The sequence below is a fragment of the Pseudomonas sp. NPDC087615 genome (genome assembly GCF_044743445.1).
In the GTDB taxonomy this organism is placed as follows: domain Bacteria; phylum Pseudomonadota; class Gammaproteobacteria; order Pseudomonadales; family Pseudomonadaceae; genus Aquipseudomonas; species Aquipseudomonas baetica_A.
The window spans coordinates 115,344-313,782 of record NZ_JBIUWM010000001.1 but is presented as its reverse complement, the minus strand read 5'-3'; the positions used below and the strand labels follow the sequence as shown (position 1 = coordinate 313,782).

General features: G+C 58.1%; 193 protein-coding genes, 3 tRNA genes and 6 pseudogenes (1 of these 202 running past the window's edge). 92 read left to right on the top strand and 110 right to left on the bottom strand.

Features of this window, described 5'->3' with window-relative positions:
- Positions 1–1,330 (bottom strand): annotated as a pseudogene (locus ACIOU6_RS01450) (aconitate hydratase B); the annotation flags it as partial.
- 410 nt (positions 1,331–1,740) lie between these two features.
- On the opposite strand from ACIOU6_RS01450, the gene ACIOU6_RS01445 reads away from it, so the two are divergent.
- The gene (locus ACIOU6_RS01445; RefSeq protein ID WP_221732659.1) at positions 1,741–2,211 is read left to right on the top strand and encodes a DUF1289 domain-containing protein; all 471 of its coding nucleotides are present in this window, start codon (positions 1,741–1,743) and stop codon (positions 2,209–2,211) included.
- 144 nt (positions 2,212–2,355) lie between these two features.
- Here the strand turns inward: ACIOU6_RS01445 and ACIOU6_RS01440 are convergent, their stop codons facing one another.
- Positions 2,356–3,219: a universal stress protein gene (locus ACIOU6_RS01440; RefSeq protein ID WP_401133167.1), complete on the bottom strand. Its 864-nt coding sequence runs from the start codon at positions 3,217–3,219 to the stop codon at positions 2,356–2,358.
- A 158-nt stretch (positions 3,220–3,377) separates the two neighbouring features.
- Here ACIOU6_RS01440 and ACIOU6_RS01435 point away from each other — a divergent pair, with 158 nt between their 5' ends.
- The 5 genes and pseudogenes from ACIOU6_RS01435 to ACIOU6_RS01415 all read left to right on the top strand — a co-directional run bounded on the left by ACIOU6_RS01435 (position 3,378) and on the right by ACIOU6_RS01415 (position 7,799).
- Entirely contained in the window at positions 3,378–3,986 is a 609-nt protein-coding gene (locus ACIOU6_RS01435) for a tRNA-(ms[2]io[6]A)-hydroxylase (RefSeq protein WP_221732657.1), read from the top strand.
- Positions 3,987–4,146: 160 nt separating this feature from the next.
- On the top strand, positions 4,147–5,055 hold the full coding sequence (gene glsB, locus ACIOU6_RS01430; protein WP_221732656.1) for a glutaminase B: 909 nt from the start codon (positions 4,147–4,149) through the stop codon (positions 5,053–5,055).
- A gap of 102 nt (positions 5,056–5,157) precedes the next feature.
- A pseudogene (locus ACIOU6_RS01425) lies at positions 5,158–5,808 on the top strand (methyl-accepting chemotaxis protein); the annotation flags it as partial.
- A gap of 6 nt (positions 5,809–5,814) precedes the next feature.
- On the top strand, positions 5,815–6,231 hold the full coding sequence (locus ACIOU6_RS01420) for a CZB domain-containing protein (RefSeq protein WP_401133180.1): 417 nt from the start codon (positions 5,815–5,817) through the stop codon (positions 6,229–6,231).
- Positions 6,232–6,296: 65 nt separating this feature from the next.
- Positions 6,297–7,799, top strand: coding sequence for an aldehyde dehydrogenase family protein (locus ACIOU6_RS01415; protein ID WP_401133164.1), 1,503 nt, complete (start codon positions 6,297–6,299; stop codon positions 7,797–7,799).
- 52 nt (positions 7,800–7,851) lie between these two features.
- On the opposite strand, the gene ACIOU6_RS01410 is transcribed toward ACIOU6_RS01415, so the two are convergent.
- Positions 7,852–8,511, bottom strand: coding sequence for a carbonic anhydrase (locus ACIOU6_RS01410; RefSeq protein WP_401133161.1), 660 nt, complete (start codon positions 8,509–8,511; stop codon positions 7,852–7,854).
- Between the two features lie 60 nt (positions 8,512–8,571).
- Complete coding sequence (gene cynS, locus ACIOU6_RS01405) at positions 8,572–9,039, bottom strand: cyanase (protein ID WP_221732652.1); 468 nt, start codon at positions 9,037–9,039, stop codon at positions 8,572–8,574.
- Positions 9,040–9,161: 122 nt separating this feature from the next.
- On the opposite strand from cynS, the gene cynR reads away from it, so the two are divergent.
- The gene (gene cynR, locus ACIOU6_RS01400) at positions 9,162–10,040 is read left to right on the top strand and encodes a transcriptional regulator CynR (protein WP_401133158.1); all 879 of its coding nucleotides are present in this window, start codon (positions 9,162–9,164) and stop codon (positions 10,038–10,040) included.
- A 70-nt stretch (positions 10,041–10,110) separates the two neighbouring features.
- Here cynR and ACIOU6_RS01395 read toward each other — a convergent pair whose 3' ends face one another.
- From ACIOU6_RS01395 to ACIOU6_RS01380, 4 genes are all read right to left on the bottom strand, one after another.
- Entirely contained in the window at positions 10,111–10,440 is a 330-nt protein-coding gene (locus tag ACIOU6_RS01395; protein ID WP_401133155.1) for a hypothetical protein, read from the bottom strand.
- Between the two features lie 175 nt (positions 10,441–10,615).
- The gene (locus ACIOU6_RS01390; RefSeq protein ID WP_401133152.1) at positions 10,616–10,906 is read right to left on the bottom strand and encodes a hypothetical protein; all 291 of its coding nucleotides are present in this window, start codon (positions 10,904–10,906) and stop codon (positions 10,616–10,618) included.
- Positions 10,907–10,951: 45 nt separating this feature from the next.
- Positions 10,952–11,455, bottom strand: a complete 504-nt coding sequence (locus ACIOU6_RS01385; protein WP_401133150.1) for a GNAT family N-acetyltransferase — start codon at positions 11,453–11,455, stop codon at positions 10,952–10,954.
- Between the two features lie 48 nt (positions 11,456–11,503).
- The gene (locus tag ACIOU6_RS01380) at positions 11,504–13,450 is read right to left on the bottom strand and encodes a DNA topoisomerase III (RefSeq protein WP_401133148.1); all 1,947 of its coding nucleotides are present in this window, start codon (positions 13,448–13,450) and stop codon (positions 11,504–11,506) included.
- A 280-nt stretch (positions 13,451–13,730) separates the two neighbouring features.
- On the opposite strand from ACIOU6_RS01380, the gene ACIOU6_RS01375 reads away from it, so the two are divergent.
- Together ACIOU6_RS01375 and ACIOU6_RS01370 are read left to right on the top strand one after the other, a co-directional pair.
- On the top strand, positions 13,731–15,137 hold the full coding sequence (locus ACIOU6_RS01375; RefSeq protein ID WP_221732646.1) for a serralysin family metalloprotease: 1,407 nt from the start codon (positions 13,731–13,733) through the stop codon (positions 15,135–15,137).
- 190 nt (positions 15,138–15,327) lie between these two features.
- On the top strand, positions 15,328–15,699 hold the full coding sequence (locus tag ACIOU6_RS01370; protein WP_221732645.1) for a DUF427 domain-containing protein: 372 nt from the start codon (positions 15,328–15,330) through the stop codon (positions 15,697–15,699).
- A gap of 48 nt (positions 15,700–15,747) precedes the next feature.
- Here ACIOU6_RS01370 and ACIOU6_RS01365 read toward each other — a convergent pair whose 3' ends face one another.
- Both ACIOU6_RS01365 and ACIOU6_RS01360 read right to left on the bottom strand, forming a co-directional pair.
- Positions 15,748–17,370, bottom strand: coding sequence for an MFS transporter (locus ACIOU6_RS01365; protein WP_221732644.1), 1,623 nt, complete (start codon positions 17,368–17,370; stop codon positions 15,748–15,750).
- A gap of 149 nt (positions 17,371–17,519) precedes the next feature.
- Complete coding sequence (locus ACIOU6_RS01360) at positions 17,520–19,169, bottom strand: GMC family oxidoreductase (RefSeq protein ID WP_401133144.1); 1,650 nt, start codon at positions 19,167–19,169, stop codon at positions 17,520–17,522.
- Positions 19,170–19,302: 133 nt separating this feature from the next.
- Between ACIOU6_RS01360 and ACIOU6_RS01355 the strand changes: the two genes are divergently transcribed.
- The 4 genes from ACIOU6_RS01355 to arsH all read left to right on the top strand — a co-directional run bounded on the left by ACIOU6_RS01355 (position 19,303) and on the right by arsH (position 21,854).
- A complete protein-coding gene (locus ACIOU6_RS01355; RefSeq protein WP_221732642.1) occupies positions 19,303–20,187 on the top strand; it encodes a LysR family transcriptional regulator in 885 nt (294 codons plus the stop codon).
- A gap of 108 nt (positions 20,188–20,295) precedes the next feature.
- Entirely contained in the window at positions 20,296–20,643 is a 348-nt protein-coding gene (locus tag ACIOU6_RS01350) for a metalloregulator ArsR/SmtB family transcription factor (protein ID WP_401133140.1), read from the top strand.
- Between the two features lie 26 nt (positions 20,644–20,669).
- Complete coding sequence (locus tag ACIOU6_RS01345; protein ID WP_221732640.1) at positions 20,670–21,140, top strand: arsenate reductase ArsC; 471 nt, start codon at positions 20,670–20,672, stop codon at positions 21,138–21,140.
- 12 nt (positions 21,141–21,152) lie between these two features.
- Entirely contained in the window at positions 21,153–21,854 is a 702-nt protein-coding gene (arsH, locus tag ACIOU6_RS01340; RefSeq protein ID WP_221732639.1) for an arsenical resistance protein ArsH, read from the top strand.
- Positions 21,855–21,883: 29 nt separating this feature from the next.
- Here the strand turns inward: arsH and ACIOU6_RS01335 are convergent, their stop codons facing one another.
- Positions 21,884–22,447, bottom strand: coding sequence for a GNAT family N-acetyltransferase (locus ACIOU6_RS01335; RefSeq protein ID WP_221732638.1), 564 nt, complete (start codon positions 22,445–22,447; stop codon positions 21,884–21,886).
- 351 nt (positions 22,448–22,798) lie between these two features.
- Between ACIOU6_RS01335 and ACIOU6_RS01330 the strand changes: the two genes are divergently transcribed.
- The 4 genes from ACIOU6_RS01330 to ACIOU6_RS01315 all read left to right on the top strand — a co-directional run bounded on the left by ACIOU6_RS01330 (position 22,799) and on the right by ACIOU6_RS01315 (position 31,276).
- Entirely contained in the window at positions 22,799–23,923 is a 1,125-nt protein-coding gene (locus tag ACIOU6_RS01330; RefSeq protein WP_221732637.1) for an HDOD domain-containing protein, read from the top strand.
- 86 nt (positions 23,924–24,009) lie between these two features.
- A complete protein-coding gene (locus ACIOU6_RS01325) occupies positions 24,010–25,719 on the top strand; it encodes an EAL domain-containing protein (protein ID WP_221732636.1) in 1,710 nt (569 codons plus the stop codon).
- Between the two features lie 74 nt (positions 25,720–25,793).
- Positions 25,794–30,338 carry a CHASE domain-containing protein gene (locus ACIOU6_RS01320; RefSeq protein ID WP_401133135.1) on the top strand — a complete coding sequence of 1,515 codons (4,545 nt, stop codon included), beginning with the start codon at positions 25,794–25,796 and terminating at the stop codon, positions 30,336–30,338.
- A complete protein-coding gene (locus ACIOU6_RS01315; RefSeq protein ID WP_401133133.1) occupies positions 30,338–31,276 on the top strand; it encodes a diguanylate cyclase in 939 nt (312 codons plus the stop codon). Before ACIOU6_RS01320 ends, ACIOU6_RS01315 begins: the two co-directional genes overlap by 1 nt.
- A gap of 72 nt (positions 31,277–31,348) precedes the next feature.
- Here ACIOU6_RS01315 and ACIOU6_RS01310 read toward each other — a convergent pair whose 3' ends face one another.
- The 7 genes from ACIOU6_RS01310 to ACIOU6_RS01280 are packed head-to-tail and all read right to left on the bottom strand — an operon-like array spanning position 31,349 to position 37,646.
- On the bottom strand, positions 31,349–32,719 hold the full coding sequence (locus tag ACIOU6_RS01310) for an ATP-binding protein (protein WP_401133131.1): 1,371 nt from the start codon (positions 32,717–32,719) through the stop codon (positions 31,349–31,351).
- Entirely contained in the window at positions 32,716–33,378 is a 663-nt protein-coding gene (locus ACIOU6_RS01305; protein ID WP_221732632.1) for a response regulator, read from the bottom strand. Before ACIOU6_RS01305 ends, ACIOU6_RS01310 begins: the two co-directional genes overlap by 4 nt.
- An 11-nt stretch (positions 33,379–33,389) precedes the next feature.
- A complete protein-coding gene (locus ACIOU6_RS01300) occupies positions 33,390–34,034 on the bottom strand; it encodes a tetratricopeptide repeat protein (protein WP_221732631.1) in 645 nt (214 codons plus the stop codon).
- Positions 34,031–34,840 carry an SDR family oxidoreductase gene (locus ACIOU6_RS01295; RefSeq protein WP_221732630.1) on the bottom strand — a complete coding sequence of 270 codons (810 nt, stop codon included), beginning with the start codon at positions 34,838–34,840 and terminating at the stop codon, positions 34,031–34,033. The genes ACIOU6_RS01300 and ACIOU6_RS01295 overlap by 4 nt, the downstream gene beginning before the upstream one ends.
- On the bottom strand, positions 34,827–35,501 hold the full coding sequence (locus ACIOU6_RS01290; RefSeq protein WP_401133128.1) for a TenA family transcriptional regulator: 675 nt from the start codon (positions 35,499–35,501) through the stop codon (positions 34,827–34,829). The genes ACIOU6_RS01295 and ACIOU6_RS01290 overlap by 14 nt, the downstream gene beginning before the upstream one ends.
- Positions 35,498–36,979 carry an AMP-binding protein gene (locus tag ACIOU6_RS01285; RefSeq protein ID WP_221732628.1) on the bottom strand — a complete coding sequence of 494 codons (1,482 nt, stop codon included), beginning with the start codon at positions 36,977–36,979 and terminating at the stop codon, positions 35,498–35,500. The genes ACIOU6_RS01290 and ACIOU6_RS01285 overlap by 4 nt, the downstream gene beginning before the upstream one ends.
- Positions 36,969–37,646, bottom strand: a complete 678-nt coding sequence (locus ACIOU6_RS01280; RefSeq protein WP_221732627.1) for a thermostable hemolysin — start codon at positions 37,644–37,646, stop codon at positions 36,969–36,971. The genes ACIOU6_RS01285 and ACIOU6_RS01280 overlap by 11 nt, the downstream gene beginning before the upstream one ends.
- A gap of 208 nt (positions 37,647–37,854) precedes the next feature.
- Between ACIOU6_RS01280 and ACIOU6_RS01275 the strand changes: the two genes are divergently transcribed.
- The 6 genes and pseudogenes from ACIOU6_RS01275 to ACIOU6_RS01250 form a co-directional block, all read left to right on the top strand.
- Positions 37,855–38,409 (top strand): cytochrome b, encoded by a 555-nt coding sequence (locus tag ACIOU6_RS01275; RefSeq protein ID WP_221732626.1) that lies wholly within the window; start codon positions 37,855–37,857, stop codon positions 38,407–38,409.
- A 230-nt stretch (positions 38,410–38,639) separates the two neighbouring features.
- Complete coding sequence (locus ACIOU6_RS01270; RefSeq protein WP_221734318.1) at positions 38,640–38,855, top strand: DUF4287 domain-containing protein; 216 nt, start codon at positions 38,640–38,642, stop codon at positions 38,853–38,855.
- A complete protein-coding gene (locus ACIOU6_RS01265; RefSeq protein WP_401133122.1) occupies positions 38,852–39,373 on the top strand; it encodes a GNAT family N-acetyltransferase in 522 nt (173 codons plus the stop codon). The genes ACIOU6_RS01270 and ACIOU6_RS01265 overlap by 4 nt, the downstream gene beginning before the upstream one ends.
- A 446-nt stretch (positions 39,374–39,819) precedes the next feature.
- Complete coding sequence (locus ACIOU6_RS01260; protein WP_221734320.1) at positions 39,820–40,182, top strand: DUF6124 family protein; 363 nt, start codon at positions 39,820–39,822, stop codon at positions 40,180–40,182.
- 139 nt (positions 40,183–40,321) lie between these two features.
- Positions 40,322–41,401: pseudogene (locus ACIOU6_RS01255) on the top strand (phospholipase effector Tle1 domain-containing protein); the annotation flags it as partial.
- A 1-nt stretch (position 41,402) separates the two neighbouring features.
- A pseudogene (locus ACIOU6_RS01250) lies at positions 41,403–41,771 on the top strand (DUF2931 family protein); the annotation flags it as partial.
- Positions 41,772–41,888: 117 nt separating this feature from the next.
- Here the strand turns inward: ACIOU6_RS01250 and ACIOU6_RS01245 are convergent.
- From ACIOU6_RS01245 to ACIOU6_RS01225, 5 genes are all read right to left on the bottom strand, one after another.
- Positions 41,889–42,755 carry an ADP-polyphosphate phosphotransferase gene (locus ACIOU6_RS01245; protein WP_221734322.1) on the bottom strand — a complete coding sequence of 289 codons (867 nt, stop codon included), beginning with the start codon at positions 42,753–42,755 and terminating at the stop codon, positions 41,889–41,891.
- 79 nt (positions 42,756–42,834) lie between these two features.
- Positions 42,835–42,969 (bottom strand): hypothetical protein, encoded by a 135-nt coding sequence (locus ACIOU6_RS01240; RefSeq protein WP_260456235.1) that lies wholly within the window; start codon positions 42,967–42,969, stop codon positions 42,835–42,837.
- 277 nt (positions 42,970–43,246) lie between these two features.
- A complete protein-coding gene (locus tag ACIOU6_RS01235; RefSeq protein WP_401133118.1) occupies positions 43,247–44,584 on the bottom strand; it encodes a DUF2254 domain-containing protein in 1,338 nt (445 codons plus the stop codon).
- Between the two features lie 133 nt (positions 44,585–44,717).
- The gene (locus ACIOU6_RS01230; RefSeq protein ID WP_401133116.1) at positions 44,718–44,867 is read right to left on the bottom strand and encodes a hypothetical protein; all 150 of its coding nucleotides are present in this window, start codon (positions 44,865–44,867) and stop codon (positions 44,718–44,720) included.
- Between the two features lie 48 nt (positions 44,868–44,915).
- Positions 44,916–45,434 (bottom strand): hypothetical protein, encoded by a 519-nt coding sequence (locus ACIOU6_RS01225; protein ID WP_365069044.1) that lies wholly within the window; start codon positions 45,432–45,434, stop codon positions 44,916–44,918.
- 382 nt (positions 45,435–45,816) lie between these two features.
- Here ACIOU6_RS01225 and ACIOU6_RS01220 point away from each other — a divergent pair, with 382 nt between their 5' ends.
- From ACIOU6_RS01220 to ACIOU6_RS01205, 4 genes are all read left to right on the top strand, one after another.
- Complete coding sequence (locus ACIOU6_RS01220) at positions 45,817–46,269, top strand: DUF302 domain-containing protein (protein WP_221734326.1); 453 nt, start codon at positions 45,817–45,819, stop codon at positions 46,267–46,269.
- The gene (locus ACIOU6_RS01215; RefSeq protein WP_401133112.1) at positions 46,250–46,711 is read left to right on the top strand and encodes a hypothetical protein; all 462 of its coding nucleotides are present in this window, start codon (positions 46,250–46,252) and stop codon (positions 46,709–46,711) included. The genes ACIOU6_RS01220 and ACIOU6_RS01215 overlap by 20 nt, the downstream gene beginning before the upstream one ends.
- Before the next feature lie 13 nt (positions 46,712–46,724).
- On the top strand, positions 46,725–48,704 hold the full coding sequence (locus ACIOU6_RS01210) for a VTT domain-containing protein (protein ID WP_401133110.1): 1,980 nt from the start codon (positions 46,725–46,727) through the stop codon (positions 48,702–48,704).
- Positions 48,705–50,128: 1,424 nt separating this feature from the next.
- The gene (locus ACIOU6_RS01205) at positions 50,129–50,422 is read left to right on the top strand and encodes a hypothetical protein (RefSeq protein ID WP_401133107.1); all 294 of its coding nucleotides are present in this window, start codon (positions 50,129–50,131) and stop codon (positions 50,420–50,422) included.
- A 203-nt stretch (positions 50,423–50,625) separates the two neighbouring features.
- Here the strand turns inward: ACIOU6_RS01205 and ACIOU6_RS01200 are convergent, their stop codons facing one another.
- The 4 genes from ACIOU6_RS01200 to ACIOU6_RS01185 form a co-directional block, all read right to left on the bottom strand.
- The gene (locus ACIOU6_RS01200) at positions 50,626–51,495 is read right to left on the bottom strand and encodes a GyrI-like domain-containing protein (protein ID WP_401133104.1); all 870 of its coding nucleotides are present in this window, start codon (positions 51,493–51,495) and stop codon (positions 50,626–50,628) included.
- Positions 51,496–51,737: 242 nt separating this feature from the next.
- Positions 51,738–52,217 (bottom strand): YbaK/prolyl-tRNA synthetase associated domain-containing protein, encoded by a 480-nt coding sequence (locus ACIOU6_RS01195; protein WP_221729593.1) that lies wholly within the window; start codon positions 52,215–52,217, stop codon positions 51,738–51,740.
- Between the two features lie 16 nt (positions 52,218–52,233).
- Positions 52,234–52,992: a sulfite exporter TauE/SafE family protein gene (locus ACIOU6_RS01190; protein WP_401133101.1), complete on the bottom strand. Its 759-nt coding sequence runs from the start codon at positions 52,990–52,992 to the stop codon at positions 52,234–52,236.
- Positions 52,993–52,995: 3 nt separating this feature from the next.
- Positions 52,996–54,000, bottom strand: a complete 1,005-nt coding sequence (locus tag ACIOU6_RS01185; RefSeq protein ID WP_401133098.1) for a TauD/TfdA family dioxygenase — start codon at positions 53,998–54,000, stop codon at positions 52,996–52,998.
- Positions 54,001–54,190: 190 nt separating this feature from the next.
- On the opposite strand from ACIOU6_RS01185, the gene ACIOU6_RS01180 reads away from it, so the two are divergent.
- Positions 54,191–55,123 (top strand): LysR substrate-binding domain-containing protein, encoded by a 933-nt coding sequence (locus ACIOU6_RS01180; RefSeq protein ID WP_401133095.1) that lies wholly within the window; start codon positions 54,191–54,193, stop codon positions 55,121–55,123.
- Between the two features lie 425 nt (positions 55,124–55,548).
- Here the strand turns inward: ACIOU6_RS01180 and ACIOU6_RS01175 are convergent, their stop codons facing one another.
- Both ACIOU6_RS01175 and ACIOU6_RS01170 read right to left on the bottom strand, forming a co-directional pair.
- On the bottom strand, positions 55,549–56,655 hold the full coding sequence (locus ACIOU6_RS01175) for a DNA alkylation repair protein (protein WP_401133093.1): 1,107 nt from the start codon (positions 56,653–56,655) through the stop codon (positions 55,549–55,551).
- Positions 56,656–56,657: 2 nt separating this feature from the next.
- Entirely contained in the window at positions 56,658–57,263 is a 606-nt protein-coding gene (locus tag ACIOU6_RS01170; RefSeq protein ID WP_401133091.1) for a glutathione S-transferase, read from the bottom strand.
- 505 nt (positions 57,264–57,768) lie between these two features.
- Here ACIOU6_RS01170 and ACIOU6_RS01165 point away from each other — a divergent pair.
- The 3 genes from ACIOU6_RS01165 (at position 57,769) to ACIOU6_RS01155 (ending at position 60,312) form a co-directional block, all read left to right on the top strand.
- Positions 57,769–58,173 (top strand): TraR/DksA C4-type zinc finger protein, encoded by a 405-nt coding sequence (locus ACIOU6_RS01165; protein WP_221729599.1) that lies wholly within the window; start codon positions 57,769–57,771, stop codon positions 58,171–58,173.
- Positions 58,174–58,390: 217 nt separating this feature from the next.
- The gene (locus tag ACIOU6_RS01160) at positions 58,391–59,995 is read left to right on the top strand and encodes a methyl-accepting chemotaxis protein (RefSeq protein ID WP_401133089.1); all 1,605 of its coding nucleotides are present in this window, start codon (positions 58,391–58,393) and stop codon (positions 59,993–59,995) included.
- 113 nt (positions 59,996–60,108) lie between these two features.
- Positions 60,109–60,312, top strand: a complete 204-nt coding sequence (locus ACIOU6_RS01155) for a hypothetical protein (protein WP_221729601.1) — start codon at positions 60,109–60,111, stop codon at positions 60,310–60,312.
- 6 nt (positions 60,313–60,318) lie between these two features.
- On the opposite strand, the gene ACIOU6_RS01150 is transcribed toward ACIOU6_RS01155, so the two are convergent.
- Together ACIOU6_RS01150 and ACIOU6_RS01145 are read right to left on the bottom strand one after the other, a co-directional pair.
- On the bottom strand, positions 60,319–60,555 hold the full coding sequence (locus ACIOU6_RS01150) for a DUF2789 domain-containing protein (RefSeq protein WP_221729602.1): 237 nt from the start codon (positions 60,553–60,555) through the stop codon (positions 60,319–60,321).
- 49 nt (positions 60,556–60,604) lie between these two features.
- Positions 60,605–60,820 (bottom strand): hypothetical protein, encoded by a 216-nt coding sequence (locus ACIOU6_RS01145; protein ID WP_260455516.1) that lies wholly within the window; start codon positions 60,818–60,820, stop codon positions 60,605–60,607.
- Between the two features lie 484 nt (positions 60,821–61,304).
- Between ACIOU6_RS01145 and ACIOU6_RS01140 the strand changes: the two genes are divergently transcribed.
- The 3 genes from ACIOU6_RS01140 to ACIOU6_RS01130 all read left to right on the top strand — a co-directional run bounded on the left by ACIOU6_RS01140 (position 61,305) and on the right by ACIOU6_RS01130 (position 63,105).
- Positions 61,305–61,754: a hypothetical protein gene (locus ACIOU6_RS01140; RefSeq protein WP_163005233.1), complete on the top strand. Its 450-nt coding sequence runs from the start codon at positions 61,305–61,307 to the stop codon at positions 61,752–61,754.
- 8 nt (positions 61,755–61,762) lie between these two features.
- Positions 61,763–61,954: a hypothetical protein gene (locus ACIOU6_RS01135; RefSeq protein ID WP_221729604.1), complete on the top strand. Its 192-nt coding sequence runs from the start codon at positions 61,763–61,765 to the stop codon at positions 61,952–61,954.
- A gap of 134 nt (positions 61,955–62,088) precedes the next feature.
- Complete coding sequence (locus ACIOU6_RS01130; protein ID WP_401133087.1) at positions 62,089–63,105, top strand: ABC transporter substrate-binding protein; 1,017 nt, start codon at positions 62,089–62,091, stop codon at positions 63,103–63,105.
- Positions 63,106–63,193: 88 nt separating this feature from the next.
- Here the strand turns inward: ACIOU6_RS01130 and ACIOU6_RS01125 are convergent, their stop codons facing one another.
- On the bottom strand, positions 63,194–65,326 hold the full coding sequence (locus ACIOU6_RS01125; RefSeq protein ID WP_401133085.1) for a TonB-dependent receptor: 2,133 nt from the start codon (positions 65,324–65,326) through the stop codon (positions 63,194–63,196).
- Positions 65,327–65,418: 92 nt separating this feature from the next.
- Positions 65,419–65,805: a DUF2946 domain-containing protein gene (locus tag ACIOU6_RS01120; RefSeq protein WP_401133084.1), complete on the bottom strand. Its 387-nt coding sequence runs from the start codon at positions 65,803–65,805 to the stop codon at positions 65,419–65,421.
- A gap of 93 nt (positions 65,806–65,898) precedes the next feature.
- On the opposite strand from ACIOU6_RS01120, the gene ACIOU6_RS01115 reads away from it, so the two are divergent.
- Positions 65,899–66,339: a DUF3995 domain-containing protein gene (locus tag ACIOU6_RS01115; protein ID WP_221729608.1), complete on the top strand. Its 441-nt coding sequence runs from the start codon at positions 65,899–65,901 to the stop codon at positions 66,337–66,339.
- A 157-nt stretch (positions 66,340–66,496) separates the two neighbouring features.
- On the opposite strand, the gene ACIOU6_RS01110 is transcribed toward ACIOU6_RS01115, so the two are convergent.
- The 7 genes from ACIOU6_RS01110 to ACIOU6_RS01080 form a co-directional block, all read right to left on the bottom strand.
- Positions 66,497–66,859 (bottom strand): Na+/H+ antiporter subunit G, encoded by a 363-nt coding sequence (locus tag ACIOU6_RS01110; protein ID WP_221729609.1) that lies wholly within the window; start codon positions 66,857–66,859, stop codon positions 66,497–66,499.
- Positions 66,856–67,134, bottom strand: coding sequence for a K+/H+ antiporter subunit F (locus ACIOU6_RS01105; protein ID WP_221729610.1), 279 nt, complete (start codon positions 67,132–67,134; stop codon positions 66,856–66,858). The genes ACIOU6_RS01110 and ACIOU6_RS01105 overlap by 4 nt, the downstream gene beginning before the upstream one ends.
- Positions 67,131–67,619, bottom strand: coding sequence for a Na+/H+ antiporter subunit E (locus tag ACIOU6_RS01100; protein ID WP_401133079.1), 489 nt, complete (start codon positions 67,617–67,619; stop codon positions 67,131–67,133). The genes ACIOU6_RS01105 and ACIOU6_RS01100 overlap by 4 nt, the downstream gene beginning before the upstream one ends.
- The gene (locus tag ACIOU6_RS01095; protein WP_221729612.1) at positions 67,616–69,295 is read right to left on the bottom strand and encodes a monovalent cation/H+ antiporter subunit D; all 1,680 of its coding nucleotides are present in this window, start codon (positions 69,293–69,295) and stop codon (positions 67,616–67,618) included. Before ACIOU6_RS01095 ends, ACIOU6_RS01100 begins: the two co-directional genes overlap by 4 nt.
- Positions 69,292–69,636: a Na+/H+ antiporter subunit C gene (locus ACIOU6_RS01090; protein WP_016775082.1), complete on the bottom strand. Its 345-nt coding sequence runs from the start codon at positions 69,634–69,636 to the stop codon at positions 69,292–69,294. The genes ACIOU6_RS01095 and ACIOU6_RS01090 overlap by 4 nt, the downstream gene beginning before the upstream one ends.
- Positions 69,636–72,554 carry a monovalent cation/H+ antiporter subunit A gene (locus tag ACIOU6_RS01085; RefSeq protein ID WP_401133075.1) on the bottom strand — a complete coding sequence of 973 codons (2,919 nt, stop codon included), beginning with the start codon at positions 72,552–72,554 and terminating at the stop codon, positions 69,636–69,638. The genes ACIOU6_RS01090 and ACIOU6_RS01085 overlap by 1 nt, the downstream gene beginning before the upstream one ends.
- A 243-nt stretch (positions 72,555–72,797) precedes the next feature.
- Positions 72,798–73,733 (bottom strand): DMT family transporter, encoded by a 936-nt coding sequence (locus tag ACIOU6_RS01080; RefSeq protein ID WP_401133073.1) that lies wholly within the window; start codon positions 73,731–73,733, stop codon positions 72,798–72,800.
- An 85-nt stretch (positions 73,734–73,818) separates the two neighbouring features.
- Here ACIOU6_RS01080 and ACIOU6_RS01075 point away from each other — a divergent pair, with 85 nt between their 5' ends.
- Together ACIOU6_RS01075 and ACIOU6_RS01070 are read left to right on the top strand one after the other, a co-directional pair.
- Complete coding sequence (locus tag ACIOU6_RS01075) at positions 73,819–74,382, top strand: helix-turn-helix domain-containing protein (protein WP_221729615.1); 564 nt, start codon at positions 73,819–73,821, stop codon at positions 74,380–74,382.
- Positions 74,383–75,786 (top strand): FAD/NAD(P)-binding protein, encoded by a 1,404-nt coding sequence (locus tag ACIOU6_RS01070; protein ID WP_401133070.1) that lies wholly within the window; start codon positions 74,383–74,385, stop codon positions 75,784–75,786. It begins immediately after the preceding gene.
- A gap of 204 nt (positions 75,787–75,990) precedes the next feature.
- Here ACIOU6_RS01070 and ppnN read toward each other — a convergent pair whose 3' ends face one another.
- On the bottom strand, positions 75,991–77,364 hold the full coding sequence (gene ppnN / locus ACIOU6_RS01065) for a nucleotide 5'-monophosphate nucleosidase PpnN (protein WP_221729617.1): 1,374 nt from the start codon (positions 77,362–77,364) through the stop codon (positions 75,991–75,993).
- A gap of 225 nt (positions 77,365–77,589) precedes the next feature.
- Here ppnN and ACIOU6_RS01060 point away from each other — a divergent pair, with 225 nt between their 5' ends.
- Positions 77,590–78,117 carry a DUF3087 domain-containing protein gene (locus ACIOU6_RS01060; RefSeq protein ID WP_221729853.1) on the top strand — a complete coding sequence of 176 codons (528 nt, stop codon included), beginning with the start codon at positions 77,590–77,592 and terminating at the stop codon, positions 78,115–78,117.
- On the opposite strand, the gene ACIOU6_RS01055 is transcribed toward ACIOU6_RS01060, so the two are convergent.
- Positions 78,114–78,500, bottom strand: coding sequence for a DUF2784 domain-containing protein (locus ACIOU6_RS01055; protein ID WP_401133068.1), 387 nt, complete (start codon positions 78,498–78,500; stop codon positions 78,114–78,116). The genes ACIOU6_RS01060 and ACIOU6_RS01055 overlap by 4 nt on opposite strands.
- A 251-nt stretch (positions 78,501–78,751) precedes the next feature.
- On the opposite strand from ACIOU6_RS01055, the gene ACIOU6_RS01050 reads away from it, so the two are divergent.
- Complete coding sequence (locus ACIOU6_RS01050) at positions 78,752–78,898, top strand: hypothetical protein (protein ID WP_221729619.1); 147 nt, start codon at positions 78,752–78,754, stop codon at positions 78,896–78,898.
- A gap of 54 nt (positions 78,899–78,952) precedes the next feature.
- Here the strand turns inward: ACIOU6_RS01050 and ACIOU6_RS01045 are convergent, their stop codons facing one another.
- The gene (locus ACIOU6_RS01045) at positions 78,953–79,225 is read right to left on the bottom strand and encodes a hypothetical protein (protein WP_221729620.1); all 273 of its coding nucleotides are present in this window, start codon (positions 79,223–79,225) and stop codon (positions 78,953–78,955) included.
- A 267-nt stretch (positions 79,226–79,492) separates the two neighbouring features.
- Positions 79,493–80,173: an SOS response-associated peptidase gene (locus tag ACIOU6_RS01040; protein WP_401133064.1), complete on the bottom strand. Its 681-nt coding sequence runs from the start codon at positions 80,171–80,173 to the stop codon at positions 79,493–79,495.
- Between the two features lie 226 nt (positions 80,174–80,399).
- Here ACIOU6_RS01040 and ACIOU6_RS01035 point away from each other — a divergent pair, with 226 nt between their 5' ends.
- Both ACIOU6_RS01035 and ACIOU6_RS01030 read left to right on the top strand, forming a co-directional pair.
- Complete coding sequence (locus tag ACIOU6_RS01035; RefSeq protein ID WP_401133062.1) at positions 80,400–81,299, top strand: polysaccharide deacetylase family protein; 900 nt, start codon at positions 80,400–80,402, stop codon at positions 81,297–81,299.
- Positions 81,300–81,414: 115 nt separating this feature from the next.
- Complete coding sequence (locus ACIOU6_RS01030; protein ID WP_221729623.1) at positions 81,415–81,657, top strand: DUF1652 domain-containing protein; 243 nt, start codon at positions 81,415–81,417, stop codon at positions 81,655–81,657.
- Positions 81,658–81,660: 3 nt separating this feature from the next.
- On the opposite strand, the gene ACIOU6_RS01025 is transcribed toward ACIOU6_RS01030, so the two are convergent.
- A complete protein-coding gene (locus tag ACIOU6_RS01025) occupies positions 81,661–82,023 on the bottom strand; it encodes an NUDIX hydrolase (protein ID WP_221729624.1) in 363 nt (120 codons plus the stop codon).
- Between the two features lie 221 nt (positions 82,024–82,244).
- Between ACIOU6_RS01025 and ACIOU6_RS01020 the strand changes: the two genes are divergently transcribed.
- Positions 82,245–82,442 carry a DUF2188 domain-containing protein gene (locus ACIOU6_RS01020; RefSeq protein WP_221729625.1) on the top strand — a complete coding sequence of 66 codons (198 nt, stop codon included), beginning with the start codon at positions 82,245–82,247 and terminating at the stop codon, positions 82,440–82,442.
- A gap of 66 nt (positions 82,443–82,508) precedes the next feature.
- On the opposite strand, the gene ACIOU6_RS01015 is transcribed toward ACIOU6_RS01020, so the two are convergent.
- Positions 82,509–82,748: a hypothetical protein gene (locus ACIOU6_RS01015; RefSeq protein WP_221729626.1), complete on the bottom strand. Its 240-nt coding sequence runs from the start codon at positions 82,746–82,748 to the stop codon at positions 82,509–82,511.
- Positions 82,749–82,930: 182 nt separating this feature from the next.
- Here ACIOU6_RS01015 and ACIOU6_RS01010 point away from each other — a divergent pair, with 182 nt between their 5' ends.
- Positions 82,931–83,266, top strand: a complete 336-nt coding sequence (locus ACIOU6_RS01010) for a hypothetical protein (protein WP_221729627.1) — start codon at positions 82,931–82,933, stop codon at positions 83,264–83,266.
- A gap of 21 nt (positions 83,267–83,287) precedes the next feature.
- Here ACIOU6_RS01010 and ACIOU6_RS01005 read toward each other — a convergent pair whose 3' ends face one another.
- Positions 83,288–84,172 carry a LysR substrate-binding domain-containing protein gene (locus ACIOU6_RS01005; RefSeq protein WP_221729628.1) on the bottom strand — a complete coding sequence of 295 codons (885 nt, stop codon included), beginning with the start codon at positions 84,170–84,172 and terminating at the stop codon, positions 83,288–83,290.
- 159 nt (positions 84,173–84,331) lie between these two features.
- Between ACIOU6_RS01005 and ACIOU6_RS01000 the strand changes: the two genes are divergently transcribed.
- Entirely contained in the window at positions 84,332–87,358 is a 3,027-nt protein-coding gene (locus ACIOU6_RS01000) for an FAD-binding and (Fe-S)-binding domain-containing protein (protein WP_401133056.1), read from the top strand.
- Here the strand turns inward: ACIOU6_RS01000 and ACIOU6_RS00995 are convergent.
- From ACIOU6_RS00995 to ACIOU6_RS00985, 3 genes are all read right to left on the bottom strand, one after another.
- Entirely contained in the window at positions 87,291–87,980 is a 690-nt protein-coding gene (locus ACIOU6_RS00995) for a paraquat-inducible protein A (protein WP_401133053.1), read from the bottom strand. The genes ACIOU6_RS01000 and ACIOU6_RS00995 overlap by 68 nt on opposite strands.
- On the bottom strand, positions 87,977–88,573 hold the full coding sequence (locus ACIOU6_RS00990) for a paraquat-inducible protein A (protein ID WP_401133051.1): 597 nt from the start codon (positions 88,571–88,573) through the stop codon (positions 87,977–87,979). Before ACIOU6_RS00990 ends, ACIOU6_RS00995 begins: the two co-directional genes overlap by 4 nt.
- A gap of 130 nt (positions 88,574–88,703) precedes the next feature.
- A complete protein-coding gene (locus tag ACIOU6_RS00985) occupies positions 88,704–89,138 on the bottom strand; it encodes a co-chaperone YbbN (RefSeq protein WP_221729632.1) in 435 nt (144 codons plus the stop codon).
- A 350-nt stretch (positions 89,139–89,488) separates the two neighbouring features.
- Here ACIOU6_RS00985 and ACIOU6_RS00980 point away from each other — a divergent pair, with 350 nt between their 5' ends.
- The 8 genes from ACIOU6_RS00980 to ACIOU6_RS00945 all read left to right on the top strand — a co-directional run bounded on the left by ACIOU6_RS00980 (position 89,489) and on the right by ACIOU6_RS00945 (position 96,168).
- Entirely contained in the window at positions 89,489–90,337 is an 849-nt protein-coding gene (locus tag ACIOU6_RS00980) for a transporter substrate-binding domain-containing protein (protein WP_401133048.1), read from the top strand.
- Positions 90,338–90,389: 52 nt separating this feature from the next.
- Positions 90,390–91,052: an amino acid ABC transporter permease gene (locus tag ACIOU6_RS00975; protein WP_003225455.1), complete on the top strand. Its 663-nt coding sequence runs from the start codon at positions 90,390–90,392 to the stop codon at positions 91,050–91,052.
- 9 nt (positions 91,053–91,061) lie between these two features.
- Complete coding sequence (locus tag ACIOU6_RS00970; protein WP_221729634.1) at positions 91,062–91,724, top strand: amino acid ABC transporter permease; 663 nt, start codon at positions 91,062–91,064, stop codon at positions 91,722–91,724.
- Positions 91,721–92,518 carry an amino acid ABC transporter ATP-binding protein gene (locus ACIOU6_RS00965; protein ID WP_221729635.1) on the top strand — a complete coding sequence of 266 codons (798 nt, stop codon included), beginning with the start codon at positions 91,721–91,723 and terminating at the stop codon, positions 92,516–92,518. Before ACIOU6_RS00970 ends, ACIOU6_RS00965 begins: the two co-directional genes overlap by 4 nt.
- A 30-nt stretch (positions 92,519–92,548) precedes the next feature.
- Complete coding sequence (locus ACIOU6_RS00960; protein ID WP_221729636.1) at positions 92,549–92,938, top strand: RidA family protein; 390 nt, start codon at positions 92,549–92,551, stop codon at positions 92,936–92,938.
- 148 nt (positions 92,939–93,086) lie between these two features.
- On the top strand, positions 93,087–93,851 hold the full coding sequence (locus ACIOU6_RS00955) for an IclR family transcriptional regulator (RefSeq protein WP_221729637.1): 765 nt from the start codon (positions 93,087–93,089) through the stop codon (positions 93,849–93,851).
- 39 nt (positions 93,852–93,890) lie between these two features.
- On the top strand, positions 93,891–95,105 hold the full coding sequence (locus ACIOU6_RS00950; protein ID WP_221729638.1) for an amino acid deaminase: 1,215 nt from the start codon (positions 93,891–93,893) through the stop codon (positions 95,103–95,105).
- Positions 95,106–95,235: 130 nt separating this feature from the next.
- On the top strand, positions 95,236–96,168 hold the full coding sequence (locus tag ACIOU6_RS00945; protein ID WP_401133042.1) for a sugar kinase: 933 nt from the start codon (positions 95,236–95,238) through the stop codon (positions 96,166–96,168).
- Between the two features lie 69 nt (positions 96,169–96,237).
- Here the strand turns inward: ACIOU6_RS00945 and ACIOU6_RS00940 are convergent, their stop codons facing one another.
- Together ACIOU6_RS00940 and ACIOU6_RS00935 are read right to left on the bottom strand one after the other, a co-directional pair.
- Positions 96,238–96,513: a peptidylprolyl isomerase gene (locus ACIOU6_RS00940; RefSeq protein WP_221729640.1), complete on the bottom strand. Its 276-nt coding sequence runs from the start codon at positions 96,511–96,513 to the stop codon at positions 96,238–96,240.
- A 51-nt stretch (positions 96,514–96,564) separates the two neighbouring features.
- Positions 96,565–99,102 carry a PAS domain-containing protein gene (locus ACIOU6_RS00935; protein ID WP_221729641.1) on the bottom strand — a complete coding sequence of 846 codons (2,538 nt, stop codon included), beginning with the start codon at positions 99,100–99,102 and terminating at the stop codon, positions 96,565–96,567.
- Positions 99,103–99,229: 127 nt separating this feature from the next.
- Between ACIOU6_RS00935 and ACIOU6_RS00930 the strand changes: the two genes are divergently transcribed.
- Positions 99,230–100,336 (top strand): PilT/PilU family type 4a pilus ATPase, encoded by a 1,107-nt coding sequence (locus ACIOU6_RS00930; RefSeq protein WP_401133039.1) that lies wholly within the window; start codon positions 99,230–99,232, stop codon positions 100,334–100,336.
- A 146-nt stretch (positions 100,337–100,482) separates the two neighbouring features.
- The gene (locus ACIOU6_RS00925) at positions 100,483–104,172 is read left to right on the top strand and encodes a hypothetical protein (RefSeq protein WP_401133036.1); all 3,690 of its coding nucleotides are present in this window, start codon (positions 100,483–100,485) and stop codon (positions 104,170–104,172) included.
- A 60-nt stretch (positions 104,173–104,232) separates the two neighbouring features.
- Here ACIOU6_RS00925 and ACIOU6_RS00920 read toward each other — a convergent pair whose 3' ends face one another.
- The 10 genes from ACIOU6_RS00920 to ACIOU6_RS00875 all read right to left on the bottom strand — a co-directional run bounded on the left by ACIOU6_RS00920 (position 104,233) and on the right by ACIOU6_RS00875 (position 117,169).
- Positions 104,233–106,188, bottom strand: a complete 1,956-nt coding sequence (locus tag ACIOU6_RS00920) for an acetoacetate--CoA ligase (protein ID WP_401133033.1) — start codon at positions 106,186–106,188, stop codon at positions 104,233–104,235.
- A 33-nt stretch (positions 106,189–106,221) separates the two neighbouring features.
- On the bottom strand, positions 106,222–106,995 hold the full coding sequence (hbdH, locus tag ACIOU6_RS00915; RefSeq protein WP_401133031.1) for a 3-hydroxybutyrate dehydrogenase: 774 nt from the start codon (positions 106,993–106,995) through the stop codon (positions 106,222–106,224).
- A 7-nt stretch (positions 106,996–107,002) separates the two neighbouring features.
- Positions 107,003–108,394: a GntP family permease gene (locus ACIOU6_RS00910; RefSeq protein WP_221729646.1), complete on the bottom strand. Its 1,392-nt coding sequence runs from the start codon at positions 108,392–108,394 to the stop codon at positions 107,003–107,005.
- Between the two features lie 285 nt (positions 108,395–108,679).
- Positions 108,680–110,086 (bottom strand): sigma-54-dependent Fis family transcriptional regulator, encoded by a 1,407-nt coding sequence (locus ACIOU6_RS00905; RefSeq protein ID WP_221729647.1) that lies wholly within the window; start codon positions 110,084–110,086, stop codon positions 108,680–108,682.
- Between the two features lie 169 nt (positions 110,087–110,255).
- Positions 110,256–111,830: an ABC transporter ATP-binding protein gene (locus tag ACIOU6_RS00900; protein ID WP_221729648.1), complete on the bottom strand. Its 1,575-nt coding sequence runs from the start codon at positions 111,828–111,830 to the stop codon at positions 110,256–110,258.
- Between the two features lie 9 nt (positions 111,831–111,839).
- Positions 111,840–112,862 (bottom strand): ABC transporter permease, encoded by a 1,023-nt coding sequence (locus ACIOU6_RS00895; RefSeq protein WP_221729649.1) that lies wholly within the window; start codon positions 112,860–112,862, stop codon positions 111,840–111,842.
- The gene (locus ACIOU6_RS00890; protein WP_401133027.1) at positions 112,862–113,920 is read right to left on the bottom strand and encodes a microcin C ABC transporter permease YejB; all 1,059 of its coding nucleotides are present in this window, start codon (positions 113,918–113,920) and stop codon (positions 112,862–112,864) included. Before ACIOU6_RS00890 ends, ACIOU6_RS00895 begins: the two co-directional genes overlap by 1 nt.
- On the bottom strand, positions 113,920–115,788 hold the full coding sequence (locus tag ACIOU6_RS00885; protein WP_221729651.1) for an extracellular solute-binding protein: 1,869 nt from the start codon (positions 115,786–115,788) through the stop codon (positions 113,920–113,922). The genes ACIOU6_RS00890 and ACIOU6_RS00885 overlap by 1 nt, the downstream gene beginning before the upstream one ends.
- Positions 115,789–115,921: 133 nt before the next feature.
- Positions 115,922–116,203, bottom strand: a complete 282-nt coding sequence (locus tag ACIOU6_RS00880) for a peptidylprolyl isomerase (protein WP_401133025.1) — start codon at positions 116,201–116,203, stop codon at positions 115,922–115,924.
- Between the two features lie 96 nt (positions 116,204–116,299).
- Positions 116,300–117,169 carry a lipase family alpha/beta hydrolase gene (locus tag ACIOU6_RS00875; protein WP_401133023.1) on the bottom strand — a complete coding sequence of 290 codons (870 nt, stop codon included), beginning with the start codon at positions 117,167–117,169 and terminating at the stop codon, positions 116,300–116,302.
- Positions 117,170–117,503: 334 nt separating this feature from the next.
- On the opposite strand from ACIOU6_RS00875, the gene ACIOU6_RS00870 reads away from it, so the two are divergent.
- Positions 117,504–118,583, top strand: coding sequence for a hypothetical protein (locus ACIOU6_RS00870; protein WP_401133020.1), 1,080 nt, complete (start codon positions 117,504–117,506; stop codon positions 118,581–118,583).
- A gap of 53 nt (positions 118,584–118,636) precedes the next feature.
- Here ACIOU6_RS00870 and ACIOU6_RS00865 read toward each other — a convergent pair whose 3' ends face one another.
- Together ACIOU6_RS00865 and ACIOU6_RS00860 are read right to left on the bottom strand one after the other, a co-directional pair.
- Complete coding sequence (locus tag ACIOU6_RS00865; RefSeq protein ID WP_401133017.1) at positions 118,637–119,710, bottom strand: 3-deoxy-7-phosphoheptulonate synthase; 1,074 nt, start codon at positions 119,708–119,710, stop codon at positions 118,637–118,639.
- Positions 119,711–120,044: 334 nt separating this feature from the next.
- A complete protein-coding gene (locus ACIOU6_RS00860) occupies positions 120,045–120,173 on the bottom strand; it encodes a hypothetical protein (protein ID WP_260455502.1) in 129 nt (42 codons plus the stop codon).
- Positions 120,174–120,333: 160 nt separating this feature from the next.
- Between ACIOU6_RS00860 and ACIOU6_RS00855 the strand changes: the two genes are divergently transcribed.
- The 13 genes from ACIOU6_RS00855 (at position 120,334) to ACIOU6_RS00795 (ending at position 131,331) form a co-directional block, all read left to right on the top strand.
- Complete coding sequence (locus ACIOU6_RS00855; protein WP_401133014.1) at positions 120,334–121,095, top strand: carbon-nitrogen hydrolase family protein; 762 nt, start codon at positions 120,334–120,336, stop codon at positions 121,093–121,095.
- Positions 121,092–121,535, top strand: coding sequence for a GNAT family N-acetyltransferase (locus ACIOU6_RS00850; RefSeq protein WP_401133011.1), 444 nt, complete (start codon positions 121,092–121,094; stop codon positions 121,533–121,535). The genes ACIOU6_RS00855 and ACIOU6_RS00850 overlap by 4 nt, the downstream gene beginning before the upstream one ends.
- A 127-nt stretch (positions 121,536–121,662) precedes the next feature.
- A complete protein-coding gene (uvrY, locus tag ACIOU6_RS00845; protein WP_016984198.1) occupies positions 121,663–122,304 on the top strand; it encodes a UvrY/SirA/GacA family response regulator transcription factor in 642 nt (213 codons plus the stop codon).
- Between the two features lie 2 nt (positions 122,305–122,306).
- Positions 122,307–124,130 (top strand): excinuclease ABC subunit UvrC, encoded by a 1,824-nt coding sequence (gene uvrC, locus ACIOU6_RS00840; RefSeq protein WP_339495979.1) that lies wholly within the window; start codon positions 122,307–122,309, stop codon positions 124,128–124,130.
- A 32-nt stretch (positions 124,131–124,162) separates the two neighbouring features.
- Entirely contained in the window at positions 124,163–124,723 is a 561-nt protein-coding gene (gene pgsA / locus ACIOU6_RS00835) for a CDP-diacylglycerol--glycerol-3-phosphate 3-phosphatidyltransferase (protein WP_221729659.1), read from the top strand.
- A gap of 60 nt (positions 124,724–124,783) precedes the next feature.
- A tRNA-Gly gene (locus ACIOU6_RS00830) sits at positions 124,784–124,859 on the top strand.
- A 45-nt stretch (positions 124,860–124,904) separates the two neighbouring features.
- Positions 124,905–124,978 (top strand) — tRNA-Cys (locus ACIOU6_RS00825).
- Positions 124,979–125,142: 164 nt separating this feature from the next.
- Positions 125,143–125,229 (top strand) — tRNA-Leu (locus ACIOU6_RS00820).
- Between the two features lie 396 nt (positions 125,230–125,625).
- Positions 125,626–126,174 carry a fimbrial protein gene (locus tag ACIOU6_RS00815; protein WP_401133007.1) on the top strand — a complete coding sequence of 183 codons (549 nt, stop codon included), beginning with the start codon at positions 125,626–125,628 and terminating at the stop codon, positions 126,172–126,174.
- Between the two features lie 92 nt (positions 126,175–126,266).
- Positions 126,267–127,007 (top strand): molecular chaperone, encoded by a 741-nt coding sequence (locus tag ACIOU6_RS00810; RefSeq protein WP_401133004.1) that lies wholly within the window; start codon positions 126,267–126,269, stop codon positions 127,005–127,007.
- Between the two features lie 75 nt (positions 127,008–127,082).
- On the top strand, positions 127,083–129,587 hold the full coding sequence (locus ACIOU6_RS00805; protein WP_401133002.1) for a fimbria/pilus outer membrane usher protein: 2,505 nt from the start codon (positions 127,083–127,085) through the stop codon (positions 129,585–129,587).
- Between the two features lie 83 nt (positions 129,588–129,670).
- On the top strand, positions 129,671–130,105 hold the full coding sequence (locus ACIOU6_RS00800; RefSeq protein ID WP_221729734.1) for a hypothetical protein: 435 nt from the start codon (positions 129,671–129,673) through the stop codon (positions 130,103–130,105).
- A gap of 161 nt (positions 130,106–130,266) precedes the next feature.
- Positions 130,267–131,331, top strand: coding sequence for a fimbrial protein (locus tag ACIOU6_RS00795; protein WP_401132999.1), 1,065 nt, complete (start codon positions 130,267–130,269; stop codon positions 131,329–131,331).
- Between the two features lie 106 nt (positions 131,332–131,437).
- Here the strand turns inward: ACIOU6_RS00795 and ACIOU6_RS00790 are convergent, their stop codons facing one another.
- The 9 genes from ACIOU6_RS00790 to ACIOU6_RS00750 form a co-directional block, all read right to left on the bottom strand.
- On the bottom strand, positions 131,438–131,722 hold the full coding sequence (locus tag ACIOU6_RS00790; RefSeq protein ID WP_221729736.1) for a hypothetical protein: 285 nt from the start codon (positions 131,720–131,722) through the stop codon (positions 131,438–131,440).
- Between the two features lie 264 nt (positions 131,723–131,986).
- The gene (locus tag ACIOU6_RS00785) at positions 131,987–132,217 is read right to left on the bottom strand and encodes a hypothetical protein (protein ID WP_221729737.1); all 231 of its coding nucleotides are present in this window, start codon (positions 132,215–132,217) and stop codon (positions 131,987–131,989) included.
- 121 nt (positions 132,218–132,338) lie between these two features.
- Positions 132,339–132,569, bottom strand: a complete 231-nt coding sequence (locus tag ACIOU6_RS00780; protein WP_221729738.1) for a hypothetical protein — start codon at positions 132,567–132,569, stop codon at positions 132,339–132,341.
- Between the two features lie 71 nt (positions 132,570–132,640).
- Positions 132,641–134,278 carry an ABC-F family ATP-binding cassette domain-containing protein gene (locus ACIOU6_RS00775; RefSeq protein WP_401132994.1) on the bottom strand — a complete coding sequence of 546 codons (1,638 nt, stop codon included), beginning with the start codon at positions 134,276–134,278 and terminating at the stop codon, positions 132,641–132,643.
- Positions 134,279–134,423: 145 nt separating this feature from the next.
- The gene (locus ACIOU6_RS00770; RefSeq protein ID WP_401132991.1) at positions 134,424–135,461 is read right to left on the bottom strand and encodes a DNA topoisomerase IB; all 1,038 of its coding nucleotides are present in this window, start codon (positions 135,459–135,461) and stop codon (positions 134,424–134,426) included.
- A 70-nt stretch (positions 135,462–135,531) separates the two neighbouring features.
- Positions 135,532–136,611: a molybdenum ABC transporter ATP-binding protein gene (modC, locus tag ACIOU6_RS00765; RefSeq protein WP_401132988.1), complete on the bottom strand. Its 1,080-nt coding sequence runs from the start codon at positions 136,609–136,611 to the stop codon at positions 135,532–135,534.
- Positions 136,612–136,614: 3 nt separating this feature from the next.
- Positions 136,615–137,295, bottom strand: a complete 681-nt coding sequence (gene modB, locus ACIOU6_RS00760; RefSeq protein WP_221729741.1) for a molybdate ABC transporter permease subunit — start codon at positions 137,293–137,295, stop codon at positions 136,615–136,617.
- Entirely contained in the window at positions 137,296–138,063 is a 768-nt protein-coding gene (gene modA, locus ACIOU6_RS00755; protein WP_401132985.1) for a molybdate ABC transporter substrate-binding protein, read from the bottom strand.
- A gap of 155 nt (positions 138,064–138,218) precedes the next feature.
- Positions 138,219–139,283 carry an NAD(P)H-dependent flavin oxidoreductase gene (locus tag ACIOU6_RS00750; RefSeq protein ID WP_401132982.1) on the bottom strand — a complete coding sequence of 355 codons (1,065 nt, stop codon included), beginning with the start codon at positions 139,281–139,283 and terminating at the stop codon, positions 138,219–138,221.
- Positions 139,284–139,499: 216 nt separating this feature from the next.
- On the opposite strand from ACIOU6_RS00750, the gene ACIOU6_RS00745 reads away from it, so the two are divergent.
- Together ACIOU6_RS00745 and ACIOU6_RS00740 are read left to right on the top strand one after the other, a co-directional pair.
- Positions 139,500–140,483 (top strand): MDR family oxidoreductase, encoded by a 984-nt coding sequence (locus ACIOU6_RS00745; RefSeq protein ID WP_221729744.1) that lies wholly within the window; start codon positions 139,500–139,502, stop codon positions 140,481–140,483.
- 62 nt (positions 140,484–140,545) lie between these two features.
- Positions 140,546–141,004: a GyrI-like domain-containing protein gene (locus tag ACIOU6_RS00740; RefSeq protein WP_339539381.1), complete on the top strand. Its 459-nt coding sequence runs from the start codon at positions 140,546–140,548 to the stop codon at positions 141,002–141,004.
- Here the strand turns inward: ACIOU6_RS00740 and ada are convergent.
- The 4 genes from ada to ACIOU6_RS00720 all read right to left on the bottom strand — a co-directional run bounded on the left by ada (position 141,001) and on the right by ACIOU6_RS00720 (position 143,374).
- On the bottom strand, positions 141,001–142,068 hold the full coding sequence (gene ada / locus ACIOU6_RS00735) for a bifunctional DNA-binding transcriptional regulator/O6-methylguanine-DNA methyltransferase Ada (protein WP_339465902.1): 1,068 nt from the start codon (positions 142,066–142,068) through the stop codon (positions 141,001–141,003). The two genes, ACIOU6_RS00740 and ada, sit on opposite strands and share 4 nt — an antisense overlap.
- A gap of 86 nt (positions 142,069–142,154) precedes the next feature.
- Positions 142,155–142,820, bottom strand: a complete 666-nt coding sequence (gene alkB / locus ACIOU6_RS00730) for a DNA oxidative demethylase AlkB (RefSeq protein ID WP_401132978.1) — start codon at positions 142,818–142,820, stop codon at positions 142,155–142,157.
- Between the two features lie 49 nt (positions 142,821–142,869).
- Positions 142,870–143,043, bottom strand: a complete 174-nt coding sequence (locus ACIOU6_RS00725) for a hypothetical protein (RefSeq protein WP_221729748.1) — start codon at positions 143,041–143,043, stop codon at positions 142,870–142,872.
- A gap of 28 nt (positions 143,044–143,071) precedes the next feature.
- A complete protein-coding gene (locus tag ACIOU6_RS00720) occupies positions 143,072–143,374 on the bottom strand; it encodes a DUF1883 domain-containing protein (RefSeq protein ID WP_007946189.1) in 303 nt (100 codons plus the stop codon).
- A gap of 210 nt (positions 143,375–143,584) precedes the next feature.
- On the opposite strand from ACIOU6_RS00720, the gene ACIOU6_RS00715 reads away from it, so the two are divergent.
- The gene (locus ACIOU6_RS00715; RefSeq protein WP_401132975.1) at positions 143,585–143,941 is read left to right on the top strand and encodes a hypothetical protein; all 357 of its coding nucleotides are present in this window, start codon (positions 143,585–143,587) and stop codon (positions 143,939–143,941) included.
- 71 nt (positions 143,942–144,012) lie between these two features.
- Positions 144,013–144,243 carry a hypothetical protein gene (locus tag ACIOU6_RS00710; protein ID WP_150602362.1) on the top strand — a complete coding sequence of 77 codons (231 nt, stop codon included), beginning with the start codon at positions 144,013–144,015 and terminating at the stop codon, positions 144,241–144,243.
- A 3-nt stretch (positions 144,244–144,246) separates the two neighbouring features.
- On the opposite strand, the gene ACIOU6_RS00705 is transcribed toward ACIOU6_RS00710, so the two are convergent.
- Both ACIOU6_RS00705 and ACIOU6_RS00700 read right to left on the bottom strand, forming a co-directional pair.
- Positions 144,247–144,534 carry a hypothetical protein gene (locus tag ACIOU6_RS00705; RefSeq protein WP_221729750.1) on the bottom strand — a complete coding sequence of 96 codons (288 nt, stop codon included), beginning with the start codon at positions 144,532–144,534 and terminating at the stop codon, positions 144,247–144,249.
- A gap of 132 nt (positions 144,535–144,666) precedes the next feature.
- Complete coding sequence (locus ACIOU6_RS00700) at positions 144,667–144,852, bottom strand: hypothetical protein (protein ID WP_221729751.1); 186 nt, start codon at positions 144,850–144,852, stop codon at positions 144,667–144,669.
- Positions 144,853–145,109: 257 nt separating this feature from the next.
- On the opposite strand from ACIOU6_RS00700, the gene galU reads away from it, so the two are divergent.
- Together galU and gorA are read left to right on the top strand one after the other, a co-directional pair.
- Positions 145,110–145,949 carry a UTP--glucose-1-phosphate uridylyltransferase GalU gene (gene galU / locus ACIOU6_RS00695; RefSeq protein ID WP_105345983.1) on the top strand — a complete coding sequence of 280 codons (840 nt, stop codon included), beginning with the start codon at positions 145,110–145,112 and terminating at the stop codon, positions 145,947–145,949.
- A 129-nt stretch (positions 145,950–146,078) separates the two neighbouring features.
- Positions 146,079–147,437 carry a glutathione-disulfide reductase gene (gene gorA / locus ACIOU6_RS00690; protein ID WP_401132971.1) on the top strand — a complete coding sequence of 453 codons (1,359 nt, stop codon included), beginning with the start codon at positions 146,079–146,081 and terminating at the stop codon, positions 147,435–147,437.
- Here gorA and ACIOU6_RS00685 read toward each other — a convergent pair.
- Positions 147,434–148,450 (bottom strand): DNA-binding protein, encoded by a 1,017-nt coding sequence (locus ACIOU6_RS00685; RefSeq protein ID WP_401132968.1) that lies wholly within the window; start codon positions 148,448–148,450, stop codon positions 147,434–147,436. The two genes, gorA and ACIOU6_RS00685, sit on opposite strands and share 4 nt — an antisense overlap.
- A 177-nt stretch (positions 148,451–148,627) precedes the next feature.
- On the opposite strand from ACIOU6_RS00685, the gene ACIOU6_RS00680 reads away from it, so the two are divergent.
- The 3 genes from ACIOU6_RS00680 (at position 148,628) to ahpF (ending at position 151,955) form a co-directional block, all read left to right on the top strand.
- Positions 148,628–149,566, top strand: coding sequence for a site-specific integrase (locus tag ACIOU6_RS00680; protein WP_221729754.1), 939 nt, complete (start codon positions 148,628–148,630; stop codon positions 149,564–149,566).
- A gap of 138 nt (positions 149,567–149,704) precedes the next feature.
- The gene (ahpC, locus tag ACIOU6_RS00675; protein WP_007958941.1) at positions 149,705–150,268 is read left to right on the top strand and encodes an alkyl hydroperoxide reductase subunit C; all 564 of its coding nucleotides are present in this window, start codon (positions 149,705–149,707) and stop codon (positions 150,266–150,268) included.
- 124 nt (positions 150,269–150,392) lie between these two features.
- Positions 150,393–151,955 (top strand): alkyl hydroperoxide reductase subunit F, encoded by a 1,563-nt coding sequence (gene ahpF / locus ACIOU6_RS00670; protein WP_221729755.1) that lies wholly within the window; start codon positions 150,393–150,395, stop codon positions 151,953–151,955.
- Between the two features lie 135 nt (positions 151,956–152,090).
- Here ahpF and gloA read toward each other — a convergent pair whose 3' ends face one another.
- The gene (gloA, locus tag ACIOU6_RS00665; RefSeq protein WP_221729756.1) at positions 152,091–152,612 is read right to left on the bottom strand and encodes a lactoylglutathione lyase; all 522 of its coding nucleotides are present in this window, start codon (positions 152,610–152,612) and stop codon (positions 152,091–152,093) included.
- A gap of 140 nt (positions 152,613–152,752) precedes the next feature.
- On the opposite strand from gloA, the gene ACIOU6_RS00660 reads away from it, so the two are divergent.
- A complete protein-coding gene (locus tag ACIOU6_RS00660) occupies positions 152,753–153,271 on the top strand; it encodes a DUF4946 domain-containing protein (protein WP_401132963.1) in 519 nt (172 codons plus the stop codon).
- Between the two features lie 219 nt (positions 153,272–153,490).
- Here the strand turns inward: ACIOU6_RS00660 and ACIOU6_RS00655 are convergent, their stop codons facing one another.
- Together ACIOU6_RS00655 and ACIOU6_RS00650 are read right to left on the bottom strand one after the other, a co-directional pair.
- The gene (locus ACIOU6_RS00655) at positions 153,491–153,856 is read right to left on the bottom strand and encodes a histone-like nucleoid-structuring protein, MvaT/MvaU family (RefSeq protein WP_221729758.1); all 366 of its coding nucleotides are present in this window, start codon (positions 153,854–153,856) and stop codon (positions 153,491–153,493) included.
- Positions 153,857–154,091: 235 nt separating this feature from the next.
- On the bottom strand, positions 154,092–155,627 hold the full coding sequence (locus tag ACIOU6_RS00650; protein WP_221729759.1) for a cyclic diguanylate phosphodiesterase: 1,536 nt from the start codon (positions 155,625–155,627) through the stop codon (positions 154,092–154,094).
- Between the two features lie 437 nt (positions 155,628–156,064).
- Between ACIOU6_RS00650 and hppD the strand changes: the two genes are divergently transcribed.
- Positions 156,065–157,141 (top strand): 4-hydroxyphenylpyruvate dioxygenase, encoded by a 1,077-nt coding sequence (hppD, locus tag ACIOU6_RS00645; protein ID WP_123531147.1) that lies wholly within the window; start codon positions 156,065–156,067, stop codon positions 157,139–157,141.
- Between the two features lie 65 nt (positions 157,142–157,206).
- Here the strand turns inward: hppD and rarD are convergent, their stop codons facing one another.
- The 3 genes from rarD to ACIOU6_RS00630 form a co-directional block, all read right to left on the bottom strand.
- Positions 157,207–158,088 (bottom strand): EamA family transporter RarD, encoded by an 882-nt coding sequence (gene rarD, locus ACIOU6_RS00640; RefSeq protein ID WP_401132959.1) that lies wholly within the window; start codon positions 158,086–158,088, stop codon positions 157,207–157,209.
- Between the two features lie 230 nt (positions 158,089–158,318).
- Positions 158,319–159,332 (bottom strand): aldo/keto reductase, encoded by a 1,014-nt coding sequence (locus tag ACIOU6_RS00635; protein WP_401132957.1) that lies wholly within the window; start codon positions 159,330–159,332, stop codon positions 158,319–158,321.
- 66 nt (positions 159,333–159,398) lie between these two features.
- A complete protein-coding gene (locus ACIOU6_RS00630) occupies positions 159,399–160,298 on the bottom strand; it encodes a LysR family transcriptional regulator (protein ID WP_221729763.1) in 900 nt (299 codons plus the stop codon).
- Positions 160,299–160,396: 98 nt separating this feature from the next.
- Here ACIOU6_RS00630 and ACIOU6_RS00625 point away from each other — a divergent pair, with 98 nt between their 5' ends.
- Positions 160,397–160,753, top strand: coding sequence for a hypothetical protein (locus ACIOU6_RS00625; RefSeq protein ID WP_221729764.1), 357 nt, complete (start codon positions 160,397–160,399; stop codon positions 160,751–160,753).
- Positions 160,754–160,801: 48 nt separating this feature from the next.
- Here ACIOU6_RS00625 and ACIOU6_RS00620 read toward each other — a convergent pair whose 3' ends face one another.
- A complete protein-coding gene (locus ACIOU6_RS00620; protein WP_401132952.1) occupies positions 160,802–162,112 on the bottom strand; it encodes an MFS transporter in 1,311 nt (436 codons plus the stop codon).
- 172 nt (positions 162,113–162,284) lie between these two features.
- Between ACIOU6_RS00620 and ACIOU6_RS00615 the strand changes: the two genes are divergently transcribed.
- The 4 genes from ACIOU6_RS00615 (at position 162,285) to ACIOU6_RS00600 (ending at position 167,779) form a co-directional block, all read left to right on the top strand.
- Positions 162,285–163,403: a sugar diacid recognition domain-containing protein gene (locus ACIOU6_RS00615; protein WP_221729766.1), complete on the top strand. Its 1,119-nt coding sequence runs from the start codon at positions 162,285–162,287 to the stop codon at positions 163,401–163,403.
- Between the two features lie 147 nt (positions 163,404–163,550).
- Positions 163,551–164,690, top strand: a complete 1,140-nt coding sequence (locus ACIOU6_RS00610) for a glycerate kinase (protein WP_401132949.1) — start codon at positions 163,551–163,553, stop codon at positions 164,688–164,690.
- Between the two features lie 234 nt (positions 164,691–164,924).
- Positions 164,925–166,550, top strand: coding sequence for a methyl-accepting chemotaxis protein (locus ACIOU6_RS00605; protein ID WP_221729768.1), 1,626 nt, complete (start codon positions 164,925–164,927; stop codon positions 166,548–166,550).
- Between the two features lie 41 nt (positions 166,551–166,591).
- Positions 166,592–167,779, top strand: a complete 1,188-nt coding sequence (locus ACIOU6_RS00600; RefSeq protein WP_221729769.1) for a pyridoxal phosphate-dependent aminotransferase — start codon at positions 166,592–166,594, stop codon at positions 167,777–167,779.
- Positions 167,780–167,891: 112 nt separating this feature from the next.
- Here ACIOU6_RS00600 and ACIOU6_RS00595 read toward each other — a convergent pair whose 3' ends face one another.
- From ACIOU6_RS00595 to ACIOU6_RS00575, 5 genes are all read right to left on the bottom strand, one after another.
- A complete protein-coding gene (locus ACIOU6_RS00595) occupies positions 167,892–168,869 on the bottom strand; it encodes a 2-hydroxyacid dehydrogenase (RefSeq protein ID WP_401132946.1) in 978 nt (325 codons plus the stop codon).
- A gap of 13 nt (positions 168,870–168,882) precedes the next feature.
- Entirely contained in the window at positions 168,883–170,181 is a 1,299-nt protein-coding gene (locus tag ACIOU6_RS00590; RefSeq protein ID WP_401132944.1) for an MFS transporter, read from the bottom strand.
- Between the two features lie 56 nt (positions 170,182–170,237).
- Positions 170,238–171,257, bottom strand: coding sequence for a sugar kinase (locus tag ACIOU6_RS00585; RefSeq protein ID WP_401132941.1), 1,020 nt, complete (start codon positions 171,255–171,257; stop codon positions 170,238–170,240).
- A complete protein-coding gene (locus tag ACIOU6_RS00580; RefSeq protein WP_401132939.1) occupies positions 171,250–172,032 on the bottom strand; it encodes an AP endonuclease in 783 nt (260 codons plus the stop codon). Before ACIOU6_RS00580 ends, ACIOU6_RS00585 begins: the two co-directional genes overlap by 8 nt.
- Positions 172,033–172,187: 155 nt before the next feature.
- Positions 172,188–173,213, bottom strand: a complete 1,026-nt coding sequence (locus tag ACIOU6_RS00575; RefSeq protein ID WP_401133177.1) for a LacI family DNA-binding transcriptional regulator — start codon at positions 173,211–173,213, stop codon at positions 172,188–172,190.
- Positions 173,214–173,436: 223 nt separating this feature from the next.
- Here ACIOU6_RS00575 and ACIOU6_RS00570 point away from each other — a divergent pair, with 223 nt between their 5' ends.
- The 3 genes from ACIOU6_RS00570 (at position 173,437) to ACIOU6_RS00560 (ending at position 178,796) form a co-directional block, all read left to right on the top strand.
- Complete coding sequence (locus ACIOU6_RS00570) at positions 173,437–174,237, top strand: hypothetical protein (RefSeq protein WP_401132936.1); 801 nt, start codon at positions 173,437–173,439, stop codon at positions 174,235–174,237.
- 80 nt (positions 174,238–174,317) lie between these two features.
- Entirely contained in the window at positions 174,318–176,342 is a 2,025-nt protein-coding gene (locus ACIOU6_RS00565) for a hypothetical protein (protein ID WP_401132934.1), read from the top strand.
- Between the two features lie 309 nt (positions 176,343–176,651).
- Complete coding sequence (locus tag ACIOU6_RS00560; RefSeq protein ID WP_401132932.1) at positions 176,652–178,796, top strand: autotransporter outer membrane beta-barrel domain-containing protein; 2,145 nt, start codon at positions 176,652–176,654, stop codon at positions 178,794–178,796.
- Between the two features lie 46 nt (positions 178,797–178,842).
- On the opposite strand, the gene ACIOU6_RS00555 is transcribed toward ACIOU6_RS00560, so the two are convergent.
- From ACIOU6_RS00555 to ACIOU6_RS00540, 4 genes are all read right to left on the bottom strand, one after another.
- Positions 178,843–179,337 carry a hypothetical protein gene (locus ACIOU6_RS00555; RefSeq protein WP_401132930.1) on the bottom strand — a complete coding sequence of 165 codons (495 nt, stop codon included), beginning with the start codon at positions 179,335–179,337 and terminating at the stop codon, positions 178,843–178,845.
- Between the two features lie 227 nt (positions 179,338–179,564).
- Positions 179,565–180,206, bottom strand: coding sequence for a DUF1345 domain-containing protein (locus ACIOU6_RS00550; RefSeq protein WP_401132928.1), 642 nt, complete (start codon positions 180,204–180,206; stop codon positions 179,565–179,567).
- 176 nt (positions 180,207–180,382) lie between these two features.
- The gene (locus tag ACIOU6_RS00545) at positions 180,383–183,481 is read right to left on the bottom strand and encodes a multidrug efflux RND transporter permease subunit (protein ID WP_401132926.1); all 3,099 of its coding nucleotides are present in this window, start codon (positions 183,479–183,481) and stop codon (positions 180,383–180,385) included.
- Positions 183,482–183,496: 15 nt separating this feature from the next.
- Complete coding sequence (locus ACIOU6_RS00540) at positions 183,497–184,654, bottom strand: efflux RND transporter periplasmic adaptor subunit (RefSeq protein WP_401132923.1); 1,158 nt, start codon at positions 184,652–184,654, stop codon at positions 183,497–183,499.
- A gap of 293 nt (positions 184,655–184,947) precedes the next feature.
- Between ACIOU6_RS00540 and ACIOU6_RS00535 the strand changes: the two genes are divergently transcribed.
- Both ACIOU6_RS00535 and ACIOU6_RS00530 read left to right on the top strand, forming a co-directional pair.
- On the top strand, positions 184,948–185,649 hold the full coding sequence (locus ACIOU6_RS00535) for a response regulator transcription factor (protein WP_122607702.1): 702 nt from the start codon (positions 184,948–184,950) through the stop codon (positions 185,647–185,649).
- A gap of 4 nt (positions 185,650–185,653) precedes the next feature.
- On the top strand, positions 185,654–186,955 hold the full coding sequence (locus ACIOU6_RS00530; protein ID WP_401132921.1) for an ATP-binding protein: 1,302 nt from the start codon (positions 185,654–185,656) through the stop codon (positions 186,953–186,955).
- A gap of 43 nt (positions 186,956–186,998) precedes the next feature.
- Here ACIOU6_RS00530 and pncA read toward each other — a convergent pair whose 3' ends face one another.
- The 5 genes from pncA to ACIOU6_RS00505 all read right to left on the bottom strand — a co-directional run bounded on the left by pncA (position 186,999) and on the right by ACIOU6_RS00505 (position 190,155).
- On the bottom strand, positions 186,999–187,625 hold the full coding sequence (gene pncA / locus ACIOU6_RS00525; protein ID WP_401132918.1) for a bifunctional nicotinamidase/pyrazinamidase: 627 nt from the start codon (positions 187,623–187,625) through the stop codon (positions 186,999–187,001).
- Positions 187,626–187,675: 50 nt separating this feature from the next.
- Positions 187,676–188,434 carry an anti-sigma factor family protein gene (locus ACIOU6_RS00520; protein WP_401132915.1) on the bottom strand — a complete coding sequence of 253 codons (759 nt, stop codon included), beginning with the start codon at positions 188,432–188,434 and terminating at the stop codon, positions 187,676–187,678.
- A complete protein-coding gene (locus ACIOU6_RS00515; protein ID WP_401133173.1) occupies positions 188,431–188,961 on the bottom strand; it encodes an RNA polymerase sigma factor in 531 nt (176 codons plus the stop codon). Before ACIOU6_RS00515 ends, ACIOU6_RS00520 begins: the two co-directional genes overlap by 4 nt.
- A gap of 19 nt (positions 188,962–188,980) precedes the next feature.
- A complete protein-coding gene (locus tag ACIOU6_RS00510) occupies positions 188,981–189,514 on the bottom strand; it encodes a tetratricopeptide repeat protein (protein WP_401132913.1) in 534 nt (177 codons plus the stop codon).
- 305 nt (positions 189,515–189,819) lie between these two features.
- On the bottom strand, positions 189,820–190,155 hold the full coding sequence (locus ACIOU6_RS00505; protein ID WP_221729781.1) for a DUF2834 domain-containing protein: 336 nt from the start codon (positions 190,153–190,155) through the stop codon (positions 189,820–189,822).
- 251 nt (positions 190,156–190,406) lie between these two features.
- Here ACIOU6_RS00505 and ilvA point away from each other — a divergent pair.
- Positions 190,407–191,396: pseudogene (ilvA, locus tag ACIOU6_RS00500) on the top strand (threonine ammonia-lyase, biosynthetic); the annotation flags it as partial.
- A 28-nt stretch (positions 191,397–191,424) separates the two neighbouring features.
- On the opposite strand, the gene ACIOU6_RS00495 reads toward ilvA, so the two are convergent.
- Together ACIOU6_RS00495 and eco are read right to left on the bottom strand one after the other, a co-directional pair.
- Complete coding sequence (locus ACIOU6_RS00495) at positions 191,425–191,730, bottom strand: NIPSNAP family protein (RefSeq protein ID WP_401132909.1); 306 nt, start codon at positions 191,728–191,730, stop codon at positions 191,425–191,427.
- Positions 191,731–191,751: 21 nt separating this feature from the next.
- A complete protein-coding gene (gene eco, locus ACIOU6_RS00490) occupies positions 191,752–192,237 on the bottom strand; it encodes a serine protease inhibitor ecotin (RefSeq protein ID WP_401132906.1) in 486 nt (161 codons plus the stop codon).
- A 371-nt stretch (positions 192,238–192,608) separates the two neighbouring features.
- On the opposite strand from eco, the gene ACIOU6_RS00485 reads away from it, so the two are divergent.
- Positions 192,609–192,878 (top strand): DUF1652 domain-containing protein, encoded by a 270-nt coding sequence (locus tag ACIOU6_RS00485; RefSeq protein WP_221729859.1) that lies wholly within the window; start codon positions 192,609–192,611, stop codon positions 192,876–192,878.
- Here ACIOU6_RS00485 and ACIOU6_RS00480 read toward each other — a convergent pair.
- The 5 genes from ACIOU6_RS00480 to ACIOU6_RS00460 form a co-directional block, all read right to left on the bottom strand.
- On the bottom strand, positions 192,875–193,273 hold the full coding sequence (locus ACIOU6_RS00480) for a hypothetical protein (RefSeq protein WP_221729785.1): 399 nt from the start codon (positions 193,271–193,273) through the stop codon (positions 192,875–192,877). The two genes, ACIOU6_RS00485 and ACIOU6_RS00480, sit on opposite strands and share 4 nt — an antisense overlap.
- A gap of 90 nt (positions 193,274–193,363) precedes the next feature.
- A complete protein-coding gene (locus ACIOU6_RS00475) occupies positions 193,364–193,633 on the bottom strand; it encodes a DUF2790 domain-containing protein (protein WP_401132904.1) in 270 nt (89 codons plus the stop codon).
- A 152-nt stretch (positions 193,634–193,785) separates the two neighbouring features.
- Positions 193,786–194,277, bottom strand: coding sequence for a hypothetical protein (locus ACIOU6_RS00470; protein ID WP_401132901.1), 492 nt, complete (start codon positions 194,275–194,277; stop codon positions 193,786–193,788).
- Positions 194,278–194,378: 101 nt separating this feature from the next.
- Entirely contained in the window at positions 194,379–194,651 is a 273-nt protein-coding gene (locus tag ACIOU6_RS00465; RefSeq protein ID WP_221729787.1) for a hypothetical protein, read from the bottom strand.
- A 36-nt stretch (positions 194,652–194,687) separates the two neighbouring features.
- On the bottom strand, positions 194,688–196,670 hold the full coding sequence (locus ACIOU6_RS00460) for a type VI secretion system tip protein VgrG (protein ID WP_401132898.1): 1,983 nt from the start codon (positions 196,668–196,670) through the stop codon (positions 194,688–194,690).
- Positions 196,671–196,930: 260 nt separating this feature from the next.
- On the opposite strand from ACIOU6_RS00460, the pseudogene ACIOU6_RS00455 reads away from it, so the two are divergent.
- Positions 196,931–197,273 (top strand): annotated as a pseudogene (locus ACIOU6_RS00455) (hypothetical protein); the annotation flags it as partial.
- A 117-nt stretch (positions 197,274–197,390) separates the two neighbouring features.
- Here ACIOU6_RS00455 and ACIOU6_RS00450 read toward each other — a convergent pair.
- Together ACIOU6_RS00450 and ACIOU6_RS00445 are read right to left on the bottom strand one after the other, a co-directional pair.
- Positions 197,391–198,011, bottom strand: a complete 621-nt coding sequence (locus ACIOU6_RS00450; RefSeq protein WP_401132895.1) for a hypothetical protein — start codon at positions 198,009–198,011, stop codon at positions 197,391–197,393.
- 47 nt (positions 198,012–198,058) lie between these two features.
- Positions 198,059–198,439, bottom strand: the end of a protein-coding gene (locus ACIOU6_RS00445) for a carbohydrate kinase (RefSeq protein WP_221729790.1). Its footprint extends 558 nt past the window's final position; only the last 381 of its 939 coding nucleotides appear in the window; the start codon falls outside the window, past its right edge; its stop codon occupies positions 198,059–198,061.

Sequence of the window (198,439 nt, the reverse complement as noted above, 5' to 3'; positions counted from 1 at the left end):
ACTGCATCACCAGATCGGCCGAGAAGCCCAGGCAGGCCAGGTCCTTGAGCTCGTCGCGGGTCATCGGACCGGTGGTGTCCTGAGACCCTACGGTGGTCATCTTCGGTTCGCAGTAGGTGCCAGGACGAACGCCTTTGCCTTCTGCCAGACCGCAAGCCTTGCCGACCATTTTCTGCGCCAGGGTGAAACCCTTGGTGCTTTCAATGGGCGCGTCTGGCTTCTTGAACAGGTCGAACGGCGGCAGACCCAGTTCGGCGCGAGCCTTCTCGGTCAGGCCACGGCCGATGATCAGCGGGATACGGCCACCAGCGCGGACTTCGTCCAACAGCACCGGAGTCTTCATTTCGAAGGTGGTCAGGACTTCGTCGGTGCCGTGTTTGCAGACTTTGCCAGCATGCGGGTACAGGTCGATCACGTCGCCCATGTTCATGTTGGAAACGTCGAACTCGATTGGCAGTGCGCCGGCATCTTCCATGGTGTTGTAGAAGATCGGAGCGATTTTGCTGCCGAAGCAGAAACCGCCAGCGCGCTTGTTCGGCACGTAAGGAACGTCGTCACCGAAGAACCACAGCACCGAGTTGGTGGCCGATTTACGCGAAGAACCAGTACCGACCACGTCACCGACGTAGGCGATCGGGAAGCCTTGACCGCGCATTTCTTCGATCTGCTTCATCGGGCCGATGGCGCCCTGCTGATCAGGAACGATGCCGTCGCGAGCCATTTTCAGCATGGCCAGGGCGTGCAGCGGGATGTCTGGACGCGACCAGGCATCAGGCGCAGGGGACAGGTCGTCGGTGTTGGTTTCGCCGGTGACCTTGAACACGCGCAGGCTGATCTTGTCGGCCAGGGTCGGGCGGTTCTTGAACCACTCGCCGTCAGCCCAGGATTGCAGCACGGCTTGGGCGTGAGCGTTGCCGTTCTTGGCTTTTTCGGCCACGTCGTGGAACGCATCGAACATCAGCAGGGTGTGCTTGAGTTGCGCGGCAGCGACTGGCGCCAGTTCGGCGTCGTCCAGCAGGTCAACCAGGGTCACGATGTTGTAGCCGCCCTGCATGGTGCCGAGCAGTTCTACAGCGCGTTTTTTGTCCAGCAGAGGGGAGGAAACTTCGCCCTTGGCCAGTGCAGACAGGAAGCCGGCTTTAACGTAAGCCGCTTCGTCCACGCCGGGTGGAATGCGATTGGTGATCAGGTCAACGAGAAATTCTTCTTCGCCAGCCGGAGGGTTCTTCAGCAGCTCGACCAGGCCTGCTGTTTGTTCGGCGTTAAGCGGCTGGGGAACGATACCCAGGGCTGCACGCTCTTCGATATGTTTGCGGTAGGCTTCAAGCACAGTTATTACCCTCATCAGTGGTCCCAAATGGGTGTCCGGGACGCTCATCCCGAAATGGCCGTACTCATGCACCTCGCGACGTTGTGGGTCGCTTGGCCAGAATTACCGGCTATTCCTTACAGAAGCTGCTTTCAAAGTTTTACGCCTGCAGAACGGGGAGCTGATGAGGGTTGGCGTTGAGCTTTTCCCCGCTGGAAAAACCCTTCGCCAACACCGCTCTGAAGGAACGACTGTGCTCGTGACGCTTTGAAAACAGCTTCTAACGGACATTGGCGCCTTAAAAGGCTGGCTGATTCTACGGCAAAAAAAAATTAAAGGTAAGTTAGGCCCTCAAGTTTGAGGGGTGATCAATGTTAGACAAAGGGCTAACATGCCGACCTGTTCCGCGTTTCAGTGCCTTTGCCAACCTTATGCCCAATCAGACCATCAAGACCCCCTGCGTCGGCCTCTGCTCCACTGTTTACGGTGATCTGGTGTGCCGTGGCTGCAAGCGTTTCCATCACGAAGTGATCAACTGGAATGGTTACAACGAGGAGGAGAAACGTGCGGTATGGCTGCGACTGGAGCAATTGCTGTCACAAGTGATGGCGGCCAAGGTCGAGATCTTTGATTCGGCGCGTCTGCGTCAGCAACTGGAGCAGCGCAAGATCCGCTTTGTGCCCCATCAGTCCGAGTATTGCTGGGCGTATCAGCTGATTGCCCGAGGGGCGCGGGTGATCATTAATCTGGAAGCCTACGGGATGGTGCTGTTGCCGGAGTTTCGCGACTGGAACCTGCCGGAATTGCGCGATGCCATTGATCGGGAATTCTTCCTGCTATCGGAAGCGCACTATCAGCGCTACATCGCACCGGGCTTTCTCAAAGACGCCTTTGGCGCCTGAAGGTCAAAAGCTTCGCGAGCAAGCCCGCTCCCACAGGGGAATGCATTTCAATACTTGGAAACAAGACCACTCCCAAAGAGGAATGCATTTCAAACTGTGGGCGCGGGCTTGCTCGCGAAGAGGCCCTGTCTGACGCCGCAAAACTTAATGCTTCACCGCCAATTCCAGCAAATGATCCTCAACCTCCTGCGGCTTGAGCACCAACACATCGCTTTCCAGCGTATCGAGCACCACTTCCGCCGTATTGCCGATCAACGCACCTGACAACCCAGTGCGCGCCACGGTGCCGATTACGGTCACTGCTGCTTGCAGTTTGTGCGCTATGAACGGAATCAACACATCCGCCGGGCCTTCCTCGATGTGCAGATGCTCGTCATCGACATCGAACTCCGCTTGGAACGCCCGGCATTGCTCGCGATACTTCGCCTCGATCGTTGATTTGAGCTGGAAGGTCGGGTCGGCCGCCGACAGCATCGGCGACGGATGGGCGCTGATCACATGCAGATGCCCTTTGGCCAGGCTGGCAATGTCAAAGCCATGATCGATGATCGTGGTATGCAGATGGCGGTGTTCACCGTCGGCATTGCCCACATCGACCGCCGCCAGAATAACTCTGTCTTTCCAGGGCGTAGAGGTTTTTACCAGCAGCACCGGAGTAGGGCAGTGGCGCAACAACTTCCAGTCCGCCGGGGTCAGCAGGGCTTTTTTCAACGAGCTGTCAGGGAAGTGCTGTTTGATCACCAGTCCGCAACCCTCGGCCTGCTGCACGTCGGTGATGGTTTCGTGCAGGCTCTCGCTCCAGGCCTGTTCGGTGGTGACACTGTAGCCGTCCGCCAGCAGCGCGGCTTTGAGCACGCCGAGCATACCGGCGTGGTCGTGCTTCTTGTCGCACACCAGCAGGTGCAGATGGGCCTGGGTCACACCCGCGATCAACTTGGCGCGCTTGAGCGCCAGGCTCTCCGAATGTTCGGGTTCGATGACCACCAGAATGCTGCGAATGGCTTGCATGAGCGGAGTCTCCAGCGAATAAAGGGCACGGCGTTGCACAACTATAGTTGTTGCGCCAACACCTGCGACTTGATGCATATCAACGCCAGCCGCTGGTGGTCTTCGGACAGGCCGGTATAATCGGCGCCCTTCGCTCGAACACCTTGACCGTGAGCCCCATGATCCTTCCCGAAATCCACGAATTCCTTGGCTGCCGCACACCCGATGCCTGGGTTCAGGCCGCACTGGCCGATCAGGAAACCCTGCTGATCGACCACAAGAACTGCGAGTTCAAGGCTGCCAGCACCGCGCTGAGCCTGATTGCCAAGTATCACTCCCACGTCGACCTGATCAACATGATGTCGCGTCTGGCCCGGGAAGAACTGGTGCACCACGAACAAGTCATGCGTCTGATGAAACGCCGCAAGATCGAATTGCGCCAACTGCATGCCGGCCGTTACGCCTCGGGTCTGCGCAAAGTGGTGCGCAGCCATGAACCGGTGAAACTGGTGGATACGCTGGTGGTTGGCGCGTTCATCGAAGCGCGCAGTTGTGAGCGGTTCGAAGCACTGGTGCCGCATTTGGACGAAGAACTCGGCAAGTTTTACTTCGGTCTGTTGAAAAGCGAGGCTCGGCATTTTCAGGGGTATCTGAAACTGGCTTATCAGTATGGTGACGCCAGGGATGTGGCTCAGGTGATCGATAAGGTGCGTGCGGCCGAACAGGAACTGATCGAATCGCCGGACGTGGAATTTCGTTTCCACAGCGGTGTGCCGGCAGTAGCCTGAAGCTCAAACTGTCGCAGCCTTCGGGGGCTCTCCGATTGCTAGGGGGGCGATTGAACCAAGAATATTCTGCATGATGCCTGCCGGTGTGATTCGACGCATGCCGCCAGCGTCTAGCCTCAGTGTCCCCGCAATCCCACGGGGCGAGACTTCGGAACCCGGCATGCAAGCGCTGTTGAACGAGATCCTTGATGCTGTCCGGCCCCTGATCGGGCAGGGCAAAGTGGCTGACTACATTCCTGCCCTCGGCACCGTGGCGCCCAACCAGTTGGGCATCGCTGTATACGGTAACGACGGCGAGATGTATTGCGCCGGCGACGCCGAGACGCTGTTCTCGGTGCAGAGTATTTCCAAGGTGTTCAGTCTGGTGCAGGCCATTGAACATTCCGGTGAGGCGATCTGGGAGCGTCTGGGCCATGAGCCGTCCGGTCAGCCGTTCAACTCGTTGGTGCAGCTGGAATTCGAGCGCGGTCGCCCGCGCAATCCGTTCATCAATGCCGGCGCACTGGTGATCTGCGACATCAACCAGTCGCGCTTTGCCGCACCGACCTTGTCGATGCGTGACTTCGTCCGGCGTCTGTCGGGCAATCCGCAGATCATGATCGACGGCAAAGTCGCCGACTCTGAATACCAGCACCGCGCACGCAACGCGGCAATGGCGTACCTGATGCAATCGTTCGGCAACTTCCACAACGATGTTGAAGCCGTGTTGCGCAGCTACTTCAGCCATTGCGCGCTGCGCATGAACTGCATCGATCTGGCCCGGGCCTTTTGCTTTCTGGCCAATGACGGCTACTGCAAGCACAGCGGCGAACAGATTCTGACGCGACGCCAGACCCAGCAGGTTAACTCGATCATGGCCACCAGCGGTTTGTATGACGAGGCGGGCAACTTCGCCTACCGCGTCGGCCTGCCGGGCAAGAGCGGCGTCGGCGGCGGGATTGTCGCGGTGGTGCCGGGGCAGTTCACGGTTTGCGTGTGGTCGCCGGAATTGAATGCTGCCGGTAATTCGCTGGCGGGCATGGCGGCGCTGGAGATGCTCAGTTCGCGGATTGGTTGGTCGGTGTTCTGACCGCGTGGTCTCCCGATATTTCGCACAATTGGAGGTTTGATCCGGCCAGGTTCATTCGTATCGTCCCGCGTTTTTGGCGCGCTGGCGTCGGGGGATTTGGCGATGAATTTCACATGGCGCAAAAAAACGCTCGCGGACAGCGGGGCTTCCACGGTCGTAGTGGAACCGGCCCCCGTGCCGATTGATGAAGCGCTGCTGGCGGCCCACACGGCCGAACGGCGCGATCGCGATTTTTTCCAGGGCCTGGCGCAGCACTTGTTGACGTGCGGCAACTCGTTGGCGCCGGTCAGCGAATCGTTCTCGATGCTCAACCAGCGCCTCAAACTGAACCATCAACGCGCCGAAGCCGTCGCCAGTTCGGCCATCGACAACCGCGCGCAAGTCGCTCATTTGCAGGAGCAATCGCGGGTCATGGCCGCGGGCCTGGAAGCACTCGAAGGCGTGATTACTCACTTGGTCAGCCGCGCTAGTGAAATCGACCGCATCGTCGATCTGATCAGTGACATCGCGCGCAAGACCAATCTCCTGGCGCTCAACGCCGCCATTGAGGCGGCCCGCGCAGGGGAGACGGGGCGCGGTTTTGCGGTCGTGGCGAGTGAGGTGCGTTTGCTGGCAGAAAAAACCGCTGAGGCCACTCGGGAAATCGTTAAGGAAACCTCGGCCATCCAGCACGAAATCGATCAGGCGAAGCAGTCTATTTCGCAGCAGAGCCAGGTCTCCGGTGCGTTCGCAGCGATCATCGACAAGACCGAAGAAGCCATGGCCGGTATGTACGGCCAGGCGCAGCAAATGCAGCGCGAAATCGACCAATCGCACCTCTTATCCGATATCGAACTGGCCAACCTGCAAGAGCTGACCCTGAAAGTCACGGTCTACGACCGATTGCTCAACCCCAAGCCTCACGCGCCATTGTCCCTGCCGGATGAAACCGAATGCTTGTTCGGCCAGTGGTATTACGGCGAACAGAATCAGGGTCAGCAACGTGACGCCGACTTCCGGCGTATGGAATTGCCTCATCGACTGGTGCACAGCAGCGGCCAGGCTGCGTTAGAGGCGCACGCTCGTGGCGAACTGGAAGAAGCACTCAAGCAGGTCGGCCAGATGGAGGAGGCCAACGCCGCCGTGATGCGTAATGTCAAAGGACTGGTGCACGCGCGCCTGCAATCTCTGGCTTGAGGCGTGACGCTCAAAGACTTTTGCTATACATTTTTCGCCCGCTCTCTGCATGGTGAATCCGCTTCATGTCTCTTGCGCTCGAACGTCTAGTCGCTGGCACGCCGATCCCTTTCGCTGGTAACCGCGTCACCGTGGTCAGCCCCGAACTGGCCGCGCGCTTTCAGCCCGGTGACCACCTGCTGGTGGAGCAGGTGAGTGGCGAGTTGTTGCTGATTCCGGTGGCCGATCAACACGCGGCCGCCGTGGCGATTGAGCGTGCGGCAGCGGCATTTACCGCGTTATCGGCGGTGTCAGATGAGGCGATCAGTCAGTTTTTCGATCTGTTCGCGCAGCGCCTGGAAACCCCCGATTGCTGGGTGCAGATCGAGGCCGCCAACCTCGCCGATATTGAACGGGCCAAGGTGCGTGGGCGTTCCACCACGCGGTTACTCGCTGATGAGCGCATGCGCCGCGACATGATTGCCGGCCTGCGCGCCTGGCGTGATGCCGCACCGACGCGCGGCAAAGTCATCAGCAGCGTCGAGCACGATGGCTGGAAGGTCGAGCAAGTGATCTCGCCGCTGGGCATCGTTGCATTTGTCTTCGAGGGTCGTCCGAATGTATTTGCCGATGCGGCGGGTGTCTTGCGCACCGGTAACACGGCGGTACTGCGCATTGGCAGCGATGCGTTAGGCACGGCGCAGGCCATTGTCGCTCACGCGTTGAACCCGGCGCTGGCTGCGGCCGGTCTGCCCGTGGGCGCGGTGTCGCTGGTGGAGAGTGTCAATCACGCCGCCGGTTGGGCGATGTTTGCTGATCGGCGTCTGTCGTTGGCGGTGGCTCGCGGGTCAGGACGTGCAGTCAGTCAATTGGGCAGCATTGCCCAGCAGGCGGGAACGGCGGTCAGTCTGCATGGCACCGGTGGTGCGTGGTTGATCGCCGATCGTGAGGCTGACGCCAAACGCTTTGCGGCGGTGGTGCGCAACTCGCTGGATCGCAAGGTCTGCAACACCCTGAATGTCTGCCTGATTCAGCGCGAACGCGCCGATGAACTGGTGCCGCTGTTCCTCGACGCGCTGCAACAGGCCGGTACCGCACGCGGCCAGGGCTGCAAATTGCACATCGTCGAGGGCAGCGAACGTTGTCTGCCTGCTGAATGGCAAGGCACGACGGTCGAGGTCTATCGCGCCGAGGGCTATCAGAGCGAAGCACTGGCCGAACCGTTGGCAGAGTTGGAGTTGGGTCGTGAGTGGGAGTGGGAAGAAACCCCGGAAGTCAGTCTGATGATCGTTGACGATCTGGATCAGGCGATTGCGCTGTTCAATCGTTACAGCCCGCAATTTACCGTGTCGCTGATCAGCGAGGATGCGCAGGTTCAGGAGCGGTTTTATAACGCGGTCAACGCACCGTTCGTGGGTAATGGCATTACCCGCTGGGTTGATGGGCAGTACGCGCTGAACAAGCCGGAGCTGGGACTTTCGAACTGGGAGAGCGGGCGGTTGTTCGCGCGCAGTGCGATTCTTTCGGGCGATGGTGTGTTTACCGTTCGCAGCCGTATGACCCAGATTGATCTCGGTGTGAAGCGCTGAAAGAAGCTGTGGCGGGGGAGCAGGCTCCCTCGCCATAGGGGCGCAATGTGATTCAGGCTGCTGCGCTGGTGTTTGCCTGAACGGCGCAAGTTGCCGGTTGCTCGGCCAGCGGCACAAAGGTACGGCGGTCCGAGGACAGCGCATCGATCGAGCCGGTCTCGATGTCATACACCCAACCATGCAGATTCAGCAGGCCTTTCTCCTGTGCCAGGCGCACGCTCGGATGTGTCTGGATATTCGCCAGTTGCGCGATCACGTTTTCGCGCACCATCGAACTCAATTTTGCCGCGTCATTGGCATGCGGCCGCGCTTCATTCACCACTTTTGCCGACTCGGCATGTTGCAGCCAGCCGCTGACGGCAGGCAGGTGATCCATGCATTTGCATTTCGCAATCGCCGTCATCGCGCCGCAATCGGAATGGCCGCAGATGACAATGTCGGTCACGCCAAGCACCGCGACCGCATATTCCACTGTCGCCGAAACCCCGCCCGGATGCGGACTGTAGGACGGCACGATATTGCCGGCGTTGCGGATCACGAACAGTTCGCCGGGTTCTTGCTGGGTCAGCAGTTCCGGCACCACGCGGCTGTCGGAACAGGTGATAAACAATGTGCCGGGCTGCTGGGTGGTTGCCAGGTGTTTGAACAGTTCGGTGCGTTGCGGAAAGGCTTCGTTCTGGAATTTCAGGAAACCGTCGATCAGGGCTTTCATGTGCATGTCCTCGTTGAAGGGAGATCGGATGGCCCGCACGCAAAGTGCGGGCCGGGCACATCAGAACGGACGCAGGGGCAGGAACTTGCCGTCGAGGGTGACCACGGCGCGAGAGCCGCCTTCCGGGTCTTCGACTTTCTTGATGTCGAGTTTGAAGTTGATTGCGCTGATGATGCCGTCGCCGAACTGCTCGTGAACCAGTGCTTTGAGGGTGGTGCCGTAGATCTGGATCATTTCATGGAAGCGATAGATGGTTGGGTCGGTCGGCACGCCGCTAAGGCTGCCACGCAGCGGGATGATTTGCAGGGCCGCGACAGCGTCGGCGTCCAGTTCAAGCTTGTCGCCCACCACTTGGGCGGCGTTTGCCGACAGCGGATGTTGGCCGAGCAAGGCGGCGGTGACGTACGCCAGGCTGAGGCCGGTGCCGTCGGCGAGATCCTGCCACGACAGATTCTTGCGTGCCTTGATGTCCAGAATGCGGGTGGTCAGGGCCAGGCTGGCGTCGTTGTAGGCGTGGGACTGTTGCATGGTGTCACTCCTTTCAGGGGTTGGCTTGCTGTGTGGGATTGATCTTCTGCCGATTCATCCATAGCGTCCAAGACCGATATACAATGATTCGCATAAGCCTTGCCTATAGATGGTGCTCCCACATGCTGCTGCGACATTTGCGTTACCTGCTGGCCGTTGCCGATCACGGCGGCTTCACTCGCGCGGCCGAGGCGCTGCATGTGTCGCAGCCAACCTTGTCGCAACAGATTCGCCAACTGGAAGAAACACTGGGGGTGAGCCTGTTTGATCGAACTTCACGTACGGTCAAAGCCACCGATGCCGGCGAGGCATACATTGAATGTGCACGTCGGGTGCTGGTGGAGTTGGAGGCGGGCAAGCGCGCACTGCATGACGTGAAGGACCTGAGCCGCGGTACGTTGCGCCTGGCGATGACGCCAACGTTTATGGCGTATCTGGTCGGGCCGCTGGTACGCGACTACGCGGCGCGATATCCGGGGATTCATCTGGAAATCTTCGAGTTGTCGATGGACGGCATCGAGGCGGGTCTGGCGGATGACTCGCTGGACATTGCGATTGCGTTCACCCCCGTACGCAGCCCGGACATCGAGTGCATTCCGGCGTTTACCGAGACCCTGGGTGTCATGGTCGGGCGCGAGCATCCGTTGTATGAAAGTGATTCAGTGCTGACGCCTGAGGATATCGCGCAGCTGGATTTCGCCTTGCTGGCGTCGGACTTCATCACGCGCTTGTCGGTCGATGAGTATTTTCGTCAGCACGGAATCACGCCGCAGGTGCGCATTGAGGTGAATTCGGTAAGTACGTTGCTGGAGGTAGTGCGGCATTCGCCGATGGCGACGATGTTGCCGGAGGCGATTGCGACTGAGGATCGGGCATTGCGCCGTCTGCGGGTCGAGTGCGAAGCGCCGCAGCGTGGCGCCGCGTTGTTGCGGCGGCGCAATAACTATCACAGTGCGGCGGCGGTGGCATTTATGAATCTAGTCCTGGATCTCTCGCTCTGATTGTAAGCACTCAATAAAAAAGGGCCTGCTTCTTAAAGAAGCAGGCCCTTTATAGTGTTGAAGCAGTCAATCAGCAGAACCGATCAATCACCCGAACTTCGTTCTTGTTCTGCATCGAGTCCCACGCCTGTTTCAGCGTTTGCAGAACATTACCGATGAAGTCCTTATCGGCTGCCGCTTTTTTGCCGACATAGCCGTGGCCGCGACGGTACATCTTCAGGCGGGCCAACAGGTTCTGGTTGTTCTGCTCGAACTCTTCTTCGCCAGCGTGGGGCGACAGGCAGTCGATATGCACCTGCCCCGACTTGCTGATCCACAGAATATGGCTGTCGTGGCTGTCTTTCTGCGCAGCGAACATACGAGCCAGTTCTTCGATATTAGGTTGATTGTTCAGATTCATGATGTTGCCCCTTGACCAGTTTGGTGATCTTTCAAAGTTGATTCGCTAATACAGGTAGCCCATCGGTTAGTTGATCCCTGGCACCGAAACCAGGACGTCAGCGCTCGCCCGTTTGATGTACGGGGTCGTGCATCTGTTGCATGTAGTCGTGTTGAATAACTGCTACGCAATAGCGTCACAACGAAGAGAAGCAGCGAAAACCGGGAGGCTCCTTGCCGACGTTTTCAGGGTCGACCACAAGCGTCTTGAGAATTTTCGCCAGCGCTTCTCGTCCTTGTACTGGACGTTCAGGCCAGGTCAGCTTCTTCAATCTGCCTTGTGGGCAGCGTGTATCCGGAAAAAACAACTCGGCGGTCAGACGAGTTTGCTCAAGCGTGTTACCAAATGTTCCCGATCGGGGAACGTCTTCATCATGCAAAAGCAAAACGATGCCGTCAACGGTTTTGTAGTGATTATTTTTGGTCACTACATATTGTCGGACAAAGCGGTTTTGGAATGAGAAAGAATCCGTTCAGGCAACGGAAAAAGCTGAGTGCAGGGCGTAGAACGTGCACGGGTAACCGTCCATTTCACGCTGGTACAAGGTGAAAGCGCCGCCGGTCAATTCCGGGATCAGCTTGGCCCAGAAGCGCTGTGCCGGCAGGTTGGCGTCGATATGGAAAATTTGCCATTGACCGGGGATCCGGCTCAAGAGGGCAGAGACGACAAACTGCGCGACGCCTTGGCCACGAAAGCGCCGGGCGAGGAAAAAGTAGCCGATGTTGTGCTCCGCACCGTCGATATGCGTTTCGCTATCAACGGTCACGAAGCCGGCGAGTTCGTCGTCGACTCGTATCAGGAACGGTTGGGTTGCCGGGTGGCGCCAGTATTCGGCTTTCGATTGGATAGGGAAGAAGCCATGTGCAGCAAGTTTCAACGGCAGCCATTGGCTGAAGTCGTACATGTAGAACTGCATCAGGTTTTCGAGGGTTTCGAGTTCATCGCGCTGGGCGGGGTGCAGTTCTAGGGTGGGCATGCTTGGGGTTCCTGAAAGTGATGGACCTCTCGGAAACAGTAGCGCGTTTCACTTTTTAACTGCCGGTTTTGCCTTTCGTTTGGTCGCCACGGCGGTGTTGCTTCGGGTCGATTTGCGTTTTTTCTTCCAGGGTGTGGCAGCTTTGCCAGCAGGCGGTGGACCGCTGATGGTCAGGTTCAAATGGGAGCAGCGTGTCACTTGCTTGCTCATCCATGCCGCCTGCTTGGTGACGAACTCTTCCAGGCTCATCTCTCCGCTCTGCACCATGTCCAGCGCCTGCTCCCAAATCGCCGTGGTGCCAGGGTCGGCAATGGCGCGGGGCACGGCGTCGATCAGGCTGAATGCGGCGGGTGTGGCGGCCAGCGCCTTGCCGTTTTTCACCAGATAACCGCGATCCAGCAGTCCCTGAATGATCGACGCACGGGTGGCTTCAGTGCCAATGCCGGTGGTGTCCTTGAGTTTCTGCTTGAGCAGTGGATCTTCCACCAGTTTGGCGACGTTCTTCATCGCCTTGATCAGGTCACCTTCGGTGTAGGGCTTGGGTGGTTGTGTCCACAAGTCTTTGAACTTCACCTCCACCACAGCGCACTCGACGCCTTGGGTCAGTGCCGGCAAGGTTTGCGGTGCGGGTGCTTCGCGCCCTTTGGCCGGTGCGAGTGCTTCGGGTAAAGCGCGTTTCCAGCCCGGTTCGATGATCTGTTTGCCGACGGCGCGCAACGCTTCACCGCCGCAATCGAAATCGGCCTGGGTTCGATCGTATTCATGATTGGGCAGGAACTGCGCCAGATAACGTGCGCGGATTAGCGTGTAGACCGCCCGGTGTTTGCCGCTCAGGCGCTCAAGATTTTTCGCCGCTGCAGTGGGAATGATGCCGTGGTGCGCGCTGACCTTGGCGTCGTTCCACGCTCGGGATTTTCGCTGAGGCTCAAGAAAGCCCCGCAGCGCTTCAAGGCTTGGGTCAGCCTGACGCAACGCTGCGAGAATCCCCGGCGCCTCACTGTGCTGGCTCAGCGGCAGAAACCCGCAATCGCTGCGCGGGTAGGTGATGACCTTGTAGGTTTCGTACAGCGCCTGGGCGATGTCGAGGGTTTCCTGCGCGCCGAGGCCGAGCTTCTTCGAGCAGACTTCCTGCAAGGTGCCGAGGTCGAAGGGCAGGGGCGCCACTTCGCGTATACGCTCGGTTCGCAACTTCACCACCCGTGCACTGGCGGCGCTGCTGATCGCGGCGGCAGCTTGCTGCGCCAGTGCCAGGTTCAGGCAGCGATCCTGATCGTCACAAACATCCGACGGGGCGCGCCATTGCGCGGTAAACGGTGTGCCGTTGTGCAGCAGTTGCACATCGATCGCCCAAAACGGTACCGGCACGAAATCGGCGATGCTGCGATCACGATCCACCACCAGCCGCAATGTCGGCGTCTGGACTCGACCGACCGGCAACACACCTTGATAGCCCGACTGACGGCCTAGCAGGGTGAACAGGCGACTCATGTTCATGCCTATCAGCCAGTCTGCCCGCGAGCGACCCAGCGCCGAGTGATACAGGCTGAACGTTTCGGCCCCCGGTTTCAGCGCGGCCAAAGCCTTGCGGATCGATGCCTCATCCAGCGCTGACAGCCACAATCGCCGGATCGGCCCGCGATAGCGGCAATGCTCGACCAGTTCCCGGGCGATCATCTCGCCCTCACGGTCGGCGTCGGTGGCGATGATTAGCTCGCTGGCCTCGCCGAGCAGGCGTTTCACGGCTTTGTACTGGCTGGCGGTGCGTGGCTTGACGGTCATTTTCCACTTGTCCGGGATGATCGGCAGATCGGCCAGCACCCAGCGCTTGTAGCGGGCGTCGTAGGCATCCGGCGGTGCCGTTTCCAGCAAGTGGCCGATGCACCAGGTTACCGTGACGTCTGTTCCCAGCCAGCAGCCGTCGCCCCGGCGCTTTGCGCCGAGTACGGCCGCAATGTCTTTGGCCTGGGAAGGTTTTTCACAGAGGTACAGCCGCATATCCACCATCGTCGATCAATGTCCGAACAGGCGCACAGAATGGCCGGAGTTAGCGTCAGGGGCAACTTTTATCTGTATGGATATACAGATAAAAAGGATTGCCGAACGTGACGGTGATTGACCGGACACTCCGGCGCTATCGAGAAATTGATTAGCGTCGCTTGGGTGTCTGTGTCAGGTTTTTCGCGCCTTTAAGAAAAACGCGAGCGACAGGACGGTCTCGCCAGGAGATCGTCGTGGTCTGTCGGACACTGACTCTTTTGCAACAAGGACGTAAACCATGTCTCAAGCATCTTCCCAGACCAGCAGCGCCTACTCCGCCGTGGACACGTTCAGCCACCTGTATGACCGTGGTGTCGGGCTGGTCAACGGCAAACCCTCGTTCACTGCCGATCAGGCCGCCGACGAAATCCTGCGCAAGGGCCTGTCGTGGGGCGATAAAAACGCCGACGGCAAGATTTCCCTCAGCTACAGCTTTCTGACCGACAAACCGGCCAACTACAACCCTAAACTCGGCAACTTCAGCGAATTCAGCGCCCAGCAAAAAGCTCAAGCGGTGCTGGCCATGCAATCCTGGGCCGACGTCGCCAACGTCACTTTCACCGAGGGCAAGGGCGGCGACGGTCACATGACGTTCGGCAATTACGACGTCAGCACCGGCGGCGCAGCGTTCGCGTATTTGCCGAGCGGCGGCAGCTATGATGGCCAATCTTGGTACTTGATCAACGATCAATACCAGGTCAACAAGACCCCGGACACCAACAACTACGGGCGCCAGACCCTGACGCATGAGATCGGTCACACCCTCGGCCTTTCGCACCCCGGCGCCTACAACGCCGGCAACGGCAGCCCCACTTACGCCGACGCCAAGTACGCCGAAGACACTCGTGGTTACAGTCTGATGAGCTACTGGAGTGAGGCCAATACCGACCAGAACTTCAGCAAGGACGGCAGCGGGGCTTACGCCTCGGCACCGTTATTGGACGATATTGTTGCCGTGCAGAAACTCTACGGTGCCAACTACGAGACCCGCGCCGAGGACACGTGGTACGGCTTCAATTCCAACACTGACCGCGATTATTACAGCGCGACTTCGGCGTCGTCCAAAGTGGTGTTTTCGGTGTGGGACGGTGGTGGTAATGACTGGCTGAACTTCTCCGGTTTCACCCAGAACCAGAAGATCAACCTCAACGAAGGTTCGTTCTCCGACGTCGGCGGTCTGGTCGGCAACGTCTCCATCGCCTATGGCGTGACCATGGAAAACGCCCTGGGCGGATCGGGCAATGACTTGCTGATCGGCAACGGGGCGGTCAATAACCTGTTTGGCGGGGCCGGCAACGACATCCTCTACGGCGGTGGCGGCGCAGATGTGCTGTGGGGCGGTGAGGGTGCGGATACCTTCGTGTTTGGCGCAGCCAGCGACTCGACCAATAACCAGCCGGACTGGATCATGGATTTCCAAAGCGGCCTGGACAAGATAGATCTGTCGGGCATTACCGCGTTTGCCACGGGTGCGGCGTCGCTGAATTTCGTCAGCAGTTTCACTGGTCATGCGGGCGATGCGATTCTGACTTACTACGCGCAGCACGGTCAGACCGGGCTGCTGGTCGACCTGACTGGGCAGGGGCAGGTTGACTTTGCGGTGGGTGTGGTAGGGCAGGCGGTGGCGAGTGACATTGTTGCTTGATCTGAGATAAACAGGGCCAACCTGAATCTTGTGGCGAGGCAGTTCGCTCCCGCTCGGCGGCGAAGCCGTCGCAAACTCGGAAATCGCGTTATACCTGATACACCGCGATTTCCGGATTTGGGGCTGCAGCGCATCCCAGCGGGAGCAAGCTCCCTCGCCACAGTCATTTTCATGACCAGGAGAAAACCCGATGAAAACCACCGGCCTCAACCCCGTCATCACCCTCGAAGAACTCCCCGGTTGCCTGGTGGTGAAATTCCACGGGATCCAGGTCGCCGCCTCTTCCCATGTGCTGGTCCTCAACGAAGCCAACTACGCGCCGGTCTATTACGTCCCTCGTGAAGACATCGACGAGAAATACTTCGCTCGCACCGATCACACCAGTTATTGCCCGTACAAGGGCGACGCCAGTTATTTCAGCCTGCAAGTACCGGGGCATGAGGAGGCGAATGCGGTGTGGAGTTATGAGAATCCGAAAGTGTCGGTGGCATCGATCCGCGACTATGTGGCGTTTTATCCGAATCTGGTGAAGTTTGAGGTGATCAAGGCGGCGGATGCCTGAATCAAGTAACGGTGGCGAGGGGATTAAATCCCTCGCCACCGTTTTATTTCAGTTCTTGTCGAGATCGATATTCTTCGTCTCACGCAAACAGATCATCCCCACCACCAGGCTGACCCCGGTAATCAACACCGGATACCACAGCCCATAAAAAATGTCTCCGGTGTACACCACCAGCGCAAACGACACGGTCGGTAGGAAACCGCCAAACCAGCCATTGCCAATGTGGTACGGCAGGGACATCGAGGTGTAGCGGATGCGGGTCGGGAACAGTTCGACCATCAGCGCGGCCAGCGGCCCGTAGCACATGGCCGAGATGATGATCAGAGCGACGATCAGGGCGACGATCATCGGTTTGTTGATTTGCTGCAGGTCGGCCTGTTGCGGATACCCGGCCAATGTCACGGCACCACGCAGGGCTGCTTCGTCGTAGCCGTCGATTTTCACGTCGCCGATGCTCACCTGCACGCCGCTGCCGGTCGGTGCGGCGGCGCTGGAGTAGGGCAGGCCTTGTTTGACCAGGAAGGTTTTGACCTTGTCGCACGGGCTGTCGAATTTGGCCTTGCCCACCGGATCGAACTGGAAGGTGCAGGTCGCAGGGTCGGCCAGTACGGTGATCGGTGCCTGACGACTGGCCTGATCAATCGCCGGGTTGGCGTAGTGGGCCAGGGATTTGAAGATCGGGAAGTACAGCACTGTGGCCAGTAACAGGCCGAGCATCAGCACTGGTTTGCGCCCGACCTTGTCCGACAGCCAGCCGAAAATAATGAAGAACGGCGCACCGATCACCACGCTGATGATCAGCAGCGTGTTGGCCACTGCCGGGTCCATCTTCAGGAACTGCGTGAGGAAGAACAGCACGTAAAATTGCGCCGCGTAGAACGTCACGGCTTGTCCGGCATTGATGCTGAACAGGGCAATCAGTACGACTTTGAGGTTTTCCCATTTGCCGAAGGATTCGCGGATAGGCGCCTTCGAGGTTTTGCCTTCCTCTTTCATTTTCAGATAGGCCGGCGATTCGTGCAGGCTCAGGCGAATCCAGGTGGAGATGCCCAGCAGCACAACCGACAGCAGGAACGGAATCCGCCAGCCCCAGACTTCGAACTGATCGCCCGTGAAGTAGCGGCAACCGAGTACCACCAGCAGTGATAGCAGCAAACCGAGGGTCGCGGTGGACTGAATCCAGCTGGTGTGGAAACCGCGTTTGCCGATGGGCGCGTGTTCTGCGACATACGTTGCAGCGCCGCCGTATTCACCGCCGAGCGCCAGGCCTTGAAGCATGCGCAACAACACCAGAATGATCGGTGCGGCGATACCGATGCTGGCGTAGGTAGGCAGCAAGCCAACGCAGAAGGTGGCGATACCCATCAGGATGATGGTCGCCAGAAACGTGTACTTGCGCCCGATCATGTCACCCAACCGACCGAACACCAGCGCCCCGAACGGCCGTACGACAAACCCCGCCGCAAATGCCATTAGCGCAAAGATGAACGCCGTAGTGTCATTGACTCCGGCAAAAAACTGCTTGCTGATCACCGCCGCGAGGGCGCCGTAGAGGAAGAAGTCATACCATTCGAACACCGTCCCCAGGGACGAAGCGAAGATGACTTTCTGCGTGGCATTGCTGGTGCTGGTGCCGCTCGCGGCGTCCAGCGGCTGAACGTGTTCTGACATATCGGTATCCCTCACAGTGATTGTTTTTGTTGTTCCACTGGTGTTGCGTGTCCGGGTGATGCGCGATGCCCATGAATCAAACGCCAATCTCCTTGTGGGAGCGGGCTTGCTCGCGATAGCGGTGCTTCAGCCAACTTCAATGTTGAATGTCATACCGTCATCGCGGGCAAGCCCGCTCCCACAGGGTGGGTGTTTAGTGTTGGTTTGAGGATCAGTTGTGCAGCCTTCTCGGCAATCATCAGCGTCGGCGAACAGGTGTTGCCCGAGGTGATGCGCGGCATGATCGAGGCGTCGGCAATGCGCAAACCCGGCACACCATGCACGCGCAACTGCGCATCGACCACCGCATCGCCGTCATTGCCCATTCGACAGGTGCCGACCGGATGGAAAATCGTCGTGCCGATTTTTGCCGCTGCTTCGTGCAACTGTTCTTCGCTCTGCAGGCTGTTGCCCGGCAGATACTCGACCGGTTTATACGCTTGCAGGGCAGGGGCGCTGACGATACGTCGGGTCAAGCGAATCGCATTCGCCGCCACGCGCAGGTCTTCAGGATGACTCAGGTAATTGGGCTGAATCAGCGGGGCGTCTTGTGGGTTGGCGGAGCGAATGTCGATGCGGCCACGGCTCTGCGGGCGCAGGTCGCACACCGAAGCGGTGAACGCCGGGAAACTGTGCAACGGTTCGCCAAAGCGCTCCAGCGACAACGGCTGTACGTGATATTGAAGGTTGGCTGACGTCTGTTCCGGCCCTGACCGCGCAAAGGCGCCCAACTGACTCGGCGCCATCGACAATGGCCCGCTGCGGTCATACAGATAACGCAGGCCCATGCCCATCTTGCCCCACACGCTGCCAGCGATCTGGTTCAGGGTACGGGCGTTTTCCAGTTTGTAGATCAGGCGCAATTGCAGGTGATCCTGCAGATTGCCGCCCACCCCGGGCAGTTCATGTAGCACGCCGATCCCCAGTCGCTCCAACAACCCACGCGGACCGATGCCTGAACGCTGGAGAATATTCGGCGACCCAACGGCGCCTGCACACAGCACGATTTCCTTGCGCGCCTTGAAGCATTTGACCTGACCCTCGTGACGCGCACTGACTGCCGTCGCGCGACCGTCCTTGAGCAATACCCGATCGACCTCAACCCCGGTCAGCACCGTCAGATTCACGCGATTGCGCAGCGGTTTGAGAAAGGCTTTGGCCGCGTTCCAGCGCACGCCGGCCTTCTGGTTGACCTGAAAGTAACCGCAACCCTCGTTGTCGCCCTGATTGAAGTCATCGATGCTGGCAATACCGCTTTGTTTGGCAGCGCTGCGAAATGCATCCAGAATCGGCCATGACAGCCGCTGTTGCTCAACTCGCCATTCGCCCTTGTTGCCGTGAAACTCAGCCGCGCCGGCAAAGTGGTTTTCGCTTTGTTTGAACAGCGGCAGCACATCGTTCCAGGTCCAACCTGGATTGCCTTCGGCCGCCCAGCCATCGTAGTCGTTGGCCTGGCCGCGCATGTAGATCATGCCGTTGATGGAAGAACAGCCGCCCAGTACCTTGCCGCGCGGATAGCTCAGTGCGCGACCGTTGAGGCCCGGTTGTTCTTCGGTTTTGAAGCACCAGTCGGTGCGCGGGTTGCCGATGCAGAAGAGGTAACCCACAGGAATGTGAATCCACGCATAGTTGTCGCGCCCGCCGGCTTCGAGCAACAGCACGCGCTGCTGTGGATCAGCCGACAGTCGATTGGCCAGCAAACACCCGGCAGGGCCGGCGCCGACCACGATGTAGTCGTATTCATAGAGGGAAGTCTGCATTCCCTGACCTCGCTTTTTGTTTTTATTGTCGGACACTCTAGTTGTTAGCTTTCGTTAAAAGAATGTTAATTTTTGCGCAGCCGCTGTGCGTTTTTAAACAGCCTTGAATGACGATCGCTGACAAGGACACCCCATGTTCGACTGGAACGACCTGCGGTTTTTTCTTGAGTTGCAACGCAGCGGCCGGCTGCTCACCGCCGCCCGCCGGCTGAACACGACCCATGCCACCGTTGCCCGCCACATCGAAGCCATCGAAAAAAGCCTCGGCACCGCGCTGTTCGTCCAGCACGCCCAAGGTTACGAAATGACCCCGGCGGGGGAGGCGCTGCTCAAACACGCCGAAGCCATGGAAAACGTCGCGCTGCTGGCCCAGGAAGAAATCACCCAGTCCACGGCGCCGCTGGGCAAGATCCGCGTCGGCGTCACCGAAGGCCTGGGCATCAAATTCCTCGCCAGCCGCATGATCGGCCTGTTCGAACGCTACCCGGGGCTGGAAGTGGAACTGGTGGCTGTGCCGCGCTTCGTTAGCATCCTCAATCGTGAAGCGGAAATCAGCATTCACCTGGAGCGCCCGTCGGCCGACATGCTGGTCACGCGCAAACTCACCGATTACCGCCTTGCGCTCTATGCCAGCCAGCGCTATCTCGACAATGCGCCGCCGTTGCGCAGTCGCGAAGATCTTGGGCGGCACGCGTGGATTGGTTATGTCGATGATTTGTTGTTCAGTCAGGAACTGATGTTTCTCAACAGTTTCTGTCGCAGCCCTCGGGTGGTGTTTCACAGCACCAGCGTCATCGCGCAGCAGGAGGCGGCGCGCTCGGGATTGGGGATTGCCGTGTTGCCGTGCTACATGGCCGCCGCCGATCCGGATCTGATCGCGTTGTTGCCCGATGAAAGCATCGAGCGCAGTTACTGGATCAGCACGCGGCGTGAGTTGCACAAATCGGTGAGGCTGCGGGTGGTTTGGGACTATGTGGTGGGGCTGTGTGAAGCCGAGCAGGGGCTATTACGCGGTTAACCCAGCTAACACCCATCTCCCACAGGGGTCTTCGATGTGTTTGGATTCGAGGTTGATTAATATATGGATATCCGTATATTCGGTTTTCCGTATGTATGGTGCGTCCAGATGATCACCCCCCCTGAACTCTTCAAAAGCCTAGCCGACGAGACCCGCGTGCGCGCCACGTTGTTGATCGCCGACCAAGGCGAACTGTGCGTCTGCGAGCTGATGTGCGCTCTCGACGACAGCCAGCCGAAAATCAGCCGCCACCTCGCGCAACTGCGCAGTAACGGGCTGTTGCTCGATCGCCGTCAGGGCCAATGGGTCTATTACCGGCTCAACCCGGATCTGCCCGAGTGGGTCCACGACATCCTGCAAGTGACTGCAAAGGCCAACGCCGATTGGCTCAAGGGCAACGCCGCCCGCCTGCGCAACATGGAAGGACGTCCCGTGCGCGATAGCGCGTGTTGCTGAATCCCCACACTTTTTAGGAGCACTCCATGCGAGTCCTGTTCATGTGCACGGCCAACAGTTGCCGCAGCATTTTGTCTGAAGCGATGTTCAACCACTTGGCCCCGGCGGCACACGAGGCGGTGAGTTCCGGCAGCTTCCCCAAAGGCCAGGTGCTGCCCCGCAGTTTGTCGACCTTGCAGCAGGCCGGCATCAGCATCGATGGCTTGTACAGCAAGGGCAACGACGCGTTCGAAGACAACCTTCCAGACATCGTCATTACCGTTTGCGATAAGGCCGCCGGCGAAAGCTGCCCGGTGTATTTCGGCCCGGCGCTGAAAGCTCATTGGGGTCTTGAAGATCCCTCCGACGTGGCCGGCGATGACGCGACGGTCGAGGCGGCGTTTCGCTCGACGTTGGGGCGCATCGAACGGCGTTGCCAAGCCTTTCTCGACCTTCCCTTTGACCGACTCAACCGCGATGAACTCAAGCGCGAGCTGGATCGGATCGGCACCCTTTAAGCAGGATCCCCCATGTCTGAACAACTGCCCAATCTTGACCTGAGCCTGTTCGAAAGCGAGCAGCATCCGAAGCCGCCAAGCACGCACAAGCCAAGGATTTTGTTGCTTTACGGATCGACCCGCGAGCGCTCCTTCAGCCGTCTGTTGGTCGAAGAGGCCGCGCGCCTGCTCGAGCACTTTGGCGCCGAGACGCGCATTTTCAATCCCTCAGAGCTGCCCCTGCCCGACGATGTCCCCGTCGAGCACCCCAAAGTGCAGGAACTGCGCGATCTGGTGCTGTGGTCGGAAGGTCAGGTCTGGTGCTCGCCGGAGCGCCACGGCGCGATGTCGGCAGTGTTCAAGGCGCAAATCGACTGGATCCCCCTGGCGCTCGGCGCCGTTCGTCCCACTCAGGGCAAAACGTTGGCGGTGATGCAGGTCTGCGGCGGTTCGCAGTCGTTCAATGTGGTCAATCAGTTGCGCGTGTTGGGTCGCTGGATGCGCATGTTCACCATCCCCAATCAATCCTCGATTCCCAAGGCGTTCATGGAATTCGACGAGGCGGGGAGGATGAAACCCTCGCCGTTCTATGATCGCGTCGTCGATGTGATGGAAGAATTGGTGAAGTTCACCGTGCTGCTGCGCGACAGTCAGGCCTATTTGGTCGATCGCTATTCAGAGCGCAAGGAGTCGGCCGAGCAACTGATGGCTCGGGTCAACCAGCGTTCGATCTGACGCCCTGGTTGCAAGTGCGCGACGTGGCGCTACAAATGCAGGCGATGGATGACTTGGCGGCTATCGTCAGGATCAGTATGGGTTTCAAAACCCAAGGCTCTGGCCAGGTCGCGCATGGCCGTGTTGCTGGCCGAGTCCACCGAGTACAGGTGCGTGAAACCGTTTTTGCCGGCGGCTTTGATCAGATGCTCCATCAGTAAGGTGCCCAGGCCCAGATGCGCCCACTCATCGGCGACAGTCACGGCGCATTCACCTTCCTGCTCGCCCGTGGCGGCGTAGCGGCTGACACCGATTTCGATCAATTCGCCGTTTTCGTGAACCAGCGCAATGAAAGCGGCGCGTTGCTTTTGATCGATGTCCATCAACTGATCGAGCAGCGCCGTGCCCGGCTCGCTGATCTGCGCCAGAAAACGCATGTGGCGGGACTCGGGGGACAAGCGCTGGATAAACGTGTACTCGCGCTCGCGGTCGTTGTCTGCCAGAGGGCGGATCAATACATGTCGGCCGTCCTTGAGCGATTCGATCCAGTATTCACCGGTGTGCGCGGCGTAAGCGGCCGTCGCCCGGTCATTGTGGTCTTTGACAGTGAGCATGATATGAACCTCCAGCGAGGGAAAGAGCAACGCGCGGTTGTACTGCGCTCATTCCTTTCTACACTGTTAAAGACCTTGGCGTCTGATCTGAATCAAACCGACGCTAAACGTACCCCGTCGCTCGACTTCCAACCCTGTCAGGCCAACCGGAGGATGCAGCCGGACTTTGTTGTTTGTGAAAAACTCGCGCAGGTCAATTGAGTTGCAGATTAGCGCCACAGTGAGCCACCACGTCTTGCGTTGAAAACGACCGGATCCCACGATCTACGCTCAACGACTACTATTGCTGCGGATGGTTGAGAGTCTGTTACACGTCGTAAAACAGGCCGTCGATCCGGTGAGGATTACCGAATGCGAGTGATGATTCTGGATGATGACCCTTGGATTTCAGATCTTTTAAAACAACTGGTGTTGAGTCTTCGCCCGGCGGCACAGGTCGATTGCTATATCGACGTCGCTAGCGCGTTGGCTGCCTGGCAGCCAGGTGCCTATCAACTGGTCATCGCGGACTGGAATCTGCCGGATGCGCCTGGCGTTGACCTGCTGCACAGCATTCGCCAAAAAGATCACGACATGCCGCTGATCATCATCACCGGGCGCGCCGATCGGGACAGCGTGCTGGCGGTGAAATCGCTGAGGATCAGCGCATTTTTTACCAAGCCCTTTCAGGTTTCACGCCTTGTCCAACGCTTGGAGGCACTGCTTCCGCCTGATGACCCGCTGCGCCCCCCCACTATCAATACTGAAGACTTACCCATCTATCTCGCTAGTTTGACTGCGGACGAACTGGACTTGCCTTTACTCGCCTCGGTAAAGGAAAAGCTTCAGCTTGGCTATGGCGGCGCGGTACTGGATCTGCGCGAACTCGCCAATGATTGGCAGTATGACCCGGCCTTGTGCGCCCATCTGATCGCTGCCGCCAACAGCGCCGCGTATCTCGGCCAGGGCCAGCCGTGCACGAACCTGAAAGCGGCACTCACCCGGTTAGGCGGGTTGACCAGCGTTAATCTGGCGATCAGCCAGGCGTTGCGACAGATCGCAACGCAACCCGGCGCGATGCTCATGCCCGGGGTTCAGGCTCTCCTGGATGATTCCGAGCGTTTGGCTGAACGGGTTGTGCTTCTGGCCCAGCAGTGCGCGCTTGATCCTGCGCCGATGCAAACGGCCGCCCTGTTGCATCGCATGGGCGAACTCTGTGTGTATTACCAGACCCAGAAATGGGAGAACCTGGGCAATAGCGTTAGCGAAGAGGCGCTCTCGCACGCTGTCCGCGATTTTGCAGCGCCTTTTGCCGTTCGATTGAAAGCAAGCTGGGGGCTGCCGATGGTTCTGCGTGAGCTGATTGGTGCTATTTATGTCTTGCCGACCCTGCAAGTGCGTCGTGCGCAGATCGTGATGCGTTTGGCCGCCGCCATGAGCAATGGCGAACCAGAAGCAGACGTTGAAAGGCTTCAGCGGTTGGCCGGTCTGGCCTGAGCGTGTCGGGTAGTGCGAGGGTGGAGCAGGGCGTTGACTCAGGGTTGTCGGGTATTCAATGCAAGGAATTTGCGAGGAGCAACGGAATGCGCAATAAGCCGTTTAGTCTCAAACCGGTCCTCCTGATCGTTGATGACCAGATCACCGCCTTGAGAACACTGAGCAGTGCCGTGTCTGACCTGGCTGAGGTCCATACGGCCCAAAGTGGTCGGGAAGCCCTCGAGATGGCTCGTCAGTTCAGGCCCGATGTGGTCTTGCTCGACATCGAAATGCCCGGCATGAACGGTTTCGAGGTGTGTCGGATACTCAAGTCTGACCCGGAACTGTTTAGCGTCGCGGTCATTTTTGTCAGCGCTCATACGCAAACAAACGCTGAATTACTGGCTATGGAGTGCGGCGGTGTGGACTTCATTCAAAAACCGTTGAATATTCCGGTTGCCAGAGCCCATATCAAAGCTCACATCGCCTTGCGCGTTGAGGCCAAGAGGCTCGCCAATCACGATGCTCTGACGGGCCTGCCCAACCGGATTCTGTTGCAGGATCGCACCGAGCAGGCCTTGCAAAAGGCTCGTCGCAGGCAGGGTCGTGTGGCGATGCTCGTGATTGATCTGGACAACTTCAAGGTCATCAACGATTCGATGGGCCACTCGGTCGGTGATCTGGTGCTGCGGGAGGTTGCAGCGCGAATATCGGGTTCCCTGCGCATGGAGGACACTGTCAGCCGGCAAGGGGGAGACGAGTTCATCCTGCTCCTGCCTGAGGTGGTCGGGTTCGATGCCATGGGGGACTTCGCGCAAAGGTTGCTCGCGACCCTCTCCAGTCCTTTTTCAATTCAAGGTAACCGTTACGACCTTTCAGCGAGCATCGGTATCAGCGTCTTCCCTGAAGACAGCGACGACATGGAATCGCTGCACCGGCATGCTGATGCGGCCATGTACCAGGCGAAGCTCTCAGGCCGTAATCGCTACTGTTTTTTTTCCTCGCATATCGAGAGCAGCATGCGCGCCAGGCACCTGCTTGAACGCCACATGCGCAACGCTTTGGAAGAAGGCGTTTTTGAGGTTTTTTACCAGGCGAAGGTTGATGCCCGGCATAACCGCATCATTGGCATGGAGGCGCTGATCCGCTGGCGCAATCCTGAAGGGGGGCTGGTTTCTCCTGCTGATTTCATTCCACTGGCAGAAGAAACCGGGCTGATCATCCCTATTGGCAAGTACGTTTTGCTCCAGGCTTGCAAGGACACCAGGACACTTCGTGAGCTGGGTCACGACATCTCCATCAGCGTGAATATCTCCGTCGTGCAATTTCGCGAGGCGTCCTTTCTGACCATGGTCGAAGGCATCCTGCTTGAGTCTGGATTGGAGGGGCGATATCTGGAACTGGAGATCACCGAGGGTGTACTGGCGAAGGACATTGATAGCGCGCGAGAAACCCTCTTTCATCTCAAAACGCTCGGCGTGCGTATTTCGATCGACGATTTTGGCACCGGTTATTCAAGCCTGGCTTACCTGAAACGGTTTCCAATCGATGTTCTGAAAATAGATCAGAGTTTTGTGCGAGACATGCTCACCGATAAAAGCGATTCGGCCATCATCGAAGCAATCATCAAGTTAGGTCAGGCGCTAGGTCTGGAACTGGTGGCCGAAGGTGTTGAAACCCAGGAACAGGCCGATGCGCTTCTAAAACAAGGTTGTCAGATCATGCAAGGTTATCTGTATTGCCGTCCGATCAACTTTGCTCAAATAAAGTCGTTTTTATCCGCTGGGCTTGAGGTTACTGTTCCCACGCTGAGCTAAGTTGCAAATGCCTCCCTGACAGGGTCGAACTTTAAATTTGAAGGCTGAAGGTCTTCTGCAACAGGGCAAACCGGGTGAAGAAATTCAGATTTTTTGCATTTAACTGGGGCGTAGCGATTACTTTGGCTGTGGGCTTGGGGGCAAGCGTTCTGGGTAGCTGGGTGCTTAATCGTATCAACGAGCGCCACGCTCAAGAAGCGATCGTTGCAGCTACAGCGGATGCCGCAGAATTGGTTTTAAGTCGCCTCAATCTTTACCAGTACGGTTTGCGAGGTGCTCGGGGGGCTGTGGTGACAGCGGGGGAGCAGGGGATAAGTCGTGAACTGTTCAGTCGTTATCAAAAAACGCGTGACCTGGCGGTGGAGTTTCCCGGCGCAAGAGCTATTGGGTTTGTCAGGCGCGTAGCGCAGCGCGATGAAAGCGCGTTTATCAAGTCCGCTCGTGCCGATGGCGCCGCTGACTTCTCCATTCGTCAACTCTCGGCTCATCCTGGCGAGCGCTACGTTATCCAGTATGTCGAACCTGTTGAAGGTAATCAGCCCGCCATTGGCCTGGACATAGCGTCGGAACCTGCTCGGCGCGAAGCTGCTCACTCTGCAATACAGAGCGGCATGACGCGGATAACAGCGCCCATCACACTGGTACAGGCCATAGGCAAACCGCAGCAGTCGTTCTTGTTGTTAATGCCCATTTTTCGCAACGGCGTGACACCCGCGACGGCAGCCGAACGTGACGCCGCCGCGTTTGGCTGGAGCTATGCAGTCTTGCAGACCGAGCAGGTACTCACGGGGCTTCGCATAGAAGACAAGGCCGTGCACCTGAGATTGAGGGACATCACTGTCCCGGGGCAAGAGACGTTGTTTTATGAGAGCGCCGACAACTCGGCCAGCTCTGCAACGCTGATCACTCATCAGGTGGAGCGCGAGGTTTACGGCCGGCGGTGGCAAATCGAACTTGGCGCCAATTCGCTGTTCATCCAGCGTTTGCGTCAGGTCTCACCGAAGGTGGTGCTGTTGCTGGGCGGTGTTCTCACCCTTCTTTTGGCGACACTGGTGGGTGTCGGCAGTGTCAGTCGTCAACGTCGACGTCAGGTAATTGCCGAACAGGCAAGGCTGGCCGCCATTGTTGAAAGCTCGGCAGAGGCGATTATCGGTAAAACCCTTGATGGCGTTGTCACCAACTGGAACAAAGGGGCTGAGCATCTTTTTGGGTTTACCTCGCAAGAAGCCGTGGGCCACACACTGGCCAATCTGATTGTTCCCTCGGAGCTGGCCAGTGAGGAGGTGCACATCCTTGAGCGTGTCAGGGCGGGCGATCGTATCGATAGTTTTGATACTCAGCGCCGTCACAAAGACGGACAACTGATCGACGTCTCCGCGAGCATCTCTCCGATTTATGGCGAGGGTGGCCGCGTCGTCGGTGCCTCCAAGACAATCAGGGACATTTCGGCCAAAAAGGCCGCAGAGGCCCGGATTCTCGAACTTAATTCAAGCCTGGAAGATCAGGTCGCACAGCGAACGTCAGAACTGCAGCGCCTCAACGTGTTGTTGGACAGCGTGCTGCGCTCGGCCACTGAGGTGTCGATCATTGCGACAGATCTTGAAGGCGTCATTCGTGTCTTCAATAACGGCGCCGAGCATTTGTTGGGTTATGACGCCGAAGAGGTGCTGGGCAAGCACACGCCGGCACTTTTCCATGTGGCCGATGAAGTCACTGCGCGGGGGCAGGAACTGAGCCAGGAGTATGGCCAGACCATTAATGGCATTGGTGTGTTTACCCATAAACCCGAGCATGAAAGCGCAGAAACTCGAGAGTGGACTTACGTACGCAAGGATGGCTCACGGTTTCCTGTCACGCTGGTCGTCACCTCCATGCGCGATGACGATGGGAAATTGACTGGCTACCTTGGCATCGCCGTCGATATCACCGAACGTAAAGCGGCAGAAAAGGAGCTGGCGGCAAGCCTGGAAACGACACAGCGACAGCGCAGCGAACTGATGGCGGTGCATCATCAATTGCTGATGGCCGCTGAAGTGGCGGAACTGGGTATCTGGTCCTGGACGTTGTCGGACAATGCCTTGCAATGGAATGACCGCATGTTCGAGTTTTACGGGCAGCCTTTGACGTTGCGTGGCAACGGCCTGAACTATATGCATTGGTACACCCGTGTTCACCCTGATGATGTCGAGGCTGCGGCTGCAAGGCTCAGTGCCGCCGTCGATGGGGTGGATGAGTACGACACGGTATTCCGGGTCACAGGCCCGGACAGCCAGATTCGCTTTATCCATGCCGCCGCGCAGATCGAGCGCACTCCATCCGGGGCAGCGCTGCGTGTGACCGGTATCAACCGGGACATCACCTCCCAGCGCGAGCTGGAATCGCGCCTGCTTTACGCCAAAGAGCAGGCCGATCTGGCGAGTGCGGCGAAGTCGGCCTTTCTCGCCAACATGAGCCATGAGATTCGCACGCCGATGAACGCTGTGCTGGGCATGTTGCAGTTGGTGCAAAACACTCCGCTTGATGGGCGCCAGCTCGATTATGTGAGCAAAGCGCAGGGCGCCGCGAAATCGCTGCTGGGCTTGCTCAATGACATTCTCGATTATTCCAAGATCGAGGCGGACAAGTTGCAACTCGATGTGCACCCGTTCGAACTCGAGTCGTTGATGCGCGATCTTGCCGTCGTGCTGGCAGGCAACCAGGGTGAGAAAGAGGTTGAGGTCATGTTCGACCTGGACGCCAACCTGCCCAACGGCCTGATCGGCGATAGCCTGCGACTGCAACAAGTGCTGATCAACCTGGCGGGTAATGCGCTCAAGTTCACCCCGCAAGGCCAGATAGTCGTCAGCGTTGAACAACGGATGCGCACGGAAAATGCCGTTGAATTACGCATCGCTGTCTCTGATACCGGCATCGGCATCAGCCCGGAGCAACTTCAGCGCATTTTCGAAGGTTTTACCCAAGCGGAAGCTTCAACCTCCAGGCGCTTTGGTGGCACCGGTCTGGGGCTGGTGATCTGCAAGCGGTTGGTCGGTTTGATGGGCGGAGAGTTGCAAGTGGAGAGCCAGTACGGCGTCGGAAGTCGCTTCTGGTTCGATATCACCCTGGATGTCGCTCAGAACGCGCTGCTGCGATCCGACTGCCCAGGCGTTGATGTGCCGATGCGCCTACTGGTCGTCGACGACAACGCAATGGCGGGCGAACTGTTGTTACGAACCGTTCATGCGCTGGGATGGACCGCAGACTATGTGAGTGAAGGCGCGCAAGCAGTGGAACGGGTCAACAGCGCCCAATCGCGCGGCGAGGCTTACGATGTCGTGTTGATGGATTGGCGGATGTCGGGGATGGATGGCTTGAACGCTGCGCAATTGATCAAGCAGCAGAGCCGTGACGCGCCACCACCACTGATCATCATGATCACCGCCTACGGCCGTGAAGTGCTGACAGATGCCTATCTTGAGGGCGATGCTCCCTTTGCCGGGTTTCTCACCAAACCTGTGACTCCCAAGCAGTTGGCCGACTCGGTTCAGCGAGCTTTCGAGGGTAAAGACCCTTTGCAATCTGCGCGGGTGCAACCAGCGGGTGCCAGGTCACAGCGCTTGGCGGGGCTGCGCTTGCTGGTGGTGGAAGACAATATGCTCAATCGGCAGATTGCCAATGAACTGCTGTCCAGTGAAGGTGCTCAGGTGACGCTGGCTGAGTGTGGGTTGGAGGGCGTCAGCAAGGTGATGAATGAGCGTGTGCCCTTCGACGCCGTATTGATGGATATCCAGATGCCGGATATTGATGGCCTGGAGGCAACCCGTCGCATTCGTGCCGACTCGCGTTTTGCGGCGTTACCGATTGTGGCAATGACGGCCAATGCCTCCAGTGCAGACCGAGAAGCCTGCCTTGCAGCGGGGATGAATGAGCACGTCGGTAAACCGGTAGACCTGGAACAACTGGTCGTGACGCTGCTCTGTCAAACCGGCCGCGAGGGCAGTCGAACATCGACAGGCCTTGTGCAAACCGACAGGGATGAGGCCCTCATTGAGGACCGGCAGTCGATCATCAATCGCTTTGGCGGTAACCTCGAGTTGATCCGCAATGTATTGATGAACTTTGGCCCCGAGCTGGAAAAACAACTGGTGCAGTTGCATGATCAGATCCAGCGACAAGAGGCGTCGGGGGCTGTTTTCGTTCTCCACGCCATTAAAGGCAGCAGCGGCACCATGGGGGCCAGGGCATTGTCACGGTTGGCCAGCGATCTGGAGCACAAGCTTAAACACGAGGATGCTGAATCCGCAGCAAGGCTCTTGGCTGACCCCTCCTGGTTTGACGAGCTTGGCAGGCTGCTGCAACAAAGCCTTTTACAGATGAATGTCGAATTTTCTCAGAGCCCATCAACAGAAATCCTTACCGATAGGGAAGTCATGGAATCTGCGCGATGGAAAGAGTCCCTTGAAGAGATTTTGCTCTTGCTGGAGACCGGTAATCTTCAAGCTATCGAATTGACAACTGGACTGCTGTCAAAAACGCCCCCAGCACTGCGCCCGCAATTCAACGAACTCGTTGTTATGGTGCAGTCGTTGGACTTTAGTGCTGCGATGCCCATAGGGCGTGAACTGTTGAGATCTGCCTGATGGAGCAATTGAAAAAGACTTGGCTACTTCAGCCGCACAAACGCCCAAAACTGCTTATTGTCGACGATCAACCGACCAATATCCGGGTCCTGCATGAGCTGTTTCGTGAGGACTGCGACGTGTTCATGGCCACCAGCGGCGAACAGGCAATCACTGTATGCCTGGCGCAAATTCCCGATCTGGTGCTACTGGATGTGGTCATGGATGGCGTGGACGGTCATGAAGTCTGTCGTCGCCTCAAGGCGGACCCGGCGACTCAAGACATTCCTGTCATCTTCGTTACGGCGAAACAGCAAGACTCTGATGAGGTGCTGGGCCTGGAACTGGGCGCGGTAGATTTCATCAGCAAACCCATCAACCCGATCGTGGTCAGGGCGCGGGTGCGAACACACCTGACTCTGAAACTGCAGAACGATCTGCTGCGCTCCATGGCGTTGCTGGATGGTCTGACGGGAGTGGCCAATCGGCGCAAATTCGATGAGGAGATATCAGCTGATTGGCGCCAGTGTTTTCGAGAGCAAAAACCCCTGTCGCTGATCCTGGCCGATGTCGACTTTTTCAAACGCTACAACGACCAGTATGGCCATCAGGCTGGAGACAGTTGCCTGAGGTCTGTTGCTCAGGCGTTATCTGAAACGGTCAGACGCCCCTACGACCTGGTCGCTCGATACGGCGGCGAAGAGTTTGCCTGCCTTTTGCCCACGACCAGTCATGCGGGAGCCGTCGAGATTGCAGAAAAAATGCAAGCGAATGTTCGAGCGTTGGCCATCGAACATTCGACCTCCGATGCCGATCATGTGGTGACCATCTCTCTGGGGGTGGCGACTGTGACCCCTACGGGCGTTCTTGCTTTCGAGGCCTTGATAGACGCGGCGGACATGCAGCTCTACGAAGCGAAGAACGCCGGTCGGGCTCGGGTAGCCTCCGTGGAGATGTAGGGCCGCCGCCTGCTGCTGGCAAGTGACAGCGATTGTCAGTGAGATTCAACCTGATCCATCGACCGTCGCAGATCACAGCCTTGCGGGCATCGACAACGTCGCCCGCAATCCACCCTCAGCCCGGTTGACCAACGTAATCCGCCCACCCAGTCGCGTGGCGATGGTGTTGACGATGGTCAGCCCCAATCCCGCACCCTGCGCGTTACCACGGCTGTAGAACCGTTCGAACAAGCGCTCTCGATCTTCCTCATTAATGCCCGGCCCCTGATCTTCGACGCTCAAATGGCAGAAGCCGTCGGTTTGAGTCAGCGTCACGGTGATCACGCCGTGTTCCGGGGAGAAGTTGGCGGCATTGGTGATCAGGTTGTTCAGGGCAATGTCGATGGCGGCGTTGCTGGCCAGGACATGGAGCGTTTGGGCGCCGTCTTCAAAGGCCAGTTCCAGCTGTTTACTCAGCAACCACGGGGTCAGTTGCACCAGGCTGTTGCGCACGGTTTCGCTGAGGTCGATGCGTTGCAGGGGCGGCGGGTTGGGTTTGGGCTCCAGGCGGGCCATGGTCAGCAACTGATTGACCAGACGGCTGGTGCGATCGACACCCGAGATCAGAAATTGCAGCGAGTCGCGGCGCTCCTGTTCGGTGCCGGCCTCCAGCAGGTTTTGCGCATGCACCCGCAGCACCGCCAGCGGTGTGCGCATTTCGTGGGCGGCGTCGGCGATGAAGCGGCGTTCACGGCCGAGCACTTCCTGGATCTGCGCGAGCATGCGGTTGAGCGCTGCTTGCATCGGTTCCAGCTCGCTGGGCAAGGGTGTCAGTTGCAAGGGTTCCAGCGAGCCGCTGTGGCGGGCGCGCAGGGTCGCAGCCATGTCCGCCAGTGGCTTGAGGCCCCAGCCGATGGCGAGCCAGACCATGGCCGCGAGGATCAGGCTACCGAGCACGTTCGGCCACAGTGTGTGACGGACGATGCGGTCGACCAGATCGGCGCGTACGTCATCGCGCTCACCGACCCAGATGCGCAGGCCGTTCTGCTTGTCTTCCAGCATGAATGCGCGCCATTGGCGGTCTTTCAAATCCACCACATCGCTAAAACCAGGCTGGGTTGGCGGTGAAGTGAAGGAGGGGGCGCTGGCGGTGTGTACCAGCACTTCATTCTTGGGGTCCCACACTTGAAAGGCGATTTTGCCTTCGTAAGGATGCCCGTCGACGCGGGGCACTGCTTCTCCCAGCGCGGTGTTGAACGCCTGATACAGATCGCTGTGCGACTGACCATTGATCGGCATACGCATCACGCCTTGCAGTAACCGGGCGTTTTGCGCCAGTTGCGCGTCGTAGACTTCGGCGATTTCGTGGTTGCTGTCGTGCAGGTTGAACACGCTCAGTACCGATAGACCGGCGAGCATCAGGCCGATGATCAGCGTCAGCGTACGGCGACGAATCGAACTCATCGGCGCTCCTCCACCAGATAACCCACGCCACGAATGGTGCGGATCAGGTCGGTGGAGAACTTTTTGCGCAGGTGGTGGATATGCACTTCCAGGGTGTTGCTCTCCGCTTCTTCGTTCCAGCCGTAAAGCAACTGAATCAGTTGGTCGCGGGTCATGACGCGGCCCGGTGGCGAGAGCAATTCATGCAATAACTGATATTCCTTGGGGGTCAGCGCCACGGGTTGGCCGTGATAGGTGACCTGCTGTGTGCCGGGATTGAGGCTGATGCCGGCGTGCTCGATCAGCGCTTGGGCGCGCCCGGCACTGCGTCGTAACAAGGCACGCAAACGCGCCTTGAGTTCGGCCAGATCGAACGGTTTGATCAGGTAATCGTCGGCGCCGGCATCGAGCCCGGCGATACGATCCTCGGTGGCATCGCGAGCGGTCAGGATCAGCACCGGCAGGTTCGAGCCGCTGTCGCGCAGACGACGCAGCACTTCGAGGCCGTCCATGCGCGGCAGACCCAGATCAAGCACCGCCAGGTCAAAGGTTTCACTGAGCAAGGCGTGAAGGGCGCTGCTGCCGTCCTTGAGCCAGTCGACGGTGTAGCCTTCGCGCCCCAACGCTTGATGAATGCCCTCGCCGAGGGCCTCATCGTCCTCGATCAGTAATAAACGCACACGGACTCCTGTCATTCGAGTTTCTTGTTCACGTCCACCAGCAACGCGGCGATTTCTTTACGGCGCCCGGCATCGGCGGTTTCCCGGCCTGGGCGTGGCGCCGCTTGCAGTGCTTTTTGCAACGCGGCTTTGGCTTCAGCGTAGCGCTTCTGACGGTAGAGGTGATCGCCCCAGAAGTACAGGCTGTCGATGCCCTCGGGGTTGAGTTGCAGCGCTTGCTTGAGCAGTTGCTCAGCCTTGTCGCTGTCGCCAAAACCGATTGGCCAGCCCGGCACGCGATCATACAGGGCGGCGAGGCTGGTGTAGGCCGAACCTTGCAGGGCTTTGGGGTCCAGGCTCAGGGATTTTTCCAGGTCAGCCTTGGCGTCTTTGGCTTTGCCCAACGCACCGAGCCCACCCTGGGCACCGGCCCAACTGCTGGTGACGATGCCTTTCCAGATCCACGCTTCGGCCACGGCCGGGCGCTGGCTGGTGAAACTTGTCGTTTGCGCTGACAGTTGCTCGAAAGCGGCGGCGCGCTGTTTCTCCGGTGTTTCGTATTGAATGTGCGCCCAGCTCTGCTGAATGCCGGCCAAGCGTTGCTGATCGGCGGTGTCCAGCGCCCAAACACTTTGGCTCAGCGCGCCGAGCAGTAGACATGCGTAGATTTTTTTCATGGTTTTGGCGGCTCGTTGTCGGGTTTTTCACTCAGGCGACGGATCAGTGGCAACTGCTTGCGCAGGCCTCGATCCACCAGATGCGGCAGCAGGCTGTTGAGGCGCACGAAGAAGCGCTCCGGCCAGCCCAGATACAAATCGCGACGGTCGCCGGCAATCGCGTGGATCACCGCCGAGGCCACGGCTTGCGGGTCATCGACGTTGGATTTCAGCGCATCATTCAAGGCTTGCGCCGCCGCGCTGTTCATCGACGTGCGCGTAGCGCGGGGTGCGACGTAGAGCACGCTGACCCGGGTGTCGGCCAGTTCCCGGCGCAAGGCTTCGGAAAAACCGCGCAGGGCAAATTTGGTCGCGCAATAACTGGCATAACCGGGGTAGCCGATCGAACCGTACGTGGAGCCAACGTTGACCACCATCGCACTGTCGGCGTCCTTAAGCAGCGGCAGCAGCAGTTTGGTCAGGCAGATCGGGGCACTGATGTTCACCGCCAGCATCGCGTTGATGTCGCTGTCATCGAGTTGCTCAAGCATGGCGAAGTGATTGACCCCGGCCGCGTTGATCAGCAGGTTGATGCCACCGATGGCTTCGGCGGCAGCCAGCACTTTGCGCCGGTCGGCAAGGAAGGTCAGGTCAGCGGCCACCCAGCACAGGTTTTGCGGGTAGCGCTCGATCAGCGGCTGCAAGGCTTCCTGGTGGCGGGCCACAGCCAGCACCCGGGCGCCGGCGGCGCACAAGGCATTGGCGATGGCCATGCCGATGCCACCACTGGCGCCGGTCAATACCACACGCGCTTCACGCAGCTGCATGTTGAGCCTCCGCGTCACGCGGCAAGCCACGGAACATGTCGGCGTACAAGCGATAGACGACTTTCGAGGCGTGGATCACCGCGGCCTGGTCTTCTGGATCTTCCAACTGATTCATCAGTCGGCGATAGGTCTGCATATGCTCAACGTCCAGCGAACCGTGGGAGCTCAGGTAGCTGAAGGCAGTCTCCGGCAGCGCCAGACGCTCGCGAATGCTGCCCGCTGCATGTGTCGCCAGGGCAATGCTGGTGCCTTCGAGCACGTTGACCATGCCGAACAGCCCCACCGGGTTGCCGCGAGCGATCAGGTCATAAAGGAAACTGACCATCAACTCGATCGACAGCGACGGCTGACCATCACGCACCGCATCGCGGTCACCGCCACACGCGGCGATATCGTTGAGCACCCATTGTTCATGGCCGTACTCGTCCTCGATGTACTCGCACACCGCTTTGCGCAGCCATTCCAGACGCGTCGGCAAACGAGCACCGCAAGCCATCATCAATGGCACGGTGTGGCGTACGTGGTAATAGGCCTGGGCGAGAAATGCGCGATAGCTTTCAAGGCTGACCTTGCCTTGCAGCGCATCAAGAATGATCGGCAGATTGAACAGCTCGTGACGTTCCTGTTGGGTGGCTTCTTGCAGGGTGTCGAAAAAATTCATGATGCGGATTCCTCGGAGACGGCGGATTCGGTCAGTTGTGTGTGGTACTGCGCGACGATGGCCTCGCGGCGCGGGCGGCCATTGGCGGTGAGCAAGCCATTGGCGGCGGTGAACGGTTGTGGCAGGCGCGTCCAGTTGTGTACCTGGGCGTAATCGGGCAGCGCCTCGTTGGCTTCGGCAATGGCAGCGGCCAGTTCCGCGTCGGTGCAATCCGGGCGATGTGGCCAGAGCAAGGCGTGGTTGTGCGGCATCGCCTCGCCATAGACGAACGCCTGGGCGATGTGACGGCGCTGGGTCAGCTCGGACTCGACCCATTCCGGGTTGACGTTGCGCCCGAAACTGGTGACGAACTGATGCTTCTTGCGGCCCTTGAGGTAGAGAAACCCTTGCGAATCGAACTCGCCCAGATCGCCGCTTGGCCACCATTCTTCGGCGTACGGCGCATCCCCCAGATAACCCAACAGCGGCGAACCCTTGATCAGCACTTCGCCGTCCTCGGCCACGCGCACTTCAACGTGAGGCAGCGGCCTGCCGACGCTGCCCGGACGCCAGGCACCGGGGCGATTGAGGCAGACCACCGAGGCACACTCGGACAAGCCATAACCTTCATAAACCGGCAGGCCGACACGTTGGGCGCGGTGCAGCAGATCCTCGGACACTCTCGCGCCACCCACCGCCGCAAAACGCAAAGTCTGGGGATCGAAGGCTTTCTGTTCGGCGGCGCCGACCAGCAATAGCAACAATTGCGGCACCAGAATCAGACTCTCCGGCGCACGGCTGGCCAGATAACCCAGCAGGCGCGGCACATCCACGCCACTGGCGCCCTGAATGCCGAGGGTTTTCTGGCCAGGCAGACTCAGCGTCGCACCGGCATACAGCGCCGCATAACAGCCAAGGTTTTCCAGCAGAATCGCCAACGGCAAAAGCGCCAGGTGATGCTGAGGAGCGGTCGGTTCGCTGGCCTGATGCAGCTCGCGTGCAACCCGCAACAAACTGTCGGCGCTCAGGCAAACGCCTTTGGGCGTGCCGGTGGTGCCGGACGTGAAGGTCAGTTTGGCCGTGCCGGCGGGCATGCGGCTCGGGCCACTGAAGGTACGGCACCAGAACTCGCCGCTTTTCACATAACCGCCCGCGAGCAACTCGGCCTCCAGTTCCGGCTCGGCGATCACTCGTTCGGCCTGACTCTGTTCCAGACAATGAGCACGTTGCGCCGAGCTGAAAAACGGCGGCAGCGTCACGCAGGTCAGGCCTTCGAACAGCACGGCCAAGTCCCAGAGCATCGCGTCGACGCCGTTGTCCAGCGCCAGTGCGATCACCTGCACGTTTTCATCGCGCAAGCGCTCCTGGCGATACAGCACCTCGGCGTACAACGTGGCGTAATCGAGCCTTAGGGTGTCGCCCCAAAGGGCAATCGTGTTGTCATTGCGCCCGGCATGGCTGCGCAGGGTTTCCTTGAAACGTTGCAGTTCAAGCGACATGACAAGCTCCTTCAATCGAGGTTGGCAGGCCCAGGCGCGTGAACAGGCCGATATTGCGCAGATGGATAAAACCGGCGCGGATGTTGCCCACATGAACCCACGGTTTGCTTTCGTAATAACTGCCCCAGCTGTGACGGTCGTCCCCCAGGCGTGCCGGGTCGGCGGCGCACAACGTCACCGGTTTCAGGCCCAGACGATGGAAGCTGTTGACCAGCCCGATGTTGCCGGTGAACGTCACCCACTCCAGACCGCCCATGGCCAGCAAGTAAGTGATAGCGATAATGCTCAAGCGCGCACTGCCGGTGTCGCTGGCAGCAAGGTTGCCCACCTCGACGATCCCGTCGCGATCCACCGGGCGATCCGCTGCCGCACTGATCAGCGGCTCGATCGGCTCATCCAGATAGCGCTCAAGAAACAACGGCTCCAGATGCGCGCGGCGCAGCCCGGCCACCGCACACAATTCACCGTCGCCGTTGTGCATACCGAACAGCTCGGGCATGAAGTGGCGGATGTCAGCGCCATGGGCCTTGCGAAAACGTTGCTGGATAAAGGCCTCGAACACCGGTCGCTGAACATCGTCCGGCAAGGCACTGGATAAGGTCATCTGCGGTGTTTCGGCTTGGCCGAAGTGCAGGGGCAGGGGGATGTTCCAGTGGAAATCGGGCATGGGCAGAACGCCTCCCTCAATGGTTTGAGCGAAGTATCCGAACCATTTCTTAACGAAGTCTGAAGGTAAAAAAAGGGTAATCTACGGGCCGATCTTCAGACTGTCTTAAGACTGGGCGGGCAGGGTGATGCCGTCGGTTCGCCCGGCAACCGAATCGAGACCGTCGAATGAATCGACCGTCGCTCACGACAATCACGAGGCGCTTCTTATGACCCGCGACAACGCCGTAAACCGTTATGGAAAACTCTCAATCATGCTGCACTGGCTGATGCTGGCGCTGTTCGTCGGTGTTTATGCCTGCGTCGAGCTCAAAGGTTTCATGCCCAAGGGCAGCGAAGCGCGCGGCCTGCTGATGGGCTTTCACGGCCTGTTCGGCGCCAGCATCTTCGCCCTGGTGTGGATCCGCCTGCTGGGCCGCCTGACCCCACGCCCACCGATCACCCCCAAACCACCGGCCTGGCAGACCGGCATCTCGCACCTGATGCACCTGGCCCTCTACGGCCTGATGATCGCCACCCCGATCCTCGCCTGGTTGATGCTTGCCGCCGGCGACAAACCGTTTCCATACTTCGGCTTCCACGTACCGGCCCCGGTCGCCATCGACCCGGACTTCGCCAAACGCCTCAAGTACTGGCACGAACTGATCGGCAGCACCGGTTACTGGCTGATCGGCCTGCACGCCGCGGCAGGCTTGTTCCACCACTATTGGGTGCGCGACAACACCCTCGTGCGCATGCTGCCGGGCCGTTCTGATACGCAATAAGCCCATTCACCTCAAACCCTGTGGGAGTGGGCTTGCTCGCGAAAGCGTCTAACCAGTCGACATCTATGCTGACTGACCGGACGCCTTCGCGAGCAAGCCCGCTCCCACAGGATTTTGCGGCGTCCGGTAGCGCGGGGCAGTTGCCGGAACCGCACTTCGCGTCCACTCTTAGGCCTTGCCGACAAGGAGCGTGCGCCGACCCTCCGTCGCGACCCAACGGAGTGTGCAGCATGAGCGAAGAGAACAAAGTAAAAGGCCCTGCGTCGTATTTCCCCTCCATCGAGAAAAAGTACGGCCAGCCCATCGACCACTGGCTGCACCTGCTCGCTAGCGTCGGCGATAAAAAACACATGGAGCTGGTGGCGTGGCTCAAAGATGAACATGGCATGGGCCACGGGCATGCCAATGCGCTGGTTGCGCATCATCTGGCAGCCGGCAAAAAATGAGTGCCCCGACATCACGCTTGATCTACAGACGACCGCAGCTCGCTGACCTGCCCGCCGTTTTCGCGATCTTCGGCGATCCGCAAACCAACCTGTTCAATCCCGCCGGCCCCATGACCCACCTCGCGCAGGCAAAGACACTGCTTGATCGCTGGATCGAACACTGGGCCTCCCATGGCTATGGCTGGTGGACGATCAGCGACGCACAAGCCCCCGACCATATCCTGGGATTCGCCGGCATAGCGGCGCATGACTATCTGGGGAAACCGGGAATAAACCTCGGTTATCGCTTCGCCATCGAAGCGTGGGGCCACGGTTATGCAACGGAGGCGGGGCAAGCGGCGTTGATCCAGGCATTCGAACACCTCGACTTACCTGAAGTGTTCGGATTGGTCAGGCCTGATCACGTTGCGTCGATCAAGGTTCTGGAGAAAATCGGCATGCGTCGCTTCGGCCAACTGAACGATGTACCGGGCAAAGCACCCAGCCTGGTGTTCCGGATTCAACGCTACACAGCATGAACAAGGCCGGTGATGCAGAACGCATTCCCCTGTAGGAGTGAGCCTGCTCGCGATGACGCCAGTTCAAACACCACCGAACTCACCGAATAAATAAACAGAAAATAACGCTACTGTTTAAGCGAAACCTCCTGTCGCCATCCAAACCCTACAACGTCTTGCGCCATCGCCTACGACTACGCCAGAATCCGCCGGCTTGTGCGTCTAGCGCGCGGGTTCTATCGTCTGACGGTCACTGAAAAACAGTGATCGGGTTTGGTAGCCCGCCATAACTAGTCGCATCGCGCACCGTTCGCAGACCCTGTCAGGTCTCTGCTCAATGGTGGCCATGCGCAGGACACCTTCGGGTGTGCCGGGTCCTAGTTACCGGTCTACCAACCCGCGTATGGCCGCCACCCTCGTTTGGTAGCGAAGGTGATGGCTCCTTTTTAATAACTAGGAGTTTCACCATGTTCAAAGTAACCCCAAACCCGCCAGCCACCGACGCCGCATCCCCCTACGAATCCCCCAACTCCAAGAAATTCCACGAAGCCGCCGAACGCGCCCTCGACCACTATCTAAAACCCGCTGACCAAATCATGGCCAGCACCAACGAACCCGAGCGCATGTACTTCGCCAACCCGAAGTACGACACCGAATCCCTCCTTGCCAACGCCAGCGAAACCCTCGGCTCAGCCAGCGAAATGCTTATGAACTTCGCCGCGATGCTACACACCTCTCACCGCAAAACCGCACTAGGCATCGCGCAAGTCGTGATGCTTGCGGAATTGGCCGTCAACCAAGCGCTGGACAACGTCGAAATCCCCAAATAACCCAACCACCACGACGAGGGGAAACCCTCGTCAAACCACGCTGTCTCAACCGGGCTGGCACACGGCCACGCCTTGCGCCCCCAAGCCTCGGCTGTCACCCTTCGGGCCGTTCTCAAGGATCAGAGCAAGGAATCAAGGATTGAGCGGCTATGTCCCCAACCCCCCGAAAAACTATCGCTACGAAGAAGCCAAACCCGTCGATATCCACGCCCAGCGTTGGGCTGAATACGAAAAACACGGGAAAGAACCCGCACCCGCGCCCGAGAAAATCGGCATCGCGTTGAGGATTGGGGTGTTCTTTGATGGCACCGGGAATAATGCGAATAACACGGCCGCTGGGTTGCTGTGTGGCGCGCAGCATCCGATTGCGCCGCAGGATATTCCTGCGAGTTGCACACCCTATATGGGGGATCCGGATAGCAGCTATGGCGCCGATGCAACCAATATAAAAAAACTGGCTGACCTCTATTACGAATCACCGATAGGCGAGGGAGAAGGGGCGATAAAAAAGGTTTCTCGCCCTTTGTATATCGAAGGCATTGGCACGCGAGCCAATGAAAAGGACAGTTTGGTCGGACAGGGTATGGGACGCGGAGAGACGGGAGTCGCCGGTCGTGTTCAAACATCTTTTACCTTCATCAAACAAGTTATCGAAGACGCCCTTCAAGAGAATCCAAACAGTGAAATAGCCTCAATCACCTTTGACACCTTCGGGTTTAGTCGAGGGGCAGCAGCGGCTCGCCACTTCTCTAATGAAATTGTCAGAGGCAAGCAGGGGCCGTTAAGGGATTCGTTAACTACTGCCAAAAATTTCAGCCGTACCTTTAGCGACGAGTACGGTGGTGGCATCAATATGGGCTTTATCGGGTTGTTCGATACAGTGCCCTCCATTGCCGGCTTCACCAATTTTGGTCGAGTGAAAAGTCCCATCGCTCCAGGCGTGAGGCTTTACCTTGATCGTCGGTTCTTCCATAACGTCGTCCACTTGGTCGCCCGGGATGAATGTCGGGCTAATTTTGCCCTCAGCCGAGTCAAGCCCGATTACCCGGAATACACGTGCCCCGGCGTCCATTCGGATATTGGTGGTAGCTACCTTGATGAGGTTGAAGAGTGCGTATTGGTCAGTCCTATGCAAACGCTTCAGGTGTCGATCAACACAGACGTCAAAATAACCTCGATTTATCAAGACGCCGCCAAAGTGAAGAGTCAGTGGGTTGCCAGATTTACCAGTGCGCATCTGGGTTCGTTGGCAATCAATCGTCGAACAAAAAACGTGGCAAGCATGGGTGGATATTCCAGAGGAGGCCAGGCAATTGATGGTGTCTTCCGTTAATCAACGTTGCCCGAAGACACCTGATCAGGAAGCAAGGTTTATGGCTTCGGTGTATCTGGGGCTGGCCCCCGGTGGTGTGGTGCAGGTTTGGGTAAGAGATTCGTGCCATCACCCTGTCAAAGTCGCACGAGCGCAGGCCGAGATTGAACCTTTGGGGCCGAGCCAGGGCAAGAACGAAGGGCGTTACGCGTATCCCGTGAACGAAAAGTCCAAGCGCTATATCGAGAAATTTGGCATCCCATACGGAAGTTGGTAGCCCATCACCGATGAAACGCCTCCTAACCTTGCTTTGTGCTCTGTCGGTGGTTGGTTGTCAGTCAAGCGATCCGCTACCAGCCAAAAATGCCCCCCAATCCCCATCCTGTGCACTTGCTCACTTCTCAAGCTGTTTTCGAATCGTTTTCAGCTCCTGCCGCCTCGCCGCACTGACCGCCGGGTAACTTAACTTCAGACCTTCCAATGCATTGAGCACGATCTTCGACACGATCAGTCGCGCGTTGTGCTTGTTGTCGGCCGGCACGATGAACCAAGGCGAGTCCGCCGTGCTGGTCGCGCCCAGGGCATGTCCATAGGCTTGCATGTAGTCGTCCCAGTACTCGCGCTCGGCGATGTCGGCCTTGCTGAACTTCCAATTCTTGTCGGGCTCATCAATGCGCGCCAGCAGGCGCTTGCGTTGCTCCTCCTTCGACAGGTGCAGGAATATTTTGACGATGCGCGTGCCGTTGGCGTGCAAATGCCTTTCCAGATCGACGATCGATCGATAACGACCGTGCCACACTGATTCGTCGGGCGCAGGATCGGGAATGCGCTCGCTGTGCAGCAGGCTTTTGTGCACACGGACGATCAGCACCTCTTCGTAATACGAGCGATTGAAGATGCCGATGCGGCCTCGCTCAGGCAGGTCGCGGGAGGTGCGCCAGAGGAAGTCGTGTTTTAGTTCCCGTGCACTCGGGTGCTGAAAGCTGAATACCTGGCAGCCTTGCGGGTTGACACCCGACATCACGTGGCGGATCGCGCCGTCCTTGCCTGCAGTGTCCATCGCCTGAAACACCAACAACAAAGCATGGCGGTTAGACGCGTAGAGCATGCGTTGCTGATCGCTCAATTGATCGACATGGTCTTGCAGCACTTTGTGGTACTTCTTCTTCGACTTGCACAGCGGTTTGACGTTGGTAGGCCAAAGGCCGAGGTCGACGGCGTCGCCTTCATGGAGTTTGTATGCATTGGCGTCGATTTTCATGTGGTTTCCTTTTTAGTCGACGGCGCCACTTCGATCAACCGCCTCGAAGTGGGCGAGAGCAGCACTTGCGTTCCGACAATCAACTCCCCGTGTCGACGATGAGGTCGCGGGTAGCCCAGGCGTTTTCGTCGAAGTCGATATTTTTAACCTGGCCAATGTTGCCGCCGGCAGTGCTGACAACGCATTTGTCGATGGCTTTCTGGTTGTGCAGCATGGCGCGTCTTCCTTTCGGGATGGCGACCACTGCGCATCGACGGGATGCGTTGGTGAGTCGTGGATGGCAGGGGTGTCAGCGGGGGAGAGGTGACACCCGCCGGCGTTGAGGGGCGCGATGAGTTGGCGATGAAACCAATGTGCTGGCCGCAGGGGCTGACGTCTGTTCGCTGGCGCACACACCGTGCTTGCCTCGAGTCTGACTACAGACCCGCTCACGCACATGGGGCGTCGATGTTGATGCGGGTGTAAGGCCCACCGCGACACGCATCATTGCGTCAGCCGCGAAAAACGCGCAGAGCACGTGTCGCCGTGGTGAAGCGCGCTTCGACGGCGAGCACATCCTCCGCTTCCGGCACAGCTTCTCGCGCCCCTTTGACGATCATGTCTGCGTGGCGCTGGAGACATGTCGCCTGCTGCGCAGAGCTCAAATGGCCTGCGATCTGGGCGATGGCATCGAGCATGCGGATTGCCACGGCCGGGTTTGATCGAGCGCTTTGCCTGATCTGGTTGAAGGCGGTATCAACGATGCCGGCAAAAGTGGCTCCCGATGCTATCAGCCGCAGTTGCCCGTGCTCGTCGAATCGATAGGGGGATGGAATCTCGCGTCGGGCCAGATTGCACAGGGCCGATTCCAGCCGATCCACGCAGGCAACCGCGGTGAACGGGTCGTTGATACCCGGTGACAATGCCCGCACGGCGATCTCGACCAACTGCTGGAGAGAAAACTCGACATCCTGGGCGGCGCTGCGCTGGTTTCCCAACACGAAGGCGGCGTTCAATTTGCCTGCAAGGGTTTCGGTGACACGATCCTTGGGCCAGGCCATCAGCATCACTCTGCCCTTGGCAAGGTAGTGCCCAGGCCGGCGTTCCAGCCGAAGCAGCAGATCTTCTTTGCTGGCCAACGCCATCAGAGCATCAGCATCGATCATCTGGAGATAGCCGTCTTCAAGGGCACCCACAGGACATGCCTCGCGTGCAAACTCGGCTGGCAGGTTGACTTCGCTTGGTGCTCTTGAGGCTGCGGATCCAGGGTCGCCAAGGTCACTGGGAAACAACCTGTCGATACCGTCATCGAGTTCCCGGCCGACCCGAGCCACGACCTGATCCGCCTGTATCGAGACCGAGATGTGATGGATGAAGTAGATCAGCACCCCAACACTGACAATGGCCAGCAACACGCCGATGCTGATGGAGAGATGAGGCACGAATGCAACTTCGTCGGCGCGCCGGATGGTGCGTAGCACGATCAGGCAGTACAAAAACGTGGCCACGAACGTGCCCAGTACCACCTGATTGGCGGTATCGCGCATGAAGTTGCGCAGCAGGCGCGGGCCCAACTGGGACGAGGCGAGCGATAGCGCCACCAGTGTCATCGAAAAAACAGTCCCGGCGATGGCGATCATCGACCCCGCCACGGTGCCCAGTAGCAGGCTAGCCCCCTCCGCACCGCCCGAATAACTCAAGCCCAAAAGCTGCAGCCAGTCGTTGGTCACGGTCCTGTCGAGAGCCACTGCGCACAGGGCTAATGTCACGGCCAGGCAGGTCATGGTCGCTGGCACGAACCATAAACTGGATCTAAGTCGATACCAGTACTTCTGCAGCAATGTTTGCACGACGCCTCACTTCAACTCGTCAGCCTCGGACCAGGCATCCAGACGCGCACTGAACGAGACCTCACTACCGTTTAAGTTTTCGAACCGCGTCTTGCTACATCGGTCCGAGTCTTGCTTTCGGGGGGCTGGTATTTCAAGTGCGGACCGCCCGCAGCATCGCATCGAATGCAAGCAGATCAATCGCAAGCATAAAACCGACGCCGCATACACTGTGTGGTGTATAGAGTTTTCGCTCGATCCAGTCGAAGAACGTGTCTTGCAGTGTGGTCAGAAGGTCGGTCATGTCCATCGGGAATCCTCAATACAATCGAGACGATGTGCCGCTGCCGCGTTACTGGGTCGAGCGAACTGCTTTTTCCACCTCGATGATTTTGGCGTCGTCCGGATCGCCCTCGACGCGCGCGATGACGCTGCCCTTCGCGTCGAGCACAAACACGAATGCCTTGGCACTGTCGCGCGGGATGTTCAAAGCGCTTTCGAGGCTCGACTCACTCAAGATCCAGGTCTGGTCCTGGTAGCGCGCCGGAATTTTTTCCTTGGCTCTGCCGATCGCGTCTTCCTCGCTCATGAAGAACGGCAGGTCGATCGCGAGCACGTCTCTGATACGCACCTGGGTCTGGTCGATGTTCTTGCGCAGGGCTTCTGCCCACAAGCGGGTGCTTTTTGCCGCGTCCGTGCTCGGCGTGACGATCAGGATTGTCGGCTGGCCGATCAATTGAGCTGCGCTGACTGTCTGCCCGGTGAGCGCAGTCGCCGTGAAATCGGGGATCGGGCTGTTCGAAAGCTGTGCCCAGGCGTAGACAGGCGACAGCAGTGCAAGTGCAAGTGCAAGCGTGATGGATGTTCTCATAGAGATTTCCCTGTTACGCCGGCCGCAGAGTCAATCTGCCCGATCAGACCGCAGCGTAAGCGGGATGTGTGTGGGTTGTCGGTGCGGCAACGCACACAGCGGCTACGGAACGATTGATTTTTGAGGTTTGCCTCGGGAAGGCGAGCAAGCGAGTGCGACCGTTAGCGATACCACGATCGTTTCAGATCCTACCAATGTTCGCCACCGCACTGACTTCGCGGTGTGGAGCAACCATCATGAACTTTGGTGGCGGTGCGCATTGAGTGCATTAATGCAGGGCTCGGACCTTCCACCCTGCGCGTGCCGTTTCCGACGAAAAGCAGCACTGACTCGGGCCGTATGGTCTGGTTTTGAGCCTCACTTCAACTTGTCGGAGTACGTCATGAATTATTCCTCCTCGCCCGCCTACGAATTTCACTGCGAGCTTACCGGTATGGGATTCGACCAAGCCGTCACTCGCGTCACCGACGCACTCAAGGCCGAAGGCTTTGGTGTTCTTACCGACATCGACGTTCAGGCGACGATGAAGGAGAAACTCGATCTCGATGTACGGCCGTATCGGATCTTGGGTGCATGCAATCCATCGCTGGCCCACCAGGCCCTGAATGCCGAACCCAACATCGGATTGCTACTGCCCTGCAACGTGGTTGTGCGCGAGGAGGCAGAGGGGCGTCTGGTGGTCGCATTCATGGACCCTGTGGCTGTACTGCAACTGACCAGCAACCCGGAAGTCGCCGGCGTCGCGCAAGAAGTGCGCGCACGGCTGCAACGTGTGAAATCGGAACTCGAACCTGCCACAACAAGCCTTGACCCCCATGAACATCGACGTCTCTGATTTCAGATTCCGCGAGGACGACGAGGTTGACCTTGGGCTTTGGGCCACGAAAGCAAAACCCTTGTGCAAGACAAAGAAGGCGTACCGCAAAGTGTTGCAGAACCACGTCGATCAACTGAGCGACCAGCAACGGCTGCTCTACGCGTCGAACCGGTACGCTTTGCTGTTGGTGTTTCAGGCGATGCACACGGCAGGGAAGGACGGTGCGATTGGCCATGTGATGTCAGGCGTCAAAGACGCCGACGAGTCGGGGTGGAACGGCCGTTTCCGGTCAATCGTCGACCTGGAAAGACACCTGCACGTTAACGGCACACGCATCGTCAAGGTGTTCCTGCACCTGTCGAAGGACGAGCAGCGCAGCGCCTGCTGGCGCGAGTCGACGAGCCCCACAAGAACTGGACGTTCAGCGCGGCAATTGATTCGAAAGCAACGGGAGAGGTGAACGGGTGCAGGCCTTGATCGACTTCCTCTCTCTGCACCCTGCTCTGGCGCTTGGCGTGGTGTTCGCCGCAGCATTGCTGGAGTCGGTGGCCGTGATCGGTACTGTGATCCCTGGCAGCTCGGTGGTCGTCGCTGCCGGTATTCTCATCGGTCTTCAGGCCCTTGACCCCTATTGGGTGGCAGTGGTGGCCGTGATCGGTGCCATCCTCGGCGATGGCTTCAGTTATTGGCTCGGTCGCCACTATCAGGAAAGGCTTGGCACTTGGTGGCCTTTGAGTTCACATCCAGAATTACTCGCGCGAGGGCACGCCTACTTTGCAGAGCATGGCGGCGCGAGCGTGTTCCTGGGCCGGTTTCTGGGGCCATTGCGTGCAATCGTTCCCGTTGTCGCGGGCATGTCCGGCATGCCGGTGTTTCGGTTCACCGTAGTCAATGTGCTATCCGCCATCGCGTGGTCGGCAGCACACTTGCTACCCGGAGCACTTTTTGGTGCATCGCTGCAGTTGGCCGGTGCTGTCAGCTCCCGCCTGTTCATCCTTCTGGCTGGACTGGTCGCCGTCATCTGGTTGTGCATCGTTTTATTTCGCCTGGCTCATCGCAGCGCCCGGGCGTTCGTCAGCCGACAGCGCGACAGGGTGGTCGGGTGGGCGCGTGCCAGACACGGAGTCTTGCCGCGAATTGCCTTGTCGCTGCTGGATCCCGAGCGGCCGGAGTCGCTTGGCCTGCTCATAGCTGCTGTGATGTTGCTTGGCGGGGCCTGGATGTTCCTTGGCATCACAGAGGACGTGCTATCGAGCGATCCACTGGTGCAGTTCGATCACCTCGTGTTCGTGACCCTACAAAAACTGCGCAATGACTTCGTTGACAACGTGATGATCGCCGTCACCGAACTCGGCAGCGCGATCGTTGCGATCACCGTCATCGCCGCCGTCGCCTTAGTGCTCGCGTGGGAACGCTGTTGGCGCACACTGGCGTACTGGTTGACGGCCGTCGGTTTCTCTCAGGCATTGGTCTGGATCTTGAAGATGATGTTGGAACGTGCACGTCCAATTGTCATGTACGACGGTGCCGACCGATTCTCATTCCCGAGCGGACATGTTGCGTCGAGCATCGTGCTCTACGGTTTCCTGGCTTTCCTGCTGGCGCGCGCGAAGAGCCCAAAAATCAGGTTCACCGTCACGCTGCTGGTAGTCGGGCTGGTAGGGCTCATCGCATTCTCACGGTTGTACCTCGGAGCGCACTGGCTGTCAGACGTGCTTGCCAGCCTTAGTTTAGGCACGGCTTGGGTGGCACTGCTTAGCATCGTCTACATGTGCCATGTACGCACAGAGCAACTGCCTGCACGCGCCTTGTCAGTCACCGCACTGTGCACACTGATGTTGGTGGGGGCAGCGGTGGTTGCAACACATCATGCGGCAGATGCCGTTCGGTATGCGCCCCGCCAATTCACTTCCTCGCCCACCATGTCCGATTGGTGGGTAGATGGATGGCAGCGTTTGCCTGCCCGCCGAACCGAGGTCGATGGTGATCATGAGGAGCCGCTGTCGGTGCAGTGGGCCGGCACAGCGAATCAGATGGTACAAGAGCTCGAAGCAGGCGGGTGGCAGAGGCCGCCACCATGGACGCTGCGTACAACGCTTTTGTGGCTGTTGCCGTCCACCACCGTCGGACAACTCCCGGTGCTGGTGAAGCTGCACCAAGGCGAGTCGCCAACAATGAGTTTTGTACGGGAAGTGGATCCGTCGCATCGCCTCGTAATACGCCTTTGGCCGACGTCCTACCAAGTCGTTGCGCCAGACGATTTACACGGCGCCCTGTGGATCGGGATGGTCACCCTTGAGCGCTTGGTGCATCCAGCCAACATGGCGACGCTGGCGATGACCGATCAGGACTTCGATAGGCCGGCAGCGCAGCTTGGGAAATATCTGCAGACCCAAGGCGTGCACCTGAAAATCAAGCGCAGGGACACAACGGCTGTGTTGTTGGTGCATTGAGACGCGGCTGGTTGCGTCAGAGATCCCCGTGTCTTGGGAAACTAGCCCTTACGGGCAGCCAAAGGTGTCTCAATGGTGCATGGAGATGTTCATGGGCGTTGAGAAGGCATCACTGAAGCGGCTGGAAAATGACAGAAGCTCGGTGTGATCGAACACAGCTGAGGGCACATAAGCGCGCTGGGCTGACCGAACTCCGGGCGCTCGAATTCTCGGTGCCACCATTCTCGCCCGCCATGTTGGCGACAGGATCAATAAGATCCCCCGGGCTTTGGTCGACGGGATTGGTCTGCGCACATTGGCCCTGGTAATCCACGCCTGCCGTCGCAGGTTAGGGGGCTGGCAGCAAAACTCCGCCGCTTAAGCTCCATGGGCCTCCACTGAGAAAATCGCGCAAATGCTATCTCGGCTGGTTGTTGAGCTTCTGCTTCTGGCCGATTACTGCCTTCCTTGACCGACCGACCGACCGACCGACCGACCGACCGACCCGAACAAGACGGTCGCTCTGGGTCGGTTGGAGCCGATTGTCACCGGCTGCTATAGATCGTAAGCGAACAAAGTCGAATGTCCGCATTTGACTGTGTATTCAACCGGTCGCAACAGGCAGAAATCGGCCAGAAGCGGACAGTCTCACTGGGACTGGGCTGGCGCGCTGAAAGCGCGTCCGGCGAGCGTGCTTGAATGCCTTGCTATGTATTCCTTCGCCGAGTAAGCGGGAAGACAAATGGCTTTTCTTGAGTTAAATTTATTTCGTTTAGCTTGTATTTGAGTCTAATATCACTACAACTAAATCGTCGAATTAGGTTTTCCACTTTAATATCACTTAGCTTGTGATTCCAAGGGTGAATTATAGAGCCACCCCTAACTTTATCGAAGCCATACTTTTGTCCCAGAACTACAGTGATAGTATTTTCAATCTCTGTCACCCAGAAACAATCGCCAACTGATCTAAAGGCCGCATGTAAGTGAGTTGCTTTTCTCTTTCCCGTGAGGCCGTTCTCTATATATTTGATGGCACCATTTTTATTTAATGTAGAGTAAGGGCTTTTTTTACCATGGCTTCGCAGCCTTGATCTCAACCCTTTAGCTGTACCCACATACCATGAGTTCAGCTCAAGCTTCAAAATATAGATATACCAATTTCTAATTTCTTCACTCCTTTTCCGGAATCAAATTGTCCATAACGATTAAGCTAAGTCTTCTGAAACACTACTCGATTCGCACTGAGCGTGTCCATTGCAAGTGAGTTACGCCGCACTGCAGGATTAGGTCTGCTGAGGTCGAAGCGTCTCATGCAGGTATCTAGCGGAGCGAGGGGTAACCCAAAACGTCCGCTCTCGGCCAGAAGCGGACCTTCATTTCAGACGCATGCATTCGCCTATAGTGGCCTGTAGTAGGATGCGGATTTGAACAAAAGAGGCTTCATCATGGATGTTCACGCACTTGAAGAAAGCAGTGTCTTATCGATCACAGTGGACCAAGCCCATCGCTATTTCGAGATGATTGTAAGACTGGATGACGGGACCAGAAATAAGCTGATGGCATGGAACGCGGACGGCACTGACCTAACTATCAGGCTTGGCGCTCTTAACGTTCGAAACTCCAGCGAACTCGGAGAGCTTGAAGGGATAAACATCGTTGATAATGTTCTATCCCTTGAAGGTGATTTTGGAGATATAACGATCACAGCTACCTCGATTTTGATTGAAAAGCTGATGTAACTACCGTGCGGGAGGCTACTTCGAGCTGGATGCTACCCGTCACGGATGTCTGCTTCTGGCCGGATGCGGGCGCTTGGGAACGTCAGCTTCTGGCCATCAGCAGTCGCGTGCCAATGTCCGCTTCTGGCCGATTGCCGCCCGTCACAAAAAGCTATGCTCCTGAGTGGACACCGTCAGCCAAGATCAAAAAGCAGCTCGCCCCTTTACTGCAACGGAACATATACGTCCGTTTGCCATTGATCTTGCGGTGTTTGCGGATACACGCTCAGGTAATGGAAGAACAGTGGTTGATCACGCAGTTCTTCGCCACTGGCAGGCAGCCAATCGCGGTAGATCGGATAGATCGATTCGCCGATGTGGTCTGGCGACCCCACGTGCCGCACTACAACGCAGCGACCGCCTGCGATGACCCGTTCGCGCACGCCGAACGTATTCGGTTCCACCGCCTCGTGAATCTCGCCGCAAATGGCGAAGCGGAATGCTTCAGCTGGCGTGGTGTCGGGGTTGCCGTAGGGAATGCCAAAGCTGCGACTCGATGCCACCGGCGACTGCCCGCTCTGCATGCGCCACTCGATGAACCTGCTCACGCTCTCATTGACGAGCCCGGGGGAGCCGCAATGTTCAAGCGCTGCGACCCGGACGTTGGGGAATTCCACGATTCTTACTTGCATGATGATAGCCCTGGAAAAGTGAGGGATGGCGAACACCGCATGCCAGACCTGCCAGTTCGGCGCCTTCCTGAACGCACTCGGCGTCATACCGACCGCTCGCTTGAACGCCCTGCAAAATGCCTCGGGACTGTCGACACCGGCACCGAGCGCCGCCTCCAGTACCGAGTGAACCGCTATGGCGGCCACGCGATGGGCGGCGCGTCGTAGCCGCATCAGTTGCACATAACGTGAAACCGGCACGCCGACGAACGCGGTGAATTGGCGATGGAAGTGAAACGTCGAAAAATTCGCCACATGGCTCAACGTCTTCACCGACAGATCACCTTCGAGATTCTCATTAATGTAGGCGAGTACGGCGTTGAAGCGCTTTGTGTAAGCGACGTTGATCGGCGTGTCGGGCACTGGGACAAGCTCCTGGAAGTACGGTCGGCAATAGAGTCGACTATAGCGACTGGAGCGTGCCTAGCCGGGTTTGCTCAACGCGGGTTTTGGGTTGGAACATCCATAGATGAGTGAGCGCCCCTTTCACCCCCGCAACGCCTCCCACTGAGCGCGCGTAAGTGATTTATTTTTAAGATCTATTTTTTAAGAAATATGAAAATAAATCCGTCCCCCTTTTTTGCAGCGTATGTGAAAACGTCTGCTCAGGCCTGGCTGATATCCAGCAATCGAGGCATGGCAATCGCCAGATAATCCTGCGTATCGAGCACCATCGACGCATCCAGCCGCCCCGCGTTGAAGGCTATTTCAGCGTAGCCTTTAGTCAAGGCTGGATCGACGATCAATTGAATTCGCTCATCGAAAACAAAAGGAGGGATGGCGCCGATCCGGCATCCAGTCAGTTCCATGGCGGTTTCGGCCTTCACCAACTCGGCTTTTTTTCCGCCCAGGGCCGCTCCGACTTTCTTCATGTCCAGCTTCTGGTCGCCCGGCAGTATCACCAGTGCATAGGGTCCGGCCTGACCCTTGAGGGAGCAAAGCATGGCCTTCGCGCCTTGGCCGGGCTCGGTGCCACGGATTTCGGCGACGCGCGCCGACTGGCCTTCGGCATCGTGCATCAACACCCGGTAAGAGGCTGAGCGGGCATCGAGCAGTGCCACGAGGCGATCGAACATGGGGTGCATGTAGTTTTCCTCTGGTTTACAGGAACAGGTCGTAGGACAGTTTGCTGATCAGAATCACCAGCAACACCAGGAAGAGAGCCCGGACAAAGGGCACGCCCTTATGAACCGCCAGCCAGGTGCCGGTGAGCGCGCCCAGGATGTTGAATGCCGCCATGGGGATTGCGATCAGGTAGAGCACGTTACCCGTCGGAATGAAGAACATCAGTGCCGCTACGTTGGTCGCGATGTTCACCAGCTTGGCTGATGCCGAGGCATGGAGAAAGTCGAAGGCGAAGCAGCGGATAAACAGGAAGATCAGGAAGCTGCCAGTGCCGGGACCGAACAGACCATCGTAGAAACCGATGGCACCGCCGATGACGATCGCCAGCAGTTTTTCCTTGGTACCGATGCGCATGGGTTTGTGCAGGGCGCCGAAATCTTTTTTCCAGAAGGTGTAGATCGCCATCAGTACGATCAACACCAGCACCGCCGGCCGGATCATCGACTGGGGTACGAACGACACCGTGGCGGCTCCGAAGAAGGCCATGACAAAAGCCGCGCAGGCGGCGGGGATCACAAGACTCCAGTTGATCACCACCTTGCGCACGAAGGACCGGGCCGCGAATGCGGTGCCGCAGGCGGCCGCGACCTTATTGGTACCCAGCAGCGCCGCCGGTTGAGCGGTGGGTAGCACGTTGAATAGCGCGGGAATCTGGATCAGTCCGCCGCCGCCCACCGCCGCATCGATCAGGCCGGCGGCGAAGGCGAACACGCAAAGGATGACAATATCGACCATGAATCAGGCTCTGACTATATAGGGTTGATGAGGGGCCAGCGGCACCACGCGTGCCGGATCATTGACCCCGAAGACGCGCAACATCCAGCGATCACGGCCGTCGTAGCGGGGTGTAAAACCATCCCGGGCATGCAGGGTTTGCTGGTTCTTGAAGATCAGCATGTCGCCTGGTTGCAGCAGTATGTGGTGCACGACATCGGGATGATTGGCGGCGGCGGCGAACAGTTGGAGGGCAAACTGCGCATTGGCGCAGGTCGTTTCGACACTCGCTTTGTTGTAGCGGCAATACAGGCCATCGGTTGCGCTTCTGTACAGCAAGGGGACGTTTTCCAGCACATTCCCCTGTTTGCCGAAGGAGGCCGGCCGGCGAACGGTAAATTTCGGCCGTGACAATTCTTCTTCGACCCAGGCCGGCAGAATGGCCAGCACCTCGTCAATGGCGACGATGCGCGTCGGCACGTCGAGCTCGCAGCGCAGGCCGGTCAGGGACAGGTACTCCGGACAGGCCGACAACTGCGAGACGGGTTCGCAGGTCAAAGGCAGGTGAGGGTTGTCGACATGCATGTCCAGATCCGCACGCGAGCCATAGGAGCTCTTTTCAGTCTCTCGCTTGTGCTTGGGCGATACGTGACGGAACACGGTGTCGCTGCTTTCACCCTCGTACGCCAGCGGACGGGTTTGCAGAGTTTGCAGCACGGACAAAATAGCCCCGGCCAGAATCGACACGTTCTCGATACCCGGCTCCAGGTCGTACGGCGTGGCTGGCAGTTGCGGGTCCAGCGGCAGCCCTCTGACGATCATCGCCACTTCAGGGGCCTGTGGAAAATTGCGTAGCTGCTGGATTTTCTTGGTGCACAGGACACTTTCCAGCAACTGCCCCAGAACCGGCATGTGGCGGATACCCGAGGCGCTATCGGTCACGTCCAGCGATGCCAGACCGGCCTGAAGTGTGCGTTGTTCTTCGAGCGACAGATGAATTTGCGGTATCTCCCGTCGGGTCGAAGTCACTGATTTGTTTTCCCGCCATTCATGAATGACTTCACCAACACAAGCTGTGGCGTTCCCGATTACTTCATCCAGCTTCGACACGTCCTTGCGCTCCTGTTTGCCCCATCCTTTTGGGTTGAACGGGAAGGTTAACGGAAGGGACTTTTTTGTGTTGCAATGCCGCGTTGTGAAAAATGCAATGAGGTGGACAGTGGCATTGAATATGTTGGGGGAACTTGAAGCCTTCGCGACCGTAGCTCGCAAGCGCAGCTTCGTCGCCGCGGCACGGACTCTGGGGCGCTCCCCCAGCGCACTGACCCGCGCCGTTCAAGCCCTGGAGGAAAGTGTGGGGCTCAAGTTGTTCAATCGCTCGTCCAATGCCGTGAGCTTGACCGAAGCGGGTGAATGCTTATTGCCCCACGCGTACAAAATGCTCGATCTGCAACGTGAGGTGGATGAAGACCTGGCCGGTCTCAGCGGCCTGGCCTCCGGCTGGATCCGTTTTTCCGCCCCCGAGTTTCTCGCAAATGGGGTATTGCCCCGGTTGATCGCGCAATACTGCGAGCGTTATCCAGACGTAAACATCGATGTGATTTTCACCGATGAGATCATCGACCCGGCCAAGAGCAAGCTGGACTTCTCGATTCGCGGCGCGTTTCCACAATCCAGCGAATTGATCGGCTTTGCGCTCTGGAGTTACTCACGTTATCTGTATGCCAGCCCCGACTACCTGGAGCGCAACGGCATGCCCGACTCCATCGAGGCACTGGAGTCGCATTCGCTGATCCTGCACACGGCGCCACGGATTCTCAAGGAGTGGAATTTTCGCAGTGAGGAGCAGGCCATCAGCTTTCGGGTTCATCCCAAATTTCGTTTCAGCTCCGGTCTGGCGGTATTCCAGGCAGCCCTGGCGGGCGTCGGGATCGCCCGCCTGGCAGATTGGATGGCGGAGCCCGAAGTGGAAGCGGGGCGCCTGCTGCGGGTTTGTCCTGAGTACAAACTCACCTCCAGCAGCGGTGAGAGCCCACAGATGCACGCGGTGTACCCGGCCGGAAATTTGCCGCTGCGGGTGAAGGCATTGATGGAGATGATCCGTGGCTTGGGTGAAAGCCTCGAATGTAAGCGTGGCTCAGCACTGATATGAGGTTACGGGTCGTTCAGCCCTGTCCGCTCACTCTGCCGTTGATCAGACGCTGACACGCTCAAACCCACCCTCGGCTACCGCAGACGAGCATCGACAAGATGCTACGCCGAGGGTTTTGTATGAGAACTTCATTGGCGCGAGGGTGACTATCGATGCCGGCAACGGGTGAAACGCAGGCAAACGCCGCGCCCATGTCGGTGCAGTCCCTGACGGAGCGCCATTGCCCAAACACCCATGCCCCCTGTGGGAGCGAGCCTGCTCGCGATGGCGTAGTGTCAGCCAACATCAATGGAAGCGCTGGCCTCATCGCGAGCACACTGGATTTTTGATGTTTACCGGAACACATCATGAGCGCTTGGCCGATATCTGCCCGTCATTTCAAACCTGTTCAACCTTTGTTAGATCCACTGAATCCTTTTGAGGTGTCATCCCGCGATGATGTTGAACGCGGTAGTTGCCAACACCTCCCCATTAACCATCACCCGAACCGCATGCACCCCAGCGAAATGCTTGCGCGTCGTAAAATCCTTCATCACCTGTCTGCGCCCCACAACCACACTCTCAAGCCCCGCCAATACCAACGTCTTCAACTTAAAAACCTTAGCCGAAACCCCGCCATTCGCCTTCACATAGTCAATCGCATAATCAATCACCAACCGCTGCTCTTCCAGCACCGTGGACTTCACCGTAAACGACAACGTAATCGCTTCCCCCAGCCGCACTACTGCCGGCTCGATCTTCACATCCAGCAACTCAACCTCAGGCTTCGCACCCGCACCAATCACTGTCAGCGCCCGCAAATTCCCCTGCTTGATCAAGCTACGCAACGCATGCTTGGCAATCCACGCCGTGTGTTTGTTTGCCAGTGACCACCCTTCAATCACATCCAGCACCCACTCTGGATGTTCCTTGGTCACGTCATTCAAGTGATTCGCCACGGATTTGCGCACGTACAAGCTCTCATCCGCCTTCAACCGATCCAGTATCCCGGCGGCCAATTGCGGATCAGCCTGCACCGCTTCCAGCCTGAACGACCAGGGCAGGCGAGGGCGGCTGCCTTCGCTGGCCAACCGGCGGACGTGGTGGTTTTCGCTCTGGGTCCAGTCGTGCATGAGTTCCAGCGTGCGCTTCAGGTCGCTGCGCAGAAAGTGGCGGATGGCGAATTCGGAGGAGCCGAAGGTGGTGAAGTATTTCAGGGCTTGCATGGAGGTATCGAATGCGTGAGCGCCGTAGGTGGCGACGTAGTGCGGCAGGCACATGCTGACGAATCCGCTGTTCAGCCGTGGGGCGAGTTCGCGCAGGACTTCGAGGGAATCTTCGTAGTCCAGTGGCAGCACGGCGTGCAGGCTTTCGCTGACGCGGGCCATGCGTTGCATGACTGAGAGGTCGGCGAGGCCGTCGTTGGCATGTTTAAGGAATGTTTTGGTTTTGAATGCCGGGTACACAGCGCTCATTTCGGTGGCGATGTGTTTCAGGCGTTCGGCGTTGAAGATTTCCTTGAGGGCTGGTGCAGCGGTTTCGGTCGCGCTCATGGTCAGGTCATCGGCGCGCTGACGAACGCTTCAAGCGTTTCAGCGTAGGCGGTGTATCGGGCAATGTGCGGATAGCGCGCCACATCTATTTGGTCGGGGACGACGAGGTCGGTGAAGCTCCAGGCGACGGCGAGGCTGATGCCGGCCTGGGTCAGAGTGCCGTCGGTGGGCAGGCCGTGTTTTTCGAGTTCGTGTTCCAGGGCGGTGAAAGCGGCGGCGAGTTGGCTTTCGACGCGTTCGACCCACGGTTGGTATTGAATGTCGGCCGGGCGCAGGTTGCGTTCGTAATAGAGTTGCACGGCTTTTTCGCAGGCGGCGAGGCTGAGACCGATCAGGCGCAGGGCGTGGGCGCGTTGCTTGAGGTCGGAGGGCAGCAGGCTTTTGTCGGCGGCGGTTTCGAGGTAATCGAGGATGAGGGTCGAGTCCATGAGGACGACACCGTCATCGAGGATCAGAGAGGGTGCCTTGACCACCGGGTTGATCTGCTGGAATTGCTCGAAGTGGCGGAACACCGAGACTGACTCGTGTTCGAGGTCAATCCCTAAGCGTTTGGCGGAGATCGCCACGCGGCGCACGTAAGGGGAGTCGAGCATACCGATCAATTTCATGACGCGTTCCTTCAAGTCGAGCCGGTGGGGTAGGCATAACCTAGCCGAGCCTGAGGGAAATGTCAGGCGTCGAAAATGGCTTGTTCGTGAATTCATTCGACATTCAATTCCGGCGGAATGGTGGCGATCTGCAAACCCGGGCGAATGCGGGCTGTGCGCGGTCTCAAGGTCGCTCTGAATAAAAGCTCTGGCCTGCCGATAGCCTTTGGTCGCAGGTCGTCGATAGCCGTTTGTCTTCTATATACAGCCGCTCGACTGAATTTCTTGCTATAAACGCACTCCGATGACCGTTGTGAAGCCTGTGTGAGTGCAGATTCCGGGCGTTGTCGGACAAATTCCCTGTATTTACAGTTGCTGAGGCCTCAATCGGGCCTTAGACTGCCGCCCCTCGTAAATTGAGTGCCGGGTGGCGTTTGCAATAAACGATGCCTTTTCGTCGACCGGACACGGTTCGCCGGAACGCTCCCTAATTCGCCTTAATGCACGTTTTTTTATAGAGATATCAATGACAAAGGACAAGTTGCTGGCCATGCCGGCAGATGACTACATGAATGAAGAGCAACACGCTTTCTTCAGTGAGCTGTTGCAGAACATGAAAGTCGAAACCCATGAGCGCATTGAGCAAAACCGTATCGCTATCGAAAGCCTGGACACCCCGGCCGACCCGGCGGACGCGGCTTCGGTTGAAGAAGAGCGCACTTGGCTGGTAAACGCGATTGATCGCGACCAGCGCATGCTGCCTCAACTGGAACAAGCCCTTGAGCGTATCAAGGAAGACAGCTTTGGCTGGTGCGACGACAGCGGCGAGGCCATCGGTCTGAAACGCCTGCTGATCAGTCCGACTACCAAATACTGCATCGAAGCTCAAGAACGTCACGAGCAGATCGACAAGCACCAGCGTCAGGCCTGATTTCTTAGGCGCTGCCATCGCGGGCAAGCCCGCCCCCACAAGGTTATGCATTGAACCTGTGGGAGCGGGCTTGCCCGCGAAGCTTTTTATCGTCCGCCCTATTTCCCTGCCGTTCCATTGACCTGCTGCAGACCCCACGACTAACGGACCATAGATAATGGCGTTGTAGTGGCGTTTAATGCAGTCACAATAATGAGAACAAGCGTGGGGTGTTGATATGACGAGAGATGGATCTCTGGTTGGGGCTTTGCCTGCACCAGTGCTTTTGCCGAAGAACCGCTGGATCGCACCGACCTTGCAAAGCATCGCCCTGATGTTGTTGCTCGCCGGTATGACCTTGGGTGGAGGGTCGCTTTACGTCGGCATGCCGCTTGCGGTACTGATTGTCTGGCTGCCGCGCCTGCGCGTCCGAGCCGTCCCCGCTGCACTGCCTGCCGACACCGGCAGCGCCATTTCCGAACTGACCCGCGATCTTTCCTACACCACCAGCCATAACGCCTTGTCGGCAGCCGGCGTGGCGTTTTCGGTCAAGGAGTTGGCGAGCAAACTGGAATCGCAACTCGATGCGGCGGCGCGGATTGTCAGCAATGCTGAGGTGATGATCGCCACAGAACACGCCACTTCGCAGCTCAGCCGCGAAGCGCTGGCGGCGGCCAGCGAGGCGCATCACAGCAGTGCGGCGGGGCGAACCGAATTGGTCGACTCGATTTCGCGCATGCATCAGCTCAGTCAGCGCGCCAACGCCAGTCGTGAATTGATCGAGGCCTTGAGCCTGCGCAGCGATGATATTCAGCGGGTGACGTTGGTGATTCAGTCGATTGCCAGCCAGACCAATCTGTTGGCGTTGAACGCGGCGATTGAGGCGGCGCGGGCGGGCGAGCATGGTCGCGGTTTCGCGGTCGTGGCGGATGAGGTGCGTGGGCTGGCGGCGCGCACGGCGTCGGCGACGGGCGAAGTCGGTGAGATGGTCGCGGACATTCAGCAACGTACCGCTCAGGTGGTGGAGCAGATCCGCGAACTGTCGAGTGATCTGCACACCGGCGTCGAGCAGGTCGAGCATACCGGCCAGCATCTGGAAAATATCGCACGCTTGGCGGCGGGAGTGGAAAGTCAGGTCGGTGAGATTGCACGCGGCGCAGAGACCAATCGAGAGCAGCTCGACAGCCTGTTCAAGGCCATCGAGCAGATGCGCAGCGATCTGGCGATCAGCGATCAACAGACCCGTCGCCTCGCCGAAGCGGCAGTGCAGATGGAAGGGCAGGCGGAAACCATCAGCGAGCGTCTGGCCGAAGTCGGCCTGGATGATTATCACCAGCGTATTTATGACCTGGCGCGTGAAGGGGCGAGCCAGATTGCGGTGCGGTTCGAGGCGGACGTCGAGCAGGGCCGGATCAGTCTTGAGGATCTTTTCGACCGTCAGTATCAGGCGATTGCGAATACTCAACCGGCCAAGTATCAGACCCGATTCGACCGTTATACCGATCAGGTGCTGCCAGCGATTCAGGAGCCATTACTGCCGCGTCATGAAGGGCTGGTGTTTGCCATCGCCTGCACGCAGCAGGGTTATGTGCCGACACACAATCAGGCGTTCAGTCAGCCGTTGACCGGGGATGCACAGGTTGATGCGGTGAATAATCGCACCAAACGCAAGTTTGCCGACCGCACCGGGATACGCTGCGGCAGCCATCAGCAACCGGTGTTGCTGCAAACCTATACGCGGGACACTGGTGAACTGATGCACGACTTGTCGGTGCCGATCATGATCAAGGGGCGGCATTGGGGCGGTTTGCGTTTGGGCTATAAACCGGAAAGTCCGCGCTGACCGATTGTTGCGATTGATGCAATGAATCTGTGCACAGGCGTTGCTGTTTCCTGCGCAGTGAAATCATTAACATGCCGACTTAGTTAGGTTGCTAATGAAGTCGGGAGGCCTGCATGCAATGCAGAATTGATGTCGCCGTGATGATCGGCAGTGGCGTGCCCGCCGCGTTGCGTGCGATGGGCCAAAGCGTTTGCTGGGTGGTGTTGCTTGACGGTGAGCGACGCGGCACCGCGTTTGCCAGCCGCGATGAGGCCGAGGAGTGCAGGGCTGCGTGGCTCGCGCAGTTGGAGGCCGAGCCTGGCGACAGCCTGCATTGATCAGGGTTATTTGCCGTCGTGCAAACGTACGTTGAGCTCGTCGACCACAACGGCCTCTTCGCCGTCGTTGCGTAACCATTCCTTGAGCAGTTGTGCTTGTGATGGCGTCCAGAAATCGGCGTCGATCAGCTTGGTTTCGGCGTCCAATGGATGGGCTTCGATGAAATCGTCGATTGCTGTGCCTTCTGAGGGCAGTCCCAGTTGATCGAACAGGGTTTTCAGATCATAGGTCGGCAAGTCCATCATGTACTCCTTCTGATTGGCGCCGGGATGGCGCAGTCGATCACTCCCTTTATCTGAGGCAGTCGTTGGCCAGGAGTTCGATTTGCATTTCGAGTGAGCGGGCGAGGGCGCAGGCTTCATTGTGATCTTCGCGGAAACCTCTTACGCGTCCGGTGGATTTTTCCTTGATGTGGAAAAAGGCGTTGCCCGCTGGCACCACTTGAAAGCGCGGAGCATGATCGTTTTGTGCGTGTTCCGGCAGATCGTTCATCGCGGCGACATGCATGATCAGGGTTGATTTGAGTCGGGCGTCAGCGGGCATGGCGAAGTGAGTCAGAGTGCACATGTGAAGTCCTTTTCATCAGTTGGCCGATATTTACAGGCCGTTTCGGGTAGTCGTAATGAGCATCGCTGCTCTAGAATCGCCAGTACCTGTTGACGACGGGGCTTATCTAAAGCAATTTTTCGCGAGCGATATGTCGGAAAACTGCTTTTTTTCGTGAGAATTTTCCCTAAAGTTCGTAGTCAGTGTTCTCTGGCCGACGGTAAGGATTATTCCTTCAAGCTTTGGCGACATCGGGGTGAGTTTCGCGAGTGACAATCCAGTAGTCTTACGAAACCTCGCGTTGGATGAGCGGTCTGCTCTGTTCGAGCTTTTATTAGAGTCATTTGGCGGTTCCATCGGCCTGGCCGTTTTTTTGCCGTGCGCGTTTTCCGTGTGCGGTTTTTTCAGATCTGGGGATGTTTCTTTGGCAGTCAGTAATCTCGATATGCATGCTTTGTTCGTGCTGGGTGATTTGCGTGCGAAGCTGGTCAAGCTGTTTCAGTCGCGTTTTGTTTACATCACCGAGCAAAATGCCGAAGGCATTTACGTTGCCGAAATCGACACCGAAAGTGCGTTGGTGGTCGATGACAAACCGGGGCTCAAGCTCAAGGTCGGCGATCATTTCAGCGCATCAGTCCTGCCTAGCCGCGAAGGCGGCAAGATGGATATCCGCTTTCGCGAAATCAAACTGACGGTCTATGGGCTTGGCGATTACGCCTTCGTCGACACTGCCGATGGCCACGCGATCCTGTTCAAGGAAGGTCATAGCGTGGTGACCGTGTTCGCCGCCAATGAGCAATTGCAGGAAGGCCTGACCAAGACTCTGAAAGCCGTTACTGCCAAAGCCGCGAAGTGGCGCAAGGGCGAATTGGTGACCTTTAAGGCCAGCGAGTGATCGGTGGGTTGAGCCGCGCCGATTTTCACTCGCAGAACCTCGAAAGCGCACGCGAAGAGGCCCAGCGTTTGTTTGCTGCAAAGGCCCAGTTGCAGGGGGCTTGGCTGGGTTGGGTGGCGTCGCAGATTTACACGTTGCGCCCGGCGGAATACGCGAGCATGGTCAGACGCGAGCTGCAAAGTTTGCAGGGAAATGTCTGAAACCTGACATCGTTCGGGGCTTGGCCCTGAAAAAGCAGGAACCTCGGCTACAGTCAGTTGACTGAGTATTCAGAGGCTTGCGGTCTTCTGTCAGGCCATTCTGCTATTGCTGTGAACAGCACGAGGTGCAATGCATGAACGGATTTCGACGGTTATTGGCTGCCAGTGTGGCCACATTCGGTTTGCTGACTTCAGCGCAGTCGGTGATGGCGGCACCCGCGCCGATCCATTTTGCCGACCTGAACTGGGAAAGCGGCAGCCTGATCACGGATGTTCTGCGCATCATCGTCGAGAAGGGGTACGGACTGCCGACTGACACATTGCCGGGTACCACCATCACCCTGGAAACCGCGCTGGCCAACAATGACATTCAAGTGATTGGCGAAGAGTGGGCGGGGCGCAGTCCAGTGTGGGTCAAGGCTGAGGCCGAAGGCAAAGTCGTGAGCCTGGGCGATACGGTCAAGGGTGCGACCGAAGGCTGGTGGGTGCCGGAGTATGTGATCAAGGGTGATCCGGCCAAGGGCATCAAGCCGCTGGCGCCGGACTTGCGCAGTGTCAATGATCTGGCCAAATACAAAGACGTGTTCAAGGACCCGGAAAGCCCGAGCAAGGGGCGTTTCCTTAACAGCCCGATCGGCTGGACGTCTGAGGTGGTCAACAAACAGAAGCTGACGGCTTACGGCTTGCAGGATGACTACACCAATTTCCGCAGTGGCTCGGGGGCGGCGCTGGATGCTGAGATCAGCTCCTCGATTCGTCGCGGTAAACCGGTGTTGTTTTATTACTGGTCGCCGACGCCGTTGCTGGGCAAATTCAAACTGGTGCAACTGCAAGAGCCGCCGTTCGATGCCGAGGCGTGGAAGACGTTGACCGATGCCGATAATCCCAACCCGAAACCGACCCGCTCGCTGGCGTCGAAGCTGTCGATTGGCGTGTCTACGCCGTTTCAGAAACAGTATCCGCAGATCGCCGAGTTCTTCAGCAAAGTGGATTTTCCGATTGGGCCGTTGAACAAGGCATTAGCGCAAATGAGCGAGAACCACACCGCGCCGCGTCAGGCAGCGGAAGCGTTTATGAAGGCGCATCCGGATGTGTGGCAGCCCTGGTTGCCGAAGGATGTGGCGGATAAGGTTTCGGCTGATCTGAAATAAGGGTTGAGTCTGGTGGCCTCATCGCGAGCAAGCACGCTCTCACAGTGGAATGCATTCAACGGTGGGAGCGTGCTTGCTCGCGAAGCTTTTAGAATCGAGTCTGCACCGCCAATTCAAAGGTACGCGGCGTACCCAAGTAATACGCCGGCGAAACATGCGCAAACTCGGCATACACCTCATTCGTCAAATTGCGCACCCGCCCGGTCACCGTTGTGTGCGTATCAACCTTGTAACTGAGGAAACTGCCGAACAGCGTGTATGACGGCACGGTCATGGTGTTGGCGGTATCGGCAAACACCGAGGCTACATATCGCGCATCGACCCCACCTTGCCATTGCGGTGAAAAATCGTAGGTCAGCCACAGATTACCGACCCGGTCAGGGACATTGGTGGGGGTATTGCCTTTGCGCGATACCACCACGCCAGCGGCGTTTTTCTCGGTGAAGTCATCGTACTGCGCGTTGACCCAGGCAAAGTTGCCTTCAGCCAACAGCTTGTCGGTGATTTGCAGCGAAGTGGCAATCTCAATCCCTTTCGACGTTTGCTGGCCCACTGCAATGCTGCTGGTCGGGTCCAGGGGATCGGTGACGGCGAAGTCCTTGCGTTCGATTGTGTAGGCCGCGACCGTTGCCGAGCCGCGGCCGTTCAGGTAGTCGAACTTGCTGCCTATCTCCCATTGCTTGCCCGTCGAGACGTCGAAATCCTGGGTGCCGTTCGGTTGCTCGGCGGCGGTGCTGTATTGCACATAAACGTTGGCCGAAGGGATGAATTGATACGTCAGGCCTGCGCGACCGGTGACCGGCTCCCAACGGCGTTTGAGATGCTTTGGATTGGCGGCGGTCACGGTTCGGTGGTTGGTCACGTCGAGATTGATGTCGTCATAACGCAGGCCCGTGAGCAACGACAACTTGTCGGTCAGCGCCAGACGGTTTTCCACGAACAGCGCTTTGGTGGTCACCTGGTTGGTCTTGTCGCTGATCAATTGAGGGTGGGTGCCGGGAATGTCGTAGAAGTGCCCCGGTCGATAGTGGTTCGGGGCCACTGTGCTCGCGCCTTTGATGTTGAGCGGCGAGTTGGTGGTCTGGTTGACCTTGTATTCAAAGCCGCTCGACCACGTCGTATCAAGACCAAACAGTGTGCTGTCGTGGCGCAGTTCGAACTGGTTGCCGTTCTGCTCACCCTGGTGGCGTACCTGATACGCCGTGGAGCGATTCACTGCCGTGTTATCGGCGTTGTACTGGTAGGTTTCAAGATTGCGGTAATCGCGCTGGCTGTCGAGGTGATACAGCGTGTTGCGCAAGGTAGTGCTGTCGTTGATCCGGTAGTCGATGATCGATCGCAGCCACATTGTGCGCTGCTCGTAATGACCGTCCGCGACGTTGTAATTGTTGAAACGGTTGTGTTTGTCGATCTTCAACTCGCCGGCCTTGGGGTTGAGCACGGGCGTGCCCCAGTACGGACTGTCTTCGTGTTCGTCCTGATATTCCAGGGCCAGGGTATGGGACAGATTCGGCGTGAGGTCGCTAAGCAACGAGAACGCTAGGCTCCACGCGTCGCGCTCCTGACGATCGATGTAGCCGTTGCTGGTGTTGTGGCTGACGTCCAGCCGCGCATAGTGCTGCACGTCGGCGCTCGGGTCGGTCAGCGCGTGGTTGAGGCCGAAAGCGGTTTCGGTGGTGTCATAGCTGCCGTAACTGACTCTGCCTTCAACCGCTTGTTCATCGCGGGTCGCCAGTTTGGTCACGTAGTTCAGCGAGCCGCCCACCGAACCTGCGCCATTGACCAATGAAGACGGGCCGCCGAGTAACTCCACTCGATCATAAATCCACGCATCCACCGGCCGGGCGAGGCCGCCGGACACGTTGATGCCGTTGAACATCTGGGTGATCTGGCTGCTGGTGAAGCCGCGATAGGAGATGAAACCGCCGAAACCCGGCGGTGCGCTGGCGTTGACACCGGGCAGGGTGTTGGCGGCGTCCTGGAAGTTCTGAGCGCCATGGCGTTCGATGTCGTTGCGATTGGCGATGGCCACCGAGGCGGGCGTGTCGCGCACGCTCAAGCCAAGGCGCGAAGCCATGCCGCTGGACTGGTCGAGGCTCAGGCCCGGTTCGGTGCCGGCCTCGCCGTCGATGGTGATTGGCGCCAGATCCACGGTGGATTGCGCCCAGGCGTTAACGGACAGGCAGCCGCACAGGCTCGCCAGCAGAGTGAGTTGTTTCATCAAAGAATCCTGAATACTTGTCTAGGAATCAGCGCACAGGCAAACGCCGCGCGTTGGCGCAGTGGGCTGAACAATCAAAAAGGCAAGGGCGCTCAGGCGAACGGTGGGGCGCGTGGGTTGGCCGAGGGCCAGGTGAAGCGGGCAGGGAGGTCGGCGCTGACAATCGGGGCCAGCGGCGGGCTGTGTTGTTCAGGGAGGACTGCCAGAGTCAGGCTGGAGTTGAACGCCGGGCCCATGCCGCCGGTGGAGCACAACGGGCAACCGAAAGCTTTGGACAGGGTCGGTAGTTTTTCTTCGGTGGGATTGGATGCCAGCGGCGCTTGCGTCCTCGGGTCCACCGTACAGAACTGGCCGCCAATGCCGTTGAGCTGCATTCCGACCATTTGTCCGTGACCGATGCTGCACGCGAACACGTTGAACAGGACGCAGCAATAAAGCATCCAGGCCAGCAGTGAGCGATCGGTAGTGGAGAATTTCATGGGGCGGCACTTTACCGTACCGCCGATCGGTCGTGCACTTGAAAAAAATGCGACTAGGATCATTTGTTCAAATCCCTTTCAAGGATTTCAATCATGACTTTTATGTTGGCTCAATGGATGGCGGCCACTTTTGCGGTGATCGCCTTGGTGCATGTGTATTGGGCGTTGGGTGGGCAATGGGCGGCGGTGGCGGCGGTACCGCAAATACCGGTGGAAGGTTTTGTCGCGACGGTGCGACCGGCGTTCAAACCGTCGGGCTGGATCACATTGGTGGTGGCGGCTGGGTTATTGCTGATCGCTGCACTGGTGTGTCTGCGGGTTGGCTGGGGTTTCCCGGCGGTTAATCACAAGGCATTGCAATGGGTGATCAGCGCGATTGCGCTGTTGATGTTCGCCCGGGCGATTGGCGATTCGAATCTGGTGGGGTTTTTCAAGGAAGTGAAGGGCTCGCGATTTGCGCGGCTGGATACCTGGATGTATTCGCCGTTGTGTTTGGTATTGGGGGCGGGGTTGTTAGCGGTGGCGTGGGTTTGAGGCTGAGCGGGTTTGCGTGTTGACAGGGCGGGCCTCTTCGCGGGCAAGCCCACTCCCACAGTGATTGATGCTGTCCACCAATGCCGGTTTCACTCAAAACCCTGTGGGAGCGGGCTTGCCCGCGAAGAGGTCCGGCCCTGACACTGATGATTGCAAACTAGCTACCGTTCTCAGTCCGCCTGCTACTGACTTCAGCCGGCACGTCATCCCCAGCCATGCGCTTGCGGAATAACGCCGCCCGCGCCAGCAGCAACGTGGTCACCGGCATGGTGATCGCCAGCAGAATCGGGATCAACCAGGCATGCAGTACCAGCCCGGATTTCAGCGCTGAAAAGCAGATGATTGACGCCAGTGCCACGCACCATGCACCCAGCGTCGAAGCCAGTGCTGGCGGGTGCATGCGCTGGAAGTAGTCTTTCATCCGCAGCAACCCGGTCGCGCCGATCAGCGTAAACACACCGCCGAGCACCAGCAGGATCGCCACCGGAATCTCGACCCACAGAGACAATTCAGCGTTCATTCGATCACCTCGCCACGCAGCAGGAATTTCGCGAGGGCAAACGAGCCGACGAAGCCGAACAGCGCAATCAGCAGCGCCGCTTCGAAGTAAGTGTCACTGGCGTAACGAATGCCCAGGGTCAGCATCATCAGCATCGCAACGATGTACAGATAATCCAGCGCTAACACTCGATCCTGCGCCGACGGCCCTTTGAACAGGCGGATCAGGGTCAGCACCATCGCCAGCGAGAACAAAAACAGCGTCAGCAGGATCGCGTTCGACAGGAATGGGCTCATTCGTAAATCTCCATCAACGGCCGCTCGTAAGCAGTCTTGAAGTGCTCAATGAACTGCGCTTCATCATCCAGATCCCAAATGTGCAGCAGCAAAATGCTGCGATCCAGCGACAGTTCCGACCACACCGTGCCGGGCACTACCGTGCAGATCATCGACAGCGCGGCCAGTCCGTGGGCGTCGCGCAGCTCCAGCGGCACTTTGACAAAACGCGAGCGTGGCGGGCGGCGACCGGCGTTGAGCACGCCCCACGCCACGATCAGGTTGGACATCACCACGTCACGGCCGACAAGCAGGAGCAGACGCAGGATCGCCCCGGGACGGCGAATGCGCACGGGTTTGGGACGCAATTTACGCATCATCAGCGGCGCAGCAAAACCCAGCATTATGCCGAGCAGCAGATTACCGGGGCTGACCGAAAGATTCAGCGTCAGCCACAAAGCGCATAGCGCCAGGGATAACAACGGTGCAGGAAACACGCGCTTCATGGCTGCACCTCCAGCATGGCGGCTTTGGCTTCCGGGCTCGGTACGGCGCGAGTGCCGAGCACGGCCATCACGTACTGCTGCGGGTTGTGCAAGGCGTCAGCGGTCGCTTGGGTGTAGCGCAGCAGCGGCTCAGCCTTGAACGTGAGAAGGATGCTCAACCCCAGCAACAGGAAAATCGGCGCGCATTCGAGTTTGCGCAAAAGCGGCGAAGGGCGCTCTTGCGGCGTCCAGAAACGCTGGACGCCGAGGCGAGAGAAGGCCATCAACGACGCTAGCCCGGAGAGGATCAGCAGCGCGAGCAACGCCCATGCTGCATTGGAAATCGGCGCGTCGGTGCCCAGCCCCAGCGGGTTGAGCAGCGCACCGATCAGGCTGAGTTTGCCGATGAATCCGGACAGCGGTGGCATGCCGATGATCAGCAGGGCGCAGGCAATGAAACTCAGACCGAGAAACGCCATGGTCCATGGGATGACTTGACCGACCACGGCTTTCTGCTCGTCGTCGAGGTTGATGCCTTTGGGCGGTTGCAGGGATTCCTGCGGGCGCGGCAGCAGTTCGCTTTCGTCTTCCAGCGCAATCTCGTTGGCCGAGCGTGAGCGCTCGATCAACTCAGCCAGCAGGAACAGTGCGCTCAACGCCAAGGTCGAGCTGACCAGATAGAACAGTGCCGCGCCGATCAGGTTCGGCTGGGCGAAACCCACGGCCGACAGCAGTATCCCCGCCGACACCAGAATGCTCAGGCTGGCCATGCGCTCAAGCCGTTGCGCAGCAATAATCGCCAGCGCTGCGCACGCTATCGTCGCCATGCCGCCGTAGATCAGCCAGTCGCCACCGAAGAAGGACGAAGCCCCAGCCTGGCCGGAGAACAGCAGGGTCCACAGGCGCAGCAGGGTGTAAACGCCGACCTTGGTCATGATCGCGAACATCGCCGCCACCGGCGCGCTGGCCGAAGAGTACGCCGGCACCAGCCAGAAGTTCAGCGGCCACATGCCGGCCTTGGCCAGGAACGCTACCGCGAGAATCCCCGCACCGGCGTGCAGCAAACCACGGTCGGCTTCCGGCACCAGTGGAATTTTCAGGGCCAGATCGGCCATGTTCAGCGTGCCGGTGACGCCATAGATCAGCGCCGCACCGATCAGAAACAGCGACGAGGCGAGCAGATTGATCGAGATGTAATGCAAACCCGACGACACCCGCGCCCGGCCCGAGCCGTGCAGCAACAGACCGTAGGACGCGGCCAGCAGCACTTCGAAGAACACGAACAGGTTGAACAGATCAGCAGTGAGGAACGCGCCATACAGGCCCATCAACTGAATCTGGAACAATGCGTGGAAGCTCGAGCCCGCGCCATCCCAACGTGCCATCGCAAAGAGGAGGGCGCTGACGCCGATGATCCCGGTCAGCACCAGCATCAACGCCGATAGGCGATCAACCACCAGCACGATGCCGAACGGCGCCTGCCAATTGCCCGGCAGGTAAACGCCGATTGAGCCGGGCACGCCAGTGGTCTGCGTCCATTGCAGCAACATCACGGAAATGAACAGGCCGAGCAGGCTGGAGAACAGGTTGATTTTCGCCTTCAGCGGTCGGTGTTTCTCGCCGAGCATCAACATGATGGCGGCGGTCAGCAGCGGCAGCAGAATCGGTGCGGCGATCAGGTGAGTCATCGCCATCATTCTTTAGGCTCCCGGCCGTCAACGTGGTCGGTGCCGGTCAGGCCGCGCGAGGCGAGCAGAACGACGAGGAACAACGCTGTCATGGCGAAGCTGATGACGATTGCCGTCAATACCAGCGCCTGTGGTAGCGGGTCGGTGTAGTGCAGCAAATCTTGCGTCACGCCGTCTTTGATCACCGGCTCCTTGCCGATAAACAGGCTGCCCATGCTGAAGATGAACAGGTTGACCGCGTATGACAGCAGGCACAGGCCCATGACCACCTGAAAGGTCCGTGGTCGCAGGATCAGCCAGACGCCGGACGCGGCGAGGATGCCGATGGCGATTGCGATGACTTCTTCCATCAGACGGCTCCTTTGCTGGCGACGGACTTGGGTAACGATGCGGTCTTGTGCCCGCGCACCGATTGGTGGGCGAGGGCCGTGAGGATCAACAGCGTCGAACCGACCACTACGCCGTACACGCCGATATCAAAGAACAGCGCACTGGCGATATGGATCTCGCCCAGCAGCGGCAGTGCAAAATGCCAGGTGTGCGTGGTCAGGAACGGGTAGCCGACCGCCATCGCTCCGAGCCCGGTCGCCGTGGCGAACAGCAACCCGGTCCCCATCCAGCGCAAGGGCCGCAGGCTCATCTGCGCCTCGACCCACTGCGTACCGGCCACCATGTATTGCAGGATGAACGCCACCGACATCACCAAACCGGCGACAAAACCGCCGCCCGGCTGATTGTGGCCGCGCATGAACAGGTAGAACGACACCACCAGTGCAATCGGCAGCAGCAGTCGTACCAGCACCGCTGGCACCATCATGAAACCGAGCGCGGTGTCGCTGGCCGTACGCGGGTTGACCAGATCGGTGACCACGTCCGGCGCTAGCAGGCGTTGCTGTGCGGGCAGTTGCAGGCTTTCTTTCGGTGGGCGGAAGCGGCGTAGCAGGGCAAACACGGTCAGCGCCACCGCGACCAGCACGGTGATTTCGCCGAGGGTATCGAAACCGCGGAAGTCCACCAGCATCACGTTGACCACGTTGCTGCCACCACCTTCGGGCAAGGCGCGACTGAGGTAGAACGAAGAAATGTCGTTCGGTGTCTGGCGCGTGAGCATGGCGTACGACAGCAGTGCCATGCCGCCGCCGACGGCAATCGACAGCAGCAAGTCGCGCAGACGACGAATGCGCGCCTTGCGCAGGGTGCTCGGCAGTGGCGAGACTTCCTCGATCCGTCGTGGCAGCCAGCGCAGGCCTAGCAGGATCAGTACCGTGGTGACCACTTCGACCGCCAATTGCGTGAGGGCCAGATCCGGTGCCGAGAACCAGACGAAGGTGACGCAGGTCATCAGGCCGCAAACGCTGACCATGGTCAAAGCCGCGAGACGGTGATACTTGGCCTGCCAAGCGGCACCAAGGGCGCAGGCAATTGCCAGTAGCCACAGAGTCACGAAGACGATGGAGCCGGGGATTTTCGGCCGGTCGCCCCAACTCAGGCTGCTGTGCAACATCGGAATCAGGCCAGCGAGCACCGCCGCCAATACCACCAGAAACAATTGCATTTGGAGGCGGCGGGTGCCGAGTCGGCGCTCGACCCGACGGGCCACACGCATCATGACGACCAGACTGCGCTCGAACAGGTGCTTGCCGTTGAAGCGGCCAATCAGTGGCGGATATTTGAAGCGCCCACGCTTGAGCTGCTTGCGTAGCAACAAATAGAGGACGATGCCGCCGGACATGGCAATCAGGCTCATGATCATCGGTGCGTTCAGACCGTGCCAGATCGCCAGGCTGTACTCCGGCAAGGAGCCCCCCACCACAGGCAGCGCGGCGGCCGCGAGTAGCGGGCCGACCACTTGTGCGGGGAAAATCCCCACGACCAGGCAGGTGAACACCAGCAGTTCGACCGGCGCACGCATCCAGCGGGGCGGTTCGTGCGGGGTGTGCGGCAGGTCGGTGGCTGGCGGGCCAAAGAACACATCGACGGTGAAACGTAGCGAGTAAGCGACGCTGAACGTACCAGCGATGGTCGCGACAATTGGTAACGCCGCTTCGACCCACGCTGTGGCGTTGATGAACACGGTTTCGGCGAAGAACATCTCCTTCGACAGGAAGCCGTTGAGCAACGGCACGCCGGCCATCGAGGCGCTGGCAACCATGGCCAGCGTCGCCGTGAACGGAATCAGTTTGATCAGCCCGCTGAGTTTGCGGATATCGCGAGTACCGCTTTCGTGGTCGATGATGCCTGCCGCCATGAACAGCGAGGCCTTGAACGTGGCGTGGTTAAGGATGTGGAACACCGCCGCGACGGCGGCCAGCGGACTGTTCAGCCCCAGCAGCAGGGTGATCAGGCCCAAGTGGCTGATGGTCGAGTAGGCCAGCAAACCTTTGAGATCGTTCTGGAACATCGCGCAATAGGCGCCGAGCAACAGCGTACAGGCGCCGGCACCGCTGACGATGTAGAACCATTCTTCACTGCCGGACAGCGATGGCCACAGACGCGCCAGCAAGAAAACCCCGGCCTTGACCATGGTTGCCGAGTGCAGGTACGCGGAGACTGGCGTTGGCGCCGCCATCGCGTGGGGCAGCCAGAAGTGGAAGGGGAACTGGGCACTTTTGCTGAGTGCGCCAATAAGAATGAGGGGAAGCAAGATAGGGTAGAGGGCATGTGCGCGAATCTGATCGCCGGCGGCCAGGACCTTGTCCAGGTCATAGCTGCCGACGACATGGCCGAGGATCATGACCCCCGCCAGCAGACATAGTCCACCGGCCCCTGTAACCATCAATGCCATATAGGCACCGCGGCGGGCGTCCGCGCGGTGGTGCCAATAGCCGATCAACAGGAACGAGAAGAGGCTGGTCAGCTCCCAGAAAAACACGATCTGGATCAGGTTGCCGGAGATCACCAGCCCGAGCATGGCGCCCATGAACGCCAGAAAAAATGCGAAGAAACGCGGCACCGGGTCGTCCGGTGACATGTAATAACGGGCATATAAAGAGACGAGTGTGCCGATGCCGAGCACCAGCATCGAGAATAGCCAAGCGAAGCCGTCCATGCGCAGGACGAAGTTCAACCCCAGGCTGGGGAGCCACATGAACTCTTCGCGGATGACGCCGCCATCAGCGATTTGCGGATACAACATCGCGACCTGGACGGTGCCGATCAGAGCGACAAGACCTGCCAACAGGGATTCGGTATTACGCGCATTGTGTGGCAGCACCGCTGCCAGACAGCTGCCTATGAAAGGCAGAAGCAGTAGAACTATCAGGGACATAGGCTTCTAATCTGCGGAAGTTTGTGAAGCATCATACGTGCCAGCCCCCCGATCACCAAACGCGAGGATGTCTCAGAATCCTACAAAGTAGTCTGAAAATTTCTGTTTGGCATTGTTTCGCGGGGAAGGATGTTGCCAGTGATGACCCCATCGCGAGCGGGCTTACGCTCGCGGGGTACAAACAATACCTGCGGGAGCGGGCTCGCTCGCGAAGGCAATGCTTCGGACATCACCCAGCCTGGTTTAACCCTGAGTTTCCCGCTCCAACTCAGTCTCTGCTTCGGCAGCCTTACCCTTGGTCTTCAACTCACTGACAATTACCGCCGCCACAATCAACCCAGCGCCCAGCAGTGCAATCGCTGGCAAGCGCTCACCGGCAATCCGTCCGACAATCCCGGCCCACACCGGCTCGCCGGCATAGATCAACGTGGCCCGCGTCGGCGATACACTCTTCTGTGCCCAGTTCATGGCCACCTGAATCGCCGCACTCGCGGCGCCCAGTCCCAGTGCGGTCACCAGCAGCGTCCAGGAAAAGTCCGGAATCGCTTCACTCGTCGGCACCACCAGCAGAAACGACAAGACAGCCGTCACCGCCAACTGCACGACGGTCACCCGGCGCACATCGACTTGCCCGGCATAGGTGCTGATCAGAATGATTTCGGCGGCAATGGCAATGGCGCTTATCAGCGTGGCGATTTCCCCGGGGCTGAAGTTCAGCGAGGCCCCCGACGGCCCCGATAGCAGCATCAAACCGGTGAACGCCAGCATGATGCCGATGCTCGGCATCAACCCCGGCCGCCGTCCGAGCACCAGCCATTGCAGCAACGGGACGAACGGCACGTACAACGCGGTGATGAATGCTGACTGACTGCTCGGGATCGTTTGCAAACCGACCGTCTGCAAACCGTAGCCGAGCATGATCGCCACACCAATGAAGGCGCCGGCCTTGAGTTCGAACAGGGTCAGTTGGCGCAGATGGCGCCAAGAGAACAGCGCCACGATGCACGCTGCGGCGGCAAAGCGCAGGCCGACGAAAAACATCGGGCCGCTGACCGTCATCGCGTGCTGAACCAGCAGAAAAGTGCCGCCCCAGACCATAGTGATCAGCACCAGCACGCACTCGGCTTTGCTGAAACGGGAGAAACGGAGGGAAGTGTCGGGGCGATTCACTGACGTCATAACCTTGCGCACTATAAAAGGCAGGACGCACAATACGCCCAACGTTGCGCAGTATACTGCCCAACTCCACCGAGTGAGCAATATAGTGCCCAAAGATTCCAGCCAACGAGCGTCCGTCCTGCAACACGTCAGCCAGAACGTCCGGCGCCTGCGGCATGCCGCTGACCTGAGCCAGACCGCGCTCGCGGAAAAATCCGGGGTCAGTCGGCGCATGCTGGTGGCGATCGAGGCGGGCGAGAAAAACGTCAGCCTGACCACCCTCGACCGCGTTGCCGAAGCGCTCGACGTCGCCTTCAGTGATCTGATCCAGGCATCCGACGCGCGCGATCCGAGCCGCATCAACGAAGTGGCGTGGGCGGGCACGATCCCTGGCAGTAAAGCGGTGCTGCTGTCCAAAGCCACGGCGACTCGCGAAGTCGAACAGTGGGAGTGGTGCCTGCAACCCGGCGAGGTGTATCCCTCGCAACCGGATGCCGACGGTTGGAGTGAGCAGATTTATGTGTTTGCGGGTTGCCTGACGCTGATGCTCGGCGATCAACCGCAGCAAATCAGGGCGGGTGAGTTTTTCATGTTCGCCAGCAACCAGCCGCACGCCTATCGCAATGATGGGGATGTGGCGGCGCGTTTTGTCCGTAATGTGGTGATTTGAATGAGTCAGAGCGCAGATATCCTGATTATTGGCGGCGGCCTCAGCGGCACGATGCTGGCGGTGCAATTGCTGCGTCTGCCCGGTCAACGCAAGATTCTGATCATTGAACCGCGCGCCGAAGTGGGGCGCGGCGAGGCTTACAGCGCAGTCGAACCTGGCCATACGCTTAATGGCAACGCGGCGCGAATGAGCGTCGACCCGGATAACCCGAATGACCTTACGCAGTGGCTGACCGAGCATATTGCCGCTGGTGGCTGGCCGGAGTCGGCTGAGCAAAATGTGCCTGTCAGTGAGTTGTTCCCGCCTCGTGGGTTGTTCGGCGTTTATGTGCAACAACGGTTAGCCGAAGCCCGCCGTGTCGGTGCGCAACAAGGTTCGACAGTCGAGCATGTACGCGCGGAGGTCGTCGATCTGCAAGCCGATGCGGATTCAGTGCAGTTGACCTTGAGTGACGGTCAACTTTTACACGGCGCATTCGCTGTGCTCGCCACGGGTATGTTTCCCGCCGCACGCACGCCGCAGAAGGAATCCAGTGGCCTCAACGCCACCGCACTTGACCCGTGGGACGTCGCGGCCATGCGCCAACTCGATCCGCAATCGACCGTGCTGATCATTGGTTCTGGCCTGACCATGGTCGACGCCGTGGTGTCGCTGGAACAAGCCGGGCATCGCGGGCCGATTGAAGTGTTCTCCCGTCACGGCTTGCTGCCTCACGTACGGCGCCAACCACCGGTTTGGGTGGACTTCCTCGCTGAAAATCCTGGCATCCGCTCGCCACGGCAGTTGCTGCGCGAATTGCGTCGGCATTGCCGTGAGGCCATCGCCCAAGGCATTGATTGGCAGGCGCCGCTGGACACGGTGCGCGCTCATATTGGACGCTTGTGGAGCCAGGCGACTGACGTGCAGCGTCGACAATTCGTACGCCATGTGCGGCCGTGGTGGGAAAGCCACCACCATCGTTCGCCGCCGCTGAGTGCGCAGTTGGTCGAACGGCTGCAGGGCGAGGGGCGGTTGCGGATTCAGGCGGCTTCTTTCAAAGGGCTTGAAACGTGCGTGGCGGACGGTGTGAGTATTCGAATTCGTCGCCGTGGTGAGGCTGAAACCTGTGTAGTTCATGGCGCTTCGCTGATCAATTCCAGTGGCATCGAGTATGACTGGCGTCGGGTGGCTCGACCGTTGCCGCAGCAGTTGCTGGCTCGGGGATTGGTGCGACCGGGGCCGTTGGCGTTGGGGATCGCGGCTGCGATTGATGGTGCAGTGCTGAACGAACACGGGCAGGCAGCGAATCGGTTGTTCGCCATGGGCCCGCCATTGCGCGGAATGTGGTGGGAGAGTACTGCAGTGACCGATGTGGCGTTACAGGCGAAGGCGTTGGCGGTGCGATTGGGTGCTGAGCAAGGCTGAGGATTGAGGTTGCTGATCAGGGCCTCTTCGCGGGCAAGCCCGCTCCCACAGGTTTCAGTGTTGTTCACACATCACATGTACGACTCGGACACTGTGGGAGCGGGCTTGCCTGCGAAGAGGCCAGCAGGTTCAACATCTCTGTCTACTGGTCTGGCCTATTCGCTAGCAAGCTAGTTCCCACAGGGGTGTGTAGCGGCTGAAAGCTTACGCCACCACTTGATAACACGGCACATACGCCGCGCCGCCCGGCAATTTCATCCGGTGCTGGGCGACGAAGGCTTTGAGCAGCGCGTCCAGCGGTTGCATGATCGCGGCGTCACCGCGGATCTGGTACGGCCCGTGATCTTCGATCAGGCGGATGCCCTTGTCCTTGACATTGCCGGCAACGATCCCGGAGAACGCCCGGCGCAGGTTGGCCGCCAGTTCGTGCGGTGGCTGGTCGCGGTGCAGTTTGAGGTTGGCCATGTTTTCGTGGGTCGGATCGAACGGACGCTGGAACCCCTCGTCGATTTTCAACAGCCAGTTGAAGTGGAAGGCGTCGTTGCGTTCGCGGCGGAACTGCTTCACGGCTCTCAGGCCCTGAGTCATCTGGCGCGCCACTTCCGCCGGGTCGTCAATGATGATTTCGTAGTGCTGTTTTGCGGCTTCGCCTAGGGTGGCGGTGACAAACGCGTCGAGTTGCTCCAGATACGGTGCGGCATGTTTCGGCCCGGTCAGCACTACCGGGAACGGCAGGCCCTCGTTGTCCGGGTGCATCAGGATACCCAGCAGGTACAGAAACTCTTCGGCAGTACCGGCGCCGCCCGGGAAGATGATGATGCCGTGGCCAACGCGCACGAACGCTTCGAGGCGTTTTTCGATGTCCGGCAGGATCACCAGTTCGTTGACGATCGGGTTAGGCGCTTCGGCGGCGATGATGCCCGGCTCGGTCAAGCCGAGGTAGCGACCGCCATGAATGCGTTGTTTGGCGTGGGCAATGGTCGCGCCTTTCATCGGGCCTTTCATCACACCGGGGCCGCAACCGGTGCAGATGTCGAGGCTGCGCAGGCCCAGTTCGTGGCCGACTTTCTTGGTGTATTTGTACTCTTCGGTGTTGATCGAGTGGCCGCCCCAGCACACCACGATTTTCGGCTCGACACCCGGGCGCAGGGTGCGAGCGTTGCGCAGCAGGTGGAAGACGTAGTCGCTGATGCCTTGCGAAGTGCTCAGGTCGATGCGTTGGCTGTCGAGTTCATTCTCGGTGTAGACGATGTCGCGCAGGGCGCTGAACAGCATTTCGCGGGTGCTGGCGATCATTTCGCCGTCGACGAAGGCGTCGGCGGGAGCGTTCAGCAGCTCCAGGCGCACACCGCGATCTTGCTGGTGAATGCGGATTTCGAAATCTTTGTAGGCTTCAAGAATGGTCTTGGCGTTATCGACATGCGCGCCGGTATTGAGGATGGCCAGGGCGCACTGGCGGAAGAGGGTGTAGGTGCTGCCGGATCCGGCTTCGCTCAGTTGCTGAACTTCACGTTGAGAAAGGGTTTCCAGGCTGCCCTTCGGGCTGACCGAGGCGTTGATTACGTGTCGTTGGGTCATGCAATGATCCTTAAAACGATGTCATCCCAAAACCAGGCGAATGGCATCCGAATAGTGTGTATCCATGAATGAAGATGGCACGATCTGCGCTGTACCGCCATGTCCCCGTTGATTGATAAAAAGATGAAAAGGAGTCCCAGCATAGCTAAATCCACCGCAGAGGCGATAATGCCCCGGCCGGTTTTTTCCGTTGCCCTTTTTTGCCGCTCAAGGAAGTCATTCGTGATGTTTGAAATTCAGCCGATGGATGCCGCTACTTTTCGCCAGCAGACCCGCCGCAGCACGATCATCATCGCCGTGCTGTTTCTGGTGCTGGCGATGTTGTTTTCGACGGTGGCAGTGGCGCTGTTCGGTGAGCCTGGCGGCGATAATCTGCGGTTCAATGTCGGTGGTGTGTTTGTGGCGTTCCTGTTGACAGCGGGGCTGTTGCGCGGGCGATTCTGGAATCAGAGCTGGATGGCCCCGGCTGTTTATAGCTGGCGGCTCAAGCGTAGCCTGATGCGTGTTACCAATGTGATGCATCAGGTGACGGCGGCGGTAGAAAAAAACGATCCGACGGCGATGAAGGTGTTGCGCTTCTATCATTTGGGGCTGACCCAGATGCATGAACTGGACGGTAATTCCAGCGATCATGGGCAGCTGTGGCGGGAAGTCGAGCAACATAAGGAGCGCATGCAGGCGTTGGGGCTTGATATCGATCAGCCGCGCCTTGATCCGGCGTGGCTGGAAGCCTTGAAATCCGCGTCGCGTTAAAACGGAATGCGCCTGGCTCGGCGCAGTTTCCACGAGCGGATCAGCCGCCCATAGACCAACAGGTTGATCGCCAGCACCACGCTGCCGAGTGCCAGTTGAATCTGCGGTGTCAGCCCGGCCGGGTAGATGATTGGCCAGATGTAATGCTCGATGAATCCGCCGGCGTATTCCGTCTGTCCGGCGGCGTGGCGCATCAGGTTTTCCCAGTAGGTCAACGGACAGGTCAGGTGCAACACCTCGACCGCGAAGCCCCACGCGGCGGCGGGCAAGTGCAACCACATCAGCCGTGGCCACTTGAGCACCAGCAACCCGCCGAACAGCACGAACACAATGAACAGCAAATGAAACAGCACCAGCCCGTCGGCTGTGATTCGGTACAGCATGTCGTCTCCCTGACGCAATTGTGAATGGTGCTATGTTACGCGCAGGCCCTGGGCAATGGGGCAAGATTGTTCAAGCCAGAGATGGGTTGTTACTGGCACCGTTATCAACGGCTTTTCTGGTTGAAGAGTGTTATTTCCGATTCACGGTTGCTGCGCAGTAGATTTCTTCAAGACGCTGGTGGTTGTAAGTTGCCCGCGTGAAACTGCTCTACGCTGTAAGGAGGGCCATTTACTTGTGACAGGAGGTGCGCATGACGACTGAGCAAGAGCATCCTGAACTGGATGACGATGAGACGGATGAGCCGACGCAAGAAGAAATAGAGCGGGAGAAGCACAAGGAGCAAACCTGGAAACACGATGACGGCAGAGAGCTATCGGAACCTGACCGCAAGTTGTAATTGATTCTTGCGAAAAAGCCCCGCATCAGAGCCTGAGCGGGGCTTTTCGTTATTTCAGAGATCGTCCATCTGCGTTAAATCGGGGTGTGAGGCCCGATATCCCAAAGTTTTGTCGATCCAGGCATTAAGTTCGTTGACCATCACCGGTGCTTGACCAGGATACCCTTCGAGGGTGGTGCGCAGGATTCGTTCGATGTCGGGAACGGCACGCAGGTTTCGGGTTTTTATGTAGTGGCCGATAAAACAGTCGAGTTGAAAGCGTTCTGTCATGGACAGATGAATACACTCCAGGTCGTTGGCCTGATTGATTGCAAAATCGTCGCGCAACTTGGTTCTCTGCAGGTTTGATAACGTTGTTGGGGATTCCTGGTTTTTTTGACTCTTCGGTCAATTGGTATGCCAAATGGAAATGCGGCGCGCATGCTATCTCTAGCGCGTCTAAATGTATGCATGACGGTTGAAATGTCTGACAGGCGGTTAGTTCGTTCAAACGACTGTTTTGCAGATGACTGTTTCATTGTTGAAACGCTTGTTGTAATGAAACGGAATCACTATTGATTCGAATCTTTTTAAATAAATTGATGCAAAGAACATTCATGTCAGTTGATCTATTAGTTTGGCGCCCTGATGGCGTGAATTTCCAACGGTTTTAGCGACTTTGTACCATTCGAACGTCTCCGAAGGTTCGCCTTCGAACAGGAGCATATGTTCGGCCCGTTCGACGGGTGTTGCTGGATCGAGCCATTCGCGCACCAAATCTGCGCAGAACACCACAGGTCGACGATCATGGATATCAAGCATGCCGCCGACGCTGTCCGCAGTGATGATCACAAATCCATCGTCGTCCCGCGCCTGCGTGCCGGATGTAGGAAGTTGTCCGATGGCGGCGCAGAAAACTGGTCCGTGATCGGCCCGACGGATCAGCCACGGTTGTCGGGTTTTATCCTCGGCATCCACCCACTCAAACCAGTTGTCGACCGGGACGATCAAGCGATGCCGCCAGATGGCCCGGAAGAATGGGCCATGGGCGACTTTCTCCACTCGCGCGTTGATTGGCGCTGGGCGATCCTTGGCCCAGTGTGGGCGCCAGCCCCAGCGCAGGTTGTCAGCGCATAGTCGTTGATCGTGCTGATGGAGCACGGCCAGCGAAGTGGTCGGGGCCGCGTTGTAGCGATTCAGCGGCGCGTCGCCCACATGATTGAGCAACGCATCCGGGATGCTCAGCACAGCAACGAAATCGTGAATGCCACGGTACTGCGAGAGTCTTCCGCACATGGGCTGAATCTCCGGTTGGACGGTTTCAGCTTAGTCGCTGATGCGCTCTCAATCCTTGTCTTGAGCAGACACTGGCTTACTGAACGAGCGCCGGAACCAAACCCTGTGTACCTTATCCAACCTCGGCTCGCAGAGCCGGGCGCAGAGCCGGGCGCAGGGACGGATAAGGGCGAGGGAGTTTTGCCAATCGACAACGTGACCGCAGCGATCAGACGCAAGGCAAAACATGACAACCGGATTCAGACTTCTTTGTGCAACGGCCATTGTTTTAGGGTTGGCCGGTTGCATTGCCGCGCCCATCGAATTGACCGCGCAAACCGAAACACGCCTGAAAGCTCAAGCGCCGGTGCGCTTTTTGCTGACATACGATGATGGCCCCAGCGCCTCGAGTTTCTGGAATCCGTCGGCCACGGTCCTCGACAGCCTCAAAGACAACCCCCTGCAACCGGGCATCAAAGCGGTGTTCTTCGTCCAGACCCGTGCGCCCAGGGCAGGCGACAGCGAGATCGGCCGCGCCATCATGCGTCGCGAGCATGAGGAGGGGCATATCCTCGGTTTTCACACCGCGACCCACTGGCACACCAATCATCGCTTGCTCGACCCGCAGGAACTGGAAACGTCGCTGAGCAACGGTACGGCTGACATCGCCGCCATTACCGGGGCGCCACCCAGGTTATTGCGTCCGCCATTCTGGAACTACGACACGCGCACTTTTGCCGCCTATCAACAACATGGATTACACGTCTTGTTGACGGATTTGAGCGCTAATGACGGCAAGATTTGGGGGTTTAACGCCAGCCCGCGTCGCCGGGCTAACCTGTTGCGGCAGTTGTCGCAAGTCCGGGAGCGCATCGCTCTTGGCGAGTTTCCAACCGTGGATGGGGTCATTCCGGTAGTGGTGACCTTCCATGACCTTAATCGCTACACCGCGCGGCATACTCGCGAATATCTGCAAATCCTCCTGGACAGCGCAGCAGCCACTGGCGTGAGGCTGGCGGACAAGCCGTTCTACGATGACCACGCTGCGCTGGAGAAGGCCGCGCTGGCGCGCACGGTTCAGCAAAGTTCGGATCAAGTGGAGTTACCGGGCATCTGGAACTGGGTCTGGGATCATGACGCCCACTGAGTCGTCGGGTCAACGTTGTGATCCGGTTGGCATGGTTGCATCGAGCAGGACACCAATGGCTCATCTATGCTTTGTGGGTCGACCGACTCTCTCATCGCCTGCGAGGCGTCCACCCATGCTTGCCATTGCCGATATTTGCCGCATTGTCGAATCCGGCTTCCCCGCGTTTAAATGCGACTGCATCCCTACGCCGCAGGGGCTGTTGCAAATCAAAGTCTACGAACCCGACAGCGGTCACGTCGAGTTACTGCTCAATGGTGTTTCCCCGGAACATCTCGTCACGATCCGCGACATTTCCAACTTCATCGGTGAGTTACGCACGGAGATCAGTGCCGGGCGAAGGGCCTTCGCTGGTTAAACCTCATAAACGCCGCTGAAACGCCTGAACGATGCGCAATGTCGCGTCGCTGGTTTCCAGGTTCTGTACCGCGTCCAGTGGATGCCAGATGCAATCGGTGATCTCGTTCTGCGGGCGTACCTGGTCAATGTTCAATACCGATGCCTCGTAGACGTGATGCCGCGTGCTCCCGGTTTGCAGTTCCATCAGGTAAAGCACATCGTCGGCATCCAGTCCGGTTTCTTCCTGCAATTCACGCATGGCCGCATCCGCTCGGGTTTCCCCAGGCTCAACCTTGCCGCCGGGCAATGTCCAGCGGCAGCGGGGTTTGCGCACCAGGAGTACGTGTCGATCCTGTTCGCAAATAACGGTTGCGCGTACTTTCATTTGTTACCTTTTTGGCGGGCTGTCACAAGCATGAAATAAAACTGCAATATTCGAGCCGGGTCCTTGCTCAAAGGTTCCTTGGGTTTTGGCGCTTTTGGTTGTACGAAAACGGCCAAACCCCTGACAGACAGCATAGCGACACTCGGTCGGCATTTCGGCGCAATCAGGGTGTAAGGTAAAAGCGTGTAGCTGAACCAACCGTTAGCGGACAGGAGGTGTCCATGAGCATTCCCATGTTGAACAAGATGCACATGAACGGCTATGACGTGCTCAGCGTGAACAACGGCCCGTGGCGGGTCTGCACCCAAGGTGACCGGCTTGCGTCGTTTCGCAGCAGGGAAGAAGCGCTGGCGTATGCGGCGGCGCTCCCCGGTTACAAAAAGCGCTCGACGGGTGCTCAACGTGAGCGCGTGAGCTGACTATCTGTAACCTGTAACGAAAGAGCCCCGGTTTATGCCGGGGCTTGTGTTTGGGGAGTGTCGGCGTCAGTGAACCTTGGTACGGCTGATGGCGCGAGCCTTCACTTCCTTGGCATACAGTTGCAGCCGCTCTTCATCGCTCTGTAGTACCTCACAGGATCTCAGTACGGTCTGAGCATCCGCCTCATTGCCGGACTGGCGCAACTGTTCGGCGATACGTTTGAGGTCGACGGCCGACCATCGCAGATCCGAGGCGACACTTTGCAAGTCACGCTGAAGTTCGTGTTCGTATTCATTGAGCCGCATGATCATCTCCAGAACATTCTCGGTAGAAAAGACTAGTCGCATTTTTCACGGTGTGTGCGCAGTTCGTCTGTCATCGGCTCAAAGGATATGAAAATTGCCCAATCACCATTGAGGGCGCGGGGCCATGATGGATGTGTACTCCGTTACGCGATACATTCGCTTTTTTTAAGCAGGAAAACATGATGCGGATATGGATCGGGAGTTTGGCGTTGGTCATGTTGGCCGGTTGCTCGTTGCCGGCTTCATTGGTGCCGGGTGAGCCTAATCTCAGCAAGACCAGTGACAAAGCGCCCAAAGACTATGCTGCGTGTGTATTGCCGTTGTGGCAGCAGGATGTTGCAAAGGCTTCGCAGACGTCGATTTCCAACGGCTACCGCATTACGGCGCCCAGCATCATCACCGCTGACGAGATTCTCGATATCGTGAAATACAAGGACGGCAGCCGCGTATCGCTGTATCAGGGGCCGCCGTGGGCCAAGTCCGGTTCGTTGCGCAAATCGGTGCGTGACTGCCTGTAACGATATGCTTAAGAAGCACCGTCAGAGCGTATCCACCAACCAGTCCCGAAATGCCTTCAGCGAAGGCAGTGTTTCGTTGCGCGGTGGATAGACCAGGTAATAGCTGCGCCGACTGGTGATGGGCTCTCCCAGTTGCAGCAACTCGCCATTCAACAACTCTTCCTCGACCAGAATTCGCGGCACCAGGCCTACGCCGATATTCGCGCGTACGGCCTGAATCAAGTGCGACGTCATTTCAAAGCTCGGCCCGATGCGCATGCTGCGATGCGGCAAGGCGTGATGGCTGAACCATTCCGCCCATGCCTGGGCATTACTGCTGACGTTGAGCAGCAATTGCCCGGCGATGTGTTGCTCTGCGCCATTGCGCTCGGCAGCAGACCACTGCGCACTGGCAATCACCACCAGTTCTTCTGTGTGCAGGGGCAGGGCCGTCAGTCCCGGCCATTCACCGCCGCCGACGCAGATGGCGGCATCGATTTCACTGGTATCAAAGTCAATGGCCTCGATGCGTGAGTGCAGGTGTACGGTCATGCCCGGGTGCGCGGTGTAGAAGTCCTTGAGGCGCGGCAACAACCATTTCGAGCCAAACGTTGGCAGCGTTGCCAATCGCAAACTGTGGATCCCGGAACCAAACGCCATGGCTTGCAAGGTCGCGCTGCGGATCTGCCCGAGGGCTTCGGCGAGTTCGCGTTGATACATGCGCCCGACATCGGTCAGGACGACTTTGCGACCTTCACGATTGAACAAGCGCATGCCGAGCATCTTCTCCAGAATTTGCACCTGACGGCTGACCGCGCTTTGCGTCAACGACAGCTCATGGGCGGCTCGGGTGTAGCTTTCATGGCGTGCGGCGGCCTCGAAGGCCAGTAATAACGACATGGAAGGCGTGAGTGTTCGCGGATTCATTCGTAAAAGTCATTGATAGCGGGTCGAATTTACGGTTGTCCCAGCGTCCTTCAACAATGAACATGGGCACCATTAGATGGCGGAGCGTGACGCAATCATTCGTTGCGTACAACTGTTCACCGCCACACGAGCCGATTTTGACCTGAGATGCCCTGACCGATGATTGCCCAGCTGTCGCCCGCTACCGCTCTGACCGCCGATTACCAGCAGTTCCTCAAAGCCCTGAAAATCAGTGGTTTTCGCGGTGAAATCAGCGCCGACTACGCCAGCCGCGTGGTGTTGGCCACCGATAACTCGATCTATCAGCGCCTGCCGCAAGCGGCGGTGTTTCCCATGGACGCCGAGGATGTGGCGCGGGTTGCACGGTTGATCGCCGAGCCTGCTTATAAACAAGTGGTGATCACACCACGCGGCGGTGGCACGGGCACCAATGGGCAGTCGCTGACCGATGGCATTGTCGTCGACTTGTCGCGGCACATGAACCGCATTCTGGAGATCAACATTGAGCAGCGCTGGGTGCGGGTGCAGGCCGGGGTGGTCAAGGATCAGCTCAACGCCGCGCTGAAATCCGCCGGGCTGTTTTTCGCTCCGGAGTTGTCGACCTCCAACCGCGCCACCGTCGGCGGCATGATCAACACCGACGCCAGCGGCCAGGGCAGTTGCACCTATGGCAAGACCCGCGACCACGTGCTCGAACTCGACATGATCCTGCGCGGCGGCGAGCGCCTGCACGGTCTGCCGCTTGAGGAAAGCGAGTTGACAGCGCTGTGTGCTCGGCAAGACCGGGTCGGCGAAGTCTATCGCTGCGCCCGGCAGATCATTGATGAGCAGGGCGCACTGATCAAAGAGCGCTTCCCCGATCTCAACCGCTGCCTGACCGGTTACGACCTTGCGCATCTGCGTGAAGCCGATCACCGTTTCAACCTCAACAGCGTGCTGTGCGGCGCTGAAGGTTCGTTGGGGTTTGTGGTCGAGGCGAAGTTGAATGTGCTGCCGATCCCCAAGCACACGATGTTGGTGAACATTCGTTACGCAGGCTTCATGGACGCGCTTCGCGATGCCCAGGCCTTGATGGCGTTCAAGCCGCTGTCGATCGAAACCGTGGACTCCAAAGTCCTGCTGCTGGCGATGCAGGACATCGTCTGGCACGGCGTCGCCGAGTATTTTCCGGAAAGTGCCGAGCGGCCGACCTTGGGGATCAACCTTGTGGAGTTCTGTGGTGATGATCCCGAGGACTTGCAGCGCAGGGTCGAGACCTTCATCGAACACTTGATCAGCGATCAAACCGTGGAGCGGCTGGGCCACACGCTGGCCGTCGGGCAGGCCGCAGTGAGCAAGGTTTACGGCATGCGCAAACGGGCGGTCGGTCTGCTCGGCAACGTCGCCGGTGAAGCGCGGCCGCAGCCGTTTGTCGAAGACACCGCTGTGCCGCCGCAGCACTTGGCCGAGTACATCGCCGAGCTGCGCGACTTGCTCGACAGCCATGGCTTGCAGTACGGCATGTTTGGCCACGTCGATGCGGGTGTGCTGCACGTGCGGCCGATTCTCGACATGAAAGATCCGCAGCAAGCGGCGCTGGTGCGTCCGGTGTCCGACGGCGTTGCCGCGTTGACTCAACGCTACGGCGGTCTGCTGTGGGGCGAGCACGGCAAAGGCCTGCGTTCGGAATACGCACCGGCGTTTTTCGGTGAGCTGTATCCGGCGCTGCAAGCGCTGAAGGCGGCGTTTGACCCGTTCAACCAATTCAACCCGGGCAAGATCGCCACCGCCGCCCATACCGATGCGACGTTGCTGAAAATCGATGAAGTGACCTTGCGCGGCGAACTGGATCGGCAGATCGACGAAAAAGTCTGGCAGAGCTACGGCGCGGCCATGCACTGCAACGGCAACGGTGCCTGCTATAACTTCGACCCGGACGATGCGATGTGCCCGTCGTGGAAAGCCACCCGCGAACGTTCGCAGTCGCCCAAGGGCCGGGCTTCGCTGATTCGCGAATGGCTGCGGTTGCAGGGCGAGGCGGGGGTGGATGTGTTGTCGGATGCCATTCGCCGCCCGGCGTTTTTCTCATCGCTGTGGCAGCGCTGGCGCAACAGCCGTGCGCAGTCCGAAGACTTCTCTCACGAAGTCTACGACGCGATGGCCGGTTGCCTGGCGTGCAAGTCCTGCGCGGGACAATGCCCGGTCAAGGTCAACGTGCCGGAGTTCCGTTCGCGGTTTCTTGAGCTCTATCACAGCCGTTATCTGCGTCCGGCACGGGATTATCTGATTGCCTCGCTGGAATACAGCATCCCGTACATGGCGCGGATCCCGGCGCTGTACAACGGTTTGATGGGCGCCTCGTTTATTCGCAGCCTGCTCGAACGCTTGGGGGGCATGGTCGATGTGCCGTTGCTCAGCCGTTTTGATTTTCACGCAGCCATGCGCCGCTGGCAGGTACAACCGGCGACGGTGGCGACCTTGTCTGCACTGACTGCGGCGCAACGTGAGCGCAGCGTGGTGCTGGTGCAGGACGCCTTCACCCGTTACTTCGAAGCACCGCTGCTGGCAGACCTGATCGAACTGATTTCGCGTCTGGGTTATCAGGTTTATCTGGCGCCGTTCAGCGCCAACGGCAAACCCCTGCATGTTCAGGGTTTCCTGTCGGCGTTTAACCGAGCGGCGCTGCGCAATGCCCGGCAACTGCGTGAACTGGCGGATGTCGGTGTACCGCTGCTGGGGCTGGACCCGGCGATGACCCTGGTGTATCGCCAGGAATACTTGAAAGTGCCCGGCATGGAGCAATGCCCGGAAGTGGCGCTGGTGCAGGAGTGGTTGCTCAAGGTGATGCCGGAACAGGTTCGTCAGGGCAATGCCGAGACGTTCCGTTTGCTGGCCCATTGCACGGAAAAAACCAACGCCCCGGCCGCCACTCGGCAGTGGGAACAAGTGTTCGAGCGCGTGGGATTGAAACTGGCGACTCAGGCCACCGGTTGCTGCGGGATGTCCGGCACCTATGGCCACGAGGCGCGTAACCGTGAAACGTCGGCGGTGATCTACGAGCAATCGTGGGCGCGGCAGGTTGATGCGCCGGTGGAGCAGGGCGAGGCGCTGGCCACCGGTTATTCGTGCCGCAGCCAGGTCAAGCGCCAGTCGGATCAGGCGCTGCGCCATCCGTTGCAGGTGCTGCTGGCGGTTCTGCGTCGCTGAGCAGTTCGTCGTCCGGGGCGTTGTCCCAGATCATTCGAGGGTCGAAACTCATCGCCGAGAGCATGGTGAACACCACCACCATGCCGAAAAACAGGATGCCCGGTCGCGGCTCGATATCGCCCAGCGCCTGGAATTTCACCAGCGCCGCGACCAACGCCACCACCAGCACGTCGAGCATCGACCAGTAGCCGATCAGCTCGACGAAGCGGAACAGTTTCGAGCGTTCACGACGCGCCCAACCACTGTCGCGCTGCACGGTGATCAGCAGCAGCGACAGGGCGCCGAACTTGATGCCCGGCACCGCGATGCTGGCGATGAAAATGATCAGGGCAATATCCCACGCACCACCTTCCCAGAACTCCAGTACGCCACTCATGATCGTGCTGTCGGTGCCGTTGCCGAGCATGACGGTGTTCATCACTGGCAGCAGATTGGCCGGCACATAAAACGCCAGCGCTGCAAGCAGATAGGCCCAGGTGCGGGCCAGAGAATGGGTCTTGCGCCGGTGCAACGGTGCGTCACAGCGCGGGCACTCATGGGGCTCGTCGCTCATGTCACAGGCCAGCCCACAGCTGTGACACAGACAGAGATTGAGTTCGCTGGCCGTCGCTGGTCGTTTCATGGAATGTCCCACAGATCACGAATGTCGCGGCCGGCGATGCGGATCATCATCAGGCTCAATACGGCAAGGGCAAACAGACCGATGCCGGGCAACACATCAAGCAGCCCCGCGAGTTTGAACACCGCCACCATCGCCCCCAGCAGGCAGACTTCGAGCATGCTCCAGGGGCGCAACGTTTCCAGCCAGCGCATACAGACCTTGAAGCCCGGCGCACGGCGTGAAGAGAGGGCGAAGCTGAGCACCCAGATCAACAGCACCAATTGAAAGGCCGGAGCGATGATGATCGAAATCGCCGCGACCATCGCCATGAACGTGATGGGCCCCTGACTGAGCGCCAGCACCGAATCCCACAGCGTCGCACTATTTTTCAGGCCCTTCATGCTGATGCTCATCACCGGGTAGAAATTGGCGAACAACCACAGCATGGTTGCGGTAAAACTCAGGGCCAGCCGTTGTTCGACGGTCAGGCCGTTGTAACGCTGCAACACGCCACCGCAGCGCGTGCACAGGGTTTTCTGATGCTGGGTGAGCACGACTTTTTCGTACACACAGTCGCAGTGCTCACAGATGATCAGGTGTTCGGTGTGGGCCATGGGCAGCACTCGACGGCAGGGCACAAGACCTGATCACTATAGACCCCGCCAGCGCCATGGGCAGGGAGGGGCGAATGATTTGTGATCCAGCCACAAATCCAGTGTGGGGCTTGCTCGCGAAGGCGATGTATCAGGCGCCGCGCATCTGCCGGCGCGCACCGGTGATGGTGCAGAGATGACGCAACGTACGACGAAGCCAGATCAGGTCGTGCCGTGATTTTTGCTGCACCGCTGGTGCCTTGGTGTTGCCAATGTGCTGGGCAAAGTCCGCCGCGAGTGTTTCTTCTGTGCCAATCCCTTTGAGTTGCTTCACAAGCCTGCCGTTCTTGTAGAACAGCACCGTCGGCGTTCCCGTGACCAGCGGATGGCGCGGCGACTCACGGGTGTTGAGCATGTAGATATTGGCGCGATGGCGATACGGCTCGGCAGTCTGACGAAAAATTGGTCCGGCCCATTCGCAGGCGGAGCAGTGTTCGTTGGCGAAGTACAGGATGACCGGCCGCCAGGTTTTCAGGGCTTTGCGGTAAATGGCAGGTAAATCCGGACGATGAGTTGCCGCGTGCATGGAAACCTCCTTGTTCAACGAGTGAGCGCGACTGCAACGGTAACCCCCTCTGTGCCCTCTCATCTACTGTCAGAGTTGACAGGTAGGCATCACTAAAGCAGTGCGCTCGCTTGATCACAGTGCACCCGAATGTTGCCCGAGTACCCGCCCATGTGTGGCCCTCGGTAGCGTTGGGCAGTGGCACCTCACGTAGCGCCTAATGCCGCACATCATGCATCCCTTTGATTCTTCGAGCATTTCAATCCATTGCAGATTCCTCGCGATTCCTGTGGCACACTTTCTGCTGTCTATTCCGTAGTAACAAACCAAGTTCCGTTGTAGCGGAATAAACAGACTCAGGAGTGCTTGCCATGCATCGCCGACCTTCCTTGTTCAAAGCGTGTGTTTTTGTTCTTGCCGCTTCTTCAACTGTCATGGGCCTGGCTCAGGCAGCCGACAATAAACTCGACAGTGTGCTGGCCCGCGGGAAACTGATTGTGGGCACCGGCAGCACCAATGCGCCGTGGCACTTTCAGGGGGCGGACGGCAAGTTGCAGGGCTTTGACATCGACATCGCCAGGATCGTGGCCAAAGGGCTGTTCAACGATCCGAGCAAAGTCGAGTTCGTGGTGCAGTCGTCCGATGCGCGGATCCCCAATCTACTTACCGACAAAGTCGATATGAGTTGCCAGTTCATCACCGTGACAGCCAGCCGCGCCCAGCAAGTCGCTTTCACCCTGCCGTATTACCGCGAAGGTGTTGGCTTGCTGCTGCCGAACAACAGCAAGTACAAGGAAATCGAAGACCTGCAAGCTGCCGGCGACAGCGTGACGGTCGCGGTGCTGCAAAACGTATACGCCGAAGAACTGGTGCATCAGGCATTGCCCAAAGCCAAGGTCGATCAGTACGACAGCGTCGATCTGATGTATCAGGCCGTGAACTCCGGCCGCGCCGATGCCGCCGCCACCGACCAGTCCTCGGTCAAATACCTGATGGTGCAGAACCCTGGCCGCTATCGCAGCCCGAGCTATGCCTGGAGCCCGCAGACCTACGCGTGCGCCGTCAAACGTGGCGATCAGGATTGGTTGAACTTCGTCAACACGGCGTTGCATGAAGCCATGACCGGCGTTGAATTCCCGACTTACGCGGCGTCGTTCAAGCAATGGTTCGGTGTTGATCTGCCATCACCCGCCATCGGTTTCCCTGTCGAATTCAAATGATCCCGTGAGAGTGGGGCGCCCATAACGCGCCCCGCTCAAGGTACTGCTGACCATGAACTATCAGTTGAACTTTGCCGCCGTGTGGCGCGATTTCGACACCTTGCTGGCGGGGCTCGGTCTGGGCCTTGAACTGGCGCTGGTGTCGATCGCCATTGGTTGCGTGATCGGCCTGCTGATGGCGTTTGCCTTGCTGTCAAAGCATCGCGCCTTGCGGGTGCTGGCCTCGGTGTACGTCACGGTGGTGCGTAATACGCCGATTCTGGTGTTGATTCTGTTGATCTACTTTGCGTTGCCGAGCCTGGGGATCCGGCTGGACAAGATCCCGTCGTTCATCATCACCCTGTCGTTGTATGCCGGGGCGTACCTGACCGAAGTGTTCCGGGGTGGCTTGCTGAGCATTCCCAAAGGTCAGCGCGAAGCCGGGCTGGCCATCGGCCTCGGTGAATGGCAGGTCAAGGCCTACGTCACCGTGCCGGTAATGCTGCGCAACGTCTTGCCAGCGCTGTCGAACAACTTCATTTCGCTGTTCAAGGACACCTCGCTGGCCGCCGCGATTGCGGTGCCGGAGCTGACCTATTACGCGCGCAAAATCAACGTCGAGAGCTACCGGGTGATCGAAACCTGGCTGGTGACCACGGCGCTGTATGTCGCGGCCTGTTACCTCATCGCCATGCTGCTGCGTTATCTGGAGCAGCGTCTGGCGATCCGCCGATAGGAGGCTGGGATGTACGAATCCCCCAGTTGGTTGCATGAGTTATGGGTGGCGCGCGAGCCGCTCTGGCAGGGTTTTCTGACCAGTGTGCAGGTGTCGGCACTGGCGATTTTGTTCGGCACGATGCTCGGCGTGGTCGCGGGTCTGGTGCTGACCTACGGCAAGTTCTGGATGCGCGCACCGTTTCGTTTTTACGTCGACATCATTCGCGGTACGCCGGTGTTTGTATTGGTGCTGGCCTGCTTCTATATGGCACCGGCGCTGGGCTGGCAGATCAGTGCCTTTCAGGCCGGCGCGTTGGGCCTGACGCTGTTCTGTGGCTCCCACGTTGCCGAGATCGTGCGCGGTGCGTTGCAAGCCTTGCCTCGCGGCCAGATGGAGGCGGGCAAAGCCATTGGCCTGACGTTTTATCAATCCCTCGGCTACGTGCTGTTACCCCAAGCGCTGCGGCAGATTCTGCCGACCTGGGTCAACTCGTCCACCGAAATCGTCAAGGCGTCGACCTTGCTGTCGGTGATCGGCGTGGCCGAATTGCTGCTCAGCACTCAACAGATCATCGCTCGGAACTTCATGACGCTGGAGTTCTACCTGTTCGCCGGTTTTCTGTTCTTCGTCATCAACTTCGGCATCGAATTACTCGGCCGGCACATTGAAAAACGGGTGGCCTTGCCATGACAGACGCTCCAGTTTCCAACGTTGAAAACGGTCAGCCACTGCTGGACATCCGTGGCCTGCACAAGCAGTACGGCGCGGTCGAAGTGCTCAAAGGTGTCGACCTCAGTATGCAGCGCGGCAATGTGGTGACACTGATCGGCTCCAGCGGCTCGGGCAAGACCACGCTGCTGCGTTGCGTGAACATGCTCGAAGAGTTCCAGGGCGGGCAGATACTGCTCGACGGCGAATCCATCGGCTATGACGACGTCAACGGCAAACGCGTGCGCCACGCAGAAAAAGTCATCGCCCGTCATCGCGCGATGACCGGCATGGCGTTCCAGCAATTCAACTTGTTCCCGCATCTGACGGCCTTGCAGAACGTCACCCTTGGGCTGCTCAAGGTGAAGAAAATGCACAAGGACGAAGCTGTCGTCCTGGCCGAGAAATGGCTGGAGCGGGTTGGCTTGCTGGAACGGCGCGATCACTTCCCGGGTCAGTTGTCCGGCGGTCAGCAACAGCGCGTGGCGATTGCCCGGGCCATTGCCATGAACCCGAGCCTGATGCTGTTCGACGAAGTCACCTCGGCGCTCGACCCGGAGTTGGTCGGCGAAGTGCTCAACGTGATCAAGGGCCTGGCCGACGAAGGCATGACCATGCTGTTGGTGACCCACGAAATGCGTTTCGCTTTCGAGGTCTCGGACAAGATCGTTTTCATGAATCAGGGGCGGATCGAAGAGCAAGGGCCTCCCAAGGAACTGTTCGAACGCCCGCAATCACCGCGGCTGGCCGAGTTTCTGAAAAGCACGCGGTTTTAATCTGTTGTTTTGTAATCAGGAGAATCACCCATGAGCATTACGCGTTACGGCACCGGCAGCACCGCCGCTGGCGGCCAGCCTCGTCCATTCGCTCGCGCGGTTGAAGCGGATGGCTGGCTGCATGTTTCCGGCCAGGTGCCCGCGGTGGATGGCGAGATCATTGTTGGCGGCATCGTCGAGCAGACCCACCAGACCATGAAGAACCTGATCGCTATTCTCCAGGACGCCGGTTATGGCCTGGAAGATGTGGTACGTGTTGGCGTGTGGCTGGACGATCCGCGGGATTTCAGCAGTTTCAACAAGGTGTTTGGCGAGTACTTCAAACCTGAGCACGCCCCGGCACGGGCCTGTGTGCAGGCGAGCATGATGGTGGATTGCAAGGTCGAGATCGACTGCATCGCCTACAAGAAAAAGGCCTGAAATCTGTGCTGGCTTCTTCGCGAGCAGGCTCGCTCCCACATTTGAAATGCAATCCCCTGTGGGAGCGAGCCTGCTCGCGAAAGCGGCCTAACAACCGACGCCATACTCTCGGTAAACTCCCGGCGACTTTGAATGGGAACCCACTGAAATGACCGAAGACACCATCAAACGCCGGGCTCGTGGTCTGGACCGAGCGTTCGATATCCTCGATTTCCTTAAAGAGATCGGCCAGCCGCTGCGCCCGAACGACATCGCCAACGGCATCGGCAGCCCGAAATCCACGGTCTATGAGTTGGTCGCGTCCTTGTTGGAACGGCGGATTCTGGAGCCGGTGGGCAAGGACGGTCACGTCTATCTCGGCCGACAGTTGTACTTTCTCGGTCAGGCGCACTTGCGTCATTTCGACCTCAGTCGCGAGGCCGATCACGCTTTGCAGGAGATCGTCAGCCAGACCCGTGAAACCGCGCAGATGTGCCTGCTCAATGGGCGCAAGTACACGGTGGCGTTGATGAAGGAAGGTGAGCGGCATTTCCGTATTTCTTCCGACATCGGCGAGAACGCGCCGATCCCTTGGACGGCGTCCGGTCGTTTGCTACTGGCGCACCTGAGTGACCAGCAAATCGTCGACCTGATCGATGAAGACGACTACATCCTGCCCGACGGTGAACGCTTGTCGCTGGAGCTGTTTCTGGCGCAGATCCGTCAGGCCGGCATCGACGGATTTTTTTCCTTCGACAGCGTCGCCGACACCTTCACCCATTGCTTCGCCGCCCCGGTCAAAGACCCATACGGCGTGGCCATTTGCACCCTATGCATCGTCGCCCCACGGGTCGATGCGAAGAACAATTACGACGACTATCGCCGGGTTCTGATCGAGAGCGCTAACAGCCTCGCCCGGCGAATCAACGAATAAACGCGGCGGCCTGCGGCCGCGACTGCGAGGAGCTTGACCATGACGACTGCCATCAATACTGCTGTGCAAAAGGGCGATGCCGCCATCGGCGCGCACCTGGCGCGTGACGTCAGCCTGCCGGCGCTGGTGCTGCACCGCGAAGCGTTGGAACACAACATTGGCTGGATGCAGAAGTTTGTCAGCGACAGCGGCGCCGAGTTGGCGCCCCACGGCAAAACCAGCATGACCCCGGCGCTGTTCAAGCGCCAGCTCGACGCCGGAGCCTGGGGCATCACCCTCGCCAGTGCGACCCAAACCCGTGCGGCCTATGCCCATGGCGTACGCCGGGTGCTGATGGCCAACCAATTGGTCGGCACGCCAAACATGGCGTTGATTGCCGATCTGCTGGCGGATCCGTCGTTCGAGTTCTATTGCATGGTGGATCACCCGGACAACGTGGCCGATCTCGGTGCTTACTTCGCATCACGCGGTGTGAAGCTCAACGTGATGATCGAATATGGCGTGGTCGGTGGTCGTTGCGGGTGCCGTAGCGAGCAGGAAGTCATCGAACTGGCCCAAGCAATCAACGCGCAACCTTCATTGGCGTTGACCGGTATCGAAGGTTACGAAGGCGTGATTCACGGCGATCACGCGGTCAGCGGCATTCGTGAGTTCGCCGCGTCGCTGGTGCGTCTGGCGGTGCAGTTGCAGGACAGCGGCGCGTTTGCCATTCCCAAGCCGATCATCACCGCTTCGGGGTCGGCTTGGTATGACCTGATCGCCGAATGCTTCGAAGCGCAGAACGCGGGCGGACGTTTCCTCAGTGTGTTGCGCCCCGGCAGTTATGTCGCACATGACCATGGCATCTACAAAGAGGCGCAGTGCTGCGTGCTCGATCGTCGCAGTGATTTGCACGAGGGTTTGCGTCCGGCGCTGGAGGTTTGGGCACATGTGCAGTCGATGCCGGAACCGGGGTTCGCGGTGATTGCGCTGGGCAAACGGGATGTCGCGTTCGATGCCGGGTTGCCAGTGCCGTTGTTGCGTTACCAGGCCGGTGTGGTGCCTGCAGTGGGCGATGATGTCGGTGCGTGCAAGGTGACGGCGGTGATGGACCAGCACGCGTTCATGACCGTAGCGCCGGGCGTTGAGCTGCGCGTGGGTGACATCATTTCCTTCGGCACTTCACACCCGTGCCTGACCTTTGATAAATGGCGCGTGGGGTTGTTGGTGGATGAACAGTTGTCGGTGATCGAGTGCATGGAGACCTGTTTCTAAGGCCAGACACCGACGCGCTGCCTTCGCGAGCAAGCTCGCTACCACACTTGGAATGCATTTCCCTGTGGCAGCGAGCTTGCTCGCAAAGGCGTCCGCCCAGCCCCCCCCGATCAAACAGAGACCCCGCAAAATGACCACCCTCAGCCCCTTGGGCCCACACCTCCCACGCATTGCCCTGATTGGCGAGTGCATGATCGAACTTCAGCAACGCGCCGACGGCAGCCTGCTGCAAAACTTCGGCGGCGATACCCTCAACACCGCCGTCTACCTGTCCCGCGCCCTGGGCGACAAGGCTCAAGTCGACTATGTCACGGCCTTGGGCGATGACAGCTTCAGCGACGCCATGTGCCAGATCTGGACTCAAGAAGGCATTGGCCTCGATCTCGTGCAACGCCTGCCCGGTCGTTTGCCCGGCCTGTATTGCATCCAGACCGACGCCAACGGCGAACGGCATTTTCTCTACTGGCGCAACGAAGCGGCCGTTCGCGATTGCTTCACCACCCCGGCCGCCGAACCGATTCTGGCGGCGTTACCGGACTACGACGTGCTGTATTTCAGCGGCATCACCCTGGCCGTGCTCGGTGCGCAGGGTCGGGAAAGACTGATTGAGGTGTTGTCCGAGGCCCGCCGGCGTGATGCGCGGATTGTCTTCGATAACAACTACCGCCCCCGTCTGTGGGCGTCGTCGGAGGACGCGAGGGCGGCCTATCGCAGCGTGTTGCCCTATGTTGATCTGGCGTTGCTGACGGTCGATGACGAGCAGGCGCTGTTTGGTTTTGTTGACTGCGATGCCGTGTTCGAGGCTTACGCACAGTTCGGCACGCCGGAAGTGGTGCTCAAACGCGGCGCCCAGGCGTGTCTGATACGGTGCGACGGTGAGGTGTTTGAGGTGCCTGCGCAAAAGGTCGAGAAAGTGGTGGACACCACGGCGGCGGGGGATTCGTTCAGTGCGGCGTATCTGGCCAGTCGTTTGCTGGGGGGCAGCACGTATGAGGCAGCCGAGGCGGGGCATCGGTTGGCGAGTCGGGTGATTCAAGTGCCTGGAGCGCTGATTCCGAGGTAAGCGTTGGATGTCGCCTGCTGCGCAATCGGTTCGCGAGCAAGCCCGCGAAGAGGTCCGAAAGTCGACCCTTCAGTCCCGGTAAAACACCTGCACCAAGTGATACCCGAACTTGCTCTTGATCGGCCCATGCACCGTGCGCAGCGGCTTCTTGAAAATCACCGCATCGATCACACCGACCATCTGCCCCGGTCGCACTTCACCCAGATCACCGCCGCGCTTGCCGGACGGGCAGGTGGAAAACTTTTTGGCCAGCACATCAAACGCTTCACCCTTGGCAATGCGTTGTTTGAGCTGTTCGGCTTCTTCGGCGGTTTTCACCAGAATGTGGCGGGCTTGGGCTTTCATCTTGTGATACCTGATAACGGGGTGACGGCGGGCCGCGGATTATGCCTCAACTCAAGGCGTTTGGTTGATCATCGTGCGGATCTTGCTGGCCAGAAGCTCAATGGAAAACGGTTTGGCCACCATGTCCATGCCGTCCTCCAGAAAACCCTGACGCTCGGCGGCTTTCTGCGCATAACCGGTCATGAACAGGACCTTGAGCCGTGGATGCTGCTGCCGGGCGATTTCCGCCAATTGTCGGCCGTTCATGCCCGGCAGGCCAACGTCGGTGACCAGCAAATCCACGCGCACGCCGGATTCCAGCAAGGGCAGGGCGGTCTTCGCGTCTTCTGCTTCGAGGGCGTTGTAGCCCAACTCGTTGAGCAGATCGAGCACTAGCATGCGCACCGCCGGATCGTCTTCGACCACCACCACGGTTTCCCCGGTGACGGTGCTCGGGGTCTGCTCAACCGGCTCTATAGCCGGGTGCTCAGGCTCAATGCCATGCAGGCGCGGCAAGTACAACCGTACGCAAGTGCCCTGGCCCGGCAAGCTGTCGAGGCTGACATGACCGCCCGATTGCTGGGCAAAACCATAGATCATCGACAAGCCCAGACCGGTGCCTTGGCCGATGGGTTTGGTGGTGAAAAACGGATCGAACGCTTTCGATCGCACCGAAGGCGTCATGCCGGTACCGTTATCGCTGACGGCCAGCATCAGGTAATCGCCAGCCTTGACTGGCTCAAGCGTCGTGATGTCGCTGCCGTCGAGATAGACGTTGGCCGTCTCGATCAGTAACTCACCCCCATGAGGCATTGCGTCCCGGGCGTTGATCACCAGATTGAGCAGGGCGTTTTCCAGTTGGCTGACGTCGGTGCTGACCGACCACACCTGATCGGCCAGGCGCAATGTGAGTTCGATCGGATCGCCCTTGGTACGGCGGATCAGATCTTCCAGTGAATGGATCAGCGTGTTGACGTTCAGCGTCTTGCGATCCAGCGATTGTCGCCGCGAAAACGCCAGCAAACGGTGGGTCAGCGCCGCCGCACGGTTGGCGGATGACACCGCGGCTTCGGTGAAGCGCCCGATCTCCTCGACCCGGCCGTTGGCGATGTAGCGCTGCATCAGGTCGAGGCTGCCAATGATCCCGGTGAGCATATTGTTGAAGTCATGGGCGATGCCGCCGGTGAGCTGCCCGACCGCTTCCATCTTCTGTGCATGGCGCAGCGCGTCTTCGGCGCGCTCGCGTTCGAACATCTCGTTCTGCAGTCGCTGATTGGCCTGAGCCAGTTGCTCGGTGCGGGCGCTGACGCGCTCCTCCAGGGTTTCGTTGAGGTTGCGCAGGGCCTCCTCGGTTTTTCTGCGCTCGGACTCGTCGATCACAAAGATGTAGAAACCATTGACCGCACCCTCTGCGCTCAGACGCGGCAAGTAGTTCATCAGGGCATGGCGGTTGCTGCCGTCGCGGTGCGGCGTGTAGAGGCTGAATGAGCAAGGCCGGCCCGCCAGCGCTTCGGCGATATACGGTAAGCGCAGGAAATACGCCTCTTCGCCTATCACTTCACGAATCGTGCGGCCATAGAGCTCTTGCGGCGTCTGGCCGTACCAGTCGAGATACGCCGCGTTGTTCAGGCGAAAACGTTCTTCGTGGTCGACATAGCTGATCAGGATCGGCATGGCGTTAATGATTAACTGCAACTCGGTCTGGCTCTGACGCAACGCTTGTTCGGTGTGTTTACGCTCGGTCAGATCGAGCGCGGCGCCCAGGAAACGTACTGGCCGACCATGGTGATCCTTGTAGCAGCGCCCGCGAGCAAACACCCAGCGCAGCTGTCCGCCAGGTTGCAGCAGGCGATATTCCTCGGCGTATTCGGTGCCGTGAGTGATGCAGTGCTTGATGCTGCGCGCGACCATTGGCCGGTCCTCGGGATGCACGCCTTGCAGGTACTCGGTGATTGGCAACTGCCCCGCCAGCGCCGGATCGACGCCGTGCAATTGGGCGAAATGCGCGTCGGCAATAAAGCGGTCTTCGCCGATGTCCCAGTCCCAGGTGCCCACCGCATCGGTTGCGGCGAGCGCCAGTTGCAGGCGCTCTTCAGTTTCACGTTGGGCTTTGAGGCTTTCGTCGGAGCGCCGTTGCAGTTCCAGTGCAATACGCCGCCGCTCGTTGGTTTCAATCGCTGTGACCAGAATTCCCGCCACGTATGCGTTTTCATCGCGGATCGGACTGTAAGTCAGGTCGAGCCAGAAATCGGAATCCTTGCCATCGTGTTGCAGAGTGAAGCGTCGTTCGCTGTAGGTGCGCACCTGGCCTTGTAGGACGGCGCTGTAAATCGGGTCAGTGAAGTCTCGAAGTTCCGGCCATATCTGGTGGGCAGGCTGTCCGAAAGCGTTCGGATGCTTGCTCCCGGCAAGCAAGGCAAAGCCGTTGTTATAGATCTGCGTCAGCTCCGGCCCCCACAACAGCAACATCGGCATCGGCGAGTGAATCACGATGTCCACCGCGGTACGCAGGCTTTGCGGCCATGTCCCGGCAGCGCCCAGAGGGGTGCGACTCCAGTCGGTGCGGGTGATCAGTGTCTGGGCGTCGTCGGTGGTCGGTGCAGCGTTCATCAAGGAGTCCTGAGCGTCATTCAGTGCGGCGGCGTCTACTATCCTAGTTCGGTAGACGCTGTTTGGCCCGTTGCGTCACGGCGCGGGCGCTCTCTGTTCATTGCTGGCTTCGCGGGTGTTCTTTGCCATGGAAATCGATGCACTGCTCAAACTACTGGCGAGTCGTCACGGCTCCGACCTGTTTCTATCCACGGGCGCGCCACCCAGTGCACGATTCGAGGGGGGGCTGACACCGTTGAGCGACCAGCCGTTCAAACCCGGTGAGGTATCGACAATCGCCAACTCCCTGATGGACGCCGAGCAGCGCCGGGAGTTCGACCGGGATCTGGAAATGAACCTGGCGATTTCCAGAGCGGGCATCGGCCGCTTCCGGGTCAACATTTTTAAACAGCGCAACGATGTCTCAATCGTCATCCGTAACGTCAAGCTCGACATACCACGCTTCGAAGATCTCAAACTGCCGCCTGTATTGCTCGAAACCGTGATGCTCAAGCAGGGCCTGATCCTGTTTGTCGGCGCCACGGCTTCGGGAAAATCAACCTCACTGGCAGCGCTTATCGATCACCGCAATCGCCATAGCAGCGGGCACATTGTCACTATCGAAGACCCGATCGAATACATCCACCGCCATCAATGCTCGATCATCAATCAGCGTGAAGTAGGCGTCGACACCCGCAGCTTTCATGCCGCACTGAAAAACACTCTGCGTCAGGCGCCGGACGTCGTGCTGATCGGCGAAATTCGCGACCGTGAAACCATGGAGCATGCATTGGCGTTCACTGAAACCGGCCACTTGGTGATTTCAACGTTGCATGCCAACAACGCCAATCAAGCGCTGGACCGAATTATCAATATGTTCCCGGAAGAACGTCGTCCGCAGTTGCTGAACGCGTTGGGAAACAACTTGAAAGCCTTTGTCTCACAGCGGTTGGTGCGCACGATTGATGGACAAAGGAGGGCGGCGGTCGAGGTGCTGTTAGGGACGCCAACAGTGGCTGACCTGATCCGGCGGAATGAGCTGGGTGAACTGAAAGATATTATGGAGAAATCAGCGGAGGCGGGTATGCAAACATTTGACGTCGCCCTTTATAACCTGATTGAAGAGGGTGTTGTCAGTGTTGAGGAAGCACTCGGATTTGCTGATTCCATCAATAATCTAAGGCTGCGGATAAAGTTGGGTTCAAGTGTAAAAGTACAAGGAAAGTCTTCTGGGGAGTGGGGGTTGATGGAGTGAGTGTGTTGTGTTTTTTAAGTGTAAGTGTCGCGTGTATTCCAGGGTTTGAAACTTGAGTTAATAAATCGTAAGTTGAGGAATCTTTTGTTCTGTTTGATGGTGTTAGTGCTGAATTAAACATTGAACTTATTAAGTTGGAACAAAAGATGAAGGTTAGAAATATTTTAAGTAAAAGTGCTGTTCTGACTGCGCAGGATAATCAACTGTGCATCGCTGGTGATGAGGTGGAGCGCAAGGTAATAACGAATGTTCTTTATCAGTTGTACAAGGTGCGTAACAGTGCCGTTGTGATTGATATGGAGGCCATTACTTTGACACTGCACGAGGGTTCATCTTTTTATTATGTGCACAAGCCACTCAGCGAGAAGCTAAGTAAGCTGGTAAAGATCTTTCATCAAGACGCCAATGCGAAAATTACAAGTGCTGATTTTGAGGTCTGGATGGATGCCGGGAGTGACGGTGACGCTGACAATGTAGTGAGACAAATCGAGTATTTTATGCATGCACGAGCCAACCGTGAGCAGCTCAGGGAGGCCAGTGAACAAACGGGGGGTGCCATCCGCACGGAGGCTGATGAAGCCAGTTATGCTCAATGGCTGCGCTTTCATGGGTTGAACGTTCCGACGAACGTCGAACAGTTTATTCAACTTCTCACTTTTTTACAGTGGGAGTTCCGTCCCTCCCATCGAATCGACAAATATTGGGAGCAAATCAATGGGCACACCGGAAACTCCGTTGCACTGACCGCCTCTCAATGCCAGGAAATTCGTGCATTGACTGCTTCGTTCGTTCCCGGGGGCAAGAATCTTCTTGAAACGTTGTATGAAAATGTCAAACCCGTCTTATACGATGCTGTTGATTGGGAGAATGCTGACGGCGTTATTACGGAACTGGTGCACCATGATTTTTCCTACGCACTTGCCAAAAAGTACGTGAACGCTTTGGGTTGGTGGGGCGCGCGAACTGGAGAAGTGTTCGATGCCGATGATCTGGCGCAAGTCTTGTTTACGGCGATCATTCTTCAGCTAGATCCGCAGGTTGGCGCCGTCGAACAACGAAACGTTATTGCTGGCTATAACATTTATGCTTCGAACGTTGCTGTTGATAAGCCTCTGGAGAATATCCGTCAAGGATTTGAACAACATCTGGTCAATAGCAAAAAGGTCTCTCGCAATCTGGCTCCTTTGGCGTCGCATTTGTTGTTGTCGTCCACAGCGCCCGGCTTGCTGGTGAAAAGCGTTCCCTCTTGGCTGATGGTGGGCTCGATCGCCTGGGTCACTTTTTTCCAGGCTGTCAGCGTGATTGAATTGATCGCGGCTGGGGCTTCACGGTTCCTTCATTACGAAGACGTCATGCAGTTCGCCGAACTCGCTACGGTGAGTACCGCGCTGGATCAACTTCAAGGCATGGCGGCGATAGAAGGTGTGATTGACTGGGGCCTAATCAATGAAGTTATTTCCTATGACAATCTCAAATCATCCACCGCTGATGCTGTTAGAACCAGTCTGGCTGCTTATCAAGCGCATATAGCAACGATGGTTAATGGTGCCAAGGCATTTTCTACACCGGTACCGAGTCGGAAAAAACTTGCGCTGGCCGCTCTGGAAAGTGCAGTGCCGGGTTGTGACTTTCTTGAGACGCCGCTACTGCGACCTGCCCCTTACTCTGCGATGAGGGTGTCAATGCTCGATTTGCATATTGAAGGTCTATTAAGTTCCGGAGAGTGGGACTGGAACAAGACTCCGCACATCCTTGGTGAATATCCTCAACTTACCGGGTTGGTGCGCAATCAGGATGTTTTTGAAGCTGAAGTCCGTGCCTATCATGGCAATATTCATCGAGCGATGGCATCCAACATAAAGCTGGCATTGGCAGGCATGCCCCGCCAGGATCGAGATGTTTTCGGGAAGAGCAAAATTACTTTCTTTACCGTCCGTGAACCGGTGGTTGAAACCATTTATCCGGAGAAAGGTAATTTCAACCTGATAGGTGTCGCTAACAAGGGAGCGCAACAAGTAGAGTTGCAGGGTAAAAAAGATCAGGCGCGAGGCCGGTTTGCAGTGATCATGATTGCCTCTTACGGTAACAATCAGACGCTCTGTTATGAATTATTCAGCCTGCTGGGCGAGTGCCGAAGAAACGATGCACTCGGTAAACTAGTCCTGGAAACCAAGAAAATGGGGATGCCGGCATGGCTGGAGATGAAAAGAAGCCCCAATGATGCACAGTCTCCATTGCCTGAAACTCATAATGTTCCAACTGACCTTGAAAGTTACACTCAGGGCAAACGTCCGCGCCCCAATGCTTGCGATAAGATGGTCATAGAAAAACTGGGTACCCTTGCAGCACCTGCATCCGCTACTGAAGACAAGCACAGTCTTTATCAGTTTTTCATGAGTCCTCATATAGAGAATATTGCAAAATTCGTTGTCACCCATCGCCCCGTCGGAAGCGTCAGTGAACTGGTTGAAGCGTTTACTGAACTCACAGATAAAGAGCGAATTGCGAAAACGACTGATGAGGTGCTGCAATATGTTGCCGACTTGATTGTGCCTTTCAAAAAATGCATTGAAGACCTGGCTTCAGGTGATCGAAATAAAGTGGTCGATGGGGTTTATGCGTGTTCGATGGACGCGATCGGAATTTTCTTTGCGGTCTTAAGCGCTCCGGCAAAACTATTGAGCATTGCAGCAAAGAGTGCCTCGCTGGCAGCCAAGCTCGCGAGTGGCATAAAATTTGGCCTCCAGTTGACTATTTCGACATTAAATCCAATCGATGGCATACCCACCGCAGGATTCAAGGCTACAAAAGCACTCCTGAAAAGTGGACGTACTGGATGCTTGAAATTGGTGGACTCGGCGACATCCCAGTTGTACCGGTTAACCGGTCGACGTCAATCCGTGGATTTCCTGCAACTGGCCAGTCTGCCTCAGGTTGGGCAAGGCAAGTGGCGTCCGCGTGGCAGCACGGTGGATGCAACGAATGTTTGCGCTTTGAAAAAAAATGAACAGTGGTATGGCATCAGCAGCCGCGGTAATCCTTGGGGTAAACAGCTGGACGGCTTCGAACTCAAAGGTGCATTTGCAGTACCCAGTGTCCGGCCCGAGGCTTACACCAGTCATATTATTCAGCACGGCCTGTCCAAGGCGCATGAAAAGGTTCAAGCCGCCATTTCTGTGTTGGGAACGCCGGCGCATAAGCCCCGGACTGACCTGACGATCGGGCTGTTTTTTGGCACAACGGATAGAGGTCGCGATAGCTTTTCAGTGGCTTTGGCTGCGATCCGAGTGGATCTCGGCGGCACGTCGATCAGTAATTTCGTCCTGGATAGCGCCAAGGTCGACAATCAGATCATGCAAGTCGAACAGAGCCAGTACAACGAGTGGAAAAAAGCCGGCCTGAATGATCGGGAAAATGTTCAGTACTTGACCATCAGCAATCAGAATCTGAATGATCGGTTTAATGCTGCGGGTTTCAGCTACGGAGAAGTGGCCGATGATCTGATCCATGAAATGCTCCGTGCAGGAGCAGGAAAGGGTGAGCGCGTGATCGCCAAGGCCACATTGCGCAACAAGTTACCCGTTCTGGACGTAGCGCCGTTACTGAATCTGGCAGCAGGTCGTTTGCCGAAGCCGGATGGGACTGGCGGCTATTACAATCGTGACGAGGCTCTAGTTAATGCGGACTCTTTTGCGATTGTGACTGCACTGCTTAGCCAGATGGAAACGAACCCCGACAAATACGCCAATAACATGAATATCGTGGAGGCGGCCGTTAAAGGCAGTGCCGGCCGAACCATTGATGGTGAGGTCTTGATCAACCTGAATTTCGATTGATCTGCAGCTATGCCGCAGGCTTGCCTGAGGCATTTGCTTTCGCCCATTAGCTACGGCTTTTTATACACTGAGCTCAGGCCGATCCCGAAACTGCTCCAGCGCTTCGGGATTGGCCAGGGCATCGGTGTTTTTCACCGGCCGCCCATGTACCACCTCGCGCACGGCCAGCTCCACAATCTTGCCGCTGATGGTGCGTGGAATGTCCGTGACCGCAACGATCTTCGCCGGTACATGCCTTGGTGTGGTGTTGGCGCGGATCATCTGACGAATGCGCTGCTGCAGCGCCTCATCCAGTGCCATCCCTTCACGTAAGCTGACAAACAACACGACCCGCACGTCATCCCGCCACTGCTGACCGATGGCGACGCTGTCGAGCACCTCGGCGACTTTCTCGACCTGTCGATAAATCTCCGCAGTACCGATGCGCACGCCGCCGGGATTGAGTACGGCATCTGAGCGACCGTGAATCATCATCGCGCCATGAGGCAATTGTTCGGCGTAATCGCCCTGCGCCCAGACACCGGGGAAGAGGCTGAAATACGATTGGTGCAGTTTTTTTCCGTCCCCGTCATTCCAAAGGCCGATCGGCATCGCCGGGAAGTGCCGGGTGCAAACCAATTCGCCTTTCTCGCCGATCAGCGCTTTGCCGGCGTCATTCCAGACTTCAACCGCCATGCCCAGGCTCTTGCCCATGATTTCGCCACGACGCACTGGCGACAGTGGGTTGCCATTGACGAAACAGGAAACGATGTCGGTGCCGCCGGACATCGAGGCCAGGCATACGTCGGTTTTGAAGTCGCGGTAGACGAAGTCATAACTCTGTGGCGACAGCGCCGAACCGGTGCAAAGCAGGGTTTTCAGGTTGCTCAGGTCGTGGCTTTCGCGAGGTTTGACGCCGCTGCTCTCCAACGTTGCGAGGAACTTGGGGCTTGTACCGAAGACGCTGACACGTTCGTCTTCGAGCAGGTCCGGCAAACGTTCCGGGCCCGGATGAAACGGCGAGCCGTCGTACAGCACCACGGCGCTGCCGACCGCCAGTGCCGACACCAGCCAGTTCCACATCATCCAGCCGCAGGTGGTGTAGTAGAACAATCGATCTCCAGGGCCGAGATCGACATGCAGTCCGTGTTCCTTGACGTGTTGCAGCAACACGCCGCCGGTGCTGTGCACGATGCACTTTGGCACGCCGGTGGTGCCGCTCGAATACAGCACGTACAGCGGATGAGCGAACGGCACCGGGACGAAACGCGGCTCGTCGCCGAGCAGGTAAAAGTCGTCCCAGAGCGTGACTTCGGCGTGCGTCTGATAGTCCTCAGCGCGAGCCCGTGGACGCGCGTACGGCACGATGACCAGATGTTGCAGCGACGGCAGTTGCGCAAGGATTTCGTTGATTTTCGTTGTTTGATCGATCTCTTTACCGGCGTAGCGATAGCCTGCGCAGGTGAGCAGCACTTTCGGTTCAATCTGGCCGAAGCGGTCGATCACCCCGTGGGTGCCGAAGTCTGGCGAAGAGCACGACCAGATCGCCCCGAGGCTGGTGGTGGCCAGCATCGCTATCAGTGTCTGCCAAGTGTTGGGCATACACGCGGCGACGCGGTCGCCGAGGCCGACGCCCGCCGCTTGCAGGCTGGCTTGAAATCCGGCGACGTGTTGGGCCAGTTCGGCCCAGGTCAACTGTTCACGTTGGCCGTTTTCCGCCACGGCGACGATTGCTACGGCATCATCGCGGCGACGCAAAAGGTGTTCGGCGAAGTTCAGGGTGGCGCCCGGAAACCACTCGGCGCTGGGCATTTGCGCGCCTTCGCGCAGCACGGCATCGGGCTGGGTATGGAACCGGATATCGAAAAAATCGACGATGGCCTTCCAGAACGCTTCGCGCTGATCGATGCTCCATTGGTGCAGGGCGGGGTAGTCGTCCAGTTTCAGTGAATGGCGCTGATTGGCGAAACGGCGGAACGCGTCCATGCGCGAATCGGCGATACGTTTGGCGTCGGGTTGCCAGAGGATGTCGGACATTGTTTGCCTCTTGTTTTCTGAAGGTAGCGCGGCTTATTGCGCCAACCACCCACCATCAATATTCCACGCCGCGCCGCGCACCTGGCTGCCAGCCTCGCTGCACAGGAACAACACCAATTCACCCAAATGCTGGGGCGTGACGAACTCCAGCGATGGCTGCTTCTCGGCCAGCAAATCATGCTGCGCCTGCTGTGGGTCAACGCCTTTGGCCGCGCGGTCATCGATTTGCTTTTGCACTAGCGGCGTCAACACCCAGCCCGGGCAGATAGCGTTGCAGGTGACATGACTGGTCGCGGTTTCCAGGCCGACCACTTTGGTCAGGCCGATCACCCCGTGCTTGGCCGCCACATAGGCAGCCTTGCCGGTCGACCCGACCTGGCCATGTACGGACGCGATGTTGATGATGCGCCCCCAATCTTTGGCACGCATGCCCGGCAAGCTCAGGCGAGTGCTGTGAAACACCGAAGACAGGTTGATCGCAATGATCGAGTCCCAGCGCTCGACCGGGAATTCTTCCACGGCAGCGACATGCTGGATGCCGGCGTTGTTGACCAGAATGTCGACGCCACCGAATTCGCGTTCGGCGTAGGCGATCATGTCGGCAATCTGTGCCGGGTCGCTGACATCGGCCGGATGATGGCCGACCTTACCGCCGAATTGGCCGACTTCGGCGATGACTGTGGAGGCATCACCGAAACCGTTGAGGATCAGGTTGGCGCCAGCCTTGGCCAGGCTCAGCGCGATGCCCAGACCGATGCCGCTGGTTGATCCGGTCACCAGTGCGGTCTTGCCCGAAAGAGTCGTCATGAATACCTCACACAATGCCAGTGGCGTAGAAAGTGCCGATCACTACGAAAACCGCCAGGGTCTTGATCAGCGTAATACAGAAAATGTCTTTATAGGCTTCACGGTGCGTCAGGCCGGTCACGGCCAACAGCGTGATCACCGCACCGTTGTGCGGCAGGGTGTCCATGCCGCCGCTGGCCATGGCGGCCACGCGGTGCAGCACTTCCAGTGGAATATTCGCTGCGTGCGCGGCGTTGATGAACTGCTCGGACATCGCCGCCAGCGCAATGCTCATGCCACCCGACGCGGAGCCGGTGATACCCGCCAGCAGGGTGACGGTGATGGCTTCGTTGACCAGCGGATTGGGGATCTGCTTGAGCCAGTCGGCCAGCACCAGAAAGCCCGGCAGCGAAGCGATCACTGCACCAAAACCATATTCGGAAGCGGTGTTCATCGCAGCGAGTAACGCGCCGCTGACCGCGCTTTTGCTGCCTTCGGCCAACTTGCTGCGAATCGCCTTAAACCCGAACACCAGCACCATCAAGATACCGATCAGCAGCGCGGCTTGTACCGCCCAGATCGCCGTCAGTTTGGCAATTTCGGTGGTCACTGGTGTAGCCATGCCTGGCAGCGCGAGGCTGTGGGTCTTGCCGTACCACTGCGGAATCCACTGAGTGAACAGCAAGTTCATGATGCCCACCGCCAGCAATGGTGACAGCGCAATCCACGGGTTGGGCAGCTTGAGGTCTTCAGCCGTTTCCGGCTCATTGCGCAACGCGGTGCCGTAACCTTCACCGGCACGCTGGGCCTTGTTGCGTTGGCGCTGCAGAAACAGCATGCCAGCGCAGAACACGAAAATCGTGCCGACCAAACCCAGCCACGGCGCCGCCCATGCGGTGGTGTTGAAAAAGGTGCTGGGGATGATGTTCTGGATTTGCGGCGTGCCGGGCAGGGCGTCCATGGTGAACGAGAACGCACCGAGGGCGATGGTCGCCGGGATCAGGCGCTTGGGAATATTGCTCTGACGGAACATCTCCGCCGCAAACGGATAAACCGCAAACACCACCACGAACAACGAAACGCCGCCGTAGGTAAGCAGTGCGCAGACCAGCACGATCACCAGCATGGCCTGCTGGGTGCCTAACAGGCGAATGGCCGCCGCGACGATCGATCGCGAGAACCCCGACAACTCGATCAACTTGCCGAACACGGCACCGAGCAAAAAAACGGGGAAGTACAACTTGATGAAACCGACCATTTTTTCCATGAACACCCCGGTAAACGCAGGGGCTACGGCGGAAGGGTCGGTGAGAAGGACTGCGCCGAGGGCGGCAATCGGGGCAAAGAGAATAACGCTGTAGCCACGGTAGGCCGCCAGCATCAGCAACGCGAGGGCTGCCAAGGCAATGATCACACTCATGGTGTGTCTCTCCAGAATTGTTATTTTTGTGGATGAAGCGGGTGTGGGAGAGGCTATAGCGAGTTTTGTGCCAGGTTCGTAACGTATTGAAATATATGGATTTAATGAGTTTTCATGACGATGAAAACAGTATTTTGTCTCTGTTTAGAGATTTTTATGGGGTGTGCCGGTGTCTTCGCTGGCAAACCAGCTCGCACAGAAACTGTGATAACCCCGCGGGAGCTGGCTCGTCAGCGATGCTTTTGATTTTGTCTTTAGTTAGAGAGTTAAGTCTCTCTATTGAGACTAAGTGATGCCCAGCGCCAGCATTTTCTTGTACAACGTCGATCTTCCAAGCCCCAACCGCGCTGCCGCCTCCGGCACGTTGCCCGCGCATTGCGCCAGGGCAGATTGAATCAACTGCCGGTCAAACCGTTCTCGCGCCTGAGCGAATGTTTCCTCGGTCAGCGCTTCAACCGTCGGCGTCGTCGCACGTTCAACCGGGGTAAACGTGCCGATAGCCGCACGAATGTCACTCTGCGTCAGCATCAAGTCATCACTGAGCAACGCCGCCCGTTCCAGCACATTGCGCAACTCGCGAATATTGCCCGGCCAGGCATGCTGCCCCAGTAATGCCAATGCTTCGCGGTGCAGTTCATGCTGACTGCGCAGCTCTTCGAGAATGGCTTCGCTGAGCGCGGGCAAATCGTCGAGTCGTTCACGCAGCGGCGGCACCTGGATCGGCAGCACGTTGAGGCGGTAATACAAGTCAGCGCGAAACTCGCCGCGCTTGATCGCTGCTTGCAGGTCGGTGGAGGTCGCGGCGATCACCCGCACATCGCTTTGGATCACTTCGTTGGAGCCTACCGGCTCGAACTCCTTTTCCTGCAACACCCGCAGCAATTTGCTTTGCAGCGGCAGCGGCATGTCGCCAATTTCGTCGAGGAACAACGTGCCACCCTGAGCGATTTGCAGCTTGCCGGTGCGGCCCTTACGGTCAGCTCCGGTGAATGCGCCTGGGGCGGTGCCGAAAAACTCCGCTTCCAGCAGCGCCTCCGGAATCGCCGCGCTGTTGATGCTGACAAAGGCCTTGTGTGCACGGGGTGATGCGCTGTGAATCGCCTGAGCCAGCAACTCCTTGCCGGTGCCGGTTTCACCGAGCAGCAAGACGGGCGAGTCAGCACTGGCGCTGCGCCTCGCACGGCGTTTAACTTCGAGGCTGGCAGCACTGGTGCCGATGAAATGGGCGAAGTTGTATTTGGTCTGACGTGCGCGCAGCAGTGATCGGGTCGAGGCGAGTTCTTCCTGCATGCTCAGGTAGCGCTTGAGCATCGGTGACAGCGTGCGCAACTCATCGAACAGGGCGAAGCCTATCGCGCCGATGACTGTGCCAGCGTCGTCGTGAATCGGCAGACGCATTACCACCAACGGTTCTTTTGGCGTGTCTTGCATGTCGAGCAAAATCGGCCGTCCGGTGCGCACCACTTCCCGCAGGAGGCTGCCGGGAATCACGCTTTCACAGGGCTTGCCGATGGCCCCTTCGGCCGACTCCAGGCCAAAACGGCGGGCGTAACGTTCGTTCATCCAGACAATGTTGGCATCGCGATCAACAATCACCGTGCCTTCGCTCGATTGCTCGATGATCTCGAACAGCGAACGGATCGCCAGGGTGCGAACCCGTTGGTAGTCCTTGAGGCTTTCGGTGGTGTTCATGTGCAGACTGATCCTGATTGTGTGTTGCCAGTACCGGCCCTTTCGCGGGCAAACCCGCTCCCACAGGTTTCACGGGCGTTCACAAATTATGTCTACAACAGAAGACTCTGTGGGCGCTGGCCTGCCAGCGATGTTCTAGATACGGTTTCAAGGCGTGCGGCGATTATGCCTACCTCGAATGCGCCGCCGCCAACAACTCTTGGGTGTACGGATGCTGCGGCGAGTCAAACACCTCATGACTGGCGCCGCGCTCGACCACTTTGCCGTCCTTGATCACGATCATGTCGTGGGCCAAGGCGCGGACCACCGCCAGGTCGTGGCTGATGAACAGATAAGTGAGTCCGTACTTTTCCTGAAGATCGCGGAGCAGGGCGACCACTTGTTTCTGCACCGTACGGTCCAGCGCCGAAGTCGGTTCATCCAGCAGGATCAGCGCCGGTTTCAGCACCAGTGCGCGGGCGATGGCGATGCGTTGGCGTTGCCCGCCGGAAAACTCGTGGGGATAGCGATGTCGGCTCTGCGGGTCGAGACCGACCTCCTTGAGCACGCGGATCACTTGCTCGTCGCATTCATCAGCGGTGGATTCGCGATGCACCTCCAGGCCTTCGCTGATGATCTGTGCCACCGACATTCGCGGGCTGAGGCTGCCGAACGGATCCTGAAACACCACCTGCATCTGCCGGCGCCAAGGTCGTAGCTGCTTCTGATTGAGGCCGTCGAGTGCTTCGCCCTGGAAGCGGATGCTGCCTTCGGAGTCGAGCAAACGCAGGATGGCCTGACCCAGCGTCGACTTGCCCGATCCGGACTCGCCGACGATCCCCAGCGTCTTGCCGCGCTGGATGTTCAGGCTGATACCGTCTACCGCACGCAGATACTGTTTGCGCTGAAACAGCCCGCCACCGACGACAAACTCAACCCGCAAATCTTTGACTTCCAGCACATTCTCGCGCTCATCCCTAGGCAGTGCTTCACCTTCGGGCTCGGCGTTGAGCAGGATGCAGCTATAAGGATGTTTGGGCTCGTTGAACAGGGTTTCGCACGGCGCCTGCTCGACGATCTCACCGGCCTTCATTACGCAGACGCGCTGAGCAATGCTGCGCACCAGGTTGAGGTCGTGGCTGATCAGCAACAACGACATGCCCAAACGTTGTTGCAGGGATTTGAGCAGCACAAGGATCTTGCGCTGCACGGTGACGTCGAGGGCCGTGGTCGGCTCGTCGGCAATCAACAGTTCCGGTTCGCACGCCAGGGCCATGGCGATCATGACCCGCTGCCGCTGCCCACCGGACAACTGATGCGGATACGCCTTGAGCCGCTCTTTGGGTTTCTGGATGCCCACCAGTCCGAGCAGTTCGAGAATGCGTTTTTGCGCCGCTTTACCACCGAGGCCGCGATGCAGCAGCAGGGTTTCGCCAATCTGCTTTTCGATGGTGTGCAATGGGTTGAGCGAGGTCATCGGCTCTTGAAAAATCATGGCGATGCGGTTGCCCCGCAGTTCACGCAGAACCTTGGGATCAGCGCCGATCAGTTCCTGTGCGCGATAGCGAATGCTGCCGGTGGTTTGCGCCTCAGAATCGGGGAGCAATTGCAGAATCGAATGGGCGGTTACCGATTTGCCCGAGCCCGATTCGCCAACCAGCGCCAGGCACTCGCCGGGGCGGATGTCCAGACACAGGTCGCGCACCACGGTCTGACCCTGGAAGGCAACGTTGAGGTTTCGTATTTCAATCAGGTTGTCAGTCATGGTCACGCTTCAGGATCGTGGGTCGAATGCGTCGCGTAACGCTTCGCCGATGAACACCAGTAGGGAAAGAATCAGCGCCAGGGTGAAAAACGCCGTCAAGCCCAGCCACGGTGCTTGCAGATTCTGTTTGCCTTGACCGATCAGCTCGCCCAGCGAAGCACTGCCGGCGGGCATGCCGAACCCGAGGAAATCCAGTGCAGTGAGCGTGGAAATCGCCCCGGTCAGAATGAATGGCAGATAGCTGAGCGTGGCATTCATGGCGTTGGGCAGAATGTGCCGGACAATCACCTTGCGGTCACTCAAGCCCAACGCGCGCGCAGCTTTGACGTATTCCAGATTGCGTCCGCGCAGGAACTCGGCACGCACCACGTCGACCAGCGCCAGCCATGAAAACAGCGCCATGATCCCCAGTAGCCACCAGAAATTCGGCTCGACGAAACCGGAGAGGATGATCAGCAGGTACAGCACTGGCAGCCCGGACCAAACCTCGAGCAATCGTTGTCCCAGCAGATCGACCCAACCACCGTAGTAGCCTTGCAATGCGCCAGCCGCAATACCGATCAATGCGCTGACAAACGTCAGCATCAGCGCAAACAGGATCGACACCCTCGCGCCGAAAATCACCCGTGCCAAGACATCTCGAGCCTGATCGTCGGTGCCCAGCCAGTTGACCGATGTCGGCGGACTTGGCGCGGGTTTGTCGAGGTCATAGTTAGGCGTGTCGTCACTGAACGGGATCGGCGGAAACAGCAACCAGCCGCCGTCCTTGTGGATCAGGTTCTGTACATAGTCGCTGCGATAATCGGCCTGGAACGGCAGTTGCCCGCCGAACGCCTGTTCGGTGTGGCGCTTGAATACCGGGAAATACCATTGGCCCTGATAGCTGACCACCAGCGGCTTGTCATTGGCGATCAGTTCGCCGCCCAGGGTCAAGATAAACAGACCGATAAACAGCCATAACGACCACCAGCCACGACGGTTTTTCTTGAATCGCTCGAAACGGCGACGACCCAGCGGGGAGAGGTTGAACATCAGGCGTTCCTCGCCGAAAAATCGATGCGCGGATCCACCAGCGTGTAGCACAGATCACCGATCAGTTTTATCAAGAGGCCGAACAGGGTGAAGATGAACAGCGAGCCGAACACCACCGGATAATCCCGCGAGACAGCCGCTTCGTAGCTCATGCGGCCGAGGCCGTCGAGAGAAAAGATCACTTCGATCAGCAGAGAACCGGCGAAGAACACGCTGATAAAGGCCTGGGGAATGCCCGACACCACTAGCAGCATCGCGTTACGGAACACATGCCCGTAGAGCACCCGGCGCTCGCTCAGGCCTTTGGCCCGGGCGGTGACCACGTATTGACGCGTTATTTCATTGAGGAACGAGTTCTTGGTCAGGATCGTCAATGTTGCGAATCCACCAATCACCAGCGAGGTCACCGGCAACACCAGATGCCAGAAATAGTCGGTGACTTTGCCCAGTGTCGACAGCGATTCAAAGTTGTCCGACACCAACCCGCGCACCGGGAACCAGTTCAGCGAGGTGCCACCGGCAAACAGCACGATCAGGAACATCGCAAACAGGAACGCCGGCATTGCATAGCCGATGATGATCGCCGTGCTGCTCCAGATATCGAAATGACTGCCGTGGTGCACGGCTTTGCGAATGCCCAGCGGGATCGAAATCAGATAGGTGATCAGCGTCGCCCATAGCCCGAGGGAAATGGTGACCGGCATTTTTTCCAGAATCAGGTCGGTGACCGTGGCACCACGGAAGAAGCTTTTGCCGAAATCCAGTTGCGCGTAGTTCTTGAGCATCAGCCACAGACGCTCAGGGGCCGGTTTGTCGAAGCCGTACTGTTTTTCAATGTCCTTGATCAGTTGCGGATCGAGGCCTCGGCTGGCGCGTGAAGTGCTCATGGTTTCGCTTGCGCCGCCACCGACGTTGCCGCCACCGATGCCTTGCAGATGGGCAATGGCCTGTTCGACCGGGCCGCCGGGCGCGGCTTGAATGATCACGAAGTTGACCAGCAGGATGATCACCAGCGTCGGAATGATCAGCAGCAGGCGCCGCAGTATGTAACCCCACATCAGTGCGGCCCTCCGGGTCTGGCGCGTGTGATTTTTTCAGCGGTCATCTGTTGATTGGTCAACGGTGTCCTGCTGATTTCCCACCAGCTCTCGATGGCTTCGTCATTGCTGGCCTGAACCGATGGAATGCCGAAACGATTCCACCAGACTGTCGACGTTCCCGGCGGGTAGTAGTTGGGAATCCAGTAGTAGTTCCATTGCAGCACCCGGTCCAGCGCGTGGGCGTAGTGCAGCATGTCGGATTGGGTCGTGGCGCGAATCAGACCGTTGATCAGCGTGTCGACCGCCGGGTTCTTCAACACCATGTAGTTGTTGGCCCCCGGATCGTTGGCCGATGCTGAGCCGAAGTAGTTGAGCAACTCGCCACCAGGAGACGTGCTGACGGGATAACCGGTGACGATCATGTCGTAGTCGCGGCTCATCAAGCGGTTGACGTATTGCGAAGAGTCGATGCGACGGATGTTGAGGTCGATGCCGATCTGTTTGAGCGTGCGTTTATACGGCAGCAGCAGGCGATCCATGCCGTTCTGGCTGACCAGAAAAGTGAAGCTGAGCGGCTCGCCCTTGGCATTCACCAGTTGATCACCATCGGGCCTCCAGCCGGCCTGCTCCAGCAATTCGAGAGCTTGCAACTGTTTATCACGGATTATTCCGCTGCCATCGGTTTTCGGCGCTTCGAAGACCTTGTTAAAAACCTCGTCGGGAACCTGTGCGCGTAGCGGTTCAAGAATCTTCAACTCAGCCGCATCTGGCAACTGTCGGGCCGCCAGGACAGTGTTGGAAAAATAGCTCTGCTGGCGGATGTAGAGGTTGCGCATCATCTGCCGGTTGCTCCACTCGAAATCCCAGAGCATGGCCAGCGCCTGACGCACGCGACGATCCTGGAACATCGGTTTTTGCAGGTTGAACACAAAACCCTGAGCAGATTGCGGTGCCTCGGTGGCCAAATGGGCCTTTTGCAGGCGCCCGTCGCGCAGGGCAGGGCTGTCATAGCCGATCGAGTAGCCGGTGGCGGAGAACTCACGGTTGTAGTCATAGGCGCCACCGCGCAGTACCTGGCGGGCGACGTCGGTGTCGCCGAAGTACTCGATGCTGAAGTGGTCGAAATTGTAGAGGCCGCGACTAACCGGCAGATCTTTGCCCCACCAGTCGGGATTGCGCTCGAACGTGATGCTGCGCCCTGAGTCGACTTTACCGACCCTGTAAGGGCCGCTGCCCAACGGCGGTTCATATCCGCCACCGCCGGCGAAGTCACGACTCTTCCACCAATGCTCGGGAAAGACCGGCAGGGTCGCGATGTCCAGCGGCAGGGTGCGGTTTTCGTTGTTTTTGAAATCGAAACGTACCGTCAGCGGAGCTTCCACGTCGACGCCTTTGACGTCGGCGAACTGCGTGCGGTAGCGCAGGCTGCCCTGAGTCATCAATAGATCGTAGGTGTAGCGCACGTCTTGGGCAGTGATCGGTTTGCCGTCGGCGAAACGTGCCTTGGGATTGATGAAGAAGCGCAGCGACAGGCCGTCGTCGGAGCGCTCGATCTTTTGCGCGACCAGACCGTAGACGGTGTACGGCTCATCCATCGAACGCTGGGCCAGCGGCGAATACAGAAGGCCGTCAATCTGGGTGACGCCGATGCCTTTGTCTATATAAGGAAGGATATGGTCGAAATGGCCGATCTCGATCGCCGAGCGGCGCATCGTTCCACCTTTGGGGGCCAGTGGGTTGGTGTAGTCGAAATGACTGAAATCGGCAGGATATTTGGCGGGCTCGCCATACACGGTAAGCGCATGTTGCGGTGTAGCGTTCACACCCACGGCGCCGGACAGCAGGGCGAGGGCGGTGAGCATCAAAGTGGGGAAAACCAGTCGCATTGTCAGCCTTGGAACCGGGTAATCGATAAGCGCAAGTTGTACGCGAGAGGCGCATCAGTCGCCAGCCGTATGTGTAACTGAAACACAACGGCCCGCCAAGAGGCGGGCCGTTGAACAACAATCAGGCGACGGATCAGTCCTGACGGCTGGTGACTTCCAGCAGGTGATAACCGAACTGGGTTTTCACTGGGCCTTGCACAGTGTTGATCGGCGCGCTGAATACCACGGTGTCGAATTCCTTGACCATCTGGCCAGGACCGAACGAGCCCAGATCGCCGCCCTGACGGCTGGACGGGCAGGTGGAGTTGGCTTTGGCGACTTCGGCGAAATCAGCGCCGCCTTCGATCTGGGTCTTGAGTTCGTTGCACTTGGCTTCATCGGAAACCAGGATGTGGCGGGCAGTGGCTTTAGCCATGAGAAAACTCTCCAATCAATTTCAGTAAAGTGTGGAGCCTACCGGATTCAGTGAGCGAATTCTCGGCAAAGTTCCGTTCGGTTGTCGGCGTTTTGATTACAGATTCGCCGCTCGCAGGCGCGAGGCATGTTCAACGTAAAGCTCAATCGGGTCTAGCGGCACGGTGATGCTGCCGGCAGGGCGGCGCAGGGTGCCCAAGTGATCCAGGGGATAGTCGGAACGGATCACCTGACCCAGGTGAGAGCTGAAACGTCCGACGAAGCCGTCATTGTGTTCTCCTTCAGTCATGAAATATTGCGACAGCGCTCGGCAAACGCCTTGAACCGGGTCGAGAGTTGGCAAGCCGGCTACAGGCAGGACACCGCTCCAAGAGTAATAATGCACACCATTGACTTGGGCCGGGCCGTGCCCGCCCCAAGTGGTGGGCAGTCCCTGCGGAAACTTGTCATTGAAATCGCCCACGCCCTCGGTTGTGAGTGCATTGAGCGCCGCCAATGCGCTCTGCGGCAGCGTGACATTACCGCTGAGCAACGAAATAAAGTCGGCAAACAGTGTTGCCACGTTCTGTGCAACGGCTTCCGGTAGCCGGCCTGGAACCAGTGCCTTGCGCAGGAAATCAGCCAGTTCCGACCCGTGGTTCGGGCCGCTGACCGACGTCACCGAGGCTACCGCGTGTGGCGCGAGCGCCGCAGCGTATCGAGCAGCCAATGCTCCCTGGCTATGCCCTATGAGGTTGACTTTGCTGGCGCCTGTGCCTCGCCGGACACGATCAATCTGGGTAAGCAGTTGCTCACCCCTCACTTCGTTGTTGTAGGTGGCGGAGAGGTGCGGAACGAACACTCGGTTGTTAGCCGTTTTCAGAGCGTCCTTGACGTCATGAAACAGCTCGAAATGGCCGATACGTTCGAACCCGAACAGGCCGTGCACCAACAGGATGGGATAACGAGTTGTAGCATTCCGTTGCATGTTCTTACCTTTTCTCAGAAGTTCATCGGGAAATCTGTGGGCCACTCTAAAACACACAACTCGTTGAAGAAGTACGAAGAGGCTTCACTAGGCCGTTGAATCTGGACTAGAGGGCGTACGAAGTTTCGGATGTTTATGAAATCCAAATCGGAAGTTCTGGCCGTCTTCCGCCTGGCAGAAGTTGATTTTGCGTTACTTGCCTACCGCAGTTGCGGCTTTTGCTCTATGGCTGCGACGTATTGGGCTGATAGCAACGGGATGAGCAATCGCGTTCAATGTTGGCTGTCGACGCCGTCAATGAAGGCAGCGTTATGTCCAAGGAATGGAGCTACGAATGAACACTCATGAAATCGAGTTTTGCTACCGGATGCGTCACCACGCCAGTCCCGGTACGACTAATGAACTGTTGCCTGCAGCAATGCTCGATTCTCTGGAGGGGGCCGTGCTCGATCCTTCGCTAAGCGAAGTCGTCATACGTATCGCGCCCTATGCAAATATGGCGAGTGGGGATCAGTTGCTGTTGAACTGGGACGGTCTGGATATCGAGGGCTTTGCTTATCAACACGAAATGGTCCGCTTTGTCAGCGAAGCCCAGGTAGGCAAAGACGTCATTTTCGTCGTCAAAGGTATGCACATCGCAGCACTGGATGGCGGTTCGCTAGAGGTCTACTGGACACTTGTCAGCGCAGGCCTGTCTGAACCTGCATCGTCTGCCCGTTTGCAGTTGACTGTGGGGGATGCGCGAGCGCAGTTGCTGGCTCCCTATATCGCAGGCGCTGTTGGCGGAGCGCTGGATCCGGCGCTCGCGATGGAAGGCGCGCTCATCAGTCTCCAGCCTTACGCACGGATGACCGCAGGCGATCAGGTGACGTTGCTATGGTCTGGAGACGCATCAACGCTATCGCTCAAGGATCGACTGAAGGTCGAAGCCTTCGCTGTCGCAGACATCCTGTCATTCTGGGTTGCTCCTGAATACATCGCAGCACATCTCGGTGGCGAGGTGACAGTACGCTATCGAGTCGAGCAAATCAGTGGAGCGGTGCGCGAATCGGAGCCTGCAAGAGTGCTCATCACCCCGTTCGTGCATGGCGAACTGGATGCGCCCGATGTGCTTGAGGCTGATGACGGGGTGCTGTCGACGGAAAATTCAATTGACGGTGTCACCGTGGTGATCGGCAATGCCCGGACACAAGAGGGTGAGTTGGTCTACCTCAAGTGTGATGGTGATTTTTTCAATCATCGGGATGACCGTGAAATCACTCGGGAAACCGCTGGCAAACCGTTGATTTTTATAGTGCCCCATCGTTTCTGGCGCGAGCATCTAGGCTCGACCGTACGGGTTGCCTATTCGGTCGAGCGGTTGGACGATGTCAGTCATGAGTCTGCGGCGACACAGGTGCGCGTAGAGACATAACTGCGACGCGGCCAGCCCTCCGGTTTTGATTGAGCCGGAGGGCAAGGTTGCAATCAGCCTCTGGCTTCGGCGCCAAGACGCTCAGCCGCATCGAGCAGCAATCGTTCCGTGGCGCTGAAACCGAGGCAGCCATCAGTGATCGAAACGCCGTAGCGCAACGATGCATTCAACGGCTGACAGCCTTCGAACAGATGAGACTCCAGCATCATGCCGATCAGGGAGCTATCGCCCTGCAAGCGTTGTTCAAGCACTTCGTTGAAGACGCCTGGTTGACGCAGCGGATCCTTGCCGCTGTTGGCGTGACTGCAATCGACCATGATCCGGCTCGGAATTTTCAAACGTTTCAGGTCGGCGTGAATGCTTGCCACGCTATCGCGATCGTAGTTAGGCCCCTGATGGCCACCGCGTAACACCAAATGGGTATCTGGGTTGCCGGTCGTCTGAATAATAGCCGGATGCCCTTGGCTGTCGACCCCGAAGTGTCGATGTGGGTGGGCTGCCGAACGCATGGCATCCACAGCAACGGCCGCGCCACCGTCGGTGCCATTCTTGAAGCCTACCGGCATGCTCAAGCCGCTGGCCATCTCGCGATGAATTTGTGATTCCGTCGTCCGCGCGCCAATAGCAACCCAACTGAGCAGATCGTCGAAGTATCCTGCCGCCATGGGCTGCAACAGTTCGGTAGCCACGGGCAACCCGAGGCGGATCATTTCCAGCATCAGTCCGCGGGACATCGTCAGGCCGCCGGCCATGTCGTCACTGCCATCCAGGTTCGGGTCGTAAGCCAAGCCTTTCCAGCCGACCGTAGTACGCGGTTTTTCGACGTAGGCACGCATCACCAGCAGCATTTCGTCGCTGACGTTTTCAGCCAGACGGGCGAGTTTGCCCGCATATTCAAGGGCGGACTCAGGGTCGTGGATGGAGCAGGGGCCGACGATTACCAACAGACGCTGGTCTTCGCCATTGAGGATCGCGCGAACCGCTTGGCGGTGGGCGGCGACCTGTCGGCTCAAGGCATTGCTCAGGGGCAATTGCTGTTTGAGTTGCAACGAACTGGGCAGACGCAGGGTCAGTGCTTCGTTGGCAGAATCGAGGGACAGTGGCAGAGCAGAAACGGACGAGTTCATATGTGTTCTTCCTGGGCTGGCGGCGGTTCTTCCCGCTCGCTCGGCCCTACTGGGGTGTTCGACAATTGGCCGTATTGGCTATGTGTGCGTGTTTGCCACCTGTAGGTGACCGATCGGAGGCGGCAGGCTGTCCCGATCGGAGGCTGGTAAATCGCCAGGCGCTAAAGCTGTCGTAACGGTAATAAGTGGCGTAGTTCATTTCGTGAATCCTCAAGGTGTCTGGTGTGTTGCTGAAAAAATTTGGGCCTGAAAAAACAAAACCCCCGGTCGGGAGGCCGACCGGGGGTTGAGAAATCTCTGGTAGGCGACCCGTTTTCATGGGCGCCGGTGGGTATCAGGCGCGCCAGTGGCTAAACCAATACCCAAAATAAAAGCTGACCGAAGCGCAAACGTCTTTCGCCTGGGCAGCCGCAACCGAGCGCAGGGCGCTGGCGGTACGAAGCTGTGAGAGGGCGTTGAACATGGTTTGTCTCCGATGAATGCGCCGAGCTTACTAGAGGCCGATGCGCCACATCAATCAGAAAATGCTATCGCATCACCCACAAAACGCCTATTGCTTGAGTGCTGCAAGGGTTGTGACACACTCAGCGCTTTGCCTGATGATCAAGGAAGAATGACGAATCATGTCGATACTCACCATTGCTGCCGCCCAGATAACGTCGATTAAGGTGGATCTTGGCGCAAACATTGCCCGTCACATGCGTTTTATCGAGGCCGCGGCGGAGCAGGGCGTCGAGTTGCTGGTGTGTCCTGAATTATCGCTGACCGGCTATGAAGGGGAAAAGGCTGCTGCGTTGGCCATTGACCCGCAAGACTCTGTGCTCGAGCCTTTACGGTATTTGGCCCGAAAGCTCGGCGTCACGACTGTCGTCGGTATGCCGATACGCCTGGAAGGGCGTTCGGCGGTCTTGATCGGTGCGCTGGTCCTCGGTGCCGATGGCTCGCTTGAGGTGTACAGCAAACAACATCTGCACCCTGGTGAGGAGATTGTCTTTGCTACCGGCCAGGGAGGGCCGGCCTTGAGCATCGGCAACGATACGGTTGCGCTGGCGGTCTGCGCTGACTTCTCTCATGCCAGTCATGCCGCAGTGGCCGCTGATCGAGGCGCGGATCTTTACGCTGCGGGTGTCTTGATCAGTGAGAAAGGTTATGTAGCAGACACCGCGCTGCTTGAAGGTTATGCCCGGCAGCACAAGATGGCTGTGTTGATGGCTAACCACGGTGGCCTCACCGGCGGATGGCAGTCGGCAGGGTGCAGCGCGATCTGGTCTGAGGAGGGTTCGCTGATTGTCTCGGCGCCGGGGGCGGGTGATCTTCTGGTGGTAGCCTGTCGCGATGCAGGTGAGTGGCGGGGTCAGGTCGTTGCCATTTCGGAGGCTCAATGACATTCCAGCTCAGGTGTGCGACTTCAGAGAACCTGGCGTTTTCGCGAAATCTCACTTGTCAGAACATGCTGCGCTATTACATTCACCATGACCTGTTGTGGCAGGACGAAGCGTTTGACGTGGCCTGGTCGGGGCGCGAGAACTGGCTGATATTGGTGGCTGATACACCTGCAGGATTTTTCAGCCTCAGCCGGGATGCGCGGGCCCTGTATATTCGCGAATTGCAAATTGCTGAAGCCTTTCAGGGGAAGGGCGCGGGTTCCTGGGCAATTGATCAGGTTATTGGCATGGCCTGTAAAGAAAAGCTTCCGGCTTTGCGCCTGACCGTGTTTGAAAATAATCCAGCGAAAAATTTGTATCAGAGAAAAGGGCTGCGAGTACAAGGCGAAGACGAGTGTTTTCTGCGCATGCAGTTGGATATCAGTACACCTGTGCTCTGAAACCCACGGCCGGCAAGCCTTCTATGATGAATTGAAACTTTTTTAATGATGCTTGCCGCTAGGTCTGTCGGGCACTTTTTGCTAAGGTGTCGGGCATCCCAATAAGACCATATCGCGAGGTGTCTGCTTGATTAGGGTGCTAGTGGTCGATGACCATGATCTCGTTCGTACAGGCATTACACGAATGCTGGCCGATATTGATGGCCTGCAGGTGGTTGGCCAAGCCGAGTCCGGGGAAGAATCCCTGATCAAGGCCCGAGAGTTGAAGCCCGATGTGGTTCTGATGGACGTCAAGATGCCTGGCATCGGCGGCCTGGAAGCCACGCGCAAACTGCTGCGCAGTCATCCTGACATCAAGGTGGTCGCGGTTACGGTGTGTGAAGAGGATCCTTTTCCTACACGATTGTTGCAGGCTGGCGCTGCGGGTTATCTGACCAAGGGCGCGGGGCTGCCGGAAATGGTGCAGGCCATTCGCCTGGTTTTTGCCGGCCAGCGCTATATCAGCCCGCAAATTGCACAGCAATTGGCGATCAAATCCTTTCAGCCGTCCAATGATTCGCCTTTCGACGCCTTGTCCGAACGCGAGATTCAGATTGCGTTGATGATTGTCGGCTGTCAGAAAGTACAGATCATTTCCGACAAATTGTGTCTGTCGCCGAAAACCGTGAACACCTATCGCTATCGCATTTTCGAGAAGCTTTCGATCAGCAGCGATGTCGAGTTGACGCTGTTGGCGGTTCGTCACGGCATGGTCGATGCCAGCCTCTGACCATGACTGAAACATTCGATTCCGGCGCCTTCCTGTCGACCGTCAGTGGGCGCCCCGGCGTCTATCGCATGTTCGACAGCGATGCGCGTCTGCTCTACGTAGGCAAGGCCAAGAACCTCAAGAAACGTCTGGCGAGCTACTTTCGCAAAACGGGTCTGGCGCCAAAAACGGCTGCGCTGGTCGGGCGTATTGCTCAGGTCGAAACGACCATCACCGCCAACGAAACTGAAGCGCTGTTGCTTGAGCAGACCCTGATCAAGGAGTGGCGGCCGCCGTACAACATCCTGTTGCGCGACGACAAATCCTATCCTTATGTCTTTCTGTCTGACGGACAGTTCCCGCGTCTGAGCATCCATCGCGGGGCAAAAAAGGCCAAGGGCAAGTATTTCGGTCCTTATCCGAGTGCTGGTGCGATACGCGAAAGTCTGAGCTTGCTGCAAAAGACGTTTTTTGTTCGTCAATGTGAAGACAGTTACTACAAGAACCGCACCCGGCCGTGTCTGCAATATCAGATCAAGCGCTGCAAGGCGCCGTGTGTCGGGCTGGTTGAGCCTGATGTCTATGCCCAAGACGTGCGTCACTCGGTGATGTTTCTTGAAGGGCGTAGTCATGCGCTGACCAATGAGCTGTCTGCGGCGATGGAGGAGGCTGCGATCAATCTCGAATTCGAGCGTGCTGCCGAGTTGCGTGATCAGATCGCTTTGCTGCGCCGGGTTCAGGATCAGCAGAGCATGGAAGGCGGTACAGGGGATATCGATGTCATCGCCGCCTTCGTCAACCCGGGCGGCGCTTGCGTGCATTTGATCAGTGTCCGTGGCGGACGCGTGTTAGGCAGCAAGAATTTCTTCCCGCAAGTAGGGATCGAAGAAGACGTTTCTGAAGTGATGGCAGCGTTTCTCGGGCAATACTTCATCAGTAGCCCGGAGCGCGATTTGCCGAGCGAACTGATTGTGAACGTGGTGCACGACGACTTTCCGACGCTGATCGAGGCGATTCATGGATTGCGTGGCCGCGAATTGGCCATCAGCCATAGGGTGCGTGGTACCCGAGCGCGCTGGCAGCAACTGGCCGTTACCAACGCAGAGCAGGCGTTGGGCGCGCGTCTGGCCAATCGTCAACATACGGCAGCGCGTTTTGAAGCGCTGGCGCAAGTGTTGAACCTCGATGAGCCTCCGCAGCGCCTGGAGTGCTACGACATCAGTCATTCCAGCGGTGAGGCAACGGTCGCCTCCTGTGTGGTCTTTGGCCCGGAAGGCGCGATCAAATCGGATTACCGCCGCTACAACATTGAAGGCGTCACGGCGGGTGACGACTATGCCGCCATGCACCAGGCCTTGACGCGACGCTTCAGCAAACTCAAGGACGGCGAGGGCAAGCTGCCGGACATCTTGTTGGTCGACGGTGGTAAAGGCCAGTTATCGATGGCCCGTGACGTCCTCAATGAGTTGGCCGTGCCGGACCTGATTTTGCTTGGTGTTGCCAAAGGCGCAACTCGCAAGGCTGGTTTCGAAACGTTGTATCTGAATGATGCAGCGCACGAGTTCACTCTACGCGGCGACTCGCCGGCGCTGCACCTGATTCAGCAAATCCGCGATGAGGCCCACCGTTTCGCAATTACCGGACACCGAGCTCGCCGCGGCAAAACCCGCCGCACATCAACGCTGGAAGGTGTTGCCGGAGTAGGGCCGACCCGGCGTCGCGACTTATTGAAACATTTTGGTGGATTGCAGGAGCTGTCTCGTGCAAGCATCGAAGAGATCGCCAAAGCCCCGGGGATCAGTAAAAAGCTCGCAGAGTCGATTTATGCAAACCTGCATAGCGAGTAGAATGCCCCTTCACCTCGTAGCCAGTTGTGCCGATGAATATCCCTAATCTGATTACCGTTTTACGCGTCCTGCTTATCCCGATCTTTATTTTGCTGTTTTATCTGCCTTACGAATGGAGTTACATGGCCTCCGCCTCGGTGTTTGCCTTCGCGGCAGCGACGGACTGGCTGGATGGTTACCTGGCCCGCCGCTTGGAACAAAGCACTCCGTTCGGAGCGTTCCTGGATCCGGTTGCGGACAAGCTAATGGTGGCAGTGGCTCTGGTGCTGTTGGTGCAAGAACATGGCAATCTGTGGCTCACGCTGCCGGCCGCCGTGATCATCGGTCGCGAGATTGTCGTTTCTGCTCTGCGTGAGTGGATGGCCGAACTCGGTGCTCGCGCTCATGTCGCAGTTTCGAACCTGGGCAAATGGAAAACCGCCGCGCAAATGCTGGCGCTGGTAATCCTGCTGGCCAATCCCAAGGACTTCAGCTTCTGGGTCATTCTGGGTTACGTCTTGCTGTTGGTGTCCGCAGGCTTGACGCTGTGGTCGATGATTCAATACCTTCGTGCCGCCTGGCCACACCTGAAGACGGATGTTGAAAAGAAATAAAACTTTTTTGAATCAAGGGGTTGACGAAGCTTCTTAATTCTATAGAATGCGCATCACCAAGCGGGAATAGCTCAGTTGGTAGAGCACGACCTTGCCAAGGTCGGGGTCGCGAGTTCGAGTCTCGTTTCCCGCTCCAATTTGTACGTGTTTGTTGTTGTGCTACTCACAGCAAATACTTTGAGGCCGAGTAGCAAAATGGTTATGCAGTGGATTGCAAATCCACCTACGCCGGTTCGATTCCGACCTCGGCCTCCACTATAAACAAGCTCCGTAGATCCATGATTTACGGAGCTTTTTTATTTGCACTCCGCGGCAAAATTTAGTCTTGAATTTCGCGTTTGCGAACTTGCTTCACCGGGGGGTGATGTATATATTTCCCCCTCTGCTGTACGAGCAGAGATAAGCTACACCGCGCTACCGCCCGAATGGCGAAATTGGTAGACGCATGGGACTTAAAATCCCCCGCTCGTAAGGGCGTGCCGGTTCGATTCCGGCTTCGGGCACCATGAATATCAAGGGCTTGCATAAGATTTCTCATGCGGGCCCTTTTCGTTTGCGCTCCACAATTTGAAGTCTGCTCCGCGCTTTGCCTGCTCGGGGTGACGTTCGCCCCGCCCATTCCCCGATGTAATCCTCCTCATCGCCAAGGCGATATGCCCAAGCTATAGCTTGCGCTGCTCCCTGCGCAGTTTCGTATCCTAAGTCGCCTCGCAAAAACTCAGGGATGACGCCGCTGGGAATATTCCTACAAGCGCGCGGAAACGTCCTACATCAGCATCCTCCCCGTGTCTCGATAATTGCCCCAGACGAAACGCCCTGACCCGACGCCGGGCAGGCTCCGTCGATCCGTCTGAAGGCCGAGAGAAGGCTTGCAGACACTTCTAAATTATTTGGATGTGATCATGAAAAAGTTTGCCCTCAAAGGTTTGACTCTCGCTCTGGTTCTCGGTGCAGCCTCGCAAGCAGCAATGGCGGCTGATGGTGAAATCAACTTCATTGGCAGCGTGACCGATAACACTTGCCCGGTTGTGGTCGACGACCTTAACGGTTCTGGCGGTGCGGGTGATGTTGGTCTTGGTAGCGTGCCGGCGACTGCGCTGGCCTCGGCTGGTCAAGTGGCAGGCGGTGGCGCCTTTACGCTGACCATCGACACCACGGCACCTGGCTGCAACGTGACCGGCAAAAAAGCGGTGGTCAAGTTCCTGTCCCTGAGCGGTAACGCGGGTGCCAGCGGCCAATGGATCGGTCTGGTTCCAGAGGCGGGCGTTGCTACCAACGTTGCGGTGCAGATCAAGGATGCCTCCGGCAAGGACCTGCAACTGGGTCTGGAGTCGTCTCCTTACCTGGATCTGACTCAGCCGCTGCGCTTCACCGCCAACTACATCGCTACCGGCGTCGCGACCTCGGGTCCGGCCAATGCCAAAGCTGCGTTTACCGTCGACTACCAGTAAGTTCAGTCGATGCACAGCCAGTGGCGCTGCGCTCTGGCTGTCCTTCCCCTCGCTATGGCCGCGATGGTCATAGCGACAAGAGGATGATCGAAATGAAAATTCTTGTTTCCCCTTTCAAAATCACAGCGGTACTGACCCTGTTGTTGAGCAGCATGCTGCTCAGTGGCGTCAGCCAGGCCGGTGTGATGCTCGGTGGCACGCGAATCGTGTTTGACGGCAACAAGCGTGATGCCTCGATCACTGTCAGCAACACGACACCGCAACCTTACGCGGTGCAAACCTGGATCAACACCGAAGCGGACGACAACACCACGGCCACACCGTTTGTAGCGACGCCGCCGCTGTTCCGTCTAGACCCTCGCAAAGAGCAAATGGTCAGGATTCAGAAGGTCCCTGGCGAGCTGCCGAAAGATCGCGAATCGGTGTTTTATTTCAACGCCCAGGAAATTCCAGTCGCTGGCAAGGCTGACGAAAACACCCTCAAAATCGCCATGCGTACTCGGATCAAGTTGTTCTATCGCCCAGCCGACCTCAAGGGTAATCCGCTGGACGCCCTTGATCGTCTGCGCTGGAGCCTGACGCAAGAGCAGGGCAAGCCTGTGCTGTTGGTTGAAAACCCTTCGGCGTTCCATGTCTCGTTTATCGGTGTGAAAGTCGCTGCGGGTACACATTTCGTCGAAGTGAACGAACCGAAAATGGTCGCGCCGATGAGTAGTCAACGCTATCCACTGCCGGGTTTCAGTGGTCGCAGTGGTGAGGTGGTGTTCTCTGCGATTAACGATTACGGCGGTTACAGCCCACCTCAGACAGTGACCCTGACCAGCGCCCCATAACGCTCTCATCCTTTTCCTTGCGAATGTGTCTGCACGCTGCCTAGGCCGCGTGGCGGCAGCGTATTGAGTATTGTCATGCGAACCGATGCCCTGAATCTTGACTGTCCGTCCGTGCCTTTTACCCCGCTGCGGTTGTCCGTCGCCATCCTGGCGGCGTTGGTGAGCGGGTTGGTGCACGCTGATGAGCCGGCGAAATTTGACTCCAGCTTCATGCAGTCATTGGGTGGCTCCCATGCCGGTCCTAACCTTGATCTGGATGCCGTCGCCAACAGCGGCAGCATTGGGCCGGGCACGTATCCGGTGGTCGTTCGCTTGAATCAGAGCTTTTTCGACCGACGTGACATCACCTTCGCCAAGGATGAGCAGAGCGCTGAAGTGCGCGCGTGTCTGACGGCCGGTTTTTTGACCGAGCTTGGGGTCAAACTGGACGCCTTCCAGACCCCGGGAAAAGAGTTGGGCGAATGCATCGACCTGGCAGCGCTGATCGAAGGCGCCTCGGTGAGTTTCGATGCCAACCGCCTGGCGTTGGACATCAGCGTGCCTCAGATTGCCTTGCGCCGCGATGCCGCTGGTTATGTTGCGCCGCAGGAATGGGATCGCGGGATCACTGCCGGGCTGCTCAACTATCAGTTCTCGGCTGCGCAGACGCAAAGTGACGCCCGTGGCAACAGCAACCAATACAACCTCTACGCCAACGGTGGTTTTAACCTGGGGGACTGGCGCTTTCGTTCCAGCTCCTCATTCCGTCAGGATCAGGACGGCGGGCGTGATTGGCAGCGCAGCAACACCTACGCGCAGCGTGATCTGACCGGGATCAAGGGCACGCTGACGCTGGGCGAGAGTTTTACGCCCGGTGATGTGTTCGACAGCATCCCGTTCCGCGGGGCGCAAGTGGCCTCCGACATGGGCATGCTGCCTGACTCAATGCAAGGGTACGCGCCGATCATTCGCGGCATCGCCGAAACCCAGGCCAAGGTCGAAGTCCGTCAGAACGGCTACTCGCTCTACACCACTTATGTGGCACCGGGGGCTTTCGAGATCGATGACCTCAATGCGGCGTCGGGCAGTGGTGATCTTGAAATCGTCATCACCGAAGCCGATGGGCGCGAGCGGCGTTTCACTCAACCCTATGCCACGCTGGCCAACATGCTGCGGGAAAAGACTTGGCGCTACAGCCTGACCGCCGGTGAATATAACGCGGTGGATGGCGGACAGCGTCCGGCGTTTGCACAGGCCTCACTGGCTTACGGCTTGCCATTTGATCTGACGTTATATGGTGGCCTGTTGGGCGCCGATTTCTATCGCGCCGGGGTGGTGGGTGTAGGCAAGAGCTTGGGCAGCCTGGGCGCAGTGTCGCTGGATGTCACCCAGGCGCAAACCGATGTGCCACGTGATGTCGACGGCCCGGTAGGCAAACAAAAAGGCCAGAGTTTTGGCGTGCGTTACGGCAAAGCATTCGAGAGCGGAACTTCGGTGCGTTTCGCCGGCTATCGTTACTCCACGGAAGGCTATCGCGACTTTGATGAGGCGGTGAATCTTCAGGAGCCTAACGACTTCAACAACATCTCCAAGCGCAGTAAGGTCGAAGCCAGCGTTAACCAAGCGCTGGACAGCTACGGATCGTTCTACCTGAACATGAGCCAGCAGAACTACTGGGGAACCTCGCGTCAGGACAAACAGATGCAGGTGGGCTTCAACACCCAGCAAAGAGGGGTGACCTACGGCGTCTACGCCAGCAAAACCCTGAGCGACAACTTCGGCCAGAACAATCAGGTGGTGTTCACCGTCTCCATGCCGATCGGCAATACCCGCAGCACCGGCACGTATACCGTGACCCGCAACAATGACGGCAGCCTGGATCAACGGGCCGGCCTGAGTGGACGAGACGGCGAGGTCACTTACAACGTCAACGCCAACCGTTCGGACAGCGCCGGCAATAACGGTTCGGCCCTTGTCGGCTATCGGGCGCCGTTTGCGCAGTTGGGCGCAGGCGTCAGCGTTGGCAGTGGTTACCGGCAGACGTCGGTCAGTGCCGCAGGCTCGGTTTTGGCTCACCGCGATGGCCTGGAATTCGGCCAGACCCTGGGCGAGACCGTGGCTTTGGTCGAGGTCAAGGACACGCCAAACGTAGGTGTGCTGAATGCCCCCGGTACGCTGACCAACAAGAAAGGCTATGCCTTGGTGCCTTATGTCACGCCCTACCGGAAAAACCGTGTTGCTGTGGACACGGGCGAGCTCGATAACAGCGTCGATATTGCCGAAGGCGTGACCAACGTAGTCCCAAGACGAGGCGCAGTGGTCAAGGCCACCTTCGCGGCCAGCCGTTCGGAAAAAGTATTGCTCAACGTTCGGTTGGGAGACGGCTCGCTTTTGCCTTTCGGCACCAGTGTTGTCGATGACAAAGGTGTCAGTGCTGGCGTCGTTGGTCAGGCCGGACAGGTTCTGCTGTCGGTGGGAGAGAGCAAGACCTACAGCATGAAGTGGGGGGGAAAGGCGTCGCAAGCTTGCCAGATTCAACTGGATATCAGTCAGGCACCGGTGGTCGACGGTTATCGTGTGATGGAGGCGATATGCAAGTGAAGACGATGCTTGGGAAGTTTCCTACATCTGCAAGCCTCAAGCCTGAGTAGCTTGAGCGCACTTCAATCTTCGAGTATTTGCCGATGGTTAATGTGTGCTTTTCCAGCAAGTCTTTCAGAGTATTGGTTGCCGATCCGCAGAGCGAGCAGCGCTCACTGATTGAAAAAGACCTGAATGTTTTTGGTTATTACCGGATCGCCACTGCCAGCTCTTTCCGTGACCTGGTGACGCTCACCCATTACAGCCCTGATCCTGGCGAGCGCTTCGACCTGCTGATCGTCAACGCCAATCTGATCACTGCGGCGGGTATCAACGCCCGGGATTTTTGTCTGAATAACCCGCGTCTACGCCATGCCCTGATTTATGAGCCGGAGCGACAACAACGCTGGTCAAAAACCTTTACTGAGCGTCCGCGCCAGCAGGTCCGCCTGATCCGTACGATCGACCGTGCCGAGTTGATGGATTTTCTTCTGGCGATTGATCCCGCTTTCGAAGCTGACGGCTCCCTGTTCGACTGAGCGTCGGGAAATTTCCTACAGGCTCACGGGATTAGAGCTACAGGCCATAGACCTTTCGTTAACGATAATTCTGCGCTCTAAAGGCGTTTACGCCAGTCACTGAACAATGTGCAGGTTGATGCCCGGAAGGGCGGTGAGGTACACCCTCAAGGACTTAAACCATGAAGATTCAATCACGACTCCTTGGCTGTATTTTGGTGGTTGCCCTGATGTCCGCTGCGGCACCGGCCATGGCCGCATGCACTTGGCTTTCCGGGAACAACACGCCCAAACAATTAACGCTTGCCGCCGGTACAGTGTTCGCCCCAAGGGATGTGCCAGTCGGTACCACGCTCAACACTACATCGACGGCGCGTCAGCTCAATTTCGGTGACACGCTCAGTTGCTACGTCTCAGGCACCTACAACACCGCGCTGATCGGGCCTGTGGCAACGAATGTCCCCGTGGATGTGCTGAATGTTCCGAGCAATGCACTCTTGCAGACAAACGTACCCGGCATTGGACTCGCCATCTACATGACGGGCTTTGCCGCGTCCTGGCAGCCACCGGTGGGCAATCCCAACCGATTCATTCCGTTCAACATGAGCCGCTCCGCCCCGAGTACGGCAACCATGACTCAGGCCATGATGCGATACGCCCTGATCAAAACAGGCGAAATCGCTCCCGGTACCCATACCATCAACCAACTGGTGGCCACTGGCACTTCAGACATGGGGCATATGTTCGACCTGAGCTTCACCGCTACGGTAACGCTCGCCGGTTGCACGTTGCCAGCAGCCCCCGGCAACCAGATCGACGTTCCTATGGGGAACTGGGAAAAACGCGTATTCAACGGTAAAAACTCCACCACTGATGCGCAGTCCTTTGCCATCACCCTTAACTCTTGCATCGCGGGCAGTAATTACCCGGTCAACGGTGCAAACGCATACTTCACCGGTAATTTTGCCAATATCCAGATCGACGGTAACAAGACATCGACCATCATCGATGCGGCCAACGGCATTTTGAGTCTGTCTAGCGATTCAACGGCTCAAGGCGTGGCGATTCAAGTATTACGGGATAACGGCACACCCATGAATCTGGGGCAGCCGGTACAGCTTAATCGCGTGGTAAACGGTACGACGACGGTGCCGCTGAAGGCGCGATATATCCAGATCGCCGAGGGGGCTACGCCCACGCCGGGCAGCGCAAACGGCTATGCAAGTTTTTCGGTTACTTACCGTTAATCCAAGGGCTATTCGTTGGCGGTGAGGGCAAAGCAAAAACTCACTTCTTTATAAACACCGCAAAAAAACGGGCTGATATTTATCAGCCCGTTTTCTTTGTGCAGCTCTAAACGAATGCCTGCCCGGCAAATCCGCGAGGCAATCGCTGAAGTCCGGCTATCGCTGTCAGACGCTCAATCCATTCCGCGCGCCAGTTTGCTGCGCCGTGGGAGGCTTTTGCTTGGCGGGCAGTGCGTCGAGCCGCATTGCGGTGGTCTTTTCTGGCCTGTTTGTAGGCATCGGTATTACGGCAACTACGGCACTTCACTCGATTGAGTTCTCGACTCGCAGTGAGATGTTTACCTTTATGACCGCAGGCCAGATGCCCGTCGACGTTGAAGTGGATAACCATGAGCCGTCTCCTTCGTGACATGTACAGCTTATGACAGCCCACAGCCGCTGCCGTTCGGTGACTGCAGCAGCAGACAAAAAAACACCCGCATGCGGGCGGGTGAGAGAGGTATGTACTAAAGGAGTGATTTCACTCTAAGCGCACTGATGTGATGGCTATGTGAAAAGTAAGCGCGAGCGCCGCAGGCCCGTAAATACCGGACAGGCGAAAACCCGGTGAGGCGTGTGCCACCGCTGATAAGGCCCGAAACAATGACTGCTGGCGTTATTTGAATCGAGGCAGTGGCCGATCGATTGGCTTGAGCGCCGACAGCGTGTTGCGAATCAGCGGCGCGTCCTTTTCGATATCGTTCAGGCGATCACGGATGCGCAGCGCGGTCGGGTGTCCGCCTTGGTGATCGACCCAGTCGGCGATCTCTTTGCAAGCCGCTGCGAGGCGTGCTTGCCGGGCGTCGAGCAGGGTGAGGAGGGTGGTGATGGACTCTTTTTCGGACATGAAACACCTCCGTTCTATGAAACCGCTGAGCGGCAGCAAAAAGCCCGCGAGTTGCGAGCTTTCTGCCATTGGGGCGCTGCTCCTTCAGCAGATTTCAGTATAGACCCGCATTTGATCAGCATCAGGCCGAAGACTGCCGGGCCGGTATGGGCGAACTGACTGCATTGAGCCGTTTGCATTCGCGCCGTGCGTCCTCCTCGGCGTCGTAGCCATCACCGATGAAGCCGCCTGTGCGCGTATCGCAGATGCGAAACCAGCCCAAGGCTTGGGCTGGATCATGCTGGCTGTCTTCGGCGCGTCGACCGTGAATGATGATCTTGTTGCAGCGCTTCACGACGAAAATGTCTTCCATGGCGTCACCGCAGCTGATTCGTGTCATATCAACTATAGAAGGCCTTGGCCATCGTGCAAAAAATAGACAGTTCAGCTCGTCGGTTGCCAGCGCCAGCCTGTGGGCTCCCAGGTCAGCCAATGGGTGGGGTTTAACGCTCGGAGAAACGCTTGGTCGTGGGAAATCGCGACAATTGAGCCGGGAAAGGTCTTTAAGGCTTGTTCGAAGGCTTCTACGCAGGACAGGTCGAGATGGTTGGTTGGCTCATCGAGCAGCAGCAATTGCGCGGGCGTCTGGCGCCACAGTGCCAATGCAAGGGCCGCTTTCAGGCGCTCACCGCCACTGAGTGAGGCACAGGGGCGGGTGACACACTGCGCGTTCAATTGCAGGTGCGCCAGGTAGCTGCGCAAGGTGCCCTCGTCCAAGGGGGTTCGCTGCGCTTTGAGCTGTTCAACAATGCTCATGCGATTATCCAGCTGCGTTAGGTGTTGATCGAGGAAGGCGCAAGGCACGTGGGTGGTGCAGTCACCGAATTCAGGCGTTAACTCACCGGCGAGCATTTTCAGCAGGGTGGATTTGCCACACCCGTTTGGACCACTGACGGCAACGCGCATCGGCCCGTGGAGGCTCAGGTTCAGCCAGGTTGAAGGCGCATCGACCGGTAGCCACGGCAAGCAGGCCTCGATGAGTGTGCAGGTCTGGCGAGTGCTCGGAACAGCGCTCCCCGGCAAATGGATCAGAACACCGTCGTCGGGCGCAACGTTTGTGTAGGCGTCACGCACTCTGGTATCCAGTTCGGATTTACGTAACTGATGACCGACCCGTACGCGTCCCATGATTTCCCTCGCAGCCGCCTTCGCCGCGCTTCGCTCGAAGCTCGCCATGTTGGCAGTTTGCGCATGTCGGCGGCTGCCAGCGGCATGACGCTGAATCGTGTCGTGCTCATGCCGCAGCCGAGAACGCTCGCGCTGGCGTTCGTTTCGAGCTTGATCAAGCTGTGCTTGCGCGGCGGCTTGATGCACTCGACGCTGCTCGGAATACGCTGAATAGTTGCCGCTGAAGGTTGTCACACCGACTGGTGTGACTTCGACGATTCGCCGCATCTGCTCGAGTAATTGCCGGTCATGGCTGACGACAATCAAGCCACCGCGCCAGCGTTCGAGTTCAAGCATCAGCCATTGCCGGCCCGCGTGGTCGAGATGATTGGTCGGTTCGTCCAGCACCAACAATTGCGCCTGACTCAACAGCGCGCCGATCAGCGCGATCCGGGCTTGCTGGCCACCGCTGAGATTGTCAGTCAGATCGTACGTGCCGATGTTGGGCAGCCCGGCCTCATCAAGTCGCTGACGCAAGCGCTCCGGCAGATCCCACCCTTCGCCGATGAGGTCAAAATCCTCGGCACTGGCGCTGCCCTGTTCGAGTCGCACCAATGCTGCGAGTGCTCGTGCTGTGCCCGTAGCATCGGCAATAGTCTGACCGGGCATGGAAGTGAAGGCTTGAGGGACGTAGCGCACCGAAACTGAACGCGTCACGCTGCCGGCGGTAGGCTCTAGCTGCCCGGTAATCAGCCGCGCGAGCACGCTTTTGCCGACACCGTTGCGCCCGACGACAGCGGTCGGCAGATGATCGAATTGCAAATTCAGTGCGTTAAAAATCATCTCGCCATTGGCGAACTGAAAATTCAGTTGGTTCAGGGAGACGAGTGCAGACGTACGCGAGACGTGAGCCATCGGCACCTCCAAAAAATGTCGTGAAAACTGACAAACGCCGAGAACGGCGTGCCGCGCTTACATTTTTAGAAGGCCAGGTTGTTCACGTCTGCGGTCGTCCTGAGAAATGGAAAGGTCGATAGCCTAGATGACGCTGCCCAGTCGATCAAGTTGCGTGCGTCATATCGCCCATTCGTTCGAGAAACATCGCCAACGCTACTTCCTCGGTTCGCAAGCCCTTGCGCACGCGTGGGCGCGGCAGCTCAGCGAGGGCGCCGAGCATGAACTTTTCCACCACAGCGGGATGGATGTAACACTTGCGGCACACCGCCGGGGTGTTGCCCAACTGTTTGGCGACGCCTTTCACCATTTCAACGACATGCCGTTTCGCTTCCGTTTCTGACTCCCATTGCAGCTCGCGTAACACCGCCAATGCCAAGGCACTGCCGGCCCAGGTGCGGTAGTCCTTGGCGGTGAAATCGGCGCCGGTCAGGGTTTGCAGGTAAGCGTTGACGTCGGAAGAACTCACGGTGTGCCGTTCGCCTTGCTCATCCAGATACTGAAACAGGTTTTGCCCGGGAATCTCCAGGCAGCGCTTGATGACGCGTGCCAAGCGTCGGTCCTTGACGGTGATCTGGTGTTCGATGCCGCTCTTGCCGCGAAACTGGAACAGGATCGCGCTGCCGTTGACCTCGACATGCCGACTGCGCAGGGTGGTCAAACCGTAAGAACGATTGTCCCGGGCGTATTGCGTATTTCCGACCCGGATCAACGTTGCGTCGAGCAACGTGATCACGGTGGCCATGACCTTGTCGCGGCAGAAGCCGGGCGCGGCCAACAGCGCTTCCAGTTGTTTGCGCAGTTTTGGCAGCGCCAGGCCGAACTCGCGCAGCCGCGAGTACTTGTCGGCATCGCGTACTTCACGCCAGCGCGGGTGATAGCGGTATTGCTTGCGACCCCGGGCATCACGACCGGTAGCTTGCAAATGGCCGCGCGGGTCAGGGCAGATCCACACATCGGTATAGGCTGGCGGCACGGCGAGGGCGTTGAGGCGCTTGATCTCATCGGAATCGGTGATGCGCTGGCCCGAGGGCTCGAAGTAGCTGAACTTGGCGCGCAGTTTTTTGCGGGTGATGCCGGGCTGCGTGTCGTCGACGTAATGCAGGTCGCAGGGCAGAGCGTCGGTCAACGCGGTATCGGGCATGGCAGCTTCCTTGGGGGCGTAGCGGTCGGTAAAACGATTGACCGCGCACTGAAGCCGTCGTGCCAATGATTTACGCGAGTACGGCGACCGCTTTGATCTGCGCCCAAAGCTGCTGGCCCGGATGCACGCCCAATTGATCCCGGGAAAATCGCGTAATGCGCGCCACTAACGCAGTGCCCCCAGCGTCGAGACGGATCAGCACATGGGCGGTGTTGTCTGCCGCCAGTTCGCTGACCACCGTCACCGGCAGCCGATTGAGAATGCTGCTGAACTCGCTGTTTTGCAGGGCCAGGCTGATGTCGCGCGCGTGAACCTTGCAGCGCAGGGCTTGGCCGACGGCCATTGGTGCGTGTGCTACGCGAATGCTCATATCGGTCGCCGGCAATTGCAGGCTGAGCAACTGATATTGCGCATCGTAGGCGCTGACCAGCCCTTCAATGATCACGCCTGCGTCATCGCCCATCGCCATCGGCAAGTCCAGGCGAGCGAGCGTTTCCCCGATCGGGCCGCTGGCCAATGCCTTGCCGTCGCTGAGCAATACCAAGTGATCGGCCAGGCGCGCAACCTCGTCCTGCGCATGGCTGACGTACAGCACCGGAATATCCAGTTCGTCGTGCAGACGTTGCAGGTAGGGCAGGATTTCGCTTTTGCGTTGGCTGTCGAGCGCGGCGAGTGGTTCGTCCATCAGCAGCAGTTTCGGACTGGTCAGCAGCGCACGGGCGATACCGACGCGCTGGCGTTCGCCGCCCGACAAATGCTGCGGGTGACGCCCAAGCAAGTGGCCGATACCCAGCAGTTCGGTGGCTTGTGCCATGTCGACCCGGCGTGCGGATTTGGCGATGCGCTTGAGACCAAATTGCAGATTGGCCTGCACCGACAGATGTGGAAACAGGCTGGCCTCTTGAAACACATAACCCAGTGCGCGCTTGTGCGGCGGGACGAAAATGCCGTTGTCGCTGTCGTGCCAGACTTCGTCGTTGATGCGGATGAAGCCTTGCTCAGCACGCTCCAGCCCGGCGATGCAGCGCAGGCAGGTGGTTTTGCCCGAGCCGGAATGACCGTACAGCGCGGTGACGCCGCGCCCCGGCAAATGCAGGTCGACGTCCAGATTGAAGCCGGGATAAGCGACTTTCAGGCGTGCATCAATCATCTATCAGCTCCAGCCAGCGCGGGTTTTGCGGCTGGAATAGAGCGCCAGCAACACCAGAAACGAGAACACCAGCATCGCGCCGGCCAGCCAGTGGGCCTGGGCGTATTCCATCGCTTCGACGTGGTCGTAGATTTGCACCGAGACCACGCGGGTCTTGTCGGGGATGTTGCCGCCAATCATCAGCACGACGCCGAATTCACCGACGGTATGCGCGAAGCCAAGGATCGCCGCGGTGATAAAACCCGGGCGGGCCAGCGGCACAATCACGCTGAAAAAAGTGTCCCACGGGTTGGCGCGCAAGGTCGCGGCCACTTCCAGCGGGCGAATGCCGATGGCGGAGAACGCGTTGTGCAACGGTTGCACCACGAACGGCATTGAGTAGATCACCGAACCGACCACCAGTCCGGTGAAACTGAACGTCAGAGTGCCGAGCCCTAGCCACTGGGTGAACTGGCCGACAACACCGTGCGGCCCCATCAGCAACAGTAGATAGAAGCCGATAACGGTCGGCGGCAGCACGAGGGGCAGGGCGACGATCGCTCCGATCGGGCCGCGCAGCCACGAACGGGTGCGCGACAACCACAGAGCAATCGGAGTGCCGACAACCAGCAGGATCGCGGTGGTCAGGGACGCCAGTTTCAGGGTCAGCCAGATCGCCGCGAAGTCGGCACTCGAGAGCGACATTTAGAGCTGATAACCGTACGACTTGATGATCGCTGCGGCTTTCGGACCTTTGAGGTATTCAATCAGGGCTTCGGCTGCCACGTTGTTTTTGCCTTTGTTCAAGATCACGGCGTCCTGTTTGATCGGGTCATGCATGCTGGCCGGAACAATCCATGCCGAACCGTTGCTGACTTTGCCGTCCTTGTAGATCTGCGACAGCGCAACGAAGCCCAGTTCGGCATTGCCCGTTGAGACAAACTGGTAAGCCTGAGTAATGTTCTGGCCTTCAACGATCTTGGCCTGGGTGGCTTCGCTCAGTTTCAACTTTGCCAGCACTTGCGTAGCGGCGAGGCCATAGGGTGCAGTTTTGGGATTGGCGATGGACAGATGCTGGTATTCGTTGTTCTTCAGCACATCACCTTTGGCGTCGACATAACCTTCTTTGGCCGACCACAGCGCGAGTGTGCCGATGGCATAAGTGAAGCGCGAACCCTTGACGATTTCCCCTTCATTTTCAAGTTTTTCCGGTGTGGTGTCGTCCGCCGAGAGGAACACTTGGAACGGCGCGCCGTTCTTGATCTGAGTGTAGAGCTGGCCTGTAGCGCCGTAGGCTGCGACCAGTTTGTGCCCGGTGTCTTTTTCGAAGTCGGCGGCAATGGCCTTGATCGGCGCGGTGAAGTTGGCTGCAACCGCAACCTGCACTTCATCTGCGTGAACTGCGCCGATGGCGAATATCGAGAGCAAAGTGGCCAGGCAGGCAGGGGCAAAACGTGAGGCGCGAGTGGTCATGTAACAGCTCCGTTGTAGGCGTGTGCAAAGGGCAGCTATTGCGCCGATCCAATGTGTGGAAACGCTATATAGCGAAATATATAGCGAAATGCCGCCAAACGGGAAGTGCAGGTGAAAATCAGGGTGAAGACTGGTGTTCATCACCCTGTTCGTCTTCACCGACGAGTCAGTTTGGCCAATGCCCCTTCGGCCAGTTGCCGAGTCAGTTCGGCACTGCTGACGTCCTGACCCAAAGTGAAAGCCTGACCGGCCCAGAGGTTGGCAAACTGCGCCTCATCTTTGGCCCGCAGTGGCATCAGTGCACCACCGGCCAACGGAAAGGCTGGCGCTGTGGGCGACATCGGCCCCAGTTCACGCATGACGCGGTTGAGGATGCCGCGGGCCGGGCGCCCGGTAAAAATGTTGGTGACGGCGGTTTCGCTTTCTTTGGCGGTGCGCAGAGCCCTGTGATGCGCGGCGCTGACTTTCGCTTCCGGGGTAAACAGGTACGCGGTGCCCACCTGAACCGCAGATGCGCCCAGCATAAACGCCGCCGCAACGCCACGAGCATCGGCGATCGCACCGGCGGTAATCACCGGCACACTCACCGCATCGACCACCTGCGGCACCAGGGCGAACGTGCCGACCTGGCTGTTCAAATCTTCGCTGAGAAACATCCCGCGATGGCCGCCGGCTTCGTAGCCCATGGCGATGATCGCGTCACAACCGTTCTGCTCCAGCCAGATGGCTTCATCGACGGTGGTGGCCGAAGACAGAATTTTCGCTCCGGTGGCCTTCACCCGATCCAGCAAGGACTTCTCCGGCAGGCCAAAGTGGAAACTCACCACCTCAGGCCGGAACTCCTCCAGCACTTCGCAGGCTGCCGCATCGAACGGCGCCCGGTTGGACACCGGTGTTGGCGCATCGAAGTCGACGTCCAGTTCGCGGTAGTACGGCTTCAGTTGGTTCTTCCAGTCGCGAGCGCGTTGTTCATCGGCAGCGGGTGGCTGGTGGCAGAAAAAATTCACGTTGAAAGGCTTGTCGGTGTGCTGGCGAATCGTTTTCAGCTCTTCACGCAATTGCTCAATGCTCAGCATTGCCGCTGGCATCGAGCCAAGGCCACCGGCGTTGCACACGGCGATCACCATGGATGAATTCGTGGCGCCGGCCATCGGGCCTTGAATGACCGGCAATTCAATGCCGAGCAGATCGATAATGCGGGTATCTGGCCATTGACTCATGTGAGCGGTTCTCCGAACGATGAAACGGGCAAGCCCGGTTTTTTAACAGCAAAACCGGGCTTAGGGCCACTCTGAAATTCAGAACATTGCGTATCGCAGTCGCTCAGCTCGGGTGACGACCGATTCGCGAATTGGCAGAAAGTCGTGTGTGGCAACGCAGCACGATGTGGTATTTGAAAGGTACGACCACCTGAAATCCACCCATGAGAGGCCATCATGTTCAACGGTATTCTGATTGACAAAGACGACAGCGGTTATCGCGCCAACCTGCAGCAGATCAACGAAGAGCAATTGCCCGAAGGCGATGTGACAGTAAACGTTGCTTACAGCACGCTCAATTTCAAGGACGGGCTGGCGATCACCGGCAACGGCCCGGTGGTGCGCAAGTTTCCGATGGTGCCGGGTATCGATCTGGCAGGCACGGTCGAATTCAGTTCGCACCCGGACTATAAAGTTGGCGATCAGGTACTGCTCAATGGCTGGGGTGTGGGCGAGGGCCATTGGGGCGGACTGGCGCAGAAAGCGCGACTCAAGGGTGACTGGCTGATTCCGTTGCCCAAAGCCTTTAGCGCCTCGCAAGCCATGGCCATTGGCACGGCGGGTTACACGGCAATGTTGTGCATTATGGCGCTGGAGCGTAATGGCGTGACGCCGCAGCAGGGCGAGGTTCTGGTCACCGGCGCTAATGGTGGCGTTGGCAGTTTTGCTATCGCGTTGCTGAGCAAGCTCGGTTATCAGGTGGTGGCGTCTACGGGCCGGGCGTTCGAGCACGAATATCTGCAGCAGTTGGGCGCCCGCGAAATCATCGACCGTGCAACCCTGTCCGAGCCGGGCAAACCGTTGGCCAAGGAGCGTTGGGCGGGGGTGATCGACTCGGTCGGCAGCCACACATTGGCCAACGCCTGCGCCAGCACGCGCGCAGAAGGCACCGTCGCCGCCTGCGGGCTGGCTCAGGGCATGGATTTTCCAGCCTCGGTGGCACCGTTCATTTTGCGTGGTGTCACTCTGGCCGGAGTCAACAGTGTGACCCAGCCCAAAGCGCGGCGACTGGAAGCATGGGATCGCCTGTCCAAGGATCTGGACTTTGCCTTGCTGCCCTTGATCAGTCATGAAATCGCATTGAGCGAAGTCATCGATGCAGCGCCAAAACTGCTGGCCGGACAACTTCGCGGGCGGGTTGTGGTTGACGTCAACCGATGACAAAGTAAGCGCCATCGCGGTTCTGTGGGGCCGCATTTCTAATAAAGGGAGTGGCAATTTCGATGGATCTAAAAAAGCAATACGTCGATCAGTTTCTGGTCTCTGGCTTGCGTGTGCGCACCGAAAACGCCGCAGAGACTAGTGCCGAGACCGCGAAAATTGGCCCGATGTGGGGGCAGTTTCAGGGCGGGAATTTGGCGACAGTCATTCCGGGCAAGCCAACCACCTCTCCGGTTTATGGGGTGTATTCGGGTTACGAGTCTGATGCTTCGGGCAAGTTTGATGTCACTGCCGGCGTCGCCGTGGAGCAGCCGGCGAGAGATTTTGAAACCGTCCGGATAGAGGGGGGGGAGTATCTGGTTTTCGAGGGGCAGGGTTCGTTACCTGATGCGGTCATTGCTGCATGGGGGCGGGTCTGGGCTTATTTCGAAGCCAATCCGCAGATCCAGCGTCGATTCGCCACCGATTTCGAGGCCTATACCAGCCCCGAATCAGTATCGATTTACATCGGACTCCGCTAAGGCTGCGTTTCGCGTTCAAGCAATTGTCGTTTGCGTTCGACACCCCAGCGATAGCCTGAAAGATTGCCATCGCTGCGCACCACGCGGTGGCAGGGGATCGCCACTGCCAAGCGGTTGGCGCCGCATGCTTGAGCCACGGCACGCATCGAGGTTGGCGCGCCGATGCGCTGGGCAATGTCGGCGTAACTGGCAGTGCTGCCAAGCGGGATTTCCCGTAGCGCCTGCCACACCCGTTCCTGAAACGCCGTGCCCCGCACATCCAGCGGCAGATCCAGGCCTATAGCCGGAGCCTCGATAAAGCCTACGACTTTGGCGATCAGTTGTTCAAATCCGCAATCCGCGCCAATCAGGTTCGCCTTGCGGAACTGATCCTGTAAATCACACACCAGTTGGTGAGGATCGTCGCCCAACAGAATCGCGCAGACGCCGCGCTCGCTTTGCGCCACCAGAATCGCGCCGAGCGAGCATTGGCCCACGGCGAAGCGAATGTCGTTGTTCTGCCCGGCGGCGCGGTAGTCGCCGGGTTTCATGCCTAATACCTGATCGGCTGACTCATAGAAGCGACTGTTGGAGTTGAAACCTGCGTCGTACAGCGCATCGGTCACCGAGTCGCCGTCCGCCAAGCGTTGGCGCACTTTGCGCGAGCGGTGAGCAGTCGCGTAACCCTTGGGTGTCAGACCCGTTGCCGCTTTGAAGACGCGATGAAAATGAAACGGGCTCAACCCAGCCGTTTCAGCAAGCACGTTGAGCGATGGCAGCGTTTCGGCGGTTTCAATCTGGCGACAGGCCAATGCCACAGTCGTCGCATGCTGCGCGGCCACGTCGCTTTGATCCTTGCTGGCGCGTTTACTCGGCCGATATCCCGCCGCCTCGGCTTGTTCGGCCGTGGCGAAAAACTCGACATTCTGGGGTTTCGGCAACCGTGCAAGGCTGCTGGGACGGCAGTAGATGCCGGTGGTTTTCACCGCATAGACAAACTCTCCGTCCGCCCGTGGGTCCCGCGCTACGACTGCGGCCCAGCGTGGATCGTTTTCGACGTTGATCGTGCTCGAAAGCGTTTTCATGGTGGTTAATCCATTGACCTGTTTGATTCAGGTTACCCGGCGACGCTGGACGTAACACTCCGGGCCTTGCGGTCAAATCTTGCAGCTTATCCAGCAACACGAAAAGTCAGATTGACCCGTTGTTCACCCAGCCGTGAATGCCGACCCTCTTTGATCGGCAATACCCCGTGAAAACGCAAACGATCGACGCCGCCCCAGATCACCATATCGCCGTGCAGCAAAGGAATCCGTTGGCACTTGTCACTGCGCGCGAATCCGCCAAACAGAAACATTGCCGGCAACCCTAGCGACAACGAAACGATCGGCGCCGCGTAGGCGTTTTCGTCTTTGTCCTGATGCAATGACATCTTGGCACCGGGGACATATCGGTTGATCAGGCAGGAATCCGCCTTGAAGTCGGAAAACCCGGCGTCCAGCGCCGCCGAATGCGCCAGATTGGCAAACACTGCCGGCATCTGCGGCCAGGGCAATCCGTTAAGCGGATCGACACGCGAGTAACGATAGCCACCGCGATCGGTGATCCAGCCCAGCTCCCCACAACTGCTGGTGCCCACGGACATGTTGAAACCGCCCGGCGTGAGCATGTGCCGGAGCGGGGCGGCGGTAAGGATGGCATCCAGCGCCGGCAACAATTGCTCAATAAGCGGCAGAGCAAACCCACGCAGCAGCCACGATTGCTCGCCAATCTGTTCGGCGCGGGGTTGCTGCTCAGGTTCGTCATCGGCGAACAGATCAAAATTGCTCGGTTGCATGCGGGTCACAAGGTGTCGTGGACGCTAGCGGTCGAAATCAGGCGAAAGGTTACAGCGCTTTGCTGACGGCGATATCGCTGATCACGTCAGTCTGGTCGTGAATTGCACTCAGCGCAGCCTTGGCTTCTTGCTCTGTACCGTTTTCCAGTTGGGCGAACTCGAAGCGCCGCTCACCGTTGAGTTTGTACTTGATGACGTATTTGGTCGTTTGGGCCACGGTCATGCTTACCTTTGTGAGTGTTAGGGGCGTCTCAGCTGAGTTTGGTGCTGGAGCGACGGATGATCTTGATCGAGTGAGTCAGCGTCGGCTTGCGGGTAACGCTGATTGGGCGACGGTTGACGGTGTCGATGGTGATGTTCCAGAAACCGGTGCTCGGCGCCGTGATGCGTGCCGGGAAGGTGTCGAAAGCGCCGCCGTGATAGGTGTGGCGACCGCCATTTTTAAAGCTGCGGAAGTTGGCATCGTTCATCAGACGGATGTTGCAGGTTTGCGAGCATTGGATGACGACGATGTCGTCTTCGTTGAGGTGCTCGCGCTGGTGAATGAATTTCATGGGCGCCTCCAGAAGGGCTTTTTCTACTAAATCAAAACGATAGCTTGTAATTGCGCGCAGTTTATCAGCCCGCACGGGTTATTATCTGGCCGTCGGGCGTTGGTTTGACAATTTTGAACACATATTCGTGATTGGATGCGGGTTAAATGCAAGAGACCTCGGAGAAAAACGGCATTTATGCTGTCGGACGGTCTTTAACGGAGGTTTTGTATGAAGTGGGGTGTGGTGTGTCTGCCGTTGGTTTTAGCTGTAGGTGGTTGCGCAAATGTTTCCGAAATCAATGAAACACTGCCGACCATGAGCGTGATCTCCGGCAAGAAGCCCCATGAGTACGCTCAATGCCTGGCCGAAAAACTGGCTGATAGCCGTGGCGCGCTGCAAGTGCAGGCGCACAAGGACGGGGTTCGAGTCATTGTTCCCGGGAAACTGTCCACGGGTGCGGCCGCCGTGTTTGACATCGAAGATCGCTCCGGCGGCAGCAGTATCAAGCTGCACGAGCGCATGTCCAATGTGCCGGTGCGCCCGCGGGATGTGCGTAACGCTGCCAACGCGTGCATTTCCGGCTGATAGACTACGGGTCATCAGTATCAATGCCGTCACAGTCATGCTGTGACGGCATTTTCATTTATGGAGTTGCGATGAAGCGAGAGCAAGTACGAGAACGCCACGCAGAGGGCCTGATCTCTGCCACCCATGTAATTCAGAATCCGGCGAATTCTGGCGAGTGGATCGTGTTTTTCAAGAAAAGCGCCGGGCGCAGTTATTTCCTGGTGGACGATAACGACGAAGTCGAGTCTTTCAATCGGCTCGACGATCTGATCGAAGTCGTACGCGGACTCGGGATCAAGTTCGCCGAAATCCACATGTAAGGTCTATTTGCAGACCACTACCACGCTGCGGTTTTTGTAGTTGCCGACATCGACACCCAATGTCTTGTCGCTTTCCTTCGAAGCTGGCGTACCGTCCGTGCCGACGATGCGATACCCGGTGCCCGCACAGGAGGCGTCGGCCTTTTCATAGCAAGTGGCCCAGGAATTGGCTTCGCCGGAGCACTCGATGGTCAGGCCCTGTTCGCCGTTGTTCAAGTAGGTGGTTTGGGAGGTGGCACAACCGGCCAGGGCCAGTACCGCAATCAGTGGCAAAAATCTGTTCAGGTTCATATTTGTCGTCTTTAACGAGGGGGACTAGACGCTCTGACAGCGCCGGTATGAAAAGGTTATAGCGATAGGCCACTTGTTTGCAGGCGAGCATAAAAAAGCCCTGCGCAACGGCAGGGCTCGGAGTGGAGTCGATCAGTCCTGATCTTTGCCACGGCGCTTCGCCGATGCGGGAGTGTCCGTGAACACCGACGCTACATCAGTTGCCAGTTGTTCACTGTCGAAAGGCCCTGCGATGTGTTCGCCATTGGTGGTGGTCAGATTCCACTTGCCGTCTTTCTTGTCGATCACGTACCCATTGATGATTTTTACCGCGGTCATCTATCTGTCTCGTTCGCTGGTTCAAAGGCGCCATGATACCGGCAAATGCTCGCATTGGGGGGCGATGAGCGTATGGTGATTCGGCTTGTCGGCATCTTTGAGCTACGCTGATCTCGCTACGCAAGATGCCGATGGAACTATCGGCGAGAATATTTCTCTATGATGGCATCGGTTAGCCAGTGCGGGGCATTGTAAGGTGCACGCCGCCTGATTAGACTGCGCCGAAACTCGTACACACAGCCCTTTCAAGGACTTATATGATCAAGAAATGCTTGTTCCCAGCAGCCGGTTACGGTACTCGCTTCCTGCCAGCGACTAAAGCCATGCCTAAAGAAATGCTGCCGGTGGTAAACAAGCCACTGATCCAGTACGGCGTTGAAGAAGCTCTGGACGCTGGCCTGACGGAAATCTCGATCGTTACTGGTCGTGGCAAGCGCGCTCTGGAAGACCACTTCGACATCAGTTACGAACTGGAAAACCAGATCAAAGGCACCGACAAGGAAAAATATCTGGTCGGCATCCGCAAATTGCTGGACGAGTGCTCGTTCTCCTACACTCGTCAGACCGAAATGAAAGGTCTGGGCCACGCGATCCTCACCGGTCGCCCGCTGATCGGCGACGAACCGTTTGCCGTGGTGCTGGCGGACGACCTGTGTGTCAACCTTGAAGGCGATGGTGTACTGACCCAGATGGTCAAGCTGTACAAGCAGTTCCGCTGCTCGATCGTGGCCATCCAGGAAGTCGATCCGCAAGAAACCAACAAGTACGGCGTGATCTCCGGCGAGATGATTCGCGACGACATCTACCGCGTTCACAGCATGGTCGAGAAGCCAAAGCCGGAAGACGCTCCGTCGAACCTGGCGATCATCGGTCGCTACATCCTGACTCCGGACATCTTCGACCTGATCGAGCAAACCGAGCCAGGCAAGGGTGGCGAAATTCAGATCACCGATGCTTTGATGAAACAAGCCCAGAACGGCTGCGTAATGGCCTACAAGTTCAAAGGCAAGCGTTTCGACTGCGGTGGCGCTGAAGGCTACATCGACGCGACGAACTTCTGCTTTGAAAACTTCTACAAAACTGGCAAGGCTTACTGATAGCGTTTGATCGGTCTGTACGAAAAAGCCACCTTCGGGTGGCTTTTTCATTTTGCGCCCTTATATCGATGGCAATGCTTGCCCAATGGGTGTCTACGGGTATGCTGATTGCCAGCCGAGGAGATAGAAATGGCCTACGATTTTGACCTTTATGTGATTGGTGCCGGTTCCGGTGGTGTGCGGGCTGCGCGGTTTGCGGCCGGTTTTGGTGCAAAAGTGGCCGTGGCCGAGAGCCGTTATCTGGGCGGTACTTGTGTCAACGTCGGCTGCGTGCCGAAAAAACTGTTGGTGTACGGGGCGCATTTCGCCGAAGACTTCGAGCAGGCATCCGGTTTCGGCTGGAGTCTGGGTGAGGCCAGTTTCGATTGGGCAACGCTGATTGCCAACAAGGATCGCGAGATCAATCGCCTGAACGGCATTTATCGCAATTTACTGGTCAACAGCGGTGTGACCCTGCATGAAGCTCATGCCAGGATCGTTGGTCCGCATGAGGTTGAAGTCGATGGAAAGCGCTTTACTGCAAAAAATATCCTGATTGCCACGGGCGGCTGGCCGCACATCCCGCAGATTCCGGGGCACGAACATGCGATTGGCTCCAATGAGGCGTTTTTCCTCAAAGAGTTGCCTAAACGCGTATTGGTGGTGGGCGGCGGTTACATCGCGGTCGAGTTCGCTGGCATCTTCCATGGCCTGGGTGCAGGCACGACGCTGCTGTATCGCGGCGATCTGTTCTTGCGTGGCTTCGATGGCGCGGTTCGCAAGCATTTGCAGGAAGAGCTGACCAAGCGTGGGCTGGATCTGCAATTCAATGCCGATATCGCGAGCATCGAAAAACAGGCTGACGGCAGCTTGAAAGCCACCCTCAAGGATGGGCGCGTCCTTGAAGCGGACTGTATTTTCTACGCCACCGGTCGTCGTCCGATGCTGGACAAACTGGGGTTGGAAAACACCGACGTGCAGCTCAATGACAAAGGTTTCATCAAGGTCGATGAGCAGTACCAGACCACTGAGCCTTCGATTCTGGCGCTGGGCGACGTGATTGGTCGCGTGCAACTCACGCCCGTGGCATTGGCCGAAGGTATGGCAGTGGCGCGTCGCCTGTTCAAGCCGGAGCAATACCGTCCGGTGGATTACAAAATGATCCCGACGGCGGTGTTCAGTCTGCCGAACATCGGTACGGTCGGCTTGACCGAAGATGAGGCCCGAGAGGCGGGCCACGAAGTGGTGATTTACGAAAGCCGCTTCCGGCCAATGAAGCTGACTCTGACCGAGTGTCAGGAGAAAACGCTGATGAAGCTGGTGGTCGACGGCAAGACCGACAAAGTGCTCGGTTGCCATATGGTTGGCCCGGATGCCGGCGAAATCGTGCAGGGGCTGGCGATTGCGTTGAAGGCTGGCGCCACCAAGCGTGACTTCGACGACACGATCGGGGTTCACCCGACGGCCGCCGAAGAGTTTGTCACCATGCGTACACCGGTCGGCGCTTAAGCGTCTTTCGGTTTGGCCGAGTCTGGCGCTGCCGCAACGGTAGCCGCCAGGCGCAGGCTGTCTTCCAGGCTCGCCTGAGTCTTGGTCAACTCCTTTTCCAGTGATTGATTAAGCAACGTCTGTTCTTCGACGCTCTGCTTGAGTGTCTGACTTTCCAGTGATGCCACACGCAAGCGTTCCTGGAGGAGGGTGCGTTCGCTGTCGACCCGGGTGGCCTGCTCCAGCAATTGGTCCTGACGCTGATTGCTCTGTTTGAGCTGCTCCTGCATCAGGCTCAATTCGCGCTGGGTGCCACGGTTCTCGGTGAGCAGGCGCTCGTTGTCGCGGTGTAGCTGAGTAATTTCGTCCTGTCGAACCAGCGCGCTTTGCTGTGCTTGGCGCAGCTCTGCCTGTAACTGCTGCACCTGGCCTTCGTGGCGGCTCTGTTCCTGCTCACGCTGTTCTTTGGTGGCGTTGCGGTAATGCTCCAGCGCGTCGCGGGCATGCAGGTGTTTTTCTTCCAGCGAGCGAATCTGCTCGTCCTTGTCCTGCAAGCGCAATTCAAAATCGGCCAATGCCTGATTCAGACCGGCATTGCGGGTTTGCTCGGTTTGCAGCATCGAGCGGGTGTTGCCCAGCGCTTCCGATTCGCGCTCCAGTGCGGCGCCTTGAATCTCGTGCTGATGCTCCAGTTGCTCTAGAGCATGGCGAGTCTGTTTCAGTTCGGATTCGAGTGCCTCGCGTTGCTCCTCAAACTGCTCACGAGCCTGTTCGATAGGTTCTTGCGCCTGCTCTTTAAGGCGCTGAGCAAGGCGTGAAACCAGTGCTGTGAGCTCGTCATCAATTGGTTCAGCCGATGCTTCGATCGGCTGGGCGCCGTCATCCAGTTCCTTCAAATAGCGATGGATCGTGGTTTTCGAACCGGTGTTACCCATTTCAATGCGTACGGCATCGATGCTCGGGTGTTCGCCTCGGGCCAGGATCGCTGTTCGTGCGATCTGAACCAGCGCTTTGGTAATGCCGCCACGGGCCATGTTAGCTCCTACGGTTATGTACTGTGGTACATGCCACTAAAGTACGCAGTGTACCATGTCAAAAATAAAGATAAATCTCTGGTATTTAAGACGCGGGATATTCTGGTATTACCCAGTGTCAGGTGATTAAATCCGCTCTTTGATCTCCGAATCAGTACGCCAGCGAGAAAACAGCCCATGAGCGATCTGGATCGCTATCTTCAAGCCGCTACCCGTGACAACACCCGCCGCAGTTATCGTGCGGCTATCGAGCATTTCGAAGTGAGCTGGGGCGGATTTCTGCCGGCCACGGCCGACAACGTTGCGCGGTATCTGGTCGAGCATGCAGGCGTGCTGTCGATCAATACGCTCAAGCTGCGGTTGTCGGCGTTGGCGCAGTGGCATAACAGCCAAGGTTTTGCCGACCCGACCAAAGCACCGGTAGTGCGTAAGGTGTTCAAGGGTATCCGCGCTTTGCACCCGGCCCAGGAGAAGCAAGCCGAACCTCTGCAGTTAAGGGATCTGGAGCGAGTCGTTGATTGGCTGGAGCAGGAGGCTAAAGCCGCGAAGGAAAAACAGGATCGACCGCAGTTGCTCAAGGCATACCGCGATCGCGCGTTGATTCTGCTTGGCTTCTGGCGTGGTTTTCGCAGTGATGAATTGTGCCGCTTGCAGATTGAACATGTGCAGGCGCAGGCCGGCAGCGGCATTACGCTGTATCTGCCGCGCAGCAAGAGTGATCGGGAAAACCTCGGGCAAACGTATCAAACCCCGGCACTTTTGAAGTTGTGCCCGGTTCAGGCTTACATCGATTGGCTCAACGAAGCCGCTCTGGTGCGCGGTCCGGTTTTCCGTGGCATCGACCGTTGGGGCAATCTGTGCGAGGAGGGCTTGCACGCCAACAGTGTGATACCGCTGTTGCGTCAGGCGCTTGAGCGCGCCGGGATCGCTGCCGAGGGTTACACCAGTCACTCGCTGCGTCGCGGTTTTGCGACCTGGGCTCACCAAAGTGGCTGGGATCTGAAGTCTTTGATGAGTTACGTCGGCTGGAAGGACATGAAGTCAGCCATGCGCTATGTTGAAGCCAGCCCCTTTCAAGGGATGGCCCGGATTACGGATAAGCCGCTGTCGCCCTAGATATCGTTTTCTTCTATTAATACAGTCCGCTAATAGCGAAAACAAATCAGCAGCATCAGGTTTGCCAATGAGCCATCCGTCGAGTGAGTGGGTAGGATTCACCCCATCAACTTCATAACCCCTGACGGAGAGTCATCAATGCCTATCATCAACAGCCAAGTAAAACCGTTCAAAGCTACCGCGTTCAAAAACGGCGACTTCGTTCAAGTCTCGGACGCTGATCTGAAAGGCAAGTGGTCGGTCGTATTCTTCTACCCGGCCGACTTCACCTTCGTTTGCCCAACCGAGCTGGAAGACCTGGCTGACAACTACGCTGCCTTCCAGAAACTGGGCGTAGAGATCTACAGCGTTTCCACCGATACCCACTTTGCTCACGCGGCTTGGCACAACACCTCGCCAGCCATCGGCAAAATCCAATACACCATGATCGGCGACCCGACCCAGGTTATCTCCCGCAACTTCGACGTGTTGATCGAAGAAGCTGGCCTGGCTGACCGTGGCACCTTCGTGATCAATCCAGAAGGCCAGATCAAAATCGTTGAACTGAACGATGGCGGCGTTGGCCGTGACGCTTCCGAACTGCTGCGCAAAATCAAAGCCGCTCAGTACGTTGCAGCTCACCCAGGCGAAGTTTGCCCTGCCAAATGGAAAGAAGGCGAGGCCACTCTGGCTCCGTCCCTGGACCTGGTCGGCAAGATCTAAGTCTGTGACACGCAACTCAGGGCGGGACTCCGCACCTACTTAAGTAAGCTGCACCGCCCAATAGAAAAGCCCGGGCGAGTTTCGCTCGGGCTTTTTTTCGCCTCAAATAAAGGAAATCGCCCGTATGTTGGACGCCAATCTTAAAGCCCAGTTGAAATCGTACCTGGAACGGGTCACCCAACCGATCGAGATCGTTGCTTCTCTCGACGACGGTGCGAAATCCCGTGAAATGCTTGAACTGCTCAAAGACGTTGCCAGTCTTTCGAGCCAAATTACCCTGATCGACAGCGGTGATGACGCACGCAAACCGTCTTTCTCGATCAACCGCCCGGGTGCCGACATCAGTCTGCGTTTCGCTGGCATCCCGATGGGCCACGAATTCACCTCGCTGGTGCTGGCCTTGCTGCAAGTCGGCGGCCACCCTTCGAAAGCCAGTGTTGAAGTGATCGAGCAGATCCGTTCGCTCAAAGGCGAGTTCAGCTTCGAGACTTACTTCTCGCTGTCCTGCCAGAACTGCCCGGACGTGGTCCAGGCACTGAACTTGATGGCCGTGCTCAACCCTGACATTCGCCACGTCGCCATCGACGGCGCGCTGTTCCAGGAAGAAGTCAACGATCGCAAGATCATGGCGGTGCCGAGCATCTACCTCAACGGTGAGAATTTCGGTCAGGGCCGCATGGGGCTGGAAGAAATTCTCGCCAAACTCGACACTGGCGCCATCGAGCGTCAGGCCGAGAAAATCAGCGCCAAAGAAACCTTTGATGTGCTGGTGGTCGGCGGTGGCCCGGCCGGCGCTTCGGCTGCTATCTATGCTGCGCGTAAAGGCATTCGTACTGGCGTTGCCGCCGAGCGTTTCGGCGGTCAGGTGCTGGACACCATGGCTATCGAGAACTTCATTTCCGTACAGGAGACTGAAGGCCCGAAACTGGCTACGGCCCTGGAAGAGCACGTTAAACAGTACGACGTCGACATCATGAACCTACAACGCGCCGACAAGTTGATTGCGGGCAAAAACGGCGAGCTGCATGAAGTCCGTTTCGCCAGCGGCGCGACTCTCAAAGCCAAGAGTGTGATCCTGGCGACCGGCGCGCGGTGGCGTGAAATGAACGTGCCGGGCGAGCAGCAATACAGAAACAAAGGCGTGGCGTACTGCCCGCACTGCGATGGCCCGCTGTTCAAAGGCAAGCGCGTAGCGGTAATTGGTGGCGGTAACTCCGGTGTTGAGGCAGCCATCGATCTGGCCGGTATTGTGTCTCATGTGACGCTGCTGGAGTTCGACGTACAACTGCGTGCTGACGCTGTGTTGCAGCGCAAACTTCACAGTCTGTCGAACGTGACCGTCATTACCAGTGCGCAAACTACTGAAGTGACAGGCGATGGACAGAAGGTCAATGGCTTGCGTTACAAGGATCGTCAGACTGACGAGTTGCGTACTGTCGAGCTGGAAGGGATCTTTGTACAAATCGGTCTGTTGCCCAACACCGACTGGCTCAAAGGCACCATCGAGTTGTCGCCGCGTGGCGAGATCATTGTCGATAACCGTGGGGAAACGTCGATTCCCGGCATCTTCGCTGCGGGTGATGTGACCACTGTGCCGTACAAGCAGATCGTGATCGCGGTGGGCGAGGGCGCCAAGGCTTCGCTGAGTGCTTTCGATCACTTGATCCGCACTTCGGCTCCGGCGTAAACGCCCGGCCTGAAAACACCAAACCAGTGTCGGAGCGGCTTGCTCGCGAAAGCGTCTGTACAGTCAGCATCATTGCTGAATGACACACCGCATTCGCGAGCAAGCCCGTTCTCAAAGGTGTTTGGGGCTATTGAGTTACATAGGCGCTGGCTGAATGATCTCGACCCAGTAGCCGTCCGGATCCTTGATGAACGCCAGACTTTTCATGCGGCCATCGCTCAGGCGCTTCTGGAAGTCGCAGCCCAGCTCTTCGAAGCGTGCGCAGGCAGCAACGATGTCTGGCACCGAGATGCAGATGTGACCAAAGCCACGCGGATCAGTGTTGCCATTGTGGTAAGCAAAGTCAGCGTCGTTTTCGGTGCCGTGGTTGTGCGTCAGTTCCAGAATGCCCGGGATCGACTTCATCCATTCGGTGCGGGCGGCGGCATCGGCCGGGATCTGCGCCTTGTCGACCAGTGCGAGGAAATACAGGCTGAACTCGGCGTCCGGGAAGTCACGTTTTTCAACCAGCGAAAAACCCAGCACGCGGGTGTAGAAGTCCAGCGAGCGGGTAATGTCTTTTACACGCAGCATGGTGTGGTTGAAGACGAAGTTGCGGGTTGCGCTGTCTGGCGTGGCGGTGACGCCGGGGAAGGTGTTCAGTTCGTTGAGGCTCATGGGCCCTCCAATAACGATGGGGCGAGTGTATGGGCGCAATGATACGCATGCCTGTCAGCATCGCCAAATGAAAGGGCAGGCTTGCCCTCCGTGCAGGCGGGGCTCAGACTTTGCCGTTCAATCTGCGAGTGTGTCCGGCAATGATCCGACTGTTCAAATCCCTGTTTGTTTACTTTGTCTTTTCGCTAATCGCCATGAGCGTTTTCGCTGGCGAGCCCGATATCACTTGGCCCGCAGGCTGGGAGGTCGAAGCGCTGACTGATGTGGCACCACAGGTTTCCCGTCAGCGGGCGGTCAAGAACGATGCCGATGGCAATCAGGTGATGGTGATGGAACTCACGATGACTCGGGTCGAATCGGGTCATCAGGTTAACTTGCAGGGTGTGTTGCTGGAAATGCGCAAGTCGATACAAAAAGACTTTTTCCAAGGGGGGTATCAGAGTGTCTGCAATAAGGTGCATACGACGATGCTTGGTGCTTTGTCTGCGCTGGAGACGACTTGCACAGTGACCGAAAACGGCCGGCATGTGTTATCGCAAACGCTGGTGGCGGCGGTCGACGCGGATAAGGCTTATGTACTTTCCTATGCCGGCCAGGCGCAGGTTTATAAAGCAAGCGCGGATGAGATCGTGGCGGTGAGAAATAGCCTGAAACTTTAAGTTCTTGTACTTTTCAAGGCTTGGTTAGATACCCGAAGGGATTAAGCATAAAGTTTAATGATGGCCATTTTCGCAACATTGCGCGGCAAAATGTTTAGGTCCCTTGGCTCGGGGAGGTTATAGAAAGCTCGCAACTTGCACGATGAAATTCATTTCATTTGTTAGATATTGTCAATAAAAAAGCCCCGCATGAGGCAGGGCTTGTTTGTTGGCGAGGGATTAACCGCGCAACCAGGAATCAACGGTGGCTGCACCGTATTGTTCCTTCCAGGCTTTAAGGCCGCGGTGGTTGCCGCCCTTGGTCTCGATCAGTTCGCCGGTGTGCGGATTCTGATAGACCTTGACCACGCGAGCGCGGCGGGTTTTAGGGGCTGCAGTAGTTTGCAGACCGGATTTTGCCGGATTCGGATCGAGAATGGCGATGATGTCTCTCAGGCCTTTGCCGTAGGTTTTCATCAGCCCTTGGAGCTTTTCTTCGAATTCGATTTCTTTCTTGAGCCCGGCATCGTTCTTCAGCGATTCCAGCTGCTTGAGCTGTTCCTGAAGGGCCTTTTCAGCTGCACGAAATTCAGCGAGTCTGGACAATATCTTTACTCCAATAGTGTGTTTGGCTGATACCAACCGCAAACAAAGCTAAAAGCCAAGAGCCTTGTAGCGACTCGGTGATAATTGGCTCACCTGCCAATCTTGCACAGGCAAGAAAAATTGTAGTTGTTAATGCCTCAGGAGTAAATCCTGACGTTGTACTTATGTAACAACAGTGGTCTTTTGTATCAATTTGGTGCGCCTTGTCGGCGCGTCACGCTTAATCTCTGGCTAGTTAATGGTGACTTAATGCACTAATGAAGTCTGCCGCCGGCATGGGTTTGCCATAGAGATAGCCCTGCAGGAAGTTGACGTTGTGCGCAGTCAGGTAGTCGGCCTGCGCCTGAGTTTCGACACCTTCGGCAACAATGCCCAGATCCAGCTTGGCCGAGAGTTCGATGATGGTATCGAGAATATGCCGTGAGAGCGCATCGACGCCGATCATGGCGACGAAGCTCTGATCGATCTTGAGGAAATCCACATTGAATTTGCGCAAATAACCCAGACTTGAATGACCGGTGCCGAAATCGTCGATGGCGATCATCACGCCCATGGCGTTCAGTTGTTCAAACAGTTGTCGTGTTGTCTCGGTGGGCTCGATCAGCTCGCGTTCTGTCAACTCCAGCACCAGGTTGATGCTCCCGGGTGCGAAGGCGGTGAGAAATTCGCGGCAGTCTTCCACCAGTTCCAGATCCTGACAATGGCTTGCCGTGATGTTGATACCGATATGAAACGGTGTGGTGAAGGTCGATGACGGTGGTCCGAGCAACGCCGCTGTCTGTCGCATCAAGGCGCGGGTCATTGGCACGATCAAGCCCGAGTGTTCGGCGAACGGGATAAACAGGTCTGGACGCACCAGGCCTTCTTTTGGATGGTTCCAGCGCATCAACACCTCGGCGCCCGACCACTTTTTGCTCTCGCCATGAACCACTGGCTGGAAGTAGGCAATGAACTCGCCGGCATCCAAGGCCCGGAGCATTTCGTGGCTCGGCGAGGTGGCGCGTTTTTGCAGGACATGGCTGATCGCGCCCGAGACCACGCCAAAGAACATCAGCAGGCTGAACAGCGGCGGGTATTCGTGGGTCATGTAGCGCCAGACTTCACCTTCGGGATAGCCCGCCGACACACTGAATGCGTAGCGCGAAGAGTCGAGCTTGCTCTGCGCTACCGGCAGCACGGGGAGGGCGCCGTTGTGTACCTCGCCATTGGCGGACAGCCAGCTATCGCCCACTTGCAGTAACAGCAACCTCTGCCGGCCAATCAACCGCAGCACGTTGCTCAGGTGATAGCCGTCCAGTGTCGTCAATGCACTGCCACGACCTTCGCTGAGTCGATACACCAGCAGCGCAGTATTCGGTGTCACCGGGTTGCCGTTCATCAACCACAACTTGCCTTGTGTGTAATCGCCAGCATTGACGGCTTCCTCATAGTCGCCGAACAACGAACTGCAATAGAGGTTGTGGTCCCAGACAAGATTGGTCGAGCGCACGAAGGGGCGGCGGGTGACTTGCTCGCGCAGGGCCAGTTTGACGTCTTCACAGCGCTGGCCGGCCAGCGGCAATAACTCGCGGGCCGCCTGAGCAGTGTTGTCGAGCATCAGTTCAAACTGCCGCAATGCCTCTTCGGCGGTCTGCTGTGAGCCCTGCTGGAGGGTACGTTCGGCCTGCAGGTAAAGAATCACGCTGCCCAGCAACACGGGAAGCAGGCCGCAGAGCAATGTCACGGCAATACGGGTGCTACGTTTGCGGCGAGATCTGACGGTTAACGGCATGGGCGCATCCTGTGGCTAAAAAATGGGGCTCTCGAATGCAGACCGGGCATCGGTGCAACGCTTGCAAACAGTTTGTTCAGGGGGATGATAGATGGCGGATAACGCTTGTGCAGCCAGCCCGGTAAAGCCAGTGCTGTTCTGTGCGCCGCAACAGACCTCTTGCATCGCCCGCAGAAAAGCGGATTTTATAGAGAGGGCAGACAACCCGATTTACGCTGTGTAGAATCGGTTTACGCATACAATAATAATCGTCTTCTGGCAGCAGAAGCCTCGCCCGCAAGAGCCTTGGGTCGACAATGAAGATATTCGGGTTTCAACTGATCTACGGTGACTTCCTCGCCCGCAGCGTGCGTGGCATCTCCTGCGCCCCGCCCACCGTTCTCAGCATTACTGACAAATAACTCTGGTTAATTTGATAAGAATGATGAGGCGTCACCATGGCAGATTTATACGAAAACCCAATGGGCCTGATGGGCTTTGAATTCATCGAGCTCGCTTCGCCTGTACCTGGCACCCTGGAGCCGATCTTCGAGATCATGGGCTTCACCAAAGTCGCGACCCACCGCTCCAAGAACGTACACCTGTATCGTCAGGGCGCGATCAATCTGATTCTCAATAACGAACCGAACAGCGTTGCGTCGTACTTCGCGGCCGAGCACGGCCCGTCGGTGTGCGGCATGGCATTCCGGGTCAAGGATTCGCAAAAAGCCTACAACCGCGCACTGGAACTCGGCGCTCAGCCGATCCACATCGAAACAGGTCCGATGGAGCTGAACCTTCCGGCGATCAAAGGCATTGGCGGCGCGCCGCTGTACCTGATCGACCGTTTCGGCGAAGGCAGCTCGATCTACGACATCGATTTTGTGTTTATCGAAGGCGTTGATCGCAACCCGGTCGGTGCCGGCCTGAAGATCATCGACCACCTGACCCACAACGTGTATCGCGGTCGCATGGCCTACTGGGCGAACTTCTACGAGAAGCTGTTCAACTTCCGCGAGATCCGCTACTTCGACATCAAGGGCGAATACACCGGCCTGACCTCCAAAGCCATGACCGCGCCGGACGGCATGATTCGCATCCCGCTGAACGAAGAATCGTCCAAGGGCGCCGGGCAGATTGAAGAGTTCCTGATGCAGTTCAACGGCGAGGGCATCCAGCACGTCGCGTTCCTCTCCGACGACCTGATCAAGACCTGGGATCACCTGAAAAAAATCGGCATGCGCTTCATGACCGCGCCGCCGGAAACGTACTACGAGATGCTCGAAGGCCGTCTGCCGAACCACGGCGAACCGGTTGATCAATTGCAGTCGCGTGGCATTCTGCTCGACGGTTCGTCGGAGCAGGGCGACAAGCGCTTGCTGCTGCAGATCTTCTCGGAAACCCTGATGGGCCCGGTGTTCTTCGAATTCATCCAGCGTAAAGGCGACGATGGTTTCGGCGAGGGTAACTTCAAGGCGCTGTTCGAATCGATCGAGCGTGATCAGGTGCGTCGTGGTGTGCTCGCCACTGAGTAATACGCAACTGAAATGAAAAATCCCGGCCTGCAGTGATGCAGGGCCGGGATTTTTTTGTGCTGGATTTAAGATCTGCGTTGGCGCATCAGGTGTTTAAAACCTTCGAAGATCAACACCAGTACAGCCAGCCAGATCGGAATGTAAGTCAGCCACTCACCCGACTTGATGCTCTCACCGAGCAACAGCGCCACACCGAGCAGCAACACCGGCTCCACATAACTCAACAACCCAAACAGACTGAACGGCAATAAACGGCTGGCAATGATGTACACCACCAATGCCGAAGCACTGATCAGGCCCAGCAACGGAATCAGCCACAGCAGCCCCGGGTATTGATCGAACACAGCAAAACCCTGCTCGCCGCCGTGCACAAACCAGTAGGCAACCGGCAGCATCAGGCTCATGTCGACCCACAGCCCGCCCAGGTTGTCGGTGTTCAGGTATTTGCGTAGCACGAAGTACAGCGGATAACCGACCACGACCACCAGTGTTGCCCAGGAAAAACCGCCTACCTGATACAGCTCGTTCAATACGCCCAGACTTGCGAAGAATACCGCCACTTTTTGCAGGTACGACAGGCTTTCGCCGTAGGCAATCCGCCCGGTCAGTACCATCGCCAGTGGCAGCAGGAAGTAACCCAGTGACACATCAAGACTGTAGCCGTTGAGCGGCGCCCACATGAACAGCCATAACTGCACGCCGAGCAGGGCGGCCGAGACGAACAGCCCGGCGATCAGTTTCGGCTTGGATGCCATCAGGCGAACCAACTCCAGCCCCCGACGCCATTCGCCGGACACCAGCATGAACACGGTCATGCACGGCACGGTCAGCAGCATTCGCCAGCCAAAAATCTCCACGCCACTCAACGGGGTGAGCAGCGAAGTGTAGTAATACATGACGGCAAACAGCACCGAGGCTGAAACCGATAAAGCGATACCTTTAGACAAACTGTCCTCGCGGGTGGGTGATCAAACGGGGCGCGAAGGATACGTGGTTTTTGTGCTGAATATTGATCGGGCGCTCATTATTTCCCACACATTACAAAACCTGTGGGAGCCGGCTTGCCAGCGATGAGGCCAGAACATTCAAATCATGTGTTGAATGTGCAACTGCCATCGCGGGCAAGCTCCCACAGGAATCTTGGGTGCAGCATAGTCCGTAGAACGGTGCGAAGATTCTAGGCCTGATGCGGTTTACGCCCCGATACAAAATGGCTCACATCATTGAACCCCGGTGTCGATGAATGCCCCGGCGTCACCAGCGAATCGATAAACGCCTCATCCTCCGCCGTGATCTTCACCGCCTGCGCCTTGGTGTACGCATCCCATTGCGCCTCGGTTCGTGGCCCGACAATCGCCGACGTTACCGCGCTGTTGTTCAACACCCAGGCAATCGCAAATTCAACCATCCCGACCCCGCGCTGTTCGGTGTACTGGTGAATTTGCTGGGCAATGCGCAACGACTCCACGCGCCATTCGGTTTCCAGAATGCGTTTGTCCTGACGCCCGGCGCGGCTGTTGGCGTCGGGTTTCACGTCCGGCGCGTATTTGCCACTGAGAACGCCACGGGCCAGCGGGCTATAGGGCACCACCCCCAAGCCATAGGTTTGCGCAGCCGTGATTTGCTCAGCCTCGGCCTGACGGTTGACGATGTTGTACAGCGGCTGGCTGATCACCGGGCGATCGACGCCGAGGTTGTCAGCGATGCGAATCACCTCGGCAATCCGCCAGCCCCGGTAGTTCGACAGGCCCCAGTAACGAATCTTGCCCTGACGGATCAGATCGCCAATCGCCGACACGGTGACTTCCAGCGGCGTGTTGTGGTCTTCGCGGTGCAGGTAATAGATGTCGAGATAGTCAGTGGCCAGACGCGTCAGGCTGGCATCGAGGCCGTTGAAGATGTGTTTGCGGCTTAAACCGCTGCGGTTCGGCACACCGTCCACCGGGCCAAAACCGACCTTGCTCGCCAATACCCAGTCATGCCGATGGCGGGCAATCGCTTCGCCGACGATTTCCTCCGAGCGACCTTGGGTGTAGACGTCTGCGGTGTCGATGAAGTTGATGCCCTGATCCCACGCCTTGTCGATGATGCGCAGCGACTCCTCGGTGCTGGTCTGTTCGCCAAACATCATCGTGCCGAGGGTGAGGGTGGACACCTGCAAACCCGAGTGCCCCAGTGTGCGATAGCTCATGCCGAAATCCTTTTGTCGGTGGGAAAGCCAATCAAATACCAGAACCATCGGATGCGGCAAAGTGAATTATCGACTCAACCCAAGGCAGCGTTCCCGTAAAAATGCCTGCAACACCCTGACCCTTTCCGATACCTGCAGTCGATGCGGGCACAGTAAATTGAACGGCACGCTTTCACCCTGCCAGTCATCAAACAGCGTTACCAACCGCCCGGCGCGCACGTCTTCGGCAACGTCTAGCCAGGCTTTGTAGGCGATGCCATGGCCGGCCAATGCCCAGCGGCGGGCGACTTCGCCGTCGTCGCTGAGGTAATCACCATCAACATCGACGTCCAGCACTTGATCGCCGCGACTGAAGTGCCAAGTGTTATAGGGCCCGCCATTACGCAAGTAGAGCAGGGCGCTGTGTTCACTTAATTCAGTCGGGGAGTGCGGGGTGCCATGTCGGGCCAGATAGTCGGGGCTGGCGCAGGCAACGCGCCGATGCTGGGGCACAATGGGTAGCGCCACCAGCGTCGAATCACTTGGCACGCCGAAGCGCAGTGCGACGTCCACGGTTTCGCGAAACAGATCCGCATGCCGGTCGTTGAGCAGCAGTTGCAGTCGAATATTGGGGTGCGCGCGCTTGAAATCATCCAGCCACGGCAGTAACACATTGCGCCCGAAGTCCGACGGCGCCGCCAGTTGCAGCACGCCGCTCAGGCCCTCGGTCTGCGGCTTGAGCGCCTGCTCACCCTCGGCCAGCGTCGCCAGTGCCAAGCGGACACTGTCCAGATAACGCCGGCCCTCTTCTGTCAGGCGCATGCTACGAGTGGAACGGGCGAGCAGGCGGGTGCCGAGGCGGGTTTCCAGGCGTTTCAACGCAATACTGGCGGCGGCCGGCGTCAGTTCCAGCGTGCGGGCAGCGGCGGAAATGCTGCCGGAATCGGCGACGCGGACGAAGATCTCCAGATCGAGAATCGAGCTCATTGGTAAAAATCCTTTAAAGATCTTTGCGTTTTAGCCGGATTTTTCGGTGATTGGCAAGCGTGGATACTGCAATCAATGAACAATCGCAGGAGATGAGCATGGCCTGGACATTCGATCATCTGGCTTTCAACACCGCTGACGGCCAAGCGCTGCAAGACAATTTTCAAGCACTGCTCGGCCTCGCGCCGGGGCGTCGCCCACCGTTTCCGTTTCCCGGTCGCTGGCTCTATCAGGACGCGCAGGCCATGGTGCATGTGATCGAGCAACCGATGCTGGATGACACGGCGTTGAGCCACATCGCGTTTCGTACCGATGAGCCCGCAGAAGCCGTGTTGCAGCGGGTGCGTGAAAGTGGGTTGCCGTACCAATTGGCGCAAGTGCCTGAGGATGGCATCTGGCAGATTTTCGTGCAGATGCCGGGGGGTGTGGTGATTGAGTTGGATGCGATGCCCTGAAAGCAAAAGATCGCAGCAGGCTGCGATCTTTTGATCTGTACGATCTGATCAGGCACGCAGCGTGCGCGTCGTCCGCAACGCCAGCAAACTCCCGCCGACAATCACCCCGGCCAGCAGGTACAACGCCAAATCGGTCGAGCCCGTGCTGTCCTTGACCCAACCCACCAGATACGGGCTGAGGAACCCGGCCATCTGCCCCATCGAGTTGATCAACGCCAGACCACCCGCTGCCGCGCCTGCACTGAGCATCGCCGTCGGCACCGGCCAGAACATTGGCAGGCCGGTGAGGGCGCCCATGGTCGCGATGGTCAACCCCAGAATCGCAATCGCCGGGTTGGCGGCGAAATTCACCGCGATGATCAGACCGATAGCCCCCATCAGCATCGGCACCACCAGATGCCAGCGACGTTCTTTACGCAAGTCTGCCGAACGACCTACCATCAGCATAAACACCGCTGCCAGCAGATACGGGATCGCGCTCAGCCAGCCGATCACCAGGTTGTCGCTGAAACCGAGGTTCTTGATGATCGACGGCAGCCAGAAGTTGATCGCGTAGACGCCGCTCTGGATGCAGAAATAGATCAGGCCAAACGCCCAGATCGCCGGATTTTTGAACACTGCGATCAGCGAGTCCGAAGTGGTTTTCGGCTTGTTGGCCAGGTCTTCGGCCTGATCCGCTTCCAGCACAGAGCGCTCATGCGCGGTCAGCCATTTGGCAGTGGCAAAGTTGTCGCTGAGCAGGAAATACGCCAGCGCGCCCAGCACCACGGTCGGAATGCCTTGCAGCAGGAACATCCACTGCCAACCGGCCAAACCACCTTGTCCAGCGGCGAAGTGGTTGAGAATCCAACCCGAAAATGGGCTGCCGAGCAACCCGGAGACCGGGATCGCCGACATGAACAGCGCCATGATCCGGCCACGGCGGAAGGTGGGGAACCACTGCGAGAGGTACAACACCACGCCTGGGAAGAACCCGGCTTCAGCCGCACCGGTAAACAAACGTAAGGTGTAGAACTCGGTCGGTGTGGTGACGAACAACAGGCAGGTCGACAAGACGCCCCAGGTGATCATCATCACCGCGATCCAGCGCCGTGGCCCGAATTTGCTCAGCGCCAGGTTGCTCGGTACGCCGCACAGCACGTAGCCGATGAAGAAGATACCAGCACCGAGGCCGTACACGGTTTCGCTGAATTTCAGTGCATCAAGCATCTGCAGTTTGGCGAATCCAACGTTGACCCGGTCGAGGTAGTTGAACAAGTAGCAGATGAAAATGAAGGGGATTAAACGCAGGGTGACGCGTTTATAAACGGCATTCTTAACGTCATCGATGGTCTGGGTAGCTGCGGCGCTCTGCGACATAGCGGCTCTCTCTTTATTATGATTTTTTGCGATGCAACGGGTAACGTTGATCGCCCCGAGAGTCTCGGCCACCTGTGGCCGGATTGTCTTTGTGCCTGAGCACAGGGTTTACCGCCAGACCCTGTGCGGCTGAACAACGTGTCCGCACCTGCTTTCAAGGATTTCAGCGCTTATGTTCGAACTCGACCACGACCTCGCCCAAGACATCGTTGACCGGGCCATGGCCATTTTGCCCTACAACGTCAACGTCATGGACAGCCAGGGGTTGATACTTGGCAGTGGCGAACCGGAGCGCATCAACACCCGTCATGAAGGTGCGCAACTGGTGCTGGCGAATGGTCGGGTGGTGGAGATCGACGGCCCGACTGCCCTGCATTTGAAAGGCGTGCAGCCTGGCATCAACCTGCCGCTGCTGCTCGATCAACGCTTGATCGGCGTGCTTGGCATCACCGGCGAGCCGGAGCAATTGCGCACGTACGCCGAACTGGTGCGCATGACGGCGGAAATGCTGGTGGGCCAGCGCAATCAGCAGGCCGAACAGCAATGGCGCCGTCAGCGTTGCGATGATCTGTTGGCGTTGTTGCTGAGCGAAGCGGGGGATTCGCCGCGCTTGGTCGACGAGGCGCAGCAGATGGGGCTCAAGCCGCAATTGACCCGCGTGCCGTATCTGTTCGAGTTGGGGCAGGAACATGGGCCGGGGCAAACCGTCGAGGCGCTGAGTGCCTGGTTGATGTCGCGTTACCCGGATAGCTGGTGCGTCAGTTCGGCGAAGTCGTCGCTGCTCTGGTGTCGGCCGGCGAGCCAGAGCATGGAGCATGATCGTTTGCTGGAGAAGCTTGATGGCCTGGGCTGGAATATTCTGCGCATCGCCGTCGGCGGGCAGGCGGATGGGCTGGTCGGGTTGCGTCGTTGTTATCGACGGGTTGGCGATTTGCTCGCTTATGGCCGTGAGGTGCTGCCGCACTCGCGATTGCTGATCCTCAATCGTTATCGGCTGCCGGTCATGTTGTGGCGCCATCGCAACGATGATGCGCTGGACGAGTTACTCAAACCGCTGCGCAAAGTCATCGCCAAGGACGGTAACGGCCAGTTACTGGCGACGCTGCGCAGTTGGTGTGAACACGATGGGCAGAGTCAGGCGTGTGCCGATGCGCTGGGGATTCACCGCAATAGCCTGCGCTATCGGATGGAGCGGATTGCCGAGATCAGTGGAGTGGACCCGTTACGGCTGGAGGGGATGCTGGCGCTGTATCTTGGCGTGCAGCTTTTGCCGCAGACAGACCCGGGTTAGTCGCTGATCTCAATGACGCCTTCGCGAGCACGTCTTCATGGCTTTTGTAGAAATGAACAATAAACGCCCGCGCCCATTGTGCGGCGGACAGGCGTCAATGCGCATGCCGACTGGCAGCATGAGGGGCATTGGAACTGGAGAATTCACATGAAGATCGTCATCGCCCCCGATTCGTTCAAGGACAGCCTGAGTGCCCAAGGCGTCGCCGAGGCCATTGCGCTGGGGCTGGCGCAAGTCTGGCCGCACGCCACGCTGGTCAAATGCCCCATGGCTGACGGCGGCGAAGGCACGGTCGAGTCGATTCTCGCCGCGTGCGAAGGCGAGTTGCGCCGCACCCGCGTGCGTGGCCCGTTGGGCGCACCGGTTGACGCGGCGTGGGGCTGGTTGCCGCACAACCACACGGCGATCATCGAAATGGCCGAGGCCAGCGGCCTGCAATTGGTGCCGCCGGGGCAGCGTGATGCGTGTATCAGCAGCACCTTCGGCACCGGCGAGCTGATTCGCGCCGCTCTGGATGCAGGGGCACAACGGGTGATCCTGGCGATTGGCGGCAGTGCGACCAATGACGGCGGCGCCGGGGCAATGCAGGCGTTGGGGATCAAACTGCTTGATGCACAAGGGCAGACGCTGGTGCCGGGCGGTCTGGCGTTGGCGCAATTGGCGCGGCTGGATCTCACTGGCCTGGACGAGCGTCTGGCCGAGGTGCGTTTTGACATCGCGGCGGACGTCAACAACCCGCTGTGCGGCCCCCACGGTGCTTCGGCGATCTTTGGTCCGCAGAAAGGTGCATCGCCTGCGCAGGTTCAACAACTGGACCTGGCCCTTGGGCACTACGCCGAACTCTGCGCGCAGGCGTTAGGCAAAGACGTTCGCGATGAACCGGGCAGCGGGGCGGCGGGTGGCTTGGGTTTTGCCGCCAAGGCATTTCTCGGCGCGCAATTTCAGGCGGGCGTTGATGTGGTCGCCGAGCTGGTGGGGCTGGCAGAAGCGGTAAAAGGCGCCGATCTGGTCATCACCGGCGAAGGGCGTTTCGACGCGCAGACCTTGCGCGGCAAGACCCCGTTCGGCGTGGCGCGGATTGCCAAACAGCACAAGGTGCCGGTGATCGTCATCGCCGGGACATTGGGCGAGGGTTATCAGGAGCTCTACGCCCATGGCATCGATGCAGCATTCGCTGTGACCAGTGGCCCGATGACGCTTGAAAATGCCTGCGCCGAAGCGCCTCGGCTGTTGCGTGAGCGTGCCACTGATATCGCGCGTGTCTGGCAACTCTCCAGCCAACGCTGACCCACTCTGGAGCCACCTTCGGCTGCTCCGCAATCAGGGTGTGCACACTGCTTCAGTTGTGTAACACCCTGAAAAATATTTACGCTTGACCCAAAATCTTCCTAAAGCCTGGCCGATATAACCAATAGGCGCGCACAAGAACATCAACCCCCGTGACGCCGGACTGAAGCCTGCTTCACAGGCCAATGATCACGGCAAGGACGCTCGTAGTTTCTATCTTTCGAGAGTCCATCTATGTCCTTGCGTAACCTGAATATCGCGCCCCGTGCTTTCCTCGGTTTTGCCTTTATCGCCTTGCTGGTGATTGTGCTCGGCATGTTCGCCGTCAATCGAATGTCGACCATCCGCCAGGCCTCCATCGACATGGACACCAACCAACTGCCGAGCGTGACGCAGCTCGGCGTAATGACGGAAAACGTTCTGCGCCTGCGGATTCTGTCGTTCCGCGTGTTGGTCAATCGCGAACCGGCCGGTTTACAGGAAGCACAGACCCGCATTGCTGTGCTGGTCGATAAAGTCCGCAGCGCCCAGGCCGCCTATGCCGCGCTGCCGGCAGGCACAGAAGAGCGAGCGCTGTATCAGACCTTCACGGCGACGCTGGACAACTATCTGCAAGCGCAAAACCAGATGTTGGAGCTGTCCCGTCAGGACAAGCTCGATGAATTGCGCACGCTGATCAACACGCGGATCAAGGACGGCACCGACCGGATGGGCGAGCAGCTCAACAAACTGATCGCGATCAACGGTGCAGGGGCGAAAGCAGCCTCCGAGCAGGCCAGTGACCATTACGACAGCGCCATCACCGGCATCATCATTGTCGCGGTCGTTGCCGCGCTGGCGACCGTTTTGCTGGCCTGGCTGCTGACCCGCAGCATCGTCACACCGCTGAACCGCGCAGTGGCGGCCGCGCAAACCATCGCCGGCGGCAACCTCACCACCCTCATCGAAGTCGATGGCAAGGACGAACCGGCGCGCCTGCTCGAAGCCCTTGTGGCCATGCAAACGAACCTGCGTAAAACCATCGAGCAGATTGCCGGTTCCGCCACACAGTTGGGGGCCGCCGCCGAGGAACTCAGCGCCGTGACCGAAGAGGCCTCCCGTGGCCTGCAACAGCAGAACAACGAAATCGAACAAGCCGCCACCGCTGTCAACGAGATGACCGCCGCTGTTGAAGAAGTGGCGCGCAATGCCGTGTCGACCTCCGAAGCCTCGAACCAATCGACCCACGCCGCGCGCGAAGGTCGCGATCAGGTGGTGAAAACCGTCGACGCGATCCAGACCATGACCCACGACGTGCAGAACACCGCACACATGGTCGAAGGCCTCGCTGCACAGGGGCGCGACATCGGCAAAGTGCTCGATGTGATCCGCGCCATCGCCGAACAGACCAACCTGCTGGCTCTAAACGCAGCCATCGAAGCGGCACGTGCCGGTGAGGCCGGACGCGGTTTCGCCGTGGTTGCCGACGAAGTGCGAGCGCTGGCCCATCGCACGGCGCAGTCAACGCAGGAAATCGAAAAAATGGTTGCCGGCATCCAGAACGGCACTGGCGAAGCGGTTTCGTCGATGCAGCAAAGCAACCAGCGCACCCAAACCACGCTGGAAATGGCCCGCGCCGCCGGTGTGGCACTGGAGCAAATCACTCAGTCGATCCACCAGATCAACGAGCGCAACCTGGTGATCGCCAGCGCCTCGGAAGAGCAGGCGCAGGTGTCCCGTGAAGTTGACCGCAATCTCGTCAACATCCGCGACCTGGCCACGCAATCGGCTGCAGGCGCCAACCAGACCAGCGCCGCGACCCACGAACTGTCGCGTTTGGCGGCGGATTTGAACGCCATGGTGGCGCGTTTTGTGATTTGAGATAGGGTGAAGGCTGGAGACCGCGCCATCAGGAGACGTACATGCGCTATTCAGCCTTGACCCAACGAATCGCCGGGGAGGGTGCAGCGGCTTGGCAGATTCACGACCGAGCGCTGGCGTTGCGCGCCGAGGGTGTCGATATCTTGCTGCTGAGCGTGGGCGATCCGGATTTCGATACACCGTTGCCCATCGTCCATGGTGCCATCGACAGTTTGCTGGCAGGTGATACCCATTATTCCGAAGTGCGCGGCCGCTTGGCGCTACGCCAGTTGATTGCCGCACGCCATCGGCGGCGCAGTGGTCAAGCGGTCGATGCCGACCATGTGATTGTCATGCCCGGCGCGCAATGCGCGGTGTATTCGGTGGCGCAATGCCTGCTCGATCCGGGTGACGAGGTGATTGTCGCCGAGCCGATGTACGTGACCTACGAAGGCGTGTTTGGCGCCTGTGGCGCGACGGTGGTGCCGGTGCCGGTACGGCCGGAAAACGGCTTTCGCGTAGACCCCGCCGATGTCGCCGCACGCATCACCCCCAAGACCCGCGCCATGCTGCTCAACAGTCCGAACAATCCCAGCGGTGCCAGCCTGCCGCTGCTGATCTGGCAGGAACTGGCGACCTTGTGCATTCGTCACGATTTGTGGCTGATCAGCGACGAGGTCTACAGCGAACTGCTTTACGAGGGCGAGCACGTCAGCCCGGCGAGCCTGCCGGGCATGGCCGAGCGCACCGCGACGATCAATAGCCTGTCCAAATCCCACGCCATGACCGGCTGGCGCATCGGCTGGATGATCGGGCCGAAATCATTGGCTGAGCACTTGGTAAACCTGTCGCTGAGCATGTTGTTCGGCTTGCCGGATTTCGTCCAGAAAGCCGCGCAAGTGGCGCTGGAAACGGATTTGCCCGAAGTGACGCAGATGCGCGAGGAGTATCGCCTGCGTCGCGATCTGGTGTGCGAGCGGTTGCGCGGCTGTCCGGGTTTGCAGCCGATCCGGCCGGATGGCGGGATGTTCGTGATGGTCGATGTCCGCCAGACCGGGCTCGGCGCGCAGGCGTTTGCCGAGCGGTTGCTGGAGGGCTATGGCGTGTCGGTGCTGGCGGGTGAGGCATTCGGGCCGAGTGCGGCGGGGCATATTCGCATCGGGTTGGTGGTGGACAGGGTGAAACTGGCCGATGCCTGTGCGCGGATTGCCCTGTGTGCGGCGCAGTTGTTACAGATGCGCCGTGCCTGAGGGGTTTTGTGTTGTCTGAACGGGCCCCTTCGCGAGCAAGCGCGCTCCCACAGTGGTGTGCATTTCAAATGCGGGCTCGCTCGCGAAAACGGTTTTTCAGGCGACAGTTTTTTCAGCCTTGCCAGGCCAATGGATTGACCAGATTCAAAGGCTTCTCCCCACCCAACGCCAGCAACAGATTCTCCACCGCACGGCGCGCCATCGCCTCGCGTGTCTCGTGGGTCGCCGATCCCATATGCGGCGTGGCGACCACATTATTGAGCTGCAACAACGGCGAGTCCTGATTCAACGGCTCACGCTCGAACACATCAAGGCCCGCCGCGCGAATTCGGTTATGCCGCAGTGCATCGATCAGCGCCGCCTCATTGACCACTTTGCCCCGGGAGATATTGATGAAGATGCTTTCCGGGCGCATCAACGCGAACTGTTCAGCGCCGATCAGCCCTTCTGTCTGCGCCGTCAGCGGCAAGGTCAGACAGATGAAATCGGCTTGCTTCAACAAGTCTTCAAGGCTGCGGTACTGCGCATCAAAGCGATCCTCGACTGCCGGCTTACGCGACTGGCTGTGATAGATCACCGGCATGCCAAAGCCGAAATGTCCGCGCTGGGCCAATGCCTCGCCAATGCGGCCCATGCCGATGATGCCCAGCGTCTTGCCGTGCACATCGGTGCCGAAATGTGCCGGCCCGATGCTGCGCTGCCATTGGCCGCTGCGCACCATGTTCGCCAGTTCCACCACCCGCCGGGCAGCGGCGAGGATCAAGGCGAAACCGGTGTCGGCGGTGGTTTCGGTGAGTACGTCCGGGGTGTTGGTCAGCAGAATCTTGCGCCGCGTCAGGTAGTCGATGGCGTAGTTGTCGACGCCCACCGAGACGCTGGCAATCGCCTCCAGTTGCGGCGCCAGATCCAGCAATGCGGCGTCGATTTTCAGGCTGGCACCGAGCAAGCCGTGGGCGCGGGGCAGGGCGTTGCGCAGTTGCATGAGTCCGTCGGCGTCGAGGCTTTCAACCAACGTCACTTCGACGTGTTCTTGCAGGCGCGTCATCAGCGCCGGCGAAAGTTTCTTGTACAACACGACCTGTTTTTTCATGGCAAAAATCTCTTCAGGAATGAGCCGGCACCGGACGCTTGGCCACGGCTTTGGGCGCGACGCGATCACTGGCGCCGGGCTTGAGGAAAATCGTCAGCACCACCGACAGCATGAGCGCGCCGCTCATCAGCAGGTACGAAGCACCGGGTGAACCGGTCGAGCTGTTCAAATAACCAACCAGATAGGAGCCGCCGAACGAACCGAGCGCGCCCATGCTATTGATCAGCGCCATCGCGCCACCGGCAACGTTGGCCGGCAGAATTTCCGGCACGATTGCGAAGAACGGCCCATAGGGTGCGTACATGCACGCGCCGGCAATCACCAGCAGCGTGTACGACCACCAGAAATGATCGGCACCGAGCACGTAGGAACCATAAAAGGCAATCGAGGCGATCAGCAGCGGCGGCCAGACGAAACGTTTGCGCTTTTGCAGTTTGTCCGAGCCCCACGAGACGGCGAGCATGCCAATTACCGCCGCCAGATACGGCAGCGCCGACAGCCAGCCAGCCTCAATCATGTCCATTTGCGCGCCGGCCTTGAGGATCGACGGCAGCCACAGCACAAAGCCGTAGACGCCAATGCTCCAGCAGAAAAACTGCAGGGCCAGAATGATCACCTTCGGCGACCGGAACGCCTCGGCGTAGTTCTTCACCGCTTTGATGCCGACCTGTTCGGCGGCCAGGGCGCTTTCCAGATCCTGTTTTTCCTGGTCGGTAAGCCATGTGGCCTGGGCCGGACGATCATCGGCCAAACGCCACCAGATAAACGCCCACAGCACCGCCGGCAAGCCTTCGATGATGAACATCCAGCGCCAACTGAAATGCTGCACCAGATACCCGGAAACCACCGACATCCACAGCATCGTCACCGGGTTGCCGAGGATCAGAAAGGTGTTGGCGCGCGAGCGTTCGGCACGGGTGAACCAGTGGCACAGGTAAACCAGCATCGCCGGCATGACCGCCGCTTCGACAACGCCGAGCATGAAGCGGATGACGATCAACCAGTAGGCGTTGGAGACCACGCCGGTCAGCGTGGCGAGGCCACCCCAAAGGATCAGACTGACGAAAATCAGTTTCTTCACGCTGTGTTTTTGCGCGTAGATGGCACCCGGGACCTGGAAGAAAAAGTAGCCGAGGAAGAACAGCGCGCCGAGCAGCGAGGACAGGCCCGGCGTGATCATCAGGTCGGCGGCCATGCCGGACGCGGCGGCGAAACCGTAATTGGCGCGATCGAGGTACGCCAGGCTGTAGGTGATGAACACAATCGGCATGATGTACCACCAGCGGCGGGCGGCGAGCGTTGCGGTTTTCATGGTGTTGCTCCTGAGCTTGTTGTTTTTGTCGCAGCAGGTTCAAATTTTTACGCTGATCAAGCGGGCCTCTTCGCTAGTAGGCCCGCTCCCACAGTGGAATGCGTTTCATATGTGGGAGCGGGCGTGCTCGCGAAGGCGGCTTCAAATTCAGTACAGAGTTCAACTCGAGTCGGCAGCCCCTCCATATCGCCGCGACTCTGCACCGCCCGACTGCCAATCCAGTTCGCACGCTGCACCGCCTCGGCAAAACTCTGATGTTCCAGCAGGGCACTGATCATCCCCACCGCAAAGCCATCGCCGGCACCCACCGTGTCGATGACATTGGCCACCGGCACCCCGGCGACAAATCCCTGGTCCAGATGCGTTCGGTAATAGGCACCCTCTGGCCCAAGCTTGATCGCTACCGCCTCAGCACCTTGATCCAGATAAAACGCCGCAATGTCCGCAGGGGCGTCGAGACCGGTGAGCAAACGACCTTCGCTCAACCCCGGCAGTACCCAATGGGCGAGGGCGGCGAGGCGGTTGATTTCGGTGATCATCTCGCCCTCACTGGCCCACAGGCTCGGGCGCAGATTGGGGTCGAACGACACGCTACGCCCGGCATTGCGCATGCGGGTCATCAACTCAGCGGACATCTCTCGCGCCGATGCCGACAGCGCTGGCGCAATGCCCGTCGCATGAAGATGCCGGGCGTTCAGCAGGCTTTCGGTGATTGAACGTGGCGACAGATAACTGGCCGCCGAGCCTCGACGGAAATATTCGACTTGCGGGTCGCTGCCATCGTCGGTGCGGGACTTGAACTGGAAACCAGTGGGGTGCGCCTTGTCGACATCAACATGGCTGCAATCCAGACCTTCCTTGATCAAGGTCTCGACCACAAAGCGTCCGAGCGAATCGTTGCCGACCCGACTCAGCCAAGCCACATTGAACCCCAGCCGCGAAAGCCCGATTGCCACGTTGCTATCGGCTCCGGCAATACGTTTATGGAAGTGCTCGACCGCCGCCAGATCACCGCATTGCTCGGCCACCAGCATCGCCATGGTTTCGCCAAACGACAGAATATCGATCTCAGACATGAGCAGGCTCCAGACGGCATTGGCCGAGACGGGCGAGGGTGGCGACGTGTTCGCGGGTCAACTCGACCAGATCATCACCCTGCAATGGATACTCGGCCGCGCGCATAACGCCTTGAGCCATGTGCCTCAGCAGTTGTTCCCACAAATGCAGATCGCTCGCGGCGGGCGGCACTGACACCAGTTTGCCGTCGGGGCGGCGGGCCACGGCTTTGCAATGCACATAACCAACGTGGCGACCGAGCAGGCGCGCGGCGCAGGTGGCGGACTGGTCTTGCCACTGCCAGTTGCCGATGTCGAAGGTCATTTTGATCGGCAGGTTGTGTTCTTCGACGGCAGTGAAGAACCGCTGAAACGGCTCGATCCGCCCGCCGTGCAGAGTCTGGTCGTTCTCTACCAGCAACTGCACCTCGCTATTGCTGAGCAATTGCTTCAGGGCTGACAGATCGCAGTTGTCGGTGAAGTAGCCGAGTGAAACTTTCAGCCACTTCGAACCGAACGCCTCGGCGTGTTGCAGGGCAGTAATCAACTCCGGGTTGGGATGGGACTGGCCGGCCAGCCACAGTTCGGTCGGCGACGAATAGATGCTTTGCAAACCCAGCGCCTGAGTGGCGGCGCTCAACTGCAGGGGTACTTCACGGGTCAGCAATTCCTCGCGCCACTCGATGCGATCAGCTCCGGCGGCAGCCAATACGTCGATAAAAAAATCTTGCCCGCGCAGGCGTACAAGCTCGGCGCCGTAGCTGGACAGGCTGATGGAAACAGCAGGTCTATTCATTGTTGTGTACCTCTGAAACCGGTTTCATTTTTGTTTAAATTTTTTTCAGATGTTTCTCTGTTGTTCCTTCGGGCCCTTTCGCGAGCAAGCCCACTGCCACCCTGGAATGCGATCCCATTGTGGGATCGGGCTTGCTCGCGAAGAGGCCAGATCAGTCACCGCAGAATCCCGAGGGTCGAACCCCGCTCAACCAGCACCGGCGCAAAATCCAGCACCCGCGCCGCTTCATCATTCCCACGCAAACGCTTGAGCAAACACTCAAACGCCCGCGCGCCAATCTCCTCCGTCGGTTGGGCGAGCGCAGTGATCCCGCTACCCACCAATGGATACCAATCCAGATCATCCAGGGCGATGAGCCCGACATCCTCGAACAGCCGCGAACCGATCGTCCGCAACGCATGGGTCGCCGCCAGCGCCGCCACACCGTTGGCGCAGAACAGCGCCTTCGGCCTGGTATCTGGCGTGTTTAGAAAAATGTGAAGCTGAGTGGCCAAATCGTTGCCGGTTTCCAGCACCGCCCCGGTCAAATCGGAACGTTGAGCAATTTGCGCCTGAAAACTGCTGACTCGCTCGATCCGCGAACTGGTGCCGTCATAGGGTTCTGTGACCAGCAACACATCGCGATAGCCACGCTGTTGAAGATGGGCTAGGGCCATTTCAACGGCTTGCGGGTTGTTTAGTCCGATCATGTCGCTGTCGAGCCCCTCGACCTTGCGATCCACCAGCACCAGCGGCATCTCGCGGTGCAACTCGTGCAATTCGTCACGGTGATGGCCGAGGGTGTTCACGATCAGTCCTTCGATGTTGTAAGAGCACAACAACGCCAGATGCTGGCGTTCCTGCTCGTCATCGCGGTCGGTGTTGCACACCACAAGGCTGTAGCCGTGCGCACGGCAGGCGGTTTCCACCCCGTGCATCACAGCAATCGAATAAGGGTTGCGGATATCGGCCACCAGCATGCCGATCAGGCGTGTGCGTCCGCGTTTAAGGCCGCGGGCCATCTGATTTGGCCGATAGCCGAGTTCGCTGATTGCCTGCTCGATACGCAAGGCAATGGCATCGGAGAGCAGGGCGCGGTCATCGCCGATGAAGCGCGAGACGCTGGCCTTGGAAACACCGGCGCGCTCGGCGACGTCGAGCATGGTGACGCGGCTGCGCTGGGCGGTGGAAAAATTGTTCAAGGTCTGGATCTTCTTGTAGTTGATGTTCCTGAAACCGGTTTCAGATAACACCATGTTCGGTGATTACGTCAAGTGAATGGAGCTTTCAGAGGGGCGTCGGCCCTACTGAAAACCGACGAGCGGTCATAAAACCTGTCAGATATGACAGTAGGCAATTCTCGAAGCAAGACGTTTAATCTTTTTACAGACATTGAGTAACTTTATAGCTTAGAGAGGACGCGTCATGTCAACTACAGGTCCACTAGACTTTAAGCAACCGAGTGTGATCGGGGTGGAAGATCCAGATATTGATCCGGACGGTCACATTCCGTTGGAGTTATTGCTGACGAAGATCGAGGTCATTGTTCCTCTATGGCCCAGTTATGCGACGGGACCTGAAGATCGTGATTTGTTGATTGTTTGTTTCAAACAGTCCGGACAGCCATTGGTGCAAATTGAAAATATCTACAAGGCTGGTGATATAAAGCCGCAGTTTATTATACCCATTGATGCCAGCCATTTGCAGGTCAACGGCGTTGGAGAACTTTGGTATGAGGTCTTTGATTCCGCCGACCATCCATCGAAGTCTGTGCGTCGTAATCTGACGATTGATCACACACCTATTCCAGTCGACCTGAAACAACCAGGCTTTCCTCATAAAAATAATTATGGCTACTTGAACTGTGATACCGATCCGCCGTTGTGGAATGGCGTTACGGTGTCCGTTCCCGCTCTAACGGGCTTCAAGGTTGGAGATCGTGTGGAGCTGCTCTGGAGAGGATATACAAGTTTAAACGGTAGTAGTGTCGAGTATGTGCGGGCGCGCAAGAGGGTCGTGCGCCCGGCATTGAGTGACGAGGATATAAAAGGCGGTTACTTAGTGGTTATCGAGCCATACGATGTTCATATAAAGCCTATGGTTGAAAAATCATCTGCGATTGTTCGATATAAAGTTTATCGAGGTCGAAAGCTCGTTGGTGTATCCGAAAAAGGGTCGGTCAAAATTGACAGAGTCAGAGCTGGCAAACCTCCATGCGGGCCGTAAAGAGCATGGAATGTAAGTAGGAAAGAAATAACAATCAGTTGTCTGTGGACTCACTAAATTGCAAATGCATGGAGAGAATCATGAACGCTATAGTTGAACGGGCCAAACTGGCCAGACTGGCTGCACTGAAAACCAGGTCCACTTTGTCCAATCAAATTGATGCGGATCCACCTAAGCCTGCTACGTTTCCGGCACAAACACTTCTTCCCGATTTGCGCATACCGATCTCTTCTCTTACTGCGGCCCTGGATTATCTTGTTCCAAAGCCGTCGCTTGAAGATGAAGACGACGCTTTTCAGCCGCAGATCCGGAAGAAAGGGGATACAACCTGGATAGATATCCTTCCTGGTCAGTTCCAATTTCTGGGACCTGTCGCTGATCGAGACTGGAACGTTCCGTTCCAGATTCCACGGAGCTTTCTAAAAGAGGAACTAACTCCGGAAACGCCAACAGAATGGGAGTTTCGATACGTCTATTATGCGGGTGGCACCAATGATGTCGGGTCGGACATGTCCACCTTTGCGATCGATCTTACGGCGCCATACAAAGTAAAAAATCCGCCTGCCGATCGTACTCCCGGCGCTGCTACTTGGCCTTCTGATTTGGGGCCGACCGTACCCATTAATGATGAGTACATCGAAGGTAAAACCGGCATCATCGTAAAGCCACCCATTCCTGCAAACTTCGATAAAACTGACGTCTACCAGATTTTTTTCGGCCCTGCACCGGATCCAGAGCGTGATACACCCGTATTCGAAGGCGAGCTGTCGGACCCGGGCCTCGACGCGGAAATTCCTGTCAAGGTATTTGTGGATGCTGCCGATGGTCCCCAGCAGTTGGTTTATCGATCTAGGGATTTAGCGGGTAATGTGGGCAGACGTTCGAACTTTAGTCAGCGAACTGTGCAGCATGCTAAAGATCCAGATCCAGACACCATCAAACCTCCGGTCGTGACGCTGGCCAACGGTGTGGACGGTGATAACCTGATTGACTTGAAAGATACTCAATTTGACGCCAGGGGTGTGGAAATCAAGGTGTCCGTGCCTACTCCCAACTCTCCAAGCGATACGATCACTTGTTATTGGGCAGGCCAAGAGGCAGGCGTCGAACAGCGAGTAGGTACTAACACCGAATTGGCGTTTTACGCCCCTTATAGTCTTATCAAGCAGGTATATGGCAATACCGATGGTATCGTCGTGACAAATGTAAGCTACCAGATGTTCCGTGGGGTGAGACAATTAGGTGGTGATGAAGTTGATATTGACGTTGATATTTCATTTATTGGTCCAGACCCGATTACAATTGGACTTGTTCCACCAACATTAACGACAACCGCAGGCAGTGCCGACGAAATCAAAGAGGGTGATTACGGTGATGCCGCAATCACCGCGCATATCAACCTCTTCGCCGCTCCGCCCACAGAGGAAGGGTGGTTGATTGATTTGTTTTATGACGATATCAAGATTGGCGACACCATTCCTCTTACGCCAGGTCAGGAAGGCACTACGCTCGATCGTGTTATCCCCTGGGAGATCATTCAGCAACAAAACAGTGGGGACAAAGTTCTTCGTTATCTCTTGCATTCTCTAAATACAAACAACCCCACGGATTCGGCTCCGAAGACTATTCCAGTTGAGCCTTTCCCCATCGAAATGCTCGCCCCGGAAATTTTAAATCTTGCGGGTCCGGCAAGAAGAATTGGCTGCGCGACATTGAATTTCCCTACAGCCACCAATCCGGGCGATGGTACTGCAAGGAGGAACTTGCTTGTACGAGTGTTGCCAAATGTATACACAGTGGATGGCGAAACCATTACGGTGAAATTTCAGGGTTGGACTAAAACGGATCCGCCGGTACCTATTCCCAATACGGACGCTGAAGCCACCTATGACATTATTGGCACATACCCTTCGGAAGGCGCCACGATAGGAGTAGGTGATTACGAGGAGGATTTCAAACCTTCGCATTTGTCCAATGGCAGGGTTACTTATTCGATTAGCCGTTCAGGTACCACCCCGACACCCGACTCCTTGCCTGCGATGCGTGAACTGGACTTGGATGACAGTGAAGGGCGTTTCTGTGAAGAGTTTATTCCTACCCCTTAATTGTTGATCGAGGGCGGCGAGAGCATGACGTTCGTTGCCGCCCTTTCTTTCTTAATATCCGGAGTCAAGTTTATTAAGTTTGAGGTGGTTTTCGCCTGGAAAAAAGGATAAGTCCTACATTAATTTGTGAGTAGTCCCTATAGCCTTACACCCTCAAAGGCAGGCTGTTTCGGCCGTTATTCCAATTCAAAACAGGTATTTACTATGCGGGGTAAGTCACAAACGGGTTTTAGCCGTTCGCGGTGCTGTTTTCTTTTAAGCCCGTCGTTGTTGACACTTTTCAGCTCCTTCGTTGGCGCAGCGCCAGTCGTGGGACGTGAGGAAACTGTAAACGGTGGCCCGGCGGAAAGATGGGATCTTGCTCAAAACGCGACACTGACAGTCAACGGCGCCCCAACCCTGGCCATCACGTCTGAAAATTCCACATTGAATGTCAACGCGGGCAGCACAACGCAGCAGATAACAGCGCGCAACGGCTCCAGGGTCAATCTGAACGGTGCAACCGTTACAGGTATCGGTGGCCTGGCGGCGGTCATATTGAGCAATAGCAACGCCTCGGTTGACAACAGCACTATTACCGGAAATCGAGTGGGGTTACAGGTAGTACGCGATGCTAATACTCAGATCGGTTCTCTCGTCACGGTCACAGGTGGAACCAAGATAATTGGTGTGACAGGAGGGGCGTTGGTCAGTGCCTATAGCGTCCTGAATCTCATCGATTCCGACGTTCTCGGAACCGGGGCCAACAGTTACGGACTTCGTTTGAGGAGCGGTCAGGCGAATGCTCGAAACAGTACGATTGTTGGTGAGCAGGAAGGTGTCATCATTGACCTTGACCCGAATGAAGTACAGCCTGCGATGCTTAACCTTCAGAACACTACAGTGCAAAGTAAAACCGGCGCGGCTATCCTTGTTGATTTTGCCAACGCCTCGGACTCTACAGCTTTCATTACATTAACCAACTCCCGCTTGCTCGCAGGCAATGGCACCTTGCTGGATGTCAAAGGGGGGGCAACTGCGTCGCTGGTAGTTAACGACAGTACGTTGACAGGCAATATTGTGACCGAGCAGGGCAGCACCACGAAACTGACCTTGCAGAATAATTCGACTCTGACCGGTCAACTGGAAAACGTGGCAAGTGCCACGATCAATGACAGTTCCAAATGGGTGCTGACAGGCCACAGCAATATTGATCAGCTCTCCCTGAATAACGGGGGCTCGGTGGTCTTTGGTGCCAGTGATTCCTTCTACCAACTGAACGTAAACTCACTGTCCGGCAATGGCCGCTTCGTGATGGGTACCGACTTTGCTACGGGTCAAACGGATCTGCTCAATGTTACCGGAGCCGCCAATGGAACCCATGAACTGTTGATCGCCAGCAGTGGGGCCGATCCTGCCAGCGGTCAACCTATTCGTGTTGTACAAACGGCAGGAGGCGATGCGCAGTTTTTCATGAGCCGCGACGTCGATCTGGGTACTTATTCCTACGCTCTGGCGAAAAGTGGTAACGATTGGATACTTGATCCCAGCACGCGAACGGTCAGTCCGGGCGCGCGCTCTGTTTTGGCACTGTTTAATACGGCGTCGACGGTTTGGCTGGGTGAGCTGACCTCTCTGCGCACCCGTATGGGCGAATTGCGATTCAATGGTGGTCAGGCTGGCGCATGGGCACGCACCTATACCAATAAATACAATGTCACCGATGCCTCGGGTGTCGGCTATCAACAGCGTCAGCAAGGCTTCACTTTGGGGGCGGACGCGCCACTACCTATGGGTGATGGGCAATGGTTGATTGGCGTCATGGCGGGTCAGAGTCAATCCGACTTAAACCTCGATGCCGGCACATCGGGTAGCGTAGACAGTTACTATCTTGGCAGCTATGTCACCTGGCTGGATGCCCAGAGCGGTTATTACTTTGACGGGGTGGTGAAGGCTAATCGTTTCCGTAATAACGCCAAGGTAGGGCTGAGCGACGGAACTCGGGCCAAGGGCGATTATGACAACGCCGGGATTGGAGGTTCGGTCGAATTCGGTAAGCACATCGGCTTTGCTGATGGAAACTTTCTGGAGCCCTTCACTCAATGGTCAGCAGTGGTCATTGAGGGCAAGGATTACTCACTAAGCAACGATCTTCAGGCAAAAGGAGATCGTACACATTCGTTTATAGGTAAAGTGGGCGTTACCGCCGGCCGCAACATTAAATTGGAGCAAGGGCGCGCGGTGCAGCCTTATATACGTTTAGCGTGGACCCATGAATTCGCCAAGAATAATGAAGTGCAGGTTAACAACAACGTTTTTAATAACGATCTTTCAGGTTCTCGTGGGGAGGTCGGAGCGGGTGTTGCCATAGCGCTCGCGAAAAATTTCAGCGTTCATGCGGACTTCGAATACAGTCACGGTAAAAATATTGAGCAGCCTGTTGGTGCCAATGTTGGCTTGCGTTATATGTGGTAACTAACTAAAAAAGGAAGCGAAAGCTTCCTTTTTTATGAGTCAGTTATTATGCAGCGAAAGTGTGAAGCCTGTTCAAAGTTACGATATCTCCTTTTGCCTGAAATCTGATATCAAGCTCGATTTCTGTGAGCACGTCATCGTCGCGATTCTCCAGGACGACTTTAATCAAGTCACCGGACAGCACTCCCGCAGGAGCATCGTATACGAGAACGGCTTGTCCGGAACATTGGGTAAAAATGACAGGTTTGGCAGGGTCGCTGTTGTCGGCGAATGTCACTCGAACTTCATGCGAATCCGGCGCAAGGTCGTAGGTGTTGTTGGGCAGTCCTTTAGTGAACGAAAGCGAAAGCTCTTTCGTTGTGAATGTCGGAGTCGGGCTGCGTTGACGAGCAAACATTACGTAGGCCTGGCCATGTGGCAGCGGGAATGTCTCTTCCGAAAGCTCCACTAGTCCAGCTACAAAGGGTTCTGCTCCATTTATTGTTCCTACACAATTACCTGAGCCAATTACGTTTCTGCGTTTCACATTTTTGCTGCTCATTATTGCGGTCTCCGTGTCATGACGAGATATCCCGTGATTAAAGGAAACTTTCGGGATGAGCTATCAAACACGTCAATGAGGTGAGCTGTAAACTGTCAAGCTTGACAGTTTACATCTAATGAAAATTGTGATTTTTATCTACCTGCAAGTGTCGGAATTATCGTGAGCCGTTCATCGGTCTAACGTCTTGTAAAATAAATAGTTTCATTGAGTGTATGATTCTGCTCTCAGCCAAACAGACCCGCTGCAATATTGATCGAGAACCCCAAAATCGCTGTATTAAATACAAATCCTATCAATGATTGCGCCAGCACGATCTTGCGCATGTCCCGCGTTGCCACGCCGACATCGGCTGTCTGTACGGCCACACCGATGGTGAACGAGAAATACAGAAAGTCCCAATAGTTGGGCGTTGTCAGCCCCTCGGCAAACCGCAGCGCGGGTTCCTTGCCGTCCCAGGTGTAATAAAGCCGTGCGTAATGCACACAGAAAATTACCCCGATCAACAACCATGAACCGATCACGGTCAGTGCGGTGAACCCGTATTGCATGAGCTTGCGCGTGGTTTCCAGATCCTTGCTGCCGGCCAGTTCCAAGGTGATGGTGCCGAGGCTCGCGAGTGCGGCGATGCACACCACGAACAACACCAGGCCGGCGTTTTCATCTTCGACTTCGGCGATGCGTTTGACGTCTGGGGCCTTGGCTCGCGCGGCGAGCCATAGCATCAGGATCAGGTACGTCCAGACGCCAGTGTTCCAGCCGATGAGGATTTTGCTGACGATCGAGTCAGCCGGCGCCAGAAGACCGGTGGTGAGGCCGAGCAGTGCGGCGGCAGACAGTCGAGGGTGGGTGCGGGCGAGAAAGCGCATGAGGACTCGATGGGCCAGGGTGTTTAGTCACCTTAGCCTAGCGTTGTTGGGCATGACCACTGACTGACGTTAACGCAGATTTTGTGGGAGCGGGCTTGCTCGCGAATGCAGTACATCAGACACCAAAAATCCTGTCTGAAAGCGCCCATTCGCGAGCAGCCCGCTCCCACAATGGGTCAGTGGTGCTTACTGAATTTCTGTACGAGTTTCATGACGACGACGAAGAACACCGGGACGAAGATCACAGCCAGCGTCGCCGTGATCATCCCGCCGATCACCCCGGTGCCGATCGCTTGCTGGCTCGCCGAGCTGGCACCGGTGGCGATGGCCAGTGGCACCACGCCGAGGATAAACGCCAGCGAGGTCATCACGATCGGGCGCAGACGCAGGCGCGCGGCTTGCAGTGTCGCGTCGATCAGGTCGTGGCCTTCGTCGTACAGGCTCTTGGCGAACTCGATGATCAGGATCGCGTTCTTCGCCGATAAGCCAATGATCGTAATCAAGCCAACCTTGAAAAACACGTCGTTGGGCATCCCGCGCAGCGTCACCGCCAATACCGCACCGAGCACGCCAAGTGGCACCACCAGAAGCACCGAGGTCGGAATCGACCAGCTCTCATACAGCGCCGCCAGACACAGGAACACGATCAGCAGCGACAAGCCGAGCAGCATCGGCGCCTGACTGCCGGATAAACGCTCCTGCAACGACAGGCCGGTCCATTCCTGGCCTAAACCCTTCGGCCCTTGCGCGACAAGACGTTCAACCTCGGCCATAGCCTCGCCGGTGCTGTGACCGGGTGATGGCTCGCCGGAAATCGCAATCGCCGGGTAGCCGTTGTATCGGGTCAATTGCGCCGGGCCCTGAATCCACTTGGCTTGCACAAAGGCTGACAGCGGCACCATGTTTCCGGCGTTGTTGCGCACGTGCATTTTCAGCAAGTCATCGACCTGACTGCGTTGGTCGCCTTCAGCCTGTACGACGACACGCTGCATCCGTCCCTGATTGGGGAAGTCGTTAACGTAGGCCGAGCCTACAGCGGTGGACAGCACATTGCCGATGTCGGCGAACGAAACGCCCAGAGCGTTGGCCTGCTTGCGATCCACCTCAAGCTGCACTTGTGGCGCTTCGGCCAGCGCACTTTCGCGCACATTCATCAGCACTGGGCTTTTCTCGGCGGCCGCGAGCAATTCGGTACGCGCCTGCATCAACGTCGCGTGGCCGAGGCCGCCGCGATCCTGCAGACGGAACTCGAAACCGCTGGACGTACCGAGGCCGTCCACCGGCGGTGGCAGCACCGAGAACGCCACGGCATCCTTGATTTGACTCAGCGCGATGTTGGCGCGGTCGGCAATCGAGCTGGCCGAATCATCGCTGCTGCGTTGCGACCAATCCTTCAGCGTGGAAAACGCCAACGCGGCGTTCTGTCCGCTACCGGAGAAACTGAAGCCGAGAATCACCACGCTGTCGCTGATACCTGGTTCGCCGGCGTTATGCGCTTCCAGCTGTTCGGCCACTTGCACCGTGCGGTTCTTGGTTGCGCCCGGCGGCAATTGAATGTCGGTGATCGTGTAGCCCTGATCTTCCACCGGCAAAAACGAGGAGGGCAGGCGCATGAAGCAAATACCCAGGCCAACCAGCAACACGACGTAGATCAGTAGATAGCGCCCGGTACGCTTCAGCGCATAACCGACCCAGCCCTGATAACGATTGGTCAAATGCTCGAAGCGGCGATTGAACCAGCCGAAGAATCCGGCCTTTTCATGATGCTCGCCCTTGGCAATCGGCTTGAGCAGCGTGGCGCACAATGCCGGCGTGAGGGTCAGGGCAAGGAACGCCGAGAACAGAATCGACGTCGCCATCGACAGCGAGAACTGTTGATAGATCACCCCGACGGAACCCTGCATGAACGCCATCGGGATGAATACAGCCACCAACACCAGCGTGATACCGATGATGGCGCCGGTAATCTGCGTCATCGCCTTGCGCGTGGCTTGCTTGGGCGACAAACCTTCGGTGGCCATGATTCGCTCGACGTTCTCCACCACGACAATGGCGTCGTCCACCAGAATGCCGATGGCCAGCACCATGCCGAACATGGTCAGCACGTTGATCGAGAAACCCAGCGCCAGCATGGTCGCGAAGGTGCCCATCAGCGCGACCGGTACCACCAGCGTCGGGATCAGCGTGTAGCGCACGTTCTGCAGGAACAGAAACATCACTGCAAACACCAGGAGCATCGCTTCGCCGAGGGTGTAAACCACTTTGGTGATCGAGACTTTGACGAACGGCGAGGTGTCATACGGGATCTTGTATTCCACGCCGGCCGGGAAGTAGCGCGACAGCTCATCCATCTTCGCCCGCACCAGTGTCGCGGTGCTCAGCGCGTTCGCCCCCGGCGACAATTGCACGCCAACGGCGGTGGAAGGCTTGCCATTGAGACGCGTACCGAATTGGTATTCCTGACTGCCGATCTCGACCCGCGCCACGTCTCTGACGCGCACGGTGGAACCGTCGGGGTTGGCCTTGAGCACGATGTCGGCGAATTCTTCAGGCGTCGACAACTGACCTTTGACCAGAATCGTTGCGGTGATTTCCTGGCTGGAAGGGTTCGGCAGATCGCCGATGCTGCCTGCCGACACCTGGGCATTTTGCGCAACGATGGCAGCGTTGACGTCGGCCGGGGTCAGGTTGAAACCGATGAGCTTCTGCGGATCGATCCAGATACGCATGGCCCGTTCAGCGCCATACAACTGAGCCTTGCCGACGCCGTCCAGACGCTTGATCTCGTTCATTACGTTGCGCGCCAGATAATCACTGAGCGCCACGTCATCGAGCTTGCCGTCGCTGGACGTCAGGCTGATCAGCAACAGGAAGCCGGAGGACACTTTCTCCACCTGCAAACCTTGCTGGTTCACCGCTTGCGGCAGGCGCGACTCGACGACTTTGAGGCGGTTTTGCACGTCGACCTGCGCCAGTTCCGGGTTGGTTCCCGGTTGGAACGTGGCCTTGATCGTCGCGCTACCGAGGCTGCTTTGCGATTCAAAGTAAAGCAGGTGGTCGGCGCCGTTGAGCTCTTCCTCGATCAGGCTGACCACGCTTTCATCGACGGTTTGCGCCGACGCGCCGGGGTACACGGCATAGATTTCGATTTGTGGTGGCGCGACGTCGGGGTACTGCGCCACCGGCAACTGGGGGATGGCCAGCGCGCCGGCCAACAGGATGAACAGTGCAACCACCCAGGCAAACACCGGGCGATCGATAAAGAACTGCGGCATATAAAAGCGTCCTGCTTACTGACCAGAGGTCTGGGCAAGTGGAAGAGGGGTGTCGTCGATCTGTACTTTCTCGCCGGGGCGGGCGTGTTGCAGGCCTTCGATGACAATGCGGTCACCGGGTTTAAGTCCGCCGGTGACGATCCAGCGATTGTTTTGCACCGCGCCCAGTTGCACCGGTTGCTCGGCCACGCGCATTTGCTCGTCGACCGTCAGCACTTGTGCCACACCGGCACTGTCACGCTGCACGGCGCGTTGCGGCACGGTGATGCCGTTCGGGATCGTTGCCTGTTCCAGACGCACGCGAATGAAACTGCCAGGCAGCAGGTCGAGGTCTGGATTGGGGAATTCGCTGCGCAGGATGATCTGGCCGGTGCCCGGATCAACGGTGATGTCGCTGAACAAGAGTTTTCCCGGCAACGGATACAGACTGCCGTCATCCTGAATCAGCGTGGCTTTGACCTCGTCCTGGCCGACTTCCTGTAATTGCCCGGAACGGAACGCGCGGCGCAATTCATTGAGCTCGCGGGTCGACTGGGTGAGGTCGGCGTAGATCGGGTTGAGTTGCTGGATCAGCGCCAAGGGGGTGGTCTCGTTCTGCCCGACCAGCGCGCCCTCGGTGACCAGCGCGCGGCCGATACGCCCGGAAATCGGCGCGGTGACGGTGGCGTAGCCGAGGTTCAGCTTCGCGCGCTCCACCGCGGCTTTGTTGGCGGCGACATCGGCGGCAGTCTGTCGGGCATTGGCGCGGGCGTTGTCGTAGTCCTGAGCGCTGATGGCTTTGTCGTCGATCAACTGCGCGTAGCGCTGCTCCTGCAGTTTGGCCTGGAATGCATTCGCTTCAGCTTTGCGCAATGAGGCTTGGGCGCTGTCCAGATCCGCCTTGAACGGTGCCGGGTCGATGCGGAACAGCACGTCGCCCTTTTTTACGTCGCTGCCTTCGTGGAAGGTGCGTTGCAGCACCACGCCGGGTACTCGGGCACGCACTTGGGCAATGCGTGGCGCGGCGATGCGGCCGCTGAGGTCGTTGCTGATCGACAGGGGGCGGGCTTCGATGGTCTCGATGCGCACGGTGGCTGGCGGGGACTGTTCTTCGGCGTTCGTAGAAGAGTCACAGGCGCTCAGCGTGAGCGCCATCGCGATCAGGCCGAGACCGGCCAGCAGTTTGTTGAACATTTACCACCCCCAATATTGATGCCCGCATCCTACGGGCAGTTGCCGAGAGTAGCGGTGAAGCTTTGTAGGCGCTGTGTGAAATTGTGTAAGGGTTTTACTCAGGAATGGGCGAGGGCGTATATCCTTTAGGCCTTGAAATTTATTGCGACAGATAAACCGCTTTCGCTCGCAAGCTCGCTCCCACAGTGGTCGGTGGTGCTCACAACATTTGTGTTTCCATCAAATCCCTGTGGGAGCGAGCTTGCCCGCGATGAGGCCCGACCCGTCGCCACAGCTCTTTTTGGAACACCCCCATGCCCAACATCCTCCTGGTCGAAGACGACACCGCCCTCGCCGAACTGATTTCCAGCTACCTTGAACGCAACGGCTATTCCGTCAGCGTCATTGGCCGTGGCGACCATGTGCGCGAACGGGCGCGGGTCAATCCTCCGGATCTGGTGATCCTCGATCTGATGCTGCCAGGGCTCGATGGCCTGCAAGTCTGTCGTTTGCTGCGCGCCGACTCGGCGACGCTACCGATCCTGATGCTTACCGCGCGCGACGACAGCCACGATCAGGTGCTGGGCCTGGAAATGGGCGCCGACGATTACGTCACCAAACCCTGTGAACCACGGGTGCTGTTGGCTCGGGTGCGCACGTTATTGCGCCGCAGCAGCCTTGGCGAGCCGTTGACGGCCAACGACCGCATCCTCATGGGTAACCTGTGCATCGACCTGTCGGAACGCACCGTGACCTGGCGCGAGCAGCCAGTCGAGTTGTCCAGTGGCGAGTACAATTTGCTGGTGGTGCTGGCGCGACACGCCGGTGAAGTGCTCAGCCGCGACCAGATTCTGCAACGTCTGCGTGGCATCGAGTTCAACGGTACTGACCGCTCGGTGGACGTGGCGATTTCCAAGTTGCGACGCAAGTTCGATGACCATGCCGGTGAGGCCCGCAAGATAAAGACCGTGTGGGGCAAGGGTTACTTGTTCAGTCGCTCTGAATGGGAATGTTGATCTGATGTTTCGCATCCTGTTTCGTCTCTATCTGGTGACGATTGTCTCGTACAGCGCAGCGATCTATCTGGTGCCAGACCTGGTGGTCATGGCTTTCAGGGAGCGGTTCGTTACCTATAACCTTGATTTTTCCCGTGGTCTGCAAACGCTGATCACCAAACAGTTTCATGCGGTGCCCAAGGCGCAATGGCCCGTTGTGGCGGCAACCATGGACAAAGATTTCCAGCCGCTGCACATCGTACTGGCGCGCATCGACGATGCCGACTTCACCGCCATTGAGCGAGAGCGATTGCAGCGCGGCGAGAACGTGGTCCGCATCGGCGACTGGGGTTGGCGTACGCTCGCAGTCACGCCGCTTGACGACACCTCTGTGGTGCAAATGGTCGTGCCGCCGGACCCGCTGGACGTCAATCTGTTGTACTGGAGCATCAACGTATTGGTCGGCGCCACGCTGCTCGCCTGCCTGTTGATGTGGTTGCGCCCTCACTGGCGTGATCTGGAGCGCCTCAAAGGTACCGCTGAGCGTTTTGGTAAAGGCCATTTGAGTGAGCGCACAAAAATTGCCCCGAGTTCGAACATCGGCAGCTTGGCCAATGTGTTCGACACCATGGCCGGCGACATCGAGAACCTGCTCAACCAGCAGCGCGATCTGCTCAACGCGGTCTCCCACGAATTACGCACGCCGTTGACGCGCCTGGATTTCGGTCTGGCCCTGGCGCTGTCCGACGATTTGCCAGCCACGAGCCGCGAGCGTTTGCAGGGATTGGTTGCGCACATTCGTGAGCTGGACGAGCTGGTGTTGGAGTTGCTGTCTTACAGCCGTCTGCAGAACCCGGCGCAGTTGCCCGAGCAGGTCGAGGTGTCGCTGGATGAGTTCATCGACAGCATTTTGGGCAGCGTCGACGAAGAACTGGAGTCGCCGGATATCGTCATCGATGTGTTGCTGCACGGCCAGTTGGAACGTTTTTCGCTCGATCCTCGTTTGACCGCAAGGGCCATTCAGAATCTGCTGCGCAACGCCATGCGTTATTGCGAAAAGCGTATTCAGATCGGTGTGCAGGTTAACGCTGCCGGTTGTGAGATCTGGGTGGATGACGACGGCATCGGTATTCCCGACGATGAGCGTGAGCGGATTTTCGAACCGTTCTATCGACTTGATCGCAGCCGTGATCGGGCCACGGGTGGTTTCGGCCTTGGGCTGGCGATCAGTCGCCGCGCATTGGAAGCGCAGAGCGGTACATTGACGGTCCAGTCTTCGCCGTTGGGTGGGGCGCGATTCCGCCTGTGGCTACCCACCAATGCCTGATCCTCAAATGCCTGTAGGAGCTGCGTGCTGCAGTTCCTTCCGTTCATAACAGGTCGGTCGATTGAATCAACCCGACCCCGGCGCCTTTCATGCGATCCATCGCTGAGGCCAGTGATCCATCCAGATCAATCGCGCGGCAGGCATCCAGCACCACAAAAGTATTGAACCCCGCCGCCCGCGCATCCAGTGCCGAGAACATCACACAAAAATCCAGCGCCAGGCCAACCATATACACCGTATCGATGCCGCGCTCGATCAGATAACCGGACAAACCCGTGGTGGTGCGTCGGTCTGCCTCGAGAAACGCCGAATAGCTGTCGATGTCCGGATTGCAGCCCTTGCGGATGATCAATTGGGCGTGGGACAGGTCCAGTTCCGGGTGGAACTCGGCGCCGGGTGTGGCTTGCACACAATGGTCGGGCCAAAGTGTCTGCTCACCGTACGGCAGTTTGATGACATCGAAGGGTTGACGGCCGGGGTGGCTGGAAGCGAATGAGACATGACCCTTCGGGTGCCAGTCCTGGGCAATGACGATCTGTTTGAAACCGCCGGCAATTCGATTGATCAGCGGTACAATCTGGTCGCCTTTAGGCACCGGCAATTGACCGCCGGGGATGAAGTCGTTTTGAACGTCGATCACCAGTAATGCAGTGCGAGAGGAAATCGGCATCGGTTAAATACTCCTTGGAAGATGGCTTTCCAGCATAGAAGTGGTTTTTCTCATACCGCTAAACGACTTCTCAACAAACTTGCCTTTTCTTCGAGCCCTTCGGCGGCGTCTCGGCCGATCAGCATCCATGCATGTTCTTGCTCGGTCCAAAACACCACGTTCATCTCATGCCGACGTTCATGTTGCAACGGACGGCTGCCGCTGTTCGAACGCGTGGCACACAGGGCGAGCGGCCCATGTTTCCCATCCAGATAGACGATCTGCGCAATCGGTACGCCGTCGTACTCAAGCATTTGTGCGCGTTTGAGTTCAGCGCCGGGCAGTTTCAATGCGGCTGGCGAAAGGCTCAGGCCAAGTCTCGCATCAATGCTGCGCAACTGCGCGCGTTGTGAGGCCTCATCAGTGGGCAAGTGCTCTAGCGTCTGCGTCACGTAAAGCGCCATGTAGTCGCCGACCACACCGCGCCAGTTATGTGCTTGCTGCGCCTGCCAGCCGAGAAACAAACGATCCGTCAGCACGCCACCGGTCACCAGTGCGGCTGCCGCCGCGCCGATGAACCAGCGTCGGCTCAGCCCTGGCTTTTGCGGCGAAGGGATGGCATCGAGCCGCGCTTGCAGTCGATCCAGTGGCGCCTGTTGCGCAAGTTCATCGTAAGCATTCTTGAACGGCAGGCTACTGCGGCTCAGCCACTGCACGCGCAGGTTGAGCAGCGGATTGTCGGCAATGGCGTGGTCGAGTTGGCGGCGATAATCCGGGTCGAGTTCATCGTCCAGATACGCCACCAGTTGCTCATCCGAAGGTGTGTTCACGAGCGGTCTCCTTCGGTGGTTTTCGGCACTGATTGCAACGGCGGGTATTCGGCGAGTTTCAGGCGCGCGGTCGCCAGGCGGCTCATCACCGTGCCGATCGGCACTTGTAGAATCTGCGCCACTTCGCGATAGGACAGGCCCTCGACGTAAGCCAGATACACAGTTTCGCGCTGGGCTTCGGGCAACGCATCGACCCGGCGGATCACCTGCGCCGCCATGACGTGGGTCTGCGCTGCGTACTCGCCATCGAACGCCAGTTGCCCATCGGCATCGACCTGGCCCGAACCCTGACGCACACGTCGGGCGCGCACTTCGTTGAGCCAGATCGAATGGAGAATGCTCAGCAGCCAGTGATCCATCCGCGTGCCGGCCACGTACTGCGCAGAACGCTCAAGTGCCCGCACGCATGTGGCCTGCACGAGATCCTCGGCCACATGCCGATTGCGCGACAGCAACAAACCGTAGCGCCACAGTCGCGCCAGGTGCTGCCCGAGTTCTGTTCTGAATGCCTGATCGCTGACGATGATCGCCTCCGCTAATTGATGCTCAGGTTTTCGATGAATTGTTGATGGCTTCAGCCAAGTCCTGATACTCCTCGCAAGACGTGCCGCAAATCGATTTGATCTGCTGCAACTGTTCCTGCGCCAGATCGACGCGACCTTTGATCACATAGGCCTCGCCGAGGTATTCGCGCACTTGCGCGTACTGCGGATCGAGTTTCACCGATTGCAGGTAATAGCCAATACCTTCATCGGTACGGCCCAGTTTGCGTGTGGCGTAACCGCGATAGTTGAGGGCCTTGGCGGTGTTCGGTTGTTTCAGGGTGTCGAGCAGCGCCAGCGCTTCGTTGTAGCGACCGTCCTTGGCGAGACGATAGGCGTAATCGGTACGATCGGCGTCGGGCAACAGACTGCTGGTTTGCAATACACACTTCTGCGTTTTGCTGTCCCGGACCTGGCCTTCGGGGCATTCGGGCTTCTTGACCGGCTCCTCTTCATCGCCATTGGCAAATGCCAAATGGCTGGACAGGGCTGCGGTCAGCAGCAAGGGGGCGGCGAACATAACGGAACGGATAGTCATGGGCAAGGCTCCACAGAGGGTTGTGTCTGACTTTGAACACCACAGAGCGAAATTTTATTCATTGCTTTGTCAGTGACTGTTCAAGGTAGGCCTAAATTCGGGCGCTATGCTTATGGGCATCTGCCGTTGATCCGAAGCTTTGACGCAAGGAGAGTAGTCATGAAAGATCAGGTCCATCACTGCGCGGCAGGTCAGTGAATGGCTGACCGCGACGCTGGGCCTTGATGGGCATAAAACCGTGATTGACGCTGAAACCTTTGTGAATTGCCCGCAAACGCTGGTTGAGCATCAACACCAAATCCGGTTCAGCTCAGTTGAGCCGCCTCGACAATTTTCTTCCGCTGCCGAACCCCACGAACCACCAGATACAACAAAGGCCCAACCGACACGAAAACCGCCGTCAACAGCAAGTAAGGCACCACCGACCAACCTGACTGCCCACGGGCCTTGGCATCCTTGATCATCCAAACGCCGGCCAGTGTCGCCAGCACATACAAATCAATCACCACCTGCGCGGTATCCGGGTGCGACATCAGGCTGATCCCGAAGTTGATCAGCGACTGTTCAGCCTGAAGCATTACCGAAACCGTATAACCGGTAAACGCGAGCAAAGCGGTGAGGGGCAAAGCGATAGACATCATGCGTTCGTTCCTTGAAGTGATGAGGGCAATCGCCAGCCTAGCGTTGCCACGCAAAATTGGCCATTGACTTGCGAGCAACGCCCGGGCTAATTTCGGCCCATGACTTCCACCGTATTGCGCTGCCAGCCAAGCATTATTACCGCCATTCCTCATTTGGCGGGCTAGCTCACGACTGCAGCACCCAACCCGCCCTAGAGGCGGGTTTTCATTTTCTGTCTCCGGGGTTCTGATCAAAGCGTCAGGAGACGACCATGCCGCACAGCCCCGACCAGCAAGCCTTGCTTGAGCAATACGTGAAAAAGATCCTTTCCGCGCCGGTCTACGACATTGCCATACGCACGCCGTTGCAGGCTGCGCCAGCGTTGTCTGAAGCACTGGGCAACCGCATCCTGCTCAAGCGTGAAGACCTGCAACCGACGTTCTCCTTCAAGATCCGCGGTGCCTACAACAAACTCGTGCAGTTGAGCGACGAGCAGAAGGCACGCGGAGTGATCACCGCATCGGCCGGCAATCATGCTCAAGGCGTGGCGCTGGCGGCGCGGGAGTTAGGGATCGCTGCAACCATCGTCATGCCGTCGACAACGCCGGAGTTGAAAGTGCTGGGTGTGCGAAGTCGCGGCGCCGATGCGCTGCTGCATGGCGAAAGCTTCCCGTTTGCCCTGGCCCATGCGCTGCAACTGGCCGAGCAGACCGGGCGCACCTTTGTTTCGCCCTTCGACGATCCGGAGGTGATTGCCGGGCAAGGCACTGTAGCGATGGAGATCCTCCGTCAGCATCAAGGCACGCTGGACGCGATCTTCATCCCGGTTGGCGGTGGTGGTTTGATCGCCGGGATCGCCGCCTACGTCAAATACCTGCGCCCTGAAGTGCGCATTATCGGCGTCGAGTCCGAACATTCAGCGTGCCTGAAAGCGGCCATGCACGCCGGAGAGCGGGTGGTATTGCCCAATGTCGGCACTTTCGCCGACGGCGTGGCCGTGGCGCAGATCGGTGAGTATGGGTTTGAGGTGTGCCGCTTTTGCGTAGATGAGGTGCTCACGGTCAGCAACGACGACCTCTGTGCGGCAATCAAGAATATCTACGACGATACCCGCTCGATCACCGAACCTTCCGGCGCATTGGCGGTGGCCGGGATCAAACAGTACGTGGCGCGAAGCGGTGTGCGGGATCAGACTTTCGTGGCGATCGACTCAGGTGCCAACATCAACTTCGACAGCCTGCGCCACGTCGCTGAGCGCGCCGCTGCATGCGGCGTTCCAGCGTAAGCGCTCAAGCCAACAATGGGCGCAGAAAGCTGCGCTCGTAGCTGACGATGAACTTCTTCTCGAGCAGTGATTGCACCAGCGCGCTGCTTTGCGGATCGGTCAGGGCGATATGCCGGTAGCTTTCGTAATCCGCCAACGACGGAAAACTGAACAGGCAGTAAGCGATATTGCTCGCACCCTCTGACGGCAGGAAGTAGCCGTGATGGGTGCCGCCTAGTCGCTCGACAATGCCGAGCCAAGCCTTTGCGTAGGCCTCGAACTCCGTCAATTGGTAAGGATCGATCACGTATCTGACGTGGCAGGTAATCACAAATGTCGCTCCTTGCTCAGGTCATTCCTGAATGGCAGTGCCGACTTTGTCCGAAGCCGACCAGATGCGATAGCGCACTTCCACGTCCGAGGGCGCATAAACCACGACCGGCAGTTTACTGTTGTAACGCAGCAAGAAGCCGTCACCGACGACGGGCACGAACGCGCGTTTCTTCGGGATCCCGGCAGGGCAGGCCATCATCGTGCTCATCGGACCGCTTACCCTTTCCAGTCGATAGAACGGGTAGCCCCAGCCTTCGAGGTTTTTCTCGGCAAGCACGCCGCCCAAGTGTTGGCGATTGCAATCCACTTCAAGGGTTTTACCCGCGAGGATCTCGACCTGAAAGTTCTCTTCCTGATCCTGCTTGGGCAGATGAATGACCTGACGAGTGAAACCGGCTTCCGCCTTGGGATATGGCGCCACATCTTCCAGTTTGGCGGCGTGAGCAAACGTGGACAGGGTGGCGATGATCAGGCCGGTGGTCGCGCAGGCGCGGAAAGAAACCATGGGAGCCTCCTTGCGGGTGTAGTGTGGTTGAGCGGCATTCTTACCCTCACGCGGGTCGAATGCAAACCGACGCCGAGTTGCAATTTGCAGGGCCTGGAAGGCCTTTTCTTGCATTTTGCAACTGGCCAAATACTGGCCTCGTCGCCAAGTGCTTGATTTTTATAGGGTCAAAACGATCCGATGAAAGGCACGCTTTATGCGTCTGTTTGGTGGAGCGCACCGGGTTCGGGCGCCTACACTCCAAGAGGCATTTCGCCGTACAACCGTTTGCCGCACCCAGGGAAATAGCGGGGATCCACCCGTGCAGGGGCAGTAAAAACGGTCAACGTGAAGCGTTGATTGGCCGTTTCATTATCAAGGAGAGTTTCACCATGTTTCTGTCTGCTTTGGAACTTCGCAATATCATTGAAAGCAGCTTTCTGCCGAAACGTTGCCAATGCACGCTGTCGCCGGAGCTGTCGATGACCGTCAAGGTCTTCGGCGATCACCAGACCGATCAGGTCGACCTGCTCGTCAGCGGCATTGATGCCAGCCACCTCAATGGCTCTCGCGCAATCAACGACCTGATCGCCGGACTGCGCTCGGATCTGGCGCAACAAGCGACGCCACATCATTACAGTCCTCGATCAAAAGCCGTTTAACGCACTGTTTCACCCTGTTCGACGGTCACGCGCCGGGCCTGCACAAACCCAAGGCCCAGCGCGAACTCGACTAGCACCGCGAGCAGAATCACGGGGCCGGCGTGGCCGTTCAACCATTCAGCAAAACCCAGCACCGCCAGACCAAAACACCCAACGATAAAACCGTTGCTCAGGGCATTACGCGCGAGTGACACCGGCGCTTTGCGCACCAGATAAAACATCACGCCCAACGCTGCAAACAGCACCGCGCTGCGCCGTGCGACAAATCCTGCCGCCGTCGAATACTCAATACTCCAGATCGCCAACAGCACGTCCGGCAAAAAGCCCCAAACCAGCGCCAGCAGAACACACAAAGAAGAGGTGATGCCTGACAACGCGCGAAATGACAACTGCATGGCGAATCCTTGCGGCAGTGAAGAAAGCACCGAGCATAACCGCACAAAACACTTCGCGCCTACCGCAAACCCGCAAATCAGAGCTTTCCGTCAGTTTTGATAACTGCACGCATCTGACAATTTTCGATAACTGATTTGCTCAGCGTTGCCGTTGTTGTCGATGTACTTCATGTGGGCCGTGATGACCTTGCAATCCATGGTTGGCGGCTCAGTCAAGGACACCACCTGCGCTACATGTAGCGGCATGCCGTACTCATAAGGCACGGCATTTTGCATAGACGATGTGTCATTGGCTTGTGCCAGCCCTGCGAACGCGGTGCAGGCAAGGGAGGTGGTGAGCATGAGGTGACGAATGTTCATGAAAGGACTCCCGTACGGCGCGAAGAGAGTTCGGCATGTTGCGCGCCAAACCTGCCGCACTGGGCGTCAGCCAAAAGCGCTGAGGGCGTGCGGTTCAGTAGAGTTTTTGACCGCAACGTTAAGCGATGGTTAACCGAGTTAAAAACCGGCTGTCAGAGAGCGGGGCGATTTCTTCGAGATGCAGTGCGTATTCCTACAAGCGCAGATGCCTTGTCTGCTTTCGGCTGCTGGAGCGGGGCGGTTATGGTTTGGCGTCGCTGCAAAATCAGCGATTCGGGTTTGGTCACCTGAGAATAATCAATTGCATATGTGCCATCATTTGCGGCGCGAACATCGTTGTTCGCGCAGTGCATTGCTGTGGCGGCTGTGTGCAGGACGCCTTCGGGCGAGCTGAGTTTGATTGTTCTCGGTTGACCAAGCCTGTACACGGCCGCCTCCCACTGTTTGGTCACGGTGCTGGCGGTTACTTTGACGATTCGCAGGCTTTTTTTAAGGCCGTCGCCCGGGCCCGGAATCCAGCCGATGACGGCCATCAGCAGGTCGAACTGTGCGTCTTCCTTGCCATCAGTCGACTCTGCGTTGTAGAGGACGATAGAGGATTCAATGGTGTCATAGGCATCGATGGCTTGCCCCAGGAACGCCACTGCACCCAGCGCGATTCCTTTTGCCAGCTCAACGGCGGCTTCTTGATAGGCGGCGCTACGGTCTTCGCCGTCCTCGTTTGGGCTCTCAACTACTGCCTCACTTATGTCAGCCTCCCTGCGGCTTGCTCCACTAATGCTTGTAAATCAACCTTGTTTGGGTCCAGGCCGAGCTTGCGTAAATCGTCGTTAACTTTCTCGTCCGAGTTTTGCACCACTGCGACACTTTCGCGGCTGAACGGCCGCGGATCTTCGCCGTAATAGACTTTGGTCGGACCTTTTGGCACGTCCTCCAACCGGGCGAATCCGTTGTCATCCAGCACGCCTTCATGTGTCGAGCCGTCCGCAAAATCAACGCGATATGAGGCGCCGGGCACGGGTTCAAGGTTGCCGTAATGCAGGTTCAGTTCCAGCTAGGTCGGATTGGCCTTGGCCGTTTTCATCAACCTGCCGGCAATGTCCGTTGCCGCCAACCCGGGAATCAACGGAATCAAAATCCCGATCCCGGTCCCAACCCCCGGCGCGCCGCCAGTATTAGCCTTCACCTCAGCCCCACTAATCGTCACACCACCCGCATCAACCTTCACAAAACTCCCACCAGCCTTGGCCGTGAGCTCCATTCCCCCCTCAACCACAACCTTCTCGCCAGCGTGGTAGTGAATCTCCGTCCCGGCCTCGACAAACTGCGCCGTACCCACTTTCACATGTTGGGTCACGCCAACCGTCAGGTGGTCATCCGCACGCATTTCACTGACGCGATCCAGATGGGTGATCCGGTGCTCTTCAACCTTGAACTCGCTCAGTGTGTTGGCTTCAACCGTGTCGTGCCGCTCGTTGCCGACGCGGATCTTCTGGTCGTGCTCGATGTTTTCGTCCCAGTCGCGCTGGGCGTGGATGTAGATCTGTTCGATGCCTTTTTTGTCTTCGATGCGGAATTCGTTGTAGCCCTTGCCGCCCGGGGAGCTGAGGGTTTTGAAGGTGCTGCGGGTCTTGTTGGCCGGCAGGTCGTAGGGGACGACGTTTTCTTTGTGGTACAGGCAACCGGTGACGAGTGGCTGGTCGGGGTCGCCTTCGAGGAAGGTGACGAGGACTTCCATGCCGATGCGCGGGATGGCGAGGCCGCCGTAGGCGCTGCCGGCCCAGCCGCTGGCGACGCGCATCCAGCAGGTGGTTTTGTCGTCGCCCTGGCCGTCGCGGTCCCAGTGGAACTGGACCTTGATGCGGCCGTATTGATCGCAGTGGATTTCTTCGCCGGCGGGACCGGTGACGATGGCGGTCTGGCTGCCGAGGACTTTTGGTTTCGGGTGTTCGAGGGCAGGGCGGTAGTGCGCGTCCCACGGGGTGGCGAGGAAGCTGTTGCGGTAGCCCTGGTGGAAATCGCTTTTGTTGTCGGTGACGTCGCTGGTGACGTTTTCGCCGAGCACTTGCGGTTGCTTGCCTTCGTGGAAGACTTCCAGCAGCAACCACATATCGTTCCACTCGGCGCGCGGGTGTTCGGCGAGGGTGAGGAAATGGCCGCTGGTGAGGGTTGGTTCGTCACCTTTGCCTTCGGCGAGTTTGAAGTCGCTGCGATGGCGTTCCAGTGCGCGGGTCGAGAGGAGCTTGCCGCGCTCGCGGGTGGTGAAGCGGCCGGGGTAATCGTAGTCTTCGAGGTCCGGGGCGAAGGGGCTCGTTGCCGTGCCTTCAGGGAGGATCTGCGGCTTTTCGAAGTCGTAGTCGCGGCGGCTGACGCGAGTGGTGCGGGTTTCCAGGCGCAGGTTGAAGCGCTTGATCACCGGTTTGTCAGCGCTCATGCCGGAGTCTTGCTGGTAGCTCACGGCTTTAAGTTTGCGAAACACCGTTTGGTCGTCGCCGAACACCAGTTTGTGGCCGCTACTGCTGTGCTGGAAGTGGAAGTGAATGCCTTCCTCTTCGCACAGGCGCTGGATGAAGTGCAGGTCTGATTCGTCGTACTGCACGCAGTAGTCGCGCTCGGGGTACTCGGCGCCGAGCTGGAAACTGTAGGCGTCGGCGAGAATGCCGCGATCTTCCAGCACCTGAGCGATGATCTTCGGCACGGTCAGTTGCTGGAAAATTTGCTGATCATGGTTGTGCCGCAGGTACGCCAGTTGCGGCACCAGGCTGATGCTGTATCGGGTCAGGGTCTTGCCGGAATCGCCTTGCTCGATGCGATACACCAGGCCATGAATCTTGCCTTCGCCGGTGGCGCCAAAGGTCAGCACACCGGGCTTGTGCAGCAGCTCTTCGAGCTTCAGATCGGGGCGGGCGCTGACCAGTTCGAGGTCAAAACGGAACGGTTCGTTGAGGGCTTCGCGACCGGTGAAGCTGAGGACTTGCAGGTCGGCGTTGGCGCCTTCGAGCGTGAGGGTGATGTGGGTTGCGTTGGCGTCCAGCATGCCTAGAGTTCCGTCCGTTGAATAAGCAGGTGACGGATGATGTCGGATTAGGCTGACTCGTTCAAGGCGCAAATGCCGTAGTGAGGGGCTTGGCAGCGTATGGGGGAAACCCTTAGTTGGGCCATTTGGCCTAATGAAATCGGGCGTTTTAGCCGATATACCCGCGACGGTTACGCGTATTCAACTGACCGGGCGCATGAGAATTACTAGTCAGTTTCAGACTAGAGTTGCCTGTAGCACGTCAAAGCCATCGGCCATCAACCATGTTCAACGGTGCAATGCTGACGTCCAACGAAGTGAAAGATCTGACCCTCATGGTGGCGCGACTGCACAAGTACACCGCGCGTGTATTAAAGGCCGATGTACGTCTGATCAAAAGTGCCGACAGCGGCGCCGAAAGAGCCGGTTCCATCGACGGCCACACGCTCAGTGGCGGTTGGCCGCGCATGAACGGCGACAACTCGATGCCTTACTTCGATGGCAGCAACCCGTATCTGGTCAACTGTGTGCAGGTCAACGACTTACCGCACCCGATACGAGAAGTTTGCCTGGGATGTGGATGAGACCCGGTTGATGGTGAGTTACAACTTTTGGGTGTTGTGAACCTCAGATTTGTAGTGTTTGATCCGGCGTTTTCGTGAGCAAGCCCGCTCTCACAGGTTTCTCGGGTGTTCATAAACAGAGATGCTTGTGGGAGCGGGCTTGCTCGCGAAGGCGTTGTTACAGCCAATGCCAGAATCGGCTCCAGAACCCGCGATTCAAGTCCTCCTTGCAGCCGGCATATTGCTGGGCATACACATTCGAACGACTTTGCACCTTGCCCGCCGTGGCCATCAACCACGCCTTGCTGGCATAGGTTTTCTGCCGATAGCCACCCCAGCCTCCGTGGTAGTTGAGGTACTGGCCGTAGGCGTCGTATTTGTAGACGCCGTTGATCGACGTGGTCTTGTCCATGTACCAGCCGACAAAATCGATAGCGTCATCAAAGTCCTCACGGTCGGCCCAGTTGCGGCCGGTGCTTTTCTGGTAGTCGGACCAGACTTCATCCTTGGCCTGGGCGTAGCCCGAGGCGGTCGATACCCGGCCCCACGGGATTACCCAGAGCAGGTATTTGCGCGGGGTCTTGGCGTCGTAGCGGTAGCCGGATTCCTGATACATGATGGCGAAGGGCACCTGGATCGGCACGCCCCAGCGTTTTTGCGTGACTTGCGCTGCGTCGTACCAATCACTTTTCTCGCGGAAGATCTCGCAGATGTTTTCTGGCGAACGGGGCGGCGAGGTGCCGCAACCCGTCAATAGCGCCGCGAGTATCAGTAGTCCAATCGTCTGCCCTGAATTCAAAAGCCTTTATCCCGTCTTGCGCGTAAAAAGGGCGACAGTCTACGCGCTCAGCTCAATTGGTGACGATAGGGCAAATCCGGACCGGTCTTGCTGCACGTCAGCGCCGCCGCTTGCACGGCAAACTTGAGCATCGCGTCGATTTGCTCGCGTGCGAGTTGCTGCACACCCTCCACCGAATCCAGGCCTTGTTCGGTCAACCAAGTGATCAGCGCGGCCTGGAAGGTATCGCCAGCGCCAACGGTATCGGCGATCTTTACCGAACTGGCCGGCACCGACCATGCACCATGGACGCGGCTGAAGGCCGTCGCGCCGTCACCGCCCCGGGTCAGGAATACCACCTGGCAGCGATGCTCCAGCCAGCCTTCGATGACGCGCTGCGGGTCCTGCTCGGGGTACAGCAGGCTCAAGTCTTCATCGCTGACTTTGAT

What these genes read in the sequence shown, in the direction of transcription:
- ACIOU6_RS01050 (WP_221729619.1), top strand. Translation starts at nt 78,752, where the DNA reads ATGACGACTGAGCAAGAGCATCCTGAACTGGATGACGATGAGACGGAT.
- ACIOU6_RS00800 (WP_221729734.1), top strand. Translation starts at nt 129,671, where the DNA reads ATGGTTAATGTGTGCTTTTCCAGCAAGTCTTTCAGAGTATTGGTTGCC.
- ACIOU6_RS01410 (WP_401133161.1), bottom strand. Translation starts at nt 8,511, where the DNA reads ATGAAAGCCCTGATCGACGGTTTCCTGAAATTCCAGAACGAAGCCTTT.
- ACIOU6_RS00595 (WP_401132946.1), bottom strand. Translation starts at nt 168,869, where the DNA reads ATGAAAAAACAGGTCGTGTTGTACAAGAAACTTTCGCCGGCGCTGATG.
- ACIOU6_RS01170 (WP_401133091.1), bottom strand. Translation starts at nt 57,263, where the DNA reads ATGAAATTGATCGGTATGCTCGACTCCCCTTACGTGCGCCGCGTGGCG.
- ACIOU6_RS00775 (WP_401132994.1), bottom strand. Translation starts at nt 134,278, where the DNA reads ATGGCTCACGTCTCGCGTACGTCTGCACTCGTCTCCCTGAACCAACTG.
- hbdH (WP_401133031.1), bottom strand. Translation starts at nt 106,995, where the DNA reads ATGACGACTCTTTCGGGCAAGACCGCACTGGTGACCGGATCAACCAGC.
- ACIOU6_RS00650 (WP_221729759.1), bottom strand. Translation starts at nt 155,627, where the DNA reads ATGCCGTTAACCGTCAGATCTCGCCGCAAACGTAGCACCCGTATTGCC.
- ACIOU6_RS01215 (WP_401133112.1), top strand. Translation starts at nt 46,250, where the DNA reads ATGAACATCGACGTCTCTGATTTCAGATTCCGCGAGGACGACGAGGTT.
- ACIOU6_RS00900 (WP_221729648.1), bottom strand. Translation starts at nt 111,830, where the DNA reads ATGACTGACAACCTGATTGAAATACGAAACCTCAACGTTGCCTTCCAG.
- ACIOU6_RS00635 (WP_401132957.1), bottom strand. Translation starts at nt 159,332, where the DNA reads ATGAGCTATCGCACACTGGGGCACTCGGGTTTGCAGGTGTCCACCCTC.
- ACIOU6_RS00625 (WP_221729764.1), top strand. Translation starts at nt 160,397, where the DNA reads ATGGCCTGGACATTCGATCATCTGGCTTTCAACACCGCTGACGGCCAA.
- ACIOU6_RS01350 (WP_401133140.1), top strand. Translation starts at nt 20,296, where the DNA reads ATGATCACCCCCCCTGAACTCTTCAAAAGCCTAGCCGACGAGACCCGC.
- ACIOU6_RS01290 (WP_401133128.1), bottom strand. Translation starts at nt 35,501, where the DNA reads ATGAATTTTTTCGACACCCTGCAAGAAGCCACCCAACAGGAACGTCAC.
- alkB (WP_401132978.1), bottom strand. Translation starts at nt 142,820, where the DNA reads ATGCAACCGAGCAATTTTGATCTGTTCGCCGATGACGAACCTGAGCAG.
- ACIOU6_RS01115 (WP_221729608.1), top strand. Translation starts at nt 65,899, where the DNA reads ATGACTTTTATGTTGGCTCAATGGATGGCGGCCACTTTTGCGGTGATC.
- ACIOU6_RS01085 (WP_401133075.1), bottom strand. Translation starts at nt 72,554, where the DNA reads ATGTCCCTGATAGTTCTACTGCTTCTGCCTTTCATAGGCAGCTGTCTG.
- ACIOU6_RS00605 (WP_221729768.1), top strand. Translation starts at nt 164,925, where the DNA reads ATGTCCTTGCGTAACCTGAATATCGCGCCCCGTGCTTTCCTCGGTTTT.
- ACIOU6_RS01195 (WP_221729593.1), bottom strand. Translation starts at nt 52,217, where the DNA reads ATGCACCCCATGTTCGATCGCCTCGTGGCACTGCTCGATGCCCGCTCA.
- ACIOU6_RS01420 (WP_401133180.1), top strand. Translation starts at nt 5,815, where the DNA reads ATGGCCGGTATGTACGGCCAGGCGCAGCAAATGCAGCGCGAAATCGAC.
- ACIOU6_RS01105 (WP_221729610.1), bottom strand. Translation starts at nt 67,134, where the DNA reads ATGAGCCCATTCCTGTCGAACGCGATCCTGCTGACGCTGTTTTTGTTC.
- ACIOU6_RS01120 (WP_401133084.1), bottom strand. Translation starts at nt 65,805, where the DNA reads ATGAAATTCTCCACTACCGATCGCTCACTGCTGGCCTGGATGCTTTAT.
- ACIOU6_RS00770 (WP_401132991.1), bottom strand. Translation starts at nt 135,461, where the DNA reads ATGCCCGATACCGCGTTGACCGACGCTCTGCCCTGCGACCTGCATTAC.
- ACIOU6_RS00545 (WP_401132926.1), bottom strand. Translation starts at nt 183,481, where the DNA reads ATGCCGCAGTTCTTTATCGATCGCCCGGTGTTTGCCTGGGTGGTTGCA.
- ACIOU6_RS00660 (WP_401132963.1), top strand. Translation starts at nt 152,753, where the DNA reads ATGATCCGACTGTTCAAATCCCTGTTTGTTTACTTTGTCTTTTCGCTA.
- ACIOU6_RS00795 (WP_401132999.1), top strand. Translation starts at nt 130,267, where the DNA reads ATGAAGATTCAATCACGACTCCTTGGCTGTATTTTGGTGGTTGCCCTG.
- ACIOU6_RS01295 (WP_221732630.1), bottom strand. Translation starts at nt 34,840, where the DNA reads ATGCAGCTGCGTGAAGCGCGTGTGGTATTGACCGGCGCCAGTGGTGGC.
- ACIOU6_RS00945 (WP_401133042.1), top strand. Translation starts at nt 95,236, where the DNA reads ATGACCACCCTCAGCCCCTTGGGCCCACACCTCCCACGCATTGCCCTG.
- ACIOU6_RS01190 (WP_401133101.1), bottom strand. Translation starts at nt 52,992, where the DNA reads ATGGTCGATATTGTCATCCTTTGCGTGTTCGCCTTCGCCGCCGGCCTG.
- ACIOU6_RS00790 (WP_221729736.1), bottom strand. Translation starts at nt 131,722, where the DNA reads ATGGTTATCCACTTCAACGTCGACGGGCATCTGGCCTGCGGTCATAAA.
- ACIOU6_RS00935 (WP_221729641.1), bottom strand. Translation starts at nt 99,102, where the DNA reads ATGAACGCTGCACCGACCACCGACGACGCCCAGACACTGATCACCCGC.
- ACIOU6_RS01315 (WP_401133133.1), top strand. Translation starts at nt 30,338, where the DNA reads ATGGAGCAATTGAAAAAGACTTGGCTACTTCAGCCGCACAAACGCCCA.
- ACIOU6_RS00890 (WP_401133027.1), bottom strand. Translation starts at nt 113,920, where the DNA reads ATGTGGGGTTACATACTGCGGCGCCTGCTGCTGATCATTCCGACGCTG.
- ACIOU6_RS00475 (WP_401132904.1), bottom strand. Translation starts at nt 193,633, where the DNA reads ATGAACATTCGTCACCTCATGCTCACCACCTCCCTTGCCTGCACCGCG.
- ACIOU6_RS01435 (WP_221732657.1), top strand. Translation starts at nt 3,378, where the DNA reads ATGATCCTTCCCGAAATCCACGAATTCCTTGGCTGCCGCACACCCGAT.
- ACIOU6_RS00580 (WP_401132939.1), bottom strand. Translation starts at nt 172,032, where the DNA reads ATGAATAGACCTGCTGTTTCCATCAGCCTGTCCAGCTACGGCGCCGAG.
- ACIOU6_RS00925 (WP_401133036.1), top strand. Translation starts at nt 100,483, where the DNA reads ATGAAGGTTAGAAATATTTTAAGTAAAAGTGCTGTTCTGACTGCGCAG.
- ACIOU6_RS00805 (WP_401133002.1), top strand. Translation starts at nt 127,083, where the DNA reads ATGCGAACCGATGCCCTGAATCTTGACTGTCCGTCCGTGCCTTTTACC.
- arsH (WP_221732639.1), top strand. Translation starts at nt 21,153, where the DNA reads ATGTCTGAACAACTGCCCAATCTTGACCTGAGCCTGTTCGAAAGCGAG.
- ACIOU6_RS00880 (WP_401133025.1), bottom strand. Translation starts at nt 116,203, where the DNA reads ATGGCTAAAGCCACTGCCCGCCACATCCTGGTTTCCGATGAAGCCAAG.
- ACIOU6_RS01080 (WP_401133073.1), bottom strand. Translation starts at nt 73,733, where the DNA reads ATGACGTCAGTGAATCGCCCCGACACTTCCCTCCGTTTCTCCCGTTTC.
- ACIOU6_RS00680 (WP_221729754.1), top strand. Translation starts at nt 148,628, where the DNA reads ATGAGCGATCTGGATCGCTATCTTCAAGCCGCTACCCGTGACAACACC.
- ACIOU6_RS00740 (WP_339539381.1), top strand. Translation starts at nt 140,546, where the DNA reads ATGGATCTAAAAAAGCAATACGTCGATCAGTTTCTGGTCTCTGGCTTG.
- ACIOU6_RS01385 (WP_401133150.1), bottom strand. Translation starts at nt 11,455, where the DNA reads ATGCCCACCCTAGAACTGCACCCCGCCCAGCGCGATGAACTCGAAACC.
- ACIOU6_RS01345 (WP_221732640.1), top strand. Translation starts at nt 20,670, where the DNA reads ATGCGAGTCCTGTTCATGTGCACGGCCAACAGTTGCCGCAGCATTTTG.
- ACIOU6_RS00815 (WP_401133007.1), top strand. Translation starts at nt 125,626, where the DNA reads ATGAAAAAGTTTGCCCTCAAAGGTTTGACTCTCGCTCTGGTTCTCGGT.
- ACIOU6_RS00745 (WP_221729744.1), top strand. Translation starts at nt 139,500, where the DNA reads ATGTTCAACGGTATTCTGATTGACAAAGACGACAGCGGTTATCGCGCC.
- ACIOU6_RS01270 (WP_221734318.1), top strand. Translation starts at nt 38,640, where the DNA reads ATGAGCGAAGAGAACAAAGTAAAAGGCCCTGCGTCGTATTTCCCCTCC.
- ACIOU6_RS01285 (WP_221732628.1), bottom strand. Translation starts at nt 36,979, where the DNA reads ATGTCGCTTGAACTGCAACGTTTCAAGGAAACCCTGCGCAGCCATGCC.
- ACIOU6_RS00870 (WP_401133020.1), top strand. Translation starts at nt 117,504, where the DNA reads ATGAACACTCATGAAATCGAGTTTTGCTACCGGATGCGTCACCACGCC.
- ACIOU6_RS00725 (WP_221729748.1), bottom strand. Translation starts at nt 143,043, where the DNA reads ATGACCGTGGCCCAAACGACCAAATACGTCATCAAGTACAAACTCAAC.
- ACIOU6_RS00710 (WP_150602362.1), top strand. Translation starts at nt 144,013, where the DNA reads ATGAAGCGAGAGCAAGTACGAGAACGCCACGCAGAGGGCCTGATCTCT.
- ACIOU6_RS00540 (WP_401132923.1), bottom strand. Translation starts at nt 184,654, where the DNA reads ATGTTCAACAAACTGCTGGCCGGTCTCGGCCTGATCGCGATGGCGCTC.
- ACIOU6_RS00460 (WP_401132898.1), bottom strand. Translation starts at nt 196,670, where the DNA reads ATGCTGGACGCCAACGCAACCCACATCACCCTCACGCTCGAAGGCGCC.
- ACIOU6_RS01160 (WP_401133089.1), top strand. Translation starts at nt 58,391, where the DNA reads ATGACGAGAGATGGATCTCTGGTTGGGGCTTTGCCTGCACCAGTGCTT.
- ACIOU6_RS00940 (WP_221729640.1), bottom strand. Translation starts at nt 96,513, where the DNA reads ATGAAAGCCCAAGCCCGCCACATTCTGGTGAAAACCGCCGAAGAAGCC.
- ACIOU6_RS01225 (WP_365069044.1), bottom strand. Translation starts at nt 45,434, where the DNA reads ATGAGAACATCCATCACGCTTGCACTTGCACTTGCACTGCTGTCGCCT.
- ACIOU6_RS01070 (WP_401133070.1), top strand. Translation starts at nt 74,383, where the DNA reads ATGAGTCAGAGCGCAGATATCCTGATTATTGGCGGCGGCCTCAGCGGC.
- ACIOU6_RS01245 (WP_221734322.1), bottom strand. Translation starts at nt 42,755, where the DNA reads ATGAAAATCGACGCCAATGCATACAAACTCCATGAAGGCGACGCCGTC.
- ACIOU6_RS01205 (WP_401133107.1), top strand. Translation starts at nt 50,129, where the DNA reads ATGGATGTTCACGCACTTGAAGAAAGCAGTGTCTTATCGATCACAGTG.
- ACIOU6_RS00565 (WP_401132934.1), top strand. Translation starts at nt 174,318, where the DNA reads ATGAACGCTATAGTTGAACGGGCCAAACTGGCCAGACTGGCTGCACTG.
- ACIOU6_RS00850 (WP_401133011.1), top strand. Translation starts at nt 121,092, where the DNA reads ATGACATTCCAGCTCAGGTGTGCGACTTCAGAGAACCTGGCGTTTTCG.
- ACIOU6_RS01360 (WP_401133144.1), bottom strand. Translation starts at nt 19,169, where the DNA reads ATGCAGACTTCCCTCTATGAATACGACTACATCGTGGTCGGCGCCGGC.
- ACIOU6_RS00620 (WP_401132952.1), bottom strand. Translation starts at nt 162,112, where the DNA reads ATGTCGCAGAGCGCCGCAGCTACCCAGACCATCGATGACGTTAAGAAT.
- ACIOU6_RS01175 (WP_401133093.1), bottom strand. Translation starts at nt 56,655, where the DNA reads ATGAGCGCGACCGAAACCGCTGCACCAGCCCTCAAGGAAATCTTCAAC.
- ACIOU6_RS01100 (WP_401133079.1), bottom strand. Translation starts at nt 67,619, where the DNA reads ATGAAGCGCGTGTTTCCTGCACCGTTGTTATCCCTGGCGCTATGCGCT.
- ACIOU6_RS01000 (WP_401133056.1), top strand. Translation starts at nt 84,332, where the DNA reads ATGATTGCCCAGCTGTCGCCCGCTACCGCTCTGACCGCCGATTACCAG.
- ACIOU6_RS01040 (WP_401133064.1), bottom strand. Translation starts at nt 80,173, where the DNA reads ATGTGCGGAAGACTCTCGCAGTACCGTGGCATTCACGATTTCGTTGCT.
- pgsA (WP_221729659.1), top strand. Translation starts at nt 124,163, where the DNA reads ATGAATATCCCTAATCTGATTACCGTTTTACGCGTCCTGCTTATCCCG.
- ACIOU6_RS01165 (WP_221729599.1), top strand. Translation starts at nt 57,769, where the DNA reads ATGACAAAGGACAAGTTGCTGGCCATGCCGGCAGATGACTACATGAAT.
- ACIOU6_RS01395 (WP_401133155.1), bottom strand. Translation starts at nt 10,440, where the DNA reads ATGAATCTGAACAATCAACCTAATATCGAAGAACTGGCTCGTATGTTC.
- ACIOU6_RS01365 (WP_221732644.1), bottom strand. Translation starts at nt 17,370, where the DNA reads ATGTCAGAACACGTTCAGCCGCTGGACGCCGCGAGCGGCACCAGCACC.
- ACIOU6_RS01020 (WP_221729625.1), top strand. Translation starts at nt 82,245, where the DNA reads ATGAGCATTCCCATGTTGAACAAGATGCACATGAACGGCTATGACGTG.
- ACIOU6_RS00685 (WP_401132968.1), bottom strand. Translation starts at nt 148,450, where the DNA reads ATGGCCCGTGGCGGCATTACCAAAGCGCTGGTTCAGATCGCACGAACA.
- ACIOU6_RS01025 (WP_221729624.1), bottom strand. Translation starts at nt 82,023, where the DNA reads ATGAAAGTACGCGCAACCGTTATTTGCGAACAGGATCGACACGTACTC.
- ACIOU6_RS01150 (WP_221729602.1), bottom strand. Translation starts at nt 60,555, where the DNA reads ATGGACTTGCCGACCTATGATCTGAAAACCCTGTTCGATCAACTGGGA.
- ACIOU6_RS01240 (WP_260456235.1), bottom strand. Translation starts at nt 42,969, where the DNA reads ATGCTGCACAACCAGAAAGCCATCGACAAATGCGTTGTCAGCACTGCC.
- ACIOU6_RS00715 (WP_401132975.1), top strand. Translation starts at nt 143,585, where the DNA reads ATGAAGTGGGGTGTGGTGTGTCTGCCGTTGGTTTTAGCTGTAGGTGGT.
- ACIOU6_RS00965 (WP_221729635.1), top strand. Translation starts at nt 91,721, where the DNA reads ATGACAGACGCTCCAGTTTCCAACGTTGAAAACGGTCAGCCACTGCTG.
- ada (WP_339465902.1), bottom strand. Translation starts at nt 142,068, where the DNA reads ATGAAAACGCTTTCGAGCACGATCAACGTCGAAAACGATCCACGCTGG.
- ACIOU6_RS00860 (WP_260455502.1), bottom strand. Translation starts at nt 120,173, where the DNA reads ATGTTCAACGCCCTCTCACAGCTTCGTACCGCCAGCGCCCTGCGCTCG.
- ACIOU6_RS00720 (WP_007946189.1), bottom strand. Translation starts at nt 143,374, where the DNA reads ATGAAATTCATTCACCAGCGCGAGCACCTCAACGAAGACGACATCGTC.
- modC (WP_401132988.1), bottom strand. Translation starts at nt 136,611, where the DNA reads ATGATTGATGCACGCCTGAAAGTCGCTTATCCCGGCTTCAATCTGGAC.
- ACIOU6_RS00920 (WP_401133033.1), bottom strand. Translation starts at nt 106,188, where the DNA reads ATGTCCGACATCCTCTGGCAACCCGACGCCAAACGTATCGCCGATTCG.
- ACIOU6_RS01055 (WP_401133068.1), bottom strand. Translation starts at nt 78,500, where the DNA reads ATGCTGTACCGAATCACAGCCGACGGGCTGGTGCTGTTTCATTTGCTG.
- ACIOU6_RS00750 (WP_401132982.1), bottom strand. Translation starts at nt 139,283, where the DNA reads ATGAGTCAATGGCCAGATACCCGCATTATCGATCTGCTCGGCATTGAA.
- modA (WP_401132985.1), bottom strand. Translation starts at nt 138,063, where the DNA reads ATGACCACTCGCGCCTCACGTTTTGCCCCTGCCTGCCTGGCCACTTTG.
- ACIOU6_RS00610 (WP_401132949.1), top strand. Translation starts at nt 163,551, where the DNA reads ATGAAGATCGTCATCGCCCCCGATTCGTTCAAGGACAGCCTGAGTGCC.
- ACIOU6_RS00615 (WP_221729766.1), top strand. Translation starts at nt 162,285, where the DNA reads ATGTTCGAACTCGACCACGACCTCGCCCAAGACATCGTTGACCGGGCC.
- ahpC (WP_007958941.1), top strand. Translation starts at nt 149,705, where the DNA reads ATGCCTATCATCAACAGCCAAGTAAAACCGTTCAAAGCTACCGCGTTC.
- ACIOU6_RS01230 (WP_401133116.1), bottom strand. Translation starts at nt 44,867, where the DNA reads ATGACCGACCTTCTGACCACACTGCAAGACACGTTCTTCGACTGGATC.
- ACIOU6_RS00865 (WP_401133017.1), bottom strand. Translation starts at nt 119,710, where the DNA reads ATGAACTCGTCCGTTTCTGCTCTGCCACTGTCCCTCGATTCTGCCAAC.
- ACIOU6_RS00980 (WP_401133048.1), top strand. Translation starts at nt 89,489, where the DNA reads ATGCATCGCCGACCTTCCTTGTTCAAAGCGTGTGTTTTTGTTCTTGCC.
- ACIOU6_RS01260 (WP_221734320.1), top strand. Translation starts at nt 39,820, where the DNA reads ATGTTCAAAGTAACCCCAAACCCGCCAGCCACCGACGCCGCATCCCCC.
- ACIOU6_RS00485 (WP_221729859.1), top strand. Translation starts at nt 192,609, where the DNA reads ATGTTTCTGTCTGCTTTGGAACTTCGCAATATCATTGAAAGCAGCTTT.
- ACIOU6_RS00885 (WP_221729651.1), bottom strand. Translation starts at nt 115,788, where the DNA reads ATGCGACTGGTTTTCCCCACTTTGATGCTCACCGCCCTCGCCCTGCTG.
- ACIOU6_RS01335 (WP_221732638.1), bottom strand. Translation starts at nt 22,447, where the DNA reads ATGCTCACTGTCAAAGACCACAATGACCGGGCGACGGCCGCTTACGCC.
- ACIOU6_RS00930 (WP_401133039.1), top strand. Translation starts at nt 99,230, where the DNA reads ATGGAAATCGATGCACTGCTCAAACTACTGGCGAGTCGTCACGGCTCC.
- ACIOU6_RS00510 (WP_401132913.1), bottom strand. Translation starts at nt 189,514, where the DNA reads ATGACTATCCGTTCCGTTATGTTCGCCGCCCCCTTGCTGCTGACCGCA.
- ACIOU6_RS00875 (WP_401133023.1), bottom strand. Translation starts at nt 117,169, where the DNA reads ATGCAACGGAATGCTACAACTCGTTATCCCATCCTGTTGGTGCACGGC.
- ACIOU6_RS01310 (WP_401133131.1), bottom strand. Translation starts at nt 32,719, where the DNA reads ATGAGTTCGATTCGTCGCCGTACGCTGACGCTGATCATCGGCCTGATG.
- cynS (WP_221732652.1), bottom strand. Translation starts at nt 9,039, where the DNA reads ATGCAACAGTCCCACGCCTACAACGACGCCAGCCTGGCCCTGACCACC.
- ACIOU6_RS01445 (WP_221732659.1), top strand. Translation starts at nt 1,741, where the DNA reads ATGCCCAATCAGACCATCAAGACCCCCTGCGTCGGCCTCTGCTCCACT.
- ACIOU6_RS01130 (WP_401133087.1), top strand. Translation starts at nt 62,089, where the DNA reads ATGAACGGATTTCGACGGTTATTGGCTGCCAGTGTGGCCACATTCGGT.
- ACIOU6_RS01220 (WP_221734326.1), top strand. Translation starts at nt 45,817, where the DNA reads ATGAATTATTCCTCCTCGCCCGCCTACGAATTTCACTGCGAGCTTACC.
- ACIOU6_RS01415 (WP_401133164.1), top strand. Translation starts at nt 6,297, where the DNA reads ATGTCTCTTGCGCTCGAACGTCTAGTCGCTGGCACGCCGATCCCTTTC.
- ACIOU6_RS01440 (WP_401133167.1), bottom strand. Translation starts at nt 3,219, where the DNA reads ATGCAAGCCATTCGCAGCATTCTGGTGGTCATCGAACCCGAACATTCG.
- ACIOU6_RS00780 (WP_221729738.1), bottom strand. Translation starts at nt 132,569, where the DNA reads ATGGAAGACATTTTCGTCGTGAAGCGCTGCAACAAGATCATCATTCAC.
- ACIOU6_RS01005 (WP_221729628.1), bottom strand. Translation starts at nt 84,172, where the DNA reads ATGAATCCGCGAACACTCACGCCTTCCATGTCGTTATTACTGGCCTTC.
- ACIOU6_RS00960 (WP_221729636.1), top strand. Translation starts at nt 92,549, where the DNA reads ATGAGCATTACGCGTTACGGCACCGGCAGCACCGCCGCTGGCGGCCAG.
- ACIOU6_RS01330 (WP_221732637.1), top strand. Translation starts at nt 22,799, where the DNA reads ATGCGAGTGATGATTCTGGATGATGACCCTTGGATTTCAGATCTTTTA.
- ACIOU6_RS01125 (WP_401133085.1), bottom strand. Translation starts at nt 65,326, where the DNA reads ATGAAACAACTCACTCTGCTGGCGAGCCTGTGCGGCTGCCTGTCCGTT.
- ACIOU6_RS00505 (WP_221729781.1), bottom strand. Translation starts at nt 190,155, where the DNA reads ATGATGTCTATCGCTTTGCCCCTCACCGCTTTGCTCGCGTTTACCGGT.
- ACIOU6_RS00855 (WP_401133014.1), top strand. Translation starts at nt 120,334, where the DNA reads ATGTCGATACTCACCATTGCTGCCGCCCAGATAACGTCGATTAAGGTG.
- ACIOU6_RS01325 (WP_221732636.1), top strand. Translation starts at nt 24,010, where the DNA reads ATGCGCAATAAGCCGTTTAGTCTCAAACCGGTCCTCCTGATCGTTGAT.
- ACIOU6_RS01300 (WP_221732631.1), bottom strand. Translation starts at nt 34,034, where the DNA reads ATGAAAAAAATCTACGCATGTCTACTGCTCGGCGCGCTGAGCCAAAGT.
- ppnN (WP_221729617.1), bottom strand. Translation starts at nt 77,364, where the DNA reads ATGACCCAACGACACGTAATCAACGCCTCGGTCAGCCCGAAGGGCAGC.
- gorA (WP_401132971.1), top strand. Translation starts at nt 146,079, where the DNA reads ATGGCCTACGATTTTGACCTTTATGTGATTGGTGCCGGTTCCGGTGGT.
- ACIOU6_RS00955 (WP_221729637.1), top strand. Translation starts at nt 93,087, where the DNA reads ATGACCGAAGACACCATCAAACGCCGGGCTCGTGGTCTGGACCGAGCG.
- cynR (WP_401133158.1), top strand. Translation starts at nt 9,162, where the DNA reads ATGCTGCTGCGACATTTGCGTTACCTGCTGGCCGTTGCCGATCACGGC.
- ACIOU6_RS01155 (WP_221729601.1), top strand. Translation starts at nt 60,109, where the DNA reads ATGCAATGCAGAATTGATGTCGCCGTGATGATCGGCAGTGGCGTGCCC.
- ACIOU6_RS00600 (WP_221729769.1), top strand. Translation starts at nt 166,592, where the DNA reads ATGCGCTATTCAGCCTTGACCCAACGAATCGCCGGGGAGGGTGCAGCG.
- ACIOU6_RS00975 (WP_003225455.1), top strand. Translation starts at nt 90,390, where the DNA reads ATGAACTATCAGTTGAACTTTGCCGCCGTGTGGCGCGATTTCGACACC.
- ACIOU6_RS01265 (WP_401133122.1), top strand. Translation starts at nt 38,852, where the DNA reads ATGAGTGCCCCGACATCACGCTTGATCTACAGACGACCGCAGCTCGCT.
- ACIOU6_RS01370 (WP_221732645.1), top strand. Translation starts at nt 15,328, where the DNA reads ATGAAAACCACCGGCCTCAACCCCGTCATCACCCTCGAAGAACTCCCC.
- ahpF (WP_221729755.1), top strand. Translation starts at nt 150,393, where the DNA reads ATGTTGGACGCCAATCTTAAAGCCCAGTTGAAATCGTACCTGGAACGG.
- ACIOU6_RS00530 (WP_401132921.1), top strand. Translation starts at nt 185,654, where the DNA reads ATGTTTCGCATCCTGTTTCGTCTCTATCTGGTGACGATTGTCTCGTAC.
- eco (WP_401132906.1), bottom strand. Translation starts at nt 192,237, where the DNA reads ATGGTTTCTTTCCGCGCCTGCGCGACCACCGGCCTGATCATCGCCACC.
- ACIOU6_RS01010 (WP_221729627.1), top strand. Translation starts at nt 82,931, where the DNA reads ATGCGGATATGGATCGGGAGTTTGGCGTTGGTCATGTTGGCCGGTTGC.
- ACIOU6_RS00990 (WP_401133051.1), bottom strand. Translation starts at nt 88,573, where the DNA reads ATGGCCCACACCGAACACCTGATCATCTGTGAGCACTGCGACTGTGTG.
- uvrC (WP_339495979.1), top strand. Translation starts at nt 122,307, where the DNA reads ATGACTGAAACATTCGATTCCGGCGCCTTCCTGTCGACCGTCAGTGGG.
- pncA (WP_401132918.1), bottom strand. Translation starts at nt 187,625, where the DNA reads ATGCCGATTTCCTCTCGCACTGCATTACTGGTGATCGACGTTCAAAAC.
- ACIOU6_RS00480 (WP_221729785.1), bottom strand. Translation starts at nt 193,273, where the DNA reads ATGCAGTTGTCATTTCGCGCGTTGTCAGGCATCACCTCTTCTTTGTGT.
- ACIOU6_RS00700 (WP_221729751.1), bottom strand. Translation starts at nt 144,852, where the DNA reads ATGACCGCGGTAAAAATCATCAATGGGTACGTGATCGACAAGAAAGAC.
- gloA (WP_221729756.1), bottom strand. Translation starts at nt 152,612, where the DNA reads ATGAGCCTCAACGAACTGAACACCTTCCCCGGCGTCACCGCCACGCCA.
- ACIOU6_RS01275 (WP_221732626.1), top strand. Translation starts at nt 37,855, where the DNA reads ATGACCCGCGACAACGCCGTAAACCGTTATGGAAAACTCTCAATCATG.
- ACIOU6_RS01375 (WP_221732646.1), top strand. Translation starts at nt 13,731, where the DNA reads ATGTCTCAAGCATCTTCCCAGACCAGCAGCGCCTACTCCGCCGTGGAC.
- ACIOU6_RS01015 (WP_221729626.1), bottom strand. Translation starts at nt 82,748, where the DNA reads ATGCGGCTCAATGAATACGAACACGAACTTCAGCGTGACTTGCAAAGT.
- ACIOU6_RS00555 (WP_401132930.1), bottom strand. Translation starts at nt 179,337, where the DNA reads ATGAGCAGCAAAAATGTGAAACGCAGAAACGTAATTGGCTCAGGTAAT.
- ACIOU6_RS00550 (WP_401132928.1), bottom strand. Translation starts at nt 180,206, where the DNA reads ATGCGCTTTCTCGCCCGCACCCACCCTCGACTGTCTGCCGCCGCACTG.
- ACIOU6_RS00705 (WP_221729750.1), bottom strand. Translation starts at nt 144,534, where the DNA reads ATGAACCTGAACAGATTTTTGCCACTGATTGCGGTACTGGCCCTGGCC.
- ACIOU6_RS00985 (WP_221729632.1), bottom strand. Translation starts at nt 89,138, where the DNA reads ATGCACGCGGCAACTCATCGTCCGGATTTACCTGCCATTTACCGCAAA.
- ACIOU6_RS01380 (WP_401133148.1), bottom strand. Translation starts at nt 13,450, where the DNA reads ATGCGGCTGTACCTCTGTGAAAAACCTTCCCAGGCCAAAGACATTGCG.
- ACIOU6_RS00810 (WP_401133004.1), top strand. Translation starts at nt 126,267, where the DNA reads ATGAAAATTCTTGTTTCCCCTTTCAAAATCACAGCGGTACTGACCCTG.
- ACIOU6_RS01110 (WP_221729609.1), bottom strand. Translation starts at nt 66,859, where the DNA reads ATGAACGCTGAATTGTCTCTGTGGGTCGAGATTCCGGTGGCGATCCTG.
- ACIOU6_RS00970 (WP_221729634.1), top strand. Translation starts at nt 91,062, where the DNA reads ATGTACGAATCCCCCAGTTGGTTGCATGAGTTATGGGTGGCGCGCGAG.
- ACIOU6_RS01035 (WP_401133062.1), top strand. Translation starts at nt 80,400, where the DNA reads ATGACAACCGGATTCAGACTTCTTTGTGCAACGGCCATTGTTTTAGGG.
- ACIOU6_RS00535 (WP_122607702.1), top strand. Translation starts at nt 184,948, where the DNA reads ATGCCCAACATCCTCCTGGTCGAAGACGACACCGCCCTCGCCGAACTG.
- ACIOU6_RS00570 (WP_401132936.1), top strand. Translation starts at nt 173,437, where the DNA reads ATGTCAACTACAGGTCCACTAGACTTTAAGCAACCGAGTGTGATCGGG.
- ACIOU6_RS01280 (WP_221732627.1), bottom strand. Translation starts at nt 37,646, where the DNA reads ATGCCCGATTTCCACTGGAACATCCCCCTGCCCCTGCACTTCGGCCAA.
- galU (WP_105345983.1), top strand. Translation starts at nt 145,110, where the DNA reads ATGATCAAGAAATGCTTGTTCCCAGCAGCCGGTTACGGTACTCGCTTC.
- ACIOU6_RS01095 (WP_221729612.1), bottom strand. Translation starts at nt 69,295, where the DNA reads ATGATGGCGATGACTCACCTGATCGCCGCACCGATTCTGCTGCCGCTG.
- ACIOU6_RS01030 (WP_221729623.1), top strand. Translation starts at nt 81,415, where the DNA reads ATGCTTGCCATTGCCGATATTTGCCGCATTGTCGAATCCGGCTTCCCC.
- glsB (WP_221732656.1), top strand. Translation starts at nt 4,147, where the DNA reads ATGCAAGCGCTGTTGAACGAGATCCTTGATGCTGTCCGGCCCCTGATC.
- ACIOU6_RS01090 (WP_016775082.1), bottom strand. Translation starts at nt 69,636, where the DNA reads ATGGAAGAAGTCATCGCAATCGCCATCGGCATCCTCGCCGCGTCCGGC.
- ACIOU6_RS00910 (WP_221729646.1), bottom strand. Translation starts at nt 108,394, where the DNA reads ATGAGTGTGATCATTGCCTTGGCAGCCCTCGCGTTGCTGATGCTGGCG.
- ACIOU6_RS00995 (WP_401133053.1), bottom strand. Translation starts at nt 87,980, where the DNA reads ATGAAACGACCAGCGACGGCCAGCGAACTCAATCTCTGTCTGTGTCAC.
- ACIOU6_RS00630 (WP_221729763.1), bottom strand. Translation starts at nt 160,298, where the DNA reads ATGAGCTCGATTCTCGATCTGGAGATCTTCGTCCGCGTCGCCGATTCC.
- ACIOU6_RS00585 (WP_401132941.1), bottom strand. Translation starts at nt 171,257, where the DNA reads ATGTCTGAGATCGATATTCTGTCGTTTGGCGAAACCATGGCGATGCTG.
- ACIOU6_RS01145 (WP_260455516.1), bottom strand. Translation starts at nt 60,820, where the DNA reads ATGCATGTCGCCGCGATGAACGATCTGCCGGAACACGCACAAAACGAT.
- ACIOU6_RS00895 (WP_221729649.1), bottom strand. Translation starts at nt 112,862, where the DNA reads ATGTTCAACCTCTCCCCGCTGGGTCGTCGCCGTTTCGAGCGATTCAAG.
- ACIOU6_RS00950 (WP_221729638.1), top strand. Translation starts at nt 93,891, where the DNA reads ATGACGACTGCCATCAATACTGCTGTGCAAAAGGGCGATGCCGCCATC.
- ACIOU6_RS01140 (WP_163005233.1), top strand. Translation starts at nt 61,305, where the DNA reads ATGCATGCTTTGTTCGTGCTGGGTGATTTGCGTGCGAAGCTGGTCAAG.
- ACIOU6_RS00590 (WP_401132944.1), bottom strand. Translation starts at nt 170,181, where the DNA reads ATGAAAACCGCAACGCTCGCCGCCCGCCGCTGGTGGTACATCATGCCG.
- ACIOU6_RS01060 (WP_221729853.1), top strand. Translation starts at nt 77,590, where the DNA reads ATGTTTGAAATTCAGCCGATGGATGCCGCTACTTTTCGCCAGCAGACC.
- ACIOU6_RS00785 (WP_221729737.1), bottom strand. Translation starts at nt 132,217, where the DNA reads ATGTCCGAAAAAGAGTCCATCACCACCCTCCTCACCCTGCTCGACGCC.
- hppD (WP_123531147.1), top strand. Translation starts at nt 156,065, where the DNA reads ATGGCAGATTTATACGAAAACCCAATGGGCCTGATGGGCTTTGAATTC.
- ACIOU6_RS01355 (WP_221732642.1), top strand. Translation starts at nt 19,303, where the DNA reads ATGTTCGACTGGAACGACCTGCGGTTTTTTCTTGAGTTGCAACGCAGC.
- ACIOU6_RS00905 (WP_221729647.1), bottom strand. Translation starts at nt 110,086, where the DNA reads ATGAACACCACCGAAAGCCTCAAGGACTACCAACGGGTTCGCACCCTG.
- modB (WP_221729741.1), bottom strand. Translation starts at nt 137,295, where the DNA reads ATGTCGCTCTCGAGTGCCGACTTCGCGGCGATCTGGCTGACCCTGAAA.